This window comes from Escherichia sp. E4736, assembly GCF_005781225.1.
Classification (GTDB): domain Bacteria; phylum Pseudomonadota; class Gammaproteobacteria; order Enterobacterales; family Enterobacteriaceae; genus Escherichia.
The window spans coordinates 173015-403700 of sequence record NZ_VATT01000014.1; the positions used below are offsets into that span (position 1 = coordinate 173015).

The 230686-nt window shown below is 51.5% G+C and carries 198 protein-coding genes, 1 tRNA gene and 3 pseudogenes (2 of these 202 cut by a window edge); 82 read left to right on the forward strand and 120 right to left on the reverse strand.

Translation table 11 applies throughout. The annotated features are described in order from the left end of the window. From FEK46_RS10090 to FEK46_RS10125, 9 genes and pseudogenes are all read left to right on the forward strand, one after another. Positions 1 to 1816: the final stretch of a WGR and DUF4132 domain-containing protein gene (locus tag FEK46_RS10090; protein ID WP_135559398.1), read on the forward strand. The gene continues 1946 nt to the left of window position 1, outside the view; the window shows 1816 of its 3762 coding nt (coding positions 1947-3762); the start codon falls outside the window, past its left edge; its stop codon occupies positions 1814 to 1816. 9 nt (positions 1817 to 1825) lie between these two features. Then, entirely contained in the window at positions 1826 to 5458 is a 3633-nt protein-coding gene (yehI, locus tag FEK46_RS10095; protein WP_135559397.1) for a DUF4132 domain-containing protein YehI, read from the forward strand. A gap of 60 nt (positions 5459 to 5518) precedes the next feature. Then, positions 5519 to 5836, forward strand: coding sequence for a protein YehK (yehK, locus tag FEK46_RS10100; RefSeq protein WP_131161438.1), 318 nt, complete (start codon positions 5519 to 5521; stop codon positions 5834 to 5836). A gap of 168 nt (positions 5837 to 6004) precedes the next feature. Continuing rightward, positions 6005 to 6076: pseudogene (locus FEK46_RS23670) on the forward strand (hypothetical protein); the annotation flags it as partial. Positions 6077 to 6615: 539 nt separating this feature from the next. Beyond that, the gene (locus FEK46_RS10105) at positions 6616 to 7704 is read left to right on the forward strand and encodes a MoxR family ATPase (RefSeq protein WP_001313986.1); all 1089 of its coding nucleotides are present in this window, start codon (positions 6616 to 6618) and stop codon (positions 7702 to 7704) included. Positions 7705 to 7714: 10 nt separating this feature from the next. Further along, positions 7715 to 9994: a DUF5682 family protein gene (locus FEK46_RS10110; protein WP_135559396.1), complete on the forward strand. Its 2280-nt coding sequence runs from the start codon at positions 7715 to 7717 to the stop codon at positions 9992 to 9994. Then, positions 9987 to 11123, forward strand: coding sequence for a VWA domain-containing protein (locus FEK46_RS10115; RefSeq protein ID WP_135559395.1), 1137 nt, complete (start codon positions 9987 to 9989; stop codon positions 11121 to 11123). The genes FEK46_RS10110 and FEK46_RS10115 overlap by 8 nt, the downstream gene beginning before the upstream one ends. After that, positions 11120 to 13111, forward strand: a complete 1992-nt coding sequence (locus tag FEK46_RS10120) for an SWIM zinc finger family protein (protein WP_135559394.1) — start codon at positions 11120 to 11122, stop codon at positions 13109 to 13111. The genes FEK46_RS10115 and FEK46_RS10120 overlap by 4 nt, the downstream gene beginning before the upstream one ends. A 133-nt stretch (positions 13112 to 13244) precedes the next feature. Continuing rightward, positions 13245 to 13706, forward strand: a complete 462-nt coding sequence (locus FEK46_RS10125; protein WP_130207020.1) for a YehR family lipoprotein — start codon at positions 13245 to 13247, stop codon at positions 13704 to 13706. A 41-nt stretch (positions 13707 to 13747) separates the two neighbouring features. On the opposite strand, the gene FEK46_RS10130 is transcribed toward FEK46_RS10125, so the two are convergent. From FEK46_RS10130 to btsS, 3 genes are read right to left on the reverse strand one after another with little or no spacing between them, the layout of a single operon-like run. Continuing rightward, positions 13748 to 14218 carry a DUF1456 family protein gene (locus tag FEK46_RS10130; RefSeq protein ID WP_130257535.1) on the reverse strand — a complete coding sequence of 157 codons (471 nt, stop codon included), beginning with the start codon at positions 14216 to 14218 and terminating at the stop codon, positions 13748 to 13750. Between the two features lie 46 nt (positions 14219 to 14264). Continuing rightward, positions 14265 to 14984, reverse strand: coding sequence for a two-component system response regulator BtsR (gene btsR / locus FEK46_RS10135; protein ID WP_130207024.1), 720 nt, complete (start codon positions 14982 to 14984; stop codon positions 14265 to 14267). After that, positions 14981 to 16666, reverse strand: a complete 1686-nt coding sequence (btsS, locus tag FEK46_RS10140; protein ID WP_130207026.1) for a two-component regulatory system sensor histidine kinase BtsS — start codon at positions 16664 to 16666, stop codon at positions 14981 to 14983. Before btsS ends, btsR begins: the two co-directional genes overlap by 4 nt. A 221-nt stretch (positions 16667 to 16887) precedes the next feature. Here btsS and mlrA point away from each other — a divergent pair, with 221 nt between their 5' ends. After that, complete coding sequence (gene mlrA, locus FEK46_RS10145) at positions 16888 to 17619, forward strand: HTH-type transcriptional regulator MlrA (RefSeq protein ID WP_130207028.1); 732 nt, start codon at positions 16888 to 16890, stop codon at positions 17617 to 17619. 59 nt (positions 17620 to 17678) lie between these two features. Beyond that, the gene (locus FEK46_RS10150) at positions 17679 to 17786 is read left to right on the forward strand and encodes a protein YohO (RefSeq protein WP_001216963.1); all 108 of its coding nucleotides are present in this window, start codon (positions 17679 to 17681) and stop codon (positions 17784 to 17786) included. Here FEK46_RS10150 and yehW read toward each other — a convergent pair. From yehW to bglX, 5 genes are all read right to left on the reverse strand, one after another. Continuing rightward, positions 17767 to 18498: a glycine betaine ABC transporter permease YehW gene (gene yehW / locus FEK46_RS10155; protein ID WP_135559393.1), complete on the reverse strand. Its 732-nt coding sequence runs from the start codon at positions 18496 to 18498 to the stop codon at positions 17767 to 17769. The two genes, FEK46_RS10150 and yehW, sit on opposite strands and share 20 nt — an antisense overlap. Before the next feature lie 4 nt (positions 18499 to 18502). Beyond that, complete coding sequence (gene yehX, locus FEK46_RS10160; protein ID WP_135559392.1) at positions 18503 to 19429, reverse strand: glycine betaine ABC transporter ATP binding protein YehX; 927 nt, start codon at positions 19427 to 19429, stop codon at positions 18503 to 18505. Continuing rightward, positions 19422 to 20579 (reverse strand): glycine betaine ABC transporter permease YehY, encoded by a 1158-nt coding sequence (yehY, locus tag FEK46_RS10165; RefSeq protein ID WP_135559391.1) that lies wholly within the window; start codon positions 20577 to 20579, stop codon positions 19422 to 19424. Before yehY ends, yehX begins: the two co-directional genes overlap by 8 nt. 6 nt (positions 20580 to 20585) lie before the next feature. Continuing rightward, on the reverse strand, positions 20586 to 21503 hold the full coding sequence (gene osmF / locus FEK46_RS10170) for a glycine betaine ABC transporter substrate-binding protein OsmF (protein WP_130207036.1): 918 nt from the start codon (positions 21501 to 21503) through the stop codon (positions 20586 to 20588). Positions 21504 to 21761: 258 nt separating this feature from the next. Beyond that, positions 21762 to 24059: a beta-glucosidase BglX gene (gene bglX / locus FEK46_RS10175; RefSeq protein WP_135559390.1), complete on the reverse strand. Its 2298-nt coding sequence runs from the start codon at positions 24057 to 24059 to the stop codon at positions 21762 to 21764. A 195-nt stretch (positions 24060 to 24254) separates the two neighbouring features. Between bglX and dld the strand changes: the two genes are divergently transcribed. Next, the gene (gene dld, locus FEK46_RS10180; RefSeq protein ID WP_135559389.1) at positions 24255 to 25970 is read left to right on the forward strand and encodes a D-lactate dehydrogenase; all 1716 of its coding nucleotides are present in this window, start codon (positions 24255 to 24257) and stop codon (positions 25968 to 25970) included. A gap of 100 nt (positions 25971 to 26070) precedes the next feature. On the opposite strand, the gene pbpG is transcribed toward dld, so the two are convergent. Both pbpG and FEK46_RS10190 read right to left on the reverse strand, forming a co-directional pair. Next, on the reverse strand, positions 26071 to 27003 hold the full coding sequence (gene pbpG, locus FEK46_RS10185; protein ID WP_130207042.1) for a D-alanyl-D-alanine endopeptidase: 933 nt from the start codon (positions 27001 to 27003) through the stop codon (positions 26071 to 26073). A 173-nt stretch (positions 27004 to 27176) separates the two neighbouring features. Continuing rightward, the gene (locus FEK46_RS10190) at positions 27177 to 27764 is read right to left on the reverse strand and encodes a Yip1 family protein (RefSeq protein WP_001295454.1); all 588 of its coding nucleotides are present in this window, start codon (positions 27762 to 27764) and stop codon (positions 27177 to 27179) included. A gap of 168 nt (positions 27765 to 27932) precedes the next feature. Between FEK46_RS10190 and FEK46_RS10195 the strand changes: the two genes are divergently transcribed. Next, entirely contained in the window at positions 27933 to 28490 is a 558-nt protein-coding gene (locus tag FEK46_RS10195; protein WP_135559388.1) for a DedA family protein, read from the forward strand. Positions 28491 to 28541: 51 nt separating this feature from the next. Here the strand turns inward: FEK46_RS10195 and mdtQ are convergent, their stop codons facing one another. Beyond that, on the reverse strand, positions 28542 to 29981 hold the full coding sequence (gene mdtQ, locus FEK46_RS10200) for a multidrug resistance outer membrane protein MdtQ (RefSeq protein WP_135559387.1): 1440 nt from the start codon (positions 29979 to 29981) through the stop codon (positions 28542 to 28544). 222 nt (positions 29982 to 30203) lie between these two features. Here mdtQ and yohP point away from each other — a divergent pair, with 222 nt between their 5' ends. After that, entirely contained in the window at positions 30204 to 30287 is an 84-nt protein-coding gene (gene yohP / locus FEK46_RS23675) for a small membrane protein YohP (protein ID WP_000691708.1), read from the forward strand. Positions 30288 to 30660: 373 nt separating this feature from the next. On the opposite strand, the gene dusC is transcribed toward yohP, so the two are convergent. Further along, on the reverse strand, positions 30661 to 31608 hold the full coding sequence (gene dusC, locus FEK46_RS10210; protein WP_135492788.1) for a tRNA dihydrouridine(16) synthase DusC: 948 nt from the start codon (positions 31606 to 31608) through the stop codon (positions 30661 to 30663). A gap of 273 nt (positions 31609 to 31881) precedes the next feature. On the opposite strand from dusC, the gene FEK46_RS10215 reads away from it, so the two are divergent. From FEK46_RS10215 to preA, 7 genes are all read left to right on the forward strand, one after another. Next, complete coding sequence (locus tag FEK46_RS10215) at positions 31882 to 32280, forward strand: CidA/LrgA family protein (RefSeq protein WP_001295452.1); 399 nt, start codon at positions 31882 to 31884, stop codon at positions 32278 to 32280. Beyond that, complete coding sequence (locus FEK46_RS10220) at positions 32277 to 32972, forward strand: CidB/LrgB family autolysis modulator (RefSeq protein WP_130207051.1); 696 nt, start codon at positions 32277 to 32279, stop codon at positions 32970 to 32972. The genes FEK46_RS10215 and FEK46_RS10220 overlap by 4 nt, the downstream gene beginning before the upstream one ends. Before the next feature lie 129 nt (positions 32973 to 33101). Then, entirely contained in the window at positions 33102 to 33986 is an 885-nt protein-coding gene (gene cdd, locus FEK46_RS10225; protein ID WP_135521915.1) for a cytidine deaminase, read from the forward strand. A 185-nt stretch (positions 33987 to 34171) separates the two neighbouring features. After that, on the forward strand, positions 34172 to 34891 hold the full coding sequence (gene sanA, locus FEK46_RS10230) for an outer membrane permeability protein SanA (RefSeq protein WP_130207054.1): 720 nt from the start codon (positions 34172 to 34174) through the stop codon (positions 34889 to 34891). Between the two features lie 2 nt (positions 34892 to 34893). After that, entirely contained in the window at positions 34894 to 35133 is a 240-nt protein-coding gene (locus FEK46_RS10235) for a DUF2542 family protein (RefSeq protein ID WP_130207056.1), read from the forward strand. 193 nt (positions 35134 to 35326) lie between these two features. Further along, positions 35327 to 36565 (forward strand): NAD(P)-dependent oxidoreductase, encoded by a 1239-nt coding sequence (locus FEK46_RS10240; RefSeq protein WP_135492790.1) that lies wholly within the window; start codon positions 35327 to 35329, stop codon positions 36563 to 36565. Further along, positions 36559 to 37794 (forward strand): NAD-dependent dihydropyrimidine dehydrogenase subunit PreA, encoded by a 1236-nt coding sequence (gene preA, locus FEK46_RS10245; protein WP_135559386.1) that lies wholly within the window; start codon positions 36559 to 36561, stop codon positions 37792 to 37794. Before FEK46_RS10240 ends, preA begins: the two co-directional genes overlap by 7 nt. A 267-nt stretch (positions 37795 to 38061) precedes the next feature. On the opposite strand, the gene mglC is transcribed toward preA, so the two are convergent. From mglC to folE, 6 genes are all read right to left on the reverse strand, one after another. Further along, positions 38062 to 39072 (reverse strand): galactose/methyl galactoside ABC transporter permease MglC, encoded by a 1011-nt coding sequence (gene mglC, locus FEK46_RS10250; protein WP_001275110.1) that lies wholly within the window; start codon positions 39070 to 39072, stop codon positions 38062 to 38064. Positions 39073 to 39087: 15 nt separating this feature from the next. Beyond that, positions 39088 to 40608: a galactose/methyl galactoside ABC transporter ATP-binding protein MglA gene (mglA, locus tag FEK46_RS10255; RefSeq protein WP_135559385.1), complete on the reverse strand. Its 1521-nt coding sequence runs from the start codon at positions 40606 to 40608 to the stop codon at positions 39088 to 39090. 60 nt (positions 40609 to 40668) lie between these two features. Continuing rightward, complete coding sequence (gene mglB, locus FEK46_RS10260; protein WP_001036964.1) at positions 40669 to 41667, reverse strand: galactose/glucose ABC transporter substrate-binding protein MglB; 999 nt, start codon at positions 41665 to 41667, stop codon at positions 40669 to 40671. A 297-nt stretch (positions 41668 to 41964) separates the two neighbouring features. Further along, complete coding sequence (gene galS, locus FEK46_RS10265; protein ID WP_135559384.1) at positions 41965 to 42987, reverse strand: HTH-type transcriptional regulator GalS; 1023 nt, start codon at positions 42985 to 42987, stop codon at positions 41965 to 41967. A 141-nt stretch (positions 42988 to 43128) separates the two neighbouring features. After that, positions 43129 to 44286: a DUF418 domain-containing protein YeiB gene (gene yeiB / locus FEK46_RS10270; RefSeq protein ID WP_130207066.1), complete on the reverse strand. Its 1158-nt coding sequence runs from the start codon at positions 44284 to 44286 to the stop codon at positions 43129 to 43131. A gap of 16 nt (positions 44287 to 44302) precedes the next feature. Then, entirely contained in the window at positions 44303 to 44971 is a 669-nt protein-coding gene (folE, locus tag FEK46_RS10275; RefSeq protein WP_001139613.1) for a GTP cyclohydrolase I FolE, read from the reverse strand. A 257-nt stretch (positions 44972 to 45228) separates the two neighbouring features. On the opposite strand from folE, the gene yeiG reads away from it, so the two are divergent. Continuing rightward, positions 45229 to 46065 (forward strand): S-formylglutathione hydrolase, encoded by an 837-nt coding sequence (gene yeiG, locus FEK46_RS10280; RefSeq protein WP_135559383.1) that lies wholly within the window; start codon positions 45229 to 45231, stop codon positions 46063 to 46065. Positions 46066 to 46096: 31 nt separating this feature from the next. Here the strand turns inward: yeiG and cirA are convergent, their stop codons facing one another. The 3 genes from cirA to yieE all read right to left on the reverse strand — a co-directional run bounded on the left by cirA (position 46097) and on the right by yieE (position 50929). Next, positions 46097 to 48088: a catecholate siderophore receptor CirA gene (gene cirA / locus FEK46_RS10285; RefSeq protein ID WP_135559382.1), complete on the reverse strand. Its 1992-nt coding sequence runs from the start codon at positions 48086 to 48088 to the stop codon at positions 46097 to 46099. 285 nt (positions 48089 to 48373) lie between these two features. Then, complete coding sequence (gene lysP, locus FEK46_RS10290) at positions 48374 to 49843, reverse strand: lysine-specific permease (protein WP_130207072.1); 1470 nt, start codon at positions 49841 to 49843, stop codon at positions 48374 to 48376. 204 nt (positions 49844 to 50047) lie between these two features. Then, entirely contained in the window at positions 50048 to 50929 is an 882-nt protein-coding gene (yieE, locus tag FEK46_RS10295; protein WP_130207074.1) for a DNA-binding transcriptional regulator YeiE, read from the reverse strand. Positions 50930 to 51027: 98 nt separating this feature from the next. Between yieE and FEK46_RS10300 the strand changes: the two genes are divergently transcribed. From FEK46_RS10300 to FEK46_RS10310, 3 genes are all read left to right on the forward strand, one after another. Then, positions 51028 to 52077: a YeiH family protein gene (locus FEK46_RS10300; RefSeq protein ID WP_000182044.1), complete on the forward strand. Its 1050-nt coding sequence runs from the start codon at positions 51028 to 51030 to the stop codon at positions 52075 to 52077. Between the two features lie 73 nt (positions 52078 to 52150). After that, positions 52151 to 53008 (forward strand): deoxyribonuclease IV, encoded by an 858-nt coding sequence (nfo, locus tag FEK46_RS10305; protein WP_135559381.1) that lies wholly within the window; start codon positions 52151 to 52153, stop codon positions 53006 to 53008. Between the two features lie 2 nt (positions 53009 to 53010). Beyond that, positions 53011 to 54099 carry a sugar kinase gene (locus FEK46_RS10310; RefSeq protein WP_135559380.1) on the forward strand — a complete coding sequence of 363 codons (1089 nt, stop codon included), beginning with the start codon at positions 53011 to 53013 and terminating at the stop codon, positions 54097 to 54099. Between the two features lie 54 nt (positions 54100 to 54153). On the opposite strand, the gene FEK46_RS10315 is transcribed toward FEK46_RS10310, so the two are convergent. Then, positions 54154 to 55404 carry a NupC/NupG family nucleoside CNT transporter gene (locus tag FEK46_RS10315; protein WP_135559379.1) on the reverse strand — a complete coding sequence of 417 codons (1251 nt, stop codon included), beginning with the start codon at positions 55402 to 55404 and terminating at the stop codon, positions 54154 to 54156. A gap of 99 nt (positions 55405 to 55503) precedes the next feature. Continuing rightward, a complete protein-coding gene (gene rihB, locus FEK46_RS10320) occupies positions 55504 to 56445 on the reverse strand; it encodes a ribosylpyrimidine nucleosidase (protein WP_130207082.1) in 942 nt (313 codons plus the stop codon). Positions 56446 to 56574: 129 nt separating this feature from the next. On the opposite strand from rihB, the gene FEK46_RS10325 reads away from it, so the two are divergent. Further along, complete coding sequence (locus FEK46_RS10325; RefSeq protein WP_135559378.1) at positions 56575 to 57273, forward strand: transcriptional regulator YeiL; 699 nt, start codon at positions 56575 to 56577, stop codon at positions 57271 to 57273. Between the two features lie 58 nt (positions 57274 to 57331). Here FEK46_RS10325 and FEK46_RS10330 read toward each other — a convergent pair whose 3' ends face one another. From FEK46_RS10330 to fruB, 6 genes are all read right to left on the reverse strand, one after another. Beyond that, on the reverse strand, positions 57332 to 58582 hold the full coding sequence (locus FEK46_RS10330; RefSeq protein ID WP_130207086.1) for a NupC/NupG family nucleoside CNT transporter: 1251 nt from the start codon (positions 58580 to 58582) through the stop codon (positions 57332 to 57334). Between the two features lie 93 nt (positions 58583 to 58675). Next, on the reverse strand, positions 58676 to 59614 hold the full coding sequence (psuG, locus tag FEK46_RS10335) for a pseudouridine-5'-phosphate glycosidase (RefSeq protein ID WP_130217118.1): 939 nt from the start codon (positions 59612 to 59614) through the stop codon (positions 58676 to 58678). Continuing rightward, complete coding sequence (locus FEK46_RS10340) at positions 59602 to 60543, reverse strand: pseudouridine kinase (protein WP_130207090.1); 942 nt, start codon at positions 60541 to 60543, stop codon at positions 59602 to 59604. Before FEK46_RS10340 ends, psuG begins: the two co-directional genes overlap by 13 nt. A gap of 422 nt (positions 60544 to 60965) precedes the next feature. Beyond that, positions 60966 to 62657, reverse strand: coding sequence for a PTS fructose transporter subunit IIBC (gene fruA / locus FEK46_RS10345; RefSeq protein WP_130207092.1), 1692 nt, complete (start codon positions 62655 to 62657; stop codon positions 60966 to 60968). 16 nt (positions 62658 to 62673) lie between these two features. Further along, positions 62674 to 63612 carry a 1-phosphofructokinase gene (fruK, locus tag FEK46_RS10350; RefSeq protein WP_000091270.1) on the reverse strand — a complete coding sequence of 313 codons (939 nt, stop codon included), beginning with the start codon at positions 63610 to 63612 and terminating at the stop codon, positions 62674 to 62676. Further along, positions 63612 to 64742: a fused PTS fructose transporter subunit IIA/HPr protein gene (gene fruB, locus FEK46_RS10355; protein ID WP_130207094.1), complete on the reverse strand. Its 1131-nt coding sequence runs from the start codon at positions 64740 to 64742 to the stop codon at positions 63612 to 63614. The genes fruK and fruB overlap by 1 nt, the downstream gene beginning before the upstream one ends. A gap of 367 nt (positions 64743 to 65109) precedes the next feature. Between fruB and setB the strand changes: the two genes are divergently transcribed. Further along, positions 65110 to 66291, forward strand: coding sequence for a sugar efflux transporter SetB (setB, locus tag FEK46_RS10360; protein WP_130207096.1), 1182 nt, complete (start codon positions 65110 to 65112; stop codon positions 66289 to 66291). On the opposite strand, the gene FEK46_RS10365 is transcribed toward setB, so the two are convergent. Next, positions 66288 to 66542: a YkgJ family cysteine cluster protein gene (locus tag FEK46_RS10365; protein WP_064526801.1), complete on the reverse strand. Its 255-nt coding sequence runs from the start codon at positions 66540 to 66542 to the stop codon at positions 66288 to 66290. The genes setB and FEK46_RS10365 overlap by 4 nt on opposite strands. Before the next feature lie 154 nt (positions 66543 to 66696). On the opposite strand from FEK46_RS10365, the gene yeiP reads away from it, so the two are divergent. The 10 genes from yeiP (at position 66697) to yejF (ending at position 79139) form a co-directional block, all read left to right on the forward strand. Further along, complete coding sequence (yeiP, locus tag FEK46_RS10370) at positions 66697 to 67269, forward strand: elongation factor P-like protein YeiP (protein ID WP_001136827.1); 573 nt, start codon at positions 66697 to 66699, stop codon at positions 67267 to 67269. A gap of 221 nt (positions 67270 to 67490) precedes the next feature. Further along, positions 67491 to 68957, forward strand: coding sequence for a mannitol dehydrogenase family protein (locus FEK46_RS10375; protein WP_135559377.1), 1467 nt, complete (start codon positions 67491 to 67493; stop codon positions 68955 to 68957). Between the two features lie 118 nt (positions 68958 to 69075). Beyond that, positions 69076 to 70062, forward strand: a complete 987-nt coding sequence (gene yeiR / locus FEK46_RS10380) for a zinc-binding GTPase YeiR (RefSeq protein WP_130260504.1) — start codon at positions 69076 to 69078, stop codon at positions 70060 to 70062. A gap of 38 nt (positions 70063 to 70100) precedes the next feature. Further along, entirely contained in the window at positions 70101 to 70805 is a 705-nt protein-coding gene (lpxT, locus tag FEK46_RS10385; protein WP_130207102.1) for a Kdo(2)-lipid A phosphotransferase, read from the forward strand. Positions 70806 to 71226: 421 nt separating this feature from the next. Further along, positions 71227 to 71793 (forward strand): bifunctional murein DD-endopeptidase/murein LD-carboxypeptidase, encoded by a 567-nt coding sequence (mepS, locus tag FEK46_RS10390; RefSeq protein WP_000241011.1) that lies wholly within the window; start codon positions 71227 to 71229, stop codon positions 71791 to 71793. A gap of 182 nt (positions 71794 to 71975) precedes the next feature. Further along, positions 71976 to 73532 carry a cyclic di-GMP phosphodiesterase gene (locus FEK46_RS10395; protein WP_135559376.1) on the forward strand — a complete coding sequence of 519 codons (1557 nt, stop codon included), beginning with the start codon at positions 71976 to 71978 and terminating at the stop codon, positions 73530 to 73532. A gap of 81 nt (positions 73533 to 73613) precedes the next feature. Continuing rightward, complete coding sequence (locus tag FEK46_RS10400; RefSeq protein WP_130207106.1) at positions 73614 to 75428, forward strand: extracellular solute-binding protein; 1815 nt, start codon at positions 73614 to 73616, stop codon at positions 75426 to 75428. Further along, the gene (locus tag FEK46_RS10405; protein ID WP_135559375.1) at positions 75429 to 76523 is read left to right on the forward strand and encodes a microcin C ABC transporter permease YejB; all 1095 of its coding nucleotides are present in this window, start codon (positions 75429 to 75431) and stop codon (positions 76521 to 76523) included. Then, complete coding sequence (locus tag FEK46_RS10410; RefSeq protein WP_130217098.1) at positions 76523 to 77548, forward strand: ABC transporter permease; 1026 nt, start codon at positions 76523 to 76525, stop codon at positions 77546 to 77548. The genes FEK46_RS10405 and FEK46_RS10410 overlap by 1 nt, the downstream gene beginning before the upstream one ends. 1 nt (position 77549) lies before the next feature. Continuing rightward, positions 77550 to 79139, forward strand: a complete 1590-nt coding sequence (gene yejF, locus FEK46_RS10415; protein WP_135559374.1) for a microcin C ABC transporter ATP-binding protein YejF — start codon at positions 77550 to 77552, stop codon at positions 79137 to 79139. Between the two features lie 3 nt (positions 79140 to 79142). Here the strand turns inward: yejF and FEK46_RS10420 are convergent, their stop codons facing one another. The 3 genes from FEK46_RS10420 to rsuA form a co-directional block, all read right to left on the reverse strand. Further along, positions 79143 to 79487, reverse strand: coding sequence for a YejG family protein (locus FEK46_RS10420; protein WP_064526789.1), 345 nt, complete (start codon positions 79485 to 79487; stop codon positions 79143 to 79145). 332 nt (positions 79488 to 79819) lie between these two features. After that, positions 79820 to 81010: a multidrug efflux MFS transporter Bcr gene (bcr, locus tag FEK46_RS10430; RefSeq protein ID WP_000213385.1), complete on the reverse strand. Its 1191-nt coding sequence runs from the start codon at positions 81008 to 81010 to the stop codon at positions 79820 to 79822. A gap of 27 nt (positions 81011 to 81037) precedes the next feature. Next, positions 81038 to 81733, reverse strand: coding sequence for a 16S rRNA pseudouridine(516) synthase RsuA (gene rsuA, locus FEK46_RS10435; protein ID WP_130207114.1), 696 nt, complete (start codon positions 81731 to 81733; stop codon positions 81038 to 81040). Positions 81734 to 81882: 149 nt separating this feature from the next. Between rsuA and FEK46_RS10440 the strand changes: the two genes are divergently transcribed. Together FEK46_RS10440 and rplY are read left to right on the forward strand one after the other, a co-directional pair. Next, on the forward strand, positions 81883 to 83643 hold the full coding sequence (locus tag FEK46_RS10440; RefSeq protein WP_135559373.1) for a DEAD/DEAH box helicase: 1761 nt from the start codon (positions 81883 to 81885) through the stop codon (positions 83641 to 83643). A 124-nt stretch (positions 83644 to 83767) separates the two neighbouring features. Further along, positions 83768 to 84052 (forward strand): 50S ribosomal protein L25, encoded by a 285-nt coding sequence (gene rplY / locus FEK46_RS10445; RefSeq protein ID WP_000494183.1) that lies wholly within the window; start codon positions 83768 to 83770, stop codon positions 84050 to 84052. A 150-nt stretch (positions 84053 to 84202) separates the two neighbouring features. Here the strand turns inward: rplY and yejK are convergent, their stop codons facing one another. Next, positions 84203 to 85210 carry a nucleoid-associated protein YejK gene (yejK, locus tag FEK46_RS10450; protein WP_130207118.1) on the reverse strand — a complete coding sequence of 336 codons (1008 nt, stop codon included), beginning with the start codon at positions 85208 to 85210 and terminating at the stop codon, positions 84203 to 84205. A gap of 181 nt (positions 85211 to 85391) precedes the next feature. On the opposite strand from yejK, the gene FEK46_RS10455 reads away from it, so the two are divergent. The 4 genes from FEK46_RS10455 (at position 85392) to narP (ending at position 88381) form a co-directional block, all read left to right on the forward strand. Next, positions 85392 to 85619, forward strand: a complete 228-nt coding sequence (locus FEK46_RS10455; RefSeq protein ID WP_001135667.1) for a YejL family protein — start codon at positions 85392 to 85394, stop codon at positions 85617 to 85619. Between the two features lie 19 nt (positions 85620 to 85638). After that, positions 85639 to 87399 carry an LPS biosynthesis-modulating metalloenzyme YejM gene (yejM, locus tag FEK46_RS10460; protein ID WP_130260510.1) on the forward strand — a complete coding sequence of 587 codons (1761 nt, stop codon included), beginning with the start codon at positions 85639 to 85641 and terminating at the stop codon, positions 87397 to 87399. A 74-nt stretch (positions 87400 to 87473) separates the two neighbouring features. Beyond that, positions 87474 to 87550 (forward strand) — tRNA-Pro (locus tag FEK46_RS10465). A 183-nt stretch (positions 87551 to 87733) separates the two neighbouring features. Then, on the forward strand, positions 87734 to 88381 hold the full coding sequence (gene narP, locus FEK46_RS10470; RefSeq protein ID WP_064526779.1) for a nitrate/nitrite response regulator protein NarP: 648 nt from the start codon (positions 87734 to 87736) through the stop codon (positions 88379 to 88381). Positions 88382 to 88595: 214 nt separating this feature from the next. On the opposite strand, the gene ccmH is transcribed toward narP, so the two are convergent. The 15 genes from ccmH to napF are packed head-to-tail and all read right to left on the reverse strand — an operon-like array spanning position 88596 to position 100737. After that, on the reverse strand, positions 88596 to 89648 hold the full coding sequence (ccmH, locus tag FEK46_RS10480; protein WP_130260512.1) for a cytochrome c-type biogenesis thiol:disulfide oxidoreductase CcmH: 1053 nt from the start codon (positions 89646 to 89648) through the stop codon (positions 88596 to 88598). Then, positions 89645 to 90202, reverse strand: a complete 558-nt coding sequence (gene dsbE, locus FEK46_RS10485; RefSeq protein WP_135559372.1) for a thiol:disulfide interchange protein DsbE — start codon at positions 90200 to 90202, stop codon at positions 89645 to 89647. Before dsbE ends, ccmH begins: the two co-directional genes overlap by 4 nt. Continuing rightward, positions 90199 to 92142: a cytochrome c-type biogenesis heme lyase CcmF gene (gene ccmF / locus FEK46_RS10490; protein WP_135559371.1), complete on the reverse strand. Its 1944-nt coding sequence runs from the start codon at positions 92140 to 92142 to the stop codon at positions 90199 to 90201. The genes dsbE and ccmF overlap by 4 nt, the downstream gene beginning before the upstream one ends. Next, positions 92139 to 92618: a cytochrome c maturation protein CcmE gene (gene ccmE, locus FEK46_RS10495; protein ID WP_138194678.1), complete on the reverse strand. Its 480-nt coding sequence runs from the start codon at positions 92616 to 92618 to the stop codon at positions 92139 to 92141. The genes ccmF and ccmE overlap by 4 nt, the downstream gene beginning before the upstream one ends. Next, positions 92615 to 92824, reverse strand: a complete 210-nt coding sequence (gene ccmD / locus FEK46_RS10500; RefSeq protein WP_000186540.1) for a heme exporter protein CcmD — start codon at positions 92822 to 92824, stop codon at positions 92615 to 92617. The genes ccmE and ccmD overlap by 4 nt, the downstream gene beginning before the upstream one ends. Further along, complete coding sequence (ccmC, locus tag FEK46_RS10505; protein WP_044722900.1) at positions 92821 to 93558, reverse strand: heme exporter protein CcmC; 738 nt, start codon at positions 93556 to 93558, stop codon at positions 92821 to 92823. The genes ccmD and ccmC overlap by 4 nt, the downstream gene beginning before the upstream one ends. Before the next feature lie 41 nt (positions 93559 to 93599). Further along, complete coding sequence (ccmB, locus tag FEK46_RS10510; protein ID WP_000971724.1) at positions 93600 to 94262, reverse strand: heme exporter protein CcmB; 663 nt, start codon at positions 94260 to 94262, stop codon at positions 93600 to 93602. Further along, positions 94259 to 94882 carry a cytochrome c biogenesis heme-transporting ATPase CcmA gene (gene ccmA, locus FEK46_RS10515; protein ID WP_214251101.1) on the reverse strand — a complete coding sequence of 208 codons (624 nt, stop codon included), beginning with the start codon at positions 94880 to 94882 and terminating at the stop codon, positions 94259 to 94261. Before ccmA ends, ccmB begins: the two co-directional genes overlap by 4 nt. Positions 94883 to 94896: 14 nt before the next feature. Then, positions 94897 to 95499, reverse strand: a complete 603-nt coding sequence (gene napC, locus FEK46_RS10520) for a cytochrome c-type protein NapC (protein ID WP_130207128.1) — start codon at positions 95497 to 95499, stop codon at positions 94897 to 94899. Between the two features lie 9 nt (positions 95500 to 95508). Next, positions 95509 to 95958 carry a nitrate reductase cytochrome c-type subunit gene (gene napB / locus FEK46_RS10525; protein WP_000835174.1) on the reverse strand — a complete coding sequence of 150 codons (450 nt, stop codon included), beginning with the start codon at positions 95956 to 95958 and terminating at the stop codon, positions 95509 to 95511. Continuing rightward, on the reverse strand, positions 95955 to 96818 hold the full coding sequence (napH, locus tag FEK46_RS10530; protein WP_130260515.1) for a quinol dehydrogenase ferredoxin subunit NapH: 864 nt from the start codon (positions 96816 to 96818) through the stop codon (positions 95955 to 95957). Before napH ends, napB begins: the two co-directional genes overlap by 4 nt. Further along, complete coding sequence (napG, locus tag FEK46_RS10535) at positions 96805 to 97500, reverse strand: ferredoxin-type protein NapG (protein ID WP_130260516.1); 696 nt, start codon at positions 97498 to 97500, stop codon at positions 96805 to 96807. The genes napH and napG overlap by 14 nt, the downstream gene beginning before the upstream one ends. Positions 97501 to 97506: 6 nt before the next feature. Beyond that, positions 97507 to 99993 carry a periplasmic nitrate reductase subunit alpha gene (gene napA / locus FEK46_RS10540; protein ID WP_000778067.1) on the reverse strand — a complete coding sequence of 829 codons (2487 nt, stop codon included), beginning with the start codon at positions 99991 to 99993 and terminating at the stop codon, positions 97507 to 97509. Next, a complete protein-coding gene (gene napD, locus FEK46_RS10545; protein WP_000557378.1) occupies positions 99990 to 100253 on the reverse strand; it encodes a chaperone NapD in 264 nt (87 codons plus the stop codon). The genes napA and napD overlap by 4 nt, the downstream gene beginning before the upstream one ends. Next, the gene (gene napF, locus FEK46_RS10550; protein WP_000686723.1) at positions 100243 to 100737 is read right to left on the reverse strand and encodes a ferredoxin-type protein NapF; all 495 of its coding nucleotides are present in this window, start codon (positions 100735 to 100737) and stop codon (positions 100243 to 100245) included. The genes napD and napF overlap by 11 nt, the downstream gene beginning before the upstream one ends. 108 nt (positions 100738 to 100845) lie before the next feature. Here napF and FEK46_RS23920 point away from each other — a divergent pair, with 108 nt between their 5' ends. Together FEK46_RS23920 and eco are read left to right on the forward strand one after the other, a co-directional pair. Next, the gene (locus tag FEK46_RS23920) at positions 100846 to 101010 is read left to right on the forward strand and encodes a hypothetical protein (RefSeq protein ID WP_276606407.1); all 165 of its coding nucleotides are present in this window, start codon (positions 100846 to 100848) and stop codon (positions 101008 to 101010) included. A gap of 132 nt (positions 101011 to 101142) precedes the next feature. Continuing rightward, a complete protein-coding gene (gene eco, locus FEK46_RS10555) occupies positions 101143 to 101631 on the forward strand; it encodes a serine protease inhibitor ecotin (RefSeq protein WP_135559370.1) in 489 nt (162 codons plus the stop codon). Positions 101632 to 101886: 255 nt separating this feature from the next. Here eco and mqo read toward each other — a convergent pair whose 3' ends face one another. The 6 genes from mqo to ompC all read right to left on the reverse strand — a co-directional run bounded on the left by mqo (position 101887) and on the right by ompC (position 109527). Next, positions 101887 to 103533: a malate dehydrogenase (quinone) gene (mqo, locus tag FEK46_RS10560; protein WP_135559369.1), complete on the reverse strand. Its 1647-nt coding sequence runs from the start codon at positions 103531 to 103533 to the stop codon at positions 101887 to 101889. A gap of 217 nt (positions 103534 to 103750) precedes the next feature. Further along, positions 103751 to 105394: a microcin J25 efflux ABC transporter YojI gene (gene yojI / locus FEK46_RS10565; RefSeq protein ID WP_135559368.1), complete on the reverse strand. Its 1644-nt coding sequence runs from the start codon at positions 105392 to 105394 to the stop codon at positions 103751 to 103753. A gap of 75 nt (positions 105395 to 105469) precedes the next feature. Then, positions 105470 to 106120 (reverse strand): DNA oxidative demethylase AlkB, encoded by a 651-nt coding sequence (gene alkB / locus FEK46_RS10570; RefSeq protein WP_130207140.1) that lies wholly within the window; start codon positions 106118 to 106120, stop codon positions 105470 to 105472. Next, complete coding sequence (gene ada / locus FEK46_RS10575; protein ID WP_135559367.1) at positions 106120 to 107184, reverse strand: bifunctional DNA-binding transcriptional regulator/O6-methylguanine-DNA methyltransferase Ada; 1065 nt, start codon at positions 107182 to 107184, stop codon at positions 106120 to 106122. The genes alkB and ada overlap by 1 nt, the downstream gene beginning before the upstream one ends. Positions 107185 to 107257: 73 nt before the next feature. Beyond that, positions 107258 to 108313, reverse strand: coding sequence for an FAD:protein FMN transferase ApbE (apbE, locus tag FEK46_RS10580; protein ID WP_135559366.1), 1056 nt, complete (start codon positions 108311 to 108313; stop codon positions 107258 to 107260). Between the two features lie 110 nt (positions 108314 to 108423). Then, complete coding sequence (ompC, locus tag FEK46_RS10585; RefSeq protein ID WP_130207146.1) at positions 108424 to 109527, reverse strand: porin OmpC; 1104 nt, start codon at positions 109525 to 109527, stop codon at positions 108424 to 108426. Positions 109528 to 110263: 736 nt separating this feature from the next. On the opposite strand from ompC, the gene rcsD reads away from it, so the two are divergent. Continuing rightward, entirely contained in the window at positions 110264 to 112936 is a 2673-nt protein-coding gene (gene rcsD / locus FEK46_RS10590) for a phosphotransferase RcsD (RefSeq protein WP_130207147.1), read from the forward strand. 16 nt (positions 112937 to 112952) lie between these two features. Further along, complete coding sequence (gene rcsB / locus FEK46_RS10595; protein ID WP_042290573.1) at positions 112953 to 113603, forward strand: response regulator transcription factor RcsB; 651 nt, start codon at positions 112953 to 112955, stop codon at positions 113601 to 113603. Positions 113604 to 113889: 286 nt separating this feature from the next. Here the strand turns inward: rcsB and rcsC are convergent, their stop codons facing one another. Beyond that, on the reverse strand, positions 113890 to 116739 hold the full coding sequence (rcsC, locus tag FEK46_RS10600) for a two-component system sensor histidine kinase RcsC (RefSeq protein WP_130260524.1): 2850 nt from the start codon (positions 116737 to 116739) through the stop codon (positions 113890 to 113892). A 168-nt stretch (positions 116740 to 116907) separates the two neighbouring features. Here rcsC and atoS point away from each other — a divergent pair, with 168 nt between their 5' ends. From atoS to atoB, 6 genes are all read left to right on the forward strand, one after another. After that, positions 116908 to 118734 carry a two-component system sensor histidine kinase AtoS gene (gene atoS, locus FEK46_RS10605; protein WP_130207149.1) on the forward strand — a complete coding sequence of 609 codons (1827 nt, stop codon included), beginning with the start codon at positions 116908 to 116910 and terminating at the stop codon, positions 118732 to 118734. Beyond that, positions 118731 to 120116 (forward strand): acetoacetate metabolism transcriptional regulator AtoC, encoded by a 1386-nt coding sequence (gene atoC, locus FEK46_RS10610; protein ID WP_131162016.1) that lies wholly within the window; start codon positions 118731 to 118733, stop codon positions 120114 to 120116. Before atoS ends, atoC begins: the two co-directional genes overlap by 4 nt. 194 nt (positions 120117 to 120310) lie before the next feature. Continuing rightward, on the forward strand, positions 120311 to 120973 hold the full coding sequence (gene atoD / locus FEK46_RS10615; protein WP_135559365.1) for an acetate CoA-transferase subunit alpha: 663 nt from the start codon (positions 120311 to 120313) through the stop codon (positions 120971 to 120973). Then, a complete protein-coding gene (locus tag FEK46_RS10620; protein ID WP_130207151.1) occupies positions 120973 to 121623 on the forward strand; it encodes a 3-oxoacid CoA-transferase subunit B in 651 nt (216 codons plus the stop codon). The genes atoD and FEK46_RS10620 overlap by 1 nt, the downstream gene beginning before the upstream one ends. Further along, positions 121620 to 122942: a TIGR00366 family protein gene (locus tag FEK46_RS10625; protein WP_135559364.1), complete on the forward strand. Its 1323-nt coding sequence runs from the start codon at positions 121620 to 121622 to the stop codon at positions 122940 to 122942. The genes FEK46_RS10620 and FEK46_RS10625 overlap by 4 nt, the downstream gene beginning before the upstream one ends. Before the next feature lie 24 nt (positions 122943 to 122966). Further along, on the forward strand, positions 122967 to 124151 hold the full coding sequence (gene atoB, locus FEK46_RS10630) for an acetyl-CoA acetyltransferase (RefSeq protein ID WP_130207153.1): 1185 nt from the start codon (positions 122967 to 122969) through the stop codon (positions 124149 to 124151). A gap of 73 nt (positions 124152 to 124224) precedes the next feature. On the opposite strand, the gene FEK46_RS10635 is transcribed toward atoB, so the two are convergent. The 6 genes and pseudogenes from FEK46_RS10635 to gyrA all read right to left on the reverse strand — a co-directional run bounded on the left by FEK46_RS10635 (position 124225) and on the right by gyrA (position 136277). Continuing rightward, positions 124225 to 125001 (reverse strand): YfaP family protein, encoded by a 777-nt coding sequence (locus tag FEK46_RS10635; protein ID WP_001225847.1) that lies wholly within the window; start codon positions 124999 to 125001, stop codon positions 124225 to 124227. A gap of 4 nt (positions 125002 to 125005) precedes the next feature. Further along, positions 125006 to 126655 carry a YfaQ family protein gene (locus FEK46_RS10640; protein WP_135559363.1) on the reverse strand — a complete coding sequence of 550 codons (1650 nt, stop codon included), beginning with the start codon at positions 126653 to 126655 and terminating at the stop codon, positions 125006 to 125008. Next, positions 126656 to 131169, reverse strand: a pseudogene (locus FEK46_RS10645) (alpha-2-macroglobulin). It abuts the gene before it with no gap. Positions 131170 to 131192: 23 nt separating this feature from the next. Beyond that, a complete protein-coding gene (locus FEK46_RS10650) occupies positions 131193 to 131816 on the reverse strand; it encodes a DUF1175 domain-containing protein (RefSeq protein ID WP_130207155.1) in 624 nt (207 codons plus the stop codon). Further along, positions 131813 to 133501 (reverse strand): DUF2138 domain-containing protein, encoded by a 1689-nt coding sequence (locus FEK46_RS10655; RefSeq protein WP_135559362.1) that lies wholly within the window; start codon positions 133499 to 133501, stop codon positions 131813 to 131815. Before FEK46_RS10655 ends, FEK46_RS10650 begins: the two co-directional genes overlap by 4 nt. Positions 133502 to 133649: 148 nt before the next feature. Then, positions 133650 to 136277, reverse strand: coding sequence for a DNA topoisomerase (ATP-hydrolyzing) subunit A (gene gyrA / locus FEK46_RS10660; RefSeq protein WP_001281237.1), 2628 nt, complete (start codon positions 136275 to 136277; stop codon positions 133650 to 133652). 146 nt (positions 136278 to 136423) lie between these two features. Here gyrA and ubiG point away from each other — a divergent pair, with 146 nt between their 5' ends. After that, positions 136424 to 137146, forward strand: a complete 723-nt coding sequence (ubiG, locus tag FEK46_RS10665) for a bifunctional 2-polyprenyl-6-hydroxyphenol methylase/3-demethylubiquinol 3-O-methyltransferase UbiG (protein WP_130207157.1) — start codon at positions 136424 to 136426, stop codon at positions 137144 to 137146. A gap of 232 nt (positions 137147 to 137378) precedes the next feature. Here ubiG and yfaL read toward each other — a convergent pair whose 3' ends face one another. After that, on the reverse strand, positions 137379 to 141119 hold the full coding sequence (gene yfaL, locus FEK46_RS10670; RefSeq protein WP_135559361.1) for an AIDA-I family autotransporter adhesin YfaL/EhaC: 3741 nt from the start codon (positions 141117 to 141119) through the stop codon (positions 137379 to 137381). Between the two features lie 688 nt (positions 141120 to 141807). On the opposite strand from yfaL, the gene nrdA reads away from it, so the two are divergent. The 3 genes from nrdA to yfaE all read left to right on the forward strand — a co-directional run bounded on the left by nrdA (position 141808) and on the right by yfaE (position 145633). Continuing rightward, complete coding sequence (nrdA, locus tag FEK46_RS10675; protein ID WP_130207159.1) at positions 141808 to 144093, forward strand: class 1a ribonucleoside-diphosphate reductase subunit alpha; 2286 nt, start codon at positions 141808 to 141810, stop codon at positions 144091 to 144093. A gap of 155 nt (positions 144094 to 144248) precedes the next feature. Further along, the gene (nrdB, locus tag FEK46_RS10680) at positions 144249 to 145379 is read left to right on the forward strand and encodes a class Ia ribonucleoside-diphosphate reductase subunit beta (protein WP_135559360.1); all 1131 of its coding nucleotides are present in this window, start codon (positions 144249 to 144251) and stop codon (positions 145377 to 145379) included. Further along, complete coding sequence (yfaE, locus tag FEK46_RS10685; protein WP_130207161.1) at positions 145379 to 145633, forward strand: ferredoxin-like diferric-tyrosyl radical cofactor maintenance protein YfaE; 255 nt, start codon at positions 145379 to 145381, stop codon at positions 145631 to 145633. Before nrdB ends, yfaE begins: the two co-directional genes overlap by 1 nt. Before the next feature lie 53 nt (positions 145634 to 145686). Here the strand turns inward: yfaE and inaA are convergent, their stop codons facing one another. The 3 genes from inaA to glpT all read right to left on the reverse strand — a co-directional run bounded on the left by inaA (position 145687) and on the right by glpT (position 148931). After that, positions 145687 to 146337, reverse strand: a complete 651-nt coding sequence (inaA, locus tag FEK46_RS10690) for a lipopolysaccharide kinase InaA (RefSeq protein ID WP_135559359.1) — start codon at positions 146335 to 146337, stop codon at positions 145687 to 145689. Positions 146338 to 146488: 151 nt separating this feature from the next. After that, a complete protein-coding gene (gene glpQ / locus FEK46_RS10695) occupies positions 146489 to 147568 on the reverse strand; it encodes a glycerophosphodiester phosphodiesterase (protein ID WP_130207163.1) in 1080 nt (359 codons plus the stop codon). 4 nt (positions 147569 to 147572) lie between these two features. Continuing rightward, positions 147573 to 148931: a glycerol-3-phosphate transporter gene (gene glpT / locus FEK46_RS10700; RefSeq protein WP_064526704.1), complete on the reverse strand. Its 1359-nt coding sequence runs from the start codon at positions 148929 to 148931 to the stop codon at positions 147573 to 147575. A gap of 271 nt (positions 148932 to 149202) precedes the next feature. Here glpT and glpA point away from each other — a divergent pair, with 271 nt between their 5' ends. The 4 genes from glpA (at position 149203) to FEK46_RS10720 (ending at position 154363) form a co-directional block, all read left to right on the forward strand. Beyond that, entirely contained in the window at positions 149203 to 150831 is a 1629-nt protein-coding gene (gene glpA, locus FEK46_RS10705; protein WP_135410192.1) for an anaerobic glycerol-3-phosphate dehydrogenase subunit A, read from the forward strand. Then, positions 150821 to 152077: a glycerol-3-phosphate dehydrogenase subunit GlpB gene (glpB, locus tag FEK46_RS10710; RefSeq protein WP_135559358.1), complete on the forward strand. Its 1257-nt coding sequence runs from the start codon at positions 150821 to 150823 to the stop codon at positions 152075 to 152077. Before glpA ends, glpB begins: the two co-directional genes overlap by 11 nt. Further along, entirely contained in the window at positions 152077 to 153267 is a 1191-nt protein-coding gene (glpC, locus tag FEK46_RS10715) for an anaerobic glycerol-3-phosphate dehydrogenase subunit GlpC (protein ID WP_135559357.1), read from the forward strand. Before glpB ends, glpC begins: the two co-directional genes overlap by 1 nt. A 193-nt stretch (positions 153268 to 153460) precedes the next feature. Further along, complete coding sequence (locus FEK46_RS10720; RefSeq protein ID WP_135559356.1) at positions 153461 to 154363, forward strand: ISNCY family transposase; 903 nt, start codon at positions 153461 to 153463, stop codon at positions 154361 to 154363. 42 nt (positions 154364 to 154405) lie between these two features. Here the strand turns inward: FEK46_RS10720 and yfaU are convergent, their stop codons facing one another. From yfaU to FEK46_RS10750, 6 genes are all read right to left on the reverse strand, one after another. Continuing rightward, a complete protein-coding gene (yfaU, locus tag FEK46_RS10725; RefSeq protein WP_130207590.1) occupies positions 154406 to 155209 on the reverse strand; it encodes a 2-keto-3-deoxy-L-rhamnonate aldolase in 804 nt (267 codons plus the stop codon). Between the two features lie 16 nt (positions 155210 to 155225). Beyond that, the gene (locus FEK46_RS10730; protein ID WP_135559355.1) at positions 155226 to 156515 is read right to left on the reverse strand and encodes an MFS transporter; all 1290 of its coding nucleotides are present in this window, start codon (positions 156513 to 156515) and stop codon (positions 155226 to 155228) included. A 56-nt stretch (positions 156516 to 156571) separates the two neighbouring features. Then, positions 156572 to 157777 carry an L-rhamnonate dehydratase gene (rhmD, locus tag FEK46_RS10735; protein ID WP_135559354.1) on the reverse strand — a complete coding sequence of 402 codons (1206 nt, stop codon included), beginning with the start codon at positions 157775 to 157777 and terminating at the stop codon, positions 156572 to 156574. 14 nt (positions 157778 to 157791) lie between these two features. Further along, positions 157792 to 158574, reverse strand: a complete 783-nt coding sequence (locus FEK46_RS10740) for an IclR family transcriptional regulator (RefSeq protein ID WP_135559353.1) — start codon at positions 158572 to 158574, stop codon at positions 157792 to 157794. Between the two features lie 216 nt (positions 158575 to 158790). Beyond that, positions 158791 to 159993 (reverse strand): nicotinamide mononucleotide deamidase-related protein YfaY, encoded by a 1203-nt coding sequence (locus FEK46_RS10745; protein ID WP_135491655.1) that lies wholly within the window; start codon positions 159991 to 159993, stop codon positions 158791 to 158793. Between the two features lie 99 nt (positions 159994 to 160092). Next, positions 160093 to 160635 (reverse strand): YfaZ family outer membrane protein, encoded by a 543-nt coding sequence (locus FEK46_RS10750; RefSeq protein WP_130207171.1) that lies wholly within the window; start codon positions 160633 to 160635, stop codon positions 160093 to 160095. Between the two features lie 279 nt (positions 160636 to 160914). Between FEK46_RS10750 and nudI the strand changes: the two genes are divergently transcribed. Next, complete coding sequence (nudI, locus tag FEK46_RS10755; protein ID WP_130207172.1) at positions 160915 to 161340, forward strand: nucleoside triphosphatase NudI; 426 nt, start codon at positions 160915 to 160917, stop codon at positions 161338 to 161340. Between the two features lie 38 nt (positions 161341 to 161378). On the opposite strand, the gene ais is transcribed toward nudI, so the two are convergent. Continuing rightward, positions 161379 to 161981, reverse strand: a complete 603-nt coding sequence (gene ais / locus FEK46_RS10760) for a lipopolysaccharide core heptose(II)-phosphate phosphatase Ais (protein WP_130260545.1) — start codon at positions 161979 to 161981, stop codon at positions 161379 to 161381. 319 nt (positions 161982 to 162300) lie between these two features. Between ais and arnB the strand changes: the two genes are divergently transcribed. Genes arnB through arnF form a run of 7 tightly spaced genes read left to right on the forward strand, consistent with a single transcriptional unit; the run spans position 162301 to position 169651 of the window. Next, a complete protein-coding gene (arnB, locus tag FEK46_RS10765; protein ID WP_135559352.1) occupies positions 162301 to 163440 on the forward strand; it encodes a UDP-4-amino-4-deoxy-L-arabinose aminotransferase in 1140 nt (379 codons plus the stop codon). A gap of 3 nt (positions 163441 to 163443) precedes the next feature. Continuing rightward, positions 163444 to 164412 carry an undecaprenyl-phosphate 4-deoxy-4-formamido-L-arabinose transferase gene (gene arnC / locus FEK46_RS10770; RefSeq protein WP_130257477.1) on the forward strand — a complete coding sequence of 323 codons (969 nt, stop codon included), beginning with the start codon at positions 163444 to 163446 and terminating at the stop codon, positions 164410 to 164412. Beyond that, positions 164412 to 166394: a bifunctional UDP-4-amino-4-deoxy-L-arabinose formyltransferase/UDP-glucuronic acid oxidase ArnA gene (arnA, locus tag FEK46_RS10775; protein WP_135559351.1), complete on the forward strand. Its 1983-nt coding sequence runs from the start codon at positions 164412 to 164414 to the stop codon at positions 166392 to 166394. Before arnC ends, arnA begins: the two co-directional genes overlap by 1 nt. Next, on the forward strand, positions 166391 to 167284 hold the full coding sequence (gene arnD / locus FEK46_RS10780) for a 4-deoxy-4-formamido-L-arabinose-phosphoundecaprenol deformylase (protein WP_130207178.1): 894 nt from the start codon (positions 166391 to 166393) through the stop codon (positions 167282 to 167284). The genes arnA and arnD overlap by 4 nt, the downstream gene beginning before the upstream one ends. Beyond that, on the forward strand, positions 167281 to 168933 hold the full coding sequence (arnT, locus tag FEK46_RS10785; RefSeq protein ID WP_135559350.1) for a lipid IV(A) 4-amino-4-deoxy-L-arabinosyltransferase: 1653 nt from the start codon (positions 167281 to 167283) through the stop codon (positions 168931 to 168933). The genes arnD and arnT overlap by 4 nt, the downstream gene beginning before the upstream one ends. Further along, positions 168930 to 169265 carry a 4-amino-4-deoxy-L-arabinose-phosphoundecaprenol flippase subunit ArnE gene (arnE, locus tag FEK46_RS10790; RefSeq protein ID WP_130207182.1) on the forward strand — a complete coding sequence of 112 codons (336 nt, stop codon included), beginning with the start codon at positions 168930 to 168932 and terminating at the stop codon, positions 169263 to 169265. Before arnT ends, arnE begins: the two co-directional genes overlap by 4 nt. Further along, on the forward strand, positions 169265 to 169651 hold the full coding sequence (gene arnF, locus FEK46_RS10795; protein ID WP_130260549.1) for a 4-amino-4-deoxy-L-arabinose-phosphoundecaprenol flippase subunit ArnF: 387 nt from the start codon (positions 169265 to 169267) through the stop codon (positions 169649 to 169651). The genes arnE and arnF overlap by 1 nt, the downstream gene beginning before the upstream one ends. On the opposite strand, the gene pmrD is transcribed toward arnF, so the two are convergent. The 9 genes from pmrD to FEK46_RS10840 form a co-directional block, all read right to left on the reverse strand. Beyond that, the gene (gene pmrD, locus FEK46_RS10800; protein ID WP_130260550.1) at positions 169648 to 169911 is read right to left on the reverse strand and encodes a signal transduction protein PmrD; all 264 of its coding nucleotides are present in this window, start codon (positions 169909 to 169911) and stop codon (positions 169648 to 169650) included. The genes arnF and pmrD overlap by 4 nt on opposite strands. Before the next feature lie 109 nt (positions 169912 to 170020). Beyond that, entirely contained in the window at positions 170021 to 171376 is a 1356-nt protein-coding gene (gene menE, locus FEK46_RS10805; RefSeq protein ID WP_135559349.1) for an o-succinylbenzoate--CoA ligase, read from the reverse strand. Then, positions 171373 to 172335, reverse strand: coding sequence for an o-succinylbenzoate synthase (menC, locus tag FEK46_RS10810; RefSeq protein WP_130207190.1), 963 nt, complete (start codon positions 172333 to 172335; stop codon positions 171373 to 171375). Before menC ends, menE begins: the two co-directional genes overlap by 4 nt. Then, positions 172335 to 173192: a 1,4-dihydroxy-2-naphthoyl-CoA synthase gene (gene menB, locus FEK46_RS10815; RefSeq protein WP_000639996.1), complete on the reverse strand. Its 858-nt coding sequence runs from the start codon at positions 173190 to 173192 to the stop codon at positions 172335 to 172337. The genes menC and menB overlap by 1 nt, the downstream gene beginning before the upstream one ends. A gap of 14 nt (positions 173193 to 173206) precedes the next feature. Then, positions 173207 to 173965, reverse strand: coding sequence for a 2-succinyl-6-hydroxy-2,4-cyclohexadiene-1-carboxylate synthase (gene menH, locus FEK46_RS10820; protein ID WP_135559348.1), 759 nt, complete (start codon positions 173963 to 173965; stop codon positions 173207 to 173209). After that, on the reverse strand, positions 173962 to 175632 hold the full coding sequence (gene menD / locus FEK46_RS10825) for a 2-succinyl-5-enolpyruvyl-6-hydroxy-3-cyclohexene-1-carboxylic-acid synthase (protein ID WP_135491662.1): 1671 nt from the start codon (positions 175630 to 175632) through the stop codon (positions 173962 to 173964). Before menD ends, menH begins: the two co-directional genes overlap by 4 nt. An 88-nt stretch (positions 175633 to 175720) precedes the next feature. Continuing rightward, positions 175721 to 177016 carry an isochorismate synthase MenF gene (menF, locus tag FEK46_RS10830; protein ID WP_135494630.1) on the reverse strand — a complete coding sequence of 432 codons (1296 nt, stop codon included), beginning with the start codon at positions 177014 to 177016 and terminating at the stop codon, positions 175721 to 175723. Positions 177017 to 177094: 78 nt separating this feature from the next. Next, positions 177095 to 177400, reverse strand: coding sequence for a stress response protein ElaB (gene elaB / locus FEK46_RS10835; RefSeq protein WP_000070621.1), 306 nt, complete (start codon positions 177398 to 177400; stop codon positions 177095 to 177097). Between the two features lie 54 nt (positions 177401 to 177454). Then, positions 177455 to 177916, reverse strand: coding sequence for a GNAT family N-acetyltransferase (locus FEK46_RS10840; RefSeq protein WP_135494633.1), 462 nt, complete (start codon positions 177914 to 177916; stop codon positions 177455 to 177457). A gap of 64 nt (positions 177917 to 177980) precedes the next feature. Here FEK46_RS10840 and rbn point away from each other — a divergent pair, with 64 nt between their 5' ends. Continuing rightward, positions 177981 to 178898 carry a ribonuclease BN gene (gene rbn / locus FEK46_RS10845; RefSeq protein WP_131162034.1) on the forward strand — a complete coding sequence of 306 codons (918 nt, stop codon included), beginning with the start codon at positions 177981 to 177983 and terminating at the stop codon, positions 178896 to 178898. Positions 178899 to 179018: 120 nt separating this feature from the next. Here rbn and FEK46_RS10850 read toward each other — a convergent pair. After that, positions 179019 to 179800, reverse strand: a pseudogene (locus FEK46_RS10850) (von Willebrand factor type A domain-containing protein). Between the two features lie 137 nt (positions 179801 to 179937). Here FEK46_RS10850 and FEK46_RS10855 point away from each other — a divergent pair. Together FEK46_RS10855 and FEK46_RS10860 are read left to right on the forward strand one after the other, a co-directional pair. Next, entirely contained in the window at positions 179938 to 180909 is a 972-nt protein-coding gene (locus FEK46_RS10855) for a M28 family metallopeptidase (RefSeq protein ID WP_135559347.1), read from the forward strand. A 102-nt stretch (positions 180910 to 181011) separates the two neighbouring features. Then, positions 181012 to 181515 carry a YfbM family protein gene (locus FEK46_RS10860; protein WP_130207202.1) on the forward strand — a complete coding sequence of 168 codons (504 nt, stop codon included), beginning with the start codon at positions 181012 to 181014 and terminating at the stop codon, positions 181513 to 181515. 282 nt (positions 181516 to 181797) lie between these two features. On the opposite strand, the gene FEK46_RS10865 is transcribed toward FEK46_RS10860, so the two are convergent. Further along, positions 181798 to 182514 (reverse strand): hypothetical protein, encoded by a 717-nt coding sequence (locus FEK46_RS10865; protein WP_135559346.1) that lies wholly within the window; start codon positions 182512 to 182514, stop codon positions 181798 to 181800. Positions 182515 to 182722: 208 nt separating this feature from the next. On the opposite strand from FEK46_RS10865, the gene FEK46_RS10870 reads away from it, so the two are divergent. Both FEK46_RS10870 and FEK46_RS10875 read left to right on the forward strand, forming a co-directional pair. Next, positions 182723 to 183145 (forward strand): hypothetical protein, encoded by a 423-nt coding sequence (locus FEK46_RS10870; RefSeq protein ID WP_135559345.1) that lies wholly within the window; start codon positions 182723 to 182725, stop codon positions 183143 to 183145. After that, complete coding sequence (locus tag FEK46_RS10875) at positions 183090 to 184427, forward strand: hypothetical protein (protein WP_138194680.1); 1338 nt, start codon at positions 183090 to 183092, stop codon at positions 184425 to 184427. The genes FEK46_RS10870 and FEK46_RS10875 overlap by 56 nt, the downstream gene beginning before the upstream one ends. Positions 184428 to 184479: 52 nt before the next feature. Here the strand turns inward: FEK46_RS10875 and nuoN are convergent, their stop codons facing one another. The 14 genes from nuoN to lrhA form a co-directional block, all read right to left on the reverse strand. Beyond that, positions 184480 to 185937 carry an NADH-quinone oxidoreductase subunit NuoN gene (gene nuoN, locus FEK46_RS10880; protein WP_000156701.1) on the reverse strand — a complete coding sequence of 486 codons (1458 nt, stop codon included), beginning with the start codon at positions 185935 to 185937 and terminating at the stop codon, positions 184480 to 184482. 6 nt (positions 185938 to 185943) lie between these two features. After that, positions 185944 to 187473, reverse strand: a complete 1530-nt coding sequence (gene nuoM / locus FEK46_RS10885; protein ID WP_130257464.1) for an NADH-quinone oxidoreductase subunit M — start codon at positions 187471 to 187473, stop codon at positions 185944 to 185946. Between the two features lie 230 nt (positions 187474 to 187703). Further along, positions 187704 to 189545: an NADH-quinone oxidoreductase subunit L gene (nuoL, locus tag FEK46_RS10890; protein ID WP_135559344.1), complete on the reverse strand. Its 1842-nt coding sequence runs from the start codon at positions 189543 to 189545 to the stop codon at positions 187704 to 187706. Beyond that, the gene (nuoK, locus tag FEK46_RS10895) at positions 189542 to 189844 is read right to left on the reverse strand and encodes an NADH-quinone oxidoreductase subunit NuoK (protein ID WP_000612644.1); all 303 of its coding nucleotides are present in this window, start codon (positions 189842 to 189844) and stop codon (positions 189542 to 189544) included. Before nuoK ends, nuoL begins: the two co-directional genes overlap by 4 nt. After that, a complete protein-coding gene (gene nuoJ / locus FEK46_RS10900) occupies positions 189841 to 190395 on the reverse strand; it encodes an NADH-quinone oxidoreductase subunit J (RefSeq protein ID WP_001743992.1) in 555 nt (184 codons plus the stop codon). The genes nuoK and nuoJ overlap by 4 nt, the downstream gene beginning before the upstream one ends. Before the next feature lie 11 nt (positions 190396 to 190406). Further along, on the reverse strand, positions 190407 to 190949 hold the full coding sequence (gene nuoI, locus FEK46_RS10905) for an NADH-quinone oxidoreductase subunit NuoI (RefSeq protein ID WP_000172749.1): 543 nt from the start codon (positions 190947 to 190949) through the stop codon (positions 190407 to 190409). Between the two features lie 14 nt (positions 190950 to 190963). Then, the gene (gene nuoH / locus FEK46_RS10910; protein WP_000118507.1) at positions 190964 to 191941 is read right to left on the reverse strand and encodes an NADH-quinone oxidoreductase subunit NuoH; all 978 of its coding nucleotides are present in this window, start codon (positions 191939 to 191941) and stop codon (positions 190964 to 190966) included. Then, positions 191938 to 194664: an NADH-quinone oxidoreductase subunit NuoG gene (nuoG, locus tag FEK46_RS10915; RefSeq protein WP_130207217.1), complete on the reverse strand. Its 2727-nt coding sequence runs from the start codon at positions 194662 to 194664 to the stop codon at positions 191938 to 191940. Before nuoG ends, nuoH begins: the two co-directional genes overlap by 4 nt. A 52-nt stretch (positions 194665 to 194716) precedes the next feature. Next, positions 194717 to 196054, reverse strand: a complete 1338-nt coding sequence (gene nuoF / locus FEK46_RS10920) for an NADH-quinone oxidoreductase subunit NuoF (RefSeq protein WP_000789507.1) — start codon at positions 196052 to 196054, stop codon at positions 194717 to 194719. Next, on the reverse strand, positions 196051 to 196551 hold the full coding sequence (gene nuoE / locus FEK46_RS10925; protein ID WP_000545042.1) for an NADH-quinone oxidoreductase subunit NuoE: 501 nt from the start codon (positions 196549 to 196551) through the stop codon (positions 196051 to 196053). The genes nuoF and nuoE overlap by 4 nt, the downstream gene beginning before the upstream one ends. A gap of 2 nt (positions 196552 to 196553) precedes the next feature. Beyond that, a complete protein-coding gene (gene nuoC, locus FEK46_RS10930) occupies positions 196554 to 198356 on the reverse strand; it encodes an NADH-quinone oxidoreductase subunit C/D (protein ID WP_000247878.1) in 1803 nt (600 codons plus the stop codon). Between the two features lie 93 nt (positions 198357 to 198449). Beyond that, positions 198450 to 199112, reverse strand: coding sequence for an NADH-quinone oxidoreductase subunit NuoB (gene nuoB, locus FEK46_RS10935; RefSeq protein WP_000386733.1), 663 nt, complete (start codon positions 199110 to 199112; stop codon positions 198450 to 198452). A 15-nt stretch (positions 199113 to 199127) separates the two neighbouring features. Beyond that, positions 199128 to 199571, reverse strand: coding sequence for an NADH-quinone oxidoreductase subunit NuoA (gene nuoA / locus FEK46_RS10940; RefSeq protein WP_000062997.1), 444 nt, complete (start codon positions 199569 to 199571; stop codon positions 199128 to 199130). A 620-nt stretch (positions 199572 to 200191) separates the two neighbouring features. After that, entirely contained in the window at positions 200192 to 201130 is a 939-nt protein-coding gene (lrhA, locus tag FEK46_RS10945) for a transcriptional regulator LrhA (RefSeq protein ID WP_130207219.1), read from the reverse strand. A 924-nt stretch (positions 201131 to 202054) separates the two neighbouring features. On the opposite strand from lrhA, the gene alaA reads away from it, so the two are divergent. Both alaA and yfbR read left to right on the forward strand, forming a co-directional pair. After that, positions 202055 to 203272, forward strand: a complete 1218-nt coding sequence (gene alaA / locus FEK46_RS10950; RefSeq protein ID WP_064526608.1) for an alanine transaminase AlaA — start codon at positions 202055 to 202057, stop codon at positions 203270 to 203272. An 83-nt stretch (positions 203273 to 203355) separates the two neighbouring features. Continuing rightward, positions 203356 to 203955, forward strand: coding sequence for a 5'-deoxynucleotidase (yfbR, locus tag FEK46_RS10955; RefSeq protein ID WP_130221942.1), 600 nt, complete (start codon positions 203356 to 203358; stop codon positions 203953 to 203955). A gap of 60 nt (positions 203956 to 204015) precedes the next feature. Here yfbR and FEK46_RS10960 read toward each other — a convergent pair whose 3' ends face one another. The 4 genes from FEK46_RS10960 to yfbV form a co-directional block, all read right to left on the reverse strand. Next, complete coding sequence (locus FEK46_RS10960) at positions 204016 to 205848, reverse strand: SLC13 family permease (RefSeq protein WP_130207223.1); 1833 nt, start codon at positions 205846 to 205848, stop codon at positions 204016 to 204018. Positions 205849 to 205934: 86 nt separating this feature from the next. Continuing rightward, the gene (gene hxpA, locus FEK46_RS10965) at positions 205935 to 206585 is read right to left on the reverse strand and encodes a hexitol phosphatase HxpA (protein ID WP_130260563.1); all 651 of its coding nucleotides are present in this window, start codon (positions 206583 to 206585) and stop codon (positions 205935 to 205937) included. 10 nt (positions 206586 to 206595) lie between these two features. After that, complete coding sequence (locus tag FEK46_RS10970; RefSeq protein WP_064526599.1) at positions 206596 to 207090, reverse strand: YfbU family protein; 495 nt, start codon at positions 207088 to 207090, stop codon at positions 206596 to 206598. 83 nt (positions 207091 to 207173) lie between these two features. Further along, positions 207174 to 207629, reverse strand: a complete 456-nt coding sequence (yfbV, locus tag FEK46_RS10975) for a terminus macrodomain insulation protein YfbV (RefSeq protein ID WP_096959465.1) — start codon at positions 207627 to 207629, stop codon at positions 207174 to 207176. Positions 207630 to 207967: 338 nt separating this feature from the next. On the opposite strand from yfbV, the gene ackA reads away from it, so the two are divergent. The 3 genes from ackA (at position 207968) to yfcC (ending at position 213099) form a co-directional block, all read left to right on the forward strand. Then, positions 207968 to 209170 carry an acetate kinase gene (gene ackA / locus FEK46_RS10980; RefSeq protein ID WP_130207228.1) on the forward strand — a complete coding sequence of 401 codons (1203 nt, stop codon included), beginning with the start codon at positions 207968 to 207970 and terminating at the stop codon, positions 209168 to 209170. A gap of 73 nt (positions 209171 to 209243) precedes the next feature. Continuing rightward, positions 209244 to 211388: a phosphate acetyltransferase gene (gene pta, locus FEK46_RS10985; protein ID WP_131162044.1), complete on the forward strand. Its 2145-nt coding sequence runs from the start codon at positions 209244 to 209246 to the stop codon at positions 211386 to 211388. 190 nt (positions 211389 to 211578) lie between these two features. Further along, complete coding sequence (gene yfcC / locus FEK46_RS10990) at positions 211579 to 213099, forward strand: putative basic amino acid antiporter YfcC (protein ID WP_130207232.1); 1521 nt, start codon at positions 211579 to 211581, stop codon at positions 213097 to 213099. Between the two features lie 32 nt (positions 213100 to 213131). Here the strand turns inward: yfcC and yfcD are convergent, their stop codons facing one another. Genes yfcD through yfcF form a run of 3 tightly spaced genes read right to left on the reverse strand, consistent with a single transcriptional unit; the run spans position 213132 to position 214984 of the window. Continuing rightward, positions 213132 to 213674: an NUDIX hydrolase YfcD gene (gene yfcD, locus FEK46_RS10995; RefSeq protein ID WP_130260565.1), complete on the reverse strand. Its 543-nt coding sequence runs from the start codon at positions 213672 to 213674 to the stop codon at positions 213132 to 213134. 58 nt (positions 213675 to 213732) lie between these two features. After that, positions 213733 to 214284 carry a phosphodiesterase gene (gene yfcE, locus FEK46_RS11000; protein WP_064526570.1) on the reverse strand — a complete coding sequence of 184 codons (552 nt, stop codon included), beginning with the start codon at positions 214282 to 214284 and terminating at the stop codon, positions 213733 to 213735. A 55-nt stretch (positions 214285 to 214339) separates the two neighbouring features. Further along, positions 214340 to 214984: a glutathione transferase gene (yfcF, locus tag FEK46_RS11005; RefSeq protein WP_130207236.1), complete on the reverse strand. Its 645-nt coding sequence runs from the start codon at positions 214982 to 214984 to the stop codon at positions 214340 to 214342. Positions 214985 to 215118: 134 nt separating this feature from the next. On the opposite strand from yfcF, the gene yfcG reads away from it, so the two are divergent. From yfcG to FEK46_RS11020, 3 genes are read left to right on the forward strand one after another with little or no spacing between them, the layout of a single operon-like run. Further along, complete coding sequence (gene yfcG / locus FEK46_RS11010; RefSeq protein WP_130207238.1) at positions 215119 to 215766, forward strand: GSH-dependent disulfide bond oxidoreductase; 648 nt, start codon at positions 215119 to 215121, stop codon at positions 215764 to 215766. 56 nt (positions 215767 to 215822) lie between these two features. Further along, a complete protein-coding gene (gene folX, locus FEK46_RS11015) occupies positions 215823 to 216185 on the forward strand; it encodes a dihydroneopterin triphosphate 2'-epimerase (RefSeq protein WP_130207240.1) in 363 nt (120 codons plus the stop codon). Between the two features lie 20 nt (positions 216186 to 216205). Continuing rightward, positions 216206 to 217099 (forward strand): TIGR01777 family oxidoreductase, encoded by an 894-nt coding sequence (locus tag FEK46_RS11020; protein WP_130260567.1) that lies wholly within the window; start codon positions 216206 to 216208, stop codon positions 217097 to 217099. Between the two features lie 47 nt (positions 217100 to 217146). On the opposite strand, the gene FEK46_RS11025 is transcribed toward FEK46_RS11020, so the two are convergent. The 15 genes from FEK46_RS11025 to FEK46_RS11095 all read right to left on the reverse strand — a co-directional run. Next, positions 217147 to 218037 carry an Rpn family recombination-promoting nuclease/putative transposase gene (locus FEK46_RS11025; RefSeq protein ID WP_135407474.1) on the reverse strand — a complete coding sequence of 297 codons (891 nt, stop codon included), beginning with the start codon at positions 218035 to 218037 and terminating at the stop codon, positions 217147 to 217149. Positions 218038 to 218233: 196 nt separating this feature from the next. Next, on the reverse strand, positions 218234 to 219007 hold the full coding sequence (hisP, locus tag FEK46_RS11030) for a histidine ABC transporter ATP-binding protein HisP (RefSeq protein WP_130207246.1): 774 nt from the start codon (positions 219005 to 219007) through the stop codon (positions 218234 to 218236). A gap of 7 nt (positions 219008 to 219014) precedes the next feature. Beyond that, a complete protein-coding gene (locus FEK46_RS11035) occupies positions 219015 to 219731 on the reverse strand; it encodes an ABC transporter permease (protein WP_135559343.1) in 717 nt (238 codons plus the stop codon). Then, positions 219728 to 220414, reverse strand: a complete 687-nt coding sequence (gene hisQ / locus FEK46_RS11040) for a histidine ABC transporter permease HisQ (RefSeq protein ID WP_130207250.1) — start codon at positions 220412 to 220414, stop codon at positions 219728 to 219730. Before hisQ ends, FEK46_RS11035 begins: the two co-directional genes overlap by 4 nt. 90 nt (positions 220415 to 220504) lie before the next feature. Beyond that, positions 220505 to 221287, reverse strand: coding sequence for a histidine ABC transporter substrate-binding protein HisJ (hisJ, locus tag FEK46_RS11045; protein ID WP_000737621.1), 783 nt, complete (start codon positions 221285 to 221287; stop codon positions 220505 to 220507). A 220-nt stretch (positions 221288 to 221507) separates the two neighbouring features. After that, positions 221508 to 222290: a lysine/arginine/ornithine ABC transporter substrate-binding protein ArgT gene (gene argT / locus FEK46_RS11050; RefSeq protein ID WP_130207252.1), complete on the reverse strand. Its 783-nt coding sequence runs from the start codon at positions 222288 to 222290 to the stop codon at positions 221508 to 221510. A 264-nt stretch (positions 222291 to 222554) separates the two neighbouring features. Beyond that, positions 222555 to 223124 (reverse strand): flavin prenyltransferase UbiX, encoded by a 570-nt coding sequence (gene ubiX, locus FEK46_RS11055; protein WP_135559342.1) that lies wholly within the window; start codon positions 223122 to 223124, stop codon positions 222555 to 222557. Between the two features lie 94 nt (positions 223125 to 223218). Beyond that, positions 223219 to 224736, reverse strand: a complete 1518-nt coding sequence (purF, locus tag FEK46_RS11060) for an amidophosphoribosyltransferase (protein WP_130207254.1) — start codon at positions 224734 to 224736, stop codon at positions 223219 to 223221. A 36-nt stretch (positions 224737 to 224772) separates the two neighbouring features. Beyond that, positions 224773 to 225261 (reverse strand): colicin V production protein, encoded by a 489-nt coding sequence (cvpA, locus tag FEK46_RS11065; RefSeq protein ID WP_000262113.1) that lies wholly within the window; start codon positions 225259 to 225261, stop codon positions 224773 to 224775. A gap of 622 nt (positions 225262 to 225883) precedes the next feature. Further along, the gene (dedD, locus tag FEK46_RS11070) at positions 225884 to 226546 is read right to left on the reverse strand and encodes a cell division protein DedD (protein WP_135559341.1); all 663 of its coding nucleotides are present in this window, start codon (positions 226544 to 226546) and stop codon (positions 225884 to 225886) included. Next, positions 226536 to 227804, reverse strand: a complete 1269-nt coding sequence (gene folC, locus FEK46_RS11075) for a bifunctional tetrahydrofolate synthase/dihydrofolate synthase (protein ID WP_130207258.1) — start codon at positions 227802 to 227804, stop codon at positions 226536 to 226538. Before folC ends, dedD begins: the two co-directional genes overlap by 11 nt. Before the next feature lie 73 nt (positions 227805 to 227877). After that, positions 227878 to 228792, reverse strand: coding sequence for an acetyl-CoA carboxylase, carboxyltransferase subunit beta (gene accD / locus FEK46_RS11080; protein WP_064526523.1), 915 nt, complete (start codon positions 228790 to 228792; stop codon positions 227878 to 227880). Positions 228793 to 228947: 155 nt separating this feature from the next. Beyond that, entirely contained in the window at positions 228948 to 229595 is a 648-nt protein-coding gene (locus FEK46_RS11085; protein ID WP_130207260.1) for a DedA family protein, read from the reverse strand. A gap of 82 nt (positions 229596 to 229677) precedes the next feature. Further along, entirely contained in the window at positions 229678 to 230490 is an 813-nt protein-coding gene (truA, locus tag FEK46_RS11090) for a tRNA pseudouridine(38-40) synthase TruA (RefSeq protein WP_001283597.1), read from the reverse strand. Continuing rightward, positions 230490 to 230686: the 3' end of an aspartate-semialdehyde dehydrogenase gene (locus FEK46_RS11095; RefSeq protein ID WP_130207262.1), read on the reverse strand. 817 nt of this gene lie beyond the right edge of the window; only the last 197 of its 1014 coding nucleotides appear in the window; the start codon falls outside the window, past its right edge; it ends in the stop codon at positions 230490 to 230492. Before FEK46_RS11095 ends, truA begins: the two co-directional genes overlap by 1 nt.

The following is a 230686-nucleotide window of genomic DNA, read 5'->3' on the forward strand; positions in this document are numbered from 1 at the left end:
TCACTCCTTTTCACGCTATCCGCAAGAAGCGCTGCCTGTAGCACAATATTTTGCGGCTATCGAATTAGCGCCACTGATCGCCCGCGCCTTCAACAAACTCAAAACATTACGACAAGACGCCCGCACCTGGCTGTTGAAGTACCCGGAACATGCCATTACCGGCCTGCTGCCTTCGGCGCTCGGCAAATCCGGTGAAGCCCAGGATAACGCCCGCGCTGCCTTGCGTATGCTTACTGAAAACGGTCATCAGCCATTACTGCAAGAAATCGCCCGGCGTTATAACCAGCCGGAAGTAACCGATGCGGTGAACGCTCTGCTTGCGCTCGATCCCTTAGATAATCACCCGACAAAAATCCCCACTCTTCCGGCCTTTTATCAGCCATCGCTCTGGAACCGCCCGGTATTAATAGCAAATGCCCAATCACTGCCAGATAGCGCCCTCCTCCACCTCGGTGAAATGCTCCGCTTCCCTCAGGAAGAGGCGCTGTATCCGGGATTATTGCAGGTGAAAGACGCCTGCACCGCCGACTCACTGGCGGGATTTTCCTGGGGTATGTTTACCGCCTGGCAAGCCGCTGGCTCACCGTCAAAAGAGAGCTGGGCGTTCACTGCGTTAGGCGTTCTCGGCAACGATGATACCGCCCGCAAACTGACGCCATTAATCCGCGCCTGGCCTGGCGAATCCCAGCACAAACGCGCCACCGTTGGGTTGGATATTCTCGCTGCTATCGGCAGCGATATCGCCCTGATGCAGCTTAACGGCATCGCCCAGAAACTGAAATTCAAAGCATTACAGGAGCGGGCAAAAGAGAAAATTGCCGATATTGCCGAGAGCCGCGAGCTCACGGTCGCGGAGCTTGAAGATCGCTTAGCGCCCGATCTCGGTCTGGATGATAACGGTTCGCTGCTGCTGGATTTTGGCCCACGCCAGTTCACCGTCAGCTTTGATGAAACCTTAAAACCTTTTGTGCGTGATGTTTCCGGCAGCCGCCTGAAAGACTTACCTAAACCCAATAAAAGCGATGATGAAACACTGGCAGACGACGCTGTTAACCGCTACAAACTGCTGAAAAAAGACGCGCGTACCGTTGCTGCCCAGCAGGTGGCAAGGCTGGAATCCGCCATGTGCCTGCGCCGCCGCTGGTCGCCGGAAAACTTCCAGCTCTTTCTGGTTGAGCATCCGCTGGTCCGCCACTTAACCCGCCGTCTGATTTGGGGCGTTTATAGCGCCGACAACCAGCTACTGGCTTGCTTTCGCGTGGCTGAAGATAACAGCTACAGCACCGCTGACGATGACCTTTTCACTTTGCCGGAAGGCGATATCTCTATTGGTATTCCTCACATTCTGGAGATATCACCGACGGATGCCGCCGCCTTTGGGCAGCTTTTTGCCGACTATGAACTGTTACCGCCGTTCCGCCAGCTTGACCGTAACAGTTACGCGCTGACAGAAGCCGAGCGCGATGCCAGCGAACTGACCCGCTGGGCAGGCAGAAAATGCCCGAGTGGTCGGGTCATGGGGCTGGCGAACAAAGGCTGGATAAAGGGCGAGCCGCAGGATGCTGGCTGGATCGGCTGGATGATCAAACCCCTGGGGGGCTGGTCGTTAATCATGGAAATCGATGAAGGTTTTGCGGTAGGCATGTCACCAGCCGAACTCAGTGCGGAGCAACTCTTAAGCAAACTGTGGCTATGGGATGGAAAAGCAGAGAATTATGGCTGGGGAAGTCATTCAACTCAGGAAGCGCAGTTCTCCGTACTCGATGACATCACCGCCAGCGAGTTCATTAACGATATTGAAGCTCTGTTTGAATAAGGAAAGCACATGAGCAAGGAACTACCGTGGCTGGCGGATAACGCACAACTGGAACTGAAATATAAAAAAGGCAAAACACCACTCAGCCATCGTCGCTGGCCGGGAGAACCGGTGCCTGTTATCACTGAAAGCCTCATCCAGACACTGGGTGATGAACTTCTGCTACGTGGAGGCAGCAAAGAAAATATTAACTGGCAATATGAGCACTGTTCAGCTGAGTGGCACGCCCCCATCAGACAAGCGATCGCGCTGCTCGGCGAGCATAAGCCGTCAGTATCTCCCTTTACAATGGCGGCACTTATCTGTATCGCAAACAATGACAGTGAGCAGTTGCTGGATGAAATCGTCCAAAAAGAAGGGCTGGAATATGCGACGGATGTGGTGATAGCCCATCAGAGTATTGCGCAGGGCTACCGTACTGATCCATCAATAGTGCATTTAATGACGGTGACTGATGACCAGAGTTATGGCTATCGCTCAGAAACCTATAACGAATTCGATCTGCGACTGCGTAAACACCTTTCCCTGGCGGAAGAAAGCTGCTGGCAACGTTGCGCGGATAAACTCATTGCCGCACTGCCAGGAATACCCAAAGTTCGCCGTCCTTTTATTGCGCTGGTGTTGCCGGAAAAACCAGAAATTGCTAATGAACTCGTAAGTGTTGAAAGCCAGTGGACTCATTTTCATTCTAAGGAATGGTTAAAAGTCGTAGCGACTGACCCTAAAGCGGTGAGAAAACTCGAACGCTACTGGAGCCAGGATATATTTAGCGATCGCGAAGCCAGCTACATGTCGCATGAAAACCGCTTCGGCTACGCGGCCTGCGCCGCCCTTTTGCGCGAACAAGGATTGGCAGCCGTTCCGCGCCTCGCGATGTATGCGCATAAAGAAGATTGCGGCAGCTTGCTGGTGCAAATTAACCATCCGCAGGTCATCCGCACTTTGCTACTAGTTGCCGATAAAAATAAACCCAGCCTGCAACGTGTTGCTAAATTTAGTAAAAATTTCCCCCATGCAACACTCGCCGCACTGGCAGAACTGCTGGCGTTAAAAGAACCACCTGCGCGCCCTGGTTATCCAATCATCGAAGACAAAAAGCTGCCTGCCCAGCAAAAAGCACGCGATGAATACTGGCGTACGCTGTTACAAACGTTAATTACATCGCAGCCACAATTGGCAGAAGACGTCATGCTGTGGTTAAGTATTCAAGCCCGGACAGTACTGAATAGTTATTTATCGGCACCGCCCAAACCGGTTATTGATAGCACCGATAACAGCAATCTGCCTGAAATCCTCGTTTCACCACCGTGGCGTAGTAAGAAAAAAATGACAGCTCCACGTCTTGATTTGGCACCGCTCGAATTAACTCCGCAAGTTTACTGGCAACCAGGCGAACGAGAGAGGCTTGCGGCCACTGAGTCTGCCCGTTATTTCAGCACGGAATCTCTTGCGGAACGCATGGAACAAAAAAGTGGGCGAGTTGTATTACAGGAACTGGGTTTTGGGGATGATGTATGGCTGTTTCTGAATTATATACTCCCCGGAAAACTGGATGCTGCACGCAATTCACTCATTGTTCAGTGGCATTACTACCAGGGGCGGGTTGAAGAGATCCTGAATGGCTGGAACTCCCCGGAAGCACAATTAGCAGAACAGGCGCTTCGCAGGGGTCACGTAGAAGCGTTAATTAACATATGGGAAAATGACAACTACTCACGTTATCGTCCGGAAAAGAGTGTCTGGAACCTGTATTTATTGGCACAGCTGCCACGAGAGATGGCACTGACGTTCTGGCTGCGTATCAATGAGAAAAAATACCTGTTCGCTGGCGAAGACTATTTTCTCAGTATCCTCGGATTGGATGCGCTACCCGGTTTGTTATTGGCTTTTTCGCATCGTCCAAAAGAAACATTTCCGTTAATGTTAAATTTCGGCGCCACCGAACTGGCGCTGCCCGTTGCCCGCGTCTGGCACCGTTTTGCGGGCCAGCGTAATCTGGCACGCCAGTGGATTTTACAATGGCCAGAGCATACGGCTACTGCACTCATCCCTCTTGTCTTCACCAAATCCAGCGACAACAGTGAAGCCGCATTACTTGCCCTGCGTTTACTTTACGAACAAGGATATGGCGAATTGCTGCAAACCGTGGCAAACCGCTGGCAGCGTACAGATGTATGGCCTGCCCTGGAGCAATTACTTAGACAGAGTCCAATAGAGATTTACCCGGCACGCATTCCAAAAGCTCCTGATTTCTGGCATCCGGCAATGTGGTCCAGGCCGCGACTTATCACGAATAATCAGCCTGTTACCGATGACGTTCTGGAAATTATCGGCGAAATGCTGCGCTTTACCCAGGGTGGACGTTTTTATAGCGGGCTGGAACAACTGAAAACGTTCTGCCAACCGCAAACGCTGGCCACTTTTGCCTGGGATCTCTTTACCGCGTGGCAACAAGCTGGCGCCCCCGCAAAAGACAACTGGGCATTTCTGGCGTTAAGTCTCTTTGGCGACGAAAGCACGGCACGGGATCTAACGACACAGATCCTCGCCTGGCCACAAGAGGGCAAATCTGCCCGTGCTGTCAGTGGTCTGAATATACTCACCCTGATGAATAATGATATGGCGCTGATACAGCTGCATCATATATCGCAACGGGCGAAATCCCGCCCCTTACGTGATAACGCGGCGGAATTACTTCAGGTGGTCGCAGAAAATCGCGGGCTAAGCCAGGAAGAGTTAGCGGACAGATTAGTCCCAACACTGGGCCTCGATGATCCGCAGGCGTTGATTTTTGATTTTGGTCCACGGCAGTTTACCGTTCGCTTCGATGAAAACCTCAACCCAGTTATCTACGATCAACAAAACGTTCGCCAGAAAAGTGTTCCCCGGTTGCGCGCCGATGACGACCAACTAAAAGCATCCGATGCACTGGCCCGACTAAAAGGACTAAAAAAAGATGCCACTCAGGTGAGCAAAAACCTGCTCCCACGTCTTGAAACGGCACTACGTACCACCCGACGCTGGTCGCTGGCAGATTTTCATTCTCTCTTTGTTAATCATCCATTTACTCGCCTGGTTACCCAGCAACTGATATGGGGCGTTTATCTGGCAAATGAACCGCGACGTTTACTCAACGCCTTTCGTGTGGCTGCAGAGGGGGAATTCTGCAATGCACAAGATGAGCCAATTGACCTGCCTGCGAACGCCCTGATTGGCATTGCCCACCCGTTAGAAATGACAGCAGAAATGCGCAGTGAATTTGCACTGCTTTTTGCCGATTACGAAATTATGCCGCCTTTTCGCCAGTTGGCGCGGCGCACGGTACTGCTCACACCTGACGAGTCAACCAGTAACAGCCTGACTCGCTGGGAAGGTAAATCCGCTACCGTTGGGCAACTTATGGGAATGCGATACAAAGGCTGGGAGTCAGGCTATGAGGACGCATTTGTCTATGACCTGGGCGCGTACCGGCTGGTCCTTAAGTTTTCACCCGGTTTTAACCACTACAGTGCTGATAGCAAAGCGCTGATGAGCTTCCATTCTCTTCGGGTGTACCGTGACAATAAATCCGTCACTTTTGCCGAACTCGATACGTTTGATTTAAGTGAGGCGTTAAGCGCACCTGACGTCATTTTCCATTAAAACACAGCGGGCAGTGATGCAACTGCCCGTTATCTACACGACTTACCAGCGGGGAAAGCGATGATCGTGCAAAAAGAGCTGGTTGCTATTTACGATTATGAGGTCCCTGTACCTGAAGATCCGTTTTCCTTCAGACTTGAGATCCATAAATGCTCTGAATTATTTACAGGTTCCGTCTATCGACTGGAGCGATTCCGGCTACATCCAACATTTCATCAACGTGATCGAGAAGATGCTGACCCGCTAATAAATGATGCGTTGATTTATATAAGAGATGAGTGTATTGATGAGCGGAAATTACGAGGTGAATCACCTGAAACTGTAATAGCAATTTTTAATCGTGAACTACAGAATATATTCAAACAAGAAATAGAATAATATACTCTAAATAATTCGAGTTGCAGGAAGGCGATAAGCGAGTGAATCCCCAGGAGCTTACTAAAGTAAGTGACTGGGGTGAACGACAAATCCGCATGGAGTGGATTTGAACGCTACTTGTAGCGGCCCCGTAAGGGGTGAGGTCCATGGATGGGCCGAATAACCCGCAGTCGCAGCACATGCAACTTGAAGTATGACGAGTATAGCTTTATTAAAGGGGGAAACGGTATTCCCCCTTAAATGCGTTTCAATTTGCCCGTTACTTCAACAAATCAATCAACCGTAACAGAGCCACTAATAACTCCAGTACGGCAATGAGCACGGTTAACTTTTGTGTCAGCGTGTCCATCCGCTCTCCTTATTAAGGAGCGCAACACCAGTACCTTACCCTTACACTGCCTGTCGATACTGGTTTACGTATGTTGAGTCGCCATGTTGCACTCCGGATCAGGGCACCACCTGCGGCACCACCCGTCCGGTAGCCAGGACTTGAAATTGGTTCGATCCGGCGCAACTTCCCAACAGTCAGGATTATAAATCTCATTATCTTAATTGCAACACGGTCCAGAGGTGGTTATAATTCGTTCGTTGAGATGCCATGTTGCACTATCAGTAACTTAACATCAAAGTAGTAAATAAAAGAACCTGCCTCACCAGCAGGTTTTTTTATTTACTGTGATCTGCTTTCCAGATATTTTCCGCTCAAACAACTAATGCGCCAAACATTTATTGCGCGTAAAATATCGTTTATTTTATTAATACATTTCAGGGATGAATATATGTCACCGCAGAATAATCATCTGCAGCGTCCGCCTGCTGCTGTGTTATACGCCGTTGAACTGGCAAAATTAAAGCAAAATGATAACGCACCTTGCCCGCCCGGTTGGCAGTTAAGTTTGCCTGCAGCCCGTGCTTTTATCCTTGGCGACGAAGCGCAAAATATTAGCCGTAAAGTCGTGATTAGTCCCTCCGCTGTCGAACGTATGTTAGTCACTCTTGCCACCGGACGCGGTTTGATGTTGGTGGGGGAACCGGGTACCGCAAAATCTCTCCTGTCTGAATTACTGGCAACCGCTATTAGCGGCGATGCCGGGTTAACCATCCAGGGCGGCGCATCTACCACCGAAGATCAAATCAAGTACGGCTGGAACTACGCCCTGCTTATCAACCATGGTCCGTCAACGGAAGCGCTGGTCCCTGCCCCGCTTTACCAGGGAATGCGCGACGGCAAAATTGTCCGTTTTGAAGAGATAACGCGTACACCGCTGGAAGTACAAGACTGTCTGTTAGGTATGCTTTCTGACAGGGTAATGACGGTGCCGGAACTCACTGGTGAAGCCAGTCAGCTCTATGCGCGAGAAGGCTTTAATATTATTGCCACTGCCAATACCCGCGATCGCGGCGTCAATGAAATGAGTGCCGCGCTAAAGCGTCGCTTCGATTTTGAAACGGTTTTTCCGATTATGGATTTCGCCCAGGAGCTGGAGCTGGTCGCCAGTGCTTCGGCGCGTTTGCTGGCCCATAGCGGTATTCCGCATAAAGTGCCTGACGCGGTACTGGAGTTACTGGTACGCACTTTCCGCGACTTGCGTGCCAACGGCGAAAAGAAAACGTCAATGGATACACTAACAGCGATTATGTCCACCGCTGAAGCCGTGAACGTGGCCCACGCTGTGGGCGTCCGCGCCTGGTTTTTAGCGAATCGCGCGGGGGAGCCAGCCGACCTGGTGGACTGTATTGCCGGAACCATCGTCAAAGATAACGAAGAAGATCGCGCTCGTCTGCGCCGTTACTTCGAACAGCGTGTCGCCACACATAAAGAAGCTCACTGGCAGGCTTATTATCAAGCCCGCCACCGCCTGCCGTGAGGAAAGATGCATGAGCGAGCCGTTAATTGTCGGCATCCGGCATCATAGCCCGGCCTGCGCCCGGCTGGTGAATTCGCTAATAGAAAGCCAGCGGCCACGATACGTGTTGATTGAAGGCCCGGCTGATTTTAATGACCGGGTAGACGAACTGTTTTTAGCCCACCAGCTTCCGGTAGCTATTTACAGTTATTGCCAGTATCAGGACGGTGCGGCCCCCGGGCGTGGTGCCTGGACGCCATTTGCTGAATTTTCGCCGGAGTGGCAGGCGCTACAAGCCGCACGTCGTATTCAGGCACAAACTTACTTCATTGATTTGCCTTGCTGGGCGCAAGGTGAAGAAGAGGACGATTCGCCTGATACGCAAGAGGAAAGCCAGACCTTGCTGCTGCGTGCCACCCGCATGGATAACAGCGACACCCTGTGGGATCACTTGTTCGAAGATGAAAGCCAGCAAACTGCATTACCCTCTGCACTGGCGCGCTATTTTGCCCAACTGCGGGGCGACTTCCCCGGCGATGCCCTCAATCGTCAGCGCGAAGCCTTTATGGCCCGCTGGATTGCATGGGCGATGCAGCAAAACAATGGCGACGTGTTAGTCGTCTGCGGCGGCTGGCACGCTCCTGCACTGGCAAAAATGTGGCGAGAATGTCCGCAGGAAATTAACAAGCCAGAATTGCCCTCGCTGGCAGATGCCGTTACAGGTTGCTATCTCACGCCATACAGTGAAAAGCGCCTTGATGTGCTGGCTGGATACCTTTCCGGTATGCCTGCCCCGGTCTGGCAAAACTGGTGCTGGCAGTGGGGCTTGCGGCAGGCGGGAGAACAACTGCTAAAAACGGTTCTTACCCGTTTGCGCCAGCACCACTTGCCTGCTTCAACCGCTGATATGGCTGCCGCTCATCTGCATGCGATGGCTCTGGCACAGTTGCGTGGTCATACACTACCGTTACGCACTGACTGGCTGGATGCTATAGCAGGATCGCTGATTAAAGAAGCCTTGAACGCGCCGTTGCCGTGGAGCTATCGCGGAGTTATTCATCCCGATACCGATCCGATTCTGGTTACGTTGATAGACACATTAGCGGGTGACGGATTCGGTAAACTTGCCCCCTCCACGCCACAACCGCCTCTGCCAAAAGATGTCACCTGCGAACTGGAACGTACCGGAATCACTCTTCCGACTGAGCTTACCTTAAATCGCTTTACCTCCGATGGGCTGGCACAAAGTCAGGTGTTACATCGGCTGGCAATACTCGAGATTCCCGGCATTGTGCGCCAGCACGGAAGTACGCTGACGCTCGCAGGCAACGGTGAAGAACACTGGAAATTAACCCGCCCGCTTAGCCAACATGCGGCATTGATTGAGGCCGCCTGTTTTGGTGCCACACTCCAGGAAGCCGCACGCAATAAATTAGAAGCCGATATGCTGGACGCGGGTGGAATCGGCAGTATCACCACATGTCTTAGCCAGGCGGCGTTAGCGGGTCTGGCGTCCTTCAGTCAACAATTACTGGAGCAACTCACATTATTAATCGCCCAGGAAAATCAATTTGCCGAAATGGGCCAGGCGCTGGAAGTGCTATATGCCTTATGGCGGCTGGATGAAATTAGCGGTATGCAAGGCGCGCAGATATTACAAACGACGTTATGCGCGGCTATCGATCGCACGCTGTGGCTGTGTGAATCCAACGGCAGACCGGATGAAAAGGAGTTTCACGCTCACCTGCATAGCTGGCAAGCGTTGTGTCATATCCTGCGCGATCTACATAGCGGTGTGCAGCTCCCCGGCGTTTCTCTTTCTGCGGCGGTGACCTTACTGGAGCGCCGCAGTCAGGCGATTCATGCCCCGGCACTGGATCGCGGTGCGGCTCTTGGCGCACTGATGCGTCTGGAACATCCCAACGCCAGTGCCGAAGCGGCGCTGACGATGCTGACGCAGTTATCCCCGGCACAATCCGGCGAGGCGCTGCACGGTTTGCTGGCGCTGGCCCGCCATCAACTGGCCTGTCAGCCTGCATTTATCGCCGGTTTCAGCAGTCATTTAAATCAACTAAGTGACGCCGATTTTATCAACGCCCTGCCCGATTTACGCGCGGCGATGGCCTGGCTACCGCCACGAGAACGCGGGACGCTGGCGCATCAGGTGCTTGAGCATTATCAACTGGCGCAACTTCCCGTCTCGGCGCTGCAAATGCCGTTGCATTGCCCACCGCAGGCCATTGCACATCATCAACAACTCGAACAGCAGGCACTGGCATCGCTGCAACACTGGGGAGTTTTCCATGTCTGAACTGAATGATCTTCTGACCACCCGTGAGCTACAACGCTGGCGATTGATTCTTGGCGAAGCGGCAGAAACGACGCTTTGTGGACTGGATGACAACGCCCGACAAATAGACCACGCGCTGGAGTGGCTGTACGGGCGCGATCCTGAACGGATCCAGCGTGGTGAACGTTCCGGCGGATTAGGTGGCTCAAATCTCACCACGCCTGAGTGGATCAACAGTATTCACACGCTGTTTCCGCAACAGGTAATTGAGCGGCTGGAAAGCGATGCCGTGCTGCGCTACGGCATTGAAGATGTGGTGACGAATCTCGACGTGCTGGAACGTATGCAGCCTTCTGAAAGCCTGCTACGCGCCGTTTTGCACACCAAACATCTGATGAATCCTGAAGTGCTGGTTGCCGCCCGCCGGATAGTGCGCCAGGTAGTGGAAGAAATTATGGCGCGACTGGCAAAGGAAGTTCGCCAGGCTTTTTCTGGTGTCCGCGATCGCCGCCGTCGCTCATTTATTCCACTGGCGCGTAATTTCGATTTCAAAAGTACTCTGCGCGCCAACCTGCAACACTGGCACCCGCAACATGGCAAGTTGTATATCGAATCCCCCCGCTTTAACAGCCGTATTAAGCGCCACAGTGAACAATGGCAATTGGTCTTACTGGTTGATCAAAGCGGATCGATGGTCGATTCGGTGATCCACTCTGCGGTGATGGCGGCCTGTTTATGGCAGTTACCCGGCATTCGTACCCATCTGGTCGCTTTTGACACCAGCGTGGTTGATCTCACGGCAGACGTTGCCGATCCGGTAGAGTTATTAATGAAAGTACAATTAGGCGGTGGGACCAATATCGCCAGTGCCGTGGAGTATGGTCGGCAACTTATTGAACAACCAGCAAAAAGCATCATTATCCTCGTGAGCGATTTTTATGAAGGGGGTTCATCATCATTGCTGACGCATCAGGTGAAAAAGTGTGTCCAGAGCGGCATCAAAGTGCTGGGACTGGCAGCGCTCGATAGCACCGCAACACCTTGCTATGACCGCGATATGGCCCAGGCGCTGGTTAATGTCGGCGCACAAATAGCCGCGATGACGCCGGGCGAGCTGGCTACCTGGCTGGCGGAGAATCTTCAATCATGAATTCACTACGCCCGGAATTATTAGAACTGACACCACAGGCACTGACGGCGTTAAGCAATGCCGGTTTTGTTAAGCGCAGCCTTAAGGAACTGGAAAATGGCAATGTTCCAGAAATCAGTCATGAAAACGGCGCTTTAATCGCCACCTTCAGTGACGGTGTCCGTACCCAGCTGACGAACGGTCAGGCACTGAAAGAGGCTCAGTGCAGCTGCGGGGCCAGCGGCATGTGCCGCCATCGCGTGATGCTGGTGTTAAGTTATCAACGACTTTGCGCTACCGCCCAGCCCACGGAAAAAGAAGAAGAGTGGGATCCAGCAATCTGGCTGGGAGAGCTGGCAACCCTACCCGATGCCACCCGTAAACGCGCACAGGCGCTGGTCGCTAAAGGCATCACCATTGAGTTGTTCTGTTCGCCAGGAGAGATTCCCTCTGCTCGCTTACCAATGAGTGACGTCCGTTTTTATTCCCGCAGCAGTATTCGCTTCGCGCGCTGTGATTGCATTGAAGGAACACTTTGCGAACATGTCGTGCTGGCGGTACAGGCCTTTGTCCAGGCCAAAGCGCAGCAAACAGAATTTACCCATTTGATCTGGCAGATGCGAAGCGAGCAAGTTGCCGCGAATGATGACCCATTTGCCAGCAACGAGGGCAACGCGTGTCGTCAATATGTTCAGCAATTAAGCCAGGCATTATGGCTTGGCGGCATCAGCCAGCCGCTCATCCATTACGAGGCAGCATTCAACCGCGCATTGCAGGCGGCAGAGACCTGCAACTGGCGCTGGGTGAGTGAATCAATACGACAGCTACGGGCAAGCGTTGATGCCTTCCACGCCCGCGCCAGCCACTACCACGCCGGAGAATGCCTGCGTCAGCTGGCGGCGTTAACCAGTCGCTTGAACAGTGCACAAGAAATGGCGCGCCGCGACAGTGTTGGTGAAATTCCTCCCATGCCGTGGCGCACGGTGGTTGGCGCAGGCATTGCCGGAGAAGCAAAGCTTGATCATCTGCGGCTGGTGTCGCTAGGTATGCGTTGCTGGCAGGATATTGAGCAGTATGGTTTACGCATCTGGTTCACCGATCCCGACACCGGCAGTATTTTGCACCTTTCGCGCAGTTGGCCGAGAAGCGAACAGGAAAACTCACCGGCTGCCACACGTCGGCTGTTTAGTTTTCAGGCTGGCGCACTGGCAGGTGGGCAAATTGTTTCACAAGCCGCGCGTCGCAGTGCCGAAGGCGAGCTGCTGTTAGCTACTCGCAACCGCTTAAGCAGTGTTGTCCCACTGTCGCCTGATGCCTGGCAAATGCTGGGGGCGCCGTTGCGCCAGCCCGGCATTGAAGCTATGCGGGAATACTTACACCTGCGCCCGCCAGTCTGCGTCCGGCCGCTAAATCAGGTGGATAATTTATTTATTCTGCCGGTGGCGGAGTGTATTTCGCTGGGATGGGACAGCAGCCGCCAGACGCTGGATGCGCAGGTGATTAGCGGCGAAGGTGAAAATAATGTGCTGACGTTATCGCTGCCAGCCTCTGCCTGTGCCCCCTTTGCGGTTGAACGCATGGCGGCGCTTTTGCAGCAGACGGATGATCCCGTGAATCTGGTTTCTGGGTTTGTCCGTTTTGTCGACGGGCAGTTAACGCTGGAGCCGCGGGTAATGATGACGCTAACCCGCGCCTGGGCGCTGGACGCTGAAACTGCGCCTGTTGCAGCACTACCTTCTGCCAACGTTCTTCCTGCGCCATCCACAGCGCATCAGTTGCTGATGCGCTGCCAGACATTGCTCATTCAACTGCTACATAACGGTTGGCACTATCAGGAACAAAGCGCTATTGGTCAGGCCGAATTGCTGGCGAATGAACTTACCGCAGTGGGTTTTTATCGGCTGGCGCATGTGTTGGCACAATTGCGTAACCCGGAATGCGATTCAAGGGTAGAAGCATTGAATAACTGTGTTTTACTTTGCGAGCAGTTATTACTGATGCTTGAGTAACAAGGAGGGAAAGATGCTTTTTATTAAGAGTTCTACTCCATTTCCGGACTGCTCAAAACAAGGTATAAAGCATATTCTATAGCGCCCTGGTGAGAGTCACCAGTTTCCTGATTTTGATAAAATGGAGTTTTACATGAAGGCTTTCAACAAGCTGTTTTCCCTCGTTGTTGCATCTGTTCTGGTTTTCTCTCTCGCAGGCTGCGGTGACAAAGAAGAATCTAAGAAATTTAGCGCTAACCTGAACGGTACTGAAATTGCCATTACTTATGTCTACAAAGGCGACAAAGTGATTAAGCAATCTTCAGAAACCAAAATTCAGTTTGCAACCATTGGTGCAACCACCAAAGAAGATGCAGCTAAGAAACTTGAGCCATTAAGCGCCAAATACAAAAACATTCCGGGCGTTGAAGAAAAATTAACCTATACCGATACTTACGCGCAGGAAAATGTAAATATCGATATGGAAAAAGTTGATCTGAAAGCCCTGCAGGGCATTTCCGGTATCAAGATGGGTGATGAAGATACCAGCAAAGGTGTCAGCATGAAGCAGATTGAACTGGTCATGGCTGCTGCTGGTTTTAAAGAAGTGAAATAATCTGTCGGCGGCCATGTTCTTGCATGGCCGCCATGCCCGTCTTAGCTTTTCTTCACATGCTGGCGCGCTGCCAGTCCACGCAGAAAATAACGCAAGAATTGATCGCCGCATTCGCGGAAGTTTTTATGATCCGGGGCACGCATCATTGCAGTAATTTCCGGCATGGAAACGCGGAACTGCTGTTCGGTCAGGATCGCCAGAATGTCATCGGTTTTAAGCGAAAACGCGATGCGTAATTTTTTCAGCACGATGTTGTTATTAATGCGACGTTCCGGCTCCAGTGCCGGAGCAGACTCATCCTTGCCGCGTTTTTCGTAAATCAAACCATTCAGGAATGAAGACAAAACAATGTCCGGACAACGCTGAAAACCCTCTTCGTCTTCTTTACGTAGCCAGACGGCGATCTGTTCCGCGGTGGCTTCAACATTAGCCAGCGCCAGGATACGCACCAGGTCATTATTGTTGGCTTTCAAAATGTAGCGCACGCTGCGCAGAATATCGTTACTTAGCATGAGGCCTTCGGGTGTAAATGAGGCAAAAAGCCATTTTAGCAGTCTTTTACAGGCCAATCGCCTCTTTTAAACTTTTCAGATAACGGCGGCTGACAGGGACGGTTAATCCATTACGCAAAATCAACTCAGCCTGACCGTTATCTTCCAGGCGAATCTCCTGTAAATGCGCGAGGTTAACCAGATACTGTCGATGGCAGCGCAGTAGCGGTGTGCGGCTCTCCAGCGTGCGCAAAGTTAATTCTGTGAAGCCCTCTTTCCCTTCCTGGCTGATAACGTAAACACCGCTCATTCGACTACTAACAAACGCCACGTCTTTCATTTGCAGCAAATAAATACGACTATGACCGGTACAAGGGATAAATTTCAGCGCCTGCTGATTTTCCGGTAACAGCGAAACATCCTGCTTGCTGCGCTCCTGTCGCAAACGCACCAGTGTTTTCTCCAGCCGCGCTTCATCAATCGGCTTCAATAGATAATCAAAGGCATGTTCTTCAAAGGCTTTTATAGCGTATTCGTCAAACGCGGTGAGAAAAACAATATACGGGCGATGTTCCGGGTCAAGCATGCCCACCATTTCCAGACCGCTGATACGCGGCATCTGGATATCGAGAAACAGCACATCCGGGCGCAGTTTATGCACCGCGCCGATCCCTTCTACGGCGTTTGAACATTCGCCGACAATTTCAATATCACTCTGCTCCTGCAGAAACACACGCAGGTTTTCCCGAGCTAACGGTTCATCATCAACAATTAAGACTTTAATCATGCCTCATCCCTCCATGGCAGTCGTAACGTTATTCGGGTGTAACTATCAGGCTCACAGGCGACGCTTATCCCATAGTCATCGCCAAACCGTTCACGTAAACGCTTATCCACCAGATTCATCCCCAGCCCGCTGGCATTGGTTGCCGGTTGATACAAACCGGCATTGTCTTCGATCTCCAGCATTAAATGTTGCCCCTCACGTCGGGCGCTAATTGCCACTCTCCCCGTATCCAGGAGTTGTGATGTCCCATGTTTAATGGCGTTTTCCACTATCGGTTGTAGGGTAAACGCGGGCAATTGCTGCTGAGATAACGCCTCCGGAATAGAAATGTTGACCTGCAACCGAGACTGGAAGCGCGCCTTTTCAATTTGCAGATAAGCATTCACATGTTCAATTTCGTCGGCGAGAGTAACAAACTCCGAGGGCCGCTTTAAGTTTTTGCGGAAAAAAGTGGAAAGATACTGCACCAGCTGACTGGCCTGTTCGCTGTCACGGCGGATCACGGCTTTGATGGTGTTAAGCGCATTAAACAAAAAATGGGGATTGACCTGGGCGTGAAGCAGTTTGATCTCTGACTGGGTGAGCATCGCTTTTTGCCGCTCATACTGCCCGGCGAGGATCTGCGCCGAAAGCAGTTGTGCAATCCCCTCCCCCAGCGTGCGGTTGATCGAGCTGAACAGCCGATTTTTAGCTTCATACAATTTGATGGTACCCATCACCCGCTGATTTTCACCACGCAGAGGGATCACCAGCGTTGAGCCTAACTTGCACTGCGGATGCAAAGAGCAACGGTAGGGCACTTCGTTGCCATCGGCGTAAACCACTTCTCCGGTTTCAATGGCTTTTAAGGTATAAGCCGAAGAAATCGGTTTGCCGGGTAAATGATGGTCGTCGCCAATACCAGTAAAAGCCAACAGTTTCTCGCGATCGGTAATCGCTACCGCGCCAATATCCAGCTCCTGATACAGCACCTGGGCCACCTTCATGCTGTTCACTTCGTTAAAGCCCTGGCGCAAAATGCCTTCCGTCGAGGCCGCAACTTTCAGCGCGGTAGCGGAAAAAGCCGAGGTGTATTTTTCAAACATCGCGCGCTTATCGAGCAAAATGCGCATAAACAGCGCCGCGCCCACGGTGTTGGTTACCATCATCGGCGCAGCGATATTACTCACCAGACGCACCGCATCTTCATAAGGCCGGGCAATCGCCAGGATGATCAGCATTTGCACCATTTCCGCGACGAACGTGACGGCACCAGCGGTAATGGGGTTAAAGACTTTATCGGTACGCCCGCGGCGGATCAGGATGCTATGTACCAGCCCGCCGAGCAATCCTTCGACGATCGTCGAGATCATGCAACTCAGCGCAGTCATGCCCCCCATCGAATATCGATGTAGACCGCCGGTCAGACCAACCAGTCCGCCCACTACCGGACCACCGAGTAAGCCGCCCATTACCGCGCCTATGGCCCGGGTATTGGCAATAGAGTCGTCGATGTGTAACCCGAACCAGGTGCCCATGATGCAGAAGATGGAAAAGACGATATAGCAGAGAAATTTGTGCGGCAGACGAACTGTGACCTGCATTAACGGTATGAATAATGGCGTTTTACTCATCAACCACGCAATAACCAGAAAAACGCACATCTGCTGAAGCAGCAGCAACACCAGATTAAAATCGTACATACCCGCAAACCACACGTCCCTTTAAAACGCGTAACATACATTGCTCGCGTTCAACTTTCTTTGAACTGTTGCAGAAAAATGAAAAATCGTGAGTACGATCACTCAAAACAACCTGGCAAAAACAAAATCATCCTAATCGAGATCAAAAAACGGCCAAAACTACCTGGTTCATAAAAGAACGTCTACAGTTATGCTGGGACCTCGCAAGCAAGGGTGGGACGATGGCGCTTTACACGATTGGTGAAGTGGCGTTGCTTTGTGATATCAACCCTGTCACGTTACGCGCGTGGCAGAGGCGTTATGGGCTGTTAAAACCGCAGCGCACAGACGGCGGTCATCGCCTGTTCAACGATGCCGATATCGACCGGATCCGGGAGATCAAACGCTGGATCGACAACGGTGTGCAGGTCAGCAAAGTTAAAATGCTACTCAGTAATGAGAATGTTGATGTGCAGAACGGCTGGCGCGATCAGCAAGAAACTCTGCTTAGTTACCTGCAAAGTGGCAACCTGCAAAGTCTGCGAATGTGGATCAAAGAGCGTGGTCAGGATTATCCCGCCCAGACGCTCACCACACATCTGTTCATTCCTCTGCGCCGACGGCTTCAGTGCCAACAACCGACTCTCCAGGCACTGCTGGCGATTCTGGACGGCGTACTGATCAACTACATCGCCATTTGCCTGGCTTCGGCACGTAAAAAACAGGGCAAAGATGCGCTGGTGGTTGGCTGGAATATTCAGGATACCACTCGTCTGTGGCTGGAGGGCTGGATTGCCAGTCAACAAGGATGGCGCATTGATGTCCTCGCCCACTCGCTCAATCAACTACGCCCTGAACTGTTCGAAGGCCGTACATTGCTGGTGTGGTGCGGTGAAAATCGAACCTCCGCCCAACAGCAGCAACTCACCAGTTGGCAGGAACAAGGGCATGATATTTTCTCACTCGGCATTTAATGATTCGTTAACAAATGCGCTTTACTGTACAATCCTTTCGTTAACATAAGGAGTGCATTATGCGCATAGCTAAAATTGGGGTTATCGCCCTGTTCCTGTTTATGGCGTTAGGCGGTATCGGTGGCGTAATGCTCGCAGGTTATACCTTTATTTTGCGTGCTGGCTAAGCGCCTGCACCAGCCGTTCAAACAGGCGGTCTACGATGATCGCCGCCAGTGCCACCAGTAACGCCCCCTGAATCACATAAGCGGTATTAAATCCGCTAAGCCCGATGATGATGGGCGTACCCAGCGTACTGGCCCCAACCGTTGAGGCAATGGTCGCCGTGCCAATGTTGATAATTACTGAAGTCCGCACGCCCGCCAGAATCACCGGCGCTGCCAGCGGTAACTCGACTTTGCGCAGTCGCTGACTACGGCTCATTCCCATGCCTTTGGCAACTTCGGTCACGCTGGCATCAATCGATCCCAACCCGGCAAGTGTCGCCTGCAAGATGGGGAGCACGCCGTAAAGGATCAGCGCGATAATCGCCGGTTGCTGGCCAAACCCAATCACCGGAATGGCAATCGCCAGCACCGCGACGGGCGGAAAAGTCTGCCCAACGGCGGCAATAGTTTCCACCATCGGGCGAAATTCCGCGCCCCACGGGCGAGTGACAGCAATTCCGGCACCAGTGCCAATGATCACCGCAAATAAACTCGAAATTCCCACCAACCAGAAATGAGCCAGTGCCAGAGCTGCAAAACTTTCTTGTTGATAAACGGGTCGTGGCAGTTGTGGGAACAAGGCAGCAAACAGCGGCTGGCTGTAAGGCAGCCAGAAGATCAGTGCCACAAACAGAGCAATGAGCCAGAACAGCGGATCGCGCAATATCTTCATTCGATTACGCCTCCACCAGCAGATCCTGAAAATGCAGCGTGCCGCAAGGCTGGCCCTGCGTGTTGACCACCGGCAGCACTTCGCATCCCCGCGCAACAAACAGGGAGAGCGCATCGCGTAGCGTCATCTCTTCTGCCAGCGCCTCACCTTCAGCCCGTTCTTCGCGGCGCACGTAATCTGCCACACTACGTAACGAAAGCAGGCGCACACCCAGTTCACTACGCCCAAAAAACTGGCGGACAAAATCGTTTGCCGGACGAGTCAGCATCGCCAGCGGATTGCCCTGCTGCACCACTTCACCGTGATCCATTAACACCAGATGTTCTGCCAGCCGTAGTGCTTCATCAATATCATGAGTGACCAGCACAATGGTGCGCCCCAGCAAACGGTGAATGCGCGTCATCTCTTGTTGCAACGCGCCGCGCGTTACCGGGTCCAGCGCGCCAAAGGGTTCATCCATCAGTAAGACTTGCGGATCGGCAGCCAACGCGCGCGCCACTCCCACACGTTGCTGCTGACCGCCGGAAAGCTGATGCGGATAACGCTCACGCAAATTCGGTTCCAGCCCCAGTAACACCATTAGTTCGTCGATACGATCGTCAATCCGCGCCCGCGACCATTTTTGTAATTGCGGCACGGTGGCGATGTTTTGCGCCACGCTCCAGTGGGGAAACAGGCCAATAGATTGAATGGCATAGCCCATCCGGCGGCGCAACTCCAGCACTGGCAGCGAACGAATTTCTTCTCCGGCAAAGCGGATCACTCCGCTGTCATGCTCCACCAGGCGGTTAATCATTTTCAGGGTGGTGGATTTACCGGAGCCAGATGTACCGATCAGCACCGAAAAACTCCCTTCCTGAAAATTGAGATTGAGATCGTTAACGGCTTTTTGTGCGCCGAACAGTTTGCTTACATGGCTAAATTCAATCATTACGTTTCACCTTCAGCAGTGCGATAAGCAAATCGAACAGCGCGTCGATCAGCACCGCCAGTACAATTACCGGGCTCACCCCCAGCAACACTAAATCAATGGCACTGCTTAACAGCCCCTGGAAAACCAACGCCCCAAAGCCACCCGCACCAATTAACGCCGCAATCACCGCCATACCGACGGTCTGCACCATCACCACCCGCAGGCTGCGCAGAAATACTGGCAGCGCCAGCGGTAACTGGACATGCAGGAAACGCTGCGCCCCGCTCATACCCATCGCTGTGGCGCTCTCCAGCACATCACGCGGGATCTGGTTCAAGCCGACTATCACGCCGCGCACCAGAGGCAGCAAAGCATAGAGCACCAGCGCTATCAGTGCGGGCGTCATGCCTGTTCCTGCCACACCAAGCGTACCCAGCAACGGAAAGGCAGTAACCAGCGCGGCAAGCGGCGCAATCAACAGGCCAAAAAGCGCCACCGAAGGCACGGTCTGAATGACATTGAGCAGAGAAAAAATCGCCCCCTGCCGCGCAGTGGAAAAGTAGCACCAGACGCCCAGCGGCACGCCAATCACTAACGCAGGCAGCACCGCACCAAACAGCAGGGTCAGATGTTGCGCCAGCGCGTCATCGAACACATCCTGACGGTTGGCGTATTCTTTCATTAGCGAGAGATCGTTAAGTGTACCGGAGAACAGTAACCAGAGCGGAATGATGGCAATCTGCATATGCAACAACCAGCGCCACAGCGGATGCGTGGAAATTCGGCGGATGGCATCGCTACAGGCCAGCAATGCCAGCGCCGCAGCCAGCCAGAAACCACTGCCGAGGCTGGTTCGCGCCAGCGCACTGCCATTTTGCGCCAGTTGTGTCGCCGCCTTTCCAGCTCCCCACACCAGCAATACGAAGACGAATTGCGCCAGAATGAGTGCAAAAATGCTGCCTTTTCTACCGGGAATAAAACAGGCAGTCAGCCAGGCGCAACCAACGCCCACCAGCATCCAGATCGTTTGTGGCCACAGTTGCCAGAGATAACGTCCCTCACCAGAGACTAACCTGTTAGGTGCATAGCTGATAAACGGCAGCGCCGCTGCGATTGCCGTCAGCAACAGCAGCAGCGCCAGAACAGGATTAATACGTAGATAAGACACGGGAAATTACTTCGTCCACCCTTTTTGTTTCAGATAGTCGGCAGCCACTTTTTTGGCATCCAGTCCTTCAACGGCAATGCTGGCATTCAGTTTTTGTAACGTTTTTTCATCGAGGCTGGCGAAGACTGGCTGTAGCCACTGTGCCATTTGCGGATACTCTTTCAACACCGACTCACGCACCACTGGCGCAGGCGCGTAGATAGGTTGCACGCCTTGCGGATCGCTTAAGGTTTGCAGCCCCAGCGCCGCGACCGGGCCGTCAGTGCCGTAAGCCATTGCGGCATTAACGCCAGAGGTTTGCTGGGCAGCGGCTTTGATCGTCACCGCCGTGTCGCCACCGGCCAGTGACAGCAACTGATCCTGATCGAGTTTAAAGCCATAGGCTTTTTCAAAAGCGGGTAACGCATCGGCGCGTTCGATAAACTCTGCCGAGGCTGCCAGTTTGAAGGTGCCGCCCTCTTTCAGATAACGGCTCAGGTCGGCAAGCGAAGTGAGTTTGTTTTTCTCTGCCACATCCTGGCGCACGGCGATGGTCCAGGTGTTATTCGCAGGCGCGGGCGTCAGCCAGATTAACTTGTTTTGCTCCGCATCGAGCTTTTTGACTTTCTCGTAGCCCTGCCCGGCATTTTTCCACGCTGCATCGTTTTCATCTTTAAAGAAGAAAGCACCATTGCCGGTATATTCCGGATAGATATCCAGTTCGCCGGAAGTAATTGCCCCGCGCACCACGGGTGTCGTTCCCAACTGGACTTTATTCACCGTCGGTACGCCGTGGCTTTCGAGTACCTGCAAGATGATGTTGCCGAGTAGTGCGCCTTCAGTATCGATTTTCGAACCGACTTTAACGGGGGAAGCCGCCTGTAGCGGCAGGCTCACAGCTGCCAACATAACCAGTGAACCCGCCCAGAGCTTTGAGAGTGGCATGATGCTTTCCTCATTCTTTTACTGTTGTTTTCAGCGAATTAAGAGAAAAGCATAGTTGATAATGGCGGGGTTAGCCTGAGCGGAAGGATTCAGTTGCAGAATCAGATAAATACTTAAAGGGCATATCTTGCCCGGTGTATCTTGCCGGATGCGGCGCTACAAAGGGTGAAAATTAAACAAGTTGCAAACACACCCTGTAGGCCTGATAAGCGCAGCGCATCAGGCAAAGGGCGCAAATTTCGCGCCCTTACTAAAGCATTACAGCAACTCAAACTCGCCTTTCTTAACGCGTGCGGAATCAGTGCCGATAAAGACATTGAACTTACCAGGCTCGGCATCATACTTCATCTGCTGATTCCAGAACTTCAGCGCCTCAATATCGATTGGGAAGCTGACGGTCTGAGTTTCGCCCGGTTTCAGGGTGATTTTCTCAAAACCTTTCAGCTGCTTCACCGGACGACTCATGGAAGCCGTCACATCCTGCAGGTACATCTGAATCACCGTTGCCCCTTCGCGTTTTCCGGTGTTCGTCACCTGCACGCTGGCGGTCACTTTACCGTCACGCTTCATGGTCGGCGCAGAAAGTTTCACATCAGAGACGGTAAAAGTGGTGTAGCTCAGACCATAGCCGAACGGATAAAGCGCCCCGTTAGCTTCGTCAAAATAGCGCGAAGTGTATTTGTTCGGCTTGTCGGCATTATACGGACGACCGGTATTCAGATGGCTGTAGTAAACCGGGATCTGCCCGACAGAACGCGGGAAGGACATCGGCAGCTTACCGGACGGGTTGTAATCACCAAACAACACATCGGCAATCGCATTACCCCCTTCCGTACCCGCAAACCAGGTTTCCAGAATCGCGTCGGCCTGCTGATCTTCTTTCACCAACGCCAGCGGGCGACCGTTCATCAGCACCAGCACCAGCGGTTTTCCGGTGGCTTTCAGCGCCGCAATCAAATCGCGCTGGCTTTGCGGAATAGTGATATCGGTCCGGCTGGAGGCTTCGTGCGCCATCCCCTGGGCTTCACCGACCACAGCCACCACCACATCAGATTGTTTCGCCGTCTGCACCGCTTCATCAATCATCTCTTGGGCAGAACGAGGATCGACTTTGACTGCTTCTTCATACTGATTCAGGAAATCGATAATACCTTTGTCACTGGTGACGTTCGCCCCTTTGGCATACAGCACCTTGCCGTTTTCCCCGACGGCATTTTTAATCCCGGTCAGTACAGTCACGGATTGATCGGCAACACCAGCTGCGGACCAGCTGCCCATCACGTCACGTTTGCTGTCCGCCAGTGGACCAACCACCGCAATGGTTGCCGACTTTTTCAGCGGCAGAGTTTCAAGGCGGTTTTTCAGCAACACCAGGCTTTCGCGCGCTACTTCACGTGCTTCTTTGCGGTGCAGGCGGCTTTCGGCATTGGTATCAACCGGGTCAGACTCTTTCGGACCAAGATGGCTGTATGGGTCGTTAAATAACCCCATATCATATTTAACGTTCAGTACATGGCGGGCAGCGTCGTCCAGCTCTTCCATCGTCACTTTGCCGGACTTGATCAACCCAGGCAGATACTTCGAGTAATACTCGTCACTCATGCTCATGTTGATCCCGGACTTAAGCGCCACGCGCACCGCATCTTCCGGGTCTGCCGCCGTGCCATGTTTAATCAGCTCTTTGATTGCACCGTGATCGGAAACCGTGATGCCTTTAAAGCCCCACTGGTCGCGCAGAACATCTTTCAGCAGCCAGGAATCAGAAGTTGCAGGCGTGCCGTTGAGTGAGTTCAGCGCCACCATCACCGCGCCGCTGCCTGCGTCCAGCCCCGCTTTGTACGGCGGCATATAGTCATTAAACAGGCGCTGCGGGCTCATATCGACGGTGTTGTACTCTTTACCGCCTTCAACCGCACCGTAAGCAGCAAAGTGTTTGACGCTGGTCATCACCGAGTAGCGATCTGCCGGGCTTTTACCCTGCATCGCTTCAACCATGGTTTTACCCATAATTGAGGTGAGATAGGTATCTTCACCAAAACCTTCGGAAGCGCGACCCCAGCGAGGATCGCGCGAGACATCGACCATCGGCGCCCAGGTCATGTTCAGGCCATCGTCCGCCGCTTCATAAGCTGAAACGCGCCCGACGGTTTTCACTGCGTCGAGGTTAAAAGAGGACGCCAGACCGAGGCTAATCGGGAAAACTGTGCGCTGACCGTGCAGCACGTCGTAGGCAAAGAAGAGAGGAATTTTCAGGCGGCTCAGTTCCATCACTTGATCCTGCATGGCGCGGATATCCTGACGGGTTACGGTATTAAAAATCGCTCCAACCTGCCCGTCTTTGATCATCTCGCGGATCGCCTCTTTCGGGTTATCCGGACCAACGCTGATTAAACGCAGCTGACCAATTTTCTCATCGACCGTCATTTTCTTGAGCAGCTCGGTGACGAACGCATCCCGCGCTTCGGGCGTTAATGGATGGTTGCCGAATAAATCATCCGCCAGTGCTGGCTGTAGGGCCAGACTCACCGCGATACCTACTGAACATAGCCATTTCATGTGGATTATTCTTCCTCTGTTGCCCGACGTGGCAGCGAAAATGGTGCAAAAGCGGTAGTTTGCCATAACCCTGATAGAGAGAGAAAAAGAAAGCTCAGTTTATTGTCTGAATTTTCAAAATATTCACTCGCTGAATTGTCATACAAGGCGCTATTCTAGTTTGTGATGTTTTTTCGCCACCACAAGGAGTGGAAAATGTCTTCCATGACAACAACTGATAATAAAACCTTTTTGAATGAACTTGCCCGTCTGGTCGGTTCTTCATACCTGCTCACCGATCCCGCAAAAACGGCCCGCTATCGCAAGGGCTTCCGCTCCGGTCAGGGTGACGCGCTGGCCGTTGTTCTTCCAGGCTCGCTACTGGAATTGTGGCGAGTACTGAAAGCCTGCGTCACCGCCGACAAAATTATTCTGATGCAGGCCGCCAATACGGGTCTGACCGAAGGCTCGACACCAAATGGTAACGATTATGATCGCGATATCGTGATCATCAGCACCCTGCGCCTCGACAAGCTGCATGTTCTCGGTAAGGGCGAACAGGTGCTGGCGTATCCTGGCACTACGCTCTATTCGCTGGAAAAAGCCCTCAAACCATTAGGCCGTGAACCGCACTCGGTGATTGGTTCGTCGTGTATAGGCGCATCGGTCATCGGCGGTATCTGTAACAACTCCGGCGGCTCACTAGTGCAGCGTGGTCCGGCGTATACCGAAATGTCGTTGTTTGCACGCATTGATGAAAACGGCAAACTGACGCTGGTCAACCATCTGGGGATTGATCTGGGCGAAACGCCGGAGCAGATCCTCAGCAGGCTGGATGACGATCGCATCAAAGAGGATGATGTGCACCACGATGGTCGCCACGCCCACGATTATGACTATGTTCATCGCGTGCGTGATATCGAAGCCGACACACCTGCACGTTATAACGCCGATCCGGATCGCCTGTTTGAATCCTCCGGTTGCGCCGGAAAACTGGCCGTCTTCGCCGTGCGTCTCGACACCTTTGAAGCGGAAAAAAATCAGCAGGTGTTTTATATCGGCACCAACCAGCCGGACGTGCTGACCGAAATCCGCCGCCATATTCTGGCTAATTTCGAAAATCTGCCGGTTGCCGGGGAATACATGCACCGGGATATCTACGATATCGCGGAAAAATACGGCAAAGACACCTTCCTGATGATCGACAAACTAGGCACCGACAAGATGCCGTTATTCTTTAACATCAAGGGACGTACCGATGCGATGCTGGAGAAGGTGAAGTTCTTCCGCCCACACTTTACCGATCTCGCAATGCAGAAATTCAGTCATTTGTTCCCCAGTCATTTGCCACCGCGCATGAAAAGCTGGCGCGATAAATATGAACATCATCTGCTGTTAAAAATGGCGGGGGATGGCGTGGGCGAAGCAAAATCCTGGCTGGTAGATTTTTTCAAACAGGCCGAAGGCGATTTCTTTGTCTGTACGCCGGAAGAAGGCAGTAAAGCGTTTTTACACCGTTTCGCGGCGGCAGGCGCAGCGATACGTTATCAGGCCGTGCATTCCGATGAAGTCGAAGACATTCTGGCGCTGGATATTGCTCTGCGGCGTAATGACACCGAGTGGTATGAACATCTGCCGCCGGAAATCGACAGCCAGCTGGTGCATAAGCTCTATTACGGGCATTTTATGTGCTACGTCTTCCACCAGGATTACATCGTTAAGAAAGGCGTGGATGTGCATGCGCTGAAGGAACAGATGCTGGAATTGTTACGCCAGCGCGGCGCGCAATATCCTGCCGAGCATAACGTCGGTCATTTGTATAAAGCACCGGAGACGCTGCAAAAGTTTTATCGTGAAAACGATCCAACTAACAGTATGAATCCGGGGATCGGTAAAACCAGTAAGCGGAAAAACTGGCAAGAAGTGGAGTAAATACGGCTGGATGCCTGATGCGCAAGCATCGCATCAGGCACTGCACAATCGAATGCCGGATGCGGCGTGAACGCCTTCTCCGGCCTACGGGCAAGCAAACTTAATCGTTCTGTGCCGTCTGCCCTGCCGCCGCCATCTGGGCGGCTTTTTGTTTTTTATAACTCAACGCCGCAGCCGGAACGGGCATCACTTTGCCGGTTTCAATCCATGTTCGCAGGCGGCTGGCATCGGCAAAATGGGTATATTTGCCAAACGCATCCATCACCACCAGCGCCACTGGTTTATTATTGAAAACCGTGCGCATCACCAGGCAATGCCCTGCGGCATTGGTAAAGCCCGTTTTGGTTAGCTGGATATTCCAGTTATCGCGATACACCAGATGGTTAGTATTGCGGAATGGCAGCGTATACGACGGATTAGAGAAGGTCGCCATATCTTCACGGGTGGTACTTAACTGACCGATCAACGGATATTGTTTGGTAGCAATCAACAATTTGGTCAGATCACGGGCAGTCGAAACGTTATGCACTGATAGCCCGGTCGGTTCAACGAAGCGCGTGTTATTCATCCCGAGAGCTTTTGCTTTCGCATTCATTGCTTTAATAAATGCGTTATAACCGCCAGGATAATGATGTGCCAGGCTCGCCGCCGCGCGGTTTTCCGAAGACATCAACGCCAGCAGCAGCATATCTTTACGGCTGATTTCACTGTTCAGTCGTACGCGCGAATAGACCCCTTTCATCTCCGGCGTCTGGCTGATGTCTACTTTTAGTTTCTCATCCAGCGGCAGTCGTGCATCCAGCACAACCATCGCAGTCATTAATTTGGTGATTGAGGCAATCGGACGCACCAGATCCGGGTGGTTCGAATAGATCACTTTGTTGGTATTAAGATCAACAATCATCGCGCTACCGGAAGCAATTTCCGGCTGCGAAGCAGTGGTAGCGGCTGCCGTTTTCGCAGCGGCCTGCGGTGCAAAAGGCACAGCCAGCATCAGGGCCAGGCTAAATAAAGAAACTCGAAATTTCGGCATGATGAGCATTCAAATAGTGGTTCACGCGCACGGGTTGCGCACCGCCGGAGTAAGGATTTACTGAGGCTAGCGAAGCCATCATAACGAGCAAAAAGTGCGGTCGTCAAAGGAGAATCGTGAGGAAATGCTGCATTGCTGACATTTACGCCAGCAATGCAACGCAAAAGAACTTTCTAGAACAGACGATAACCGTACCCCCAAAGTATGACGGTAAGGGCGAGCAGGACTTCCAGTACCAGCACACCAATCGCCAGTGTCGAACTGGAGAAGCTAAGACCTTCCTCTTTGTTGATATTCAGGAAGCTTGGAATACCGAGATAAAGCAGATACCCCGTGTAAAACAGCGCCACCGTGCCAACCAGAGCACACAGCCAGACCAGCGGGTAAAGCGCTACCAGACCGCTTAGAAACAGCGGCGTCGCGACGTATCCCGCGAAGACCATACAGTGCGCAAGCGACGGGCGCTGTGGGTAATTGCGCGCCATCCACCAAATGACCCGCCCCATCACCGCGACCCCAGCCAGCATCACGCCATAAAACAAGACAGCCAACGCCAGTCCGGTAAACCAGGATAACTTCAGGATAGTGCCATCGCCAAAATTCCAGCCGATTTGCGTGGTGCCAATGAAGGCGCAAATCACCGGAATCGCCGCCATCAGCAAAACGTGGTGGGTGTAGTGGTGAGAAATCGTTTCGTTTTCACGATTAATTACCTGCATTTCACGATCGGGATGGGAAAACAGTCCCCAGACATGGCTCATACTGCCCCCTTGTTGTGAGTTCATGAACCTGACAGTTCAAGTATAAGTCAGCTTGTGATTATTTTTTGCGCGATCACTAAATTAGTGCACTGCCCTGCGGGGCTTTTTCTGCATGAATGATTTACTGGGTGTATGCTTACAGGCAACCAGAGGGAGACAGACTGACCTATGGATATTAATACGCTTATTTCACAATATGGTTATGCCGCGCTGGTACTTGGCAGTCTGGCTGAAGGTGAAACCGTCACCTTGCTCGGTGGTGTTGCCGCGCATCAGGGGCTGCTGAAATTCCCGTTGGTGGTACTTTCCGTAGCACTTGGCGGCATGATTGGCGACCAGGCGCTGTATCTGTGCGGGCGGCGGTTTGGCGGCAAGCTGTTACGACGTTTCTCAAAACATCAGGACAAAATTGAACGGGCGCAGAAGCTGATCCAACGTCATCCGTATCTGTTTGTTATTGGTACACGTTTTATGTATGGCTTTCGGGTGATTGGTCCGACGCTGATTGGCGCTAGTCAGCTACCGCCGAAAATATTTCTACCGCTGAATATTCTCGGCGCATTTGCCTGGGCGCTGATTTTTACCACCATTGGCTACGCAGGTGGCCAGGTGATTGCGCCGTGGTTGCACGAACTTGACCAACATTTGAAGCACTGGGTTTGGTTGATTCTGGTTGTGGCTCTGGTGGTTGGTGTTCGCTGGTGGCTGAAACGGCGCGGGAAATGAAACGCCGGTGAGGTCCAACGTTTCTCTGCTTAATACTTGATAAATGAGACATCAACCGCGTTTGTAGCCCCCGCCCAGCGCACTGGTGAGTTGAATGGAGGCATCCAGCCATTGCCCTTGCAAAAGCAGGCCGTTGGCTCGTTCGCGAAGCGCCGGAATTCTGGCTTCACTGACGCGGGAACCCGCGATGATGCCCGCGTTAAATCGCGCCTGTGCCAGCCCCACCACACGCATGCCATCGCGCTCAATTTGTGCCTGATGCTGGTTTTTCTCTGCCAGTATCTGCACCTGACTCGCCGCCCGCGCCACATCGTTCACCGCCTCGACCACTGCTTTGTTGTAGTTGGCAATCGACAAGTTGCTTTCGGCTTTCGCAATATCAAGATTGGCATTAAGTCTGCCGCTGTCGAATATTGGCAATGTCAGCCCCGCCGTGACGCCCATCTGTTGGGCGGAGCTACGAAAAAGATCGCTTAAATGCAAAGCATCCTGTTGCAGGAAGGCCATCAGATTGATGTCGGGATAAAATGCCGCTTTTGCTGCGTCGATGGTACTTAACGACGACTCGACATACCAATGCGCCGCCTGCAAATCTGCCCGCCGGGCCAGCAAGGAATATCCCAGTTCATCAGGAAGCTGGCTTGCCACTTTCGGCAACGTGACCGGATGCAGCTTCAATGCGCTTTTCTGATGGTTGGTGAGCGCACTTAATCGCGCCTCGATAATTTTCATTTTACCCGCGACATCGTTGAGCTGTTGCTGGGTTTTACTGGCATTAATATCGGTTTCCACACCTTCAACCGAAGAGGTAATTCCACGCTGATAGAGATGGCGATCGGTCGCAATAATGGTGTTCTGCTCTTTTTCGATTTGCAGCAAAACCGTGTTCAACGCCGCCTGAGTTTGCCAATCCCAGTACAAACGGGCCACGCTGCCAGCCAGCAATTGCCGGGTCTGCTCACGTTCCGCCACCCGAGCTTTTACTGAACCGAGGCGAGCAGTAACTTCCGCCCGATTCTTTCCCCAAATATCAAGATGCCAGCCCGCCGTTAAACCAAAAGTACCGTTGGTATACCACGGCCCCGTGGTACCGGCAGCAGGATCGTTCAGGGCAAACGGCCCCATTAACCCTTCAGCCGACATTTTTTGCCGTTGCATATCCGCAGAAAAATCTACCTGTGGGCCATCCTGGGTCGCTACTGCTTTCGCCTGCGCTTCAGCCAGTTGAATGCGCTGTTCAGCCACCTGCATATCCGGCGCGTTCTGTATTGCATTATTAATTAAGGAAGTGAGTTGATTATCGTGGTATTCCAGCCACCACTGGCTGTCTGGCCAACCGTTTTTCAATGCCGCAGGTAACGCAGTGTCCACTTGCGTGGCAGGCGTTTGCAGGTTTAACGCCTGACGAGTTTCGTGCACAGGCGCACACCCAGCCAACAAAATTAAAAGCGGAAAACAGAAGCTTGCTGCATTAAATGAATCACGATTCATGGGGAATAATCAGGTAAGAAACGGTGCGCGGAGATTACCGTGTGCGGCGAAATATTTTTTAGTTTCACGTGGCAATACATCAGCGGAAATAAAACGACATATCCAGAAAAATATACAATAAGTGAATGATATCCTCTGATTTATCTTAATCGTTTATGAATGACGGCAAAGAGTTTCATTTTTTCCTATACTTATTCAGCACTCACAAATAAAGGAACGCCAATGAAAATTATACTCTGGGCAGTATTGATTATTTTCCTGATTGGGCTACTGGTGGTGACTGGCGTATTTAAGATGATATTTTAAAATTAATTAATGTCATCAGATTCGAAAATAACGAGAATATTTCAGTCTCTCATCCTGTTGCGCTCCTGTCATGTGCATTGCTTCATATAATCACTGGCGCAAGGAGCGCGCAAGGGGCGGCCAATCGCCGCCGCCCCCTGCACCCCCGGGCTCTGGCGAACAAAATCGCCGCTGCGCGGTGCCCTCGGCTTATCCCTTACGGCTACCGGGTCGGGCGCGAGGTAACATCCCTGTAAGACGCGCCCTCAGCCCACATCCATGTGGGCTGCCCCGGCCTTCAGGGAACGCCTCGGCGATTTTGACGCCACCAAACAACCGTGCGGCCTATTGATAAAGAGCTAACACATTGTCAAAAAAACATCACTATAGTTTTTTAGAGTTTCTCGATATCAATTGCCTGAATAGCCCTTGCAATATCAGGGGAATTATTCAACACCCGCACATGCTGAAATAATCCCGTTGCTTCATCATATTCTTTACGTAAATAACTCAACCACTGCTTGATCCGCGCGACGTGATATAACCCGGTATCCCCCTGTTTCTCCAGACGGGTATACTTTTGCAGCAATGCAACGACCTCCGGCCATGGCATTCGCGGTTCGTTATATTTCACCACCCGACTCAGGTTGGGAATATTGAGCGCCCCGCGCCCAATCATCACCGCGTCGCAGCCGCTGATAGCCATACATTGCTGCGCACTCTGCCAGTCCCAGATTTCACCATTGGCAATTACCGGAATATTCAGCCGCTGGCGAATCTCGCCAATCGCCCGCCAGTCAATATGCTCCGCGCGGTACCCCTGCTCTTTTGTCCGCCCATGCACCACCAGCTCCGTAGCACCAGCCTGTTGAACAGCATCGGCAATTTCAAATTTTTTCTCGCCACTGTCCCAGCCCAAACGCACTTTCACGCTGACAGGCAAATGCGCCGGTACGGCTTCGCGCATCGCTTTCGCGCCCTGGTAGATGAGTTCGGGATCTTTCAGTAACGTTGCCCCACCACCGCTGCCGTTAACCGTTTTCGACGGGCAGCCGCAGTTAAGATCCACGCCCCAGGAACCTAATTCCACCGCACGGGCGGCGTTCTCTGCCAGCCATTGCGGGAACTGCCCCAGCAACTGTACGCGCACCAGCGTACCTGAAGGAGTACGGCTGGCGTTTTGTAGCTCAGGACAAATGCGATGAAAAACTTTTACCGGCAGCAGTTGATCCACCACGCGAACAAACTCAGTGATGCACAGATCGTAGTCGTTAACTTCGGTCAGCAATTCGCGCACCAGAGAGTCAAGTACCCCCTCCATTGGCGCCAGTAACACACGCATATCATCACCCGCAAAAAAATGAGGCGCTATGTTAGCGCCTCCGGTCAGCGGATTAAAGGTCTGCCGAGTGAGATTGCTGCAAAGCTGCAATCCCTCTCTATGCTTGATCTATGGCAAGCACGCTTTCTGTTGCAAAAAAGCAGATTTGCCTGAGTTCGCTGCTCACATCGTCATACCCAGGCGCGAAAAATAAGCGATGAATTCTTAATGTGATCGGTAGCACATTTTATGAATTAATTGTATGATGAATCCATCTCATCTGGGGTGTTGATTATGAGTAAGACACTGAACATTATCTGGCAATATTTACGCGCTTTCGTCCTGATTTATGCCTGCCTGTATGCAGGCATTTTCATTGCATCCCTGCTACCGGTAACCATTCCGGGCAGCATTATCGGGATGCTGATCCTGTTTGTCCTGCTGGCCTTGCAAATTCTTCCGGCGAAGTGGGTCAATCCGGGGTGTTACGTTTTAATTCGCTATATGGCGCTATTGTTTGTGCCGATTGGCGTAGGCGTAATGCAATATTTTGATTTACTACGCGCGCAGTTTGGCCCGGTAGTGGTTTCCTGTGCAGTCAGTACGCTGGTGGTTTTTCTGGTGGTGAGCTGGAGTTCTCAACTGGTGCACGGTGAACGTAAAGTCGTAGGTCAGAAAGGATCAGAAGAATGATGGCAAATATCTGGTGGTCATTACCGCTGACGTTGATTGTCTTTTTTGCCGCCCGCAAGCTGGCGGCGCGGTATAAGTTTCCCTTGCTTAACCCGTTGCTGGTGGCAATGGTGGTGATCATTCCTTTTTTAATGCTAACCGGCATCTCTTACGACAGCTACTTTAAAGGTAGCGAAGTGCTAAACGATCTGCTGCAACCGGCGGTCGTCGCACTGGCCTATCCTTTATATGAACAGTTGCATCAGATCCGCGCCCGCTGGAAATCAATCATCACCATCTGTTTTATCGGCAGCGTGGTAGCGATGGTGACAGGGACTTGCGTGGCATTGTTGATGGGGGCTTCACCGGAAATTGCTGCGTCAATATTACCGAAATCAGTCACTACGCCAATTGCGATGGCTGTCGGCGGCAGTATTGGCGGTATTCCGGCAATCAGCGCAGTTTGTGTCATTTTCGTCGGGATCCTCGGCGCGGTCTTTGGTCATACGTTACTTAATGCGATGCGTATTCGTACCAAAGCGGCGCGCGGTCTGGCGATGGGGACGGCTTCCCACGCCCTCGGTACGGCGCGCTGTGCTGAGCTGGATTATCAGGAAGGCGCATTTAGTTCGCTGGCGCTGGTGTTATGCGGGATTATTACTTCGCTGATCGCGCCGTTCCTTTTCCCAATTATTCTGGCAGTAATGGGCTAAAATTTGCGATGCGTCGCGCATTTTTGATGTACGTTTCACTTGTTGCATAATTAATGAGATTCAGATCACATATAAAGCCATAGCAGGTTCGTAAACTGTTATCCCATTACATGATTATGAGGCAACGCCATGCATCCACGTTTTCAAACTGCTTTTGCCCAACTTGCGGATAACTTGCAATCTGCGCTGGAACCTATTCTGGCAGACAAGTACTTCCCCGCTTTGTTGACCGGGGAGCAAGTCTCTTCGCTTAAGAGCGCAACCGGGCTGGACGAAGACGCGCTGGCTTTCGCACTGCTACCGCTGGCTGCGGCCTGTGCGCGTACGCCATTGTCGAATTTTAACGTTGGCGCTATTGCACGCGGCGTGAGTGGTACATGGTATTTCGGTGCCAATATGGAATTTATTGGTGCAACAATGCAGCAAACTGTTCATGCCGAACAAAGTGCTATCAGCCACGCCTGGTTAAGCGGTGAGAAAGCTCTCGCGGCCATCACCGTTAACTACACGCCTTGTGGTCACTGTCGTCAGTTTATGAATGAACTGAACAGCGGTCTGGATCTGCGTATTCATCTGCCGGGTCGCGAAGCGCACGCACTGCGTGACTATCTGCCGGATGCCTTTGGACCAAAAGATCTGGAGATAAAAACGCTGCTGATGGACGAGCAGGATCACGGCTTTGCGTTAACTGGTGATACGCTTTCTCAGGCAGCGATTGCCGCGGCAAACCGTTCGCACATGCCTTACAGTAAGTCACCAAGCGGTGTAGCGCTGGAATGCAAAGACGGTCGTATTTTCAGCGGCAGCTACGCTGAAAACGCCGCATTCAACCCGACTCTGCCGCCGTTGCAGGGTGCGTTAATTCTGTTGAATCTCAAGGGTTATGATTACCCGGATATCCAGCGCGCGGTTCTGGCAGAAAAAGCCGATGCGCCGTTGATTCAATGGGATGCAACCTCCGCAACGCTGAAAGCTCTCGGTTGTCACAGTATCGACCGCGTTCTTCTCGCTTAAGCCTGGTGCCGGATGCGGCGTGAACGCCTTGTCCGGCCTACAGGTCTGGCACGCTGATAAGCGTTGCCTCAGGCTTGTCAGCGCTCTCCTGATGTCGAAAATCCCGGCAAACAGTTTACCGTTTCTTGCGCAAAAGCAGCGGGTAAAGTAGCCTGATAAAAATTTCCCGAGATCGAGTCTTCTGCATGTTAAAGCGTCTGTTCTACAGCCTGTTAGTCATGATCGGCTTGCTGCTGTTGACTGTGCTCGGCCTCGATCGCTGGATGAGCTGGAAAACCGCGCCTTATATCTACGACGAGTTGCAGGATCTCCCCTACCGTCAGGTCGGCGTGGTGCTTGGCACAGCAAAGTATTATCGCACCGGAGTCATTAATCAGTATTACCGCTACCGTATTCAGGGAGCGATTAATGCCTATAACAGCGGTAAGGTGAACTATCTATTACTTAGCGGCGATAACGCGTTGCAAAGTTATAACGAGCCGATGACCATGCGCAAAGATTTAATAGCCGCTGGCGTCGACCCCTCTGATATTGTTCTCGATTACGCGGGCTTCCGAACGCTGGATTCCATCGTACGCACGCGCAAAGTGTTCGATACTAATGATTTCATTATTATCACCCAGCGTTTTCACTGTGAGCGGGCATTATTTATCGCTTTACATATGGGTATTCAGGCCCAGTGTTATGCCGTACCATCGCCAAAAGATATGTGGTCTGTCCGTATTCGCGAATTTGCCGCCCGTTTCGGCGCGCTGGCTGACCTTTATATTTTTAAACGTGAGCCGCGCTTTTTAGGTCCATTGGTCCCTATTCCGGCAATGCATCAAGTGCCGGAAGATGCGCAGGGCTATCCCGCCGTCACGCCCGAGCAGTTACTTGAATTACAAAAGAAACAAGGAAAGTAGTTATGGATGTACAGCAGTTTTTTGTCGTTGCCGTTTTTTTCCTAATCCCTGTATTTTGTTTTCGCGAAGCGTGGAAAGGCTGGCGTGCTGGCGCGATTGATAAACGGGTTAAAAATTCGCCGGAACCGGTGTATGTCTGGCGCGAAAAAAATCCGGGACTCTTCTTTGCTTATATGGTGGCGTATTGCGGTTTCGGAATTTTATCTATTGGCATGATTATTTATCTTATTTTCTATCGTTAATATTTCCCTCTCCAGATAATTATTGAGAATAATTATTACTTCACCTGATAAGCTGCGGATATCACATTCTTAACCGCGGCTATTTGTGAATCCTTTCACAGTTTAAATTTCCCCGCACGCTTAGCCTTAATATCAATACATTATTATTCACTAAACGCTCGCCTTAATTACCTATAGCATTAAGGAAGATCACATGCCGCAACAAAATTATCTGGATGAACTCACTCCGGCTTTTACGCCTTTACTGGCGATTAAAGAAGCCTCTCGCTGTTTATTATGTCACGACGCGCCCTGTAGTCAGGCTTGCCCGGCGCAAACCGATCCGGGAAAATTTATTCGCTCAATTTATTTTCGTAATTTTAAAGGTGCTGCCGAGACAATTCGCGAAAATAACGCGCTCGGTGCCGTTTGTGCCAGAGTGTGCCCGACGGAAAAATTATGCCAGCGCGGTTGTACACGAGCCGGTGTCGACGACCCAATTGATATTGGCCGCTTACAGCGTTTTGTTACTGATTTCGAACAGCAAACCGGAATGGAGATTTTTCAGCCCGGCAGTAAAACGCTCGGCAAAGTGGCGATCATTGGCGCAGGCCCTGCCGGGCTACAAGCGAGTGTGACACTGACCAACCGGGGATACGACGTCACGATTTATGAAAAAGAAGCACAGCCAGGTGGTTGGCTGCGTAATGGCATTCCACAATTTCGTTTGCCGCAATCGGTGCTGGATGCAGAAATCGCCCGTATCGAAAAAATGGGGGTGACCATTAAGTGCAATTGCGAGATTGGTAAAACACTCACGCTGGAACAATTGAAAGCGGAAAACCGAGCGGTACTGGTGACTGTCGGTTTATCGCGCGGTGCCACCCTGCCGCTGTTTGAGCATAGCGATGTTGAGATCGCCGTCGATTTCCTGCAACGCGCTCGCCAGGCACAAGGCGATATCAGCGTCCCGCAGAACGCATTAATTATTGGTGGCGGCGATGTCGCAATGGACGTTGCCAGCACGCTGAAAGTTCTCGGTTGCCAGGCAGTAACTTGCGTTGCGCGTGAAGAGTTAGATGAGTTTCCGGCAAGCAAGAAAGAGTTCACCAGCGCTCAAAAATTGGGGGTATCGATTATCGATGGCTTTACGCCAGTGGCTGTAGACGGCAATAAAGTGACGTTTAAACACGTTCGTTTACCGGGCGAACTGACAATGGCGGCGGACAAAATTATTCTCGCTGTAGGTCAACATGCCGAACTTGCCGCTTTTTCCGCACTGGAACCACAGCGCAACACCATCGAAACGCAAAATTACCAGACCCGTGACCCGCAACTGTTTGCCGCTGGCGATATTGTTGAGGGTGACAAAACCGTGGTTTATGCAGTCAAAACCGGGAAAGAAGCCGCCGAGGCGATTCATCATTATTTAGAGGGAGCTTGCTCATGTTAACGAAAGATCTTTCTATTACCTTTTGCGGCGTGAAGTTTCCCAACCCGTTTTGCCTCTCTTCTTCGCCGGTTGGCAATTGCTACGAGATGTGCGCCAAAGCCTACGACACCGGCTGGGGTAGCGTGGTGTTCAAAACGATCGGCTTTTTTATCGCTAATGAAGTCTCACCGCGTTTTGATCATCTGGTGAAAGAAGATACCGGTTTTATCGGCTTCAAAAATATGGAGCAGATTGCTGAACATCCGTTGGAAGAGAATCTGGCCGCCCTGCGTCGGCTGAAAGAAGATTACCCGGACAAAGTATTGATCGCCTCGATCATGGGGGAAAATGAGCAGCAGTGGGAAGAGCTGGCGCGTCTGGTGCAAGAAGCTGGCGCGGATATGATCGAGTGTAACTTCTCCTGTCCGCAGATGACCTCCCATGCGATGGGTAGCGATGTCGGGCAAAGCCCGGAGCTGGTAGAAAAATATTGTCGGGCAGTGAAACGTGGTTCCACGCTGCCAATGCTGGCGAAGATGACGCCGAATATCGGTGATATGTGCGAAGTGGCGCTGGCGGCAAAACGCGGCGGCGCAGATGGCATTGCAGCGATTAACACCGTCAAATCAATCACCAATATCGATCTTAATCAGAAAATCGGTATGCCGATCGTCAACGGTAAATCGAGTATTTCCGGTTATTCCGGTAAAGCAGTGAAACCGATCGCCCTGCGCTTTATTCAGCAAATGCGCACGCATCCAGAGCTGCGCGATTTCCCGATCAGTGGTATCGGCGGTATTGAAACCTGGGAAGATGCGGCGGAGTTTTTATTGCTCGGCGCGGCAACCTTGCAGGTGACCACCGGCATTATGCAGTACGGTTATCGCATTGTGGAGGATATGACGAGCGGGTTGTCGCATTACCTTGCCGATCAGGGATTTGATTCGTTGCAAGAGATGGTGGGGCTGGCGAATCATAATATTGTTCCGGCAGAAGATTTAGACCGCAGCTATATCGTCTATCCCCATATCAATCTCGATAAATGTGTTGGCTGTGGGCGCTGTTACATTTCCTGTTACGACGGCGGTCATCAGGCGATGGAATGGAACGAGAAAACGCGTACGCCGCATTGTAATACCGAAAAATGCGTTGGTTGTTTGCTTTGCGGTCATGTTTGCCCGGTGGGTTGTATCGATCTCGGGGAAGTGAAGTTTAAGAAGGGAGAGAAAGAACACCCGGTAACGTTGTAAAACCAGCGTTGCATCCGGCATTTGGCATCTGTCGCCGGATGCGGCGTGAACGCCTTATTCGGCATACAAAATCATATAAATCAGTATGTTGTACTCATTGTAGGCCGGATAAAACGCGCCAGCGTTGCATCCGGCATTTGGCTCCTGTCGCCGGATGCGGCGTGAACGCCTTATCCGGCCTACAAAACCATATAAATCAGTATGTTGTGCTCATTGTAGGCCGGATAAAACGCGCCAGCGTTGCATCCGGCAATACCCACATTCACATCACTTCTTACGTGCGTATTTCAGTGAATCCAGCGCCACGGCGAAGATAATAATCGCCCCTTTGATGATGTACTGCCAGTACGGGTTTACGCCGATGTACGTCAGGCCATAGTTAATGACCGTAAAGATAATGACCCCGGTCACTACACCAATGACCGTCCCCACACCGCCGCTGAACGATACGCCGCCCACCACGCACGCCGCGATAGCATCCAGCTCATACATGAAGCCGAGGTTGTTGGTGGCAGAGCCGATACGTCCGGCTTCTAACATCCCGCCGAAGGCATAGAACACGCCAGACAACGCGTAGATCATCAGCAGGTTCAGGCCAACGTTGACACCAGAAACTTTCGCCGCTTCCGGGTTACCGCCAATGGCAAAAATGTTCTTACCGAAACGGGTTTTGTTCCACAGCACCCAGACGAAGGCCACCGCAATCAGGGCGTAGAAGGTGATGTAAGAGAGACGGAAGCTCCCCAGCGCAATAAAGCCCTGGGCAAAAGTGGAGAAACCACTGTCAAAACCAGAAATAGGCGACGCACCAACAAAGTCGTAATAGAGCGAGTTAATGCCATAAACGATGATCATCGTACCGAGAGTGGTTATGAACGGCGTTACGTTGAGATAGGCGATAATCAGCCCGTTGATCAAACCGATAACCGCGCCAATAGCACAGACAATCAGAATAACCAGCGCAATCGGCATCGTAGCCATTTCCGGGAACACTTTGTTGGCGTTATCCATCGACTGCAATAACGTCGCCGCTACAACTGCCGCCAACCCCACCTGACGACCAGCGGAAAGGTCAGTCCCCTGGGTGACAATTAACCCTGCCACGCCGAGCGCAATAATAATACGCACCGATGACTGGGTGAGAATATTACTTAAGTTCAACAGACTTAAAAATGTTGGGTCCTGGAAAATAATAATCGCCAGCAAAACTAAAAGAACGACGTAAATACCGCCCTCTTTCAGGTAAGTAAGAAAACTTTTCTTATTTAACGCACTCATGGGAAGCCCCTAATCTTAAAGGTGCAAAGACGCAAGACGCAGAATTTCGTTTTGCGTTGTTGTTTTTGTATCGACAATTCCAGAAACGAGACCATTGCTCATGACCAGAATACGGTCTGTTATCCCTAACAACTCTGGCATTTCAGAGGAGATAATAATAATCCCCTTGCCTTTCTTCGCCAGTTCGGCAATTAACTGATAAATTTCAAACTTCGCTCCGACATCAATACCGCGCGTCGGTTCGTCGAGCATTAATATTTCTGGTTGCGTTAACAGCCAGCGACCAATAATCACCTTTTGCTGATTACCACCTGAGAGCGAACCAATTTGCGTACGATGCCCTGGCGTTTTTACCCGCATCGAATCAATCACCCACTGGGTATCGCTTTTCATCCGCGAGTTATCCAACAAGCCCACTTTATTTTTGTAGTTGCGAATATTGGAAATTAATGAGTTAAAGCCAATATCCAGATAGGCATAAATTCCCGTTGAACGGCGTTCTTCAGTTACTAGTGCAAATCCGTGGTTAATGGCTTCGTTGGCATTATGGTTATTGATCTTTTTGCCATGCAACGTAATGGTGCCAGCAGATTTCTCGCGAATGCCAAATAATGTCTCAACAATATCGGTACGTTTCGCCCCCACCAGCCCGGCAATACCGAGGATCTCCCCTTTATGCAGGTCAAACGAGACATCGCGAATCGATGGCTGGCGTAGTGACGTCAGGTTACGCACTTCGAGGATCACTTCGCCCGGCTTGTTTTCTTTATCCGGGAAACGCTGGTTAAGAGAACGACCAACCATCATGGCGATGATCTTGTCCATCGTCAGCCCTTCCAGCGGTTCGGTAGCGATCCACTGACCGTCGCGCAATACGGTGACTTCATCACATAACTGGAAAATCTCTTCCATTTTATGCGAGATATAGACAATACCGCAGCCGCGTTCTTTTAATTTACGAATAATAGTAAACAGATGATTGACCTCTTTTTCGGTTAACGAAGAAGTCGGTTCATCCATAATCACAATTTTCGCGTTATAGGAAAACGCTTTAGCAATTTCGATCATCTGCATTTGCGAAACAGATAATGTACCGACGCGCGCACGCGGATCGATATCAATATCCAGTTCATCAAAAATCGCTTTAGTTTCGCGGTACATTTTGTCCTGATCAACAAACATGCCTTTGGTGGGATATCGCCCCAGCCACATGTTGTCCATCACCGAACGTTGTAATACCAGGTTTAACTCCTGGTGTACCATCGAAATACCATTTTCCAGTGCTTCTTTGGCAGAATGAAAATCGATCTCTTTACCCTGAAATAAAATGGTGCCGGAATCTTTTTGATAGATACCGAACAAGCATTTTAATAATGTCGATTTTCCCGCGCCATTCTCACCCATTAATGCATGGATGGAATGTGGCCGAACTTTTAAATTGACATTATCAAGAGCCTTAACACCGGGAAAGGACTTGTTGATACCGCTCATTTCCAACAAGTATTCACCTGATGACGGAATCGTTGAGCTGACCATATAATTTTACCTTGTTGGTCATACAATAAGGGCGCAATAAACTATTGCGCCCGTTCAGTCTTATTTCTTGCTGAATTCAGCCAGGTTATCTTTGTCTACGCCAACATAAGGTACGCGAACCACTTTGTTGTCGATTTTCCAGTTGGTGCCGTCAGCGGCGCCCTTGCCATCGGCCAGGTTTTTCGCCAGATCAAAAGTCGCTTTCGCCTGGTTGTTGGCATCATTCAGTACGGTACCCGCCAGCGCACCGGATTTCACCAGCGCCAGAGCTTCTGGCAGCGCATCGACGCCAAACACCGGAATGCTGGACTTGTTGTGTGCTTTCAGCGCTTCAACCGCACCCATTGCCATCGCATCGTTGTTAGCAATAACCACTTCGATTTTGTTGGCGTTCGGGCCAGACAGCCAGGCGTCCATCTTATCTTTCGCCTGAGCAGTGTCCCACATAGCGGTATCTAACTGTAACTGTTCAGTTTTGATGCCTTTGTCGTTCAGTTCTTTAATCACGTAAGTGGTGCGTGCTTCTGCGTCCGGATGGCCCGGCTCGCCTTTCAGCAGTACGAACTGAATCTGACCGTCTTTGTTCAGATCCCACCCCTGATTCGCCGCCCAGTGTTTAGCAATCAGATCGCCCTGGATAATGCCGGACTCTTTGGAGTCAGTACCAACGTAGTAGGCTTTGTCGTAGCTATCCAGTGCCTTACGGGAAGGTTCTTTGTTGAAGAAAACCACCGGCACGTTTTGCCCGCGCGCTTTCTCAATCACCGTACCCGCAGCTGCCGGGTCAACCAGGTTGATTGCCAGCGCCTTCACCCCTTTCGCCAACAGCACGTCAATCTGATCGTTCTGCTTGGACTGGTCATTCTGTGAATCATTCATCAGCAACTGGACGTCTGGTGCTGCTTTCGCATCCTGTTCGATAGCCTTACGCACAACAGACATAAAGTTATCGTCATATTTATAAATCGTCACACCAATACGGGTATCAGCAGCGTGTGCAGCGGCGCCGAATAACATGCTGGCCATCACAGCAGACAGGGTTAACACCTTCTTATTCATGGTATCTCCGGTTTTTCTTATGCAGGGTAGTGCTTGAGATAAATGCTCGGCGGGCCAGTATGGTTAATGAAGTGTTACTGAACGCCGAAGCTCATTTTTAAAAATCCGTTCGTCCATGCCCGGTAACGCTCCATAAAACGGCTCTAATTGTTGTTATGACGCCATAACTTCGATAAAAGCGATCATTCGCTGTTACATACAAGTTACAACGTTAAAACGGTGCAATCATAGCTACCGCATTGTTAACATACTGTGAAATCACTCACAAATTGAAAGCGGTTACATCCTCTGATTTGCTCAGTTAGTGATCGCCGCCGCATTCTGGCGTATTGCAACAGAATGGCGACGCACTAACGTCGGCATAAAACAGTGGCTGGCACGCGGATCAATGTTGCCTACTGCCCCCTGCAAGGCCAGTTCCGTGGCTAATTTTGCCATCGAAGCAATGGGGTAACGCACGGTCGTTAATTGCGGGTCGGTGTAACGAGCAATGGGGATATCATCGAAACCGATGATTGAGAGATGTAACGGAATCGCAATGCCATTATCTTTTAATGCCGTCAGAGCGCCAGCGGCCATATTGTCGTTATAGGCAAATACAGCGGTAAGTTGTAGATTGCGCCCGAGTAGTTCAACCATCGCCGCCTCGCCGCCTGGCATATCCGGCGTCCCCGTGCCAATCCAGCTTTCCGGCGGAACAATATCCTGCTCTTTCAGCGCGCTTATCCAGCCCGCTTTACGCATTGCGTCATCTTCAATGCTGTGGCTGGAAGAGAGATAACCGATACGTTGATGACCGTTATTCAGCAACATGCGCGTCGCCATTCTGGCGCCGCTAATATTATCCAGACAAACACAGCGATGGGCATAGCCAGGCACAACCCGATTGATGAGCACCATGCCAGGAATGTTGTCCATAAATTGCGCCAGCTCGTCGTCACTTAACGCTTTTGAATGAACGATCAACGCGTTACAACGCTGGCGGATTAGCACTTCGATGGCGTGACGCTCTTTTTCCGCTTCATGATAGCTATTGCCAATCAACACATATTTCTGATGTTGCTGGGCAACGAGATCGACGGCTTTAACCAATGCGCCGAAAAATGCATCTGAAACATCCATGACCACCACACCGATGGTATCGCTCACCTGAGTTGCCAGCGCCTGTGCATTGGCATTTGGCCGATAATCCAACTCACTCACCGCTTTCATAACTGCTTCACGCGTGTCGGCACTTACCAGCGTGCTGTTATTGAGCACCCGGGAAACCGTTGCCACAGAGACGCCAGCCTGACGCGCTACATCACGAATGGTGATCATATTCACTACCTGTTATGAGATTGCAGTAGGTTACTGCTTGCTGGCGGCTATTTTGTCAGCACTGAATACAGGACTTCGTGAATCGAGTCACAGCAATGGAAACGGTTACAGCCGTTTTGTTAATGAATGTGATCCAGATCGTTATCTGGATGTTTTAGATAATGCAGGTCCGGCAGCGCGCAAGGTTAACTGACGCCAGAGCCATTCCACCGGCCCCTGACGGAAGTAACGCAGCCAGATAACAGAGAAAAGCAGGTTCGCCAGCCATACCGGAACGACAAACGCCAGCAACTCCAGGCGGTCAAACTGCATAAACAAACCGAGGTGATAAAACAGCGTGGTACAAATCAGCGTTTGCAGTAGATAATTGGTTAGCGCCATCCGTCCGACGCAGGCGATTGCCAGCACCAGCCTGAAGCGGCTTAATTGCGGCCAAAAGCCATAAAACAGCGACGCATAGCCAATTGCCTGAAACGGCGCGCTAAGTTCACGCGGCATTTGAAGTAAGAAGGCACACCAGCGATACGCCCAGTCCAGCCGCCATTGCAGTGCGATAGCAGGAAGGTTAATCAGCACACCAATTGCTACCAGCACAAAACCGGTACGACGATAGTGACGTAAGCTGAACTGCCCTTTCAGCCAGCCGCTGCGCATCAGCGCCGCGCCAATTAACATCATCCCCGCCAGTTGCCAGCCATACTGCGCGCCCAGTGCCAGTAAACTGTTGCCTACACCATCGGCACGGTTACTGATCGCTTCGACGCCGCCATGAAGTTTCCAGTATTTTTCATACAAAATGGCCGATGCATCTGGCGTCCAGGCGCGGCTGGTCTGGCTGTCAGAAATCAACCCCAGCAACAGCAAAACGCCAATCCCCACCAGATACAGCATCACGCCAGTATTAAATAAACTTTTTACCGATGGCGCATCGCGCACCAGTCGCCAACTGATTAAGCCCACCAACCCGTAAGCCAGCAGGATATCGCCGTCCCAGAACAATAAACCGTGAATAAAGCCCAGCAAGACTAACAGTGTTAACCGCGACTGAATCCAGCGTCTGCCGCGCGGCAGCAACATTTGTAGGCCCGCGCCAAACAGCAGCGCAAAAAGCGTGAGGAATTTTACCTGGCCGATGAGATCCAAAAACGCCCAGGTCCAGGCGTCGGACGGGGTAATAGTGCCATACCAGGCGGGATTGAGATAAGCCGCCTTTGGTAAACCAAAGGCGCTGATGTTTAATAGCAGGATCCCCAGAATGGCGACGCCGCGAACAAAATCGAGCGTGACGTTGCGCTCCATGGTTCCTGCCTTTTAATCAGTTGTGATGACGCACAGCGCGCAGAAACTCGTGCCGCGTATTCTGACTGGATTTGAACAAACCACCGAGGGAGGTCGTTGTCGTGGCGCTGGTTGCATCGCGGATGCCACGCGCTTTCACGCAGTAATGCACCGCGTCGATGGAGACAGCCACGTTATTGGTCCCCAGCAGCGTTTGCAGCGCAATGAGGATTTGCTGAGTCAGACGTTCCTGCACCTGCGGGCGCTGGGCAAAGAACTGCACGATGCGGTTAATTTTCGACAGGCCAATCACCGAATCTTTCGGGATATAGGCTACCGTCGCTTTGCCATCGATAGTGACAAAATGGTGCTCGCAGGTGCTGGTCAGGGTGATATCGCGCACGGTGACCATTTCATCGACCTTCATTTTGTTTTCAATGAGGGTGATTTTCGGGAAATTGGCGTAATCCAGACCGGAGAAAATTTCATCGACATACATTTTAGCGATGCGATGCGGCGTTTCCATCAAACTGTCATCAGCGAGGTCGAGATTCAATAGCTGCATGATTTCAGTCATATGACCGGCGATAAGGCTTTTGCGCGTTTCGTTATCCATTTCATGCACGGGCGGGCGCAGCGGTGTTTCCAGTCCTCGCGCAACTAACGCTTCATGAACCAGGGCCGCTTCTTTACTGAGTGATGGCATTTATGTTTTCTCCTGCAGGTGTGACGCCTCCGCCCTGCGTGGGGGCAAAGTTATTAAGCTGATTAGCAGCCCGATTATTGTGCGTGAGGTGGCGCACATAATCCAGTATTCACAGCGATAATTATTGTAATTGCCGCTGCCTTTCAGCGTTAGATGTTAAAACATCGTTATGCATATGCGGAAGTGAAAGTTACTCACAGCGCATTGAATAAACGGTATGATGACTAAAATGCAAACAACACAACAAGGAGCCACGCATGGAAATGCTCGAAGAGCACCGCTGTTTTGAAGGCTGGCAGCAACGCTGGCGGCACGACTCCAGTACCTTAAATTGCCCGATGACGTTCAGCATCTTTCTCCCACCGCCCCGCGACAACGCCCCTCCGCCTGTGCTGTACTGGCTTTCAGGTTTAACCTGCAATGACGAGAACTTCACCACCAAAGCAGGCGCTCAGCGCGTAGCGGCAGAACTGGGGATTGTGCTGGTGATGCCAGACACCAGCCCGCGCGGCGAACAGGTTGCCAACGATGATGGCTACGATTTAGGCCAGGGTGCGGGGTTTTATATCAACGCCACACAACCGCCGTGGGCGACGCATTACCGGATGTATGATTATCTGCGCGATGAATTACCGACGCTGATTCAATCGCAATTTAACGTCAGCGATCGCTGCGCTATTAGCGGCCATTCGATGGGTGGTCATGGCGCATTGATTATGGTGCTGAAAAATCCGGGCAAATACACCAGCGTTTCGGCCTTTGCGCCAATTGTGAATCCGTGCAGCGTCCCGTGGGGAATCAAAGCGTTTAGCCGCTATTTAGGTGAGGACAAAAATGCATGGCTGGAATGGGACAGTTGCGCGCTGATGTATGCCAGTAACGCGCAGGATGCGATCCCGACGCTTATCGATCAGGGCGATAACGATCAGTTTCTTGCCGACCAGCTGCAACCCGCAGTTCTGGCAGAAGCCGCGCGGCAGAAAGCGTGGCCGATGACGCTACGTATTCAACCTGGTTATGATCACAGTTATTACTTCATTGCTTCTTTTATAGAGGATCATCTGCGCTTCCATGCGCAGTATTTACTGAAGTGAAAGTTCGCCCGGTTCGCCGGGCATCTCCTCATCAGAAGCGATAATCCACTGCCATAAAGTAACGACGCCCGTCTTCGTTATAGCTGTAGTCATCACGACTCAGATCTTTGTCGCCCAGGTTCAGCACGCCTGCGCGCAGTTTGACGTCTTTGGTCACCTGCCAGGCCGCGCCGGTATTCCAGATGGTATAACCGCCCGGTGTTTTAGCGGTATCGCTGTCGGCACGTTTCTGACCGGTGTAGTGACCAGAAACATAGAACGACCAGTCTTCCAGCGCCAGCGGTTTCCAGTCCAGCGTACCGTTAGCGGTATGGAACGGCAGATCGGATAGCGGTTTGTTTTCACCGTTGCTGACATCGCGTCCATCGTTGTAGGTGTAGTTGAGTGACAGCTTCCATTCATCGTTGAACGGGATTTTCAACTCAGTTTCCACACCCTGGATACGTGCTTTATTGACGTTGTAGTAACTGAACACCGGTATACGTCGACCGTTTGCCCCCGTTTCAAAACCAACAAAGTTTTGGTAACCCGGCGCAGCATTGACGTCAGATGTACGGCTGATGCTAATACGATCTTTCACATCATTGCGGAAGACGGTCACACTGGATTCAACGCCTTCCAACCAACCTTCTTCGCCCATGTAGTAAAGCCCCAGCTCCCAACTTTCGCTGGTTTCTGGTTTCAGGTCCGGGCTACCAATAATCTTGCATGCGCCACGGCAGGAGTTGGTCGTCCAGTCGGGGCTAAGTTGCAACAGAGAAGGTGCTTTAAAAGCCGTCGCCCAGCCGCCTTTTACTGTTACGGTATCAGTGGCGTTATAGACCAGATAGGCACGCGGGCTCCAGTGTTCGCCGTAGGTTTCGTGATCGTCCATACGCACGCCGGTCGTCAGCGCCAGCGGCTCGAAGATCCGCCATTCATCTTCCACAAACAGCGCGTACTGACTGGCGGACGTTTTAGTGCTAGTGCCACCGGTCAGGTTCACCGCATCGCTAAGTTTGTCGTGGCGCCATTCACCACCCACCGTGACAAACTGATTGATAGCCGTCAGCGGCAGCGTGTATTTACCATCGACCGTGTTACTTTCGGAAGTAATCGGGCTACTGTTGCCAGGGTTTTTGTTCTCGACTTTCTCACCATAATATTTCAGTTCGCTGGTGCCGTAATCCCAGCGCCCATTATGGCTTACGGAGTAGTTCTGGCGTTCGAGGCGGTTTTTGTCCAGCGAGTCAGAATCGCGATCCTGGCGGTCGAAACCGTAACCAGCGGTAAAATCGTGATTTTGATTCGGCGTCCAGGCAAATTCGACATTGCCGTCGCGGCTGGAGAATCCTTCAATACGCGGCGTTTCTCCCGTGTCGGTAGTAGAGGAACTCTGCGGGTCATCCTTTTCACGTTTTGCCAGGCTGCCGTAAGCTTTCATTCCCAGCACGCCGTCAATCAGCGGTCCACTCGTGAAGAACTGGCCGTTGTAGGTGTCACCGCGATCGCGATGTTCCTGAATGGTGGTATCTACCGTTACCGTACCTGACCATTTCTGGCCGATTTTTTTAGTGATGATGTTCACCACGCCGCCGAGCGCATCGGAACCATACAGTGAAGACATCGGGCCACGTACCACTTCGATACGTTCGATGGAATCGACCGGGATCCAGTTCAGGTCAAAGTCATTATGGCGGAAGACGGCATTGCGCGAGTTAACACGTTTACCATCGACAAGAATCAGGGTGTAGCTGCTATCCAGACCACGAATACTGACGCCCTTACGGTTGTCCCCTTCGTTAGTCAGTTGTACGCCCGGCACTTCTTTGAGGATATCCTTCAGATTCTGTACCGGTTTTCGCTGCAGGTCTTCCTGGGTAATGACGCTGATACTGGCGGGCGCATCTTTGAGGTTTTGTTCAACGGAAGACGCCGTGACTACCATCGTTTCGCCATCATCATCAACCGCTAACACAGGCCATGCACATGAAACTGCGGACAAACACAGCCCGACCCGTACGAAAGGGTTCAACCTAAACATTCCATATCTCCATGAGGTAACTACGAAAATAAAATGGGTTATCGCTCACATCTTCTTCATGTCCCCTTGCGTACGGCAGCATCGCGGTAGACTTTTTTGTATGCAGGTGATCATCCCAAAAGCCTGAACAGCCTCTGATTTGTCAGCCTTTTTTGATTTCGGCGTAACGATAATGCAAACGATAACAATTATCAATCCAAATGTTAAATTTTATATCCGTATGAATACTAAGGAAAAGAAAAAGCCCTCTCGGTTGAGAGGGCTTTATTAAGGAAGGGGTAAAACTTATTTCTTATCGTTCTGCGGGAACTTCATTTCGCTGTAGCGTACGAAGTGGGTTCCTTTAATCAACTTATAGCCAAACCAGATCATAAGGAACAGCGGGATGCCAATATAGGTTGCCGCTACGCCACCCCAGTCGATAGTGTCTTTCAGGAACGCTTCGTAGTTCTGGCCCAGAGTGATAATCAGGCACAGCACAAAAGCGAAGATCGGTCCCAGCGGGAAGAAGCCTGAACGGTACGGCAGATCGTTAATATCATGCCCCTGCAGCACATAACCGCGACGGAAACGATAATGGCTGATCGCAATTCCCAGCCAGGCGATAAAGCCTGTCATACCGGAGGTGTTCAGCAGCCACAGGTATACCGTCTGGTTACCAAACATGGAGGTCAGGAAGCACAGACCTGCAATTACCGTGGTCGCATACAGTGCGTTACGCGGTACGCCGCCACGCGACAATTTAGCGAAAATGCGCGGTGCTTTACCGTCACACGCCAGGGTGTACAGCATACGAGTAGACGCATACATACCGGAGTTACCCGCTGACAGCACCGCCGTCAGAATAACCGCGTTCATCACCGCCGCCGCAGAGAGCAGACCCGCATGCTGGAACACCAGGGTGAACGGGCTGACGCTGATGTCTTTAACATCATTACGCAGCAGGCTCGGATCGGTGTATGGAATGATCAGGCTGATGATCAGGATTGCGAACACATAGAACAGCAGGATTCGCCAGAACACCTGACGTACCGCGCGTGGAATGTTTTTCGCCGGTTCTTCGGACTCGCCTGCAGCAATACCGATCAGCTCGGTTCCCTGGAAAGAGAAGCCGACAATCATTGCCACACCGATCATCGCCGCAAAACCACCAGCAAATGGTGCTTCGCCAATCGTCCAGTTGCTCCAGCCCGCAGGCTGTGCGCCTTTGAAGATGCCGATAATCATCATCACGCCGACGATGATAAAGACAATGACCGTGGTGACTTTGATCAGTGAGAACCAGTATTCCGCCTCGCCAAAGCCACGAACTGAAATGTAGTTCAGGAGGAAGATAACGCCGAGGAACAGCGCACTCCAGATCCAACCCGGGGTGTCCGGGAACCACCAGCTCATGACCAACTGAGCGGCCACCAGGTCAACGGCGATAGTTACCGCCCAGTTGTACCAGTAGTTCCAGCCCAGCGCGAAGCCAAAGCCTTCTTCAACATAGTTCTGACCGTAAGTGGCAAAGGAACCAGAAACCGGCATATATGCCGCCAGTTCACCAAGACTGGTCATCAGGAAGTAAACCATCAGGCCGATCAGAATATACGAGAGCAGCGCCCCACCTGGACCTGCCTGAGAGATCGTTGCGCCAGAGGCAACAAAAAGACCCGTACCGATGGAACCGCCAATGGCAATCATCGTCAGGTGACGCGCCTTTAATTCACGGCGTAAGCCCGGCGCTTCTGTGGTTTTAGTTTCGGAAACCATACGAAAATGCTATCCATCTTAAAAATGAGGCGCGATTGTAGCAGACGATTTGCAATCCTTCCGGTAGAAATACGCTTTTATAAGACACCTTCATGATCGTCCAGGGATTATAAGTAAAGCAACCAATCTCTTTTCTGGCGAATGTATACCGGTGGTGCTGCGTCACAAAATCGACACAGCCCCCGTAGGTTTCTGTACAACAGATTAACGCGGCAAAGTGGAGGAATCGCAGTACTCCAGAAAGCGCCGTAACGCGTTGGAAAGGTGTTTCTGCCGATGATGTATACGCCACAACGTACGCATCAGGCGCGGCAGAGGGACAGCAACTTCACTTAATGTGCCAGCCTGCAATTGATCTTCAATGACCCTTCGCGACAGGCAACTAATTCCCAACCCATGACGCACCGCATGTTTGATTGCCTCGGAGTTACCTAATTCCATCGCCATCTCAAACTTCGGTAAATGCGACAGTAACAGATAATCGACAATCTCCCGCGTGCCGGAACCGCGTTCACGCAGGATCCACGGCGCAGCGGCCAGCTGTTCTAAAGTGACCGGACCACGAGCCAGCGGCGAAGTCGGCGCGGCGAAAACTACCAGCTCGTCTTCCAGCCACGGTTCAGAAATGATTTCAGTGCTGTGGCACGGTCCTTCAATAAAGCCAATATCAACGCGGAAATCCAGCACCGCTTGCATCACGTCCTGGCTGTTCCCAACGCTCAGTTCAATCGGCAACTGCGGATAATCATGGCGATAACGGGCGATGACTGCAGGCAGAATGTAGTTACCGATGGTACTACTGGCATAGACACGAATCGCGCCGTTGTCTTCGCGAAACAGTTGTTCGATTTCAATCGCCTGTTCAAGCAGTGCCAACGCACGCGGATAGAGCAGCCGCCCGTGTTCATTAACAACCAGTCTTTTACCCACGCGATCAAACAGTTGCACGCCAAGCTGCCCTTCCAGGTCGGTCAAGGCTGCGCTCACTGCTGATTGCGACAACGCCAGCATCACCGACGCCTGGGTGGTTGATCCACTTTTCAATACTTCTGCAAAAACTTCCAACTGCCGGAGGGTGATGTGCATAGTCGCTTACCACTTATAAAGATTAATTATAAATATATAATCAATTTTATTTTTAAACCAGTTAGTCGTAACCTTATGCCCGGTTAAAGGAGAGGGTTATGACGAATATCACCTTACAGAAACAACATCGTACACTGTGGCATTTTATTCCGGGGTTAGCCCTGAGTGCAGTTATCACCGGGGTCGCCCTGTGGGGTGGTTCCATTCCCGCGATTGCGGGTGCCGGGTTTAGTGCCCTCACCCTCGCAATCTTGTTGGGGATGGTTTTAGGCAACACCATCTATCCGCACATCTGGAAAAGCTGTGACGGTGGCGTGCTGTTTGCCAAGCAATATTTATTACGTCTGGGTATCATTCTTTATGGCTTCCGTCTGACGTTCTCACAAATTGCCGATGTCGGTATCAGTGGGATCATCATTGACGTGCTGACGCTGTCCAGTACCTTCCTGCTGGCTTGCTTCCTGGGGCAGAAAGTGTTTGGTCTGGATAAGCACACCAGCTGGTTGATCGGTGCCGGTAGCAGTATCTGTGGTGCTGCAGCGGTACTGGCGACTGAGCCGGTAGTGAAAGCGGAAGCCAGTAAAGTAACCGTGGCTGTTGCAACCGTTGTTATCTTCGGGACCGTCGCGATTTTCCTCTACCCGGCGATATATCCACTGATGTCTCAATGGTTTAGCCCGGAAACTTTCGGTATCTACATTGGTTCTACTGTGCACGAAGTGGCGCAGGTGGTGGCGGCAGGTCATGCCATCAGCCCGGATGCAGAAAACGCAGCGGTTATTTCCAAAATGCTGCGCGTGATGATGCTGGCCCCGTTCCTCATTCTGCTGGCGGCGCGTGTTAAACAGCTGTCTGGGGCGAACAGCGGCGAGAAAAGCAAAATCACTATTCCGTGGTTTGCCATCTTGTTCATCGTAGTTGCCATCTTTAACTCGTTCCACCTGTTACCGCAGAGCGTGGTGAACATGCTGGTAACGCTGGATACCTTCCTGCTGGCAATGGCGATGGCGGCGCTGGGTCTGACCACTCACGTCAGCGCGCTGAAAAAAGCCGGGGCGAAACCTCTGCTGATGGCACTGGTACTGTTTGCCTGGCTGATTGTTGGTGGTGGTGCAATTAACTATGTGATTCAAAGCGTCATCGCATAAACCACTACATCTTGCTCCTGTTAACCCGCTATCATTACCGTTTTCCTCCAGCGGGTTTAACAGGAGTCCTCGCATGAAATACATTGGAGCGCACGTTAGTGCTGCTGGCGGTCTGGCAAATGCCGCAATTCGCGCCGCCGAAATCGACGCAACCGCGTTTGCCTTGTTCACCAAAAACCAACGTCAGTGGCGTGCCGCACCGCTCACGACGCAAACCATCGATGAATTCAAAGCCGCCTGTGAAAAATATCACTACACATCGGCGCAAATTCTTCCCCACGACAGTTATCTGATTAACCTCGGACATCCGGTCGCTGAAGCCCTGGAAAAATCGCGCGATGCCTTTATAGATGAAATGCAGCGTTGCGAACAACTGGGACTTTCTTTGCTCAACTTCCACCCTGGCAGCCATCTGATGCAGATTTCAGAAGAGGATTGCCTTGCGCGTATTGCCGAATCCATCAACATTGCACTGGATAAAACACAAGGTGTGACCGCGGTGATTGAAAATACCGCCGGTCAGGGCAGCAACCTTGGATTTAAATTCGAACATCTCGCGGCGATTATCGACGGTGTGGAAGAAAAATCCCGCGTCGGCGTCTGCATTGATACCTGCCATGCTTTCGCTGCCGGGTATGATTTGCGTACTCCAGCCGAATGCGAGAAAACGTTCGCTGATTTTGCTCGTATTGTTGGCTTTAAGTATCTGCGCGGGATGCACCTCAACGATGCGAAAAGTACCTTTGGCAGCCGCGTTGATCGCCATCATAGCCTTGGTGAAGGCAATATCGGCCATGATGCGTTCCGCTGGATCATGCAGGACGACCGCTTCGACGGGATTCCGCTGATCCTCGAAACCATCAACCCGGATATCTGGGCAGAAGAGATCGCCTGGCTGAAAGCGCAACAAACTGAAAAAGCGGTAGCCTGAAAATGAACAACCGGGAGAAGGAAATCCTTGCAATTTTACGGCGTAACCCGCTGATTCAGCAGAATGAAATTGCGGATATGCTGCAAATTAGCCGTTCGCGCGTAGCGGCGCATATTATGGATTTAATGCGCAAAGGGCGGATTAAAGGCAAAGGTTACATTCTCACCGAGCAGGAATATTGCGTGGTGGTGGGAACAATCAATATGGATATTCGCGGGATGGCGGATATCCGTTATCCGCAAGCGGCCTCTAATCCCGGTACAATTCATTGCTCGGCGGGCGGTGTTGGGCGCAACATCGCCCACAATCTGGCGCTGTTAGGCCGCGACGTCCATTTACTCTCGGTGATTGGCGATGACTTTTATGGCGAAATGCTCCTGGAAGAGACGCGCCGCGCCGGAGTGAATGTCTCCGGCTGTGTTCGTTTACACGGCCAAAGCACATCGACGTATCTGGCAATTGCCAATCGAGACGATGAAACCGTGCTGGCGATTAACGATACCCATCTGCTGGAACAGTTGACACCGCAACTACTGAACGGGTCGCGCGATTTACTTCATCATGCGGGCGTGGTGCTGGCAGATTGTAACCTGACTGCCGAGGCGCTGGAGTGGGTCTTCACCCTTGCCGATGAAATCCCGGTGTTTGTCGATACCGTTTCAGAATTTAAAGCGGGCAAAATCAAACACTGGCTGGCGCATATTCACACTCTGAAACCCACTTTGCCAGAGCTGGAAATTTTATGGGGCCAGCCGATAACCAGCGATGCTGATCGTAATGCCTCAGTGAATGCGTTGCATCAGCAAGGTGTTCAGCATCTGTTTGTTTATTTGCCCGATGAGTCAGTTTATTGCAGCGAAAAGGATGGTGAACAATTTTTGCTGACTCCGCCAGCACATACGACGGTAGACAGTTTTGGTGCTGACGATGGTTTTATGGCGGGCCTGGTGTATAGCTTTCTGGAAGGAAGCAGTTTCCGTGATAGCGCCCATTTTGCGATGGCCTGCGCGGCAATTTCGCGCGCCAGCGGCAGCTTAAACAACCCTACCCTGTCTGCCGATAACGCGCTTTCATTAGTGCCAATGGTGTAACAATGTTGCCGGATGCGACGCTTAATGCGTCTTATCCGGCTCATAAATCGCGCACTACGCTAAACCAATAAAGAACCCGGCAATGGTCGCACTCATCAGGTTGGAAAGCGTCGCCGCCGCCAGCGCCCGTAAACCAAGCTGGGCGATTTCCGGCGCACGGTGTGGCGCAACCGCAGAAAATGCCCCAACCACTACCCCGATAGAACCAAAGTTAGCGAAACCGCACAGCGCAAAAGAAATAATCGCCACGGTTTTAGCATCCAGAGAGCCACCCGTTTGCAGATATGGCGAGAAATTGAGATAAGCAACAAATTCATTGATCGCCAGCTTCTGCCCAATCAAACTCCCGGCAAGATTTGCATCACTCCAGTCAACACCCATCACCCACGCCAGCGGGGCCAGCAGATAACCTAAAATGGACTCCAGCGAGGCTTGCTCAAAACCAAACCAGCCGCCAACGCCGCCGATAATACCGTTAATTAACGCAATGATGGCAACAAATGCCATGACTACTGTCGCCACACCCGCAGCGATTTTCAGCCCGGTCATTGCCCCTGTAGCAGCGGCCTCAATAATGCTTTTTGGCGGTGTTTCGGTGAAAGAGAGGTTATTAAAGGAAACCTGCGAAGATTCCGTAGCCGGGCTTAACAGGCGGGCAAACAAGATCCCGCCGGGGATCGCCATTAACGATGCCGCCAGCAAATATTCCACAGGCACGCCCAGTGCAGCGTAACCAATCATCGTCGAACCGGCAATTGAGGCCATACCGCTGCAAATAGCTGTAAACAGCTCATTGCGATTCAGACGATCGATAAAGGGCTTCACGATCGCCGGAATTTCGTTTTGCCCAAGGAAAATGGTAGTAACCGCGACGAATGACTCAATCTTGCTGATATTTAATGCTTTCTGGAAGATACCGCCAAGAATGCGAATTAAGATCCCCATCACGCCGATGTAGTAGAGAATACTCACCAGTGCAGTGACGAAGATAATTGCCGGTAATACACTGAAACCAAAGATAAATCCTGCGCCATCAAATAAGGTATCCATTTTCGGTCCGACCAGAGAACCGAAGATAAATACGCTACCCGCGTCGCTGTACGCCATCACTTTATGGACGCCAAAAGCGACTTTTTCAGCGAGCCAACGCCCTGGCGGTAACCAAAGCATTATGCCGCCAATCACGATCTGTAACACTAACGCCGCGCCAACGGTACGCAGGCTGATCTTCTTCTTGTTTACTGACAGTAAAAACGCAATAGTCAGCAATACCACCATTCCCAGAACACTTCTCATGACATCCATAGTTATTATCTCTTCATGTCATTTTGGGCGACGGCTTTCTGCCCATCAGAAATAGCCGGGCCTGCATCTTGCGATACTGACCCGGCTTGTTATCAACACTTAATGGGTTTTGATGTAGCCGCGAACGCACTCTTCGACTAAGCCCCAGAACCAGTCGGTATCGATGGTAATGCCGACTTTGGTATTAGCGGGCTTACCAAGAACGCCCAACTCGTCGCAGACGGTACGCCCGTAGCAAGGGCCGCTATTAACGTCCACTTCGACGTACATATCCTGGGTTTTAATGCCATTCGGGTTAATCAGATAACCGATGCAGGTGGCGTCATGCACCGGGCCGCCAGCCAGACCGTAGTTTTCGAACTGCGTTTTGAGAGTGAAGTTCATGATGTCGCTGAACAGCTCCCCGGCAGGGCCGCCTGCCCTTTCCATCCGTGCAATCACGTCCGGGGTGCAAACGGTCTGGTTGGTGAGATCGAGGCCCATCATCACCAACGGAACGCCGGAGGTGAACACCACGCGTGCGGCTTCCGGGTCAGCAAAGATGTTGAACTCGGCAGACGGCGTGAAGTTACCTGTACCGTAAGCGCCGCCCATCAGTACAATTTCACGGATTTTGGGCAGGATTGCGGGTTGCATGCGCATTGCCACCGCGATGTTTGACAATGGACCAACCGGCACCAGAGTGATATCGCCATCGCTTGCCATCAGGGTATCGATGATGTATTTCACCGCATGAGTGTTTTCTGCCTGGCGGGTCAACGGCTCGAATACCGGGCCATCCAGTCCGGTTTCACCGTGAATATTATCGGCAACAATTTGTTGACGCATAATGGGCTGCGGCATCCCCGCATAAACCGGAACATTAATCTCCAGTTTCTGGCAAACATTCAGGCCATTAATTAATGTTTTATCAAGCGTCTGATTACCCGCCACAATAGTGATACCTAATAAATCAATCGCCGGATGTTTCGCAGCCATCATTATGGCAATAGCATCATCATGACCCGGATCACAATCCAGAATAATTTTTCTCTTTTCCATTGTTTATTTCCTCTATTTCCAGTTGCGTTATTTTTTCTACAGCAAAGAAAATTCGACCGGGTCGATGATTGAATCTTAACAACAGCGTACGTATGCTAAATATGAGAAATCTCATAGCGGATAAACATCGTGAAAGAAATCCACAATAATGATCTTAAGCAGCAATTGATGAGTGAATCCGCGTTTAAGGATTGCTTTTCAACGGATGTTTCTACCGACACGCGGTTATTTCACTTTTTAGCGCGTGACTACATTGTGCAGGAAGGGCAACAGCCGTCCTGGCTGTTTTACCTGACGCGAGGCCGTGCCAGGCTTTACGCCACGCTTGCTAATGGTCGCGTGTCGCTGATCGATTTCTTTGCCGCGCCCTGTTTTATTGGCGAGATTGAGTTAATCGACAAAGACCATGAATCGCGTGCGGTACAGGCTATTGAAGAGTGTTGGTGTATTGCGCTCCCCATGAAACATTACCGCCCGCTGTTATTAAACGACACGCTATTTTTACGAAAACTCTGCGTCACCTTAAGTCATAAAAATTATCGCAATATTGTTTCTTTAACTCAGAACCAATCATTTCCGTTAGTGAATCGCCTGGCAGCATTTATATTACTCTCGCAGGAAAGTGATCTTTATCACGAAAAGCACACGCAAGCCGCAGAGTATTTGGGCGTTTCTTATCGACATCTTTTATATGTTCTCGCGCAATTCATTCACGACGGTTTATTAATTAAAAACAAGAAAGGGTATCTAATTAAAAACAGAAAGCAGTTGTCAGGACTGGCGCTGGAGATGGACCCGGAGAATAAATTCTCCGGGATGATGCAGTAAAAATTATTTGCAATAGCGCGATTGCCGGATACGTCTTATCTGGACTACAAATCGAGCATTACGCCAGCCCAAGAAAGAACCCGGCAATAGTCGCACTCATCAGGTTGGAAAGCGTCGCTGCTGCCAGCGCCCGTAAACCAAGCTGGGCGATTTCCGGAGCACGTTTTGGCGAAATAGCCGAAAACGCCCCAACGACAACGCCGATAGAACCAAAGTTAGCAAAACCACACAGCGCAAAGGAGATAATTGCCACAGTTTTCACTTCCAGCGTGCCACCCGTTTGCAGATACGGTGAGAAACTCAGGTAAGCAACAAATTCGTTTATCGCCAGTTTCTGCCCAATCAGACTACCCGCAAGGTTAGCATCGCTCCAGTCTACCCCCATGATCCACGCCAGTGGCGCCAGCACATAGCCAAAAATACTTTCCAGAGAAGCATTGGCGAAACCAAACCAGCCGCCAATTCCGCCGATAATGCCGTTGATCAGCGCAATAATTGCGACAAACGCCATTACCACCGTCGCCACACCAGCGGCGATTTTCAGCCCGGTCATCGCACCGCTCGCCGCCGCTTCGATAAAGCTTTTTGGCGGCGTTTCGCTGAATGACAGGTTTTCAAATGTCACCTGCGAAGGCTCGGTTGCAGGGCTAAGAATACGCGCAAACAAAATACCGCCGGGGATAGCCATCAGCGATGCCGCTAACAGGTAGTCAATCGGCACGCCCATTCCGGCATAACCAATCATCATCGAACCTGCAATAGACGCCATCCCGCTACAAATTGCGGTAAACAGCTCGTTGCGATTCATGCGATCGATAAACGGTTTTACGATCGCCGGGATCTCGTTTTGCCCGAGGAAAATAGTGGTAACCGCAACAAAAGATTCGATTTTGCTGATGTTGAGGGCTTTCTGGAAAATACTGCCAAGAATACGAATCAGTAGTCCCATTACGCCAATGTAGTACAGTAGGCTGATAAGCGCAGTGACGAAGATAATCGCCGGGAGTACGCGAAAGGCGAAGATAAAGCCCGCGCCATCAAAGAGAACATCCATTTTCGGCCCAACCAGCGAACCAAAAATGAAGGCGCTACCGGCATCACTGTAAGACATCACTTTATGAACGCCTAATGCCGCCTGTTCTACTGCCCATTTTCCCGGCGGAAAATAGAGCATGATGCCACCAATGGCGATTTGCAGCAGCAGCGCGGCCCCAACCGTGCGCAAACTGATGCCCTTTTTATTCACCGACAACACAAACGCAATTGCCAGCAATACCACCATACCCACCAAACTTCTCATTATATCCATAATGATTTTCCCTTTATGCCAGTAAACCCGGCGCCAGCGCCAGGTTTCGGTATGTATGATCAGTACGGGCGACGGCTTTCTGCCCGTCGGAAATTAACCCGCGAGACGCTGGTATTCTTTGGCAATTTCACTCGCCAGAATGGCGTTGTTGAACACCAGCTGGATGTTGGATTTCAGGCTGTCACCGCCGGTCAGTTCAGCAACACGCGCCAGCAAGAACGGCGTACTTTCTTTACCAATAACACCCTGCGCTTCAGCTTCAGCTACCGCCTGATCGATCGCCGCATTGATAGTGTGTTCCGGCATAGCAAACTGTTCCGGGATCGGGTTCGCTACCACGAGGCCACCGTTCAGCCCGCTTTGCCATTTCACCGCCATCGCGCGGGCAATTTCTGTGGCACTGTCGAGACGAATGCTGACGTCAAACGGGCTGGTCCGGCAGAAAAACGCAGGCAGCGCTTTGGTCTGATAGCCAATTAGCGGTACACCGAAAGTTTCTAAATATTCGGTAGTTAAGCCTAAATCGAGAATAGATTTCGCCCCGGCACAAACTACGGTGACATTGGTGTGCGCCAGTTCTTGCAAATCGGCAGAAATATCGAAGGTATGTTCCGCCCCGCGATGTACGCCACCAATTCCCCCGGTGGCAAATACTTTAATTCCGGCAAGCGCCGCAATAATCATCGTTGAAGCAACGGTGGTTGCGCCATTTTTTCCGGCGGCAACAACAAAAGGTAAATCGCGACGGCTAACTTTGGTTACGTTATGTCCTTCACGACCCAGCAATTCAATTTCTTCTTTGCTTAAGCCCACTTTCATGACGCCACCAATAATGGCGATAGTGGCAGGTACAGCGCCCTGTTTACGAATAGTTTCTTCTACTTCAATTGCCGTCTGGGCATTTTGTGGAAACGGCATACCGTGAGAGATAATGGTCGATTCCAGCGCAACTACTGGTTTTTTGCTTTTTAAAGCATCCTGAACTTCCGGGGAAATTTGTAATAATTCAGGGGAAATGTTTAATTCAGACATTCTGCGTTCTCCACTAACGATATAACGTTGGCAATCGATAAATTGGGGTTATTGGTGTATTCACAGGAGAGCGCCATTGACGAACATCCCTGTGCAAAACGAACAGATTCGGCAAACGGCATTCCGTCGACCCAACACGAAGCAAGACCTGCCATCATGGCATCGCCCGCTCCGGTAACATTAATGACATTGGTTTTAATCGGTGCAGACCAGCCGTTTTCACTGCCTATTTCACTGTAGTAAACGCCGTCGCCGCCCATACTCAGTACCAGGCGGTTCAGGCCATGTTGATGGAACCAGGCGGCAACTTTTGCGACATCTTCACGCCCTGACAACGCAATCCCGCTCAGGGTTTCTGCTTCAAGGCGGTTTGGCTTCAGGGTGTGGATCTGACTTAGACGGTCGCGCACTTTGACACATTTCCATGCCGAAACTGGATCGACAAATACAGGTACGTCGGCGGCATTATCCAGAATCCAGACCAACGCCTCTTCACTGATATTACAGTCAGCGACAATGACCTTTGCTCCCTGGATAAATTCACGGTGCTGTGCGAGATATTCCGCAGAAATACAGTTACTAATATTCATGTCATTTATAGCAACCAACATTTCACCGGTATTATCGAGCAATGATAAATAGCTCGACGTATTTTCCCCTGGCACAATCAGGCATTTCTCGACATAAACACCGGATTGATTGGTTTGCGTCAGGAGCGATTGACCATAAAAATCACTACCTACAGCGCTAAGTAGCCAGACTTTGTTCCCCAGCAATGCCAGATTTTGCGCGATATTGCGCCCTACTCCACCAGGTGTAAATTTTATTTTCCCTGGATTTGAATCCGCATAATTCAATGATTCATGTGAATATCCGGCGACATCAATATTCGCCGAACCTATAATTACGACATATTCCTTTTCGCGCATAGCACGTCCCCTGGTAAAAAATTACCAACTCTGTCAATCCACAAGAATATAGGTACTGCAAATAACGTTTAAACATGTGTTCGTATTTAAACATGTGCTCATAGTATGCATGTTTTACTTAAAGTAAATTGCCGCCAGATGAGCAAAATGGGCAGATTTGAACAGGCTCACAAAACGCTATTAAATGCATGGATTAAAAAAACGGAGAATTTGTGACGGGATGCACAGAACGGAAGCAATAAAAAAGGGCAGAAATTAATCTGCCCTTGAGAAAATAAGGTTAATGTTTGATGAAGATTTCAGGTTTCAACTTAAAGATAAAATAGATAAATTCATAGAGTTACCCTCAAGAACGGGTCAATCACCTTGCGATCTTCACATGATACAGGGCAGGAAATTTCTGCCCTGTAACACACCTTTTATTACGCTGCTTTCGCTACCGCGTCCACTTCCGGACGTTTCAGGAAGGCATAAGCCAAACCCGCCACCAGCGTACCGGCAATAATTGCCACCAGGTAACCCAGTACCGGCGTAATTGCGCCCGGGATCAGCAGAACAAACAGACCACCGTGCGGTGCCATCAGTTTCGCACCAATCGCCATAGAGATTGCACCAGTCAACGCTCCACCAACGATACAGCACGGCAGCACACGCATCGGATCACGGGCAGCAAACGGAATTGCACCTTCGGAAATAAAGCACAGTCCCAGAACCAGAGCTGCTTTGCCGCCTTCCTGCTGCGCTTTGTCGAATTTGCGACGCGCCACCATCGTTGCCAGCCCCATTGCCAGCGGTGGCACCATACCTGCCGCCATAATCGCTGCCATTGGGCCATAGGTTTGGGTACTCAGCAGACCCACACCGAACGCGTATGCCGCTTTGTTAACCGGGCCGCCCATGTCAGTACACATCATGCCGCCAAGGATCGCGCCCAGCAGAACAGCATTCGCAGTCCCCATCGTTTGCAGCCAGTGAGTCAGAGCTTCGAGGATGCCAGCAACCGGTTTACCGATCAGGTAGATCATCGCCAGACCAACCACCAGACTGGAAATCAGCGGAATGATCAGGATCGGTTTCAGCGCCTCCATACTCTGCGGCAGTTTCAATTGCGTACTGATTAACTTCGCAATGTAACCAGCCAGGAAGCCCGCAATAATACCGCCAATGAAACCAGAACCGGTGCTGACCGCCAGCATACCGCCAATCAGGCCAGGCGTGAGGCCCGGACGGTCGGCAATAGAGAAGGCAATATAACCTGCCAGTACCGGCACCATCAGCGCAAAGGCTGAACCGCCACCAATCTGCATCAGCGCCGCTGCCAACGTACCCGGCTCTTTAAACGCTTCGATACCAAAAGCAAAAGAAAGCGCGATACACAGACCACCTGCAACGACCATCGGCAGCATGTAAGAGACGCCCGTCAGCAAGTGACGATACGCGCCTGTACTCTCTTTCTTGCCTTCAGTCGCCGCCGTTTGAGCTTTGCCTGCTGGTTCGTAAGGCGTCGCTTCAGCAACGGCTTTATCCAGTTCCTGCGCGGTTTTCTTCAGCGCCAGACCGGTAGAGGTGCGATACATCGGTTTACCAGCAAATTTCGCCAGATCGACTTCAATATCTGCCGCCACAATCACCAGATCCGCCGCAGCCACTTCTTCAGGGGTGATGGCATTACCCGCGCCAACAGAGCCACGAGTTTCAACTTTCACCCACCAGCCACGTTTTTTCGCTTCGGTTTCAATGGCTTCTGCCGCCATAAAAGTGTGCGCCACCCCGGTCGGGCAAGCAGTCACCGCAACTACGCGTTTCGGACCACTGGCAGCAACCGGTGCTGTCGCAGCGACCGGCGCAGTGTAAGGTTTCGCATGGCCTTTGGCTTCACTCAGGAACAGCTCAGGGTGCGCAACTGCCCGGGAAATATCGCCCAGCCAGACATTTTTACCGTTCAGCGCGCTGTCGTTCGGGATGGAATCACCGAGAACAATCGCCATTTCAGCGTCGTTCGGATTGTCGATGATTTCCAGTTTTGCTTTTCGCGCCGCCGCGCCCAGCAGGGTCTTCGCCATATAGGCGCGTGCCTGACCGAGATTAGCGTCAATAATCAGCAGCGTTTTCATTATGCCTCTCCTGCTGTCAGTTAAAAGGTTGTAAGTCGACGCGCGCCATCATTGCGGCCAACTGCGGACGATCGGTAATACCCACATTGCTTTGACTTACCGCCAGGGCAGCAACAGCTGTCGCCAGACGCAGAGTGTGTTCACTGGATTCACGCATCAGCAAGCCATAAATCAGGCCACCAACCATAGAATCCCCTGCGCCAACGGTGCTTACGACATCGACTGACGGTGGTTTGGCGATCCATTCGCCGGAAGCATTAACCCAAAGCGCGCCTTCGGCACCCAGTGAAATAACGACATGCGCGATACCTTGTTCACGCAGCGCATGCGCAGCTTCAATCACATCTTTCATTTCAGGCAGTTTACGGCCAGCCCAGATTTCCAGCTCGCGGCGGTTAGGTTTCACCAGCCACGGTGCCGCTTTCAAACCTGCCACTAACGCTTCACGACTACTATCAAAGATAATGCAAGGACACTGACTACGCAGGCGAGTCATCCAGTCGGTGAAGGCTTCCGGGCTGACGCCTGATGGTAAACTGCCGCTGACACAGACCATATCGAACTGACCAAGCCAACTCAGAGAATCCGTCACAAAGCGTTCCCAGTCGGCTGGAGTGACTTCAAAACCCGAGAAGTTGAGGTCGGTCACTTCGCCGTCTTTTTCCGTCAACTTGACATTAATACGGGTGCGCCCCTGTACAACCTGGAAACGGTTGGCAATGCCCAGCTCGCTGAACAATTGCTGAAACCCATCCTGGTTATCTTTACCGAGGAAGCCGCCAACAGTGACATCAATACCCAGATCTTTCAGAACTTTGGCAACGTTGATACCTTTACCCGCCGCATGCAGACCGGTGGTTTTTACCAGGTTCACTTCGCCGCGTTCAATTTCCGGGCAGAAACCAACAAGGTCATAAGCCGGATTAAGGGTGATCGTAGCAACACGTCTGCTCATTACGCGCCCTCCCCAAGACCTGCGGCGATGGCGTCGCCAATGGCGTTCAGCGCCTGTTCAGCATCTGGTCCCTGGGCGGTAAAGCGTAGGCGATGACCTTTCTTAACGCCAAGTGCTACAACTTTCATCAGACTACGTCCGTTTGCCGGTTTGCCGGTGCCATCAAGGTTTGTCACGGTAATATCACTGTTAAATTGTTTAATGGTATTGACCAACATGGTGCCTGGACGGGCATGCAGGCCGTGTTCATTGCGCACCACAAACTCCGCGCTTAACACGTCGTCGGTCGGCGCATCATCGCTGGTCAGCAGTGCCAGCAGCGTTGCCGCATCTGCTTTCAGCAAGCGGTCAGCTTTATTGTCGAGCAGCAAATCGGCGAGACGCTTAAGAACCGCGACGGGCTGATCGTCATTCATCGCCACACTCACCAGCATGGCAGCCGTTTCGCCGTCCACATCAAAAGCATTTGCCGCACGGCTTACCGCAATCGCGCTACGCAGATTACCTTCGGCGCTATCGCTCAGCCAGATGCCTTGCCCGAGATTTAATGGCTGCTCGTTGATGGCTTTGGTGACGAAGGTAGCGTCAACTGCGCCCGCTTCTTTCAGACGAGCGGCGTTTAACGCTTGCAGGGTCAGCAAATCACTGGCAACGATATCCAGTGTCAGCATTTCGTTATCAAGCTTCAGCTGCTCACTCTGCTTTTCGCCCATCAGCAATGCGCGAAGTTCTTCTGCTGTTGTTGCTGACTTCAGTTGTTCAGCAACGGAATCATCGCTCAGTACATGGGTTAGTTGGCGCAGCAAGCCCAGATGTTCATCGGAGCTGGCGGCAATACCGATAGCCACGTACGCGACTTGACCTTCACCCCATGTCACACCTTCCGGGAACTGAAATACCTGAACACCGGTTTTCAGTACCTGATCGCGGGTGTCGGTAGTACCGTGTGGAATAGCAATCCCGTTGCCGAGAAAGGTTGAGGTTTGCTGTTCGCGCGCCAGCATGCCATTGACGTAGCCTTCCGCTACATTACCGGCTTGCACCAGCGCCGCGGCGACCTTGCGAATAGCCTCTTCTTTGTCTCCGGCCTTCTCGCCCGGATGGATGTCCTGTACGGATAACTGGAACATAGTTCTCCTCTCTTGCTGAATTGAAACGATTCAGCCTCTATGAGAAAAAAAGCGCCAACCTGGCTTAGGATTAAAGACAAGATCGCGCTGAAACGTTTCAATCAAGAATAATACTTCTTCTTCAGCACGCAAGGGAAGCCGCTAAATTATGTCCAAAAGTTTGATGTGCTGCACATTTTTTTGCCAAAAATCTGAAATGCTGACAGTGAAATTAACCATCAGCATTAGCATTTCGGCGGCGTCAGCTGAGGATCAGCAAGAGTGAAATGCCATTTTGATTATTCGTAGCGAGTTTGATTTCACTGACTGTTTATTTTCTGACAGGCAGCGTAAACTCCGCGTCTTCATCTTTCACTGATCGACCAGCATGCATAACTCCCCCGCAGTTTCCAGCGCGAAATCGTTTGACCTGACGTCAGCGGCGTTTTTAATTGTTGCCTTTCTCACCGGTATTGCAGGCGCCCTGCAAACCCCGACGCTAAGTATTTTCCTCACTGATGAAGTGCACGCGCGCCCGGCGATGGTGGGATTCTTCTTTACCGGCAGCGCCGTTATCGGAATTCTGGTCAGTCAGTTTCTCGCCGGACGCTCTGATAAACGCGGCGATCGTAAATCGCTGATTGTCTTTTGCTGCCTGTTAGGCATGCTGGCCTGTACCCTTTTTGCCTGGAATCGCAACTACTTTGTTTTGTTATTCGTCGGCGTTTTTTTAAGCAGCTTTGGTTCTACCGCCAACCCGCAAATGTTTGCTCTTGCTCGTGAACATGCCGACAAAACCGGGCGTGAAGCGGTGATGTTCAGCTCTTTTTTACGCGCCCAGGTATCGTTAGCGTGGGTCATTGGCCCGCCGCTGGCGTATGCCTTAGCGATGGGATTCAGCTTTACGGTAATGTATCTCAGCGCGGCCGTGGCGTTTATTGTCTGCGGTGTGATGGTGTGGTTGTTTTTACCGTCGATGCAAAAAGAGGTGCCGCAAGCAACTGGCACGGTTGAAGCGCCTCGCCGTAATCGTCGCGATACACTGCTGTTGTTTGTGATTTGTACATTGATGTGGGGCTCGAACAGTCTGTATATCATCAACATGCCACTGTTTATTATCAACGAACTGCATCTTCCTGAGAAACTGGCGGGCGTGATGATGGGGACCGCAGCCGGGCTGGAAATTCCGACCATGTTGATTGCCGGATATTTTGCCAAACGTCTGGGTAAGCGCTTCTTAATGCGCGTTGCCGCCGTAGGTGGCATCTGTTTTTACGCAGGTATGCTGATGGCACATTCACCTGCCATTCTGTTGGGCTTACAGCTGCTGAATGCTATTTTTATCGGCATTCTGGGCGGTATCGGGATGCTCTATTTCCAGGACCTGATGCCCGGTCAGGCAGGTTCAGCCACCACGCTCTATACCAATACGTCGCGCGTGGGCTGGATCATCGCTGGTTCAGTGGCGGGCATCGTCGCCGAGATCTGGAATTATCACGCGGTGTTCTGGTTTGCGATGGTGATGGTTATCGCCACCCTGTTTTGCTTGCTGCGGATTAAAGATGTTTAAGGCGCGGTCAACATTTCCAGATCGATAAGCCAGGTCATGGCCTGCTGACGCGTGTTACCGCACATTTCAGCACTGGCCTGCAAGCCTGCGCAAACTTTCGGCCGCAGTGGAGATGTGAAAATTTTACAGCGTTGCTGTTCATCAAGCTGAATGCAGGGCGTATTGGCGGGCTTGCCATCTGGCATACCGGGAATAGGACTGGAGATTGAGGGGGCGGTGCAACACGCCCCGCAACCCGGACGGCATTCCATACGTTGTTCTCTTAAGGTTAACCACCGGATTGAGGAGCGCGCACATTACCACCTTTTTGGCACCAGCAAAAGTGCGAATACCACTTGCCTGAAAGGCCCGTCGCGAGTAGTTTGTCGCGATATTTTTGACATTTTCGACAACAGGAATTTTTCGATGCCAAGAGCGAACGAAATTAAAAAAGGTATGGTACTGAATTACAACGGCAAACTGCTGCTGGTTAAGGACATTGATATTCAGTCGCCTACCGCCCGCGGTGCCGCTACGCTGTACAAAATGCGTTTTTCAGACGTCCGTACCGGACTGAAAGTGGAAGAACGCTTTAAAGGCGATGATATCGTTGATACCGTGACGCTGACCCGCCGCTACGTTGACTTCTCCTACGTCGATGGCAACGAATATGTCTTTATGGATAAAGAAGACTATACCCCGTATACCTTCACCAAAGATCAGATTGAAGAAGAACTGCTGTTTATGCCGGAAGGCGGCATGCCAGACATGCAGGTTCTTACCTGGGACGGTCAACTGCTGGCGCTTGAACTGCCGCAGACCGTTGATCTGGAAATCGTTGAAACCGCTCCTGGCATCAAAGGCGCTTCTGCCAGTGCCCGTAACAAACCGGCGACCTTAAGCACCGGCCTGGTGATTCAGGTACCAGAATACTTAAGCCCGGGCGAAAAAATTCGTATCCATATCGAAGAACGCCGTTATATGGGGCGTGCAGACTAACTTCAGCCACATTCAGAAAAGGGACAGCTCAGACTGTCCCTTTTTAATTTATTATACCAATCCTTCATTTTGCGCCTCCTGAACACCTTTCGCCTGCAATATTCACTTGTAAATTGATCGTCCTCACACTTCATCGCATTAACAATCCAGACCAATTTCAATTGCTGTCATATAACTTTACACTAGCATTGTTAATCAATCGTTACTAAGACGTGACTTCTATGAACACAATTGCCTCCACTACGTTCCCGCCTCACATTCACACTCCACGTTACGATCGCCAGCAATTGAAATCCCGTATCGTTCATTTTGGCTTTGGAGCCTTTCACCGCGCACATCAGGCGTTACTGACCGACCGTGTGCTGAATGCCCAGAGCAGCGATTGGGGGATCTGTGAAATCAGTTTGTTCAGCGGCGATCGGCTAATGAGCCAACTTCGCGAACAGGATCATTTATATACCGTGTTGGAGAAAGGCGCAGACGGCAATCAGGCGATTATTGTCGGGGCCGTTCATGAATGCCTGAATGCAAAACTGGATTCCTTAGCGGCGATTATTGAGAAGTTTTGCGAACCGCAGGTGGCAATTGTGTCCCTGACCATTACCGAAAAAGGTTATTGTATCGACCCGGCCACCGGTGCGCTTGATACCAATAATTCGCGGATTATTCATGACTTACAAAGCCCGGAAGAACCTCACTCCGCGCCAGGCATTCTTGTCGAAGCGCTGAAACGCCGTCGTGAACGTGGCCTTGCGCCGTTTACCGTACTTTCCTGCGATAATATTCCCGACAATGGTCATGTGGTGAAAAATGCGGTGCTGGGGATGGCTGAAAAACGCTCTCCAGAACTTGCCGAGTGGATAAAAGAACACGTCAGCTTTCCGGGAACCATGGTCGACCGCATTGTCCCGGCAGCAACGGAAGAATCACTGGCAGAAATTAGCCAATATCTGGGCGTGAATGATCCCTGTGCAATTAGCTGCGAGCCGTTTATCCAATGGGTGGTAGAAGATAACTTCGTCGCAGGGCGCCCAGCCTGGGAAATCGCAGGTGTACAAATGGTGGATGATGTCCTGCCGTGGGAAGAGATGAAACTGCGCATGCTTAATGGCAGCCACTCTTTTCTCGCTTATCTGGGCTACCTGGCTGGATTCGCCCATATTAGTGATTGCATGCAGGACCGCGCATTTCGCCATGCCGCCAGAACATTAATGCTGGATGAGCAAGCGCCAACGCTACGGATTAAAGATGTCGATTTAACATACTATGCGGATACGTTAATTGAACGTTTTGCCAATCCAGCGCTGAAACATAAGACCTGGCAAATCGCGATGGATGGCAGTCAAAAATTACCGCAACGCATGTTGGCAGGGATTCGCATCCATCTGGCTCGCGAAACAAACTGGCCGTTACTGGCATTAGGCGTCGCAGGTTGGATGCGCTATGTGAGCGGCGTAGATGATGCCGGAAAAGCTATCGATGTCCGCGATCCGCTTTACGATAAAATTCACAACCTCGTTGCGGGCAGTAGCAGTGAACAACGCGTCACCGCCCTGCTTTCTTTGCGTGAAGTATTCGGTGATGACCTACCAGATAACCCGCATTTTGTGCAGGCCATCGAACAAGCCTGGCAACAAATCGCGCAGTTCGGCGCGCATCAGGCGCTATTAAACACCCTCAAAATTTAACGATTTCTGCGGTTAAAGCGGATGGAGCATCGCTTCGTCCGCCCTCTCTCTTCTCTTTTCCGCCTTTTTTAGCCAGGATTAACGCACAGTTAACTCATCTGATTATTGCGGAGCCGTTGTGACCAGGACCAACCTCATCACCGGTTTTCTCGGCAGCGGGAAAACAACCTCTATTCTTCATCTGCTAGCCCACAAAGATCCCAACGAAAAATGGGCGGTTCTGGTTAATGAATTTGGGGAAGTCGGAATTGATGGTGCTTTGCTCGCCGATAGCGGCGCATTGCTGAAAGAGATCCCCGGCGGCTGCATGTGCTGCGTTAATGGTTTACCCATGCAGGTAGGGTTGAATACCTTATTGCGCCAGGGAAAACCAGACCGCTTGCTGATAGAGCCGACCGGACTGGGTCATCCGAAACAGATCCTCGATCTGTTAACCGCGCCGGTCTATGAACCGTGGATCGATCTGCGCGCCACGTTGTGCATTCTCGATCCGCGCCTCCTGCTGGACGAAAAAAGCGTCGGTAATGAAAACTTCCGTGATCAACTGGCTGCCGCAGACATCATTGTCGCCAATAAATCCGACCGTGCTACGCCAGAAAGCGAGCAAGCGTTACAACGCTGGTGGCAACAAAACGGTGGCGAACGGCAATTAATTCACAGCGATCATGGGCAAATTGAGGGGCATCTTCTCGATTTACCTCGTCGAAATTTAACTGAGTTGCCCGCCAGCGCTGCCCATTCGCATCAACATAACGAGAAAAAAGGATTAGCGGCATTAAGCCTGCCAGAGCATCAACGCTGGCGTCGCAGTCTGAATAGCGGACAAGGACACCAGGCCTGCGGTTGGATATTCGACGCTGATACCGTGTTCGACACCATTGGCATTCTGGAATGGGCGCGACTTGCGCCGGTCGGACGCGTAAAAGGCGTGATGCGGATACCAGAAGGTCTTGTGCGCATCAACCGTCAGGGCGATGACCTGCACATTGAAACGCAAAACGTTGCACCACCAGATAGCCGCATTGAGCTGATTTCCAGCAGCGAAACTGACTGGAACGCCTTACAGAGCGCGCTGTTGAAGCTTCGTTTAGCGACCAACGCGTAAGGTTGCCTGCGTTTTTCAGTAAGATAATTAGAGAAAATATGATCAAAAATTTGCCGCAAATAGTGCTGTTAAATATTGTCGGCCTCGCGCTGTTTCTTTCCTGGTACATTCCCGTCAATCATGGATTCTGGTTGCCGATTGACGCGGATATTTTTTATTTTTTTAATCAGAAACTGGTCGAAAGCAAGACTCTTTTATGGCTGGTTGCGTTGACTAATAATCGCGCCTTCGACGGTTGTTCACTGCTGGCAATGGGAATACTGATGCTGAGTTTCTGGCTGAAAGAAAACGCACCCGGCAGACGGCGTATTGTGATTATTGGTCTGGTCATGCTGTTAACCGCAGTGGTATTAAACCAGTTGGGCCAGGCATTTATTCCGGTAAAACGGGCCAGTCCGACATTGACCTTTACAGATATTAACCGCGTCAGCGAACTGCTATCAGTTCCAACGAAAGATGCCTCACGAGATAGTTTTCCCGGCGATCATGGCATGATGCTGCTTATTTTTTCCGCTTTTATGTGGCGATATTTCGGAAAAGTCGCAGGAGTAATCGCCCTTATTATATTTGTGGTTTTTGCATTTCCCAGAGTGATGATTGGCGCACATTGGTTTACCGATATCATTGTCGGTTCCATGACGGTGATATTGATTGGGTTGCCCTGGTGGCTAATGACACCTTTAAGTGATCAATTAATCGCCTTTTTTGACAAATCACTGCCTGGAAAAAATAAACATTCATAAAACAAATAACTCACAGTAATTAACATCATCAGGTTTATTTTCATAGTAGGGATAATCCTGATGATGTGCGACTTTGCTCTCGTTCATTAAGTGAAATGATCATTCTCTAAGCAAATGAATGGATTGCGCGTCTTTTAGACAACAGTGCTTTAATTGACCAATCCCGTTTATTAACTTTCTGTATCACTTTTTCTTATAAAAAATCATGTAAAACCGCTCGCCAAGACCGCGTCAATCGGGTAATCTCGAACACGTTTTGCCTCGGCGGTAGATTATCCTCACAGCATATAATTTTGTGCGTTAGTCCACAGATTTGGCCTTAAGGAATTGTTTCAACGTGCCCAGGTAATTAGTCTCGTGTCGCTTGGCATTTTTTTATAACGATATTTGTCGTTAAGGACTTCAAGGGAAAACAAACAACATGGTCAAATCTCAACCGATTCTGAGATATATCTTGCGCGGGATTCCCGCGATTGCAGTAGCGGTTCTGCTTTCTGCATGTAGTGCAAATAACACCGCAAAGAATATGCATCCTGAGACACGTGCAGTGGGTAGTGAAACATCATCACTGCAAGCTTCTCAGGATGAATTTGAAAATCTGGTTCGTAATGTCGACGTAAAATCGCGAATTATGGATCAGTATGCTGACTGGAAAGGCGTACGTTATCGTCTGGGTGGCAGCACTAAAAAAGGTATCGATTGTTCTGGTTTCGTACAGCGTACATTCCGCGAACAATTTGGCTTAGAACTTCCTCGTTCAACTTATGAACAGCAGGAAATGGGCAAGTCAGTTTCCCGCAGTAATTTGCGTACAGGTGACTTAGTTCTGTTCCGTGCTGGTTCAACTGGACGCCATGTCGGTATTTATATCGGCAACAATCAGTTCGTTCATGCTTCCACCAGCAGTGGTGTTATTATTTCCAGCATGAATGAGCCGTACTGGAAAAAGCGTTACAACGAAGCACGTCGGGTTCTTAGCCGCAGCTAATAAACCGTTTGGATGCAATCCCTTGGCTATCCTGACGAGTTAACTGAAGGCACTGCTTAAGCAGTGCTTTTTTGTTTTCATTCATCATAGAAAATGATGTTTCCGTGCCTTGAACCAGGCTATAGTCCCGTCATTCTCTTCCACTTCAGCGTTGTCGTAATCTCGGGAATATTAACGGAACCATGTTCATACGCGCTCCCTCTTCCGGACGTAAGATCCTGCTTACCTGCATTATTGCGGGCGTGATGATTGCAATACTGGTCAGCTGTCTTCAGTTTTTGGTTGCCTGGCATAAACACGAAGTCAAATACGACACACTGATTACCGACGTACAAAAGTATCTCGATACCTACTTCGCCGACCTGAAATTAACCACTGACCGCCTACAGCCGCTCACCTTAGATACCTGTCAGCAGGCTAACCCTGAACTAACTGCCCGCGCGGCGTTTAGCATGAATGTTCGCACATTTGTGCTGGTGAAGGATAAAAAGAGCTTTTGTTCATCAGCGACGGGAGAAATGGATATACCGCTCAATGAGTTGATCCCGGCGCTCGATATTAACAAAGACGTCGATATGGCGATGTTGCCAGGCACGCCAATGGTGCCCAACAAACCCGCTATCGTCATCTGGTATCGCAACCCTTTATTGAAAAATAGCGGCGTTTTTGCAGCATTAAACCTGCACCTGACGCCATATCTTCTCTATAGCTCTCGTCAGCAAGATTTCGACGGGATCGCACTCATTATTGGCGATACCGTGCTTTCGACATTTTCGTCGCATTTGATGAACGTCCGTGAGTTATCCGGCAAACCCGTACGCGAAACCAAAATAACAGGCATTCCGCTGACTGTGCGTCTTTATGCTGATGACTGGACATGGAACGATGTGTGGTATGCGTTTTTACTGGGCGGTATGAGTGGAACGGTCGTTGGCCTGCTCTGCTATTACCTGATGAGTGTGCGCATGCGCCCTGGCAGAGAAATTATGGCTGCTATCAAACGTGAGCAATTTTACCTGGTGTATCAACCGGTGGTTGATACACCAACGCTGCGGGTCACGGGCCTGGAAGTGCTGCTACGCTGGCGTCATCCTGTTGCAGGTGAAATCCCGCCGGATGCCTTCATTCAATATGCCGAATCGCAAAAGATGATCGTGCCGCTGACCCAGCATCTGTTTGAGCTTATAGCCCGTGATGCGGTTGAATTACAAAACGTACTGCCGGTGGGCATAAAGTTTGGCATTAATATCGCACCGGAACATCTGCACAGCGAGAGCTTTAAAGCGGATATACATCGGCTGCTCGCCTCCCTACCCGCGCACCATTTCCAGATTGTACTGGAGATAACCGAGCGCGATATGCTGAAAGAGCATGAGGCCACAAAACTGTTCGCCTGGCTGCACTCTGTCGGCGTGGAAATTGCTATTGATGACTTCGGCACCGGACACAGTGCGCTTATCTATCTGGAACGCTTCACGCTCGAGTATCTGAAAATTGACCGTGGGTTTATCAATGCTATAGGTACGGAAACGGTCACATCTCCGGTGCTTGACGCGGTGCTCACGCTGGCGAAACGTCTCAATATGCTGACGGTTGCTGAAGGTGTCGAAACACCGGAACAGGCGCGCTGGCTACGTGAGCGCGGTGTTAATTTCCTGCAAGGCTATTGGATTAGCCGTCCCTTACCGATAGATGATTTTGTCCGCTGGCTGGAGAAACCGCATACGCCGCAGTGGTAAGGTGTGCTTGTGTCCCTTATTATTCATAGTTGAAGCATGCCGGATTGCGGCTAATGATGAGTAAAAGGAAATCCGTTGCAGATGATTGTGCGCATACTGCTGCTGTTTATCACCCTGTTCACCTTCGGTGCGCAGGCGCAAGCTATCAAGGAAAGCTATGCCTTTGCGGTGCTGGGAGAACCCCGGTATGCTTTTAATTTCAACCATTTTGATTATGTGAATCCCGCTGCGCCGAAGGGCGGGCAAATAACGTTATCCTCCATTGGTACCTTCGATAATTTTAACCGCTATGCACTACGCGGAAACCCCGGCGCACGCACCGAGCAACTGTACGACACGCTATTTACCACTTCCGATGACGAACCCGGCAGTTATTACCCGCTGATTGCCGAAAGCGCACGCTATGCTGACGATTATTCCTGGGTAGAAGTCGCTATCAATCCGCGCGCCCGTTTTCATGATGGTTCGCCGATTACCGCGCGCGACGTTGAGTTTACTTTTCAAAAATTTATGACCGAGGGCGTGCCGCAGTTTCGCCTGGTATACAAAGGCACAACGGTCAAAGCCATAGCGCCATTAACCGTGCGTATTGAATTAGCCAAACCAGGCAAAGAAGATATGCTGAGTCTGTTTTCGCTGCCGGTATTTCCAGAAAAGTACTGGAAGGATCATAAACTTAGCGACCCGCTCTCTACGCCTCCGCTTGCCAGTGGTCCGTACCGCATTACATCCTGGAAAATGGGCCAGAATATTGTTTATTCTCGCGTTAAAGATTACTGGGCGGCCGATTTACCGGTAAATCGTGGTCGCTGGAATTTCGATACCATTCGCTATGATTATTACCTCGATGATAATGTCGCTTTTGAAGCGTTTAAAGCCGGTGCCTTTGATTTGCGTATGGAAAACGACGCCAAAAACTGGGCTACGCGCTATACCGGTAAGAATTTCGATAAAAAATACATTATCAAAGATGAGCAAAAGAACGAATCAGCCCAGGATACGCGCTGGCTGGCGTTTAATATTCAACGACCGGTATTCAGCGATCGCCGGGTCCGGGAAGCCATCACCCTCGCCTTTGACTTTGAATGGATGAATAAGGCGTTGTTTTACAATGCCTGGAGTCGCACGAACAGTTATTTTCAGAATACCGAATACGCGGCCAGAAATTACCCCGACGCCGCTGAGCTGGTGCTTCTGGCGCCAATGAAAAAAGATCTACCGCCAGAAGTGTTCACGCAAATCTACCAGCCACCAGTGTCCAAAGGCGATGGCTACGACCGTGACAACCTGTTAAAAGCCGACAAACTTCTCAACGATGCAGGCTGGGTGCTGAAAGGTCAGCAACGCGTTAATGCCACCACAGGCCAGCCACTCAGCTTTGAATTATTGCTTCCTGCAAGCAGCAATAGTCAGTGGGTATTGCCGTTCCAACATAGCCTGCAACGGCTGGGTATCAACATGGACATTCGCAAGGTGGATAACTCGCAAATCACCAACCGAATGCGCAGCCGCGACTATGACATGATGCCGCGCGTGTGGCGGGCGATGCCATGGCCCAGTTCCGATTTACAGATTTCCTGGTCATCGGAATATATCAACTCCACTTATAATGCCCCCGGCGTGCAAAGCCCGGTTATCGACTCGCTAATTAATCAAATTATTGCCGCCCAGGGAAATAAAGAAAAATTGCTGCCTCTGGGGCGCGCCCTGGATCGCGTATTAACGTGGAATTATTACATGTTGCCGATGTGGTACATGGCGGAAGACCGTCTCGCCTGGTGGGATAAATTCTCCCAGCCAGCCGTGCGCCCCATCTATAGCCTCGGTATCGATACCTGGTGGTATGACGTCAATAAAGCGGCCAAACTGCCGTCCGCCAGCAAACAGGGAGAGTAGATGGGCGCTTACCTGATTCGCCGTCTGTTGCTGGTGATCCCAACATTATGGGCGATTATCACCATCAACTTTTTCATCGTGCAAATTGCGCCTGGCGGCCCCGTCGACCAGGCCATCGCCGCCATTGAGTTTGGTAATGCCGGAGTATTACCCGGCGCAGGCGGCGAAGGCGTTCGTGCCAGCCATGCGCAAACGGGCGTCGGCAATATCAGCGACAGTAATTACCGTGGCGGACGCGGGTTAGATCCCGAAGTGATCGCTGAGATCACGCATCGCTACGGTTTCGATAAGCCGATCCACGAACGTTACTTCAAAATGCTTTGGGACTACATTCGCTTTGATTTTGGCGACAGCCTGTTTCGCAGCACCTCGGTGCTGGCGCTGATTAAAGACAGTCTGCCTGTTTCCATCACCCTCGGATTGTGGAGCACGCTGATTATCTATCTGGTGTCGATTCCGCTGGGTATTCGCAAAGCCGTTTATAACGGCAGCCGCTTTGATGTCTGGAGCAGCGCATTTATCATCATCGGCTACGCCATTCCAGCCTTTTTGTTCGCCATCCTGCTGATTGTCTTCTTCGCGGGCGGCAGCTATTTCGACCTGTTCCCTCTACGCGGCCTGGTTTCCGCTAACTTTGATTCGCTGCCGTGGTATCAGAAAATCACGGATTATCTGTGGCATATCACGCTGCCGGTGCTGGCTACGGTGATTGGCGGCTTTGCGGCGCTGACCATGCTGACAAAAAACTCATTCCTTGATGAAGTGCGTAAGCAATACGTGGTGACCGCGCGTGCGAAAGGGGTAAGCGAAAAAAATATTCTCTGGAAACATGTGTTCCGCAACGCCATGCTGCTGGTGATTGCCGGTTTTCCGGCGACGTTTATCAGCATGTTTTTCACCGGCTCTCTGTTAATTGAAGTGATGTTTTCGCTCAATGGCCTCGGTTTACTGGGCTACGAAGCGACCGTCTCGCGCGATTATCCGGTGATGTTTGGCACCCTGTACATTTTCACCCTGATTGGCCTGCTGCTGAATATTGTCAGTGATATCAGCTATACGCTGGTCGATCCTCGTATTGATTTTGAGGGACGCTAATGTCGCGACTCAGCCCCGTCAATCAGGCCCGTTGGGCGCGTTTTCGTCATAATCGCCGCGGCTACTGGTCGTTATGGATTTTCCTCATCTTGTTTGGTTTGAGTTTGTGTTCTGAACTGATCGCCAACGATAAGCCATTGCTGGTACGTTATGACGGCAGCTGGTATTTCCCGTTGCTGAAAAACTACAGTGAGAGTGATTTTGGCGGCCCGCTGGCAAGTCAGGCTGATTATCAGGACCCGTGGCTGAAACAACGGCTGGAAGATAAAGGCTGGGTACTATGGGCGCCGATTCGCTTTGGCGCTACCAGTATCAACTTTTCCACTGACAAGCCCTTCCCCTCCCCACCTTCCCGGCAAAACTGGCTGGGAACGGATGCCAACGGTGGCGATGTGCTGGCGCGCATTCTGTATGGCACGCGGATCTCGGTTCTGTTTGGTCTGATGTTGACACTCTGCTCCAGTGTAATGGGCGTGCTGGCGGGGGCGCTGCAAGGCTATTACGGCGGTAAAGTCGATCTCTGGGGGCAACGCTTTATTGAAGTATGGTCGGGGATGCCGACGCTGTTTTTGATTATTTTACTTTCCAGCGTCGTACAGCCTAATTTCTGGTGGCTGCTGGCAATTACTGTCTTATTTGGCTGGATGAGTCTGGTCGGCGTGGTGCGGGCTGAGTTTTTACGTACCCGTAATTTCGACTACATCCGCGCAGCGCAGGCGCTTGGCGTCAGCGATCGCAGTATCATCCTGCGTCATATGTTGCCGAATGCCATGGTCGCTACTCTCACCTTTTTACCGTTTATTTTATGTAGTTCGATAACCACCCTGACCTCGCTCGATTTCCTCGGCTTCGGTCTGCCGCTCGGTTCACCATCACTCGGCGAACTGCTGCTACAAGGGAAAAATAACCTTCAGGCTCCGTGGCTTGGGATCACTGCCTTCTTGTCGGTGGCGATATTGTTGTCTTTGCTGATCTTTATTGGTGAAGCAGTCCGCGACGCATTTGATCCTAATAAGGCGGTGTAACATGACGCAAACTCTGTTAGCGATTGAAAATTTGTCGGTGGGTTTTCGCCATCAGCAAACTGTTCGTACCGTAGTGAATGATGTTTCACTACACATTGAGGCTGGCGAAACGCTGGCGCTGGTGGGTGAGTCAGGTTCTGGCAAAAGCGTTACCGCGCTGTCAATTTTACGTCTGCTCCCTTCCCCACCGGTTGAATATCTCTCTGGCGATATCCGTTTTCATGGCGAATCGCTGCTTCATGCCAGCGAGCAAACATTGCGTGGCGTACGCGGTAATAAGATTGCCATGATTTTCCAGGAACCGATGGTGTCGTTAAACCCATTGCATACCCTTGAAAAACAGCTTTATGAAGTGCTTTCACTCCACCGCGGAATGCGTCGGGAAGCGGCTCGTGGCGAAATTCTTAACTGCCTTGATCGCGTCGGTATCCGCCAAGTGGCAAAGCGGCTGACAGATTACCCGCATCAGCTCTCCGGCGGTGAACGCCAGCGGGTGATGATTGCGATGGCGCTGTTAACGCGACCAGAATTATTAATTGCCGATGAACCAACCACCGCACTGGACGTCTCTGTCCAGGCGCAGATTTTGCAGCTGTTGCGCGAACTGCAAGGCGAGCTGAATATGGGGATGCTGTTTATTACTCATAGCCTCAGTATTGTCAGAAAACTGGCCCACCGCGTGGCGGTAATGCAAAATGGTCGCTGTGTGGAGCAAAATAACGCCGTTACGCTCTTTGCCTCCCCTGAACATCCTTACACGCAAAAACTACTCAACAGTGAACCGTCAGGCGACCCGGTGCCGTTGCCAGAACCGGCCTCAACGTTGCTTGATGTTGAACAGCTTCAGGTCGCCTTCCCCATTCGCAAAGGGCTACTGAAACGTGTCGTCGATCATAACGTGGTCGTCAAAAACATCAGTTTTACGCTGCGGGCGGGTGAAACGCTGGGCTTAGTAGGCGAGTCTGGTTCCGGTAAAAGCACAACGGGGCTGGCGCTACTGCGGTTGATTAACTCTCAGGGCAACATCGTTTTTGACGGTCAGCCATTACAAAATTTAACTCGTCGCCAGCTATTGCCCATTCGCCATCGCATTCAGGTGGTATTTCAGGATCCAAACTCCTCGCTCAACCCACGACTCAACGTGTTGCAGATTATTGAGGAAGGGTTACGGGTTCACCAGCCGACGCTCTCTGCCGTGCAACGCGAAGAACAAGTGATAGCCGTGATGCATGAAGTGGGGTTAGATCCTGAAACGCGCCACCGTTATCCGGCGGAATTCTCGGGTGGTCAGCGGCAACGTATTGCGATTGCCAGGGCATTGATTCTTAAGCCTTCGCTGATCATTCTTGATGAACCGACATCATCGCTCGACAAAACGGTACAAGCGCAAATATTGACGCTATTGAAATCATTGCAACAAAAGCATCAACTGGCCTATTTGTTTATCAGCCATGATTTGCACGTTGTCCGCGCGTTGTGTCATCAGGTTATCGTGCTGCGACAGGGAGAAGTGGTGGAACAAGGACCGTGCGCGCGCGTGTTTGCCGCACCGCAGCAGGAGTATACGCGTCAGCTACTGGCGTTGAGCTGACGCTTAAAATGGATTGTAGTTTGAGAAAGGTTCGGCAATGGCCACACCAAAATTTTTCAGTCGACACGTCGCCGCAAACTCGTCCTGACGATTCACAAACAGACATGGCTCACCTTCGCACTCGAGAACAGAGCACGGAACTTCAATATCGCTTAATGCCTGGCTGAGTTTGTACATCACCGACCATGCGTTATCGCCATCAGGGCTAAGTAATTTAAGCGCCACCAGGCTGTTGTCGCCGCACTGTCCATTTTGCGGAATCGGTTCAACTTTCGAACCTGCGAAACCTGCAGACCAACGATAGTTCTGCGGCAGTCGATGGACGATTGAGAGTTGTAATGAAGTCACTTATTTTCCCCGGAAGCACATTTACTTCACAATTTATTTACATTAATTTTAACACACCATCAACAATCTGACCTTCAACAGATCGTAAAGATTGATGCCTCGCCTGCGTGGCCGCTATTGTTCTGATTTAAATGATATCTGCGGGCGTGGTCACGTTTGCGGGGCTATATGTACCCGTTTCTGCGATCTAACTCAACCTTTTTAACTACAATGATGTGACTTTTTACATAAATTGAGTTTACATAAAATAAACATATATCGGGGGAATGATAGATTTGCGGTTGACATGCATCAACAAAGGAAGCCTTTTAGCTTCCCCGTTGTGCAATAGATCACCGTTTTTTCGGTCGACTGGCGTAAAGACAGAAGAGAATGGAACTGGTCGCACAGAAAGCAATGGACCAGATCATTGGCCATGCAGAGTTAAACGTCGCCAGCGAAAGCAGTGCGCCAACAATGGCGCCAATACCAAAACGGAAGGTTCCTGCCAGCGACGACGCAGTTCCCGCCATATGGGGGAACTCATCCAGAATGACCGCCATCGCGTTAGAAGACACCATCGATACGCAGCCCACAAACGCCGCAACGCCAACCACCAGCGACCAGAATCCCAGCCCCAGTAGCGCGCTGATAACCATCCACGCCGCCATAATAAATTGTATCCACAACCCCGAGCGGAACATATTTAACGCACCAATACGGCGAACGAAGCGGCTGTTAAAGATGGTCATCACGAACAGGAAAACAATGTTTAGCGCAAAGTAATAACCAAAGTTTTCCGGCGCAACGTGGTTGATTTCAATGTAAACAAACGGTCCGGCGCTTAAGAACGAGAACATCCCGGCAAAGCTGAAACCACTGGCCAGCATATAACTCAGGACACGCTTATGGCGGAACAGCGCAGCAAAGTTACCGATAGTGGTACGAATGTGGAACGGTTGGCGACGCTCCGGCGGTAACGTTTCTTTGATCAGGAAGAAGATCATTGCCGAAGCCAGAATTGCCGCCACAGCGAGGATCCAGAAGATGTAATGCCAGCTCAACCACACCAGCACCCAACCACCAACAATCGGTGCCATCAACGGTGCAATGGTGGTCACCAGCATGACAAACGACATCATCCGCGAGAACTCTTCTTTCGGGTAGATATCGCGCATCAAAGCGTTGATAACCACGCTGGCCGCAGCCGCCGCCAGACCGTGGAAGAAACGCATCACAATCAGCTGATCGATGGTTTGCGCCAGCGCGCACGCCACCGCCGCCGCGGCAAACACCAGCGTACCACCGAGGACAACCGGCTTGCGCCCGAAGCTATCCGCCATCGGCCCGTAGATTAACTGCCCCAACGCAAAACCCAGAATATAAGTACTCAGGGTCATCTGCGTGCTGCCCGCTGGCACACCAAACTGCGCTGAAATCACTGGCAGCGCGGGCAGATACATATCAATCGACAGCGGCATTAACATGGCCAAAAGGCCAAGGATAAAGACAATAGCAAACGACGAATGCTGTCGAGTGGTCACAACGAGCTCCTGAATAAAATGAAAGTGTTAACCGACGCTGGCAATTTCTTCTGCAGTTAATGGACGATATTCACCTGGGGCTAAATCTTCATCCAGAGTAATACCGCCAATGCGTTCACGATGCAGCTCAACCACGTGGTTACCCACGGCGGCGAACATGCGTTTAACCTGATGATAACGCCCTTCACTGATGGTCAGACGGACCTGCGTAGGGGTAATCACTTCCAGCACCGCTGGCTTAGTGAGATCTTTTTCGTTATGCAGCTGTACGCCTTTAGCAAATTGCTCTGCCGTATCGTCAGCTACGGGTGATTCAAGCGTCACCAGATAGGTCTTCTCGCAATGATGACGCGGAGAAGTAATGCGATGCGACCACTGACCGTCGTCAGTCATCAGCACCAGACCGGTGGTGTCAATATCCAACCGCCCCGCCGCGTGCAGTTTCCACGCCACAGGTTCATCCAGAAAATAGAGCACCGTTGGGTGATCCGGGTCATCAGTTGAGCAAACATAGCCCTGGGGCTTGTTGAGCATGAAATAACGCGGGCCGTGTTGCTGCGCCAGCGGATTGCCGTCATAAGCTACATCGTGCTCAGGGAGCAGTTTGAACGCTGCATTGCGGACGATTTCGCCATCGACGGTGACACGATTGCCGCGGATTTCACGCCCGGCAATAGCACGGCTAACACCGAGTTGCTGTGCGATAAATTTATCAAGTCGCATGTGTGTGATTTTGCCTGTAAAAAACGGAGGTCGGGCATAGACCCGAAAATCAGAACTGTTGTCTGCCCAGTATAGCGGTCTAATAACTTCCCTCAAGGGAAAAAGATCCGTGGCATACTATTAGCAGATTAATCTACCTACGCTAAACCATGATTTTTACACTTCGTCCATACCAGCAAGAAGCCGTGGATGCCACGCTCAACCATTTTCGTCGTCATAAAACCCCTGCCGTTATCGTGCTGCCTACCGGAGCAGGTAAAAGCCTGGTGATTGCCGAACTGGCACGGCTGGCGCGTGGTCGAGTTCTGGTGCTGGCACACGTCAAAGAACTGGTGGCGCAGAACCATGCTAAATACCAGGCGTTGGGGCTGGAAGCCGATATTTTTGCCGCCGGGCTAAAACGCAAGGAGAGCCACGGTAAAGTGGTATTTGGCAGCGTGCAATCGGTCGCCCGTAATCTTGATGCCTTTCAGGGTGAATTTTCGCTGTTGATTGTCGATGAATGCCACCGTATTGGTGACGACGAAGAGAGCCAGTATCAGCAAATCCTCACTCACCTGACAAAAGTGAATCCCCACTTACGCCTGCTGGGGCTGACTGCCACGCCCTTTCGGCTGGGCAAAGGCTGGATTTACCAGTTTCATTATCACGGCATGGTACGCGGCGATGAGAAAGCCCTTTTCCGTGACTGCATTTATGAGCTACCGCTGCGTTATATGATTAAACACGGCTATCTGACGCCACCAGAACGGCTGGATATGCCGGTAGTGCAATACGATTTCAGCCGCTTGCAGGCACAGAGTAACGGGCTGTTCAGCGAAGCTGATCTCAACCGAGAGCTGAAAAAACAGCAACGCATTACACCGCACATCATCAGCCAGATTATGGAGTTCGCCGAAAAGCGTAAAGGGGTGATGATTTTCGCCGCGACGGTTGAACACGCAAAAGAGATTGTCGGTTTGCTACCCGCAGAAGATGCTGCACTGATTACTGGCGACACGCCCGGCGCTGAGCGCGATGTATTAATTGAAGATTTTAAAGCCCAACGTTTTCGCTATCTGGTCAATGTTGCGGTGCTGACCACCGGATTTGACGCCCCACACGTCGATCTTATCGCCATTCTGCGCCCTACCGAATCAGTGAGTCTTTACCAACAAATTGTCGGGCGCGGTCTGCGTCTGGCGCAGGGTAAAACAGATTGCTTAATTCTCGATTATGCGGGCAATCCTCATGACCTCTACGCACCGGAAGTTGGTACACCGAAAGGCAAAAGTGACAACGTCCCGGTGCAGGTTTTCTGCCCTGCCTGTGGCTTTGCCAACACCTTTTGGGGCAAAACTACCGCCGATGGGACATTGATTGAACACTTTGGTCGCCGCTGTCAGGGATGGTTTGAAGATGGCGACGGCCATCGCGAACAGTGTGACTTCCGTTTCCGTTTTAAAAATTGTCCGCAATGTAACGCGGAAAACGATATTGCCGCCCGCCGTTGCCGCGAATGTGACACCATTCTGGTTGACCCGGATGATATGTTAAAAGCGGCGCTACGACTGAAAGACGCGCTGGTATTACGCTGTAGCGGCATGTCTTTGCAGCATGGGCACGACGAGAAAGGCGAATGGTTGAAAATCACCTATTACGATGAAGACGGCGCTGATGTGAGTGAGCGTTTCCGTCTGCAAACGCCCGCCCAGCGTACTGCCTTCGAGCAGCTTTTTATCCGCCCACATACGCGTACACCGGGCATCCCTTTGCGCTGGATCACCGCTGCCGATATCCTCGCCCAACAAGCCTTATTGCGCCATCCGGATTTTGTCGTCGCACGAATGAAAGGCCAGTACTGGCAGGTGCGTGAAAAAATATTCGATTACGAAGGTCGTTTTCGGCGGGCGCACGAATTACGCGGTTAATGGTAGTTTTGATTGATGTATAAGGCGATTGAGTATAGAATCTCGCCCGCTTTTGCATACGCAAAGCAGATCACTTACCTGTTGCTGGGTCGCCTGTAGCAGGAATCATTTAAGAGAGAAAGAAATGTTTACTATCAACGCAGAAGTACGTAAAGAGCAGGGTAAGGGTGCGAGCCGCCGCCTGCGTGCCGCTAACAAGTTCCCGGCAATCATCTACGGTGGCAAAGAAGCGCCGCTGGCTATCGAGCTGGATCACGACAAAGTCATGAACATGCAAGCTAAAGCTGAATTCTACAGCGAAGTTCTGACCATCGTTGTTGACGGTAAAGAAATCAAAGTTAAAGCTCAGGACGTACAGCGTCATCCGTACAAACCGAAGCTGCAGCACATCGACTTCGTTCGCGCTTAATCGCTGAATAAGTTGTAAAAAACCCCGCTCCGGCGGGGTTTTTTGTATCTGCAGATTAGCTTCTTTGCAATGCCTGATTACGGCATTGCTATTTTGGGTAGGCCAGATAAGGCGTTCACGCCGCATCTGACATTCATAACACAACCCCGATTAATTGCCGCCAGAGGTCCGACGCTGCAATTGATCACGCAGGTTTGGCGGCGTACCTTTAATGGTCAGCGTATCGGTCGCTGGATCCCAGAAGATGCGTTCACCTAACAGCATCGCATCAAAGTTAATGGTCAAGCCACCGCCGCTACCGGCAAACTTCGTCAACTGACGCAGCGTGCTGCGGTCTGCCGGGAAGCTCTCTTCCAGTTCATACCCTTTTTCAGCAGCAAACTCCGTGAAGCTCACTTCGCTGACGCCCGCCAACTCTTTTGACAGCGACTCCAGTTCAATCTCCTCGCCCGCCTGCAATTGCTCATTACAATAGCTATAAACTTGCTGGCGAACGTTCTGCCGTTCTGCTTTATCCAGTTGCGCTTCTGCGGTGAAGTCGTCGACCGCTTGCAACAGACCGCGGTTTTGCGCTTTCGCGTTCAACCCTTCGCTGGCACCGAGGAAATCCATAAAGAAATCGGCGACTTTGCGTCCGACTCGCCCTTTCAGGAAAGTCAGATAGCGGGTCGATTCCGGATTGGTTTCCCACTCAGTTAAATCAATACGCGCCACAATATCCGCATGATTGATATCAAGATAATGGGTCGGGTTGATGTCGAGATTTTCGTTGACGCGCATACTGCTTAGATTGCTCAGCACGCAAATCAGCAAATACTCAACTGCCAGATAACGATAGTGGCAAAACAGGACGAAACCGCCATCAGCAAATGGATATTTTGCCAATTCGTCACGCAGGCGACCGGTTGCCGCGCGGCTAAATGCCAGAAAGTCCTCTTCGCCCTGACGTTGCAAGCGCAGCGTCTGCGCCAGTTCACTCTCTTCGCTGAACAATCCGTAGGCTTTGTTCTTGGCGCTATAGACCCGATGCAACTCTGCCACCATCTCAACGACGGTTTCCGTCGGTTCCAGCAATGAATCGCGCAACACCAGCTCAAGGTTCTGCTCATCACGCTTGATAAGCTGGTGCAGAGCAATCTGGTTGATATCCAGACTCATGATAAACTCTCCTTTAAGACCGGGCGGTATTCAACCACCACCGGTAAAGCGACGCAATAAAAGTTGGCGGCCATTTTACAGAAGACTGCGTAAGGAGAATGATTGAAAGCATAAAAAAGCAGAAAAAAAACCGTTGCTACGGTAATATATTGCCCTTTCATCAACTAACTGATTTCGATTTATGCCACAAATTTCCCGCTACAGTGATGAACAGGTTGAACAATTGCTCGCAGAGCTGCTCAACGTACTAGAAAAACATAAGGCTCCGACCGACCTTTCCCTGATGGTGTTAGGCAACATGGTCACTAACCTTATCAATACCAGCATTGCCCCGGCTCAACGCCAGGCAATTGCCAACTCTTTTGCCCGCGCTTTGCAGTCCTCGATCAACGAAGACAAAGCGCACTAAGGGAAACAGATAACAGGTTATGGTAACTCATCGTCAGCGCTACCGTGAAAAAGTCTCCCAGATGGTCAGCTGGGGGCACTGGTTTGCACTGTTCAACATTCTGCTCTCACTTGTCATTGGCAGTCGTTACCTGTTTATCGCCGACTGGCCGACAACGCTTGCGGGTCGTATTTATTCCTATGTAAGCATTATCGGCCACTTCAGCTTTCTGGTGTTCGCCACCTACTTGCTGATCCTCTTCCCGCTGACCTTTATCGTCGGCTCACAGAGGCTAATGAGGTTTTTGTCCGTCATTCTGGCCACTGTGGGAATGACGCTGTTACTGATCGACAGCGAAGTCTTTACCCGTTTCCATCTCCATCTTAATCCCATCGTCTGGCAGCTGGTTATCAACCCAGACGAGAATGAGATGGCGCGCGACTGGCAGCTAATGTTTATCAGCGTGCCAGTTATTTTATTGATTGAACTGGTGTTTGCGACGTGGAGCTGGCAAAAGCTGCGCAGTCTGACGCGTCGTCGACGCTTCGCCCGCCCGCTGGCTGCATTCTTATTTATCGCCTTTATCGCCTCACACATGGTGTATATCTGGGCCGATGCTAACTTCTATCGCCCTATCACCATGCAGCGCGCTAACCTGCCGCTTTCGTACCCGATGACGGCGCGACGTTTTCTTGAGAAGCATGGTCTGCTTGATGCGCAGGAGTATCAACGCCGTCTAATCGAGCAAGGCAATCCAGACGCTGTTTCCGTACAGTATCCGTTAAGCGAATTGCGCTACCGCGATATGGGCACCGGGCAGAATGTGCTGCTGATTACTGTCGATGGCCTGAACTACTCACGCTACGAGAAGCAAATGCCTGCACTGGCGGGTTTTGCCGAGCAAAATATTTCGTTCACGCGCCATATGAGTTCAGGCAACGCCACCGACAACGGTATCTTTGGCTTGTTCTATGGCATCTCGCCAAGCTATATGGACGGTATTCTGTCGACCCGTACGCCTGCGGCGTTAATTACCGCGCTCAACCAGCAAGGCTATCAGTTGGGCTTATTCTCGTCAGATGGCTTTACCAGTCCACTGTATCGCCAGGCATTGTTGTCAGACTTCTCGATGCCGAGCGTACATACACAATCCGATGAGCAGACCGCCACGCAGTGGATCAACTGGCTTGGCCGTTACGCGCAAGAAGATAACCGCTGGTTCTCGTGGGTATCTTTCAATGGCACCAATATTGACGACAGCAATCAGCAAGCATTTGCCCGGAAATATAGCCGCGCAGCTGGTAATGTCGATGACCAGATCAATCGCGTCCTGAATGCGTTACGTGAATCCGGGAAACTGGACAACACGGTGGTGATTATCACTGCTGGTCGCGGCATTCCGCTGAGCGAAGATGAAGAAACCTTTGACTGGTCACGTGGCCATCTTCAGGTGCCATTAGTCATTCACTGGCCAGGCACACCGGCACAGCGTATTAATGCCCTGACCGATCATACTGATCTTATGACCACGCTAATGCAACGCCTGCTACACGTCAGCACGCCTGCCAGCGAATACTCACAAGGTCAGGACTTGTTCAACCCTGAGCGCCGTCATTACTGGGTAACAGCCGCGGATAACGATACGCTGGCAATTACCACACCGAAAATGACGCTAGTACTGAACAATAACGGTAAATACCGCACTTACAACTTACGTGGTGAAAGAGTGAGAGACGAAAAACCACAGTTGAGTTTGTTATTGCAGGTGCTGACAGACGAGAAGCGTTTTATCGCTAACTGATTAATTATAAATCAGTTAGCAAAATATCTTACTTGCAATCGGTGTGGAAAACGGTAGTATAAGCAGCCACGAGTCGGCACGTAGCGCAGCCTGGTAGCGCACCGTCATGGGGTGTCGGGGGTCGGAGGTTCAAATCCTCTCGTGCCGACCAAAAATCCCAAGAAAACCAACCACAAAGGTTGGTTTTTTTATATCTACGTCAATCCCCCTCTACCCACACTTACAGTTTTCACTACATGCCCATACATAAAATGGGGTAACATTCACGCGCCTGGTAGCGTTACCAACGCTACGCTCAAACATAATGATTCTAATAAAACCTCAGGAGACTACTATGCCTGAAGCAACGCCTTTTCAGGTGCTGATTGTGGATGATCATCCACTTATGCGACGCGGTGTTCGTCAGTTACTGGAGCTTGACCCTGGCTTTGAAGTGGTCGCCGAAGCAGGCGACGGCGCTAGTGCTATCGATCTGGCGAATAGACTGGATATCGACGTGATCTTGCTGGATCTCAATATGAAAGGTATGAGTGGCCTGGATACCCTCAATGCCTTGCGCAGGGATGGCGTTACCGCGCAAATTATTATCCTGACTGTTTCAGATGCCTCCAGCGATATCTTTGCATTGATAGACGCAGGCGCTGACGGTTATCTGTTGAAAGATAGCGATCCGGAAGTGTTGCTGGAAGCGATTCGCGCCGGAGCAAAAGGTAGCAAAGTCTTTAGTGAACGCGTCAGTCAGTACTTACGCGAGCGTGAAATGTTTGGCGCTGAAGAAGACCCCTTCAGCGTGCTAACGGAGCGTGAATTAGATGTTCTGCACGAACTGGCACAAGGACTGTCCAATAAGCAGATCGCTTCGGTACTGAATATTTCTGAGCAGACGGTAAAAGTCCATATCCGCAATCTGCTGCGTAAACTCAACGTCCGCTCACGCGTGGCGGCCACCATTCTGTTCCTGCAACAACGCGGGGCGCAATAAAAAAAATAGCCCGATAGATTTACCATCGGGCTGATATTGATGACAAACGCAACACTGCCTGATGCGCTACGCTTATCAGGCCTACACGGATCGAGCAATGTATTGAATTCGCACGATTTTGTAGACTGGATAAGGCGTTTACGCCGCATCCGGAATAAACAAAGCGCACTTTGTCATCAGTCTGGCCCCGATGGCATCACCATCGGGCTTCTTCTTATTTACTTTCGTGTGGTGATAAATGCTGCATCGCCTGCGCGATACTGCGTTCAATCACCGCACGGCGAGTATCGTTAGCAGGCAGCATTTTTAACATCATCTCCCACGCGGCAACGGCTTCGCCAAATCGCTGCTGCTCAAAGGCATTAAATGCATACATACTTAACACACGAATATTGCTGTGGTCCGTTCTCACCAACTGGCGTAACAGTTCGCCGCCGAGGCGGTTGTCGTTGGGATCAGATGAACGTGTCAACGCTTCCGCGTAACCCAGTGCGGCATCGCTGTTTTTCGGATCGAGGCGATACGCAGTAGCGTATGCATCGGTCGCGATACTGGCGTTACCCAGCGCCATCCCAACGCGGCCCAACATAATCCAGCCTTCTATATCTCCCGGATTTTTTTGCAGTTGAGTACGCATTCCAAGTGCAAGGCGCGACATCTCTTCTTCATTGAGCGGATCGGCTTTAGGATCCAGCGCCCTGTCCAGCAATGCCGGAGCCTGCGCAGTGGCCTGCTGCCAGATTTTTACCTGCTGATAATTGCCAGTCTGGTAGTAGCCGACACCTGCCACAATCAATGCCACAACAATCCCCGGCAGGTAAACAGCAAATCCGGCACGCTTACCTTCCGGCACGCTTTGTTCAGGAAACTCCTCCACCGCCAGCCGTACACGCCGCCGCGAGCGGGCATAAATAACCCAACCGCCTATACCAATAGCCACCACTGGCAGCACCCACAGCAGCACGGTCAGCGGCGTTAACGGCGGATCGTAAGTAACGAAGTTGCCGTAACGCGCCACCATATAATCGACAATCTCCTGCTTGCTTTTACCTTCCTGCATCAGTTCGTACACTTTCTGGCGCAGGTCGGTGGCAATCATCGAGTTAGAATCGGCAATGCTGTTGTTCTGGCATTTCGGGCAGCGCAGTTCTTCAGTGAGCTGACGGAACTGTTGTTCCTGTGCTTCATCTTTAAACTGCAACACGTCGATGGTCGCCAGCGCTGAGCCGGAAATCATCAGCATCAGCACGCCCAATAAAAACCTCATTGTGCGGCCTCCTTACTGTATTTCTCCCACAGCGGCTTGATCTCTTCTTCCCAGACGCGAGGGTTGAGATCGCCCGCATGGCGGTAGCGAATAATGCCATTACCATCGATGAGGAACGTTTCTGGCGCGCCATAAACACCGAGATCCAGACCTAACATGCCGTCGCCATCAAACAGGCTTAGCGCGTAAGGATTGCCCAACTCTTTCAGCCAGTTGATTGCCTTCTGGCGATCGTCTTTATAGTTCATGCCGACCACGCGGATGCCCTGCGCAGAAAGCTGATTCAGGTATTGATGTTCCGCACGACAGGTCGGACACCAGGTCGCCCAAACGTTAAGCAGCACTGGTTTACCCTGAGTCAGCACATCCGCCTGATAAAACTGGCCCGGATTGTCCAGTGATTCGAGGCGAAATTTCGGCACAGGCTTGCCAATGAGCGCCGATTCCAGATTGGTCGGATCATCCCCTTCGGCATTACGCGCCAGCTGCCACAGCAGCGCCGCGGCAATCGCCAGGAAGATAATCAAAGGAAGTAACAATACTTTGCGCTTCATACAGCCTCCGGCGCAGTTTTTTGCGGACTTACGCGCTTACGATAGCGAGGATCAAACAGGCACAGCAGCCCGCCCAACGCCATCATCAGCCCGCCCGCCCAAATCCAGCGAACAAACGGTTTGTAGTAAAGGCGCACAGCCCACGCGCCGTTTTCCAGCTCTTCACCGAGCGCCGCGTACAGGTCACGCGTGATGCCGCCGTCAATCGCCGCTTCAGTCATCATTGAACCGGCGGTGTTGTAATAACGTTTTTCCGCATACAGCACCGTTTCCGGCTTGCCATCTCGCGTTACGCCGATAGTCGCCACACCGCCGCGCCAGTTCGGGCCAGTAACCTCTTTGACATCACGGAAGGTGAAGCGATATTCATGAATATCAACGCTATCGCCAGGCTTCATGCGCACATCACGCTCAACGCTGTAGTTCTGGCTAAAAGCAATGCCAACAATTGTCACTGCCAGCCCCAGGTGAGCCGCCACCATCCCCCAATAACTGAAGGTGGTTTTCGTGCCGCGTGAAATACGCAGCGCAGCTTCGGCAATTGCCAGCACCGCAATCCAGCAGGCCATTGCCAGGCCGAGCACCGTCATCGCCACAACTTTGCTTTCGAACAGCCACGGCAACAGCAGCGACAGCACCAGCTTAGAGAAGAAGGCGATAATCAATAAATTGCGGATTTTACGCGGGCGATCGCGCCCCCAACGCACCAGCGGACCAATGCCCAGCACCAGTGCAAATGGCACCATCAGCCAAGTAAACATGCTGTTGAAGAATGGTTCGCCAATCGAAATGCTGCCCAGTCCCAATTGCTTGTGAACCAGCGGTAGCAGCGTCCCCAGCAATACCACCAGCATCGCGGCGACCAGCAAAACGTTGTTCGCTAACAGCAAAGATTCCCGCGACCACAGCGCATTGTTCACCCGTGAGCGAACTTTGTGTCCACGCGCGGCAAACAGCAGCAGTGAACCGCCAATCACCAGCACCATAAAGGCAAGGATAAACATGCCGCGCGCCGGATCAGACGCAAACGCGTGTACCGATACCAGCACGCCGGAGCGCACCAGGAAAGTCCCCAGCAGACACAGCGAGAAAGCACTGATTGCCAGCAGTAATGTCCACGCTTTGAAACTGGCGCGTTGTTCAGTGACCGCCAGCGAGTGCATCAGCGCAGTACCCACCAGCCATGGCATAAACGAGGCATTTTCTACCGGATCCCAGAACCACCAACCGCCCCAGCCGAGTTCGTAATAAGCCCATGCGGAACCGAGCACAATGCCGAGCGTCAGGAAGATCCACGCTGCCAGCGTCCACGGACGAGTAAAACGCGCATAAGTGCTGTCCAGACGCCCACTCAGCAAAGAAGCAATAGCAAAAGCAAATGCCACCGAGAAACCAACGTACCCCATATAAAGCAGAGGCGGATGGAAGATCAGCCCCGGATCCTGCAACAACGGGTTAAGATCGCGCCCTTCAATCGGGAAGTTCGGCAATGTGCGAGAGAACGGGTTAGAGGTAAAGAGAATGAACAGCAAAAAGCCGACGCTGACCATACCCATTACCGCCAGTACACGGGCCACAATATCCAGCGGAATACGCTGACTAAAAATCGCCACCGCAAAGGTCCAGCCGCTCATCAGCAGCACCCACAGCAGTAGCGAGCCTTCATGCGCGCCCCAGGTAGCCGCCACGCGATACCACACCGGAAGCTGGGTATTGGAGTTACTGGCGACATAGGTGACGGTGAAGTCGTTTACCACGAAGGCGTTAACCAGCACCAGAAACGCGCCAGCCACGCACATAAACAGCAGCCAGGCAAACAGCCGGGAGGAGGCCATCATCCGTGCATCACCACGCGCCACACCCCATAGCGGATAAACAGACAGCAAAAGTGCAATCCCTAACGCCAGGCACAGCAGTCCGTTACCAATTTCTGGCATCATGATGCGGGATCCTTATAAGCACTTGCCGGGCGACGGTGGTTAGCCTCCATCGCTTTCTCAACTTCTGGCGGCGTGTAGTTTTCGTCGTGTTTCGCCAGCACTTCTTTCGCGAAGATATGATTGCCTTTTTCCAGCTCGCCCTGAACCACAACGCCCTGCCCTTCACGGAACAGATCCGGCAAAATGCCTTCGTAAGAGACATCTACTGAACCTTCAGCGTCGTAAATGGTGAAAGTTACTTTTAGCGAATTGGGATCGCGCTGCACACTCCCCGGCATCACCATCCCGCCAACGCGCAGACGCTGACCGACTTCCGGCATCTGCTGAGTTTCACGCTTGCCGTAGAGAATCTCCCCCGGCGTATAAAAGAGATCGATATTAGAGCGCAGCGCATACAGCACCAGACCGATGGTCAGCGCCAAACCTGCCAACACGGCGCAGGCAATCCACAAACGATTTTTACGGCGAATATTCATGCAGCCTCCTGCTGTTGCGCAGCACGTAAACGCGCCTCACGCGCCCGCTGTTGCGCCACGCCACGCAGAATTGCGCGATGCTGCATCACCGAGTGCACGACCAAAACCACCAGCGGAATCACGGTCATCACCACCGCCAGCCAGACAAAAAAGGCGTAACCGCCCATTGCGAAAAATTCATTCCAGGAAGCAAATGCAGGGGTCATTTACGGCCTCTTTTCAATATCAGTTCACTCACCCACGGACGGCGTTTTTCCATCAGCAAAATCAAATTGCGCATCCGCATTAGCGTCAGCGTGGCAGACAGCAGCAGGAAGCCAAAAATCGACCAGCGCAGCGGCGAACGCATCGCCGGATCGATACTTTGCTGCATCCGCGTTGATCCCTGATGCAGGGTGTTCCACCACTCCACGGAATAATGAATAATCGGCAGGTTCACCACGCCAATTAGCACCAGAATACCTGCCGCACGGCCCGCCAGACGGCGGTCGTCGAAGGCGTGCCACAGGGCAATCACACCCACATACAAAAACAGCAGCACCAGTTCAGAAGTCAGACGTGCATCCCACACCCACCAGGTGCCCCACATCGGTTTTCCCCATGCGGAGCCAGTAACCAGGGCAATAAAAGTAAATACCGCGCCAATAGGCGCCATCGCCGCGACCGCCAGGTTAGCCATTTTCATCTGCCAGACAAGACCGATGAACGCCGCTACCGCCATCGAGGCATAAATACCCATCGACCAGATTGCCGCAGGCACATGTAGATAAATAATGCGATAGCTATTTCCTTGCTGATAATCCGCCGGAGCAAAGCCGAATCCCCAGATCCAGCCGACGGTGAGCACGACCACACTGGCGATTGCCAGCCACGGTATAAACCAGCCACAGATTTGATATAACCGTGGAGGGATCGCCAGTTGATGTAGTATTTTCCACATAATTTCGATACCAGACTCGAACAAAAATCAGTAATCCAGCGTTATTGAATGCTGATTCGTAACGCTGCCGCCGTCGCAAAAGGACTTAATGTCGCGGTGCCAGCCAGCAACGCGCCTAAAATTGCCAGATACCCGTCCACGGGCAAATGCATCGAAGCCGCGTCCATCGCAGCGGTGGCAAAGATGAGTAAGGGGATGGTGAGTGGTAACACGAGAATGCTGAGTAGCACTCCACCGCGCTTAAGTCCGACCGTCAGCGCCACGCCTGGCGCACCAAGAAAGCCAAGCGTGGGGGTTCCCAACAACAGCGTTAGCGCCATCACTTGCCAACCGTACACGTCCATTCCCAGTAGCAATGCCACCAGTGGTGAGAGAATGAGCAGAGGCAAACCTGTCACCATCCAGTGCGCCATCACCTTCGCCAGCACAACGGCGGGCAAGGGTAATGGCAACAACATCAGTTGTTCAAGACTGCCGTCCTGCAAATCGTCACGAAACAGTCGCTCCAGCGCCAGCAAAGAGGAAAGCAGCGCCGCCACCCAGATAATGCCCGGTGCAATCCTCGCCAACAATTGCGGCTCCGGACCGATACTAAGTGGAAAAAGGGTAATAACAATCAGGAAGAACCACAGCGGGTTAGCGATTTCGGCGCTATGGCGAAACGCCACGCGCAGCTCAAGACGGAAAATGCGCCAGAACATCATGCGCCCCTTGTATGCGTCAGAGAAATGCGGCGGATTTTACTTTCAGCAACATTGAGCGGCTGGTGGGTGGTCAGAATCACAATTCCCCCCTGCTCCGTATGCTGCGCCATGCGCTGGGTCAGACGATCGACGCCGTTGACGTCAATCGCGGTAAAAGGTTCGTCGAGGATCCACAACGTAGCGCGGGTCAGCCATAATCGCGCCAGCGCGACGCGGCGTTGTTGCCCGGCAGAGAGCTGGTTTACGGGAATATCTTCGAATCCGGCAAGCCCGGCCTGCGCCAGGGCGTCCAGACATTGTGCGGTATCACCGTCACGGTGATAGAAATGCAGATTTTCTAACGCCGTCAGCCGGGTTTTAATCCCCGGCTGATGGCCTATCCATAACAGGTTTTGATGGTAGCTGTCGCGTATCTGATGCAAGGGCTGCCCTTGCCAGAGAACGTCTCCCGCATCAGGGCGAGACAATCCGGTCAGCAGACGAAGAAGCGTTGTCTTCCCCGCGCCGTTGCTGCCGGTGATTTGTACCCACTCTCCTGCGTTCAGCGTAAATGACAAACCACTAAACAAGGTTCGTTCATCCCGCTCGCAGAGCAATTCTCTGGCTTCAAGCATCCCCACGCAATGACATCCTGTTAAAAACCTGGTTCAACTTCGCGCATATCGGGTAGCTTGTGCGCTATCCCTTTATGGCAGTCAATACAGGTTTGCCCATCTTTCACCGCTTGATCGTGCATCTTCGCGGCAACACCTTTCTGGGCGGTTAAATCCATAAACTCGAAGTTGTGACAGTTACGGCACTCCTGCGAGTTGTTGTCCTTCATTCGCCGCCACTCATTCTGTGCCATCGTCAGGCGATGAGCTTCGAATTTCTGCGGCGTGTCAATAACGCCCAGAATTTTACCATACAGCTCTTTACTTGCTTTGAGCTTGCGTATCATTTTCGGCACAAACTCGTGCGGAACGTGACAATCCGGACAGGTCGCACGTACGCCGCTACGGTTGTTGTAATGCACGGAATCCATGTATTCCTGATACACCGTGTTGCGCATTTCGTGGCAGCTAATGCAAAACTCTTCAGTGTTAGCTTTTTCCATACCCGTGTTAAAGCCGCCCCAGAAGACGATGCCGCCAACAAAGCCGATCAACAGCAGCGTCCCCAGCGCCAGACGGCTGGGGGTACGCCACCATTTCCACAGGCGCTTAATCAGACCAGGCTTACGGTCAGAATTTCCCATAATAACCTCTTATTTCCCGTAACCTTTTGATGGGGTAAAGGTATTCCCCACGATTGGCGCGGTATCGGCCTGCGGTACGTGACATTGCAGACAGAAATAACGACGTGGAGCCACTTCCGCGCCCACTTTGCCGTCGCTGTCCATAAAGTGAGTAGGACTGATGCGCGGTGCGCCAGTGGTGCGATAGCTTTCGACACCGTGGCACTGCAGGCAGCGGTTGGTATTGGTCGTTACCTGATAACCTTCAACGCTATGCGGGATCATTGGCGGCTGATTCACATAGTTCAGCGGCATCCGATCCTGCTCTTTTGGCATCCGAATGGCCCCTTCCTGCGTCCCGGATACTTCCGGCGACTGGCTAAAATCGACGCCATTTGCCGCCCAAACCGCGCCGCTCACCACCAGGGCCAGCATCGCCGTCCATTGACACAGCGCTTTCTTCAGGTCATGGCTTTTCATGATTTCGCTCCCGAACTCCATCGTGTAGTTATTGTAAATACATCCTCAGAACAGACATCCACGCAGCGACCGCATGTCATGCAATCGCGGCTGGTGACCTGCACCGGGCTTTGTTCATCCAGCACCGGGGCACGTAGCACATGCGGTTCCGGGCAAACATGAAAACAATCCATACAGCGGTTACATTTCTGTCGATCGGTGGCCGCAACGGTGACAACACCTTTGCTACCCAACACGCCATACAGCGCGCCGACCGGACAAATATGGCCGCACCAGCCGTGTTCAACGACCAGTAGATCAAATAAAAACAGCGCGAGAATAAGCAGTGCGCCGCTGCCGAATCCCATTACCAGGCTACGCCCCATCAGAGAAACGGGGTTGATCCATTCCCAGATGAGCGTGCCAGTTAAGGCTGAGCCCACCAGAATGACCACCAACAGCACGTAGCGAATGTGGCGAGGGATCGTCGCAGACTGATTGAGGTCAAAGCGCCTGCGCAACCAGTTCGCTAAATCGGTAATCGGGTTCAGCGGGCAGACCCAGCTGCAAAATAATCGCTTTCCTGCCAGGGCGTAGAGCACGGTGATAATCACCGCACCGATCAGCGCCACCGTGGCAGGCAGATGGCCGCTGGCAAGGCTTTGCAGCGTCATCAGCGGATCGGTCAGCGGAACGGTGTCGAATAACAGGCTACTGCTGTAGTTGCCATGCAAGATCCACACACCAAACCACGGGCCGCTCAAAAACATCCCCAGCACGAAGAACTGACAAAGGCGACGCAACACCAGCCAACGGTGACTGCGCCACCAGCCTTTTTTCTCCAGCGCTTCGCGCCCGGCGTCACGTTTACGATTTGCCATTTTTCCCCTCCAGCCAGCCGAAGCGGTAATGGTGACCTAACTCCCCTTTCGCCAGTGACAGCGGTAACACCTTGATTGCCGGTTGTTCCAGCACACACACCTTTTCGCACTTACCGCAGCCGGTACAGGCGTCGCTGTGAACCGTCGGCAGAAAACGGGCGTGCTTACCGGTACGCGTGTTGCGCTCCAGCTCCAGGGTGATTGCCTCATCAATTTTCGGGCATTCGCGATAACAAACATCACAGCGCAGCCCCTGAAAGTTGAGACAATTTTCCTGGTCCACCAGCACCGCCAGCCCCATCCGCGCGTCGTCGATCGATTCGATCTCACGATCCAGCGCACCGCTTGGGCACACTTTGGCGCACGGAATGTCCTCACACATTTCGCAAGGAATATCCCGCGCGACAAAATACGGCGTACCTGCCGACAGACCAGAGGCCAACGTCGCCAGTTTTAATGTGTCGTAAGGGCAAGCCTGAACACACTGACCGCAACGCACACAGGCACTGGCAAAGGCGTTCTCGTTTATGGCTCCGGGCGGGCGCAACCGCACGCCAGATGCGCGTGCGGTTTGCTGTTGTAACCCCAGCGCCACACCCACGGCTGCCAGCCCGCCTGCTGTGCGAACAACATCGCGCAGAAAGCGGCGGCGACCATTTTGAGGTTTCGCTGACCGGGACATAATGGCTTACACCTTCTCCAGTTTGACCGCGCACTTCTTGAAGTCCGTCTCTTTCGAGAGCGGATCGGTCGCGTCCAGCGTCAGTTTGTTAACCAGCTGTGCGGCGTCGAAGAACGGCATGTACACCAGGCCCTGCGGCGGACGGTTACGACCGCGCGTTTCGACAATCGAGATCACTTCGCCACGGCGAGAAACCACTTTCACTTTGTCGCCACGACGCAGATCGCGCGCTTTCGCATCCAGCGGGTGAATAAACAGGACCGCTTCCGGGAAGGCACGGTGCAGTTCCGGTACACGGCGAGTCATACTGCCGGTATGCCAGTGCTCCAGAACGCGTCCGGTAGAGAGCCACAGGTCGTACTCTTCATCCGGTGCTTCCGCCGCCGGTTCGAACGGCAGCGCGAAGATCACCGCTTTGCCATCCGGTTTACCGTAGAACTTATAGCCTTCGCCCGCTTTCACGTACGGGTCGTTACCTTCGCTGTAACGCCACTGCGTTTCTTTACCGTTCACTACCGGCCAGCGCAGACCGCGTGCTTTGTGGTAGTCATCGAACGGTGCCAGATCGTGACCGTGACCGCGACCAAACCATGCGTACTCTTCGAACAGCCCTTTTTGCAGATAGAAGCCCAGCTCGCGGGATTCATCGTTCAGCTGATCTTCCGCCAGTTCGGATACCGGGAATTTGCTCACTTCCGGAGTGGCATACAGAACTTCGTACAGCGTTTTGCCACGCAGTTCCGGTTTCTTCGCCAGCAGCTCTTCCGGCCATACTTCTTCAGTTTTGAAGCGGCGGGAGAACTGGACTAACTGCCAGAGATCCGATTTCGCTTCGCCTGGCGCCTGCACCTGCTGACGCCAGAATTGAGTACGGCGTTCGGCGTTACCGTAAGCACCCTCTTTCTCTACCCACATTGCTGTCGGCAGGATCAAGTCCGCTGCCAGCGCACTGACTGTCGGATACGGATCGGAGACGATGATAAAGTTGCGCGGATCGCGCCAGCCCGGCATACGCTCTTCATTAATATTCGGCCCGGCCTGCATGTTGTTGGTACACATGGTCCAGTAAACATTCAGCTTGCCGTCTTTCAGCGCACGGTCCTGTGCTACCGCGTGCAGACCGATTTTCGCCGGAATGGTGCCGCTCGGGATATTCCACTTCTTCTCGCAGATATCACGGTGTTTCTCGTTAGTCACCACCATGTCCGCAGGCAGACGGTGAGCAAAGGTGCCCACTTCACGCGCAGTACCACATGCGGAAGGCTGCCCGGTCAGGGAGAACGGACCGCAACCCGGCTGGGAAATTTTGCCGGTCAGCAGGTGCAGGTTGTAGACCAGGTTGTTGGCCCACACACCGCGGGTATGCTGGTTGAAGCCCATCGTCCAGTAGGAGATGACTTTCTTGTTCGGATCGGCATACAACTGCGCCAGCTGTTCCAGCTGATCTTTTGGTACGCCAGTCATTTCGGCGGTTTTTTCCAGCGTATACTCGGCAACGAAGGCTTTGTAATCTTCAAAGCTCATCGGTTCGGAGGCGTCAGAACCCGGATTCTTCGCTGCTTTTTCCAGCGGATGGGTCGGACGTAAACCGTAGCCGATGTCCGTCGCCCCTTTGCGCAGGTTAACGTGCTTGCTGAAGAAGTCCTGATTTATCGCATTGTTTTGAATGATATAGTTGGCGATGTAGTTCAGGATCACCAGGTCAGATTGCGGCGTAAAGATGATGCCGTTATCCGCCAGCTCGAAGCTACGATGCTGGTAGGTAGAAAGCACCGCCACGGTGACGTTCTGGTTAGAGAGACGACGGTTAGTGATGCGCGACCAGAGGATCGGGTGCATCTCCGCCATGTTTGCGCCCCACAGCACAAACGCGTCAGCCTGCTCGATGTCGTCATAGCAGCCCATCGGCTCATCCATACCAAAGGTACGCATAAAGCCAACTACTGCCGACGCCATACAGTGACGCGCGTTCGGGTCGATGTTGTTCGAGCGGAAGCCCGCTTTGAACAGCTTGGACGCGGCATAACCTTCCCAGATAGTCCACTGACCAGAACCGAACATACCGATCGATTCCGGCCCTTTTTCTTTCAGGGCGGTTTTGAATTTCTCTTCCATCACATCAAAGGCTTGATCCCAGGTGATTGGGGTGAACTCGCCTTCTTTGTCATATTTACCGTTTTTCATACGCAGAAGCGGCTGCGTCAAACGGTCTTTACCGTACATGATTTTGGGCAGGAAATAGCCCTTAATGCAGTTCAGGCCACGGTTAACCGGTGCGTCCGGGTCGCCCTGACAGGCCACCACACGCCCCTGCTGCGTTCCGACCAGAACGCCGCAACCAGTACCGCAGAAACGGCACGGCGCTTTATCCCATTTGATGGCTTCCTGCTGACCAACAACGGCGCGGGCAACGCCCGGCACGCTGAGACCGGCAGCCGCCGCAGCGGCCGCAACGGCGTTAGCTTTCATAAAGCTACGACGACTGAGTTTCATGGTGTTTCCTCACCTTGCTCTTCCTGCTGGTGATAAACCAGCGACACCGCCAGCACGCCCTCTACGTTGCGTACTGACTCAATGGTTTGGATCAGCGTTTCGCTGTCTTCTGCTTCCACCACCACAATCAACTGACCGCTCGGCGCGTCGCTGACAGCAACTTCACAGCCGGGAAAGGCGTTCAGTTGGGTGCTGATGTCTGAAATTCGTTCGCTTTTGGCCTGCACGACCAGGCTGCAAACTTGCCAGTTAGTGTGCATGGAGATACTCCGCAGTTATGGCTGATACCGGACAACTGGCTGCACATGCTCCACATCCGTTGCAAAGTTGGCTATTAAGTTGCGGCTGGTAGATCCCGGAGAGCGTCGGGCGAAAGATAATTGCCATTGGCTCACAGCTATCCTGACAGCGGCGACATTCAACTGACTGATACGCCAGGCACGCGTCCCCAATGGTGAACTGCAAATCCCAGGCCCTGGTGTGGCGCGGAGAAAATAGCGATTCGGGGCAAGCCTGCGCGCAGGCGTAACAGAAGCTGCACTCGTTATTTTTGAAATTAACGCTCGGATAGCCACCCGCGCCGCGTTGCAGAATGTTGTTTTCACAAGCATTAATACAGGCATCGCAGCGGGTGCAATGGGTCAGAAAATGAGATTCATCACCGGACCAGGGCGGACGGATACCGTTACTGGCTTTGCGCCAGCGACCAGTGAGTATGCCCCGACGGGATGCATCAATCTTCACATTGACCTTCCATCATTAACGCGCTCTGAAAATTGAGAGCGACCAAAGAAACCGCGTAATTAATAAGCCATTTTTATAGGCGCTAAGATATTAAAGGATGTGTCAAAGATGCATACCCCGATCGGGGTAAAACATGTAGCAGGATCAAAAGAGTGGCGGGAAGGCTGGCAAAAATGGGCTTTTATTCACATTTCAATCGGTTATAAACAATTTTACATAGCGATAAATTCACCAAAGATATTCTTCCAGGCTTCGCTATCCATCAGCATATAACTCCAAAAGAGAAGGTAAAGTTGTCTGAATATTCTATGCATTATTCATAAAGCAAATTAATAAATCTGATGAATATGTTAACCTTCAGCGACATCATCGGTGAAAACCTATAAATGAAGAAGGAAAGCAAAAATGAAGACTATTCTACCTGCAGTATTGTTTGCCGCTTTCGCCACAACTTCAGCCTGGGCGGCAGAAAGCGTTCAGCCACTGGAAAAAATCGCCCCTTATCCGCAAGCTGAAAAAGGGATGAAGCGTCAGGTGATTCAGTTAACCCCGCAAGAAGATGAATCTACCCTGAAAGTAGAACTGTTAATCGGTCAGACGCTGGAAGTTGACTGCAATCTGCATCGTCTCGGCGGGAAACTGGAAAGCAAAACGCTGGAAGGCTGGGGCTATGATTATTATGTCTTTGATAAAGTTAGCTCCCCGGTTTCCACGATGATGGCCTGCCCGGATGGCAAGAAAGAGAAGAAATTTGTCACCGCGTATCTGGGCGATACCGGAATGCTGCGTTACAACAGCAAGCTGCCGATCGTGGTGTATACGCCAGACAATGTAGATGTGAAGTACCGCATCTGGAAGGCGGAAGAGAAGATTGACAACGCAGTACTTCGCTAAACACAGCGTACCGCCCGTCGGTCGGATAAGGCGGTTACACCGCATCCGACATCTAACGTCCGAGCCGGTTGCCTGATGCGACGCTGACGCGTCTTATCAGGCCTACGCCACGGTGAAGTGCTGCACCTCGTAGGTCGGATAAGGCGGTTACGCCGCATCCGACATCCAACGCCCGAGCCGGTTGCCTGATGCGACGCTGGCGCGTCTTATCAGCATACGCCACATCCGGCATACCATGCCGAATGTGGCACATCATTACAACGCAATATCCGCGACTACTTTTTGAACGGGTTGCGGTTTCAACTGCGGTTTCGGCGTACTGTCTGCCGCCTGCGGCTTGTCGTATTTCAGCCCCAGCACTTCGCTGGTGTACTGCAACTCACGCTCTGTTGCTGCCACATCACCGTTCAGCTTACGTCCATAAGACGGAACGATCGCTTTCAGCGTGGCCTGCCATTGCGGGCTGGAAACACGATCACCAAACACTTTTTCCAGCAGATTCAACATAATCGGTGCGGCGGTTGACGCCCCCGGCGATGCCCCCAGCAGCGCAGCAATGGTTCCTTGCTGGTCACTGACCACTTCTGTTCCCAGACGCAGTACGCCGCCTTTGTCGGCATCACGCTTGATAATCTGTACGCGCTGCCCCGCTTGCCACAAACGCCAGTCCTCTTTTTTCGCCTGTGGATAGTACTCTTTCAGCGCTGCAAAACGATCCTCTTCACTCAACATCACCTGACTAATCAGGTATTTCACCAGATCGAAATTATCCAGCCCGACGTGCATCATCGGCATCACATTAGAGGTGGTGGTGGAACTCATCAGATCCCACAACGAACCGTTTTTGAGGAATTTGGTTGAGAAGGTGGCAAATGGTCCAAACAGCACTACGCGTTTACCGTCCAGAACACGGGTATCGATATGCGGAACCGACATCGGCGGTGCACCGACAGATGCTTTACCGTAAACCTTCGCCAGATGGTGATTAACCACGTCAGGGTTTTCCGAGACGAGGAACTGACCGCCCACCGGGAAACCAGCGTACTCTTTCGCTTCCGGGATACCGGATTCTTGCAAAAGCTTCAGCGCCGCACCGCCCGCACCGATAAAGACAAATTTCGCGCGAATGTTCTGTACTGTGCCATTTTTCAGATCGGCAATGGTGACGGTCCAGGTGTTGTCGTCATTACGTTTGAGGCCGCGGACTTCGCTACTGAGTTGCAGCGAGAAGTTAGATTTTTTCTGCAAGGAAGCAATTAACTGGCGAGTGATTTCACCATAGTTCACATCGGTGCCGATTTCTGTACGTGTCGCAGCCACTTTCTGCTGCGGATCGCGTCCTTCCATCACGAGTGGCGCCCACTCTTTGATTTGCGCGTGATCTTCGGAGTAACGCATACCGCGGAACAACGAACTTTGTTGCAAGGCCGCGTAACGGGCGCGCAGGAAGTTGACGTTATCTTCGCCCCAGACAAAGCTCATGTGCGGAACGGTATTGATAAATGAACGCGGAGTACGCAGCACGCCGCGCTCGACCTGGTGCGCCCAGAACTGGCGGGAAATCTGAAATGCTTCGTTAATGGCGACTGCTTTTTCGATACTGATGCTGCCATCGGCGTTTTGCGGGGTGTAGTTCAGTTCCATCAGTGCAGAATGCCCGGTTCCGGCGTTGTTCCAGCCGTTCGAACTCTCCTGCGCGACACCCTCCAGGCGCTCCACCATGGTCATCGACCATTCAGGCTCCAGCTCGCGTAAATAGGTCCCCAACGTGGCGCTCATAATGCCGCCGCCAATCAACAGTACATCAGTTTCCTGCTCCTCGGACGCTTTCGCTTTTGCCGCCATCGAAACGGCATTAAGCCCCACGGCCATCGAGAAGAGCATGGCAGTCACTTTTTTCATCTTGTTAATGCCTTACTTTTAGTCGCTTTATTGCAGGTGAGATTTGCGCGGCATCAACGGTAACACTTAAGTAACAATATTTAAATAATGTTTATAAATTATCTCCTAATTTTATAAACATTATAATTTCGTTGATTAATTATAGGGTTATTAGATACGGGGGGATTTTTAGAATATTGACCTGGCGGCAGCGGTCCGCCAGGTCAGCGTCGTAATATTATGCCGTCCGGGCAACGGCATCACGCGAAGCAGCGTCACGCTCTTCGCCGGTCAGCTCGCTAAGTTGCCCGTTGCGCATTTCCAGCAGGCGGTCGGCGTGGATAAAGTAATGATCATCATGACTGATGGCGAAAATAGTTTTACCCATCTCCTGCATCAGCGGCAGCAGCACCTGATAAAACTCACGACGGAAGTGTGGATCCTGATCCGCCGCCCATTCATCCAGCAGAATAATATCGCGTTCTTCTGCCAAAGCCAGCAACAGCGCCACGCGTTTTTTCTGTCCTTTCGATAACTTCAGGTTAACAATACGCCCGTTACTTAACTCAAGCTTATGACCCATTTTCAGCTGCACCAGCCACTTCTCAACCAGTTGCGGGTTAGCAGGTTTGCCCTCCGGCCCCAGCAGTTGATCAAATAACCAGACATCGGTAAACACCGCCGAAAACAGTTTGCGATAATCTTCCGGTTGTTCGCCGCTGACAGGTTTGCCATCCAGCAAGATTTCGCCGCTTTGTGGCTGATACAACCCAGTCAGCAACATCGCCAGCGTCGATTTTCCACTACCGTTGCCACCAATCAGAAACAGCAGCTCGCCACGTTTGATGGTGAGGTTAATCGGCCCAACGGAAAACGCGTTATCCTGATAAGCAAACGTAACATTACGCAGCTCAAGCGTTTGCCAGTTGGGAAACGCCTGCGGGCGCGGAAACTCCGCTTTGAAAGGTGCGAGCGCGAATTTGTTCAGCTTGTTAAACGCCACCTGCGCCGTCAGCAGCGTCGGCAATGCGCCAACCGCCGAAAGCAGTGGCGTACGCAGGAATAACAGCGTCAACGAATAGGTCGCGGCAACGTTGGTATCAGCCCAACCCAGGCTATTTGCCATCCAGAATACCAAGCCGATAGCACCCAGCATCATAATGTTCGACCAGTTCACGGCACTTAGATGGAAGGTGTCTGCGCGGATAATATGATGGCGATACTCTTGCGCATCAGGAATGTAGAGATTGTTAAACACATACTCGGCGCGCTCACGGTTCAGAGTCAGCTCTTTGCGCCCTTCGAGTACAGTTTGAAAATCCGAGTACAGTTTGTCTTCGGTTTCACGCAGAGTCGCCATATGCTTGTACACCCGCGCCACCAGTACAAAACCGCCCCAGATGGTGACTGCCATCCAGATAGCCGTTACCAGCAACATTTTGCCCGACAACATCCAGAGATACGCCGCTGAACCGATAGTGAGAATGATCCCCTGCACCAGTTCCGGCAGACGCACAAAAGCAATGGTAATATTGCGTACATCGCTGGTTAACCCCGCCAGCAACGAGGCGCTACCGAGTTGTTCGATACGCTCGACGTGAGTATCCAGAATCCGCTTGATAAATTCGCTACGCAGTCGGTAAACGAAATGATGCCCCAGCGTAGTAAGTGCCAGTTGCGATCCCAGTGTTACCGCCATTAACAGCAGCAATAAACCCAGAAACTCCGGCAACACCAGCAGACTGGTATCCGCCGTTTCGATAAGGCGCTGATTGATAAAAGCAATTAAGCCAATGCCTAATGCCGCACTGGCGAGGCTTAGCGCCATCACACTGATAAATGGCCAGCGATACTGCCGCCAGACAAGTACAAGAAGTTCCATGCAGAAAACCCGGACAATGAATTACAGCCCGCAGTTTAAACATCTCCGCGTGCACAGCAATAATAATTCTTATTTTTATTCTTTTTTACCTGCCTGACGGAATGTCAGGTTGTAGCGGCAGTCGGCGGTGAGTGGATGAAACCCCGCTTTGAGCGGTTGAATGCCGTGATAAAACAGCCGTGATTCACCGCCCCACACCACCACATCGCCATGTTCCAGCAACAAACGTTTGAGCGGATCATTTCGTTTCAGGCCGCCAAATTGAAAAATCGCGGGTAAGCCCAGAGAAACAGAAACAATCGGTGCGCGCAGATCCGGTTCGTCTTTATCCTGATGTAGCGACAGTTTCGCGCCCGGGGCGTAGCGGTTGATAAGGCAAGCGTCAGGCTGGAAATCTGGATAGCCCGCTGCCGTGGCCGCGCGCCGACATAAATCATAAAAACTTTGCGGCATGGCGGGCCACGGTTGATTTGTTTGCGGATCAATGGGCGAATAGAGATAACCTTGCCGATTGGTCGTCCAGCCCAGATGCCCGCAGTTGGTCATCGCCACCGACATGGTATATCCGCCAGGAGTGACCATCTGGCGAAACGGCGACTGGCTGGCAATGCCACTGATATCGTGCATCAGTTGTTCCGCAACGTTAAAAGCAAAACGGCGCAAAATCACCGCGCCGGAAGCCAGCGATTCGTGCCACGGTTCAGCATCGGCAAACAGATCCAACATTACCTCTCCTCATTTTCAGCTTCGCGGCGCAGCAGTTGCGCTTTACGCGACACGCCCCAGCGGTAACCAGAAAGTGTGCCATCACCACGTACTACCCGATGACAAGGGATAATAATAGCTAATCTATTGGCGGCGCAGGCGCTGGCTACGGCGCGAACGGCTTTCGGTTTGCCAATCGCGTTCGCCAGTTGCTGGTAACTCACCGTTTCACCACAAGGTATAGTGCGTAGCTCCTGCCAGACTTGTTGCTGAAAAGCGGTGCCGCGAATATCCAGCGGTAACGTCAGCGGCGTATCGCGGTTATTGAGGCTGGCAATAACCTCACGTATATGTTGCTGAAATATCGGATCCGCCGGCGCGTTGTCAGCGGCAGGAAACATCTGACGGAGTTCGCTAATCAACGTCCCGTCATCGTCGCCCAGCAGAATCGCGCAAATCCCCCGCTCGCTTTCTGCCACCAGGCAGCGCCCCAGTTCACAATCGGCCAGCGCATAACGCACAGCCAGGTTTTCGCCACCGTGACGAAACTGTTTAGCCGTCATACCCAACGTTTCGTCGGCTTTGCGGTAGTAACTGCTGCCGTCGGGGAATCCTGCGTTCAGAATCGCCTGGGTGACACTCTCCCCTTTCGCCAGCGATTCGCGCAAGCGACGAGCGCGCCAGGCCTGTTGCCAGGCTTTTGGCGTCATTCCGGTGGTGGCTTTAAATAAACGATGCAGATGGAATGGACTCATCGCCACCTGGTCGGCCAAGGCTTCCAGCGTTACAGGCGTTTCCTGTTCCAGTAGTCGACACGCGTGGGTGATTTTATCCAACCGGTGTTGCTGGGCATTGGCTTTATCAGGTTGGCAGCGTTTGCAGGGGCGAAATCCGGCGACGAGTGCCTCGCTGGCATTTGCGTAGAAGGAGACGTTTTCCCGCAAGGCATGTCTCGCGCGGCAAGACGGACGGCAAAAGATACCCGTGGTGCGCACGGCGAAAACGAATTCGCCGTCGGCATTCGGGTCGCGGGCTAAGACCGATTGCCAGCGTTGATCGTCAGTTAAGCGTGTGGCGTTTTTCATAATCAGCTCCCTGGTTAAGGATAGCCTTTAGTCTGCCCGGTCACCATCACGCAAAAACCAACAATCTTGCGCTTTAATTTTTTTCGCTCACCAGGAAACTTTTAAACTGCGGCGACATCCAGGTTTTAAAACTATCGCCTTCTTTGGTGATCATATAAACCGCCAGCCCTTCCCGGCGAACGACTTCTTTGGCTTTCTCTGACCCGAGCACCATCAAACCTGTATCCCAGGCGTCAGCTTCCAGTGCCGTCGGAGCAATCACCGTCACGGACACCAGATTATGTTCGATAGGTCGTCCGGTTTGCGGATCGATAACATGGGAAAGGCGTTTGCCGTCCAGTTCGTAATAGTTGCGATAGCTGCCGGAGGTACTGATACCGTGACCGTTGATATCCACTACCGCCTGAACTGCGTTTTCTTTATCGGTTGGTTTTTGAATCGCCACTCGCCACGGCTGGCCTTCGCCGTTCATACCGCGGCTGTTCAGCGCTCCCCCCACCGACACCAGGTAGCGGGAAATACCTTCCTGCTCCATCAAGCGTGCCAAATGATCGGCGGCATAGCCTTCGCCGACGGTCGAAAGATCGACATATAAATCCGGAAGATCTTTTTGCAGGTACTGCTGATGATACTGATTGATGACCGTCAGGTGCTGTAAGCCGGTTTTGGCTTTCATTGCATCAATTTGTTCCTGGCTCGGAATTTGTACCGGTTGTTGTTCCGGACCAAAGCCCCACAGATTCACCAGTGGCCCGACAGTAATATCCATCGCGCCATCGGTCTTGGCGCCAATACGTAGCGAGGTGGTGATAATATCAGCCATCGCTTCACTTACCGGCCACGGTGTCAGGCTTTGCGAGTCGTTAAAGCGCATCAGCGCGGAGTCTTTTTTATAGGTCGAAAGCAGCTGATCGTCAGCGTCCAGCTGGGTCTGAATCTTCTCTTTGAGCTCGGCACTACGTTTGGCGTCAATGCCCGGGATGCTGGCACGCCAGAAGGTTCCCATGGTTTTGCCTTCAAGAACAGTCAGTTCAGTAGCGTGGGAGTTGGCGGGTTGTGGTTTTTGATCGCAACCGACAAAGAAGAGCGTGGCAGCCAGCAATGCCACGCGGGTAAAGTTTATTTCCATATGTGATTATCCTCATGCGAACGGTCGCAAGAGTACACCAAAAAAACGCGTTTGTACGCTGAAAACAATGAAAAAAGGGCCCGAAGGCCCTTTGTCGATAGAAATCGAAATTAGAACTGGTAAACCAGACCCAGAGCTACGATGTCATCAGTGTTGATGCCAGCAGCGCGGGTGAACTGGTTGTCGTCCAGCAGGTTGATTTTGTAGTCAACGTAGGTGGACATGTTTTTGTTGAAGTAGTAGGTAGCACCAACATCAACATATTTCAGGATATCTTCGTCGTCGTAGTTACGACCAGCAACGACACCCAGGTTTTTACCTTTAGACTGCAGGTATGCTACAGACGGACGCAGACCGAAGTCGAACTGGTACTGAGCAACAGCTTCGAAGTTCTGTGCTTTGTTCGCCCAACCCAGGGAACCTACGCGAGTTGCGTTGTAGGTCTGGGTGTACTGAGCAGCCAGGTAGATGTTGTTAGCGTCGTATTTCAGACCACCAGTGTAGGTTTCAGCACGGTCGCCGTTACCGATGTAAGCAATGCTGTTCTGATCATCAGTACGTTTGGAGCTGGAAACTGCAGCACCGATACCGAAGCCTTCGTAATCATAAGTGATAGAACCGCCGACACCGTCGCCGTTCTGACGCAGAGCGCCACGACCGTTGTTGGTCATGCCTTCGCCGCTTACGCTACCGTTTTTGCCCTGGTACTGAACTGCAAAGTTCAGGCCGTCAACCAGACCGAAGAAGTCGGTGTTACGGTAGGTCGCGAAGCCGTTACCACGCTGCTGCATGAAGTTGTCAGAACCGTAAGTATCGCCACCGAATTCTGGCAGTACGTCGGTCCAGGAAGTTACGTCGTAAACAACGCCGTAGTTACGACCGTAGTCGAAAGAACCGATGTCCTGGAATTTCAGACCAGCAAATGCCACACGGGTCCAGGAGTTGTTTTCGCTTTCCGGAGCGTTGCCCTGGATCTGATATTCCCACTGGCCGTAACCGGTCAGCTGGTCAGTAACCTGAGTTTCACCTTTGAAGCCAAGACGCATGTAGGTCTGGTCGCCATCTACAGACTTGTCGTCAGAGAAATAGTGCAGGCCGTCTACTTTACCGTACAGATCTAATTTGTTGCCGTCTTTGTTGTAAACTTCAGCAGCATTTGCTGCGCCTGCTACCAGCAGAGCTGGGACCAGGAGGGACAGTACTTTAACTTTCATGTTATTAACCCTCTGTTATATGCCTTTATTTGCTTTTTTATGCCACTGCATACTGATTAACCCTCATTAATCAGTCGGCAGGTCCATTCTCCCCAAAAATGCAGAATAATCCAACACGAATATGATACTAAAACTTTTAAGATGTTTCAAATATCCACATAGGTATTTCAAAATGTAAATGTGATGGAACTTTTTCAAATTCTAATGGTTGAGCAAATAACGCACTAAACATCAAGTAAGATTATTTCGACCTTTAAAACAATAACTTAATCTTAAGTCTTTGACCGCACTGAATGTTAAAACAAATTCTTCACTCGCAACTAAAATATCTCTCGCTATCATCATTAACTTTATTTATTACCGTCATTCATTTCTGAATGTCTGTTTACCCCTATTTCGGCCGGATGCATCGCATCCGGTTTTTTTTACCCTTCTTTACACATCTTTTATTTTCCTGTGCTACCGTAGCAAAATTATAACAATCGTTAACTATTTCGTAAAAAACGACAACAATTACCGACAAAATCTATCTGCGCTATTTTCCTGATAATTTTCTTCATGCCTGTGGGTTATTTGTACATTAACAACGCATTTGTACATTTATTTACCGCAGCGCAAAATGTGAAATATCGTCGGCTAATGCCTTAACATCAATCAGGTAAGAGTCTGGAATTTCACACTGTACCCTTTATACTGCCCTATCACTTTGCGAAGTTTTAACAGGTCATAAACACGAATGCGTCAGAAAGAGACAACGGCCACGACCCGCTTTTCACTCCTACCGGGGAGCATTACCCGCTTCTTTTTACTGCTGATCATCGTGTTACTGGTGACGATGGGTGTAATGGTACAAAGCGCCGTTAACGCCTGGCTGAAAGATAAAAGCTACCAGATCGTTGATATTACCCATGCCATACAAAAGCGCGTCGATACATGGCGTTATGTGACCTGGCAAATCTACGACAACATTGCCGCGACGGCCTCTACCTCCTCCAGCGAAGGGTTGCAGGAGACGCGCCTGAAACAGGATGTCTATTATCTGGAAAAACCGCGCCGCAAAACGGAAGCCCTGATCTTTGGTTCTCACGACAACTCAACGCTTGAAATGACCCAAAGAATGTCCACTTATCTGGACACATTATGGGGCGCAGAGAATGTACCCTGGTCGATGTACTATCTGAACGGCCAGGATAACAGCCTGGTTTTGATCTCCACCCTACCGCTCAAAGATCTCACCTCGGGATTTAAAGAGTCGACCGTCAGTGACATTGTTGATTCTCGTCGCGCAGAGATGTTGCAACAGGCCAACGCCCTGGATGAACGCGAAAGTTTTTCTAACCTGCGCCGCCTGGCCTGGCAGAACGGACATTATTTTACCCTGCGCACCACCTTTAACCAGCCGGGGCATCTGGCGACGGTAGTCGCTTTTGATCTGCCTATTAATGATTTGATCCCGCCGGGGATGCCGCTGGACAGTTTCCGTCTGGAGCCAGACGCGACAGCTGCGGGAACCAATAATAATGAGAAAGAAGCGACGGATAGCGTCAGTATCCACTTTAATAGTTCGAAGATTGAAATCTCTTCGGCGCTAAACTCCACGGATATGCGTCTGGTCTGGCAGGTTCCTTATGGCACATTGCTGCTGGATACGTTGCAAAACATTCTCCTGCCGCTGCTGCTGAACATCGGTTTGCTGGCGCTGGCGCTGTTTGGCTATACCACCTTCCGCCATTTCTCTGGCCGCACCACCGAAAGCGTACCCAGCACGGCAGTGAACAATGAACTGCGCGTTTTGCGGGCCATCAATGAAGAGATCGTGTCACTGCTGCCGCTCGGCCTGCTGGTTCACGATCAGGAATCGAATCGCACAGTAATAAGTAACAAAATTGCCGATCACCTGCTGCCGCATTTGAATCTGCAAAACATCACCACTATGGCAGAACAGCATCAGGGCATCATTCAGGCGACGATCAATAACGAACTGTATGAGATCCGTATGTTCCGCAGCCAGGTCGCGCCGCGTACACAAATCTTCATTATTCGCGATCAAGATCGCGAAGTACTGGTGAACAAGAAACTCAAGCAGGCGCAGCGTCTGTACGAGAAAAATCAGCAAGGCCGGATGGCCTTTATGAAAAATATTGGCGATGCACTAAAAGAACCAGCACGCTCCCTGGCGGAAAGCGCAGCCAAACTCAACACACCGGAAAGCAAACAACTGGCGAATCAGGCTGATGTGCTGGTGCGCCTGGTCGATGAAATCCAGTTAGCAAATATGCTTGCCGACGATAGCTGGAAAAGCGAGAGCGAGCTTTTCTCCGTGCAGGATTTAATTGATGAAGTCGTGCCTTCCGTGTTGCCAGCCATCAAGCGTAAAGGTTTGCAGCTATTGATTAACAATCATCTAAAAGTACACGATATGCGCTGCGGCGATCGCGATGCCCTACGCCGTATTTTGCTGTTACTGATGCAATATGCTGTCACCTCAACGCAAATGGGGAAAATTACCCTTGAGGTTGACCAGGACGAATCTTCCGAAGAACGTCTGACTTTCCGCATTCTGGACACCGGAGATGGCATAAGTATTCATGAAATGGATAATTTGCACTTCCCGTTCATCAACCAGACCCAAAGCGATCGCTACGGCAAGGCGGATCCGTTAGCATTCTGGTTGAGCGATCAACTGGCGCGCAAGCTAGGCGGTCATTTAAACATCAAAACGCGCGACGAGCTTGGTACACGTTATTCCGTGCATATCAAAATGCCCACTGCGGAACCGGAAGTAGAAGAGGAAGAAGAGCGTTTACTGGATGATGTTAGCGTGATGATGGACATAACTTCCGCAGAAATTCGGAATATTGTCACTCGCCAGTTAGAAAATTGGGGGGCAACCTGCATCACACCGGATGAAAGATTAATTAGTCAAGATTATGATATCTTTTTAACGGATAATCCGTCTAATCTTACTGCCTCTGGCTTGCTTTTAAGCGATGATGAGTCTGGCGTACGGGAAATTGGACCTGGTCAATTGTGCGTCAACTTCAATATGAGCAACGCTATGCAGGAAGCGGTCTTACAATTGATCGAAGTGCAACTGGCGCAGGAAGAGGTGACAGAATCGCCTCTGGGCGGAGATGAAAATGCACAACTCCATGCCAGCGGCTATTATGCGCTCTTTGTAGACACAGTACCGGATGATGTTAAGAGGCTATATACTGAGGCAGCAACCAGTGACTTTGCTGCGTTAGCCCAAACGGCTCATCGTCTGAAAGGCGTGTTTGCCATGCTTAATCTGGTACCCGGCAAGCAGTTATGTGAAACGCTGGAACATCTTATTCGCGAGAAGGATGTCCCAGGAATAGAAAAATACATCAGCGACATTGACAGCTATGTCAAGAGCTTGCTGTAGCAAGGTAGCCTATTACATGAACAATATGAACGTAATTATTGCTGATGACCATCCGATAGTCTTGTTCGGTATTCGCAAATCACTTGAGCAAATCGAGTGGGTGAATGTTGTCGGCGAATTTGAGGACTCTACAGCACTGATCAATAACCTGCCGAAGCTGGATGCGCATGTTTTGATTACCGATCTCTCCATGCCTGGCGATAAATACGGCGATGGCATTACCTTAATCAAGTACATCAAGCGCCACTTCCCAAGTCTGTCGATTATTGTTCTGACCATGAACAACAACCCGGCTATTCTTAGCGCGGTGCTGGACCTGGATATTGAAGGGATCGTTCTGAAACAAGGCGCGCCGACCGACCTGCCGAAAGCGCTCGCCGCGCTACAGAAAGGTAAGAAATTTACTCCGGAAAGCGTTTCTCGGCTGTTAGAGAAAATCAGTGCTGGCGGTTACGGTGACAAGCGCCTCTCACCAAAAGAGAGTGAAGTTCTGCGCCTGTTTGCCGAAGGCTTCCTGGTTACCGAGATTGCTAAAAAGCTGAACCGAAGCATTAAAACCATCAGTAGCCAGAAAAAATCCGCAATGATGAAGCTGGGAGTCGAGAACGATATCGCTCTGTTGAATTATCTCTCTTCTGTGACGTTAAGTCCGGCGGATAAAGAGTAATTTCCCGCATTCCCGATAAACTCCGATTACCGGATGCAGCGTAAACACCTTATCCGGCCTACAAATTCCATTATTTCAATGGATTACGATAATGTAGGCCAGATAAGACGCGTCAGCTTCGCATCTGGCATTTGCACCGATTGCCGGATGCGGCGTAAACGCCTTATCCGGCCTACAAATTCCATTATTTCAATGGATTTCGATAATGTAGGCCAGATAAGACGCGTCAGCGTCGCATCTGGCATTTGCTCCGATTGCCGGATGCGGCGTAAACGCCTTATCCGGCTTACGATTCTCGCGCTTTCCTGACCCTCTCGGCATACATCGTCAGCGTCTGTTTTATAACATCCAACGTCACTGGCTTAGACAGACAGCTATCCATACCGGACTCCAGACACCGCTGTTTCTCTTCAGCCAACGCATTGGCCGTTACCCCTATTACCGGCAACGTCAGTCCCAGCTGGCGGATACGTTGCGTTAACCGATAGCCATCCATATTCGGCATGTTGACATCACTTAACACGATATCAATGTGATTCTTACTAAGAACATTAAGCGCATCAACACCATCATTCGCCGTCTTACACTGATAGCCCAACGATCCAAGCTGATCGGCCAACAGACGACGGTTAATTGGATGATCGTCCACGACCAGAATCATCATATCGTCGTTATTGCTGACCACTTTGTCGGTCGACGGCAGAGAGTTAGCAGGATCGTCGCTCTCCATTTCTATCAGATAGATGCGCGCCAGCAATGTCGGTAGCTCGTGCGGAGCTGCCACACTGTGTACCCATTCACCAGGCGCTTTCTCAAGAGGGATACCGATATGGCGACGACAGAAAGTCACAACCGCCCTGCCCTGCCATTTTTTACTCATCACATCATCGGTGATCAACACATCTTCGGAAGTCGGCTCCTGCCCTTCGTATGTAGCAACGACTATGCCGCTACGCTGCAAACTGGTTTCAAGGAACTGACAGAGCGACGCATTGCGTACCGCCAGCCAGCAACGTTTACCCGTTAATCCTTCGACACCTTTTTTCTGCGGATACTGCGCGCCATACAGTGGAATACGCACCGCAAACTGGCTGCCCATTCCCGGTTCAGAATCCACCGAGATGTCACCGTCCATCATGCTGATCAGTTTTTCACAAATCGCCAGCCCCAGACCAGTACCCTGGAAGTTACGCTGTACGCCCGTCCCTACCTGGAAGAACGGATCAAATAACCGCACCACTTCTTTAGCTGGAATGCCCACCCCGGTATCGCGTACGCGAATAGAAAGATAATCACCATCAACGCGAACATGCAGAACAATGCAGCCGGTATCGGTAAATTTAATAGCATTACTCAACAGGTTGGAGATCACCTGCTGTAAGCGCATTGGGTCGCCATTGAGCGCCATCGGTACATCTGGCTCAATAAAACAGTACAAACCAAGTTGCTTGCGTACCACCAGCGGCAAATAGTTGGCGGTGATGTGGTTCATGACTTCGCGCGGTGAAAACTCGCGAGGTTCGATTTTCAACTGTTCCGATTCAATCTTCGAGAAATCGAGAATGTCGCTAATAATTTTCAATAACAGGCTGGAAGAGTTATTCATTGCCGTCACCAGACGGTCGACACCTTTTGGTAACTCTTTGGTTTGTAATAGATCCAGGTTGCCAATAATGCCATACAGCGGCGTTCGCAGTTCGTGGCTGACGGTAGCAAGGAACATCGATTTTGACTGGCTCGCCTGTTCTGCTGCCTGCGCCATTTCTTGCAGCGACTCTTCCATCTTCACACGTGAAGACACATCTACCAGTACGCAAATTGCCACGTTTTCATTACGATAGCGCGAATGAACAAAGCTGATTTGCAGGTTGGTATTGTTACTGGTAAGGACATCGACAAAATTGACCTGCTGGCCACAAATAATTTGCGTCAGCCGTTGACGATCCTCATGCGTAAGCATGTTGAGATAGGTATGCGCCAGTTCGTTACTCAAAATATTAACGCCATCGACAGTTCGCAAAATGCAGATCCCCACAGGCGCTGAGGCGACTATCTTGCGGTTAAACTGCTCATGCTCTTCCAGTCGCTGGGCGTCACTTTCCGCCGGAATAAAAATACGTCGCTCATACATCCGTGCGAGGGTAAACAATGCAGCACCCGCAATCACGTTCAGCAAAATCGCGTTAAGTATCAACATGCGAATACGTTCCAGCACCTGATCAACAGGCACGGAATAGACAATACTTAGCGAAGACGGCGGTAGATTTTTTTTCAGCACCAGCTCACGGAAACCTGGCGTATAGCCAAACCAGGATCGCTCCTGCATCCAACGCGGTTCGGCTTTAATCTTACTTTCCGGTCCGGTCAGCGAAATCAGGGTATGGCCATTTTCATCAAGAATGGTGACGCCCATCGGCAACGTCCCCGGCAGGAAGAAGTTCTCCATCCGAATTGTCTGTTCTACGCCTAAAAGCGCTTGCAAACGGTTTGCCAGATAAACCGGCGTCAGCGCGTAGAAATATCCCACCCCAGGACGCGGCCCTTCACTGATCCAGAAAAGATTACTGCCACTGTCATCCTGTGGCGCGTTACGATATTTGTTAATGCGTTCATGCAGGGCTTTCAGAGCGGTGTCACGTTCGACGGGCATATCACGCAGGCCAAAGTTAGCCATACAGAGGTTATCGCTGCCGATTAAAAACACGCGGTTGAGATCGTAAGCCGCAGAGAAATTATCGCGCCAGTAGCGCATAAACCACGCCAGTGACTCCAGGGAGCCTCGCCAGGTATTGCTCATTGCGGAACAATCGGAATCAGCAAACAGCGGTTCGAAAACCGGCACATCTGCTTGCGTTTCACGCCCACGCGGAGAAAGCACGCCGTTTTCCACGGATAAGCGATTTTCAGCAATGTACTTCAGCTCTTTCATGACATCAGAGGTGCGCTGAATAAACCGCTGGGCCTGATCGGAGCTCAGATTAAATTCCTGACGAATCTCAGATTCTCGTTGATGTAAAGCGTTGACGATGTAAAACACTGATGAAAAAGCAATCAACAGCCAGATCAATAACGCCAGCGCTCTGAACATGTAGCGCGAGACTTTCAGGGTTGTGCGAAAAGAAGCAAGGTATTTCAAAGGGGCGAAGCTCCGCCTCAGGTGACCGATGGAGTGTGGTTAAGGTAGCGGTAAAAGCGTGTTACCGCAATGTTCTGTCTTCTCTGGAATATGATACACCGCCGAGAAATCATTACCTTAACCCCTGATAATCGTCGTTTGCCTGAAAAACCAACCCGGATACCCAGCATGCACTCTCTGAAGTGGTTGTACCCACGTCGTCTGCGCAACCAGCTCATTATGATGGCAATCCTGATGGTCATCATTCCGACGCTATCTATTGGTTATATCGTAGAAACTGAGGGTCGGTCAGCGGTCTTATCTGAAAAAGAGAAAAAATTAGCGGCAGTTGTGCAGTTGCTGAACGCCGCACTGGAAGAACGCTTTGCGCTTTACCAACATCTGCCTCGTGAGGCACGCATCCAGGCACTGAATCATGAGTTGGCTCCCATCACTGAACGTATTACCCGAGCATTTCCCGGTGTCGGGGCTGGCTATTACCACAAAGGGCTGGATGCAATTATCACTTATGCCCCGTCGGCACTCTATCAAAGCAATGTAGGTATTAGCATCACCCCGGATCATCCCGGCAATATCGTTATGCAAACCAACACGCCACAACTCTTTTCCGGCAGGCAAGTCCGCGGCGATATTATGAATTCCATGATCCCAATAGAACGCCAGGGCATCGTGCTTGGTTATATATGGGCGAATGAATTAACGGAGGATATTCGTCGTCAGGCATGGAAAATGGACGTGCGGATAATCATTGTCCTTTCTGCCGGGCTGCTGATTAGTCTGCTGTTGATTGTGCTTTTTTCCCGTCGTTTAAGCGCCAACATCGATATCATCACCGCGGGTCTGTCGACGCTGGCGCAGAATAATCCTACGCAATTGCCACCGCTACCTGGCGAACTAGGGCAAATCAGCCGTTGTGTGAATAACCTTGCCGATGCGCTTCGTGAATCGAAAACACTCAATGACCTGATTATTGAAAATGCCGCCGATGCCGTGATTGCCATTGACCGACAAGGCGATGTGATCACCATGAATCCCGCAGCGGAAGCCATTACCGGATACAAACGTCACGAGCTGGTAGGCCAGCCTTACGCCACGCTATTTGCCAACACCCATTTTTATAGCCCTGTCCTCGATACGCTGGCGCACGGCATTGAACATATGGCACTGGAAATCAGCTATCCCGGACGCGACCGAACCATTGAAATCAGCGCCACCACCAGCCGAATCCATGACGGACATGGCCAAATGATTGGCGCTTTAGTGATTTTTTCCGATCTGACGGCACGTAAAGAGGGCCAGCGGCGACTGGCGCAGACGGAAAGACTCGCCACCCTGGGGGAACTGATGGCGGGCGTAGCCCATGAAGTGCGCAATCCTCTCACCGCCATCCGGGGTTACGTGCAAATCATTCGCCAACAGACTCCCCAGTCAGAGCACAAGGAATATCTCTCAATTGTGCTGAATGAGATTGATTCCATTAATAAAGTTATTCAGCAGCTTTTGGATTTTTCCCGTCCGCGTAAAAGCCAGTGGCAACAAGTGTATCTCAATGCCTTGATCGAAGAGACGCTGATTCTTGCCCAAACCTCCGGCGTACAGGCACGGATCGACTTTATTACAGAGCTTGATCCTTCACTCACTGCGATCGTGGCAGATCGAGAACTACTCAAGCAGGTAATCCTGAATATGTTGATCAATGCCGTGCAAGCTATCACCGCGCGCGGGGAAATCCGCATTCGCACGTGGATGTATACGGCTAACCAGCAGGCGATCACGATTGAAGACAACGGCTGCGGCATCGACCTGTCACTACAGAGAAAAATCTTTGATCCCTTCTTTACCACCAAAGCGTCCGGTACGGGACTTGGCCTCGCCCTAAGCCAACGAATTATTAATGCGCATCAGGGCGATATACGCGTCGCCAGCCTCCCCGGCTGTGGTGCCACATTTACCCTTATCTTACCGATTGATCCGCAGGAAAATTTGCCCTTATGAATGCTGTTTACCGAGTCCTGATTGTCGACGACGAAGAGAATGTGCGTCGTATGTTGTCCACCGCATTTTCTTTGCAGGGTTATGACACTCACTGCGCCAGTAATGGACAAGAAGCCTTGCCTCTGTTCACCCGTGTGCAGCCGGACGTAGTGCTGATGGATATCCGGATGCCGGAAATGGATGGCATCAGCGCGTTAAAAGCGATGCGTGGTCACAACCCTCGTACGCCCGTTGTCCTGATGACCGCGTATGCGGAGGTCGAAACGGCGGTGGAAGCCTTACGCAGCGGTGCGTTTGATTACGTAATCAAACCGTTTGATCTGGATGAACTGAACCTGGTCGTGCAGCGCGCATTACAGCTGCAGTCAATGAAGAAAGAGATTCGCCAGCTACATCAAGCGCTAAGCGCCAGTTGGCAGTGGGGCCACATATTAACCAACAGCCTGGCCATGAAGGAAATCTGCAAGGATACGGCAAAAATCGCCCTCTCCCAGGCCAGCGTATTAGTCAGCGGCGAAAGTGGTACGGGTAAAGAGCTGATCGCCCGGGCGATCCATTACAACTCCCGACGCGCCAATGGGCCATTTATTAAAATTAATTGTGCCGCGCTACCAGAATCCCTGCTTGAAAGCGAACTTTTTGGTCATGAAAAGGGCGCATTTACTGGTGCACAAGCGCTACGTCAGGGGCTTTTTGAGCGTGCCGACAGCGGAACGTTATTCCTGGATGAAATAGGTGAAATGCCATTGGTATTGCAGGCCAAATTATTGCGTATTTTACAGGAAAGGGAATTTGAACGGATTGGTGGTCATCAAACCATCAAAGTCGATATTCGCATTATTGCCGCTACCAATCGTGACCTGGACGCAATGGTAAAAGAAGGGACTTTCCGTGAAGATCTCTTTTATCGCCTTAACGTAATTCATTTAATATTGCCGCCGCTTCGCGAGAGACGTGAAGACATTTCCCTGTTAGCCAACCATTTTCTGCAAAAATTCAGTAGCGAAAACCAGCGCGATATTATCGAAATAGACCCCAGCGCGATGTCGTTGCTCGCCAGCTGGTCGTGGCCAGGCAATATCCGAGAGCTTTCCAACGTCATTGAACGCGCCGTGGTAATGAACTCAGGACCGGTGATTTTTGCAGAAGATCTACCACCACAATTTCGCCAGTCTGTAAGCCTGAATAGCGATGCGAAGAGCACACCAGTTGGCGAACGCAATCTCAAAGAAGAGATTAAGCGTGAAGAGAAACGGATCATTATTGAAGTGCTGGAGCAACAGGAGGGAAACCGTACCCGCACCGCACTGATGCTCGGTATCAGTCGCCGCGCGTTAATGTACAAACTGCAAGAATACGGTATTGATCCAGCTGGTACGTAAGACAAAAACTGCTATGCAGAAATTTGCACAGTGCGCAAATTTCTGCATAGCAGTGTATTACCTCCTTCCCTCCTTATTTTTTTAATTCCCTTTTTTTCAATACATTAGAAATCGACATCGAATAACTTCATTCTGGCACTCCCCTTGCTATGCCTTCTGTGTACCCACAACGGTGTATTCAAGAGGGATAAAAAATGAAAACAAAATTGATGAGCATAGAGGACGCCGCCAGCTTCTTTCGTGATGGCATGACCATTATGGTTGGTGGTTTTATGGGAATTGGCACGCCTCCCCGCCTCGTTGAGGCATTACTGGAGTCCGGTGTCAGGGATCTGACATTAATCGCCAATGACACGGCATTTATTGATACTGGTACTGGCCCGCTGATCGTCAACGGTCGGGTCAGCAAAGTCATCGCTTCACATATCGGCACCAACCCGGAAACCGGACGGCGTATGATTTCTGGCGAAATGGAGGTCGTTCTCGTACCGCAAGGTACGTTGATTGAGCAAATTCGCTGTGGCGGTGCCGGACTTGGTGGTTTTCTCACCCCAACCGGTGTCGGCACCGTCGTCGAAGAAGGCAAACAAACGCTCAACCTCGATGGCAAAACCTGGTTGCTTGAACGTCCATTGCGGGCAGACTTGGCGTTGATCCGCGCCCACCGTTGCGACGCACTCGGAAACCTCACCTACCAACTCAGCGCCCGCAACTTTAACCCCCTGATTGCTCTCGCAGCAGACATCACGCTGGTGGAACCCGACGAACTGGTCGACACCGGCGAATTGCAACCTGACCACATTCTCACCCCCGGTGCCGTTATCGACCACATCATCATTCCGCAGGAGAGCAAATAATGGACGCAAAACAACGTATTGCGCGCCGCGTGGCGCAGGAACTTTGTGATGGTGACATCGTTAACTTAGGGATCGGTTTACCCACAATGGTCGCCAACTATTTGCCGGAGGGTATTCATATTACTCTGCAATCGGAAAACGGCTTCCTCGGTTTAGGCCCGGTCACAACAGCGCATCCAGATCTGGTTAACGCAGGCGGACAACCGTGTGGCGTTTTACCCGGCGCAGCGATGTTCGACAGCGCGATGTCATTTGCGCTGATTCGTGGTGGTCATATTGATGCCTGTGTACTCGGTGGCTTACAGGTCGATGAACAAGGCAATCTCGCCAACTGGGTCGTGCCAGGAAAAATGGTGCCTGGTATGGGTGGTGCGATGGATCTGGTGACCGGATCGCGCAAAGTGATCATTGCCATGGAACATTGCGCCAAAGATGGTTCAGCAAAAATTTTACGTCAATGCACCATGCCGCTAACCGCCCTTCACGCAGTTCATATACTGGTGACAGAACTGGCGGTGTTCCGCTTTATCGATGGCAAGATGTGGCTCACTGAAATTGCCGAAGGTTGTGATTTAGAAACTGTGCGTGCCAAAACTGAAGCGCAGTTCGCCGTCGCTGATGATCTTTTGCTCCCACAGGGGGCGCTATGATCGGTCGCATCTCGCGTTTTATGACGCGCTTTGTCAGTCACTGGCTTCCCGATCCCCTGATCTTCGCCATGCTACTGACATTAATCACCTTTGCAGTAGCACTCTGGCTAACGCCACAAACTCCAGTCAGCATGGTGAAGCTCTGGGGCGACGGCTTCTGGAATCTGCTGGCATTCGGGATGCAGATGGCGCTCATCATCGTGACCGGACATGCACTCGCCAGTTCTGGTCCGGTGAAAAGTTTGTTACGTACTGCGGCGTCAGCAGCCAAAACGCCTACCCAAGGGGTCATGCTGGTCACCTTTTTTGGTTCCGTCGCCTGCGTAATCAACTGGGGATTCGGTCTGGTGGTTGGCGCAATGTTTGCTCGCGAAGTTGCACGTCGGGTACCAGGCTCCGACTATCCGTTGTTGATCGCTTGCGCCTACATCGGCTTTCTCACCTGGGGCGGTGGTTTTTCCGGCTCAATGCCGCTACTGGCAGCGACGCCTGGAAATCCCGTTGAGCACGTCGCCGGGTTAATTCCGGTCAGCGATACCCTGTTTACTGGCTACAACATCTTTATCACCCTGGCCCTGATTGTGGTGATGCCGTTTATCACCCGCATGATGACGCCTAAGCCTTCCGACGTGGTGAGTATCGATCCGAAGCTGTTGTTGGAAGAAGCGGATTTCCAGAAGAAGCTCCCTGCAGACGCCCCACCTTCAGAGAAACTGGAAGAAAGTCGCATCCTGGCGTTGATTATTGGTGCTCTGGGCATTGCTTATCTGGTGCTGTACTTCTCCGAGAAGGGATTCAACATCACCATCAACACCGTCAACCTGATGTTTATGATTGCCGGTCTGTTGTTGCATAAAACGCCGATGGCCTATATGCGGGCGGTAAGTGCGGCTGCGCGCAGTACCGCCGGGATTCTGGTGCAATTCCCCTTCTATGCTGGTATCCAGTTAATGATGGAACACTCCGGCCTCGGTGGCCTGATCACCGAATTTTTCATCAATGTCGCCAACAAAGATACCTTCCCGCTGATGACCTTTTTTAGCTCTGCGCTAATTAACTTCGCCGTGCCTTCTGGCGGTGGACACTGGGTTATTCAGGGGCCATTCGTCCTTCCTGCCGCGCAGGCGTTAGGGGCCGATCTGGGTAAATCAGTCATGGCGATTGCTTACGGTGAACAGTGGATGAACATGGCACAACCGTTCTGGGCGCTACCTGCACTGGCAATAGCCGGGCTCGGTGTCCGAGACATCATGGGCTATTGCATCACCGCCCTGCTCTTTTCCGGCGTCATTTTCGTCATTGGTTTAACGCTGTTCTGACGGCAACTCATAAAAGGAAGAAAAATGAAAAATTGTGTCATCGTCAGTGCGGTACGTACTGCCATCGGTAGCTTTAACGGTTCTCTCGCCTCCACCAGTGCCATCGATTTGGGGGCAACGGTGATTCAAGCCGCCATTAAACGCGCGAGAATCGATTCACAACATATCGATGAAGTGATTATGGGGAACGTGTTGCAAGCCGGGCTGGGGCAAAACCCGGCGCGTCAGGCGCTGCTAAAAAGTGGACTAGCTGAAACGGTGTGCGGATTCACGGTCAACAAAGTGTGTGGTTCAGGTCTGAAAAGCGTGGCGCTTGCCGCACAAGCGATTCAGGCAGGTCAGGCGCAGAGCATCGTGGCGGGTGGAATGGAGAACATGAGTTTAGCGCCCTACTTGCTCGATGCAAAAGCACGCTCTGGTTATCGACTGGGAGACGGACAGATTTATGACGTAATCCTGCGCGATGGCCTGATGTGCGCCACCCACGGTTATCACATGGGGATTACCGCCGAGAACGTTGCCAAAGAGTATGGAATTACCCGTGAAATGCAGGATGAATTGGCGCTACATTCACAGCGTAAAGCGGCAGCCGCCATTGAGTCCGGTGCTTTTACAGCCGAAATCGTCCCGGTAAATGTTGTCACTCGGAAGAAAACCCTCGTCTTCAGTCAAGACGAATTCCCGAAAGCGGATTCTACGACAGAAGCGTTAGGCGCATTACGCCCGGCCTTCGATAAAGCAGGAACAGTCACCGCCGGGAACGCATCTGGTATTAACGACGGTGCTGCCGCTCTGGTGATTATGGAAGAATCTGCAGCACTGGCGGCTGGCCTTAAACCACTGGCACGCATTAAAAGTTATGCCAGCGGCGGCGTGGCCCCCGCGTTGATGGGAATGGGCCCCGTTCCCGCCACGCAAAAAGCGTTACAACTGGCGGAGCTACAACTGGCGGATATTGATCTCATTGAGGCTAATGAAGCGTTTGCTGCACAGTTTCTTGCTGTAGGGAAAACACTGGGCTTTGATCCTGAGAAAGTGAATGTCAACGGTGGTGCCATCGCGCTCGGGCATCCTATCGGTGCCAGTGGTGCTCGTATTCTGGTCACACTATTACATGCAATGCAGGCACGCGATAAAACGCTGGGGCTGGCAACACTGTGCATTGGTGGCGGCCAGGGAATTGCAATGGTGATTGAACGGTTGAATTAACGAACAAAAACGCCCGATAGCGAAAGTTATCGGGCGTTTTCTTGAACATCGGCAGCGAAGGTAACCCCATTAATCACCAGTCAAAACTTTTCACCAGCGTCAGCTCGCCAGCATTACGCATCGGTACAATAAATGTTTCCTGTTTCTCATTGACCGATCCTTCATCGGTGATCAGTGTCAGTTGGGCGGTAGTTAATTCCGTTTCACTGCGCCCGCCGTAGTAGTTGATATACACCTGATAACGGCCGTGAACTGGCGCTGGCATGGCGAAAATCTCGGGTCCGTACCCCGTCGTGACATCCATATCCAGTGCACCACTGTTTTTCAGCACGGTATTACCGTACCAGGCATGCTCTCCATCGGGCGTAACAACGTGAAGGTCGAGGTCGGTATTGTCCGTATCCCACGAGAGAACCAGCCGTAAACGCGCGCGAATCGCTCCAGCCCCCGGCGTAGAGTAAAACTGCATTTTTTGTCGGCTTTGCCCATCGGGGCTGATGACCTGCACGCTGTTACTGCCTTCCGTGAAAATATAAGGGCGTGCAAATGAACCATCGGATTCAATTCTCTGCGGCATACTGGCACCGTTGACCACCAGTCGCCCCTGCTGGACTTTGCCCGCCGCAGCATAATTTTTTATTTTGCCGCGGATTTGCGCAGAGATATTTTGATCATCAGCCATGTTGACGGATGACGCCGGGTAATTGATCGATTGTGAAAAACTGGCATCTTCGCCCTCTGCCGGATGCCAGCCAGAGAGCGGAGCATCAATCTCGACTTCCTGCACACCTTCACTGTGAGCGACAGGCGAAAGCGCCACCAGTAACAACGGAAGAAAAATCTTTCGCATAGCATTAGTCCATTAATAATTGTCGGGTCAGCGTTTCGATATAGTTCTCATCAAGCCCGGTGGGATAACCATCAAAGGCCAGGTGCAGATACTCATGGGTTAAATCCAGCCGATCCTGAAGCGTAAAGAAGTTACGAATAAACAGCCGTTTCTGCTGCCGATCGGTATAGGGGAAACCTGAGACTAAACGACAGACCGCAAACACGTCTGGTTCGTTGTACCCCGTCTCGCCTTGTATTATACGCCGCCACTGCGGCATTTTTTTCGCCAGCCAGGCTTTCGCTTTGGGTAATAACTGGCAGGTTGAGCGTGGCGCTCCCCAGCGGCTAAGGCTGTTGTCGGGATAAGCAAACGCCAGTATCTGGTCGTAACGCTCTCCCTGCCCTGCCTGGGCCGTGGCTTTACGCCAGGATAGCGTCCCTTCGGTAGCGCGACTGCCATGATAATGAACCGGATCGCCCGCATAGATGAGATCCTGCGTCCAGGCGGTCATCGTTCGCGCCCCCGTGGTAGCTGGCGAAGCAGAAACACGCTGCGTGGCGCTGCTGTCGGGAATGGTCAGGCAATCGCCTTCCCGATTGGCGTTTTGCTGTAAAAAAGTGCGAATCGCCACGGTCATGGCTTTCGCTGCCTCAGGGGGCGTACTTTTCGCCTCGCGATCCAGAACTCTGGCAACGTACTCTTCACGATCGAGATGCGACTGTAATTTCAGTTTGCCCTTCTCCGTCAGTAACGTCGTCTCACCACGGCTAACAAACGTAATGTGGTTACCATTGGCGAACGTCACACGATAGCGCCCATTGAGCACACCAGGTTTTACTGCCGTCGTGCTCTTTTCCTCAGTGACTTTCTTCAACGGATAGCGAGCAAACAGATCCACCAGTACACATTGCCCGCTGGCAACTTGCGTCGGCACAGGCAAAACCTGATTAAGTACCGTCGCATAACGGGTCAGTACTGTCTTGCTTGTGCCACCACCTGCAACCCACAACGGCGTGCCATCAGTTAACCATCCGGCAAAACCACCCTGGCGGATTTCCTGTTTATCATCGGCAAACCAGCTCCAGGTTTTCACCCGCACACGACTACCGAGCATAGACGCAACACCGATTTTCGCCTCGTCCAGCACAACATCCAGTAAGACTTCCTGAGCTTTGTTTTGCGCGGGTAACGTCGCTAATGAATCAAGCAGCGATGTAACGGTTACCGACGTTTCTGGTTTCAGCGTAGAAAGAGATGCTAACCACGCCGGAGCCTGACGCGGTTGCCAGTATTGCCCCCATACATCCGCGCTAATGTGCAACCGCTGCGGTGCAAAATAGAGTCCGCAGGAGCGTACCAGCGCGGTATCGCGCGTTATGCTCTCCCCCGCCTGGCAACAATAAACTTCTTCCGGGGAGTTGCCGCGACACTGGTATGGCTGCTCCGGTTGATGGGTATCCTCCAGCCAGGCGTAAACATACAGTTTCCACAAACTCCCTAACGGCGTGGTGAGCGTGTCAGGTAACGTCGAGACATTTGTCACGCCTGACGACGATAACTGATACAGTTGGTCATGCTGCGCGCCCCGCAGCGCCAGTTGTAACGGCGTCTCCTGTGCAAACGTCGGCAGGGTAACCAGCGTTAATAGCCAAACGACTCTGCGCCAGTTCACTTATTTCACCTGCATTCCGGTCCATTCGCTACCTGCCGCAACGCTTTGCTGCGCAGGTGCATAGGAACGCACATAGCGAGCAGGCGGCAGAACGAATTGCCCTTTTTGTGAGAAGCGCAGCAGATGGCGGAAAGTGACCGTTCCCGTCAGTTCTTTCACCGGCACCATATAGGCCAGTTCGCCCATTTCATTACGCGCTTTTTCCAGCGATTGCCCCTGCTGTTTCGCGGCGTTGGGTTTATTGACCGAAATGCCCCACGTTGTCCGTTCAACATCGGCTCCCGGCGGCAGTGGGACTTCCACCTGACCGTAGCGCAGAACTGCATCCTGCTCGCTGGTAAGCGTGATTTCATCGAGATACAGCGCATCGCTGTTAATCTCATTGCTGGTCACCGGCTGCAACGTAAAACTCATTTCTTCATCACCGGGGATAAGCCGATACAACTGGCGTTCAACGGTCACCGGAATATTACTTTGTTGAGCCGTTTTTGCCGGTTCACGCCAGCGGACCTGCACGTTTTGCGGCGGTAATTCGTCACCAAAAGAGAGAATTTCCGGCACGCCCTGACCAACCCAACGCCAGTATTCGCCCCCTCCGGTTAACTTATGTTTGGCCCATGCGCCCGCAGGCACAGGTAATACAACCGGGGGCATCGTCGCCATATATTTCGCCAGCCAGTTCATGGCCAGCGCGCGCTCAATAGTGGATTGCTCAGCGGTCAAACCACTTAAAATAGCGGCCGCCTGGGTGGTGTCGCCACCGCTATTGAGCAGCACAACCGTGTGCGCCAGCGGCTGATTGCTGTTTGCCGCTATATCCCACGCATATTGCTGAACCTGTGGCATCACAGTGGACTTCAACTGCGTTTTTTTCAGCAACGTCATGGTTAAGACGTTTGCCACCGCATCTGCCAGCGGAGATTCCGGTGTATCAAGGATCAAAATGTCATTGATATCGCTGGTGTCTTCCTCAGAGAAATCTTCTGTTTTAGTTCCGCGCCGGGCGATAGCTTCATCCAACCCTTTCAACAACGTTTTGCACGGCAGATTCATCTCCTGCGCCCACGCCAGCACCAGCGCCCGATGCAATAACGGCATGTTATCCGCCTGCTCCGCGTAGCTGTCGAGCATATGTTGCCAGTATTCCGGTTGTTGCGTCACGCCAAGGGCCTGGCTCGCTTGCCAGTCGGCGTACCATGCCCATGCCGTGAGGAATGCATCGCCATTGCCATCTTCACCCCACCAGGTAAAGCGCGCTCCTGGCCCCGCCAGTTGCATCAGCCGCAGACGGTTATCCTGAATCATCTGACGAATGTCGTTAGCGGCGGCACTTTGATGATCGGCAAGCGAACGCCAGGCAAGACTGAGCGGGATCAGACGGCTACCGGTGTTGATCACGCCACCCCAGGGTTCCTCTATTAACGCATCAAGATTGTTGCGGAAAATCTCCTGCGGCGTTTCGCTACTTTGCAACCGGATATTGCTCGCCTGCTCGGGCAACATCAGCGCATTATCGCCACCGCCGAGCATGACGTTTTTCTGCTGTTCAACGGGCCAGCTGTTATCAACAAAAGACAGTTTTGTGCTAATGCTGTCCTGCACTTGCCCATTTTGTTGCAGTTCTGCGCTTAACAAGCCAGATTGCTGAATGTTCTGCGCCAGCGAAATATAGTTCGCCCCCTTATGCAGTGTCAGCGTCTGGTGCATCTCGTCGCCCGCAAATTTACTCACCAGCTCTACCGGTTCGTTATCCTGCTGACTGAAGATAAACAGCCCTGCCGCTGGTTTGTCGCCAAGGCGATAGACCGTTGGCATGCTCCACTTCATGTAGAGATTTTTTTCCGAGCGCAGATAAGCACGTCCTGCCCGACCAGTCCGTCGCCGTTCATCCCTCGAGCGGTAATGCGCCAGCGCGTTAACGAATCCGGCATCAGGAATGTAAAGTACGCTTTGCCTTGTTTATCCGTGGTTAGCGACGGTATCCATGCCGCGGTATCCACCTCTTCACGCCGTGGACGTTCAAGCATTTTTACTCGCCGCTCGCTGCGGTTAGTCGCGCCAGGCGCAACCGGCTCGCTGGAGAGCGCCTGGTCGTAGCTGATAAATGACAGACTGGAACTGGTGCGTACATTGTTACGTCCCAGCGGATAGAAAAATTTGCCGATACTCGGCGCGATTTCCGGTTGCAGCGCGTAGATCATTTCATCGACCACGCCAACCGTTAGCTGTGCAGAAACAGGTTTACCTTTCAGCGACGAGGTTAATTCGACATTGACCAGTTCACCTGGCTGGTAATGGGTTTTGTCCGTTTTCACCCGGATATCCAGCTGAGGAACGGCAACTTTGATCCCAGCGTTCTGAAAACTGTACTGACCGTTACGGGTATACAGCACCGAAAAAGTGATGTTGGGCGCAAAGGTATTGCTCACCGGAACGCGGGCTTCATACTGGGTATCGTTTAAGCGTTGTAGCGCCAGCCAGTTTGCCGGATGCGATAGCAGCGACTGCTGTTCCACGCGATCGCGTTCCAGCGTCAATAACGCTTCATCAATTGGCTCCGGGAAGGTAATCAGCATCTTCGCGGTTTCGCCTGGCTGGTACAGCGTTTTATCCGCCACGATATCTACCGTACCAGTATGCGCCGTGCTGCCCTTACCGCTGACGGCATGGCTTAACCCGGCGAGAATTAAGCCGTCTTTATCGCGTAATGTCAGATTGTAGTTGCCAGGTTTTTCGAAATTAACGGTGAAGGATTTACCGCCAGACGGTAGATCTCCGCTGTGGCTTGTTCGGTCTTCCAGACGTAACCACTCATACTTGACAGGAACCTGCTTTGAAGATTCCAGCGCGGTATAACGGAAAACAACCGACTCGCCGCTATTACTGTATTGTGCGGCGGTGCTTAGAGAGTAATGCGCCAGACCGCGTTCAATGAGGATCTCTTTGGTTGTGGTAACACGATATGCCGCGCCGTCGCTGGCGGAGACGGTCAGTAAATAGCGGCTCGGTTTATCTGCTGCGGGAAGATTTAACGCCACATGACCGCTGGCGTCTGAAACTGTTTCACTGCCTTCAAGAGACACAGGGAAGCGCCCGGCATAACGCAAATCGTTACCGACCATCGAAAGTTGTTGGGCGCGCAAACTTAACTGCACGCGGGCATTTTTTACCGGCTCGCCATCCGGGTAGAGCAGTTGCAGTTTGCCGCTGACCGCTTCGCCAGTTTTGAAATCTTTTTTGTCGAGAGCTAAACCAATTTCGAAATGTGGTTTGATGTAGTTTGCCACGCGAAAACTGCTGCTATAGACCTGCTTGCGGTAAGCCAGGCGTAACTCATAACCTCCGGCAACGGCATTTTCTGGCAGGCGGAAACTCCCCTGCCCGCCATTACGCGCATCAAGCGTGACATCGACGGTTTGCAACAGGCTGCCGTTGGCGTCCAGCACTGAAAGCTTCGCCGGTGCGCTGACGATAGGGGATGAATGCAACGGATCGTGAAACTCGCGGCCCATCACTTTAACATCGACACGATCGCCTGCGCGATACAGCGGGCGATCGGTAAAGATAAACAAGCGGGTATTGTAGATTTCGCTTTCGTAGAAGAAGTTCTCGGAGACAAAAACGCCGCCTTCAGCATCTTTACCCAGAATATATGAACGTTCAGGCGATATATGTTGTAACTGCAAGGTGCCGCTGTCATTGGTGACGCCTCGGGTCATCACGCCAAGACCGTCAGTCCACAGGATTTCTGATCCAGGCTTCGCTTCCCCCTGCTTTTTGCCAGCGGTCCACACCAGAAGCTCGTTACCCGACACTTTACTCAACGCCACGGTATTGGAGACAAACACCACCGTTGTTGCCCGATAACCACCCACCATCGCTTCGACGAGATACAGCCCCGGCTCTTGTTTGCCGAGAGGAATATAGATGTTGCCCGGCTGCGGCGAGATGAAGTTACTGGATGCGCCTTCCAGTTTTACCCCTTGCTGCGGCTCAACCGGTTTTGCCTGCCATAGTGGATAACGGAACTGTTCCACCAGTGGATATTTCTTCAGCGGTGAAAACTGGCTGTTTTGTACATAACGGGAAGGTTTGATGATGGCATTGCCGAGCTGCAATTCCGGTAATGCCTGGGTCACATTCTGCCGTGACTGATAAGAGAAAGAACGCTGCATGACACGGCGAGATTTGCCGTACCAGTTATCCCACAGCCAGGTTAGCGTATTGTTCAGACCGTCGCCCAGATACTGCGGTTGTACTACAATGCGGTGCAGGTTTTTCTGCTGACGCAGAAATGCCATCGGATCAGGAATACGATACAGACGAACATCCACGCCGCCGTACTCTTCCATCTGATAACGTTGATAATCGGGCCCCGGCGCTTCCAGCCGCACTTTCGCCTCTTCGCTGCTGCTAAAACTGCTATCAGCGAGCAAAAAGAACGTTCCCCCGGCTGGTGGCGCATAGTTGCTGGAAGGAAGCGAATCGTCAGCATTAACAAGCCCCGCCCCCACAAGAGACAGGCACAGGCAGGCCGCTATTGCGCCAGAAAATTTAAACGATAAATGCCAATGAAATTGGGATTGGAATCGTTGGGTATCCATCGGGTGTCCTTCCATGTCATAAGTTGTTGCAGACTGACTGCGCGCATTCCGTTGTCAGTTTTCGTGGCGCTTCCGGTGTGGTAGATGACGTAACGCCCCATCCAGACCATTAAGTGCTGGGCATCGCCCTGATCGAAAAAAATCATATCGCCAGGCAGTGCCTGGTTTATATCCTGGCCAATAAACTGGCTGTTGTACTGAATCAAATTAATCGCGGTCACGTAGGGGCCGGTTTTCCCGTTCCCCTGGTTCCAGTTTTGTGCCAGTTGTCGTTGCTCAGGTGTTAGCGTCATTTCTGGCGGTAGATACTGGTTTGACAGACCGTTACTTTTAAGCCATTTGCTATCGTGAACTTTCAGCGACTCGTTCGCTGCAAAGCGCACCAGGCCTGCGCAATCCTGTTGATACCAACGTGGACTTGGCCCCTGGCGTAGCTGTTCCTGCGCAATGCGCACAAACCAGGCACGAAATAGTCCCGATTGTTCGACATTCAGCATTTCGCTATGAGCAACAAAACAACACAGCCAGCAAATCAGTGCCAGCAGTCCACGCCTCATAATGGCTGCCAGTTGATTGGCAACCATTGCCAGGCGGCGCCCGGTTTCATCTGGTCCAGCTTCATGACATAACGAGGCTGTTGCGATAAAGCGTCCAGTTTCGGCATTAATAAAGTTTGTGCGGCGTTATAAAAAACCGGTTCGAGATTCTTCGGCAGACTGGTCAGCGTTTCGTTACGCAGCAGTTTCGCCATTCCTTGTGGATTGATATATACCGGAACGACGCCATCAGTGGGTATCACATCCACCATTGCCGGGCGGGTTTTAGTCAGTGTTTGCAGCGCATTATTAACCAGCGTGTCATCGAGGGAGAAAAGCAGCGTTTTGTTTTGCATCGCCAGCGACACGCGGAAAAAATAATCCGACATTAATTGATCTGGTTGCGCCGCCTGCGCTTTCGGATACTGACCGTATCGGGAACTCACTTCGCGACGCCAGATTTGCGCTTCGCCCTGCTGAGTTTGAGTTACCGGTAATACGCCTTCTGGCGCTTTGCTTTCACGAGCACCAATATTTTGGGTAAACAGTTTCCCTGGCAATGGCGCCTGTTCGTCAGTGCCATCAAACTGACCAACAAACAGCGGGGTTTGCAGTTTTGAATCCTCATACCAGCACAGCCCGGCGGCACCATCTAATGCCCCATTCAACTTGTCGTTTTCCTGAGCGATTTGTGAGAGCATCTCTTCAGCAATACCGTGCGAGTAAGGCACCGCCACGCAGAAGCTGGCTCCGGCAGGCATACTGCTCCATACCGGCGTAAAATCGAAACTGGCATCCACGCTAGCGGATTCATCATTTAACGCCAGAAAGCTATGCCAGCCGTCGTTGCTCATTTCGAAGCGTACGCCAGCAAAAGAAGGCATTAATCGCTGGTAGCCAAAACCCAGCAAATTTGCACTGACCACGATGCGCTGGCGTACTGGCGTTTTTTCGGCAGCACGCTCTTCCAGGCCAAAGCTGGCTTGCCAGCGTTTTTTACCGCTCAACAAATCACTTGCGATCGCCGTGGCTTCGGTATCCTGCTGGTCATCTTTAAACAGCATATCCGTGCTGGAAAACACCAGCATCTTGTCCTGATATGTCGCGAACATCAGGGCGTTATTGCCGTTATAGCGCAACTGATAAACAGGGATGGTTTCACTATTTAGCTTAATACTACTGATTTCCGTCTTGCTTAACTGGCTGTCGCTGGTAGCAGCAAACAGCAATGGCTCCAGCAACTTGCTCAAGCCACTACGCTGGATAAGCACCATATAATGTGAAAGATGGCCTTGTTTATCGTGCCACAGTGCCGCCTGCGCGGGCTGGTCTAAGAGCGACGAAAAGAGCTTATCTTTCAGCGTGAGATCGTGTTCATAGACAATGCGGCGAATACTGCCTTCAATGCCCAGACGATCGGCATGATTCTGATAATAGAAAACGAAATCTTCACTCAGGACATCGTGGAGAAAAGGAATAGTAAGGAGATCTTTGGGAAGCTGGCTTAGAGAGTCGCTATCGAGAAAGAGGTCAGGCTCATTGAGATCGATTTGCAAATTATTGTGCACTACCAGCGGCGACAACGTTTTTTCTGGACCGCTGCCAGTGTATTGCAATGCCCAGACGCCCGCGGAAAGGAGCGCAACAACACCGACACCTACAAGGCCATAAAACTGCCAGCCTTTCGCCTTTTTTTCACCGCTCATTGCCACATTCCTTGTGTATAACCGTCATTTTTGACGAACGAACCCGCCCTTTAGCGCGCCCTAATACGACAAAAGCCCAGACTTTGCAGCCTGGACTTTTCATTTCGAAGAAGGGATGTTTACTCCCTTCGGTCATGAAGCGATGAAATTATTCTTCTTCCGGTTCGTCGTCAACGTCCACTTCCGGAGCGATTTCATCGTCCCCTTCCGCGGCACTGCCGTCGATGGTATCCAGATCTTCTTCGTCAACCGGTTCAGCAACACGCTGCAGACCCACTACGTTTTCATCTTCCGCAGTACGGATGAGGATCACGCCTTGGGTGTTACGGCCAACGATGCTGATTTCCGAAACGCGAGTACGTACCAGCGTACCGGCATCGGTGATCATCATGATCTGGTCGCAATCATCTACCTGCACCGCGCCAACCACTAAACCGTTACGTTCGGTAACCTTGATGGAGATAACCCCTTTCGTCGCACGCGACTTGGTTGGGTATTCCGCCACTGCGGTACGTTTACCATAACCGTTCTGCGTTGCGGTGAGGATTGCGCCATCGCCACGCGGCACGATCAGAGAGACGACTTTATCGCCTTCGCCTAAGCGAATACCGCGAACACCGGTGGTGTTGCAGCCCATCGCACGGACAGAAGACTCTTTAAAGCGCACCACTTTACCTTCGGCGGAGAACAGCATTACTTCATCTTCGCCACTGGTCAGGTCAACGCCGATCAGCTCATCGCCTTCAACCAGTTTGATCGCCACTTTACCGGCGGTACGCAGACGGTTGAACTCGGTGAGGACGGTTTTCTTCACAGTACCGTTAGCGGTCGCCATGAAGACTTTCACGCCTTCTTCAAACTCGGTCACCGGCAGGATCGCGGTGATACGTTCATCCTGCTCCAGCGGCAGCAGGTTGACGATCGGACGACCGCGCGCGCCACGAGAGGCTTCCGGCAACTGATAAACTTTCATCGAATAGACACGACCACGGCTGGAGAAGCACAGGATATGATCGTGAGTGTTCGCCACCAGCAGTCGGTCGATAAAGTCTTCTTCTTTAATACGTGCGGCAGATTTACCTTTCCCGCCACGACGCTGCGCTTCGTATTCAGAAAGCGGCTGATACTTCACGTAGCCCTGGTGAGAGAGCGTGACGACGACATCTTCCTGGGTGATCAGATCTTCCAGGTTGATGTCTGCGCTGTTGGCGGTGATTTCAGTACGACGTTTGTCACCGAACTGTTCACGAACCAGCTCCAGCTCTTCGCGGATCACTTCCATCAGACGATCGGCGCTGCCAAGAATACGCAGCAGTTCCGCGATCTGATCCAGCAGTTCTTTGTATTCGTCGAGCAGTTTTTCGTGCTCAAGGCCAGTCAGTTTCTGCAAACGCAGATCCAGAATCGCCTGGGCTTGCTGTTCGGTCAGATAGTACAGACCATCGCGCACGCCGAACTCTGGCTCCAGCCATTCCGGACGCGCAGCATCGTCGCCAGCACGTTCCAGCATCGCGGCAACGTTGCCCAGCTGCCACGGATTAGCAACCAGCGCGGTTTTCGCTTCTGCAGGCGTCGGCGCATGACGGATCAGTTCGATGATCGGGTCGATGTTCGCCAGCGCCACGGCTAATGCTTCAAGAATATGAGCACGATCGCGAGCTTTACGCAGTTCGAAAATAGTACGACGGGTCACCACTTCACGGCGGTGACGAACAAACGCCGCGATAATGTCTTTCAGGTTCATGATCTTCGGCTGACCATGGTGCAATGCCACCATGTTGATACCGAAAGAAACCTGCAACTGGGTCTGGGAGTAGAGGTTGTTGAGCACCACTTCACCGACCGCATCGCGTTTCACTTCAATCACGATGCGCATGCCGTCTTTGTCAGACTCGTCACGCAGCGCGCTGATGCCTTCCACGCGTTTTTCTTTTACCAGTTCCGCAATCTTCTCGATCAGGCGCGCTTTGTTCACCTGATACGGAATTTCGTGGACGATAATGGTTTCACGCCCGGTTTTGGCGTCGACTTCCACTTCTGCACGGGCGCGGATGTACACCTTGCCACGACCGGTACGGTAAGCTTCTTCAATACCGCGACGACCGTTAATGATTGCCGCCGTCGGGAAGTCCGGACCCGGGATGTGTTCCATCAGCCCTTCAATGCTGATGTCTTCATCATCGATATACGCCAGACAACCATTGATGACTTCCGTCAGGTTGTGCGGCGGGATGTTGGTTGCCATACCTACGGCGATACCGGAGGAACCGTTCACCAGCAGGTTAGGAATTTTGGTCGGCATGACGTCAGGAATTTTTTCCGTGCCGTCATAGTTATCAACGAAATCGACCGTCTCTTTTTCGAGATCGGCCATCAGTTCATGGGCAATTTTCGCCAGACGGATTTCCGTATAACGCATTGCCGCCGCAGAGTCGCCGTCGATAGAACCGAAGTTACCCTGACCGTCTACCAGCATATAACGCAGCGAGAATGGCTGCGCCATGCGGACGATCGTGTCATAGACCGCCGAGTCACCATGGGGATGGTATTTACCGATTACGTCACCAACGACACGGGCAGATTTTTTATAGGCTTTGTTCCAGTCATTGCCTAGTACGTTCATGGCGTAAAGTACGCGACGGTGTACCGGCTTCAGGCCATCTCGGACATCTGGCAGCGCACGGCCAACAATGACCGACATCGCATAATCCAGATAGGAGCTCTTCAGCTCTTCCTCAATGTTGACCGGTGTAATTTCTCTCGCAAGGTCGCTCATCTAACCGCTATCCCTCTACTGTATCCCGGATTCAAAGGTCGCAAATTATAACACAGCCGCGCAGATTGAGGTAAACCAATACGCTTTATTCACATCCAATGCCTGATATACTCGATTGTCTTGCCAATTACGGAGTAGAAGTGCCAATGAATGCCGAAAAATCGCCGGTAAACCATAACGTAGACCACGAAGAGATCGCTAAATTTGAAGCCGTCGCCTCCCGCTGGTGGGATCTGGAAGGCGAGTTCAAACCACTGCACCGCATTAACCCGCTGCGTCTGGGCTATATTGCCGAGCGTGCTGGCGGTTTATTTGGCAAAAAGGTGCTCGATGTCGGTTGTGGCGGCGGCATTCTGGCCGAGAGTATGGCGCGCGAAGGCGCGACGGTGACCGGTCTGGATATGGGCTTTGAGCCATTGCAGGTGGCAAAGCTGCACGCGCTGGAAAGCGGTATTCAGGTAGAGTACGTACAGGAAACCGTGGAAGAACACGCGGCAAAACATGCCGGGCAGTATGATGTGGTGACCTGCATGGAGATGCTGGAACACGTTCCCGATCCGCAGTCAGTGGTCAGAGCCTGTGCACAACTGGTAAAACCGGGTGGCGATGTCTTTTTCTCCACGCTTAATCGTAATGGCAAGTCGTGGCTAATGGCGGTGGTCGGCGCTGAATATATTTTGCGCATGGTGCCTAAAGGCACGCACGACGTGAAGAAGTTTATTAAACCGGCAGAATTGCTGGGCTGGGTGGATCAAACCAGTCTAAAAGAGCGCCATATGATCGGGCTGCATTATAACCCGATCACTAATACTTTTAAGCTCGGCCCCGGCGTTGATGTGAACTATATGCTGCACACGCAGAATAAGTAAGGTTGTAGTTGGATTCATCCGGCAACCGTGCCAATGCCTGATGCGACGCTTGGCGCGTCTTATCAGGCCTACAAATGCTCCCCGCCGACCGGATAAGGCGTTTACGCCGCATCCGGCAACCGCGCCAATGCCTGATGCGACGCTTGCCGCGTCTTATCAGGCCTACAAATACTCCCGTAGGCCGGATAAGGCGTTTACGCCGCATCCGGCAACGATGCCGGGCGGACAGCGATTACCATTTCACCGTCATCGACAAAAACCCGGCCGTCTGGGCAAAATCATCGCTTCCTTTCTGCCACGCCACGCTGCCACGCAGCGAAACTCGCTGACTGATATTGCCCGTTACTCCCACTTTTATTTCACCACGCTGCTTCGCCGCATCGTCGCTGATTTGGCTACCATCTTCTTCAATTTCCGTCGAATGGGGATCGTGATAATAATTCAGATCTAATGTTGGTGTGACATGAACAGCGGTACGCCATTCGCTGTGTAATCCCAGCCGCGTCTGAATATCATCGCCCTGCGATTGTGACACCCGCGCATGGTTAGCGGCGGTAAAATCATCCTGCTGCACGCCCTGATAAATCACCTGCGCCTGCGGTTCAATTAACACACCACGCCCCGGTAACCACTGATAGCCGGCTTCCAGCGAAGCAACGATCCCCGACGAATGGTAATGATCCGCACCATCACCTTGTTCAGAAACATCATTGCTAAACCAGGCATATTGCAGCCAGCTATCCAGCCATGCCCCTTGTTTTTGGCTACCGTGCTGAAACCAGCTTGAGGTCAGCCCAACAGCATAACCGTGGTTCTGGTTATCGGCGCGAGTTCCGGTCATGTTTGAGCGACTGTTCCCCTGATTATCACTGTAGCCACCTACGGCCCCTAGCATCCACTGGCCATCATCGCCCCAGTCTCCGCTTAAGAGGTTGCCGCTAAGCTGTACCGTAGAAATGTCTTCATGCTGGGCCAACTGCCCTGCTGCTGTGTAATGATAATCTCCGCCAATAACGCGTAAATTCAGCGTCTGACCATCGCCACCAGCGTGATCGTGTCGCTCCATCATAAACGCCTGATTTGCCGCCCGAAGGTTATTAAAATATCCCCCAACTTTGGCATTCAGCACAGGCTGATAAGCGGGTGTTGGGTCGGGCTCCGGCGTGGGATCGGGAGTCGGATCCGGATCGGGCGGTGGCGTCGGAGTGACTTTTTGCGAGCGCAGATACCAGTCATTATCATCTTCCACCAACGTATAGTCGTAAGCGCCCATATTGACGTAGCCGCTGCCCGCCAGACTAAACTGCGCATTGTTTTGAAATTGCGTGGGATCGGCTGTGAAATCAATCACTTTAATGCCTGTAGATGTCGGCTCACCAATCCCGGTAATGGGGTTAACCACCACGGTCGTGTTGCCAGCAGTATTACCGTTCAACACCAGTTGGTCGCTTGCTGAGTCATCGCCGTTTAATTCGCTATCGAGCAGTAGCGTACCGCCGCCGGTATAATCACCGTTTACCGTCAGCGTATCGCCAGCGACGCCATTTTGCAGGCTAACCGCACCGGACGTATTGGTCAGATCACCATTAACCGTCACGTCTGAAAGATAAGTCAGACTGTCGGTTTCTAGGTTGGTATTAAGCTCACCTGTCAACATCACACCATCGGTGGCATTCACCAACGTACCGTCGCCGTTAAACAGCGAGGCATCCAGTGCGGCGGAAGTATCCTGCCCGGTCAGGCGCAAAACCGTACCATCGCTGATGTCGATAGTGCCGCTGGAAGTAGCATCAATAGACTGAATATCCTGATCCGCACCAGTCTCGAACGTCGCCCCATCACCGACCCACAGCGATGATGCATAAGGAAAGATATCCACAGCATCGCCTTTCAACGTGCCTTCTTCCACTCGCACCGCCGACTGCGCCGTGCCACTGGCAGTCAGTTCCAACGTTCCTGCACCGGTTTTCGTCAGTGTGGTTCCCACGTCCTGCTGCCGCCCGCTGCTGTCAGCCATCAGTGCGCCCCACTGCGTGTCTACACCCGCATCCACCATCACTTCACCATCGGCGCGCATTTCGATATCACGTCCGTGGCCTGCCGCATCTGAACGCGTGTCAACGTTGGAGTTAATCTCCATCGTGCTATCTTGTTGATTATCAGTAAAGATAACCTGGCGGTTATAGTGGGTATCACCAAGCTGAGAGTTGTCGCTCACCACCAGCGTACCGGAAGCGATTTGTGTTGTGCCGAGGTATTGATTGTCATTTGCCAGGCTGACCTGCCCGTCACCTGCATCCACCACCACATAAACACCATTATTCCCGTCATCGCCAATATGCAGATCGTCGCCACCGTAAAGATCGACAACATCCTGCTGACCAATCACCGTACCGTCGCTGCCACTGATTTCCAGACCATCGTTCTCTGACGTACCGCTCTGCCAGGTAGTAAAATCGGAGAGATCCAATACGCCGCCATTTAACACGATGGACTGCGGATCGTCTTGCATCTCCGCAAGATCCGTGGCGTTACCCGAAAGCGAGAGGATTGCGCCATCTTCCACCACAATATCGCCGGTCAGCGCCATCGACTGCGCACCCGCCAGTACATAACTCCCGTTTTCAGCAATAGTCAGTTGCCCTTCCCCCTGAATAGTTCCGGCAAAACCGCCCTGGTTGACGGTAACATTGCCGCCAGCGTCAATATTTAAAGTGCCATTCTGAAAACCCGTTAACGAATGTACAAATGTTTGCTGAGTCGAACCGACGTTAAGCTCTGCCTGATTATCTGTTTGTCCGATACGACCAACGCTCAAGCCATAGCAATTTTGTGGATTACTTTGGCACTGACTGTCACCCACATTCATCAGCGAATTATTCCGCCCTAGCGTGACTTCACCGTTTTTAATTCTCATCTCGCCGGTAAAATCATTGTTATCAGCGTTAAGCACCAGTTCGCCCGCTCCAGCTTTGGTAATAACGCCCGTCCCCGCAATGGAGTCGATAGCCCCATCATTTTTTGTACTGCCAATGATCAAGGTTTTATCAGCCGCAACATCAAAACGGATTTCACTTGACCCTGTATACAGAAAGCCTCCAGCTGCTGCCGAAGCGTCTTCACCATAAGCGGATGCGCTGTTATTCACATCTACTAATACGCCCCCGTTCTGGCTGTAGCTGTCATCAACAGCGATATCAATAAGATAAGGAGAAGTCGTGCTACTGGTATAAATTGCGCCACCATAACCTTCAGCAGTGTTATTTATGAACGAAGTATTGTTAATAATGGTAAATCCTGATGGGTGTGTTTTATCGCTATTATTATCAGTAATATCGATGGCTCCACCATCACCATCACTGTAACTTGTTGATGTATATGCCTGATTATTATCAAAAACAGTGTTATTTAAGTAGACATTATTATTAATCGAATAAATTGCGCCACCTTTACCATCATTAGCAACATTATCCGTAAATACAGCATTGGTAATGCTAAGATCAATATCACCAGCGTCATTTGTTCCCGCAGAGTAGATCGCCCCTCCATACCCTCCAGCGATGTTATTGTCAAAAATAACCTGAGTAAGGTTCAGCGTTGAGTTTTCTTTTGCAAAGATAGCTCCGCCATTATTATATTCACCGCTCACGGCATTATTTTCAAACAGAGTCATCCCCGTTCCGCCTTGTGCTGATAATGTGAAATCAGCACCTTGTTGTAAAAATACCGCGCCTCCACTGGCATCATTTGCCATAGAGGAAAAAACAAGCCATTGCCCGTCAGCAACATTCCAGGTCTGTGTACTACCTGAAAGACTTTGATAGCTGGCCCGACAACTGGCAGTCACGTTAACACCCTGACATGAAGCCAGAACCTGCGACGTTGCATTTGCACGCGTAAACACGCAAGCAACGACGGCTGGAATAATTAGTAGATATCCTTTCCTGATAAAAACAATCCGTTTTTTATTCATAATCTGACAGCCTGTGAGAAATAACACGCCATCATTAAAAGACATATTGTGATTGTAGATAATGATTAATTGTAAATAAGAAACATTTAAAACATATATACTAAAATAATATCTTCTAAAAGAAATAAATTATTCCTTTTGATACTGACCAAATTATGAAATAACAATAATTAAAACACATTAAACTGATTAATTCGTTTCTTGTTTACCTGGAATAATCAACATAACAAACTTTTATTTCACATCTGTTGATTAAAAAATACCTGTTCCGTGAACCGCAGCCATTTACATTCGCTCACATCATAAACATAACATTAAGTGCCGACGTTATATGAATTTGTGATGGCATCAATTTTCACCACGCCTGACAAAAGCGCAACAAATAACCTGGATCAATAATTATCTTAAATTGAGCGTTCAAGAAATCACCGAACGGTTATTTTTAACAAATTTTTCTCTTCCCATTGACTTTCCCGGACACCTTGTCTGACCTAAGGTACGCGGAAGTCGCTTTTTCCTTCCTGAGTTATCCACAAAGTTATGCACTTGCAAGAGGGCCGTTTTCACACTATCTTGCAGTGAATCCCAAACATACCCCCTATATATAGTGTTCGTTGCAGCTTTCCTTACTACAGGTAGTTGCCGTGAAACTATTGCGGAAAGAATTCCAAAAACAGGTACGACATACATGAATCAGAATCTGCTGGTGACAAAGCGCGACGGTAGCACAGAGCGCATCAATCTCGACAAAATCCATCGCGTTCTGGACTGGGCGGCAGAAGGACTGCATAACGTTTCGATTTCCCAGGTCGAGCTGCGCTCCCATATTCAGTTTTATGACGGAATCAAGACCTCCGACATCCACGAAACTATTATCAAGGCTGCCGCTGACCTGATCTCCCGTGATGCACCGGACTATCAGTATCTCGCCGCGCGCCTGGCAATTTTCCACCTGCGTAAAAAAGCCTACGGCCAGTTTGAGCCGCCTGCGCTGTACGACCACGTGGTGAAAATGGTCGAAATGGGCAAATACGATAATCATCTGCTGGAAGACTACACGGAAGAAGAGTTCAAGCAGATGGACACGTTTATCGTTCACGACCGTGATATGACCTTCTCTTATGCTGCCGTTAAGCAACTGGAAGGCAAATATCTGGTACAGAACCGCGTGACCGGCGAAATCTACGAGAGCGCACAGTTCCTCTATATTCTGGTTGCTGCGTGCCTGTTCTCGAACTACCCGCGCGAAACGCGTCTGCAATACGTGAAGCGTTTTTACGACGCGGTTTCCACATTTAAAATTTCGCTGCCGACGCCAATCATGTCCGGCGTGCGTACCCCAACTCGCCAGTTCAGCTCCTGCGTGCTGATCGAGTGCGGCGACAGCCTGGATTCCATTAACGCGACCTCCAGCGCGATTGTGAAATACGTTTCCCAGCGTGCGGGGATCGGCATCAACGCCGGGCGTATTCGTGCACTGGGTAGCCCGATTCGTGGCGGTGAAGCGTTCCATACCGGATGCATTCCGTTCTACAAACATTTCCAGACAGCGGTGAAATCCTGCTCCCAGGGCGGCGTGCGCGGCGGTGCGGCAACGCTGTTCTACCCAATCTGGCATCTGGAAGTGGAAAGCCTGCTGGTGTTGAAAAACAACCGTGGGGTTGAAGGCAACCGCGTGCGTCATATGGACTACGGGGTACAAATCAACAAACTGATGTATACCCGTCTGCTGAAAGGTGAAGATATCACCCTGTTCAGCCCGTCCGACGTACCGGGGCTGTATGACGCATTCTTCGCCGATCAGGAAGAGTTTGAGCGCTTGTACACCAAATATGAGAAAGACGACAGCATCCGCAAGCAGCGTGTGAAAGCCGTTGAGCTGTTCTCACTGATGATGCAGGAACGTGCGTCTACTGGTCGTATCTATATTCAGAACGTTGACCACTGCAATACCCATAGCCCGTTTGATCCGGCCATCGCGCCAGTGCGCCAGTCTAACCTGTGCCTGGAAATCGCTCTGCCGACCAAACCGCTGAATGACGTTAACGACGAAAACGGTGAAATCGCGCTGTGTACGCTTTCTGCTTTCAACCTGGGTGCAATTAACAGCCTGGATGAACTGGAAGAGCTGGCCGTTCTGGCGGTACGCGCACTCGACGCGCTGCTGGATTATCAGGATTACCCGATCCCGGCAGCCAAACGTGGAGCGATGGGTCGTCGTACACTGGGTATTGGTGTGATCAACTTCGCTTACTATCTGGCGAAGCACGGTAAACGCTACTCCGACGGCAGCGCCAACAACCTGACGCATAAAACCTTCGAAGCCATTCAGTATTACCTGCTGAAAGCGTCTAATGAGCTGGCGAAAGAGCAAGGCGCGTGCCCGTGGTTTAACGAAACCACCTATGCGAAGGGGATCCTGCCGATCGATACCTATAAGAAAGATCTGGATGCCATCGCTAATGAGCCGTTGCATTACGACTGGGAAGCATTGCGTGAGTCGATCAAAACTTACGGCCTGCGTAACTCTACACTGTCAGCGCTGATGCCTTCCGAGACCTCTTCGCAGATCTCTAATGCTACTAACGGCATTGAACCGCCGCGCGGTTATGTCAGCATTAAAGCGTCGAAAGACGGTATTCTGCGCCAGGTCGTTCCAGACTACGAACACCTGCACGATGCCTATGAACTGCTGTGGGAAATGCCGGGTAACGATGGTTATCTGCAACTGGTTGGTATCATGCAGAAATTTATCGATCAGTCGATCTCTGCGAATACTAACTACGATCCGTCACGCTTCCCGTCAGGAAAAGTGCCGATGCAGCAGTTGCTGAAAGACCTGCTCACCGCCTACAAATTCGGGGTCAAAACGCTGTATTATCAGAACACCCGTGACGGCGCAGAAGATGCGCAGGACGATCTGGTGCCGTCAATCCAGGACGATGGCTGCGAAAGCGGCGCATGTAAGATCTGATATTGAGATGCCGGATACGGCGTAAAATGTCTTATCCGGCCTACGTCTCGAATTTTGTAGGCCTGATAAAACGCGCCAGCGTCGCATCAGGCTCTGGATGCCGGATGCGGCGTAAAATGCCTTATCCGGCATTAAACTCCCAACAGGACATATTCATGGCATATACCACATTTTCACAGACGAAGAATGATCAGCTCAAAGAACCGATGTTCTTTGGTCAGCCGGTCAACGTGGCCCGCTACGATCAGCAAAAATATGAAATCTTCGAAAAGCTGATCGAAAAGCAGCTCTCTTTCTTCTGGCGTCCGGAAGAAGTTGACGTCTCTCGCGACCGTATCGATTATCAGGCACTGCCTGAACACGAAAAGCACATTTTTATCAGCAACCTGAAGTACCAGACACTGCTGGATTCCATTCAGGGTCGTAGTCCGAACGTGGCTCTGCTGCCGCTGATCTCGATCCCGGAACTGGAAACCTGGGTAGAAACGTGGGCATTTTCAGAAACGATTCACTCTCGTTCTTATACCCATATCATTCGTAATATCGTTAACGATCCGTCTGTTGTATTCGACGATATCGTCACCAACGAACAGATCCAGAAACGCGCGGAAGGCATTTCCCGCTATTACGATGAACTGATCGAGATGACCAGTTACTGGCATTTGCTGGGCGAAGGCACCCACACCGTCAACGGTAAAACCGTGACCGTTAGCCTGCGCGAGCTGAAGAAAAAACTTTATCTCTGCCTGATGAGCGTTAACGCGCTGGAAGCCATTCGTTTCTACGTCAGCTTTGCTTGTTCCTTTGCCTTTGCAGAACGCGAACTGATGGAAGGTAACGCCAAGATTATTCGCCTGATTGCCCGTGACGAAGCCCTGCACCTGACTGGCACTCAACATATGCTGAATCTACTGCGCAGCGGCGCGGATGATCCGGAAATGGCGGAAATAGCCGAAGAGTGTAAGCAAGAGTGCTATGAGCTGTTTGTTCAGGCGGCACAGCAGGAGAAAGACTGGGCGGATTATCTGTTCCGTGACGGTTCGATGATCGGTCTGAATAAAGACATTCTCTGCCAGTACGTGGAGTTCATCACCAACATCCGCATGCAAGCTGTCGGTTTGGATCTGCCGTTCCAGACACGTTCCAACCCGATCCCGTGGATCAATACCTGGCTGGTGTCGGATAACGTGCAAGTTGCCCCACAGGAAGTTGAGGTGAGTTCTTATCTGGTCGGTCAAATTGACTCGGAAGTGGACACCGACGATTTGAGTAACTTCCAGCTCTGATGACCCGCGTTACCTTGCGCATCACTGGCACACAACTGCTGTGCCAGGATGAACACCCTTCCCTTCTGGCGGCGCTGGAATCCCATAATGTGGCGGTTGAGTACCAGTGTCGCGAAGGCTACTGCGGCTCCTGTCGCACTCGCCTGGTTGCAGGTCAGGTTGACTGGATTGCCGAACCGTTAGCCTTTATTCAGCCAGGGGAGATTTTGCCCTGTTGTTGCCGGGCAAAAGGCGATATTGAAATAGAGTTGTGATCGGGTACTAGTGCCAGATGCGACGCTTATGTGTCTTATCTGGCCTACAACGATTACATGGCGTAGTAATACGCTTTCACCTGCTCCCAGTCGTCGGGAGGAATGGGAGATAAATACTTCTCCAGTTGGGCGAAATCATGCTGAGCTGCTTTTTGACGACGCAATCGGCGGCGACTTTTTTCCAGATCAAGAAACCCCGCTTCCGCCACACCCTCCGTTTTCACATAAATATGGCGAACGTAGCAACAGCCATGCTGACGCTTGACGCTATGCATTTTTTTAAACGCTTGTGCCACCGCGTGTAGCATTGCTTCACGCACATCGTCTGGGTAAGGGGTAATAGCATGTTGTGTATACCAGTCTGCAATACTGATGAAACCGGTCATATCCTCGGTAACCAGTAGCGCCCGCCATTCCCCTTCTCGTTTGATTGCTTCACCAAATACGATTTTCGGCACGATAACGCCCGCGCGCTCCAAATCGTTTATCACCTCAATCTCCCGCACAATCGTCGGGTGTCCAAAGGGATAGCGCAGCGAATGAAAGAGATGCTGAGTCATACGCTTCACATAAAGCTTTTTACCATCGCGCTCTACACACTGCACACCACTCATACCATTGCGTCGATAATTGGGTTCTTCGACCCAGTCTCCTTTGGTCGCCCACCAACGTTCAAATTGTTCGTCTTCCGTTCCTGACACCATTACTTACCATCCGGCACTATGTGCACGTTAATTATCAGGATGGAAATATAAAGTGTTGCCTTAAGAAATCCTTAAGATTTTTGTGTACAAAAATGGACTTGTTACAGAAGCAAAGCGGCATTCCGGGCAGACCGGAATGCCGAAGGTGAGATTATTTCTGTTGTTGCAGGAAGGTAACCGCTTTATCCGGGAAGTCAGTGAACAAACCGTTCACTCCAGCTTTGTTATACAAAATGTCATAAAGCTGATTCACATTCGTTGTGTAGGCCGGTAGCTTGTCGGCCCGCACGGTATAAGGATGCACCACCAGCTTATTCTGCTGTGCATCTTTTACCATTCCGGTAAGCTTGATATTACCCGGCTGCGATGTCTCATCAATCACCATATGGTAATCCGGGCCAATACCATCAGCGTATTCCGCCACCTGTTTCATGGCACCCGGCTTGAACATCCAGTCATAGCTGTAATTAACCCAGCTTCCGTCCGGTTGTTTCTGCTGAGTTTCGTTCCAGTCGGTATAGGCAATCAGCTGTACCAGGTTGAGGTCCATACCCATTTTAGGTTCCAGCTCATTCTTAATACGCTTCAGTTCATCAGCATCAAAGCATTGCAGATAAACCTTATCATCCTTACCGGTGTAGCCATATTTCTTCAGCACTTCCAGGGTTTTTGCCGCAATATCCTTCCCTTCCTGATGATGGAACCACGGCGCTTTAATCTCTGGATAGATACCAATATTTTTCCCGGTCGAATGGTTTAGCCCCTGAACAAATTCAATTTCCTCTTCGAAAGTGTGCACCCGGAAGTCAGATTTACCCATCGGGAAACGCCCGGGAAAAGTCTGCACTTTTTTACCGTTTTCAATATCGAAGCCTTCAGTGAATTTTAAAGACTTAATTTCATCCAGTGTAAAATCTATCGCGTAGTAACGGCCATCTTTACGCGCCCGATCCGGGAAACGATCGGCAACATCGGTTACCCGGTCAAGATAGTGGTCATGCAGAACGACCAGATGGTCGTCCTTCGTCATCACCAAATCCTGTTCCAGATAATCGGCCCCCTGCGCATACGCCATCGCCTTTGCAGGCAGCGTATGCTCCGGCAAATAACCACTGGCGCCGCGATGGGCAATCACTATTTTCTCACTGTTATCCGCCGCCATTGCACTGCTTCCCATGATCATTCCACTCATCATGATAGCCATGCTAAGTTTTTTCAGCGTCAATTTCATGCCATTAGCCTCCGTTGCGTTTTTGCTGTAATTCCTGATGGCGACGTTTTTCGCCAATCATCACGACAATTAACAAGATAACCGCCAGGATGCTGCCGCCAATCATCACCATGAAGCCGCCATCCCAGCCAAAGTAGTCAACGGTGTAGCCGACAATCGCGCTTGCCGCTACGGAGCCACCAAGATAACCAAACAGTCCGGTAAAGCCCGCCGCCGTACCTGCCGCTTTCTTCGGCGCCAGTTCCAGCGCGTGCAGACCAATCAGCATGACTGGGCCGTAGATCAGGAAGCCGATAACAATCATACAAATCATATCGACAGTTGGGTTGCCTGCCGGGTTCATCCAGTAAACGATGGTGGCGATAGTCACCAGAGTCATAAAGAAGACGCCGGTTGCCCCACGGTTACCGCGGAAGACTTTGTCCGACATCCAGCCGCACAGCAGAGTGCCTGGAATGCCCGCATACTCATAGAAGAAGTAGGCCCAGGAGGATTTATCCAGCGCGAAGTGTTTCACCTCTTTCAGGTAAGTCGGTGACCAGTCGAGGATACCGTAGCGCAGCAGATAGACGAACACGTTGGCGATGGCGATGTACCACAGCAGTTTATTCGGCAGCACGTACTGCATGAAGATCTGTTTCGCGGTCAGTTCCTGTTCCGCTTTTTCGTTATAGTCGTCCGGGTAATCATTTTTGTACTCTTCGATCGGCGGCAGGCCACAAGATTGTGGGGTATCGCGCATCATCGCAAAGGCGAACAGAGCCACCAGAATGGCACAGAAAGCCGGCATATAAAGCGCCGCGTGCCAGTCATTGAACCAGGCCATCCCCAGCAGGAACAGCAGCGGCGGAATACCACCACCGACGTTATGCGCACAGTTCCACACCGACACAATGCCGCCACGTTCTTTCTGCGACCACCAGTGCACCATAGTACGACCGCACGGCGGCCATCCCATCCCCTGGAACCAACCGCAGAGGAACAGCAGCACAAACATCACAGCAATGCTCGATGTCGCCCACGGTACAAAGCCCATAAAAAGCATAACTGCCGCAGCAAGAATCAGACCTGCCGGCAGGAAAACGCGCGGATTCGAGCGGTCCGACACTGACCCCATGATGAATTTCGAAAATCCGTAGGCAATTGAGATCCCTGAAAGGGCAAAACCTAAATCACCACGTGAGAACCCCTGCTCCACCAGGTAGGGCATCGCGAGAGCAAAGTTCTTACGAACCAAATAGTAAGCGGCATAACCAAAGAATATCCCCAGGAAAATTTGCCAGCGTAATCGACGGTAAGTCGGGTCGATCTCCGCAGCAGGTAAGCGCGCCTTGTGTGGCGCTGGTTTAAAAATACTCAACATTTATAGCCTCCGTGGCCGTGGTCTTATTTATGATTAACAGCCTGATTCAATGGAAGAACCTGCCGTTTCTTGAGTTGCCGCGATGTTAATTAATCATTCATTCCATGAATGTGAATTACCGCACACATTATTAAATAAGATTTGCAAAATGTTCAAAATGACGCATGAAATCACGTTTCACTTTCGAATTATGAGCGATTATGCGCGAAATCAAACAATCCATGTTTTTTCTGTGGCTAAATGAGACAAAACGAACTTTTGAGGGATAACAATGAAAACTCGCGATTCGCAAACAAGTGACGTGATTATCATTGGCGGCGGCGCAACGGGAGCCGGGATTGCCCGCGACTGTGCCCTGCGCGGGCTGAAAGTGATTTTGGTTGAACGCCACGACATCGCAACGGGAGCCACCGGGCGTAACCACGGTCTGCTGCACAGCGGCGCACGCTATGCGGTTACCGATGCGGAATCGGCCCGCGAATGTATTAGTGAAAACCAGATTTTAAAACGCATTGCGCGTCACTGTGTCGAACCAACCAACGGCCTGTTTATCACCCTGCCGGAAGATGATCTCTCCTTCCAGGCGACTTTTATTCGTGCTTGCGAAGAGGCTGGAATCAGTGCTGAAGCCATTGATCCGCAGCAAGCACGCATTATCGAACCTTCCGTTAACCCGGCACTGATTGGCGCGGTAAAAGTTCCGGATGGCACCGTTGACCCATTCCGGTTGACCGCAGCGAACATGCTCGATGCAAAAGAACATGGTGCAGTTATCCTTACCGCTCATGAAGTTACGGGACTAATTCGTGAAGGCGCGACGGTGTGCGGTGTTCGTGTACGTAATCATCTCACCGGCGAAACTCAGGCACTTCATGCGCCTGTCGTAGTTAATGCCGCCGGGATCTGGGGGCAACACATTGCCGAATATGCCGATCTGCGCATTCGCATGTTCCCGGCGAAAGGATCGCTGCTGATCATGGACCACCGCATTAATCAGCATGTGATCAACCGCTGCCGTAAACCTTCCGACGCCGATATTCTGGTGCCTGGCGATACCATTTCGCTGATTGGCACCACCTCTTTACGCATTAATTACGATGAGATAGACGACAACCGAGTGACGGCAGAAGAAGTGGATATTCTGCTGCGTGAAGGGGAAAAACTGGCCCCCGTTATGGCGAAAACGCGCATTTTGCGGGCCTACTCTGGCGTGCGCCCGTTGGTTGCCAGCGATGACGACCCGAGCGGCCGTAACGTCAGTCGTGGCATCGTGCTGCTCGACCATGCCGAACGCGATGGTCTGGACGGATTTATCACCATCACCGGCGGCAAACTGATGACCTATCGTCTGATGGCGGAATGGGCAACGGATGCCGTCTGCCGCAAGCTGGGCAACACGCGCCCCTGTACGACCGCCGATCTGGCACTTCCTGGTTCACAGGAACCTGCTGAAGTCACCTTACGTAAAGTCATTTCCCTTCCTGCCCCACTACGCGGCTCTGCGGTTTACCGTCATGGCGATCGCACACCCGCCTGGTTAAGTGAAGGCCGTTTGCATCGCAGTCTGGTGTGTGAGTGTGAAGCCGTTACCGCTGGCGAAGTACAGTACGCGGTAGAAAATCTAAACGTGAATAGCCTGTTAGATTTACGCCGTCGCACCCGTGTGGGGATGGGCACCTGCCAGGGCGAGCTCTGCGCCTGCCGCGCCGCTGGGCTGCTGCAACGCTTTAACGTCACCACCTCCGCGCAATCTATCGAACAACTTTCCACCTTCCTTAACGAACGCTGGAAAGGTGTGCAGCCCATTGCATGGGGAGACGCATTGCGCGAAAGCGAATTTACCCGCTGGGTTTATCAGGGACTGTGTGGTCTGGAGAAGGAGCAGAAAGATGCGATTTGATACTGTCATTATGGGCGGCGGTCTTGCCGGATTACTCTGCGGCCTGCGATTGCAAAAACACGGTCTGCGCTGTGCCATTGTCACCCGTGGACAGAGCGCTCTGCATTTCTCATCCGGATCGCTGGACTTACTGAGCCACCTGCCAGACGGTCAGCCGGTGGCAGACATTCATGCAGGGCTGGAGTCTTTGTGCCATCAGGCACCTACCCACCCTTACAGTCTTCTCGGCCCACAACGCGTACTGGATCTCGCTTGTCAGGCGCAGACATTAATTGCGGAAAGCGGCGCGCAATTGCAGGGCAGCGTGGAACTGGCCCATCAGCGCGTTACCCCGCTCGGCACTTTGCGTTCGACCTGGTTAAGTTCGCCAGAAGTTCCCGTCTGGCCGCTACCCGCGAAGAAGATATGTGTGGTGGGAATTAGCGGGCTGATGGATTTCCAGGCGCATCTTGCGGCGGCTTCGTTGCGCGAACTGGATCTTTCGGTTGAAACTGCTGAAATTGAACTGCCGGAACTGGATGTGCTACGCAATAACGCCACCGAGTTTCGAGCTGTGAATATCGCCCGTTTCCTTGATAACGAAGAAAACTGGCCGCTGTTAATTGATGCACTAATCCCTGTCGCCAATACCTGTGAAATGATCCTGATGCCCGCCTGCTTCGGCCTGGCCGATGACAAACTGTGGCGCTGGCTGAATGAAAAACTACCTTGCTCACTGATGCTTTTGCCAACGCTGCCGCCTTCCGTGCTGGGTATTCGTCTGCAAAACCAGTTACAGCGCCAGTTTGTACGCCAGGGCGGCGTGTGGATGCCGGGCGATGAAGTGAAAAAAGTCACCTGTAAAAACGGCGTGGTGAGTGAAATCTGGACCCGCAATCACGCCGACATCCCGCTGCGTCCACGTTTCGCGGTTCTCGCCAGCGGCAGTTTCTTTAGCGGCGGGCTGGTGGCAGAACGCGACGGCATTCGTGAGCCGATTCTCGGCCTTGATGTACTGCAAACCCCTACGCGGGGTGAGTGGTATAGAAGTGACTTTTTTGCTGCGCAACCGTGGCAACAGTTCGGCGTAACCACTGACGAGGCGCTACGCCCGTCACAGGCTGGTCAAACAGTAGAGAACTTGTTTGCCATCGGTTCGGTGCTGGGCGGATTTGATCCCATCGCCCAGGGATGCGGCGGCGGTGTCTGTGCCGTCAGTGCTTTACATGCCGCTCAACAGATTGCCCAACGCGCAGGAGGCCAATAATGAACGATACCAGCTTCGAAAATTGCATTAAGTGCACCGTCTGCACCACCGCCTGCCCGGTGAGCCGGGTGAATCCCGGCTATCCAGGGCCAAAACAAGCCGGGCCGGATGGCGAGCGTCTGCGTTTGAAAGATGGCGCACTGTATGACGAGGCGCTGAAATATTGCATCAACTGCAAACGTTGCGAAGTCGCCTGCCCGTCCGATGTGAAGATTGGCGATATCATCCAGCGCGCACGAGCGAAATATGACACCACGCGTCCCTCGCTGCGTAACTTCGTTTTAAGTCATACCGATCTGATGGGCAGCGTTTCCACACCGTTCGCGCCAATCGTCAACACCGCTACCTCGCTGAAACCAGTACGGCAGCTACTTGATGCTGCGTTAAAAATCGATCATCGCCGCACGCTACCGAAATACTCCTTCGGCACGTTCCGTCGCTGGTATCGCAGCGTAGCGGCCCAGCAAGCGCAGTATAAAGACCAGGTCGCCTTTTTCCACGGCTGCTTCGTCAACTACAACCATCCGCAACTGGGTAAAGATTTAATTAAAGTGCTCAACGCGATGGGAACGGGAGTGCAATTACTCAGCAAAGAAAAATGCTGCGGTGTGCCGCTAATCGCCAACGGCTTTACTGATAAAGCGCGTAAACAGGCGATCACAAATGTAGAGTCGATCCGCGAAGCGGTGGGGGTAAAAGGCATTCCGGTGATTGCCACCTCCTCAACCTGTGCATTTGCCCTGCGCGACGAATACCCGGAAGTGCTGAATGTCGACAACAAAGGCTTGCGCGATCATATCGAACTGGCGACCCGCTGGCTGTGGCGCAAGCTGGACGAAGGCAAAACGTTACCGCTGAAACCGCTGCCGCTGAAAGTGGTTTATCACACTCCGTGCCATATGGAAAAAATGGGCTGGACGCTCTACACCCTGGAACTGTTGCGTAAGATCCCAGGGCTTGAGCTGACAGTGCTGGATTCCCAGTGCTGCGGCATTGCCGGAACATACGGCTTCAAAAAAGAGAACTACCCCACTTCACAAGCCATTGGTGCGCCACTGTTCCGCCAGATAGAAGAGAGCGGCGCGGATCTGGTCGTTACCGACTGCGAAACCTGCAAATGGCAGATTGAGATGTCCACAAGCCTTCGCTGCGAGCATCCGATCACACTGCTGGCAAAAGCGCTGACTTAAGCGACCTTCTGATGCCCGATGAGTTCATGGCTTATCGGGCATTTTTGCGTGCACGGTTCCGGACCCAATGTATGCGTTGCATCGCAGTAAAAATACTTCTGAAAACGTCTCGCAAAGGCTAAAACTGCCAGATGCCATCGGCCTGCGATCCCCGTAATGTCCCGTCATCATAAAAATCAGGTGACGGACAACCATGACTGAATCAACAACATCCTCCCCGCATGATGCGGTGTTTAAAACGTTTATGTTCTCGCCCGAAACCGCGCGGGATTTTCTGGAAATACATCTGCCGGAACCGCTGAGAAAACTTTGCAACCTGCAAACCTTACGCCTGGAACCCACCAGTTTTATTGAAAAAAGTTTACGCGCTTACTACTCGGATGTTTTGTGGTCGGTAGAAACCACCGACGGCGAAGGTTATATCTACTGCGTGATTGAGCATCAGAGTACTGCGGAAAAAAACATGGCCTTTCGACTGATGCGTTATGCCACTGCCGTCATGCAGCGCCATCTGGACAAAGGCTATGACAGAGTCCCTCTGGTAGTGCCAATGCTGTTTTATCACGGCGAAACCTCACCCTACCCATATTCACTTAACTGGCTGGATGAATTTGACGACCCGCAGCTTGCCCGGCAGTTGTACACCGAAGCTTTTCCGTTGGTGGATATCACCATCGTACCTGACGATGAGATCATGCAACATCGGCGTATAGCTCTGCTGGAACTGATTCAAAAGCATATTCGCGAGCGCGATTTAATCGGTCTGGTCGACAGGATCACCACGCTTTTGGTTAGGGGCTTCACTAATGACAGCCAGGTGCAAACGCTGTTTAATTATCTGCTGCAATGCGGCGATACCTCCCGTTTCACCCGCTTTATTGAGGAGATTGCCGAACGTTCACCACTACAAAAGGAGAGATTAATGACTATTGCTGAACGGCTGCGGCAGGAAGGACACCAAATTGGCTGGCAGGAGGGCATGCATGAACAAGCCATTAAAATTGCTTTGCGCATGCTGGAACAGGGCATCGATCGTGACCTGGTACTCGCAACTACCCAGCTAAACGAAGCCGATCTGACAGCGAAAAACCACTAACTAACATACCGGCCCACAGGTAATCCCTATGGGCCTTTGATATTAATAACTTCCTGTTATGCGTGGCCCATTTTTGCCTGATTTAAATATCGCCAGTCGTTGATCCAGGGCATCGCTATAGAGCATCGTGTCAACGCCAACAGCGACAAAGTTCGCTCCCCACGCCAAACATTGCTGCGCCATATCAGGAGCCACAGCCAGAAAACCAGCCGCTTTACCCGCAGCGCGGATCCGACGAATGCTTGCTTCAATAATACACTGAACTTCCGGGTGGCCGGCGTTATCCGGATACCCCAATGACGCTGAGAGATCCGCAGGCCCAATAAATACGCCATCAATCCCTTCGACTTCGAGGATTTCGTCCAGGTTATCCAGTGCCGTTTTACTTTCCACCTGCACCAACAGACAAAGCGAGTCGTTGACTTGCGCCATGTAATTCTCAATGCGTCCCCAGCGAGCAGCACGAGCTACACTGGCCCCGACACCACGCTCACCGTAGGGTGGATATCGGGTAGCAGACACCACCTGACGTGCCTGTTCGGCAGTATCGACCATCGGGATCAGTAGGGTTTGAGCGCCAATATCCAGTACTTGTTTAATCAGCGACTTACTCCCCTCCACCGGGCGGATCACGGGTTGGCTGGCATAGGGCGCTATCGCCTGTAACTGGTGATAAAGATCCTGAATGGTATTTGGCGCGTGCTCTCCGTCAATCAGCAACCAGTCATAACCGGAAGTAGCGGCGATTTCTGCCATATAGGCAGTCGTTGAGCTTAACCACAGACCAATTTGCACTTCACCTTTGCGTAAGCGTTCTTTGAAGGGATTGGTTAATAATGCGTTCATCATGTTCCTTAACCTATTAGTGATGTGCCACGTTAGTCTGCACAGCAGAGCGACTTACACGTAGAGTGAAAATAATCAGCGAGCCGACGACCGCCACCGCAGCCAGCGTCAGCAATCCTGCCGCATCGCTGGCAAACAAGGTTTCTGCTTTTACGCGCAGGATCGGGGCGATAAATCCGCCCACTGCGCCAAACAGGTTGACAAAACCAATCCCCGCCGCCAGCGCCGTACCAGAAAGCAGTTGTGTCGGCATAGTCCAGAACACCGGCTGCACGGCAATAAACCCTATTGCTGCAACACACAGCGCAACGATTGCCAGTACTGGCGAAAGTAGCCCGGAAAGGCCAATACCAATGCCCGCGGCCAGCAATGTCAGCGCCGCGACATTGCGTCGTTCGCCGGTTTTATCGGAATAGCGCGGAATAAGCCAGGTCCCAAACAATGCCGCAACCCACGGAATAGCGGTGACCACAGAGGCCGTAAAGCCCACTTTTGTCCCCAGCAATGCCGCAACCTGCGTCGGCAGGAAGAAAATTAATCCATAAACCGCGACCTGAATGGTCAGGTAGATAATTGCCAGTTGCCAGACTCGTCCATTACGCAACGCATCGCTCAGTCGAGAAGTCACTTTCTGTTGTTCTTCACTTGCCAGTTGATTGATAAGCAACGTTTTTTCTTCTTTACTCAGAAAACGTGCCTGATCTGGTGTGTCATCAAGCCAAAAGAAAGTGAATACCCCTGCACCGACTGCCAGCAATCCTTCAATCACAAACATCCAGAACCAGCCAGGATGCCCCATAAATCCATGCATCTCCAGCAGCGCGCCGGAAAGCGGTGATCCCAGCGTTAATGCCAGCGGTGCGCCCATATAGAACAGCCCCATAATGCTGGCGCGATTACGCTGCGGAAACCATTGCGAGGTGAGATAAATCATACCGGGGAAGAATCCGGCTTCCGCTGCGCCAAGCAGAGTGCGAACGATCAGAAATTTCGCTTCAGTATCGGCCCATGCCATTGCCGCCGAAAGAAATCCCCATAGCAGTGTCGTCGTACCAATCCAAGTTCTGGCCCCCAGTTTGCGCATCAACAGATTCGCCGGTACACCAAGAAACGCGTAAACCACAAAGAAAATCCCCGCCCCCAGCGCATAAGCTTCATTACTCAGCCCGGTATCAATCTGGTAGGTCTGTTTAGCAAAGCCAATGTTCGAACGGTCGAGAAACGCCAGCACATACAGCGCCAACATAAACGGAATTAAACGCGCGCGGTTTTTCTTCACCACGGCGTCAAACAAAGCGGTGCTCATAAAAAGCTCCTTAGAATATGTGGGCGTTACCGTTGTCACAGCAACGCCCGGAGTGATTAGTGGCTGTAGGGGCGTTTCAGATTGCAGTCACGATTGAGTTCGACGCCGAAACCAGGTTTATCAAGTACTGATTTGTGAATACGACCATTCACCGGAACCGGCTCATTAAGCAGAATGGGGTCAAACTGCGGACGCATCGTTGAACAATCCGGACTGGTCATCAGGAATTCGCTAAATGGGGTATTAGTGAAAGTGATTACCGCATGGTGGGAGTAAACAGACGAACCGTGCGGCACCACCAGCTGTCCGCGTGATTTGGCAATTGCGGCAATTTCCACCAGCGTGGTTAAGCCACCACACCAGCCCACATCCGGCTGCATGATGTCGATACCGGTTTCTGAAAGCGTACGAAAAGATTGCAGTGTGCCGTGGTGCTCACCACTGGTGACCATCATTCCCGCTGGCGCGTTGCGTTTTAGTTCGCGATAACATTCATACTGTTGTGGCGGCAGGCACTCTTCGATCCATTTCAGGTTATAGGGAGCACAAGCGTGGGCTAGTTTGGTGGCATAGTTCACGTCCTGGCTCATCCAGCAGTCGAGCATTAACCAGAAATCTTCACCACATTTCTTACGCATATCCGCAACCATAGCGACATCTTTGCGGATCCCCGCATCGCCATCATGTGGCCCCCAGTGCGTCGGCATTTTGCCACCGATAAATCCCATCTCTTTTGCCAGATCCGGACGTGCGCCAGTGGCGTAGAACTGGATTTCATCACGGACTGCGCCACCTAACAGTTTGTAAACCGGAAGCCCAACCACTTTGCCGAACAGGTCCCACAGTGCCAGATCAACACAGGAAATCGTGTTCATCACCAGGCCACCAGAACCGGAGTAATACAGAGTGGCATTGAGCATTTGATCGTGAATCAGTTTGATATCACTGACACATTTGCCCTCGATAAAACGGTTAAGGTGTTTTTCGACAATAAAACACCCCATTTCACCGGCAGTTGAAACGGCGAAACCGATCTGGCCGTTTTCTGCTTCAACTTCGACAATCAACGTGCCAAGAACGTTAATGCCAAATGACTGGCGCGACTGTTCATAATCGCGGTATTTACTCATCGGGGTAGCAATATGATCGTCTATCCAGTGATTCGCCCCCTGGTCGTGATAATCACCTCCGCCAGCGCCTTTTTCTGCTGTCGCACCGCCAGTAAACCAGGCGGGAACCTGTTTGATTTTTGGTAGGGTCATGATGTTCTCCATTGTTATGAGGCCTGTAAGTCAAAGGGACTTTTCCATCCCAACAGACGTGAAATATCCCTGGCGCAGGCAATGGCTTTGCCCGCCAGATAATCACGGTATTCTTCGTTGATTTGTAAGCGAGTACCGACCACCGAGATCGCGGCGGTAAGTTCGTTATTGGCGTTAAACACCGGAGCGGCGACGCAACGAACATCGGCGTAATCTTCGCCGTTGTCATAGCTCCAGCCCTGACGGCGAATACGCGCCAGTTCCTCGTGGAGCAGTTGTGGATGAGTCATTGTGGTAGGTGTCGCCTTTTCCCAGACCAGTCCTTCGATAATGCTTTGCTGGACAGCGGCTGGTTGCCAGGCAAGAAGGCATTTCCCGATGCCGGAACGATAAAGCGAAAGGCTTTTCCCTTCATGGGAACACACACTGATGGTGGCTGAAGACTCCACTTTCAGAATGTAATAAGCACTACCGTTATCGATGATCCCAAGGTGGCATAACAGCCCAGTGGTATCCATCAGTTGCGTCAGGCGTGGTCGCGCCAGCTCCCTGAGATCCATCTTGCTTAACGCATGAGCGGAAAGCTCCACCAGCTTGGTCCACAAACAAAAATTTTCCTGGTGATCAAGGCTAAGAAAACGCTGGCGTTTAAGTTCGTTAAGCAGCAGATAGGCCGTGCTTTTCGGGATCCCCAATGTGTCAATGATCGTTGCAGCACTACAAGGTCCAATGCGGGCAATCAGATTAAGAATATCAATAGCCCGTGTCAGGGCGGGTACTTTGCTTGATTCCAACATACTGGACTCCAGTCTTAGATACTGGAATCAGTCTCGTCGCTCAGGGTGAGTAAAATTGTGAAGCGCATCAAATCCCGTTTCTCGTCCAGCGGACTGGAGAAATTACGCACAAATTTGTGAATCAGCGCACGGATTTTTTCTTATTGAGTACAACAGGTTGGACAAATTTGCAGGAGGGGAATGTGCCGGTGCAGTAAACCGGCACAGAATGACTGATCAGACGGATAAGGTCATGGACTCAACAACCTCAATCCAGCCGTGCTCGCTGGCGATGTCCTGACTGTTCAGCCAACGGCGCAGCATATTCAACGCCATCATTGCACACACTTCCTGACGAATAGCCAGACTGTAGCGCGTAGTGCTGAAATGTACGCGCAGAGCATAAGTGCCGTCCGGCGTGGCTAGCGCAAAGTTGAGATATTCGTTCTCGAACCCCGAAACAGCCAGTGCCAGCCCGGCAAAATGGTTGGCCCGCCGTTCTGTAATCCAGTGCGCGGTTTGTGCCAGAGTCTCTTCCTGTGAAGGAACCACTTCACACGCCAGCAATGGCGCACCTGCGCGAGAAAGTTGCAAAGCCAATAAACCACCGGTGAATTGCTCGCTCAACGTCAGGCTGAACTGGCGGTTTTGCAATTCGCGACTGATCTGCGCGGGCAGTCCTTCGGTGCCTTCGTAAATCACGCTCTGTCCGGCAACACGTTTAACGTCCAGCCACAGTTTTTCCATCGCCTGTTGCTCGCTTGCCGGTCCGGTCAGCTTCAGTTCAATTATCGGCATCGAGGAGCGATAGCCCATTGTTACGCCCGGCGGCAGTTGTAGAGTGTCCAGGCTTTGTGCCAGATCGCTTTCCGAACGACCAAAGGTAGTCAAACGCAGACAAACCGGCGGCTGCGGTAAAGAAAAACGCTCGCGCAGGCGCGGCAGGATTTCGTGCTCGACCATCACCTTAAATTCTGACGGTACGCCGGGGGTAAAGAACATCAGGCAACGATTAAGCTGCACGGCAAAACCACAGGCGGTGCCTACGGGGTTATTGATGAACTCGGCACTCGCTGGCAATTCTGCCTGTTTACGGTTGCTCGGCGCCATCACGCGACCACGTTCGCGGAAATAACGTTCCATCTCTTTAAGCCAGGCTTCATGTAGCACCAGACCTTCACCTTTTGCTGTCGCAGCAGCGAGCGCGCTTAAATCATCGCTGGTTGGCCCCAGTCCGCCGTTGACGATCAGCACATCGGCGTGCTGACTGCGCTCACGAAGAATGGTGACTAAATCTTCAAGGTTATCGCCTACCGTATTACGGCGAGATAGCGGCAAGCCCTGATGAAAGAAAAAGTCGGCCAGCCAGGCTGCATTCGTGTCAACGATTTGCCCGTGTAACACCTCATCCCCGGTGGATAGCATTTCCACTTTTAACATGGTTATCTCCTGCTTTTGTTATCGAATCACTATAACGCAAAGGGAGATAAGGCGTAGTAAGAAACTGAATGGCGCGACAGAACGCCGCGCCGGAAGGTATCAGAAGCTGGCGTTAACCCCGACATAAGGGCCGTCGGCCACGGCATTATCGCGATTGCCGTCTTTCCCCGACAGGTTCAGATAACGGTAGCCTGCCTCAATACTGACTGGACGCATAATGGTATAACGCGCGCCAGCATTCGCTTCTTCATAACTTTGAATACCGCTGGAGAGCGAATCCGGAGAGTAATAATACTCGCCAAACAGACGGAAGCTGTCGCCAATTTGCCACTGCAAACCACCACCGACTGCTGCCGCGTAACCTTCATCGCCGTAATTCGGGTTGGTATAAACACCTTTCCCACCTACAGTTGCCATTAACGGCCCCAGAGGAAGATTCAGGCCCAACCCCACGCCCGCGACATCACCGTCGTCGTCGTTATGTGTCCAGTTACCGCTTAACGCCAGTCCCGTAGACTCGGTCCCGAAACCGACGCCAATATTGGTGTATTCCTTACCTGCCTGGCCGCTGATGCTTATCGCATTTGCCGATGCAGAAACCAACAGCATTCCAGCCAGAACTGGTAGCGCAAATTTTTTCATTTTTACCTTTTTCCGCAAGAAGATAATCAACATTCCCCAAAGCTGCGGGATTGTACTGCCTGACGCAGAGGATTCAATGCGTGAAAAAAGCGATCTGCTAACTTATTGTAACTAAATACGTCTTTAATAATTTAACGTCGAAAAAATAAACATGATTTACGTTATAAACCAAAATAATAATCAGCGCAGTTATCATCGCAAAAGAGACTAATGTCACTTTCGCATATTTCTGAGTTGCCGTATTCTCTTGGTTTATTTTCGATTATAAGGAACATCCCTGTGCGACAACGGACTATTGTTTGCCCTTTGATTCAAAATGATGGTGCTTATCTGCTATGCAAAATGGCTGACGATCGCGGCGTTTTCCCGGGTCAATGGGCGCTTTCGGGTGGTGGCGTGGAACCTGGCGAACGTATTGAAGAAGCATTACGCCGTGAAATCAGAGAAGAGTTAGGCGAGCAACTGATTCTTACCGACATCACTCCGTGGACTTTCAGCGATGACATTCGCACTAAGACATATGCAGATGGTCGTAAGGAAGAGATTTATATGATTTACCTGATCTTTGACTGTGTTTCTGCCAACCGTGAAGTGAAAATAAACGAAGAGTTTCAGGAATACGCGTGGGTAAAACCTGAAGATCTGGCGCAATACGATTTGAATGTTGCGACCAAGAAAACATTACGTTTGAAGGGTCTTCTGTGATAGTGATGACAGCCATTACTGGCTGTCAGATTCAAAGATCAGTGATTGACAAATTCCCCATCCAGTAAAACTTTACCGTTTTCCACATGCATCACCAGTCCATCCAGATAATCTGGTTTAAATGTCACGTTACGTTTATCTTTCGCGATATACGTCAGACAGTGATTGTGGGTGAAGATAACAATATTTTTATCAGGCGCTTTACTTTGTAAGTCTTTAATTGCGCTATAAATCTCATTACTACATTGTAGCAGTCGTTTATCTACCGTCAGTTTTTTGCCCGCAGAAAACCAGGTTGCCGACTGAATAGTCCGAACGGTATTACTGGAATAAAGATCGAAATCAGGGATATCTGCGCTGAAGGCTTTGCCCAGTTCACGCGCATCCTGAGAGCCATTTACCGTAATACCTGTTTTGTCTGACAAGCATTGATTGGAGGAACGATCGCAGCGTTCTCCATGGCGAAACAGAACCACCACCGGATGCTGCTGCGCCAGCCTGGCCAACGTTTTATTGTCGATTCGTGGTAACCCATTGCTACTCCAGGCTGCATGACTACCCAACCCGGCAATTACAGCAAGCACCAGTAAAATGAAGATATATTTTTTAGACTTCATCGAAGTCCGACAAAAAGCTAACACTTAAGCTCCACCTATAGACACGCGTAGCCAGCTAAATGACCGTGAAAAAAAAATAACATTTTCACCGGAAAATAGGGGCTGGGGATAGTATTAAAACATTACGATGCACGCAAAATGCCTTAAATCTTGTCAAATGAAAAGCCTGAAAAAGATAAAAAAACGAAAAAAACTAATATTTAAGTACTATATTAGTTCCTTAAGGTTAAATTAATATTCTACCCTTAGAATTTTACGCCAAATGGCAAAATACATATAACGCTCCCTATAACAAATATTAGTGAATAGATGGGAAAAGTATTCAATGGCCGAAGGAATAATAATGTCAGATTTTTTGCCCTTTTCACGTCCGGCAATGGGTGTGGAAGAACTCGCTGCGGTTAAAGATGTTCTCGAATCTGGATGGATCACCACAGGTCCGAAGAATCAGGCGCTTGAACAAGCCTTTTGCCAGTTGACGGGAAACCAACATGCCATCGCGGTCAGTTCAGCCACAGCCGGAATGCATATTACGCTGATGGCGCTGGAGATAGGTGCTGGCGATGAAGTGATCACGCCTTCTCTGACCTGGGTATCAACTCTTAATATGATTTCTTTGTTGGGCGCTACGCCGGTAATGGTAGATGTCGATCGCGATATGCTGATGGTCACGCCTGAAGCGATCGAAGCAGCCATTACGCCGCGTACCAAAGCCATCATTCCAGTGCATTATGCCGGTGCGCCAGCAGATATTGACGCTATTCGCGCCATTGGCGAACGTTACGGTATCGCGGTTATTGAAGATGCCGCCCATGCCGTCGGTACGTATTACAAAGGCCGACATATTGGTGCGAAAGGTACTGCTATTTTTTCGTTTCACGCCATCAAAAATATTACCTGTGCAGAAGGCGGCCTGATTGTTACTGATGATGAAAACCTCGCCCGCCAGCTACGGATGCTGAAATTTCATGGTCTGGGCGTCGATGCATATGACAGACAAACCTGGGGCCGCGCGCCACAGGCAGAAGTATTAACGCCGGGCTACAAGTACAATCTGACCGATATTAACGCCGCGATTGCCCTGACACAGTTAGCCAAATTAGAGCAACTCAACACCCGTCGTCGGGAAATTGCCCTGCAATATCAGCAAGCACTGGCAGCTCTCCCGTTCCAGCCTTTAAGCCTTCCCGCATGGCCGCATGTTCACGCCTGGCATCTGTTTATTATTCGTGTCGATGAACAACGTTGTGGTATCAGCCGCGATGCGTTGATGGAAGCGTTAAAAGAAAAAGGCATTGGCACCGGGTTACATTTCCGCGCCGCTCACACGCAAAAATATTATCGCGAGCGTTTTCCCACGCTGTCGTTACCGAATACCGAATGGAACAGCGAACGCATCTGTTCGTTGCCGCTTTTTCCAGATATGACCACCGCCGATGCCGACCGCGTCATCGCGGCCCTTCAGCAACTCGCAGGACAATAAGCCATGTTTGAAATCCACCCTGTTAAGAAAGTCTCGGTGGTTATTCCCGTCTATAACGAGCAGGAAAGCTTACCGGAATTAATCAGGCGCACCACCGCAGCCTGTGAATCGCTGGGGAAAGAGTATGAGATCCTGCTGATTGATGACGGCAGTAGCGATAATTCTGCACAAATGCTCGTCGATGCCTCACAAGCAGAGGGCAGCCACATCGTGTCTATTTTGCTTAATCGTAATTACGGACAGCATTCGGCGATCATGGCAGGTTTCAGCCACGTTACCGGCGACTTAATTATTACCCTCGATGCCGATCTCCAGAATCCGCCAGAGGAGATCCCCCGTCTGGTAGAAAAAGCCGATGAAGGTTACGACGTAGTGGGTACTGTGCGCCAGAATCGCCAAGATACCTGGTTTCGTAAAACGGCATCGAAGATGATTAACCGGCTTATTCAGCGCACTACCGGCAAAGCGATGGGCGACTATGGCTGTATGTTACGCGCCTATCGCCGTCATATTATCGATGCCATGTTGCACTGCCATGAACGCAGCACCTTTATCCCGATTCTGGCGAATATCTTCGCTCGCCGCGCCATTGAAATTCCGGTGCATCATGCCGAGCGTGAGTATGGCGAATCTAAATACAGCTTTATGCGCCTGATTAATTTGATGTACGACCTGGTGACCTGCCTCACGACCACACCGCTACGTATGCTGAGTCTTCTCGGCAGCGTGATTGCGATTGGGGGTTTCAGCATTGCGGTACTGCTGGTGATTTTACGCCTGACCTTCGGACCACAATGGGCCGCGGAAGGCGTCTTTATGCTATTTGCCGTGCTGTTTACTTTTATTGGCGCTCAGTTTATCGGCATGGGATTGCTCGGTGAATATATTGGCAGGATCTACACCGATGTCCGCGCCCGCCCCCGCTATTTTGTTCAGCAAGTTATCCGTCCATCCAGCAAGGAAAATGAATAATGAAAACCGTCGTTTTTGCCTACCACGATATGGGATGCCTCGGTATTGAAGCCCTGCTGGCTGCCGGTTACGAAATTAGCGCCATTTTTACCCATACTGATAATCCTGGCGAAAAAGCTTTTTATGGTTCAGTCGCTCGCCTGGCGGCGGAAAGAGGCATTCCGGTTTACGCGCCGGATAACATTAATCATCCGCTGTGGGTGGAACGCATTGCCCAACTATCACCAGAGGTGATTTTCTCTTTTTATTATCGCCATCTCATTAGCGATGAGATTTTGCAGCTCGCTCCCGCAGGTGCATTTAATCTGCATGGTTCGCTGTTACCAAAATATCGTGGTCGCGCGCCGCTGAACTGGGTGCTGGTGAACGGTGAAACGGAAACGGGCGTTACATTGCACCGAATGGTTAAACGTGCCGATGCCGGGGCCATTGTTGCCCAACTGCGCGTTGCCATTGCGCCAGATGATATCGCCATTACGCTGCATCATAAATTGTGCCATGCCGCGCGTCAGTTGCTGGAACAGACGTTACCCGCCATTAAACACGGTAAGATTCTGGAAATAGCCCAACGCGAGAACGAAGCCACCTGTTTTGGTCGCAGAACACCAGAAGACAGCTTCCTCGAGTGGCACAAACCGGCAGCCGTATTGCATAACATGGTCCGCGCCGTCGCCGATCCGTGGCCGGGTTCCTTCAGCTATGTTGGTAATCAAAAATTTACCGTCTGGTCGTCACGCGTACATCCTCATACATCCGCAGCGCAGCCGGGAAGCGTGATTTCTGTTGCGCCGTTGCTGATTGCCTGTGGCGATGGCGCGCTGGAAATCGTCACCGGACAAGCGGGCGACGGCATTACTATGCAGGGCTCACAATTAGCGCAGACACTGGGCCTGGTGCAAGGTTCACGCTTGAATAGCCAGCCTGCCTGTGCCGCCCGACGCCGTACCCGGGTACTCATCCTCGGGGTGAATGGCTTTATCGGTAACCATTTGACAGAACGCCTGCTGCGCGAAGATCACTATGAAGTTTACGGTCTGGATATTGGCAGCGACGCGATAAGCCGTTTTCTGAATCATCCGCATTTTCATTTTGTTGAAGGCGATATCAGCATTCATTCCGAATGGATTGAGTATCACGTCAAAAAATGTGATGTCGTGTTGCCGCTGGTGGCGATAGCCACGCCGATTGAATATACCCGCAACCCGCTACGCGTATTTGAACTCGATTTTGAAGAGAATCTGCGCATTATCCGTTACTGCGTGAAGTACCGTAAGCGAATCATCTTCCCGTCGACTTCAGAAGTTTATGGGATGTGTAGCGATAAATACTTCGATGAAGACCATTCTAATTTAATCGTCGGCCCGGTGAATAAACCACGCTGGATTTATTCAGTATCAAAACAATTACTTGATCGGGTGATCTGGGCGTATGGCGAAAAAGAGGGGTTGCAGTTCACCCTCTTCCGCCCGTTTAACTGGATGGGGCCACGACTGGATAACCTTAATGCGGCGCGAATTGGTAGCTCACGCGCTATTACGCAACTCATTCTCAATCTGGTGGAAGGTTCACCGATTAAGCTGATTGATGGCGGAAAACAAAAACGCTGCTTTACTGATATTCGCGATGGAATCGAAGCGTTATACCGCATTATCGAAAATGCGGGAAATCGCTGCGACGGCGAAATTATCAACATTGGCAATCCTGATAACGAAGCGAGTATTGAAGAGCTCGGCGAGATGCTGCTGGCGAGCTTCGAAAAACATCCGCTGCGCCATCACTTCCCACCGTTTGCGGGCTTTCGCGTGGTAGAAAGTAGCAGCTACTACGGCAAAGGATATCAGGACGTAGAGCATCGTAAACCGAGCATCCGCAATGCCCGCCGTTGCCTCGGCTGGGAACCGAAAATTGATATGCAGGAAACCATCGATGAGACGCTGGATTTCTTCCTGCGCACTGTCGATCTTACGGATAAGTCATCATGACCAAAGTAGGTTTACGTATTGATGTCGATACTTTTCGTGGCACCCGCGAAGGGGTGCCACGTCTGCTGGAAACCTTAAGTAAGCATAATATTCAGGCCAGCATTTTTTTCAGCGTCGGCCCGGACAATATGGGCCGCCATCTCTGGCGACTGGTGAAGCCACAGTTTTTGTGGAAGATGCTGCGCTCAAACGCGGCATCGCTTTATGGCTGGGATATTTTACTGGCAGGTACGGCATGGCCAGGAAAAGAGATTGGTCATGCCAATGCCGATATCATTCGTGAAGCGGCTAAATACCACGAAGTCGGCCTGCACGCCTGGGATCACCACGCCTGGCAAGCCCATAGCGGCAACTGGGATCGGCAAACAATGGTAGACGATATTGCCCGCGGCCTTCGTACCCTGGAAGAGATTATCGGCCAACCGATAACCTGCTCCGCTGCCGCTGGCTGGCGTGCCGACCAACAGGTGATCGAAGCAAAAGAAGCGTTCCATTTGCGCTACAACAGCGATTGTCGTGGGGCGATGCCGTTTCGTCCCTTGCTCGAATCAGGAAAACCTGGCACTGCACAAATTCCAGTGACATTACCTACCTGGGATGAAGTGATTGGCCGGGATGTGAAAGCGCAAGATTTTAACGGCTGGCTACTCAACCGCATCCTGCGAGATAAAGGGACGCCGGTTTATACCATCCATGCTGAAGTTGAAGGTTGTGCTTATCATCCTGATTTTGTTGATCTCCTGAAGCGTGCCGCCCGTGAAGGCATTACGTTTTGTCCATTAGGCGAGCTGCTGCCGGAGACGTTGCCGCTCGGACATGTTGTGCGTGGAAGAATCGCTGGACGTGAAGGCTGGCTGGGTTGCCAACAAGTTGCGGGAACTCGTCCATGAAATCCATTCGCTATTACGCCGCATTCTTTGCGTTTATTACCGTCTATTATCTCTTGCCGATTAATTATCGCCTGCTCTGGCAACCTGATGAAACACGATATGCGGAAATCAGTCGGGAAATGCTGGCTTCCGGCGACTGGATTGTGCCCCATCTGTTAGGGCTACGTTATTTCGAAAAACCGATTGCCGGATACTGGATTAACAGCATTGGGCAATGGCTATTTGGCGCGAATAACTTTGGTGTTCGGGCAGGCGTTATCTTTGCGACCCTGTTAACCGCCGCGCTGGTGACCTGGTTTACTCTGCGCTTATGGCGCGATAAACGTCTGGCACTACTCGCCGCTGTGATTTATCTCTCGCTGCTTATTGTCTACGCCATCGGCACTTACGCCGTGCTCGATCCGTTTATTGCATTCTGGCTGGTGGCGGGAATGTGTAGCTTCTGGTTGGCAATGGATGCGCAAACGTGGAAAGGCAAAAGCGCGGGATTTTTACTGCTGGGAGTCACCTGCGGTATGGGGGTAATGACCAAAGGTTTTCTCGCCCTCGCCGTGCCGGTATTAAGCGTGCTGCCGTGGGTGGCGACGCAAAAACGCTGGAAAGATTTCTTTATTTACGGCTGGCTGGCAATCATCAGTTGTGTACTGACGGTTCTCCCCTGGGGGTTAGCAATAGCGCAACGGGAGCCTGACTTCTGGCACTATTTTTTCTGGATTGAGCATATTCAACGCTTTGCGATGGATGATGCCCAACATAAAGCCCCGTTCTGGTACTACTTGCCTATCATCATTGCCGGTAGCCTGCCATGGCTGGGATTACTCCCCGGTGCGCTGCGTTCTGGCTGGAAAAACCGCAACCATTCCGCAACCGTCTATCTCTTGAGCTGGACGGTGATGCCACTGCTGTTTTTCTCCGTCGCTAAAGGCAAGCTGCCGACCTATATTCTTTCCTGCTTTGCGCCTCTGGCAATACTGGTGGCGTATTACGCGTTGCAGGCAGCAAAAAATAATCCTCTGGCGTTGCGGATTAATGGCTGGATCAATATCGCATTTGGCGTCACTGGCATTATTGCCACGTTTATCGTTTCGCCCTGGGGCCCCATGGGCACACCCGTCTGGCAGGCTTTCGAAATCTATAAGGTCTTTTGCGCATGGTCGATTTTTTCGCTGTGGGCATTTTTCGGCTGGTATACGTTAACGAACGTGGAAAAAAACTGGCCCTTTGCGGCGCTTTGTCCGTTGGGGCTGGCGTTGCTCGTGGGTATTGCGATCCCCGACAGGGTCATGGAAGGCAAACATCCGCAGTTTTTTGTTGAGATGACGCAAGAGTCACTCCAGCCGAGCCGCTATATTCTTACGGATAGCGTCGGTGTTGCCGCAGGTCTGGCATGGAGTCTGCAACGCGATGACATCATCATGTATCGCCAGACGGGGGAGTTGAAATATGGCCTCAATTATCCGGATGCGAAAGGCAGATTTGTCAGCGGTGATGATTTCGCCAGCTGGCTTACTCAACATCGCCAGGAGGGGATTATTACTCTCGTGCTTTCGGTAGACCGCGATGAGGATATCAACAGCCTTGCCATTCCACCTGCAGATGCTATCGATCATCAGGGGCGTCTGGTGCTCATTCAGTATCGGCCCAAATGATCTGGCTGATTTTAGTCTTTGCCAGCCTGCTTAGCGTAGCCGGGCAGCTCTGCCAGAAACAGGCAACTCGCTTTGTGGCAATAAGTAAACGGCGCAAACATATTGCACTGTGGCTGGCGCTGGCATTGATGTGTCTGGGGCTGGCAATGGTGCTCTGGCTGCTGGTATTACAGAACGTGCCGGTAGGCATTGCCTATCCAATGTTGAGCCTGAATTTTGTCTGGGTGACGCTGGCAGCAGTAAAACTGTGGCACGAACCAGTGTCTTTTCGTCACTGGTGTGGGGTGGCCTTCATTATTGGCGGCATTGTGATTCTCGGGAGTACGGTGTAATGGGCCTGATGTGGGGATTATTCAGCGTCATTATTGCTTCTGCTGCGCAATTAAGCCTCGGTTTTGCGGCGAATCATCTGCCGCCGATGACGCAATTATGGAATTTTATCGCGGCGCTTTTTACTTTTGATTTCGGTGCCCGGATGCTGGTCGTCGGCCTGGTTGGCTATCTGATCTCCGTTTTTTGCTGGTATAAGGCGTTGCATCGGCTGGCACTCAGCAAAGCCTATGCCTTACTGAGTATGAGTTATGTACTGGTATGGATTGCATCAATGGTACTTCCCGGCTGGGAAGGGACCTTCTCGTTGAAGGCTATGCTGGGCGTAGCCTGTATTATGGGTGGATTAACGCTGATTTTTCTACCAGCAGCAAAACAACGCTGCTAACTTTTGCAGCCAGACTGACATTGTCGCCCCCATTCTTCAACACTATAACTGCTCGCCGAAATGACTTTCACCGTGCGCTGTTTTTCCCGGTTGATGCAATAAAGCGCATCCTGTAGCGGAGAAAGCAGGTCACCTGATTTAACGCTAAAGTCAGTTTGCACTTCGGCAATCATTTTTATCGTGCCGCCAGTATCACAAAGCTTTAGTACATGTCTGTTGTCTTGTTTATCGCTGCATGATTTTTTAACCAGCCATTCCATTGCACTATCCTGTCTGATAAGAATTGTCACATTAATTTACAGATTAACAGATAAACTCATTATCAATGGCAATGGAATAGCGGAAATGAGAGATGAAACTAATGATTTCTTAATACTGGCGTTGCACCCACTCTTTTAATGCCTGACGTGAAATCTTAATGCCGCCGTTTTTCAGCTCCGGCGGAAGCGTCAGCCAACGCACCGGTTGTTGAAAACGGGCCAACTTGTCTTTCACCCATTCGCTAAGATCAACGGTTTCGTGGTCATACTCCACCACCGCTACCGGTCGATGACCAAACTCCTTGTCAGTAACGGGGACGATAAACACCTGCAAAACCGCAGGATGCGCGGCAATCACACGTTCGACTTCTTCTGGCTGAATGCCTTCGCCACCACTGAAGAACAGATTGTCTAAACGTCCGACAATGGTCAGCTTGCCATTATGCATCTCACCGCGATCGCGCGTGGCGTACCAGCCTTCATCATTAACCAGCGGCACCAGTTGCCCGTTACGCCAGTAACCTTCTGCCATACTGGCAGCCCGCAGCCACACTTCATCATTAACGATTTTCACTTCCCGCCCCGGCAGCGGCGAACCGACGTCAGCCAGGCCGTCCGCTTCTTTCGCGCAAACCGTGGAAGCGAACTCCGTCAGACCATAGCCGCAAAAGCAACGAATGCCCTGCTCGCGCGCCTGCTCCGTCAACTCAACCGGAATTGCCGCGCCGCCAAGTAACACCGCTTTCAGGGAAACTGAACTGCGGTTAACCAGCAAACGCCAGAGCTGTGTTGGCACCAGTGAAGCGTGAGTACAGCCTGCCAGCATTTGCTCCAATGGCTGTTTATCACGTACCGTCATCCGCGCACCAGCGTATAACCAGCGCCACATAATTCCCTGACCAGAGACGTGAAACAACGGCAAAGAGAGCAACCAGTCATCGTGATCGCCAAACGGAATCAGCGATAACACCCCTTCGGCACTGGCAAGATGGGCCTGATAAGTATGAACTGCGGCTTTCGGCAAGCCAGTGGAGCCAGAGGTTAACGTCATTGAGCACAGGCGCGTCGGCTGCCACGCAGCGGCATGTGCGCCTTCAACCAGCTGAATGTGCAGCGACGTTAACGCCGGAAACGTGTTTTCCCCTTCCGGCACCAGCGCAAATTGCAGAGTGAGATTTGGCAGCAATTCCTCAAGCAACGGTTGCGGCAGTTGTGGATTCACGGGCAGCACCCGCGCCCCGCATTGCAGTAACGCCAGCCAGGCCAGCAGCGTTTGCGGCGTATTCCACGCCCGCAACATTACGCCGCTGCCCTCAACCACACCCTGCGCCGCAAAGCCGGAGGCTAATTCATCGACGCGAGCACAAAGCTTGCGCCAGTTGAGTTGCTCGTCATTAAGACGTAAGGCGATGGCTTCTCCCCGCACCTGCCGCCAGTGACGCCACGGCCAGTCAGAGAAGATCATAACAGCCGCTCCAGTGCATCAACTTCCACTAATGGCAGCGGGCTACCCGGCCAGCGACGAACCTGCTGCGCCTGCATCAGATCCAGCGTATCCAGCCCCGGAATGGTGTCTGGCGTTAACCAGGCAGCAATCCGCGCCAGTTGCGTTAAGCCTAAGCTCGACTCGATGGAAGAACTGATCACCGCCGTCAGCCCCAGCGCGTGCGCCGCCTGCACCTGCTCGCGGACTTTCTCCAGGCTGCCCGTGAGCGTGGGTTTGATCACCACCGCACGCACGCCCTCTTCCGCCACAAAGGCAAAATCCGGCTCGCGCAGGCTTTCATCCCAGGCAATGGCAATGCCGGTTTCACGGGCAAACGCACGCGAATCATCGCGGGTTTTGCACGGCTCTTCGAGAAACGCGATGCGGTGGCGATAGTCCGGGTTAACGTATTTGGCAAACTGCTGGCCTTTCAGCGGCGTCCAGGCGCGGTTCGCGTCAAGACGCAAATGCAGATCCGGAATTGCCTCCAGCAAAAGATTGACCACCATGCCGTCGCGCACGGCTTCGTACAATCCCACTTTGACCTTCGCCACTTTCTCGCCAGGCATATCGGCAAGTTTGAGGATCAGATCGTCCGGATCGCCATTACACAGCGGCGCAGCACGGTAATTGGCCGCCTGCGGGAGCGTATCTGCTAGTTCAGCCAGCGCGCAGCTTACGCCAAAGGCGACGGAAGGCATCTGTGGTAGCTCGCAATCGCCTGCCAGCCAGTTATGTACCCAGGCAAGCAGCACACTTTGCGCCTCTTCCCAGGTTTCCTGACTGAAGCCCGGCAGTGGGGAGATCTCCCCCCACCCTTCGCGCTCGCCCTCACGCAGGCAAACGTATAGCCCGTCGCGGGTTTTTAACCGCCTGTCGCGCAGAACCACCCCCGCGTCCATGGGGATCTGCCAGCGGTATACCTGCGCGCTACGCATTACGGATTCCGTTTAAATTTGCTGAAGTCAGGCTGACGTTTCTGGTTAAAGGCGTTGCGACCTTCCTGACCTTCTTCCGTCATGTAGAACAGCATGGTGGCGTTACCCGCCAGTTCCTGCAGACCCGCCTGACCGTCACAGTCGGCGTTCAGTGCAGCTTTCAGGCAACGCAGCGCCATCGGGCTGTTTTGCAGCATTTCGCGGCACCAGCGGACGGTCTCTTTTTCCAGATCGGCCAGCGGCACCACGGTGTTCACAAGGCCCATATCCAGCGCCTGTTTTGCATCGTACTGACGGCACAGGAACCAGATTTCACGCGCTTTTTTCTGCCCGACGATGCGAGCCATATAGGAAGCTCCCCAGCCGCCGTCGAAGGAACCGACTTTCGGGCCAGTCTGACCGAAGATGGCATTATCTGCCGCGATAGTCAGGTCGCACATCATGTGCAGAACATGACCGCCGCCGATGGAGTAGCCAGCCACCATCGCGACAACCGGTTTCGGACAGGTACGGATCTGACGCTGGAAGTCCAGCACGTTGAGGTGATGTACGCCGGAATCATCTTTATAACCGCCGTAGTCGCCACGTACTTTCTGGTCACCACCGGAGCAGAACGCTTTATCGCCCGCGCCAGTCAAAATGATCACGCCGATGTTGTCGTCATAACGGGCATCCGCCAGCGCCTGGATCATCTCTTTTACCGTCAGAGGACGGAAGGCATTGCGCACCTGCGGACGATTAATGGTGATTTTTGCGATACCGTCGGTGGATTTTTCATAACGAATGTCCTCGAAACCTTCGGAGCAATCGTGCCATTCAACCGGTGCGTAAAGCATTGCTTCATCAGGATAAATCATATTGTGTCCTTTAGTCAGAAACGCAAGATCTGCGCCAGACTTGCGATTACGCCAGCGGGATTTTCCCGATGCGCGTTATGTCCGGCGCGAGGAATGACATGGCAGTCGGCAGCCAGTTCCGCTGCCAGAGCGCGGAATTTGCTGTCACGTTCACCACATAAATAATAAAACGCAAATGTGCGGGCGCTAAGGTTAGCACGTAAATCAGGCTGGACGGCGAGAGAAGTGGCCTCCAGCATCGCGGCAAGGGTTGCGCCGTTATTGTTGCTGCGCAGCGCCACCAGCTCCCGGCGTTGATCGTCATTGAGCGAGGCAAAAACAGGCTGTTGATACCAGTCGGCAAATACCGCCGTTAACGGTTCTGAACAAAAACGCTGCGCCCAGCGATGATCGGAAAGCTGACGTTCCGTGCGTTGTTCAGCACTTTGCAGCCCAGGATGCCCACCTTCGACAATCACGCCACAAAGCCCCGCCATCCCCTGACAAGCCGCCATCATCGCCACCCGTCCACCGAGCGAGTACCCCACCAGCCAGAAGTTAAGGATGTTGTAACTAACCAAAGTTTTACGCAGTAAGTCGGTGACATCATCAAATCCATCGACGCTAATTGCCGCCGAACCACCGTGACCTGGCAGATCAACATACAACCGCGAGTAGTCTGCAAACGCCTCGCCGACTTCCTGCCATTCGAGGCAATCGCCGGAGAAACCATGCAAAAACACCAGCCAGGGTAAACCTGGCTTGCCGTGTTTTGCCTGTGCGTGCAGGATCATAAATGGCTTACCTGCGCCAGCAGTTGCTGGAGGGTTTGCGCGCCGTCGGTGTCGTTAACCACCATCTCAATCACCGTGGTGGTCGGAGTGCGCCAGGCGTCGGCAAGTGCCGTTTCTAGTTCCTGCCAGTTTTGCGGACGATGATATTTCAGCTCAAACATCGCGGCAGCGTGCTCAAAATGGACGTTTTGCGGCATCAGATAGAAACGCTCGCGCTCGCTTTTCGGCGTCGGCAACAGCGAGAAAATTTGTCCGCCGTTGTTGTTCACCACAATTAATACCAGCGGCGCGGAAACCTGACGCAATAGCGCCAGCGCGTTGAGATCGTAAAGAGCAGAGAGATCGCCCACAATCGCCAGCGTCGGTTTACCACTAGCCCTCTGAACGCCTGCGGCGGTAGAAATCAGCCCATCTATTCCGCTGGCCCCACGGTTGCTATATACCGGGTAACCTGCCGGAAGTTGCGAAAGCGCATCAATCAGACGTACCACCAGGCTATTACCGACAAACAGTTGCCCCTGTTCAGGCAAATAGTCGCTGATGCGATGCGCCAGTTGCGCTTCGCCAAACGCATCACGACGGGCAACAACTGCCTGCATTGCCTGTTCAGCCAGACGCGGGATCTCCACGCACCAGGGCTGGCGTTTTTCAGCCGGATGCAGCTCCAGCCAGTCGGCAATATTGGCGACCAGGCGACGTCCACGGTGGTGTGCCGGGTCAAGCTGCCCTTCGATGTTATCAACAATCCAGTACTCTTCTGGCTCACAGCTTGCCTGCCATTGCAGTAACCGTTTGCCGGTCAGGCTGCTCCCCAGTTGCACGACAATCTGCGCCTGTTGCAGTTCGCTGGTCGCTTTGGCATTGCCTAACCAGAGATCGGCACACGGCAGCGGCTGCCCGGTTTGCGACAGCACGTCGCCAATCAGCGGCCAGCCAAGTGTTTGCGCCCACAGGGCAACTTTTTTGCCCTCTTCCGCACTCATGCGCCCGGCAACCACCACGCCGCGCTTTTGCCGCCAGAAGAACCAGTCGCGCTGTTTTTCGCTCTCAAGACGAGGCGCTTCACGCAGCCACGGTTTGTCGCCCTGCCACCAGTCGCCAAGACGTTGTTGCCAGCTAAGTCCGGTATCGTCCATCTCGCCATAAAGCGGTTCGGCAAACGGGCAGTTGATATGGACTCCACCCGCATGCAGCGTGCCTAAAGCGTGGTCGATAGTAGAAACCAGCCAACGGGCGGGAATATCCTGCGTCGGGCGCGGTAGTGAAATGCTATGCGTAGGATGAGAGGCGAACATGCCCGGCTGACGAATTGCCTGATTTGCGCCGCAGTCAATCAATTCCGGAGGACGATCGGCGGTTAACAGGATCAGTTTTTCTCCGGTTAACCCAGCTTCAATCAGTGCCGGATAGAGATTCGCTACCGCCGTGCCGGAAGTCACTATCACCGCCACCGGCTGCTTGCTGACTTTCGCCAGCCCCAGCGCCAAATGCCCCAGCCCACGCTCATCAAAATGAGTGTGATGAATGAAAGCGGAATTTTCCGCCGCCGCCAGAGTTAATGGCGTAGAACGAGAGCCAGGGGCGATGCAGACGTGTCTGACGCCATGACGTGTTAATGCTTCCAGAATGACCGCCGCCCAGCGTCGGTTAAATGCGCTTACTGACATGAGTTTGTCCGGTATCAATATTGCGGCTAAGTATAAGGAGCTACAAAAAGAGATTATTGATATGAATCGGTAATGATGCGACTCATTACTATTCCAATTGTAATAAAGTGCGCAGTCCTGCCGCTTTGTTGTCGATTTCCTGCCACTCCAGTTCGGGGTCTGAGCCTCGGACAATACCCGCTCCGGCATACAATCGCACGACATTGCCACTGATTTTCGCCGAGCGCAGGGAAACGCAGAATTCGCTTTGTTGTAATGAGAGATAGCCCGCAGAACCCGCATACCATTCACGGGTAAACGGTTCGTGCCGGGCGATGAACTGCCGTGCCAAATCGCGCGGTAAACCTGCCACCGCTGCCGTTGGCTGCAACTGATGCAGACAAACCACATCATCTGCCGTATTAAGCGAGGTCCAGATACAGCGACGCAGATGCTGCACTTTACGCAGACGAAGCACCTGCGGCGGTAAAACATCCAGCGCCTGGGTGTCGCTCTGTAATCGCTGGCAGATATCTTCCACCACCAGCATATTCTCGCGCTGGTTTTTATCATCCGCCATCAGCCACTCGCCCAGTTGCTGCGCCTGTTTATCATCAGGATGATTCGCCACCGTTCCCGCCAGTGCTTCAGTACGCAACGCTTTGTCACGCCGCCGCCAAAGCCGCTCAGGAGATGAACCCAGGAACGCGCTTTCGCCATCAAAGGCCATGTAGAAATGGTAGCAGTTCAGGTTCAACCGACGGCTGGCAGCCATCATTGCCGCCGCGTTAACTGAATCGGAGAAATGCAGATCGGTCGCCCGCGCCAACACCACTTTATCCAGTTCACCTTCAGCAATGGTGTCGGTCGCCAGTTTAATTAACCCCGTCCAGGCTGGTTTGTCCGGCCAGTGATTTTCTTGGGTGATGGTTAAATGCAGAGCTGGCAACGGTTTAATGTTTGCCAGAGCAGCAATGTATTCCTTTGCCTGATGTGCGTCTTGCTGAAGGGAGTTTTCGCTGAAAAGGGTCAGTCGAAGGGTCGCTTTGCCTGCACAGCGTCGCCATTCCAACCGCGGGAGGAGTAAATTGCCCTGGGAAGGGTCAAACGCATTCAGCCCCCAGATACGTAAGTCGGTGTGATCCGGGTATTGTCGGAGAAAACGCTGCGCCTGCGCCAGCGACGAAAAGCTGGCTATTGTACCCAGCACGGCAGCCTCTTCATCACCATTGCGTTGTTGCCAGTAAAATTGCGGATACATTTGCTGGCTGGCCAGCCAGCTTAAGGCATCAAAGGCGTCATTTAATGGGAAAGGAACATCAAAAACCCGAATGCCGGGCGTCGCTGGAAACTCTTGCGACAGATGGCGCAATAGATTTTCCAGCGCCGTAGTGAGTGATTGCACGCGGACCTCTCCCTGTTAAAAGCCTCACATTATACGGGGTACTGCAAAAAAAATGCAGTACCCCAGTGTAGGGAGGTTTTAACGGCGTGCCAGCAACAGTCCTAATACCAAACCAACCGCAGCGCCAACGCCAATCCCCTGCCACGGTTTTTCATGAACGTAGTCGTCGGCGCGATAAACCGCTTGCTTCGCCCGATAGTAATAGCTGTCCGAAGCCTGACTGACTCTTTTTTTCACATCATCCAGCGCCTTCTCTGCTCGCGCCTTCAGCTCAACATATTTCTGATCGGCGGGATCGCCAGAGGAGCGCAGCACTTCTTCCAGTGTTTCACTCAGCAACGTCAGGTCGTCATCGATGCGTGTATCACCAAATTGATTAGACATTCTCGTTCTCCATTTGCTTAAAACCTGCCACTAACTATAGACAACGGTTATCAATTACGCCTGAATGACTTCGCGCGCCATCCCAATGTGGGGAATACCATCTTCCTCGTAGATATCCGTTACGGGGATAAAGCCAAAACTGCGGTAAAAGTTTTGTAAGTGCGCCTGCGCTCCCAGATAAATCGCCTTGTCCGGCCAGTGGCGCGTACATGATTCCAGCGCCTTACTCATCAGTTGCTGCCCCACTTTTTCGCCCCGCAACGCTTCGCTGACAATCACGCGACCAATCACCACCGGTTCGAGATCATCATCACTTTTCAGAATCCTCGCATACGCTACCAGTTTCCCGTTTTGCCAGCCGAGAACATGACGATTTTCACCTACCAGATCGTCACCATCGACATCCTGATAAGGACAGTTTTGTTCGACAACGAATACCGCACAACGCAGTTGTAATAAGGCATAAAGCTGAGAAACCGATAATTCAGAGTGATGAAGATCCTGCCAGTCGATCATGATGCGCTCCTTTTGGTTGTATGCCTTATACTAGCCGGATTATTTTTAGAAATGTGATGGTCTTATGGAATTAATTTTCTTAGGTACTTCGGCGGGAGTTCCGACCCGGGCGCGTAATGTCACGGCGATATTGCTCAATCTGCAACATCCGACCCAGGCCGGACTTTGGTTATTTGACTGTGGCGAAGGCACTCAACACCAAATGCTGCACACGGTGTTTAATCCCGGCAAACTGGACAGGATTTTTATTAGCCATCTTCATGGCGATCATCTTTTCGGTCTGCCCGGTTTGCTGTGCAGTCGTTCCATGTCAGGTATTGTGCAACCCTTAACCATTTATGGTCCGAAAGGTATCCGTGAATTTGTTGAGACAGCGTTACGTATTAGTGGCTCGTGGACCGATTATCCACTGGAGATTATTGAAATTAGCGCAGGCGAAATTCTTGATGATGGCTTGCGTAAAGTGACAGCTTATCCGATGGAACATCCGCTGGAATGTTACGGCTATCGGGTAGAAGAACATGATAAGCCTGGTGCGCTGAATGCTCAGGCATTAAAGGCCTCGGGCGTACCGCCTGGCCCATTGTTTCAGGATTTGAAAGCCGGAAAAACTGTCACACTGGAAGACGGTCGGCAGATTAACGGCGCTGATTACTTAGCCGCGCCTACACCAGGAAAAGCGATCGCCATTTTCGGCGATACTGGTCCTTGCGATGCCGCGCTGGCGCTGGCCAAAGGTGTCGACGTAATGGTTCACGAAGCGACTCTGGATTTGGCGATGGAGGCCAAAGCCAACAGTCGCGGCCACAGCTCCACACGCCAGGCGGCGGCACTGGCCCGTGAAGCTGGTGTCGGTAAGCTAATCATTACCCATGTTAGTTCACGCTATGATGATAAAGGCTGTCAGCACTTGTTACACGAGTGCCGGACGATTTTCCCGGCAACTGAACTGGCGAGCGATTTCGCGGTGTTTAGCATTTAAGTCGAAAGCGGTGGTTAGTTGGCAGATTAATTTAATGATACCAACGCACTTATTTGCCATTTTTTCATCTGTTTGCCGGATACGTTTGATGTCGGTATCAGGCAAACAGATTTATCATTTTTAGTTTTGTGAATTATCCAGACCTTCCGCCAGCCCAATCAGACGAATAAATTCCGCTCTGTAGCCTTGTTGATCCGGTCCTTTTGCTTGCCGCGCCCACTGTTCGATCTGCTGCCAGGATGTATTATTCAGGTATTCAGAACCGCGCAATTTTTGCCCATACGCAGAGACTGCTGCGCGAAAACGCATATCTTCTGAAGGTGCGTTTATTGTGGGTGCCAACGGGAATTCAACTAACTGACTTTCTTTTCCCTGCGGGTATTTCCAACGAATCTTTAACCAGGCCAGTTCTTTCGCTTTATCTGATTCCACTGATTTGTTATCCGGGGCATAGCGTAACTTATCAATTGATGCTTTTTGCCCATTCAGCGTTAGCTGCCGGTGTCGACGTCAAGGCTAAACGTCGCCAACGGGTTTTGCGCTACCTGCTTAACCGGATTATCATCGAACTGCTGATAGCGAGCGGTTCCTGGATTTGCGATACGTGTAGCTTTTGCTTTAGCCGCTCTTTCAAATGTTGGCGCTTCCTGTAATCGCCCCTGCAAAGCCTGTTTGTCTGAGGATTGTTGCGCTTCATGCTGGGCTAAGGTTTTTGCTTTAGCGGCTTTAGCGGCGGCTCTTTGCTCCGCCACTTTTGTTGCCGCTTGTTGCGCGGCAAGTACTTGCTGGTCTGTGGGTGTAGTAGATTGTTGTTGCTGACTTTCCTTATCATCAGATTCCGGCCCACATCCTGACAAAATCAAACTACTAATAAGCAACATGATTATATTTTTATTTCGCATATAAAATCCTTTTAAATAAACTCAACCACCAGACATAAAATAGACTCTTTGTATAATCCGGCTAATCTTAATAAAATACGATCTCGAAACCTATAACAAATAATGATTCAACAACGAAACCTATCAACAATTTATATATGAAAAAAATAACCTTTTCCTTTTTTATATTATTCCTGTTTTCACTTCCTCTGATTGTTTTTTACCAACCCTGGGTCAATGCATTACCGCAAACGCCCCAGCACGCAAGTCCCGAGCAATTAGAAAAAACAGTTCGTTATCTTACACAAACTGTGCATCCACGTAGTGCCGACAATATTGATAATCTGAATAGGTCCGCAGAGTATATAAAAGAGGTCTTTGTCAGTAGCGGCGCCAGAGTTACCAAGCAGGATGTCCCTATTACTGGTGGCCCCTACAAAAACATTGTTGCTGATTATGGTCCTACCGATGGACCGCAGATTATTATTGGTGCGCACTATGACTCTGCCAGCAGTTACGAAAACGATCAATTAACCTATACGCCGGGTGCGGATGATAACGCCAGCGGCGTGGCAGGATTACTCGAACTGGCTCGTTTGTTACAGCAGCAAGCGCCGAAAATAGGTGTGCAACTGGTCGCCTATGTGTCGGAAGAACCGCCCTTCTTTCGTAGCAATGAAATGGGGAGCGCGGTACACGCCGCTTCGCTTGAGCGTCCTGTGAAATTAATGATAGCACTGGAGATGATAGGTTATTACGACTCCGCACCAGGGAGTCAGGATTACCCTTACTCTGTCATGTCCTGGCTTTATCCCGACCATGGTGATTTTATTGCTGTCGTCGGCAGAGTGCAGGATATCAGCGCTGTGCGTCAGGTAAAATCTGCGTTGTTATCAGCAAAAGAGTTGCCTGTTTATTCTATTAATGCACCTGGTTTTATTCCCGGTATCGATTTCTCCGACCACCTTAATTATTGGCAACACGATATTCCCGCCGTAATGATTACTGACACCGCTTTTTATCGTAATAAACAATATCACTTACCTGGCGATACCGCAGACAAACTCAATTATCAGAAAATGACTCAGGTGGTGGATGGCGTTATAACCTTGTTGCAAAACAGTAAATAATAAAAATTTCTCGAGGAAGATCCAGAAAAAGCAACATGCGCATTTTATTTTCCCTCGTCTGTTTTAAGATGCGAAAAATTAAATTCAACGGAGGAAAAACAAATGGGAATGATTGGCTATTTTGCAGAAATTGACTCAGAAAGAATTAACCGACTGCTTGAGTCTACTGAAAAACCCTTAATGGACAATATTCATGACACGCTTTCAGGTTTACGGCGACTGGATATTGATAAACGCTGGGATTTTTTACATTTTGGCCTAACGGGTACCTCTGCTTTTGATCCAGCGAAGAATGATCCGCTGAGTCGTGCCGTGCTTGGTGAACACAGCCTCGAAGATGGCATAGATGGTTTCCTGGGATTGACCTGGAATCAGGAGTTAGCCGCGACAATCGACCGCCTGGAAGCTCTGGATCGAAGTGAGCTGCGTAAACAGTTTTCCATTCAGCGACTCAATGAAATGGAGATTTATCCGGGAGTGACCTTTTCAGAAGAGTTAGAGGGGCAACTCTTTGCTTCGATCATGCTTGATATGGAAAAGCTGATTAGCGCGTATCGACGTATGCTGCGACAAGGGAATCATGCGCTGACGGTTATTGTTGGGTGATATAGCTTGATGCCTGGGGGAGAAAGACCTATCAGTTTAGATTTATGCAAAGATCATCTTAAATAAATCTTTAACCAAGACCCGGTTTTGATCCCCTTGTATAAACACTGCTATATGCTTGCTTTATCGCATTCTTAAGTTAAACCCGTTTATTCAGTATATAACAGCGATACCACTAGTGCTGGCAACGATCTGGCCTGTTAGATGAAAACAGTGTTTAACCATTCGTTACCTGAAAATAATCAGGCGAGCAAAAAGCCTGTTCAATTTTGCGATGATTTTTTATAGATCGTGTTGGTTATGGCGACAAGGAAAAGCATCAATGTTATCTTTCACAAATTGCAGTAATACAGAATCAACATCTTTTGCAAGTTGGTCACATTGCATTATCAGCATTTTGAATATTTCATCATTTGTAATTTCATTAAAAGTATTAACTTTCTCTTTTAATTCCCCATATCTGATTCTTGCAGTAACCATTTTTTTGGCAAGTTCTGACAATCCCAACGCTTGCAATTGTTGGTGAATATGATCACTTTCAAAAAAGATCCCACAATCCATTCCTTCCCAACCAACATATTCATGCCATTCATAAACCAGCATAAAAGTTTGTAAAACTGGCTGTAATAATTGGATATCTGCAAAACTAAACCAAAACTTACGCTTGAGATACCACTCATATTCAATCGCCAATGCTATTTTGTTTAAGGCATCTCCGGCATCCTTATTTTTACGCAAAATCAATTCCGTCAGTGTATAGCGTTGTTCATCAATACGCCGAAGAGTTTCTGCAATATCATAGTTTGTAGCCAACAAAACATTCTCTGCTTCCTGATGTGTGACGTCTACTTTTGCAGTCAATATATTGATTTGATCAATATGAAAGAATTTAATGGCCTCATCAACATTACCGCCAGTCCTCTCTAGCAAACGTCTGGCAGACTGGATACCGACAGGTACGTGCTCCCGAAGTTTGCGAATTTCACTTAACCATTCCATGTCAAACCCCTTTAAATATTTATGATGCTATATATAACAACGTCTGGATCACGACCCAGCCTGACTGAATATTTCACCTTTTCCTGCTTAACATCCATGTTATGATGCGCCTGAAACTAATAAGACGTGTGGCATTGTCACTATTTATCCGCTAATGAATTCAAACAATGCCATTCATTTGATGAATACATTATTTCAGGGAATAATTATGACACCTTTAGAACGCATTACCCAACTTGTTAATATCAATGGTGATGTTAACGAGCCTGCTACCCCCCGTCCATTGTTATCTCTTGAGGATTTTTTTATCGGAAATAATATCCTCGGTTCAATATGTTGCAATGTGACTCCAGAACAATCTCCGCAAGCTATCTACCACCATTTGCTGAAAATTCGTGAGCGTAACGATGTCAGTGATGTTTTGGTAGAAATTACGATGTTCAATGACCCTAACTGGCCCTTTAGCGAAAGAATTTCAGTTATCACTTCTGCTTCACCCGAAGAAGTTCAGAATTGGTTTGCAGAAGAAATTGCCCCTGATGAGTGCCGGGAAGGATGGGAAGAAGATACAGATCATGGATGGGTTGAAGTCCCTGCGGGTATGCATTCGGTTAATTGTTGGTGGGATTAAAACAGATTACTCATTACGAAAAATTTTTAAAATACTTCATGGAGGATGTATATTGTCATTTTCAACGGGTGCTGTAATTATCATTTTTGCGTGTTATGCATTAGCCTTTATCATACCAATACTCTTTATCGTTCCGTTTCTTCTTCGATGGGATAAAGAGAAAAGGGATAACACCGGTTTCATTTCTTTAATCTATCTGGAATTGCCAATCGGCACTACCGCATTAGCCTATTTATTTTATTTCAATAAGTATTTCGATTCTTTCTTTGAATATATTTTCAACCTCATACCCTATACATTAATTTTATGGTATGTGTGTTTTCTAAGGAAAAGCATATATTGCAGCCCACGCAAAATTTTATTTACAGGCTGGCGCGCCTTTGCCATTATATTTGTTTTACATACATTCTATTTATTCCCCATGAAAAACGAATCAGATTATGACACTGCTGTGAATACGGCACTAAGACAAGGGGATGGTACTGCATTGGATAAACTTTGGAAAACATGCCCGGAGGGTATCAATTCACTTTTGTTCAATATGAAATTTAACTATAACAGAACATATAACTTTGACTACCCAATCACTTCATTCGAGAAAGTTATCCAGTGTAGTGAATTTAAAGATGACTTTACCAGCGATTATGCTGTCAACTATTCTTTTGCTAACGTAACAAGCATTAATTTCTTAAAATTTCTATATAGCAAAATAGATGATAATAAAAAGAAAGAGATTCAGAATGATAAAGGTATTATAGACACTAGATTAATTGATTTAAAGCGATGTTTAAGAGACGAAAAGTGCAGTGCACAAAAAATCCAAATGCTCGATTTTCTACTAAAGCTCGTTCCAAAATGGCAAAAGCATTTATTTATCAAACCGGTAGACTTGCATAATTCTATTTTAAACTCAAATAAGCTTAGTGCTTCTTATTTTTCAAAATTTGTTCAACCTGAAAATGAAAATGACATTATCGCTATGCATGTTGTTTTAGGTGATAACCAGTCCGTAATATCAAAAATAAAGAACAAAGAATACCTACCTTCCGTGATTGGTCAAGAATATGGTGATTTTGGTGAAAATATAACATTAGTAAAGTTTATTATAATGAATGGTACAGAAGACATGATCGACTTCATCATTAACGATTTAAACGTTGATGTGGCGTGTTATGCAAGTGCGTCAACCATAAACTATAATACTATTGTCTCTTCAGACTATAATTATAAATACAATAAACGTTTCCAAAATAAAACCTGCACAAACCCAATCAAATCATAACACCATAAAAAAACCGCCGAAATCGGCGGTTTTTTAACATCAACACTCAACCTTACATCAGCGGCATTGCCAAACGCACAATACTAATCAGCGGTTGCGGCCATACACCCAGCACCAGTACCAACAGTGCAGAGATCAGCACCACGATACCGCCCGCGCTGTACTGCCAGTTTGACGGTGCATCGCGACCCGGTTGTTCCGGTGCGTGCAGGTATAAACTCACCGCCACGCGCAGGTAGTAGTAAAGGCCGATTGCCGAACCGACAACCACGGCCCCCACCAGCCACCACAAGTGCGCCTGGACACCGACTGCCAGCACGTAGAACTTACCGATAAAGCCCAGCGTCATCGGAATACCGGCCAGAGACAGCATCATCACCGTCATCACCGCCGCGAGGATCGGACGATGCCAGAACAGACCGCGGTAAGAGAACAGGGAATCAGCATCCGGGCCACGATACGGGCTGGACATCAGGCTGACCACACCGAACGCGCCGAGGCTGCTGAACAGATAACCGGCCAGGTAAACCCCTACCGCTTCCATCGACATCTCGCCAGTTTGCAGTGCAATCAGCGCCACCAGCAGATAGCCGAGGTGAGAGATAGATGAGTAACCGAGCAGACGTTTGATATTGGTCTGGCTCAGCGCCATCAGGTTACCGAAGATGATGGAGGCAAAGGCGATAATCGCCAGCACCACGCGAATCGCTTCGCTGTCACCCACTGGTGCGTAAAGGAACAGACGCATCACCACACCGAAGATAGCGATTTTGCTCGCCGTCGCCAGGAAAGTGGAAACCGGCGCAGGCGCGCCCTGGTATACGTCTGGCGTCCACAGGTGGAACGGCACCAGAGAGAGTTTGAAGCCGAGGCCAACAATCATCAGGCCGAAACCTGCCAGCAACAGCGGCTCGTTGAGCATACCGTCGCCGAGGTTTTTACCCAGTGCAACGAACGACAGATCCCCAGACTGCGCATACACCAGCGCCATACCAAACAGCAGGAAAGAAGACGCTGCGGCAGAAAGAATGGTGTATTTGATACTGGCTTCCAGCGAACGTTTCTGGCGGAAAGCGTAACCGACCAGGCCAAACAGCGGCAAAGAGATCAGTTCGATACCGAGGAACAGAGACGCCAGATGGTTGGCATTCGCCAGCAGGATCCCGCCCAGCGCAGCAATTAACACCAACAGGTAGAACTCGTCCTTGTTGTCGTTATAGCCTTCAAGCCACGGGTAGGCGAAAGTACAGGTGGCGAGGCTCGCCAACAATACCAGCCCGGTGTAAAGCATGGCGAAACCATCAACGCGCATCAGCGGCGTAACGTCCATAGCGCCCGCCTGGCCGACAAACCAGAGCGAAACCAGCGCCGCGTTAAGCCCAATAACCGAGAGCGTAGCGTTGAGGAAATGATTGCGTCGCCACGCAATGGAGAGCATCACAACCACCACCGTCAAGCCGACGATCAGCAACGGTAGCAGTGCGATCAGGTTTTGTGGAGTTATTGTCATGGCGATTTACGGCCTTGTAGTAGTAACGGAATTAACAAACCACTGCTGGATATTGCCAATCGCGGAGTGCGAGGTATCCAGAATCGGCTGCGGATAGAAGCCCAGCAGTACCAGCAGCACCACCAGCAACAGGATCATAAACAGCTCGCGCAGCGACATCCCTGGCAGTTCTTTGCTGGCAATCTCGCTTTTCGCTTTACCGAAGTAAGCGCGATGTAACATTGCCAGCGAATAAACAGATGCAAAGACCAGCCCAAAGGTAGAGATAACGGTAATCACCGGGACAACCTGGAAGCTGCCGAACAGAATCATAAATTCGCCGACGAAGTTACCGGTGCCTGGCATCCCAAGCGTTGCCACCGCAAAGAACAGCGACAGTGCTGGCAGCCATTTCATCTTGCTCCACAGACCGCCCATCATGCGCATGTCGCGGGTATGGATACGTTCATAGAGCTGACCGCAGAGAATAAACAGACCCGCCGCTGACAAGCCGTGCGCAATCATCTGAATTACCGCGCCCTGGTAGGCCAACTGGCTGCCGGTGTAGATGGCAATCAGCACGAAGCCCATGTGGGAAACCGAGGTGTAGGCGATCAGACGTTTGATATCGGTCTGGGCGAAGGCCATCCATGCACCGTAGAAGATGCCGATAACACCCAGCCACATAGCGATTGGTGCAAACTCTGCCGACGCGTTCGGGAACAGCGGCAGGGAGAACCGCAGCAGACCGTAAGCGGCGGTTTTCAGCAAGATCCCTGCGAGGTCCACGGAACCCGCAGTTGGTGCCTGGGAGTGCGCATCCGGCAGCCAGCCATGCAGCGGAACCACCGGCATTTTCACCGCGAAGGCGATGAAGAAGCCCAGCATCAGCAGGTATTCCACGCCGTTAGACATCGGCGTATTCAGCAGCTCTTCATAGTTGAAGGTCCAGACGCCGGTCGCGTTGTAGTGAACAAAGACCAGCGCCAGGATGGCGATCAACATCACCAGACCACTCGCCTGGGTATAAATGAAGAACTTGGTTGCCGCCGTGATACGCGTTTTACCGTCAGAAGCTTTATGCCCCCACAGTGCGATCAGGAAGTACATCGGCACCAACATCATTTCCCAGAAGAAGAAGAACAGGAACATGTCGATGGCAAGGAACACGCCGATAACGCCGCCCAGGATCCACATCAGGTTGAGGTGGAAGAAGCCCTGATATTTTTCGATCTCGTTCCACGAACAGAGTACCGCCAGCACGCCGAGCAGACCGGTCAGCACGACCATCAGCAGCGACAGACCGTCAATGGCAAGATGGATAGAGATACCAAAACGCGGGATCCACGGCATGTCGAATTCAGACTGCCACTGCGGAATTCCGGCGGATTGCGTCAGTGAATAACCGCCCTGCAACCACAGTTGCAGCGACAGCGCCAGCGTCAATCCCATGGTGATCAGCGCTACCCAGCGCGGCACCTTGACGCCAAAGCGTTCGGTCTGCCAGCACAGAAAGCCGCCGATAAAGGGGATTAGTATTAACCAGGGTAATAACATAGCTAAGTATGTCCCTTATATTTACTCCTGCTCAGGCTATCTCACTCGCCAGCCCGAATCCCGGCAGTGCTCGCAATCCTCACGTACTTAAGTACGCTCCGGTTGCTGTGCGCTGGCGGTATCCGGTCTGACTTCGCCGATGACGCCTGTACTTCAGGAACAGTTACCTAAAATTTATTCTTAGTTCACAGACCCGGCGCAGCGCCGGGTATATTCACTCAGCCAACAACTCAACGCAGTACCATCAACAGTGCCAGCACCACGACCGCACCGATGCTCATGGATGCCACATACCAGCGCAGGTAGCCGTTCTCGCTTAACAGCAGACCTTTACCTGCAAAGCGGGAAAGAACCGCCGGGATGTTCATCATTGAGTTCAGCGGATCGCGTTTCAGCAACCAGGCAATCCCCAGGAACGGCTTGACGAATACTTTGTCATACAGCCAGTCGAAGCCCCAGGCGTTGTACCACCAGGTGCCCAGCAGGCGGCCCGGCGCACTGTTGGCGATGGAGGTCACCAGAGTACGTTTACCCAGCCACAGCCAGGCTGCCAGCAGAATGCCGACCACCGCGACCACGCCAGAGGTAATTTCCAGGGTCAACATGCTGCCGTGCGCCAGCTCCGTCGTTTGCGGAAGCACGCCCTGCAGCGGCGGTACAATCAGTGCGCCAACGAAGGTGGAAAGGATCAGCAGCACAATCAGCGGCAGGCTGTGAGTTACCCCTTTCACGGCGTGAGCGTGAATTTGTTCTTTTCCGTGGAAGACGATGAAAATCATACGGAAGGTGTAGAGCGAGGTCATAAACGCACCGACCAGACCTGCCACCATCAGATTGATATGACCATTCGCCATCGCACCCGCGAGGATCTCATCCTTACTGAAGAAGCCCGCAGTGACCAGCGGCAGTGCCGACAGTGCTGCGCCGCCCACCAGGAAGCAGAGATAAACCAGCGGAATAGATTTACGTAGACCGCCCATCTTGAAGATGTTCTGTTCGTGATGGCAGGCCAGAATGACGGAACCGGATGCCAGGAACAGCAGCGCTTTAAAGAACGCGTGGGTCATCAAGTGGAAAATCGCCGCATCCCATGCCTGCACGCCAAGCGCGAGGAACATGTAGCCAATCTGGCTCATGGTAGAGTAAGCGAGAACACGTTTGATGTCGGTCTGTACCAGCGCGGCAAAACCGGCCAGCAGCAGCGTAACCGCCCCAACAATACCCACCAGATGCAGAACTTCCGGCGTCATCAGGAACAGGCCGTGGGTACGGGCGATCAGGTAGACACCTGCGGTTACCATCGTTGCGGCGTGGATCAGCGCGGAGACAGGCGTCGGGCCCGCCATCGCGTCAGCAAGCCATGTCTGCAACGGCAACTGAGCAGATTTACCAACCGCACCGCCCAGCAGCATCAGCGTCGCCCACATCAGCATGTTATTGCCGTCAGCAAAGTGCGCAGGCGCCAGTTCCACCATTTCGCGGAAGTTCAGCGTACCCAGCTCGTTGTAGAGAATGAACAGCGCGAAAGCGAGGAACACGTCACCCACACGGGTCACGACGAACGCTTTCATTGCCGCTGCGCCATTCTTTGGATCGGTGTAATAGAAACCGATCAGCAGATAGGAGCACAGGCCCACGCCTTCCCAGCCGAGGTACATCAGCAGCAGGTTATCGGCGAGAACCAGAACGACCATGCTGGCAATGAACAGGTTGGTGTAAGCGAAGAAGCGAGAGTAGCCCTCTTCACCACGCATATACCAGGAGGCGTACATGTGAATAAGGAAACCCACACCAGTGACCACCGAGAGCATGGTCAGCGACAGGCCGTCCAGCACCAGATTGAAACCGATGTTAAAGTCGCCTACCGACATCCACGTCCACAGCGGCTGGCTGTATGCCTGCTCACTGTTAGCGAAGAAGTCAACGCCGATAAAGGCAGTTACCAGCGCCGCCAGGCCCACAGAGCCAACGCCGACGATCGCCGAGACGTTTTCAGACCAGCGCCCACGGGAGAATGCCAGCAGGACGAAGCCAATCAATGGCAAAATAATGGTTAAGGCAAGCATGTTCATCCGCGCATCTCACTTACTGAATCGATGTTCAGGTTCTGGCGACGACGGTGAAGTTGCAGCAGCAGCGCAAGGCCGATACTCGCTTCTGCCGCCGCGAGGCTGATGGCGAGAATGTACATCACCTGACCGTCGGTCTGGCCCCAGTAGCTTCCGGCAACCACAAAGGCCAGCGCGGAGGCGTTAATCATGATTTCCAGACCAATCAGCATAAACAGCAGATTGCGACGGATAACCAGACCGGTTAAGCCAAGAACGAATAAGATTGCCGCGAGGATCAGTCCATGTTGTAAGGGGATCATGCGTGCTCCTCCGTTTTTCTTTTCGCGCTGTCGTCTTTACGATTGCTCAGCACTTCACCCGCACGCTCTTCACGACCGACGTGGAAGGCCACAACCAGACCCGCGAGCAGCAGCATAGAAGCCAGTTCTACCGCCAGTACATAAGGCCCGAACAGCGTAATACCCACTGCTTTAGCACTGATTGGCGTACCGTCGATACCCTGATCGTTAACACCGAGGATGGCGTAAACAATCACCACCAGCATGATGGCCGACAAAATTGCCGGACCAATCCACACCTGCGGTTTCAGCCACTGGCGTTCTTGTTCGATTTCCGAACCGCCCTGGTTGAGCATCATCACCACGAACACGAACAGCACCATAATGGCACCCGCGTAGACGATAATTTCCAACGCACCGGCGAAGTAAGCGCCCAGCGAGAAGAACACCCCGGAAATCGCCAGCAGCGAAATAATCAGGTACAGCAGTGCGTGTACCGGATTGGTATGGGTGATCACTCGCAAGGTCGCAAGTATGGCTATCAGGCCACAGATATAAAAAGCGAACTCCATTGCCCCTCTCCTTACGGTAACAGGCTCTTGACGTCGATAGGCTTGGCTTCGTTCTCTGCTTCGCCCTTATCTTTGCCGTCGATTGCCATACCTGCCATCCGGTAGAAGTTATATTCCGGGTATTTGCCCGGACCGGAGATCAGCAGATCCTCTTTCTCGTAAACCAGATCCTGGCGCTTGTATTCCCCCATTTCGAAATCCGGGGTTAACTGAATCGCCGTGGTCGGACAGGCTTCTTCGCACAAACCACAGAAAATGCAGCGTGAGAAGTTGATGCGGAAAAATTCCGGATACCAGCGACCGTCTTTGGTTTCTGCTTTTTGCAGCGAGATACAGCCGACCGGGCAGGCTACCGCGCAGAGGTTACAGGCTACGCAACGCTCTTCGCCGTCCGGGTCGCGGGTCAGAACGATACGACCACGATAACGGGGCGGCAGATAGACCGGCTCTTCCGGGTACATTCGCGTTTCGCGTTTGGCGAACGCGTGCAGGCCGATCATCCAGATACTACGAACCTGGGTGCCGAAACCTACTAACAATTCTTTTAAGGTCATGGTCTTATTGCCCCTTATTGCGCCTGCCAGAGAATGACAGCCGCCGTTACCAGCAAGTTGATCAGCGTCAGCGGCAGGCAGATTTTCCAGCCGAAGGACATTACCTGGTCATAACGCGGACGCGGTAACGACGCACGAATCAAAATGAACATCATCATAAAGAACGCGGTTTTCAGCGCGAACCAGATGAATGGCGGTAACAACGGGCCTTGCCAGCCACCGAAGAACAGCGTCACCATCAGTGCAGAGATGGTCACAATCCCGATGTATTCACCCACGAAAAACAGACCGAACTTCATGCCGGAATATTCAATGTGGTAACCATCCGCCAGTTCCTGCTCGGCTTCCGGCTGGTCAAACGGGTGACGGTGACACACCGCCACGCCCGCGATGGCAAAGGTAATAAAACCAAAGAATTGCGGGATGACGTTCCACACATGCGCCTGGCTGTTGACGATGTCGGTCATGTTGAATGAACCGGCCTGCGCCACCACGCCCATCAGGGAAAGCCCGAGGAACACTTCGTAGCTCAGGGTCTGCGCAGAAGCACGCATCGCACCCAGCAGCGAGTATTTGTTGTTACTTGACCAGCCCGCAAACAGCACCGCGTAAACCGCCAGACCGGCCATCATCAGGAAGAACAAAATCCCGATGTTCAGGTCGGCAACCACCCAACCTGGGCTGACTGGCACAATCGCAAAGGCCAGCAGCAGCGAGGTAAAAGCAATCATCGGTGCCAGGGTAAAGATGACGCGATCCGAGAATTTCGGGATCCAGTCTTCTTTAAAGAACATTTTGATCATGTCCGCAACCAGCTGGAGCGAACCGCCCCAGCCAACACGGTTAGGTCCGTAACGGTTCTGGAACAGACCCAGCAGGCGACGTTCGCCAAAGCTCATGAATGCCCCACAGGTGACAACCACCAGCAGGATCACCACCGCTTTGAGGATGGTCAGCAGGATCTCAATCAGTTCCGGTGATATCCAACTCATTGTTGTGCCTCCTTGAGATCCTCAAGATGCGCGCCCGCCAGCACCGGAGCAATGCCGGACATACCCATCGGCAAGCCAACCTGCCCTGCCGTCAGCCCTTCGGCGATTTCAACCGGCAGCGTGACCGTGTTGCCATCGTAACTAAAGGAGACGCGTGTACCTGCGTTCACACCTAACTTCGCGGCATCCGCTGGGTTGAGTTTGATGTACGGCTGCGGCATACGGCTCTGGAAGACCGGAGCACGCTGTGACAATTCATCGCTGCCAAACAGGTGGTAGTACGGCGCGATACGCCATTTCCCGTCCTGCGGCTGGAAGCGTGCCGGTACGCTGGTGAAGTAATCCAGACCGTTTTCGCTGGTTTCAAACAGACGCACGCCCGGATCGCCAAAGCGCAGTTTGCCGCCCACTTCGTCCTGGAATTTGTTCCACGCCTGCGGGGAGTTCCAGCCTGGCGCCCAGGCAAACGGCACTTGCGAACGGTGCGCGGTCGGCTGGTTGTTACCTTCCATCGAGAAGGTGAACATGGTGTCAATGTCCTGCGGCTGACGCGGCTCATGAACGCTGATGTTGGCGCGCATGGCAGTACGACCGCTGTAACGGTGCGGCTCACGGGCCAGTTTCTGCCCACGAATACGGAATGTCGCATCCGGCGCAGCATCTTTGATACCCGCCAGTTCCGGGATTTTCGCCACAACGGCGTCAATCACGTGGTCGAGCTGCGTCCAGTCCACTTCTCGGCTCAGCAGGGTGCTGTGCAACGAGTGCAACCAGCGCCAGCTTTCCAGCATGACAGTTTTGCTGTCGTAATAGGACGGGTCGTAAACCTGGAAGAAACGTTGGGCGCGGCCTTCATTATTAATTACCGTACCGTCGCTTTCAGCAAAGCTGGCGGCAGAAAGCACCAGATGGGCGTTTTCCATGATCGCTGTGCGTTGATGGTCAACCACCATCACCAGCGGCGCTTTAGCCAGCGCAGCATTCACGCGGGTAGCGGAAGCGTGACGATGCAGATCGTTTTCCAGCACCACCACCGCGTCGGCGCGTCCGGTTTCCAGTTCGGTTAACGCTTCTTCCAGCGAACCACCGCCCATAATGCCCAGCCCCATGCTGTTGACGGAACGGGCAATCATGGTGATACCGACGTCAGCACCGCGACCTTTCAGGGCTTTCGCCACGTTAGCCGCAGCCTGAATCACTTCAGCGCTACCGGCGTTCGTCCCGGAGATAATCAACGGTTTCTTCGCACCAGCCAGTGCCTGCACGATGACGTCGATTTTGCTTTGCAGCTCAGGTTCGATACCGTCAACCGCTGGCGCAGAGTTATCCAGCGCATGGGCGATGGCAAAACCTAAACGCGCCTGATCTTCAACCGGTGCGCGGTAAGTCCACGCCGCGATATCATCCAGGCGGGTGTCATCAACGTTGGTAACAAACAGCGGATGCTTCGCACGTTGACCGATGTTGAGGATTGCCGCAATCTGCCAGTCAGCCACTTTCTGGGCTGCCGCCATTTCGCGCGCTTTACCTTTCACCGCCTGACGCACTGCCAGCGCGACGCGCGCGCCGGTCTGGGTAACGTCTTCGCCCAGCACCAGTACCGCATCATAAGATTCGATTTCGCGCAGTGCCGGAGTATAAATGCCGCCTTCACGCAGCACTTTTAGTGCCAGTTGCAGACGTTCCTGCTCACCGTGAGCGATACCGGTATAGAAGTTTTCTTCGCCCACCAGCTCACGCAGCGCAAAGTTGCTTTCCACGCTGGCGCGCGGAGAACCGATGCCGATCACTTTCTTCGACTGACGCAGAATATCTGCCGCGCCCTGCATTGCCTGTTCGGCGTTGAGGGTAATGAAATCATCGCCACGACGCTGTACTGGCTGACGCGGACGATCTTTCAGGTTGACGTAGCCGTAACCGAAACGACCACGGTCGCAGAGGAAGTAGTGGTTTACCGTACCGTTGTAACGGTTTTCGATACGACGCAGTTCGCCATAACGCTCGCCGGGGCTGATGTTACAGCCGATGGAACATTGCTGGCAGATGCTCGGCGCAAACTGCATATCCCATTTACGGTTGTAACGCTCGGAGTGCGTTTTGTCGGTAAATACGCCGGTCGGGCAAATTTCGACCAGGTTACCGGAAAATTCGCTTTCCAGCGTGCCGTCTTCCGGGCGACCGAAGTAGACGTTGTCATGCGCGCCATAAACGCCCAGATCTGTACCGTCAGCGTAATCTTTGTAGTAACGCACGCAGCGGTAGCAGGCGATGCAGCGGTTCATTTCGTGAGAGATGAACGGCCCCAGGTCCTGATTGCGGTGGGTACGTTTGGTGAAACGGTAGCGACGGAAGGTATGCCCGGTCATCACGGTCATATCCTGAAGATGGCAGTTACCGCCTTCTTCACATACCGGACAGTCGTGCGGATGGTTAGTCATCAACCACTCGACCACACTTTCACGGAACTGTTTCGCTTCTTCGTCGTCAATGGAAATAAAGGTGCCATCGGAAGCCGGTGTCATACAGGACATCACCAGGCGACCACGCGTGTCTTCCGCGTTTTGGTATTGCTTCACCGCACACTGGCGGCAAGCACCGACGCTTCCCAGCGCCGGATGCCAGCAAAAGTAAGGAATATCAAGGCCCAGAGACAGACAAGCTTCCAGCAGGTTGTCCGCTCCGTTGACCTCGTATTCTTTGCCGTCTACATGAATTGTAGCCATTAGCATGCTTCCAGTTTTCTCGGTCAGGGACCGAGCGTTAATCGAAATTCGGTTACCAGCGCTCTTTCAGCAGGTTCGGCTGAATCCCATTAATCAAATGGGTATTGCTGAACGGCTGTTTGATTCCCGCCTCAAATTCTTCGCGGAAATATTTGATGGCGCTCTGTAACGGCTCCACTGCACCAGGTGCGTGGGCACAGAAAGTTTTACCCGGGCCTAAGAATCGACACAGTTGCTCAAGTGTTTCGATATCGCCCGGCTGACCTTCGCCACGCTCCAGCGCACGCAGAATTTTCACGCTCCACGGCAGACCGTCGCGGCACGGAGTACACCAGCCGCAGGACTCACGGGCGAAAAACTCTTCCAGGTTACGCACCAGCGACACCATGTTGATCTCATGGTCAACCGCCATCGCCAGCGCCGTACCCAGACGGCTTCCCGCTTTACCGATACTTTCGAATTCCATCGGCAGGTCAAGGTGCGCTTCGGTCAGGAAGTCGGTACCCGCGCCGCCTGGCTGCCAGGCTTTGAATTTCAGACCGTCACGCATACCACCGGCGTAATCTTCGAGGATCTCGCGCGCGGTGGTGCCGAACGGCAGTTCCCACAGGCCCGGATTTTTCACCCGACCGGAGAAGCCCATCAGCTTGGTGCCAGCATCTTTACTTTTCGAGATGTTCTGATACCACTCCACGCCGTTAGCGAGGATCGCCGGAACGTTACACAGAGTTTCGACGTTGTTGACGCAGGTTGGTTTACCCCATGCACCGGAGGTTGCCGGGAATGGCGGTTTTGAGCGAGGGTTAGCGCGACGCCCTTCCAGGGAGTTGATTAACGCCGTTTCTTCACCGCAGATATAGCGCCCTGCCCCGGTATGGACGAACAGTTCAAAATCAAAACCTGTTCCCATAATATTTTTACCGAGCAGACCCGCTTCGGTCGCTTCGGCAATGGCACGGCGCAGATTCACGGCTGCTTCAATATATTCGCCACGCAGGAAGATGTAGCCACGGTAGGCTTTCAGCGCAAACGCGGAAATAAGCATGCCTTCCACCAGCAGGTGCGGCAGTTGCTCCATCAGCAGACGGTCTTTATAAGTGCCAGGCTCCATTTCATCGGCGTTACATAGCAGGTAACGGATGTTCATGGATTCGTCTTTCGGCATCAGGCTCCACTTCAGGCCAGTTGAAAAGCCTGCACCGCCGCGCCCTTTCAGACCAGAGTCTTTAACCTGATTAACGATCTCGTCCGGAGACAGCCCGGTCAGCGCCTTACGCGCGCCTTCGTAACCGTTTTTGCTGCGGTATTCGTCCAGCCATACTGGCTGTTTGTCATCACGCAGACGCCAGGTTAGCGGATGCGTTTCGGGAGTACGGATAATGTTTTTCATTTATACCGCTCCAGCAGTTCAGGGATCGCTTCCGGGGTCAGATGCGCGTGAGTGTCCTCATCGATCATCATGTTTGGCCCTTTATCACAGTTCCCCAGGCAGCAAGTTGGCAGCAGCGTAAAGCGGCCATCAAATGTCGTTTGCCCTGGTTTGATGTTCAGCTTTTTCTCCAGCGCCGCCTGAATGCCCTGGTAACCGTTGATGTGACAAACCACGCTGTCGCAATAACGGATCACATGGCGGCCTACCGGCTGACGGAAGATCTGGCTGTAGAACGTTGCCACACCTTCGACGTCGCTCGCCGGAATACCCAGCACATCGGCGATCGCGTGGATCGCGCCATCCGGCACCCAGCCACGCTGCTTCTGAACGATTTTCAGCGCTTCAATGGACGCCGCACGCGGGTCTTCGTAGTGGTGCATCTCGTGCTCAATCGCTTCACGCTCTGCCGCACTCAGCTCAAAAGCCTCAGTTTGTGGTTGTTGATTCTCGTGCATAATTAGCGGTCCACATCTGACATAACAAAATCGATACTGCCCAGATAAACAATCAGGTCAGACACCAGGCTGCCGCGGATCGCCGCCGGAATTTGCTGCAAATGCGCATAACTCGGCGTACGGATACGGGTGCGATAACTCATGGTGCTACCGTCGCTGGTCAGGTAGTAACTATTGATCCCTTTAGTCGCCTCAATCATCTGGAAGGATTCATTGGCAGGCATCACCGGACCCCACGACACTTGCAGGAAGTGGGTGATCAGGGTTTCGATATGTTGCAGCGTGCGCTCTTTCGGCGGCGGCGTGGTCAGCGGGTGATCCGCTTTGAACGGGCCTTCCGGCATGTTGTTGAGGCACTGCTCAAGAATGCGCAGACTCTGGCGCAGCTCTTCCACTTTAAGCATTACGCGGGTGTAGCAGTCAGAAACACCACCACCCACCGGGATTTCAAAGTCGAAGTTTTCATAGCCAGAATAAGGACGCGCCTTACGCACGTCGAAGTCGATCCCGGTGGCACGCAGGCCAGCACCGGTGGTGCCCCACTCCAGCGCCTCTTTCGCGCCATAGGCGGCAACGCCCTGGGAACGACCTTTCAGAATGGTGTTTTGCAGCGCCGCTTTCTCGTAAGACGCCAGACGTTTCGGCATCCAGTCGAGGAACTCACGCAGCAGACGATCCCAGCCACGCGGCAGGTCGTGCGCTACGCCGCCAATACGGAACCACGCCGGGTGCATACGGAAACCAGTGATTGCTTCCACCAGATCGTAAATTTTCTGCCGATCGGTAAAGGCAAAGAACACTGGCGTCATTGCGCCGACGTCCTGAATAAAGGTGGAGATATAGAGCAGGTGACTGTTGATGCGGAACAGTTCGGAGAGCATTACGCGAATGACGTTAACGCGATCCGGCACGGTGATCCCGGCCAGTTTCTCTACCGCCAGCACGTAAGGCATTTCGTTAACGCAGCCGCCGAGATATTCGATACGGTCGGTATACGGAATGTAGCTGTGCCAGGACTGGCGTTCGCCCATTTTCTCAGCGCCACGGTGGTGGTAGCCGATGTCGGGTACGCAGTCGACAATCTCTTCGCCATCGAGTTGCAAAACGATACGGAAAGCCCCGTGCGCCGACGGGTGGTTCGGACCGAGGTTGAGGAACATGAAGTCCTCGTTTTCGGTGCCGCGCTTCATCCCCCACTCTTCCGGTTTGAAGGTCAGGGCTTCCATCTCCAGATCCTGTTTGGCTTTGGTCAGCTCAAACGGCGAGAATTCGGTAGCGCGCGCCGGGTAATCTTTACGCAGCGGGTGACCTTTCCAGGTTTGCGGCATCATGATGCGGCGCAGGTTCGGGTGACCGTCGAAAGTAATGCCAAACAGATCCCAGGTTTCACGCTCATACCAGTTAGCGTTCGGGAACAGTTTGGTAAAGGTCGGTACGTGCAGGTCGTTTTCTGCCAGCGCCACCTTCAGCATGATGTCGCGGTTACGATCGATAGAAATCAGATGGTAGAAAACGGAAAAATCCGCGGCAGGTAACCCTTCGCGGTGTGTGCGCAGACGTTCGTCCATGCCGTGTAAGTCAAACAGCATGACGTAAGGTTTCGGCAGTTTCTTTAAGAAATCGCCAACTTCCAGTAATTGTTCACGCTTGATCCACACAACGGGAACCCCGGTGCGAGTCGCCTGAACAGTAAAGGCATCCGGCCCAAAACGGTTGCGCAGTTCGCCAATCACCGGATCATCAAGATGATCGCGGGTCTGCCAGGCGGGTTCTTGCGCGGTTAAGTCGGTCATATTGTTCACCATTGCAAATGGTCCGTGGTGACTGTCGGCGCAGTAAGCTTCGCGAAATAGATTTAGGAATAAGCGAAGAAAAATCCCTTTGCCGACAGGCGCAAATTAAATCTCGTCAGGTGTACGCAGGTTGGTTACGGCAATGCGTTCACCGCGCTTACGTTCGCGCTCTGATTGCATATTGGCGCGATAAACGCCTTGATCGCCAACCACCCAGGAGAGCGGACGACGTTCTTTACCGATAGATTCCTGCAACAGCATCAGTGCCTGCATGTACGCTTCAGGACGCGGCGGGCAGCCCGGGATATACACATCAACCGGGATGAATTTATCGACGCCCTGCACAACGGAATAAATATCGTACATACCGCCGGAGTTGGCACAGGCACCCATTGAGATAACCCATTTTGGTTCCAGCATCTGGTCATAAAGACGCTGAATAACCGGTGCCATTTTTGTAAAGCAGGTTCCTGCCACCACCATCAGGTCAGCCTGACGCGGCGAAGCACGCAATACTTCTGCGCCAAAACGCGCCACGTCATGCACCGCGGTAAACGAAGTCACCATCTCAACGTAACAGCAGGAAAGACCGAAGTTATACGGCCAAATTGAGTTTTTACGACCCCAGTTAACCATGTCATTGAGCTTGCCCATAAACACGTTTTTGTTAACTTCTTGCTCCAGAGGGTCGGTTACGATCTCCTGCTTTTGCAGGGGGTAACGGTCGTTCTCACCGTTGGGATCTATGCGGGTGAGCGTATAATCCATCTTAATGCCTCGCGGTTAGCGTTGACGATTAGCGATACTGTTCGTTTCCGGGTTCATACGCTCGCGGCGTGAACGCGCGGGCGTCCAGTCCAGCGCGCCAATACGCACCAGATAAACCAGACCTGCCAGTAACACAAAAATAAAAATTGCAGCTTCCACAAAGCCTACCCAGCCGCTTTCGCGAATAGAGGTTGACCATGCGAACAGATACAGCGCTTCAACGTCGAAGATAACGAAGAACATGGCCACCAGATAAAACTTGGCGGACAGGCGTAAGCGGGCGGAGCCGACCGAGTCGATACCGGATTCAAACGGCACGTTTTTCGACCTCGCGCGTGCGCGACCGCCTAAAAACCAACCGCCTACCAGCATCAGGCAACACAGGCCAATGGCAACGATAAGAAAGATAGCGAATGCCCAGTGATGAGCGATGACTTCAGTGGATGTTGACATACTCATTGCTTACTCATCAAAAGTAGCGCCAGATTCACTGCTCTTCACGGCAGATGGACGCCACATCGATTCATGGGGAGGAATAAAAAAAACCTTACAACTACTGTAATAACAATTTTATACAGTGAATTGATGTGGTCTTTTACCCCTTTCTATAACCTTTTGTCAACTTTAACAAAGGTTTCTTCACATTAATTTACATAATACCAACAACCATTGCATTTAATGCTCTTCATCCCAGATCATTGACGACTCCAGGAAAATTAGATGTTGTTGAATCGTGTCCGTTGTGAAGCAACGGAAAAAATACGGGCCTATTTTGACAGGAATTTGTGTCGATTCCTCCCCCTAAAAGAGAGTATTTTCTTGATCTGTGACACGCTTTTGTTAATCCATAACAAAAACACAGCAACAAGTTCACGTATTTTTTAACATTATTGTAGCAGGAGATTTTTATCAGGCGTTTTTTTGTTCGCGCGTATAGAGAATGGAGGGCGATTGAAAAATGAACACATTTGTTCAAAATCAGGAAAAGTCGTCATCATTTATTGTAAAAAAAAGCCACTGACGTTCAAAAAAACATCAGTGGCTTGTTTTTACAAATGTGGTTACCTGGTACCAGGCAATTATTCGTAATCGCCTTCAATTAACAGAGAATCATCCCCTTCATGGGCTCCTGTCGCGCTGAACTGCCATGGATTCTGATAACTCTCCATAGCCTGATATATCACCTGGGCCAGTTCATTACCGCTGGACGGATCATAGCAGAGCAAATATTCGGTATCTGGCAGTGGTGGTAAACCGTCCACAGCACTCAAGACGCGCAGGTCCGGACTCATCATTTCAACCGGCCTGGCCGTTACACCCAATCCCGCTTTCACGGCAGCACGGACCGCCGGCAACGTGGAGGCGACATAAGCCAGACGCCATGGAATATCTGCTTTATTGAGTGTTGCCAGAACCATATCGCGGAACGGACTAGGATCATCCAGCAACACCAGAGGGATCGGCTCGCCTTTTTGCAATACGTATTCCGCAGCGCAATACCAGTGCGTTGGAGAAGTTCTCAGGTTCAACGCCTTAAAGGTATCAGGACGATTTGTGGTAACCATTAAATCCACTTCCTGGGACTTCAGCATATCTGCCATGTAAGCATTACGCTTAACGCGGACATCCAGCGCAAGTTTCGGATAAACCGAACTCACGCGATTAAGCAGGAAAGGTAAGATCGTATCAGCAGATTCATCTGAAGCGCCGATTGTTAACACGCCCTGAAGATTACTGAACATCAATGATGAGCAAGCTTCATCATTAAAACGCAGGATCTTCCTGGCATAGCCAAGAAGCTGAATGCCATGTTCAGTTAACAGTTTGTTACGACCATGCCGAGCGAACAGTTCTTTCCCAACGAGTTGTTCAAGACGTTGCATTTGCTGACTAACAGCGGACTGAGTACGACACACGGCGGCAGCTGCGGCAGCAAAAGTGTTCAGATCGGCAACAGCAACAAATGTTCTCAGCAGATCGAGGTCGAGGTTAATTATCGGACGATTTGCACTTATCATATATTATCACTTACTGGCGGCTCATACTGAGCTGGTTAATGCTGTGCACACACAAACAAGCAATTCCATTTGTAATGTGCCTCCCTGGCAGTTTCATCCGGAAGTCTGGATGAAAGTTAAAATGCATATGAGTTGCACTAATAAGAACGACTCACATTGTTCCGTTATAATGCCTGAAGTAGTTCACAGAATATATCTTCAGGAATCGCATATCTATTAAGTTACTCACTCTTTTCTATTTATGACATGCGAGTGTTTGTGTAAATGTAAATGTTGATCCTTGTTCCACTACTAGCAAAGCGGCGCCAACCCAGCGTGAACACGCATAAGCGGCGATGATTTGTCTGCATCAAAAGTGGGGGTTCCGTCATTTAAGCGAGCATTTTACCCTAAAACCCATTTATTTATAAGGGCCATTGCGAATTATCTGATGCAAAGTTATGTTATGTTAGGCAAAGTAATCTTCTATTATTAATAAGCACAACAAAACCTTTTTGAATATTAAATAATAATTAATTAGCACACCCTGCATTCATTAATTACGCTTAACAATAGTTTCGCACGTCATCACCTATACGACACTTCGGCAATCACTACTCTGTTAATGTTTCACTTATAATGAAAATATCATGAATATGTTATGTTCGTGATTTCTTAAATCAAAGGAAATTCGCACATTTATCTACCAGACAAAAAACTATGCATTAGATTAATACTTAGAATAAATCACTACAAAACACAAATCATTAAGCATATGCATCTCAATATTTAACGATTATTAAGTTATTAACAGCACATTCCCTTCTTTTACTCTCGCAAAATCTTGTTCTGCAGAACTTCAAAACACCGCCTCGGGGGAGTACATTGTTCTAAGCTGACTTCCACGGCAGGGAGTGGCGATAACAGCAAAAAAGGTCAAGATTCATGTCACCCATTGAAAAATCCAGCAAGTTAGAGAATGTCTGTTATGACATCCGTGGTCCGGTGCTGAAAGAAGCAAAACGCCTGGAAGAAGAAGGTAACAAGGTATTGAAACTGAACATCGGCAACCCAGCCCCGTTCGGTTTTGACGCTCCTGATGAGATCCTGGTTGACGTGATACGCAACCTCCCGACCGCTCAGGGCTATTGTGATTCAAAAGGCCTCTACTCTGCGCGTAAAGCCATCATGCAGCACTATCAGGCGCGAGGCATGCGTGATGTTACCGTGGAAGATATTTACATCGGCAATGGTGTATCGGAGCTTATCGTTCAGGCAATGCAGGCCTTGCTGAACAGCGGGGATGAAATGTTGGTTCCTGCACCTGATTACCCACTATGGACCGCGGCGGTTTCGCTCTCCAGCGGTAAAGCGGTGCACTACCTTTGTGACGAGTCCTCTGACTGGTTTCCGGACCTTGATGATATTCGCGCTAAAATTACGCCTCGTACGCGCGGTATCGTTATTATCAACCCGAACAACCCTACCGGCGCGGTTTATTCCAAAGAGCTTTTAATGGAAATTGTGGAGATTGCGCGTCAGCATAATCTCATTATCTTCGCCGATGAAATTTACGACAAAATTCTCTACGACGACGCCGAGCATCACTCGATCGCGGCGATGGCGCCTGACCTGCTGACCATTACCTTTAACGGTCTGTCGAAAACGTATCGCGTGGCAGGCTTCCGTCAGGGCTGGATGGTGCTGAACGGGCCGAAAAAACACGCCAAAGGCTACATCGAAGGTCTGGAGATGCTGGCCTCAATGCGACTTTGCGCCAACGTTCCCGCACAACACGCGATTCAGACCGCATTGGGTGGCTATCAGAGTATCAGTGAATTTATCTTACCAGGCGGGCGTCTTTACGAGCAGCGTAATCGCGCATGGGAATTGATTAACGACATTCCAGGCGTTTCCTGCGTGAAGCCACGCGGCGCGCTGTACATGTTCCCAAAAATCGACGCCAAACGTTTTAATATTCACGACGACCAGAAAATGGTGCTGGACTTCCTGTTACAGGAAAAAGTTCTGCTGGTTCAGGGAACGGCTTTTAACTGGCCGTGGCCGGATCACTTCCGCATAGTTACGCTGCCGCGCGTTGATGATATCGAACTGTCATTAAGTAAATTCGCTCGTTTCCTTTCTGGCTATCATCAGCTGTAATCTTAAATTCACTGCCGGAGATTGCATCCGGCAGTGTTATCCCCCCACAATGATCTCATGAAGTCATCACACGCAAGGTCGTTATGAAGCAGAGCCATTTTTTTGCCCATCTCTCCCGTCTGAAACTCATTAACCGCTGGCCGTTAATGCGCAATGTACGGACAGAAAATGTGTCTGAGCACAGTTTGCAGGTGGCGATGGTCGCCCATGCGCTGGCTGCCATTAAAAACCGTAAGTTTGGCGGAAATGTCAACGCTGAACGCATCGCTCTGCTGGCGATGTACCACGATGCCTCTGAAGTGCTCACCGGCGATCTCCCTACCCCAGTGAAATATTTCAACTCGCAAATCGCTCAGGAATACAAAGCCATTGAAAAAATCGCCCAACAAAAGCTGGTCGATATGGTTCCGGAGGAGTTGCGGGATATTTTCGCGCCATTAATCGATGAAAATGCGTATAGCGATGAAGAAAAGTCGCTGGTGAAACAGGCTGATGCACTTTGTGCCTATCTGAAATGTCTGGAAGAGCTCGCAGCCGGAAATAATGAATTTTTGCTGGCAAAAACGCGGCTGGAAGCGACGCTTGAAGCGCGCCGCAGCCAGGAGATGGACTACTTCATTGAAGTCTTTGTTCCCAGCTTCCATCTTTCACTCGATGAGATTAGCCAGGATTCGCCACTGTAAGCAGACAGATACCAGCCGACGCAGCCTGATAAGACGCGCCAGCGTCGCATCGGGCTCTCGTTAAAACGGAAACAGCATCGGAATCATCACCACGCAAACCGCCATCACAATAACGGTGAACGGTACTCCCAGCTTCACAAAATCACTAAAGCTGTAATTTCCCGGCCCTAAAACCAACGTGTTAACCGGTGAGGAGACTGGCGTCATAAAGGCGGCGGATGCTGCCATCGCCACCACCATGGCAAATGGATACGGCGAGACGCCCATTGTTTTCGCCGCGGCCAGCGCAATCGGCGCCATCAACACAGCCGTTGCCGTATTCGAAATAAACAAACCAATCACCGCCGACAAGACAAACAAACAGCCAAGCATCATATGTGGTCCGTAACCGCCGCCGATGTCCATTAACCCTTTCACCGCCAGCGCGACACCGCCTGTTTTCTGTAGCGCTACCGCGAACGGCATCATCCCAACGATCAAAATAATGCTCGGCCAGTGAATGGATTTATAGGCGCTTTCAGCATCTATACAGCGGAATTTCCCCATCAGCAGGCAGGCAATGATAGCCGCGATGGGATTAGGGATTTCATCAGTCAGCATTAACGCCACCATCAACACCAGACAGAAAATGGCATGGGGTGCCTGACTGTGCGCAGGCGATGCTTCACTCACTTCTTCCGGTAAGTTCAGCGCCACGAAGTCGCGGCCCTGTTTTGCCAACATACCGATAAGCTTCCAGTTACCGACGACCAGAATGATATCGCCCAGCAGCAGGGGCTCATCCGCCAGCGAACCTTCTAGCGCCACGCCGTTGCGTTTCAGGCCCACCACATTCAGCCCGTAGCGCGTACGAAAGCCAATTTCGCGCACCGATTTACCAATCAACTCAGACTCAGGAATTAATGAAATCTCCGCCATGCCAACATCAAGGGCTTGATCGGAAAAATACTCGCCGCGCAGCACCATCGGTTCCAGCAATTGTTCACTACAAAATTGTCGGAGATCGACATCAGCCGCAGACATATCAATAAGCAAAACGTCACGCGCTCGGAATTCAGAAACCCCGTTCACGTTCACAATAACGCGACGAAAACGCCGCCAGCGTTCAACACCGATGACGTTAGCGCCATAACGTTCACGTAATTTGAGATCGTCCAGTCGCTGGCCAATCATCGGCGAACCGGGACGAATGGCCAGGCGACGCGCGCGCCCGGTAAGTCGGTATTCACGGATAAGATCGCGGAAGGTACGACGCGTCCAGCCTTCGCGCGGCGGGGTCTGGGCATCCCCTTTCAGCATGAAACGCATCACTAACATATACAAGATGCCCAGCACCAGTACGACCAGGCCGATGGGGGTTACGCTAAAGAAACTAAAACCATGATAGCCTTCACGCAGCAATTCACTGTTAATCACCAGGTTAGGTGGCGTTGCCACCAGCGTCATCATGCCGCTGATCAGCCCGGCAAAACTCAACGGCATCATCAGGCGCGACGGCGACGTTTGCATGCGCATAGCGACGCTTAACACCACAGGGATAAAGATAGCGACGACGCCCGTAGAACTCATAAACGCGCCAAGGCCCGCAACGGTCAGCATCAACAAAACCAACATTTTGATTTCACTGTTGCCTGCCACTTTAACCAGCCATGTCCCCATTACAGTGGCGACACCCGTGCGGACTAAACCATCGCCAATAATAAACAAGGCGGCGATCAGTACCACGTTAGGATCGGAAAAACCGGAAAACACTTCAGGGACGGTCAGCGTACCGCTTAATGCAAACGCAACAATGACAAACAAAGCGACCGCATCCATACGCACTCTGCCAGTCGCAAACAAGACGATAGCAACCGCCAGTAATGAAAGAACCCAGATCAATTCACCGTTCACAACGTATCCTTGTTAATTGAGGGGGATGGCCTGATTCTGCCACAAAAAAGCCCCGTCGGGACGGGGCTAAATCATGATCTGGCGTTTCACGCAATAATAACGTCACCATTTGGCTGTTTGATCACAGTAATTTGTTCCAGACTATGGAGGACCAAATCTACCTCATTCAGACGCGGCGTCTCAGCCGGTGCATTGACTGCGATAACCTTGCAACCCGCCGCCAGGCCAGAAAGCACACCAGCGGGCGCATCCTCTACCACCACGCATTCCTGCGGCGCAAGGCCCAACAGTTGTGCACCTAACAGATATGCATCAGGCTCTGGTTTTCCACGTTTAACCCGCTCTGCGGTAACAAACACTTCCGGCGCGGGAAGTCCGGCGACTTTGTGACGTGCTCGCGCAACAGGCATGGAACCAGAAGTGACAATGGCCCACGGAATCCCCGCTTTATTCAAATGATTGAGTAAAGCTATCGCCCCTGGGAGTGCGGTAATACCTTCGGTTTCCGTGGCCTCGATTTGTTCCAGACGGGTAAACTCGGCGGCAATTTCCGTCTCCGATTTGCCCATCATGAAATGGCGCAGAGACGTAATCGCCTGTTTACCATGAATAAACGCCAGCACATCTTCCGGTGCTAGCCCATGACGTCTGGCCCAGTTGCTCCACGCCCGCTCTACCGCGGGCAGAGAATCCACCAGCGTTCCATCCAGATCAAACAGAAAACCTTTACACCGCACGCGGGCCTCCTCAGGCGTTGATGATTTGGTTAATTTCGTTAGCGCTCAGGTGATACTGACGCGGGCAGGCATGCCAGACATTCAACATGCGCAGATATTTCTCCCACATCGGCGTCTGGGCATTAAAGCCGTGAGTTCCGGCATCAAAATGGGTGTAACGCCCTTCAACGTTAACCATAAAGCGGACATAACCGAGATAACGTGCTTCGGTAGCAGCGTCAAAGCCGAGGAAGGTGACACGACGTTCATCGATGGATTGCTGGTCCTGTAAATTAGACCAGGAAACATGCAGCGCGTGATACATCTCCATAATGTCGATGATAGTGCGGCAGGTTTCTTCTTTCAGCTCGCCAAACTCGCGATCCAGTTCACGCATTTGTAAACCATAACCACGCTCAATGATTGTTTGCAGGCGACGGTAACGTTCAGCATTTGCCGGATCGAGCATAGTCATCATTTTGTACTGGTTAGACAAAATAAGACGTTGCGCGTTGGTCATTTCCATTGTTGACTCCTGTATCACTCTACTACGGTGAAAAAAAAGAAGGCCGATGTCTGCCTTCTTTTATATGCGTAATCAGGGGTCAATTACAAATCATCAAGGAAAGTTTTATCCAGTTGTTTGAAGGCGCGCTTAAGCGTGTCAGCTAATGCCTGGTAATCTGGCTTGCCTTCAACAGGTGCCAGCACCTGTCCAGACTCCTGCAATTTACCGCGAACTTCATAAAACCAGTTGAGGATTGCAGGTGGTAATGGCGTTACAGAACGCTTGCCCAGCCACCACAGTCCCTGCATGGGTAAGCTTAGGGCGAACAACGCAGTGGCGACTGCCGGACCAAGCTGACTGCCCAGCGCAATCTGCCAGCAGAGAGTAAACACGGCGATCGGCGGCATAAAGCGGATCGCATAGCGCGTCATCTTAATGACACGATTCTCAACAAAGACCGGGGCAAGGCGTTTTTCCAGCGGCCACGTCTTTGAGTAATGCTGTCCCCGGCGAAACAAGCTAAAAAAATTAACAGAACGATTATCCGGCGTTGACATGCTTCACCTCAACTTCACATATAAAGATTCAAAAATTTGTGCAAATTCACAACTCAGCGGGACAACGTTCAAAACATTTTGTCTTCCATACCCACAATCAGGTATCCTTTAGCAGCCTGAAATGGCCGAGTAGTACATATTCATTGAGTCGTCAAATTCATAAACATTATGCCATTGGCTGAAAATTACGCAAAATGGCATAGACTCAAGATATTTCTTCCATCATGCAAAAAAAATTTGCAGTGCATGATGTTAATCATAAATGTCGGTGTCATCATGCGCTACGCTCTATGGCTCCCTGACGTTTTTTTAGCCACGTATCAATTATAGGTACTTCCATGTCGAGTAAGTTAGTACTGGTTCTGAACTGCGGTAGTTCTTCACTGAAATTTGCAATCATCGATGCAGCGAATGGTGAAGAGTACCTTTCTGGTTTAGCCGAATGTTTCCACCTGCCCGAAGCACGTATCAAATGGAAAATGGACGGCAATAAACAAGAAGCGGCTTTAGGTGCAGGCGCCGCTCACAGCGAAGCGCTCAACTTTATCGTTAATACTATTCTGGCACAAAAACCAGAACTGTCTGCGCAGCTGACCGCTATCGGTCACCGTATCGTACACGGCGGTGAGAAGTATACCAGCTCCGTAGTGATCGACGAGTCTGTTATTCAGGGTATCAAAGATGCAGCTTCTTTTGCACCGCTGCACAACCCGGCTCACCTGATCGGTATCGAAGAAGCACTGAAATCTTTCCCGCAGTTGAAAGATAAAAACGTTGCTGTATTTGACACGGCGTTCCACCAGACTATGCCGGAAGAGTCTTACCTCTACGCCCTGCCGTACAACCTGTACAAAGAGCACGGCATCCGTCGTTATGGCGCGCACGGCACCAGCCACTTCTATGTAACTCAGGAAGCGGCAAAAATGCTGAACAAACCGGTAGAAGAACTGAACATCATCACCTGTCACCTGGGCAACGGTGGTTCCGTTTCTGCTATCCGTAACGGCAAATGCGTTGATACCTCTATGGGTCTGACTCCGCTGGAAGGCCTGGTAATGGGTACTCGTTCTGGTGACATCGATCCGGCGATCATTTTCCACCTGCACGACACCCTCGGCATGAGCGTTGATGCCATCAACAAACTGCTGACCAAAGAGTCTGGCCTGCTGGGTCTGACCGAAGTGACCAGCGACTGCCGCTATGTTGAAGATAACTACGCGACGAAAGAAGACGCGAAGCGCGCAATGGACGTTTACTGCCACCGCCTGGCGAAATACATCGGTGCATACACCGCGCTGATGGATGGTCGTCTGGACGCTGTTGTATTCACCGGTGGTATCGGTGAAAACGCAGCGATGGTTCGTGAACTGTCTCTGGGCAAACTGGGCGTGCTGGGCTTTGAAGTTGATCGCGAACGCAACCTGGCTGCACGTTTCGGCAAATCTGGTTTCATCAACAAAGAAGGTACCCGTCCTGCGGTGGTTATCCCAACCAACGAAGAACTGGTTATCGCGCAAGACGCGAGCCGCCTGACTGCCTGATTTCACACCGCCAGCCCAGCTGGCGGTGCTGTTTTGTAACCCGCCAACCGGCGGTAACGAAAGAGGATAAACCGTGTCCCGTATTATTATGCTGATCCCTACCGGAACCAGCGTCGGTCTGACCAGCGTCAGCCTCGGCGTGATCCGTGCAATGGAACGCAAAGGCGTTCGTCTGAGCGTTTTCAAACCTATTGCTCAGCCGCGTACCGGTGGCGATGCGCCCGATCAGACAACGACTATCGTGCGTGCGAGCTCTTCCACCACGACAGCCGCCGAACCGCTGAAAATGAGCTACGTTGAAGGTCTGCTTTCCAGCAATAAAAAAGATGTGCTGATGGAAGAGATCGTCGCGAACTACCACGCTAACACCAAAGACGCTGAAGTGGTTCTGGTTGAAGGTCTGGTACCGACACGTAAACACCAGTTTGCCCAGTCTCTGAACTACGAAATCGCCAAAACGCTGAACGCGGAAATCGTCTTCGTTATGTCTCAGGGTACTGACACCCCGGAACAGCTGAAAGAGCGTATCGAACTGACTCGTAACAGCTTCGGTGGTGCCAAAAACACCAACATCACTGGCGTTATCGTTAACAAACTGAACGCACCGGTTGATGAACAGGGCCGTACTCGCCCGGATCTGTCCGAGATTTTCGACGACTCTTCCAAAGCTAAAATCAACAATGTTGATCCAGCGAAGCTGCAAGAATCCAGCCCGCTGCCGGTTCTCGGCGCTGTGCCGTGGAGCTTTGATCTGATCGCGACTCGTGCTATCGATATGGCACGCCACCTGAATGCCACCATCATCAACGAAGGCGACATCAACACTCGCCGCGTGAAATCTGTAACTTTCTGTGCACGCAGCATTCCGCACATGCTGGAGCACTTCCGTGCAGGTTCTCTGCTGGTAACTTCCGCAGACCGTCCTGACGTACTGGTTGCCGCTTGCCTTGCTGCAATGAACGGCGTAGAAATCGGCGCCCTGCTGCTGACTGGCGGCTATGAAATGGACGCGCGCATTTCTAAACTGTGCGAACGCGCTTTCGCTACCGGCCTGCCGGTATTCATGGTGAACACCAATACTTGGCAGACTTCTCTGAGCCTGCAGAGCTTCAACCTGGAAGTTCCGGTTGACGATCACGAGCGCATTGAGAAAGTTCAGGAATACGTTGCTAACTACATCAACGCTGACTGGATTGACACTCTGACTGCCACTTCCGAGCGCAGCCGTCGTCTGTCTCCGCCTGCGTTCCGTTATCAGCTGACCGAACTGGCGCGCAAAGCGGGCAAACGTATCGTTCTGCCGGAAGGCGACGAACCGCGTACCGTTAAAGCAGCCGCCATCTGTGCTGAACGTGGTATCGCAACTTGCGTACTGTTGGGTAACCCGGCAGAGATCAACCGAGTTGCAGCGTCTCAAGGCGTAGAACTGGGCGCAGGCATTGAAATCGTTGATCCGGAAGTGGTTCGCGAAAAATATGTTGCTCGTCTGGTCGAACTGCGTAAGAACAAAGGCATGACCGAAACCGTTGCCCGCGAACAGCTGGAAGACAACGTGGTTCTCGGTACCCTGATGCTGGAACAGGATGAAGTTGATGGTCTGGTTTCCGGTGCTGTTCACACTACCGCAAACACCATCCGTCCGCCGCTGCAGCTGATCAAAACTGCACCGGGTAGCTCTCTGGTATCTTCCGTGTTCTTCATGCTGCTGCCGGAACAGGTTTACGTTTACGGTGACTGTGCGATCAACCCGGATCCGACCGCAGAACAGCTGGCTGAAATCGCCATCCAGTCCGCGGATTCCGCCGCAGCCTTCGGTATCGAACCGCGTGTGGCTATGCTCTCCTACTCCACCGGTACTTCTGGTGCAGGTAGCGACGTAGAGAAAGTTCGCGAAGCAACTCGTCTGGCGCAGGAAAAACGTCCTGACCTGATGATCGACGGCCCGCTGCAGTACGACGCTGCGGTAATGGCTGACGTTGCGAAATCTAAAGCGCCGAACTCTCCGGTTGCAGGTCGCGCTACCGTGTTCATCTTCCCGGATCTGAACACCGGTAACACCACCTACAAAGCGGTACAGCGTTCTGCCGACCTGATCTCCATCGGGCCGATGCTGCAGGGTATGCGCAAGCCGGTTAACGACCTGTCCCGTGGCGCACTGGTTGACGATATCGTCTACACCATCGCGCTGACTGCGATTCAGTCTGCACAGCAGCAGTAATCTCGTCATAATCCGCAGCCTTACTGCTGCGGATATCAGAACCGGAAATAGCCACTATTTCCGGTTTTTTATTCTCTTAATTTGCATTACTCCTTTCTGATTATCTTGCTTAACTGCGCTGCATCAATGAATTGCGTCATCTCACTTTGCATACTTACCACTTTGTCTTGTGCAAGGGAAAATTTGCGCTATGTCAGCAATCACTGAATCCAAACCAACCAGAAGATGGGCAATGCCCGATACTCTGGTGATTATCTTTTTTGTTGCTATTTTAACCAGTCTCGCCACCTGGGTTGTTCCGGTGGGAATGTTTGACAGTCAGGAAGTGCAATATCAGGTTGATGGTCAGACAAAAACACGCAAGGTTGTAGACCCTCACTCATTTCGCATTCTGACCAACGAGGCGGGCGAACCAGAGTATCACCGCGTACAACTGTTCTCGACGGGCGATGAACGTCCCGGCCTGATGAACTTCCCGTTTGAAGGGCTAACCTCTGGTTCGAAATATGGGACCGCCGTTGGCATCATCATGTTTATGCTGGTGATTGGCGGCGCGTTTGGCATCGTGATGCGTACAGGAACTATTGATAACGGCATCCTGGCGCTTATCCGCCACACACGAGGGAATGAAATTCTTTTCATTCCGGCGTTATTTATTCTCTTTTCACTCGGCGGTGCGGTATTTGGCATGGGGGAAGAGGCAGTCGCCTTTGCCATCATCATCGCGCCACTCATGGTACGGCTAGGTTATGACAGTATCACCACCGTCCTGGTAACCTATATCGCTACGCAAATCGGTTTTGCCAGCTCGTGGATGAACCCGTTCTGCGTGGTCGTCGCCCAGGGGATCGCTGGTGTTCCGGTGCTTTCTGGCTCCGGTTTGCGCATCGTGGTATGGGTAATCTCTACTCTGATTGGCCTGGTCTTCACCATGGTGTACGCCTCACGGGTGAAAAAGAATCCTCTGTTGTCACGCGTTCATGAGTCCGATCGTTTCTTCCGCGAAAAACAGGCGGATGTCGAACAGCGCCCATTTACCTTTGGTGACTGGCTGGTATTAATTGTTTTAACCGCCGTCATGATCTGGGTGATTTGGGGCGTTATCGTCAATGCCTGGTTTATTCCTGAAATTGCCAGCCAGTTCTTCGCTATGGGTCTGGTAATTGGCATCATCGGCGTTGTCTTCCGTCTGAATGGTATGACGGTAAACACCATGGCTTCATCATTTACCGAAGGCGCGCGAATGATGATAGCCCCCGCCCTGCTGGTTGGTTTCGCCAAAGGGATTTTGCTGCTGGTAGGTAACGGCGAAGCCGGTGATGCCAGCGTACTGAATACCATCCTCAACAGCATTGCCAATGCCATTAGCGGCCTTGATAACGCGGTCGCGGCGTGGTTTATGCTGCTCTTCCAGGCGGTATTTAATTTCTTCGTGACATCCGGTTCTGGCCAGGCCGCGTTAACCATGCCGTTACTGGCACCGCTTGGCGATCTGGTCGGCGTTAACCGTCAGGTTACCGTGCTGGCCTTCCAGTTTGGCGATGGCTTCAGTCATATCATTTACCCGACCTCGGCTTCATTAATGGCCACGCTCGGTGTTTGCCGGGTGGACTTCCGTAACTGGATAAAAGTGGGGGCAACACTGCTTGGGCTGCTGTTTATTATGTCCAGCGTGGTGGTGATAGGCGCCCAGTTGATGGGCTACCATTAAAAACGTTAAGAGCCGCAACTGCGGCTCTTTTTTCATTCTGCCGTTTCAGCCTCTACGGCTTCATTGTTGGCATTGCGCTTCATCCACAACGCCAAAGCTTTTAGCGAGTCTGGTGTGAACTCATCGCAACGCGCGGTGATTTCTTCTGGCGTCAGCCAGCAGACCTCGCTGACTTCATCTTCCTGAAGGGCGAAAGGGCCGTGAGAAACACAGCTGAACAACGCGCCCCAGACTCGGCAATTTTTATCTTCGAAATAGAACTGCCCGTGCTCGGCAAAGGGGACACCGGCAATGCCCAACTCTTCTTCCGCTTCGCGACGTGCGGATTCCAGCAGTTGTTCATCAGCCTGGACCACACCACCAGCAGTAGCATCTAACATGCCGGGTAAAAAGTCTTTTGTCTCGGTACGACGCTGGACCAGAATTTTGCCCATACCATCATGCACGACGATGTAAGTTGCACGATGACGCAGACACTGTGCCCGCATTTGTTCCCGGCTGGCTTGTGCAATGACTTCGTTATCTTCATTGACAATATCCACCCATTCAGTACTTGCCAAACGACGCTGTTCCATTATCAGGAAACCTTCTTTTTCTGGCGCTCTTACGGCGCATTTTGAGTTGTTGGGTAAATTACGGATTAATCGCGACCTGCGCAATGATACTTTGATCATTGAGTGCGATTACGCTTAGTACGTCATCTTCGAGCATGCCGTAGCTCGCCAGATTGCCGCCTTTCGGAATGCTAACCGAACCGGGGTTGAAGTGGAAAATCTCCCCCCGCTGCTCCGCCACCGGCAGATGGGTATGACCATACACCAGCACGTCGTTCTGGTTTAACGCCGGCAGATTATCCGGGCCAAACAGATGCCCATGTGTCAGAAACAGGCGCTGTTTTTCCAGCAACACCTGTTGCCATGGCGCGGTCATTGGGAAATGCAGCAGCATTTGGTCCACTTCACTGTCGCAGTTGCCACGTACAGCGATGACTTTATGCGCCACTTCATTCAAGCGTTCCGCCACCTTTGCCGGCGCATAGCCCTCCGGTAAAGCATTGCGTGGGCCGTGATTCAGCACGTCGCCAAGAATCACCAGCCACTGCGCGCCGCTTTGGGCAAACAACTCCAGTACACGTTCCGTCGCCGGTAACGACCCATGAATGTCCGATGCAAACATCAGTTTCATCACTCACTCCTCGTCGAAAAAACGTAAGCTATGATACTGGATTCTGTCGCTGCTATCAGCCAGATTGCTTTGCTGAAAGTGCAATAAAACGCTGAACTGAAGCACGCTGCCACTGGAATGCCGCATAATCCACCATACGCTCCGGCACCTCATCGCCGTGCAGCACCAGACGATTAATCATTAGCGCTAAATCAGTGTCGGCAATGCACCACTCGCCAAACAAATTAGGCTGGTTATGCGTCAGTAAATGTTCTGCCATTGCGAACAATTTCTGCGCGCTGGCTTTTCCCTCCGCCGTTAGCGGTGCTTTTTTTGCGCCAGCAAAAACGACATCCGTCGAACGCTCTTCACGCAGAGGCATCAGGTCGCTCCGCAGCCATGCCTGAATCTGCCGTGCACGCGCCCGGTTTTGCAGATCCAATGGATAAATGCGTTCCCAGGTCGGCGGCGCAAAACGGTCTTCCAGATATTCCGCTATGGCAGAGGATTCACTCAACTCAAAATCATCAATCTGTAACAAAGGCACGCGGCGTGTCTGCCCGTAACCTTGCCACGTCGGCTGTAAATGTTCACCGCTGTCAAGGTCGATAGTCTTTATATGAAAAGGTAGTCCTTTCTCCTGCAACGCCACCCAGGCAGATAACACGTAGGGGGAGAAAAAATGGGCATCTGACCAAAGCGTGATAGCGGGTTTACTCATTATATCCTCGGCGATAAAGGGACTTGCTCTCAAACTATAGAGCCTTTTTGCCACGGTTACTTGATGAAAACTCACGCAAGCCTCCCGGGTTTCTATACTTGAGATGTTCAGATTATTAGACAACCGGAGCTGCAATGATCGATCTCTATTATGCCCCTACCCCAAATGGCCACAAAATTACGCTGTTTCTCGAAGAGGCTGGCCTGGATTATCGTTTAATTAAGGTTGACTTGGGGAAAGGCTGTCAGTTTCGCCCGGAGTTTTTGCGCATTTCGCCGAACAATAAAATTCCGGCAATTGTTGATCATTCACCGACTGATGGCGGCGAACCGTTAAGCCTCTTTGAGTCAGGTGCAATATTGTTGTATCTGGCAGAGAAAACGGGACTATTTTTAAGTCACGACCCGCGTGAGCGCGCCACCACCTTACAATGGTTATTCTGGCAGGTTGGCGGCCTGGGGCCAATGCTCGGACAGAATCATCATTTTAATCATGCTGCGCCACAGACTATTCCTTACGCTATTGAACGTTATCAGGTTGAAACCCAGCGTCTGTATCAGGTACTCAATAAGCGCCTGGAAAACGCCCCCTGGCTTGGCGGCGAAGATTACAGCATTGCGGATATTGCCTGTTGGCCGTGGGTAAATGCATATGCTCGTCAGCGGATTGACCTTGCTATGTACCCGGCAGCGAAGAACTGGCATGAGCGGATCCGTTCGCGCCCAGCCACCGGACAATCACTATTAAAGGCCCAATTGAATGATGAGATCTCAGATAGTTAACTGAGAAAGGTTCTCGTGTATTATTCCAGTCTAAGTAAAACAACAGGGAACCTGCAATGTCACAACCTGCCGCTATTATTCGTATAAAGAACCTTCGTTTACGTACATTTATCGGAATTAAGGACGAAGAGATTAACAACCGTCAGGATATCGTTATCAATGTCACGATCCACTACCCCGCCGATAAAGCGCGTACCAGTGAAGATATTAATGACGCGCTGAACTATCGCACCGTCACCAAAAACATCATTCAACACGTAGAGAATAACCGTTTCTCTTTGCTGGAAAAATTAACTCAGGATGTGCTCGATATCGCACGAGAACATCACTGGGTAACCTATGCTGAAGTGGAGATCGATAAACTGCACGCGCTGCGCTACGCCGATTCGGTATCAATGACCTTGAGCTGGCAGCGTTAACCGCCATATCGGGAGGCTGCATGAATATAGTGATCACCGGAGGGACTGGATTAATTGGTCGCCATTTAATCCCGCGTTTGCTGGAGTTGGGCCATCAGGTCACTGTGGTGACGCGTAACACGCAGAAAGCCAGTTCAATCCTCGGCCCTCAAGTGACACTATGGCAAGGGCTTGCCGATCAAAGCAACCTCAACGGCGTTGATGCGGTAATCAACCTGGCTGGCGAACCGATTGCCGACAAACGCTGGACTCGCGAGCAAAAAGACCGACTGTGCCAAAGTCGCTGGAATATTACGCAAAAACTGGTGGATTTAATTAACGCCAGCGACACGCCACCGTCGGTCCTTATTTCTGGTTCGGCGGCGGGATATTACGGTGATTTAGGTGAAGTAGTGGTTACCGAAGAAGAGCCTCCGCATAACGAATTTACCCATAAACTCTGCGCCCGCTGGGAAGAAATTGCCTGTCGGGCGCAAAGCGACAAAACGCGTGTGTGCCTGCTGCGTACCGGTGTGGTGCTGGCACCAGATGGCGGAATTCTCGGCAAAATGCTGCCGCCGTTTCGCCTCGGTTTAGGTGGCCCCATTGGCTCTGGTCGGCAGTATCTGGCCTGGATTCATATCGATGATATGGTCAACGGGATTCTCTGGCTGCTGGATAACGATCTGCGCGGACCGTTTAATATGGTTGCCCCCTATCCGGTACGCAACGAACAATTTGCCCACGCGCTCGGTCATGCACTGCATCGCCCGGCAATTATGCGCGTCCCCGCCACCGCTATTCGGCTGTTAATGGGCGAATCTTCAGTTCTGGTATTAGGCGGGCAACGTGCGCTGCCAAAAAGGCTGGAAGAAGCGGGATTCGCTTTTCGCTGGTACGATTTAGACGAGGCGCTGGCAGACGTTATTCACTGATGTGTTTTACCGCGAACATCCGCCAGTTAGTTCCTGGTAATTCAGAATTAGTGGCTTTTCGCCAAAAGCTCGTCTGGCGAAAGTCGGGTCAGTGTCAAAACTAACTCTCGGTCTAAACCTCTCTCCAGCATCTCCTGAGCAATACGCAGGGCTTCTTCGTGTTTGCCCTGCATTGCGCCTTCTTCACGTAATCTGTCAGCAATGGTCATCAGTTTCTCCTTTTCTTGTGGTGCGCGTTCTGTTATCTCACCAATAAACGCATGGAAACGCTGGGCATCCCCCGTTTGTAATACATAATTAAACAGGGCTTTTAGCTGTCTGTCATTAGTGTTCCCTGTAACTAGCAGCGAAACAATTTGATCGACTAATCCTAACAGATCGCGCTGGCGAATATGTTTCTGCATTAACTCCAGTAACGCCATTTTGCGGTGTTGCATAATCTCGTCATCCGGCACTACGGTAATATCCACCAGCGGAAAAGCCGATGAATAAATTTGGCGGGCAATAGCAGGCTCCGCAAATTCATCAAGCCAACAGAGAGAATAAGGATAAGGACTTCTGCAACCATGATAAAACAGCATCGGGATCACCAAAGGTAGTTCTTTATAGCCTGCATCAAGATGGTTTTGCATTGCCGCAATAGAATAGCGCATCATGCGAAAAGCCATTAATTCTTCCGCCTTACTTTGGTGTTCAATGACGACATAAATATATCCCATCCCCTCCTCAGTTTTCACTGACCACAAGATGTCGGAGTAATATTGTCGCAGGTTTTCATCAATAAAACTGTTGGGTTCCAGTTTTAACGTCGATAAATCACAAAGTTTACGTAGCGGCGCGGGAAGGTGAATATCAATAAAGTCCCGCGCGGTGTCCGGATGACGTAAAAAGGATTTAAATACCGCATCATGCGGTGTGGAAGTTGTCGATATGGTCATGGCGTTCCGTCACCTCTCAAATTTAAGATGACGAGACAATAACCACCCTTTATAAGCAAGGCAGCAGGCAGTTTTTATATCTGGACAGCGAATTCAGAACTATTTTAAGTGGACTGCAATATATACATTTCAACGGAAGCTAACTCGCAAATTAGCCTTGAAAATACTCCGGCAGCATTAGCCACCGGAGAGGCAATTATTTCAGCGATCCCTTAAGGAACTGTTGCAAACGAGGACTTTGCGGGTTGCCAAATAATTGTTCTGGCGCACCCTCTTCTTCGATTTTCCCCTGATGGAGGAAAATAACATGTGTGGAGACATGGCGAGCAAATTCCATTTCGTGGGTTACCACCACCATCGTTTTGCCCTCTTCCGCCAGCTGCTGCATAATGCGCAGCACTTCGCCCACCAGCTCTGGATCAAGGGCCGATGTAGGTTCATCAAACAACAGAACTTCCGGTTCCATTGCCAGCGCCCTTGCGATGGAAACACGCTGTTGCTGACCACCGGACAGATGCACCGGATATTTCCCCTGCGCACGTTCGTCTATGCCGACTTTCGCCAGATATTTCACCGCCCGCTCGCGCGCTTCATGCTTGCTCAGGCCCAGCACCTGAATGGGCGCTTCCATGACGTTTTCCAGCACCGTCATGTGGCTCCAGAGATTGAAGTGCTGGAACACCATCGTCAGGCGCGTGCGCAGTAAACGCAGCTGATTTTTATCGGCGACTTTGAGTTGGCCGTCTTTATCCCGCACCAGATTGATAGTCTGGCCGTTAACCACGATCGTGCCTTCACTCGGTTTTTCGAGGAAGTTAATGCAACGCAGAAAGGTACTTTTCCCCGATCCCGACGATCCGATGATGCTGATCACATCCCCGGCGTTCGCTTGCAGTGACACCCCTTTCAGCACTTCATGTTCGCCGTAGCGTTTGTGCAAATCGATAACGTTTAATTTATTCTCGGACATCGTATTCTCAGTGCGTTGAAGAAGGTTTCACATGCTGCAACCAGCGTTTTTCCGCTCTGCGAAAGAGGCTGATCAGGACATAAGAGATGATTAAATAGAGTACCGCAGCAATGCCAAAGGCGGTAAAAGGTTGATACGTCGCGGCGTTGATATCACGGGCAATTTTCAGCAGATCCGGCACCGTGGCAGTAAACGCCAGCGCAGTAGAGTGCAACATCAGGATCACTTCGTTGCTGTAGGCCGGTAAAGCAATACGCAGCGCCGACGGTAAAATAATGCAGCGATACATTTTAAAGGTCGAGAAACCATAGGCCCTGGCAGCTTCAATTTCCCCGTGCGGCACCGAGCGGATCGCTCCGGCAAAAATCTCGGTGGTGTAAGCACAAGAGTTAAGCGTCAGCGCCAGCACGGTACAGTTCAGGCCACTGCGGAAAAAGGCGTTAAGGAACTCGGTCCCTTTAACAATCTCCAGCGTGTACATGCCGGAATAGAACACCAGCAACTGCACATACAGCGGCGTACCGCGAAAAATATAGGTAAATAACCAGATTGGAAACTGGATGTATTTATTACTTGAGACGCGACCAATCGCCAGAAACAGCGCCAGAATTCCGCCTATCACTACTGACAAAATCAGCAACCAAAGGGTAATCGCCACGCCGGTAAAGCGATAACCGTCGGTCCACAACAGCGGTTTCCAGTATTCATGTAAGATTTCGATCACAGGTCAGCCCTCTTCACACCCACGGAGTAGCGGCGCTCAAGGAACAGCAGCACACCATTGGAAACGGTGGTGAAAACCAGATAAATCACGCCACAGACGATGGCGAAATAGAACGGTTCCCATGTACTTTTGCCTGCCAATTGGGTGGCTTTCACCACATCTTCCAAGCCGAGTAACGAAACCAGAGCGGTAGATTTGAGGATCACCTGCCAGTTGTTGCCAATGCCCGGCAGAGCGTAACGCATCATCGCCGGAAACATAATCCGCCGAAATACTTGCCCGCGAGTAAAACCGAACGCCGTAGCCGCCTCTATTTGTCCTTTCGGCACCGCCATAAACGCGCCACGGAACGTTTCGGTGAAGTAAGCACCGTAAATAAAACCCAGGGTGATAATACCGGCAACCATCGGGTCGATATCAATCTGTCCGACGCCCATCGCTTCCGTCACCGCGTTTAGCGCAATCTGCAAACCGTAAAATATCAGCAGCATCAACACCAAGTCCGGCACGCCGCGAATCAGCGTGGTGTACCCTTCGAAAATCAGCCCCGAAAGCCGATTTTGCGAGAGCTTACCGCCAGCGCCAATTAAACCGATGATTACAGCGAGCACTACAGAGCTGATAGCCAGCTCCAGCGTGACGAGCGCCCCCTGTAAAATAACACCTGAAAACCCATACAACATGCAGCCTGTCCTGTCGTGTGTGGTGAATTTCCTGCCTCTTGTCTCCCTCCGGTTACCCAAAGGGAGCGGGCTTTCTTTCACCGATGGTGATTAACCACCATAAACATCAAAATCGAAGTACTTTTTCGCTAATTTCTCGTAAGTACCGTCAGCGCGCATTTCGGCAAAGGCTTTGTTCAGTGCCTCGCGCAGTTCGTTATCTTCTTTACGCAGGCCCATGCCGGTGCCTACGCCAAACAGTTTTTCATCTTTAACGGACGGGCCACCGAATTTGTAATCTTTACCGACTGGCTGTTTGAGGAAACCTTCGCTGGCGGCAACTTCGTCCTGGAACGCGGCATCAATACGCCCGGCGGTCAGGTCAGAATAAATGTTGTCCTGCCCCTGATAAGAGACGATTTCAATGCCTTTTGGCGCCCAGTGCTCGTTACCAAATGTCTCCTGGGTCGTGCCCTGCAATACGCCCACCCGCTTGCCTTTCAGCGATTCTACTGTCGGCTGAATGTCGGAATTTTTCGCCACAACCAGGCGAGAATCGGCGGCGTACAATTTGTCGGTGAAGGCTATTTCCTGCTGACGTTTTTCGGTGATGGAAAGCGATGACATGATGGCGTCAATCTTCTTCGCTTTTAATGACGGAATTAACGCATCCAGCGGGTTTTCGACAAATGTACATTGCGTATTGATGCGTTTGCACAGTTCCTTCGCCAGGTCGATATCAAAGCCAACCAATTCACCTTGTGAATTTTTTGATTCAAACGGTGCATAAGTCGGGTCAGTACCGATGCGAATATTTTGCGGAATAGCAGCAAAAGCAGCAGTCGCGCTGGAGAAGGCCAGAACCAAGGAGAGCGATAGCACCAGTTTTTTCATAATGTCCTCAACTGACAGTCTTTTAATAGGGAATATTTACAGGTTTGTTACACTTATCGTGCCATAAAATTGACCAACAAGGCAAAATATCCTGGCCCGTTAATCGTATTATTTTTCATTAAAATTGCTTAAGTATGCATTTCAATGCACCACGATAGTGCAACAAACCTATAATGCACCATGATAATGACGCTATCAGGTGCAGCTTCCCTGCGACGTATCAGTCACCGTAGACATTAAAATCGAAGTACTTTTTCGCCATCTTGTCGTAAGTACCATCCTGGCGCAGTTCGCCAAGCGCCTTATTAAACGCAGCCGTCAGTTCAGCATCATCTTTACGTAGCCCGACACCGGTGCCGTCACCGAAGTATTTTTTGTCTTTCACTGAAGGGCCAGCAAAGGCGAACTCTTTACCGGCAGGTTGCTTAAGGAATCCTTCACTGGCGGCGACTTCATCTTGTAACGCAGCATCCAGACGCCCCGCAGCAAGATCGGAATAGACTAAATCCTGGTTGGCATAAGCCACAACATCAATACCTTTACTGCGCCAGGTATCGTTAGCGTAGGCTTCCTGAGTGGAGCCTTGCAGCACTCCGACATGTTTACCTTTCAGTGAATCCAGCGTTGGCTGAATAGGTGAACCTTTAGCGGCAATCAGACGGGAATCCGCGGCGTACAACTTGTCAGAGAAAGCAATCTCCTGCTGACGTTTATCGGTAATGGAGAGCGACGAAATAATAGCGTCGATTTTTTTCGCTTTCAGTGAGGGGATCAGCGCATCAAAGTCACTGGCAACCCAGGTACATTTCACCTGCATCCGTTTGCACATCTCGTTACCGAGATCGATATCAAAGCCAACAAAGTCACCTTTGGCATCTTTCGATGAGAACGGTGCATAGGTGGTATCCGTTCCGATACGTACCGTCTCCGGCAGCGCCGCGTAGCTGGAAGCTGCTGCGGAGATACCGACTAACAAAGACAGAGCGAGAATCGACTTCTTCATACATAACCCTCAAGTGAAATGGCTTTTTTATATTGTGTATTGTGTTGTGTGTTTGCAGGCTCGTTCATGCAGGTCTTATGCCATCTTGCCGACAGCAGCAACATTCAACGTAAAATATGTTAATAAGACGTTGCATTATTGTCCTGAAATTGAAGATAGCAGGTATGGCGGTTGAATCGCAGCGTTTCGATTCAATGGAAGGAACAAAATGTCGAGGATTTGATCGCGGTTGCAAAATTGCCCTGAAACAGGGCAACAGCAGAGTTATGCGCCCTGCCAGCGGGCAAAGAGATCTTCGGGAAGGGTTATCGTAAACTGGTCAAGAACACGGTTAACCGTCTGATTTATCACATCATCAAGGGATTGCGGGCGATGATAAAACGCCGGAACGGGAGGCATAATCACCGCACCGATTTCAGCCGCCTGAGTCATTAAACGCAGGTGGCCTAAGTGCAATGGTGTTTCACGCACGCAGAGCACCAACGGGCGACGCTCTTTCAGCACCACATCTGCCGCGCGGGTCAACAGGCCATCGGTATAGCTATGGACAATGCCGGAAAGGGTTTTGATTGAACAGGGTAAAATCACCATGCCCAGCGTCTGGAAAGAACCAGAAGAGATGCTGGCAGCAATATCGCGCGCATCATGAGTTACATCGGCTAACGCCTGCACTTCGCGCAGGGAAAAATCCGTTTCGAGGGATAAGGTCTGGCGCGCCGCCTGGCTCATAACCAGATGCGTTTCGATGTCTGTGACATCGCGCAGAACCTGTAATAAGCGCACGCCATAAATCGCGCCGCTGGCACCACTGATGCCTACAATGAGTCGTTTCATAGAGAGTTGCCCTGTCAGACTTGCAGGCAGACTTTGCAGGATTTCGGCGGGAGTTGCAAGTCAGGGTACCAGACTGGCACCCTGAGTGAAGGCATCATCCTTCGTTATGCATTTCCAGGTTTTCCACTTCGTTCTGACGTTGCAATGCTTTGGCGTCGTCATTACGTAAAGTATCGAGAAAATCGAGATAGCCCTGATCAACATCTTTAGTAACGTAAACGCCGTTGAACACCGAGCATTCAAACTGCTGGATATCCGGGTTTTCAGCGCGGACGGCTTCGATCAGATCATTGAGATCCTGGAAAATCAAACCGTCGGCACCGATGATCTGGCGAATTTCATCCACTTCACGGCCGTGAGCGATCAGTTCCGTGGCACTCGGCATATCAATACCATAAACGTTCGGGAAGCGAATTTCCGGTGCCGCAGAGGCGAGGTACACTTTCTTCGCTCCGGCTTCGCGTGCCATCTCGATAATTTGTTCAGAGGTGGTGCCGCGCACGATGGAGTCATCAACCAGCAGGACGTTTTTATCGCGGAACTCAGCGCGGTTGGCGTTCAATTTACGGCGCACAGATTTACGACGCAGTTGCTGACCCGGCATGATGAAGGTACGACCAACATAGCGATTTTTAACAAAGCCCTGGCGGTACGGTTTGCCCAGAATTCGGGCGATTTCCAGCGCGATATCGCAGGAAGTTTCCGGAATCGGGATCACCACGTCGATATCCAGATCTTCCCATTCGCGGGCAATTTTCTCGCCCAGTTTCGTGCCCATATTCACACGCGCGCTGTAAACGGAAATTTTGTCAATGAACGAGTCAGGACGGGCAAAGTAAACATACTCAAACAGGCACGGATTGCTGACTGGATTGTCGGCACACTGACGGGTAAACAACTGCCCTTCTTCAGTGATGTAAATCGCTTCACCTGGGGCGACGTCACGCAGGAACTCAAAGCCCAGCGTATCGAGCGCAACGCTTTCGGAAGCGACCATATATTCTGTGCGATTCTCGTCGATATCACGTTTCCCCAACACCAGCGGACGAATCCCATTAGGATCGCGGAAGGCGACCATACCGTGGCCGATAATCATCGCCACGCAGGCATACGCGCCGCGAATTTGGCGGTTAGTCGCGGCAATGGCGGAGAAAATGTTGTCGGCTTCCAGCGGATAGTGGCGGAAGTTATCCAGCTCGCTGGCGAAGATATTAAGCAGAATTTCCGAGTCGGAAGTGGTGTTGATGTGGCGGCGTTTTTCTTCAAACAGTTTTTTACGCAACTCGTGAGCGTTGGTCAGATTGCCGTTGTGGGCAAGCGTAATACCATACGGAGAGTTAACGTAAAACGGCTGCGCTTCAGAGGCACTGGAGCTGCCAGCCGTAGGGTAACGCACATGACCAATGCCCATATTGCCCTGCAAACGCTGCATATGGCGAGCTTCAAATACATCGCTCACCAGCCCGTTCGCTTTACGCAAACGGAAGCAGTTATTGGCATCTATGGTGATGATGCCGGCGGCATCCTGACCGCGATGCTGAAGCACCGTTAAGGCATCATAAATCGACTGGTTAACCGGCATAACACCGGCGATACCGACAATACCGCACATACGTCTTTTTCCTCGTTAAGCCACATCTCAGAGCACTTACGCTCTGGGCAAGAAACTTGACGAGCTTTGCAGATAATCAAAAAACCATCTGATGATAAAACTGAACTGCGGGATCAGCTGTGATTTGCTCCAGTCTTCGCTTTTCGACACCCCGGTAAAGGAGTCGAGAAAGAAGAGAATGGCAGCAACAATCAACACACCGCGCAACGCACCGAAACAGACGCCCAGCACCCGATCGGTGCCTGACAACCCCGTTTTCTCCACCAGCTGGCCTATCACGAAGTTCACGATAGCACCAACGATCAGGGTAGCGATAAACAGTACCGCGATGGCAATCCCATTTCGAACCAGTTCGTCTTCAAAGCCCGTAAACCAGACTGACAGGTAAGTGTAGTAATGACTGGCAACAAAGAAAGCACAACCCCATGTCACCAGCGATAACGCTTCACGAACAAAGCCACGGATCAGGCTAACCAGAGAGGAAAAAGCAATCACCGCGATTATGGCGTAATCAATCCAGACCATATGTGTCCCACGATTTTACGCCCTGTCATCCTGTTCGGGGCGCATTCTAACAGAAAAAGAAAACGTTTGCGTAGGGATTTCCTTCCCGCGCATCAATAAAAATGGCGCTGAAAAAATATTCAACGCCATCGACTTTTTATGCCTTTGCGGCATCGGGCAATCATTGTCGGATGCGGCGTGAACGCCTTATCCGACCTACAGTTCTGCTCCAGCACAGGCCTGATAAGACGCGCCAGCGTCACATCAGGCAACGGCTGTCGGATGCGGCGTAAACGCCTTACCCGACCTACGGTTCTGCCCCTGCGTAGGCCTGATAAGACGCGCCAGCGTCACATCAGGCAACGGCTGTCGGATGCGGCATGAACGCCTTATCCGACCTACAGTTCTGCTCCAGCACAGGCCTGATAAGACGCGCCAGCGTCACATCAGGCAACGGCTGTCGGATGCGGCGTAAACGCCTTATCCGACCTACGGTTCTGCCCCTGCGTAGGCCTGATAAGACGCGCCAGCGTCACATCAGGCAACGGCTGTCGGATGCGGCGTAAACGCCTTATCCGACCTACGGGTCTATCCCTGCGTAGGCCTGATAAGACGCGCCAGCGTCGCATCAGGTAAAACCGTATTAATTCGGCGTGTAGCCCATCACCACGCCGCTCAAACCAGAGATCTGCTTCAGTTCGCCAAGCGATCCTTTCAGCTTATCTTTTGAGGCATCTGGCCCCACGAGAATACGGGTGATTTTACCCTGCACTGGCGTTGACGGCGAAGTATAAACCCGATATCCCGCGCCACGCAGCTTACCGACAATCTCATTCACTTTATCGGCATTTTTCAGCGCGCCCAGTTGCACAACATAGGCTTTACCCGTCGGCGCTACCTTTTCTTCAACAACCGGCTTCGGTTCTGGCTTCGGCGGGGGCGGCACTTCAACCTTCGGCTTAGGCGGATCCACCGGTTTCGGTTTCGGTGGAGCGACCGGTGTAGGCTCCGGTTCAAACACGGTATTATTGGCCGCAATGGTTGTTGGGTCGAGCGAAGGCGCTGCGGCATCACCTGCCCGCACCTCTTCTGCAGCGCCTTCTGGCGGCTGTGTCGGCAACGCCTGAGTGGCGGCTGGCATCATATCTGGTTCGTCACGATCGCCCGCTTTCGGCACCAGCGGGATCGCTGCAAACTCATCCTGATAATGTTTTTTCTGCCCATCAAGCAATCCTGGAAGCACAATAACTCCCAGAGCTACCAGCACAATAGTGCCAACTAACCGATTCTGAAACTTACTCGCCACCGCTTCTCCTCGCGTCAATCACTTCCATGACATGTGCGACCGTATGGAACGAACCACACACCAGCACGGTATCTTCCGGTTTAGCGTCCGCCATTGCGGCTTCCCATGCCTGCGCAACGCTATCGAATGGTTTGCCGTTCCCCAGATGCTCAAGCAGTTGTGCTGCCGTGGCACCGCGCGGCCCTTCCAGTGGCGCACAATACCAGTCATCAACCACGCTTTTCAACCAGGCCAGTGTTCCGGCAATATCTTTATCATGTAGCATACCGATAACCGCCAACACGCGCCCGTTTTTCGGTAACGCTTTCATGCGTCCGGTAAGATATTCCGCCGCATGAGGATTATGGGCGACATCAAAAATAACGCGTGGCGTCTCGCTCACAATCTGGAAACGTCCAGGCAAAATTGCGCTGGCGATACCGTCGCGAATTGCCTTTTCACTGACTTCCAGGCCGCTGGCACGCAGTGCCGCCAGCGCCGTTGCGGCATTCGGTTGCGGGACAAGTGGCAACGGTAATCCCGCCAGCGTGCCGTGAGCATCGGTAAATGACCAGTCATGGTCAGTGACGGAATAATTCCACTCAACGCCACAACGTTGCAACAGTGCGCCTTTCTCCTGTGCTACATCGGCAATGGTGTAAGGCATTTCCGGTTCACCGACGATTGCCGGTTTTTCGCTGCGGAAGATCCCCGCTTTCTCACGACCAATGCTTTCACGATCTGGCCCCAGCCAGTCGGTATGATCCAGCGCGATACTGGTCACCACGGCAACATCAGCATCGACAATGTTAGTAGCATCCAGACGACCGCCCAGACCTACTTCCAGAATCACCACATCGAGTTGCGCCTCTTTGAACAACCACAATGCCGACAGCGTACCGTATTCAAAATAAGTCAGAGAAATATCGCCGCGCTCGGCCTCAATCTCGGCAAAAGAAGCCGTATGGGCCGACTCCGCCAGTTCTTTGCCCTGTATACGAACGCGCTCGGTATAACGCACCAGATGCGGCGAACTGTAGACCCCCACCCTGTACCCTGCCGCCATCAGAATCGACTCCAGCGTACGGCAGGTCGTGCCTTTGCCATTAGTTCCCGCAACGGTAAACACAAACGGTGCAGGTTTAAGGACGCCAAGACGCGCCGCAACCTGGCTGACGCGATCAAGGCCGAGATCGATAGTTTTACTGTGCAGGTTTTCCAGATAAGAAAGCCACGAAGCCAGAGGCGACGCGGCTTGAGGAGTGCGTTTGATAATCATGGTATCCGCTGATTCGTTACGGGGAGAATAAATAGCAAAAGGGCAGAGCCAGTGGCCCTGCCCTTATCAGTTATCAGGCCTCTGGTTCCTGATCCGGCACCGGTGGCACCACTTCGCCTTCACGCGGCGCATCAGGATTAGGCGCTGGCAGATTCATCAGCTTCGCCAGAATGCTCGCCAGTTTCAGACGCATTTCCGGTCGACGGACGATCATATCGATGGCGCCTTTCTCGATCAGGAATTCACTGCGCTGGAATCCTGGCGGCAGTTTTTCGCGAACGGTCTGTTCGATAACGCGCGGACCGGCAAAGCCGATTAACGCTTTCGGTTCAGCAATATTGAGATCGCCCAGCATCGCGAAGCTTGCAGAAACACCGCCCATAGTCGGGTCGGTCAGTACAGAAATGTACGGTAACCCGCGCTCCTGCATTTTCGCCAGTGCTGCAGAGGTTTTCGCCATCTGCATCAGCGACATTAACGCTTCCTGCATACGTGCGCCACCAGAAGCGGAGAAGCAGATCAGCGGGCAGTTATCTTCCAGCGCTTGCTCAACGGCACGCACGAAACGAGCGCCAACCACTGAACCCATTGAACCGCCCATAAAGGCGAATTCGAATGCCGCAGCGACAACCGGCATACCGTACAGAGTGCCTTTCATCACCACCAGCGCGTCTTTTTCGCCGGTTTCTTTCTGCGCAGAGGCCAGACGGTCTTTATACTTTTTGGAGTCACGGAACTTCAGCACATCTTTCGGCTCAAGCTCGCTACCCAGCTCCACAAGGCTGCCTTCATCTAACAAGCTATGCAGGCGGTTACGCGCCGACATACGCATGTGATGGTCACACTTCGGACAGACCTCAAGATTACGTTCCAGTTCAGCGCGGTATAAAACCTGACCGCAGCTATCACACTTAGTCCACACACCTTCAGGAATGCTCGCCTTGCGGGTGGGAGTAATGTTGCTTTTAATTCGTTCAATCCAGCTCATTAGGGACCTTTCTGTCTGAACCTGGTTCGATGCCAGTTTTATCTTTGGGGACGCATAATGCCATTTTTGCCCCCAACAGACCATGAATGTTGCACATTAAAACATAACAGCCCGAAACTTTGGATAAAAAAGTGGTCGAACCGCGGAGTTACTTTTTATTTTGCAGCGCGTTTGTGACGAATAAATTCGAAAACCCCAGGCAATATTGAAACAAAAATAATGCCAACAATCATCAGTTTAAGGTTACTCTGAATGAAGGGGAGCGTGCCGAAGAAATAACCTGCGTAGGTAAAAATCAGTACCCACAACAGTGCACCAATCACGTTAAAAGCGGCGAAATGACGATACGACATGTGACCCATTCCCGCAACGAACGGCGCGAACGTTCTGACGATCGGTACAAAACGGGCGAGAATAATTGTTTTGCCGCCATGTCTCTCGTAAAACTGATGAGTCTTATCAAGATAACTACGACGAAAAATTTTCGAATCCGGATTACTGAACAGTTTGTCACCAAATAACCGCCCAATGGTGTAGTTGACCGCATCACCCACAATTGCAGCAATCAACATCAGTACCACCATCATATGGACGTTGAGATCATTAGTCTCCAGAGATGCCAACGCGCCAGCGACAAACAGCAACGAATCACCAGGCAGGAATGGCGTTACCACAAGCCCGGTTTCACAGAACAGAATCAAAAACAGAATGGCATAAACCCAGACGCCGTACTCTGCGACCAGTTCCGCCAGATGCACATCAATATGCAAAATAAAATCGATGAGGAAATAAATCAGGTCCATAATTGCCTATGCCTTGTACTCTTCATTTCTCAGGCTGTAACTGCATTGGCTACAGCCTGAAATTTTTAGAGCATTATTCTCATTAGTCCGCCAGAAACAGCGGGCCCATTGGCGGTTTTGGAAGATCAAATCGGTCAGGGTAATCTACCGCAACCAGATACAGCCCTTCCGCTTTCGCCGTTGCTGCCGCCAGCGTTCTGTCCTTTGCCGCTAACAGCTCTGCTATCCAACTCTCTGGCTGGTTGTGGGCGCCTACTTCCATCAGGCTACCGACAATATTCCTCACCATATGATGTACAAAGGCATTCGCTTTGATATCTACCACCACATAAGGACCATGTCGCGTGACGTTAATATGCATAACGTTGCGCCACGGCGTTCGGGACTGGCACTGCACCGCGCGAAATGAGGTGAAATCATTCTCGCCCAACAAGCATTGCGCAGCCCGATGCATCCGTTCGGCATCCAGCGGTTCGTAGAAGTGGGTCACACCTTTACTCAGCACTGCCGGGCGCAGCCGATGATTGTAGATGATGTAGCGATAACGGCGAGCCGTGGCGCTAAATCGGGCATGAAAATCATCAGGTACAGCTTTAACCCAACGCACGGCGATGTCACCAGGTAAATTCGCATTTACGCCTAATGTCCACGCGGCGTCTTTGCGCTGCGCGGTGGTTTCGAAATGCACTACCTGCCCGGTGCCGTGTACGCCTGCGTCAGTACGCCCGGCGCAGAAGACGGTGATGGGCTCGTTCGCCACCTGGGAGAGCGCCTTTTCCAGCTTCTCCTGCACACTGCGGACTTCGTTCTGCCGTTGCCAGCCGTAATACCTACTGCCGTCGTACTCAATGCCCAGCGCAATTTTATAAACTGGCGGTTGTTGCTGGTCGGACATTAGTACAGATACTCCTGCACCAGTTTCTCGGCGATTTTCACTGCCATCAGTGCGCCGCCAAAACGGACGTTATCGGCCACCGACCAGAACTGGATTTGCTCTGGAATACCGTAATCATTGCGCACGCAGCCCACAGAAAGATGCGGCGTACCGGAAGCGTCACCCACCTGAGTAGGAAACTCGTTCTCTTCAGAGA

Excerpts from the sequence above, each read along its gene's own strand:
- yehI (WP_135559397.1), top strand. The coding sequence starts at position 1,826 with ATGAGCAAGGAACTACCGTGGCTGGCGGATAACGCACAACTGGAACTG.
- yehK (WP_131161438.1), top strand. The coding sequence starts at position 5,519 with ATGATCGTGCAAAAAGAGCTGGTTGCTATTTACGATTATGAGGTCCCT.
- FEK46_RS10105 (WP_001313986.1), top strand. The coding sequence starts at position 6,616 with ATGTCACCGCAGAATAATCATCTGCAGCGTCCGCCTGCTGCTGTGTTA.
- FEK46_RS10110 (WP_135559396.1), top strand. The coding sequence starts at position 7,715 with ATGAGCGAGCCGTTAATTGTCGGCATCCGGCATCATAGCCCGGCCTGC.
- FEK46_RS10115 (WP_135559395.1), top strand. The coding sequence starts at position 9,987 with ATGTCTGAACTGAATGATCTTCTGACCACCCGTGAGCTACAACGCTGG.
- FEK46_RS10120 (WP_135559394.1), top strand. The coding sequence starts at position 11,120 with ATGAATTCACTACGCCCGGAATTATTAGAACTGACACCACAGGCACTG.
- FEK46_RS10125 (WP_130207020.1), top strand. The coding sequence starts at position 13,245 with ATGAAGGCTTTCAACAAGCTGTTTTCCCTCGTTGTTGCATCTGTTCTG.
- FEK46_RS10130 (WP_130257535.1), bottom strand. The coding sequence starts at position 14,218 with ATGCTAAGTAACGATATTCTGCGCAGCGTGCGCTACATTTTGAAAGCC.
- btsR (WP_130207024.1), bottom strand. The coding sequence starts at position 14,984 with ATGATTAAAGTCTTAATTGTTGATGATGAACCGTTAGCTCGGGAAAAC.
- btsS (WP_130207026.1), bottom strand. The coding sequence starts at position 16,666 with ATGTACGATTTTAATCTGGTGTTGCTGCTGCTTCAGCAGATGTGCGTT.
- mlrA (WP_130207028.1), top strand. The coding sequence starts at position 16,888 with ATGGCGCTTTACACGATTGGTGAAGTGGCGTTGCTTTGTGATATCAAC.
- FEK46_RS10150 (WP_001216963.1), top strand. The coding sequence starts at position 17,679 with ATGCGCATAGCTAAAATTGGGGTTATCGCCCTGTTCCTGTTTATGGCG.
- yehW (WP_135559393.1), bottom strand. The coding sequence starts at position 18,498 with ATGAAGATATTGCGCGATCCGCTGTTCTGGCTCATTGCTCTGTTTGTG.
- yehX (WP_135559392.1), bottom strand. The coding sequence starts at position 19,429 with ATGATTGAATTTAGCCATGTAAGCAAACTGTTCGGCGCACAAAAAGCC.
- osmF (WP_130207036.1), bottom strand. The coding sequence starts at position 21,503 with ATGCCACTCTCAAAGCTCTGGGCGGGTTCACTGGTTATGTTGGCAGCT.
- bglX (WP_135559390.1), bottom strand. The coding sequence starts at position 24,059 with ATGAAATGGCTATGTTCAGTAGGTATCGCGGTGAGTCTGGCCCTACAG.
- dld (WP_135559389.1), top strand. The coding sequence starts at position 24,255 with ATGTCTTCCATGACAACAACTGATAATAAAACCTTTTTGAATGAACTT.
- pbpG (WP_130207042.1), bottom strand. The coding sequence starts at position 27,003 with ATGCCGAAATTTCGAGTTTCTTTATTTAGCCTGGCCCTGATGCTGGCT.
- FEK46_RS10190 (WP_001295454.1), bottom strand. The coding sequence starts at position 27,764 with ATGAGCCATGTCTGGGGACTGTTTTCCCATCCCGATCGTGAAATGCAG.
- FEK46_RS10195 (WP_135559388.1), top strand. The coding sequence starts at position 27,933 with ATGGATATTAATACGCTTATTTCACAATATGGTTATGCCGCGCTGGTA.
- mdtQ (WP_135559387.1), bottom strand. The coding sequence starts at position 29,981 with ATGAATCGTGATTCATTTAATGCAGCAAGCTTCTGTTTTCCGCTTTTA.
- yohP (WP_000691708.1), top strand. The coding sequence starts at position 30,204 with ATGAAAATTATACTCTGGGCAGTATTGATTATTTTCCTGATTGGGCTA.
- dusC (WP_135492788.1), bottom strand. The coding sequence starts at position 31,608 with ATGCGTGTGTTACTGGCGCCAATGGAGGGGGTACTTGACTCTCTGGTG.
- FEK46_RS10215 (WP_001295452.1), top strand. The coding sequence starts at position 31,882 with ATGAGTAAGACACTGAACATTATCTGGCAATATTTACGCGCTTTCGTC.
- FEK46_RS10220 (WP_130207051.1), top strand. The coding sequence starts at position 32,277 with ATGATGGCAAATATCTGGTGGTCATTACCGCTGACGTTGATTGTCTTT.
- cdd (WP_135521915.1), top strand. The coding sequence starts at position 33,102 with ATGCATCCACGTTTTCAAACTGCTTTTGCCCAACTTGCGGATAACTTG.
- sanA (WP_130207054.1), top strand. The coding sequence starts at position 34,172 with ATGTTAAAGCGTCTGTTCTACAGCCTGTTAGTCATGATCGGCTTGCTG.
- FEK46_RS10235 (WP_130207056.1), top strand. The coding sequence starts at position 34,894 with ATGGATGTACAGCAGTTTTTTGTCGTTGCCGTTTTTTTCCTAATCCCT.
- FEK46_RS10240 (WP_135492790.1), top strand. The coding sequence starts at position 35,327 with ATGCCGCAACAAAATTATCTGGATGAACTCACTCCGGCTTTTACGCCT.
- preA (WP_135559386.1), top strand. The coding sequence starts at position 36,559 with ATGTTAACGAAAGATCTTTCTATTACCTTTTGCGGCGTGAAGTTTCCC.
- mglC (WP_001275110.1), bottom strand. The coding sequence starts at position 39,072 with ATGAGTGCGTTAAATAAGAAAAGTTTTCTTACTTACCTGAAAGAGGGC.
- mglA (WP_135559385.1), bottom strand. The coding sequence starts at position 40,608 with ATGGTCAGCTCAACGATTCCGTCATCAGGTGAATACTTGTTGGAAATG.
- mglB (WP_001036964.1), bottom strand. The coding sequence starts at position 41,667 with ATGAATAAGAAGGTGTTAACCCTGTCTGCTGTGATGGCCAGCATGTTA.
- galS (WP_135559384.1), bottom strand. The coding sequence starts at position 42,987 with ATGATCACCATTCGTGATGTAGCGCGTCAGGCTGGCGTCTCTGTGGCA.
- yeiB (WP_130207066.1), bottom strand. The coding sequence starts at position 44,286 with ATGGAGCGCAACGTCACGCTCGATTTTGTTCGCGGCGTCGCCATTCTG.
- folE (WP_001139613.1), bottom strand. The coding sequence starts at position 44,971 with ATGCCATCACTCAGTAAAGAAGCGGCCCTGGTTCATGAAGCGTTAGTT.
- yeiG (WP_135559383.1), top strand. The coding sequence starts at position 45,229 with ATGGAAATGCTCGAAGAGCACCGCTGTTTTGAAGGCTGGCAGCAACGC.
- cirA (WP_135559382.1), bottom strand. The coding sequence starts at position 48,088 with ATGTTTAGGTTGAACCCTTTCGTACGGGTCGGGCTGTGTTTGTCCGCA.
- lysP (WP_130207072.1), bottom strand. The coding sequence starts at position 49,843 with ATGGTTTCCGAAACTAAAACCACAGAAGCGCCGGGCTTACGCCGTGAA.
- yieE (WP_130207074.1), bottom strand. The coding sequence starts at position 50,929 with ATGCACATCACCCTCCGGCAGTTGGAAGTTTTTGCAGAAGTATTGAAA.
- FEK46_RS10300 (WP_000182044.1), top strand. The coding sequence starts at position 51,028 with ATGACGAATATCACCTTACAGAAACAACATCGTACACTGTGGCATTTT.
- nfo (WP_135559381.1), top strand. The coding sequence starts at position 52,151 with ATGAAATACATTGGAGCGCACGTTAGTGCTGCTGGCGGTCTGGCAAAT.
- FEK46_RS10310 (WP_135559380.1), top strand. The coding sequence starts at position 53,011 with ATGAACAACCGGGAGAAGGAAATCCTTGCAATTTTACGGCGTAACCCG.
- FEK46_RS10315 (WP_135559379.1), bottom strand. The coding sequence starts at position 55,404 with ATGGATGTCATGAGAAGTGTTCTGGGAATGGTGGTATTGCTGACTATT.
- rihB (WP_130207082.1), bottom strand. The coding sequence starts at position 56,445 with ATGGAAAAGAGAAAAATTATTCTGGATTGTGATCCGGGTCATGATGAT.
- FEK46_RS10330 (WP_130207086.1), bottom strand. The coding sequence starts at position 58,582 with ATGGATATAATGAGAAGTTTGGTGGGTATGGTGGTATTGCTGGCAATT.
- psuG (WP_130217118.1), bottom strand. The coding sequence starts at position 59,614 with ATGTCTGAATTAAACATTTCCCCTGAATTATTACAAATTTCCCCGGAA.
- FEK46_RS10340 (WP_130207090.1), bottom strand. The coding sequence starts at position 60,543 with ATGCGCGAAAAGGAATATGTCGTAATTATAGGTTCGGCGAATATTGAT.
- fruA (WP_130207092.1), bottom strand. The coding sequence starts at position 62,657 with ATGAAAACGCTGCTGATTATTGACGCTAATCTCGGTCAGGCACGCGCC.
- fruK (WP_000091270.1), bottom strand. The coding sequence starts at position 63,612 with ATGAGCAGACGTGTTGCTACGATCACCCTTAATCCGGCTTATGACCTT.
- fruB (WP_130207094.1), bottom strand. The coding sequence starts at position 64,742 with ATGTTCCAGTTATCCGTACAGGACATCCATCCGGGCGAGAAGGCCGGA.
- setB (WP_130207096.1), top strand. The coding sequence starts at position 65,110 with ATGCATAACTCCCCCGCAGTTTCCAGCGCGAAATCGTTTGACCTGACG.
- FEK46_RS10365 (WP_064526801.1), bottom strand. The coding sequence starts at position 66,542 with ATGGAATGCCGTCCGGGTTGCGGGGCGTGTTGCACCGCCCCCTCAATC.
- yeiP (WP_001136827.1), top strand. The coding sequence starts at position 66,697 with ATGCCAAGAGCGAACGAAATTAAAAAAGGTATGGTACTGAATTACAAC.
- FEK46_RS10375 (WP_135559377.1), top strand. The coding sequence starts at position 67,491 with ATGAACACAATTGCCTCCACTACGTTCCCGCCTCACATTCACACTCCA.
- lpxT (WP_130207102.1), top strand. The coding sequence starts at position 70,101 with ATGATCAAAAATTTGCCGCAAATAGTGCTGTTAAATATTGTCGGCCTC.
- mepS (WP_000241011.1), top strand. The coding sequence starts at position 71,227 with ATGGTCAAATCTCAACCGATTCTGAGATATATCTTGCGCGGGATTCCC.
- FEK46_RS10395 (WP_135559376.1), top strand. The coding sequence starts at position 71,976 with ATGTTCATACGCGCTCCCTCTTCCGGACGTAAGATCCTGCTTACCTGC.
- FEK46_RS10400 (WP_130207106.1), top strand. The coding sequence starts at position 73,614 with ATGATTGTGCGCATACTGCTGCTGTTTATCACCCTGTTCACCTTCGGT.
- FEK46_RS10405 (WP_135559375.1), top strand. The coding sequence starts at position 75,429 with ATGGGCGCTTACCTGATTCGCCGTCTGTTGCTGGTGATCCCAACATTA.
- FEK46_RS10410 (WP_130217098.1), top strand. The coding sequence starts at position 76,523 with ATGTCGCGACTCAGCCCCGTCAATCAGGCCCGTTGGGCGCGTTTTCGT.
- yejF (WP_135559374.1), top strand. The coding sequence starts at position 77,550 with ATGACGCAAACTCTGTTAGCGATTGAAAATTTGTCGGTGGGTTTTCGC.
- rsuA (WP_130207114.1), bottom strand. The coding sequence starts at position 81,733 with ATGCGACTTGATAAATTTATCGCACAGCAACTCGGTGTTAGCCGTGCT.
- FEK46_RS10440 (WP_135559373.1), top strand. The coding sequence starts at position 81,883 with ATGATTTTTACACTTCGTCCATACCAGCAAGAAGCCGTGGATGCCACG.
- rplY (WP_000494183.1), top strand. The coding sequence starts at position 83,768 with ATGTTTACTATCAACGCAGAAGTACGTAAAGAGCAGGGTAAGGGTGCG.
- yejK (WP_130207118.1), bottom strand. The coding sequence starts at position 85,210 with ATGAGTCTGGATATCAACCAGATTGCTCTGCACCAGCTTATCAAGCGT.
- FEK46_RS10455 (WP_001135667.1), top strand. The coding sequence starts at position 85,392 with ATGCCACAAATTTCCCGCTACAGTGATGAACAGGTTGAACAATTGCTC.
- yejM (WP_130260510.1), top strand. The coding sequence starts at position 85,639 with ATGGTAACTCATCGTCAGCGCTACCGTGAAAAAGTCTCCCAGATGGTC.
- narP (WP_064526779.1), top strand. The coding sequence starts at position 87,734 with ATGCCTGAAGCAACGCCTTTTCAGGTGCTGATTGTGGATGATCATCCA.
- ccmH (WP_130260512.1), bottom strand. The coding sequence starts at position 89,648 with ATGAGGTTTTTATTGGGCGTGCTGATGCTGATGATTTCCGGCTCAGCG.
- dsbE (WP_135559372.1), bottom strand. The coding sequence starts at position 90,202 with ATGAAGCGCAAAGTATTGTTACTTCCTTTGATTATCTTCCTGGCGATT.
- ccmF (WP_135559371.1), bottom strand. The coding sequence starts at position 92,142 with ATGATGCCAGAAATTGGTAACGGACTGCTGTGCCTGGCGTTAGGGATT.
- ccmE (WP_138194678.1), bottom strand. The coding sequence starts at position 92,618 with ATGAATATTCGCCGTAAAAATCGTTTGTGGATTGCCTGCGCCGTGTTG.
- ccmD (WP_000186540.1), bottom strand. The coding sequence starts at position 92,824 with ATGACCCCTGCATTTGCTTCCTGGAATGAATTTTTCGCAATGGGCGGT.
- ccmC (WP_044722900.1), bottom strand. The coding sequence starts at position 93,558 with ATGTGGAAAATACTACATCAACTGGCGATCCCTCCACGGTTATATCAA.
- ccmB (WP_000971724.1), bottom strand. The coding sequence starts at position 94,262 with ATGATGTTCTGGCGCATTTTCCGTCTTGAGCTGCGCGTGGCGTTTCGC.
- napC (WP_130207128.1), bottom strand. The coding sequence starts at position 95,499 with ATGGGAAATTCTGACCGTAAGCCTGGTCTGATTAAGCGCCTGTGGAAA.
- napB (WP_000835174.1), bottom strand. The coding sequence starts at position 95,958 with ATGAAAAGCCATGACCTGAAGAAAGCGCTGTGTCAATGGACGGCGATG.
- napH (WP_130260515.1), bottom strand. The coding sequence starts at position 96,818 with ATGGCAAATCGTAAACGTGACGCCGGGCGCGAAGCGCTGGAGAAAAAA.
- napG (WP_130260516.1), bottom strand. The coding sequence starts at position 97,500 with ATGTCCCGGTCAGCGAAACCTCAAAATGGTCGCCGCCGCTTTCTGCGC.
- napA (WP_000778067.1), bottom strand. The coding sequence starts at position 99,993 with ATGAAACTCAGTCGTCGTAGCTTTATGAAAGCTAACGCCGTTGCGGCC.
- napD (WP_000557378.1), bottom strand. The coding sequence starts at position 100,253 with ATGCACACTAACTGGCAAGTTTGCAGCCTGGTCGTGCAGGCCAAAAGC.
- FEK46_RS23920 (WP_276606407.1), top strand. The coding sequence starts at position 100,846 with ATGCATACCCCGATCGGGGTAAAACATGTAGCAGGATCAAAAGAGTGG.
- eco (WP_135559370.1), top strand. The coding sequence starts at position 101,143 with ATGAAGACTATTCTACCTGCAGTATTGTTTGCCGCTTTCGCCACAACT.
- mqo (WP_135559369.1), bottom strand. The coding sequence starts at position 103,533 with ATGAAAAAAGTGACTGCCATGCTCTTCTCGATGGCCGTGGGGCTTAAT.
- yojI (WP_135559368.1), bottom strand. The coding sequence starts at position 105,394 with ATGGAACTTCTTGTACTTGTCTGGCGGCAGTATCGCTGGCCATTTATC.
- alkB (WP_130207140.1), bottom strand. The coding sequence starts at position 106,120 with ATGTTGGATCTGTTTGCCGATGCTGAACCGTGGCACGAATCGCTGGCT.
- ada (WP_135559367.1), bottom strand. The coding sequence starts at position 107,184 with ATGAAAAACGCCACACGCTTAACTGACGATCAACGCTGGCAATCGGTC.
- apbE (WP_135559366.1), bottom strand. The coding sequence starts at position 108,313 with ATGGAAATAAACTTTACCCGCGTGGCATTGCTGGCTGCCACGCTCTTC.
- ompC (WP_130207146.1), bottom strand. The coding sequence starts at position 109,527 with ATGAAAGTTAAAGTACTGTCCCTCCTGGTCCCAGCTCTGCTGGTAGCA.
- rcsD (WP_130207147.1), top strand. The coding sequence starts at position 110,264 with ATGCGTCAGAAAGAGACAACGGCCACGACCCGCTTTTCACTCCTACCG.
- rcsB (WP_042290573.1), top strand. The coding sequence starts at position 112,953 with ATGAACAATATGAACGTAATTATTGCTGATGACCATCCGATAGTCTTG.
- atoS (WP_130207149.1), top strand. The coding sequence starts at position 116,908 with ATGCACTCTCTGAAGTGGTTGTACCCACGTCGTCTGCGCAACCAGCTC.
- atoC (WP_131162016.1), top strand. The coding sequence starts at position 118,731 with ATGAATGCTGTTTACCGAGTCCTGATTGTCGACGACGAAGAGAATGTG.
- atoD (WP_135559365.1), top strand. The coding sequence starts at position 120,311 with ATGAAAACAAAATTGATGAGCATAGAGGACGCCGCCAGCTTCTTTCGT.
- FEK46_RS10620 (WP_130207151.1), top strand. The coding sequence starts at position 120,973 with ATGGACGCAAAACAACGTATTGCGCGCCGCGTGGCGCAGGAACTTTGT.
- FEK46_RS10625 (WP_135559364.1), top strand. The coding sequence starts at position 121,620 with ATGATCGGTCGCATCTCGCGTTTTATGACGCGCTTTGTCAGTCACTGG.
- atoB (WP_130207153.1), top strand. The coding sequence starts at position 122,967 with ATGAAAAATTGTGTCATCGTCAGTGCGGTACGTACTGCCATCGGTAGC.
- FEK46_RS10635 (WP_001225847.1), bottom strand. The coding sequence starts at position 125,001 with ATGCGAAAGATTTTTCTTCCGTTGTTACTGGTGGCGCTTTCGCCTGTC.
- FEK46_RS10650 (WP_130207155.1), bottom strand. The coding sequence starts at position 131,816 with ATGAGGCGTGGACTGCTGGCACTGATTTGCTGGCTGTGTTGTTTTGTT.
- FEK46_RS10655 (WP_135559362.1), bottom strand. The coding sequence starts at position 133,501 with ATGAGCGGTGAAAAAAAGGCGAAAGGCTGGCAGTTTTATGGCCTTGTA.
- gyrA (WP_001281237.1), bottom strand. The coding sequence starts at position 136,277 with ATGAGCGACCTTGCGAGAGAAATTACACCGGTCAACATTGAGGAAGAG.
- ubiG (WP_130207157.1), top strand. The coding sequence starts at position 136,424 with ATGAATGCCGAAAAATCGCCGGTAAACCATAACGTAGACCACGAAGAG.
- yfaL (WP_135559361.1), bottom strand. The coding sequence starts at position 141,119 with ATGAATAAAAAACGGATTGTTTTTATCAGGAAAGGATATCTACTAATT.
- nrdA (WP_130207159.1), top strand. The coding sequence starts at position 141,808 with ATGAATCAGAATCTGCTGGTGACAAAGCGCGACGGTAGCACAGAGCGC.
- nrdB (WP_135559360.1), top strand. The coding sequence starts at position 144,249 with ATGGCATATACCACATTTTCACAGACGAAGAATGATCAGCTCAAAGAA.
- yfaE (WP_130207161.1), top strand. The coding sequence starts at position 145,379 with ATGACCCGCGTTACCTTGCGCATCACTGGCACACAACTGCTGTGCCAG.
- inaA (WP_135559359.1), bottom strand. The coding sequence starts at position 146,337 with ATGGTGTCAGGAACGGAAGACGAACAATTTGAACGTTGGTGGGCGACC.
- glpQ (WP_130207163.1), bottom strand. The coding sequence starts at position 147,568 with ATGAAATTGACGCTGAAAAAACTTAGCATGGCTATCATGATGAGTGGA.
- glpT (WP_064526704.1), bottom strand. The coding sequence starts at position 148,931 with ATGTTGAGTATTTTTAAACCAGCGCCACACAAGGCGCGCTTACCTGCT.
- glpA (WP_135410192.1), top strand. The coding sequence starts at position 149,203 with ATGAAAACTCGCGATTCGCAAACAAGTGACGTGATTATCATTGGCGGC.
- glpB (WP_135559358.1), top strand. The coding sequence starts at position 150,821 with ATGCGATTTGATACTGTCATTATGGGCGGCGGTCTTGCCGGATTACTC.
- glpC (WP_135559357.1), top strand. The coding sequence starts at position 152,077 with ATGAACGATACCAGCTTCGAAAATTGCATTAAGTGCACCGTCTGCACC.
- FEK46_RS10720 (WP_135559356.1), top strand. The coding sequence starts at position 153,461 with ATGACTGAATCAACAACATCCTCCCCGCATGATGCGGTGTTTAAAACG.
- yfaU (WP_130207590.1), bottom strand. The coding sequence starts at position 155,209 with ATGAACGCATTATTAACCAATCCCTTCAAAGAACGCTTACGCAAAGGT.
- FEK46_RS10730 (WP_135559355.1), bottom strand. The coding sequence starts at position 156,515 with ATGAGCACCGCTTTGTTTGACGCCGTGGTGAAGAAAAACCGCGCGCGT.
- rhmD (WP_135559354.1), bottom strand. The coding sequence starts at position 157,777 with ATGACCCTACCAAAAATCAAACAGGTTCCCGCCTGGTTTACTGGCGGT.
- FEK46_RS10740 (WP_135559353.1), bottom strand. The coding sequence starts at position 158,574 with ATGTTGGAATCAAGCAAAGTACCCGCCCTGACACGGGCTATTGATATT.
- FEK46_RS10745 (WP_135491655.1), bottom strand. The coding sequence starts at position 159,993 with ATGTTAAAAGTGGAAATGCTATCCACCGGGGATGAGGTGTTACACGGG.
- FEK46_RS10750 (WP_130207171.1), bottom strand. The coding sequence starts at position 160,635 with ATGAAAAAATTTGCGCTACCAGTTCTGGCTGGAATGCTGTTGGTTTCT.
- arnB (WP_135559352.1), top strand. The coding sequence starts at position 162,301 with ATGTCAGATTTTTTGCCCTTTTCACGTCCGGCAATGGGTGTGGAAGAA.
- arnC (WP_130257477.1), top strand. The coding sequence starts at position 163,444 with ATGTTTGAAATCCACCCTGTTAAGAAAGTCTCGGTGGTTATTCCCGTC.
- arnA (WP_135559351.1), top strand. The coding sequence starts at position 164,412 with ATGAAAACCGTCGTTTTTGCCTACCACGATATGGGATGCCTCGGTATT.
- arnD (WP_130207178.1), top strand. The coding sequence starts at position 166,391 with ATGACCAAAGTAGGTTTACGTATTGATGTCGATACTTTTCGTGGCACC.
- arnT (WP_135559350.1), top strand. The coding sequence starts at position 167,281 with ATGAAATCCATTCGCTATTACGCCGCATTCTTTGCGTTTATTACCGTC.
- arnE (WP_130207182.1), top strand. The coding sequence starts at position 168,930 with ATGATCTGGCTGATTTTAGTCTTTGCCAGCCTGCTTAGCGTAGCCGGG.
- arnF (WP_130260549.1), top strand. The coding sequence starts at position 169,265 with ATGGGCCTGATGTGGGGATTATTCAGCGTCATTATTGCTTCTGCTGCG.
- pmrD (WP_130260550.1), bottom strand. The coding sequence starts at position 169,911 with ATGGAATGGCTGGTTAAAAAATCATGCAGCGATAAACAAGACAACAGA.
- menE (WP_135559349.1), bottom strand. The coding sequence starts at position 171,376 with ATGATCTTCTCTGACTGGCCGTGGCGTCACTGGCGGCAGGTGCGGGGA.
- menC (WP_130207190.1), bottom strand. The coding sequence starts at position 172,335 with ATGCGTAGCGCGCAGGTATACCGCTGGCAGATCCCCATGGACGCGGGG.
- menB (WP_000639996.1), bottom strand. The coding sequence starts at position 173,192 with ATGATTTATCCTGATGAAGCAATGCTTTACGCACCGGTTGAATGGCAC.
- menH (WP_135559348.1), bottom strand. The coding sequence starts at position 173,965 with ATGATCCTGCACGCACAGGCAAAACACGGCAAGCCAGGTTTACCCTGG.
- menD (WP_135491662.1), bottom strand. The coding sequence starts at position 175,632 with ATGTCAGTAAGCGCATTTAACCGACGCTGGGCGGCGGTCATTCTGGAA.
- elaB (WP_000070621.1), bottom strand. The coding sequence starts at position 177,400 with ATGTCTAATCAATTTGGTGATACACGCATCGATGACGACCTGACGTTG.
- FEK46_RS10840 (WP_135494633.1), bottom strand. The coding sequence starts at position 177,916 with ATGATCGACTGGCAGGATCTTCATCACTCTGAATTATCGGTTTCTCAG.
- rbn (WP_131162034.1), top strand. The coding sequence starts at position 177,981 with ATGGAATTAATTTTCTTAGGTACTTCGGCGGGAGTTCCGACCCGGGCG.
- FEK46_RS10855 (WP_135559347.1), top strand. The coding sequence starts at position 179,938 with ATGAAAAAAATAACCTTTTCCTTTTTTATATTATTCCTGTTTTCACTT.
- FEK46_RS10860 (WP_130207202.1), top strand. The coding sequence starts at position 181,012 with ATGGGAATGATTGGCTATTTTGCAGAAATTGACTCAGAAAGAATTAAC.
- FEK46_RS10865 (WP_135559346.1), bottom strand. The coding sequence starts at position 182,514 with ATGGAATGGTTAAGTGAAATTCGCAAACTTCGGGAGCACGTACCTGTC.
- FEK46_RS10870 (WP_135559345.1), top strand. The coding sequence starts at position 182,723 with ATGACACCTTTAGAACGCATTACCCAACTTGTTAATATCAATGGTGAT.
- FEK46_RS10875 (WP_138194680.1), top strand. The coding sequence starts at position 183,090 with ATGGATGGGTTGAAGTCCCTGCGGGTATGCATTCGGTTAATTGTTGGT.
- nuoN (WP_000156701.1), bottom strand. The coding sequence starts at position 185,937 with ATGACAATAACTCCACAAAACCTGATCGCACTGCTACCGTTGCTGATC.
- nuoM (WP_130257464.1), bottom strand. The coding sequence starts at position 187,473 with ATGTTATTACCCTGGTTAATACTAATCCCCTTTATCGGCGGCTTTCTG.
- nuoL (WP_135559344.1), bottom strand. The coding sequence starts at position 189,545 with ATGAACATGCTTGCCTTAACCATTATTTTGCCATTGATTGGCTTCGTC.
- nuoK (WP_000612644.1), bottom strand. The coding sequence starts at position 189,844 with ATGATCCCCTTACAACATGGACTGATCCTCGCGGCAATCTTATTCGTT.
- nuoJ (WP_001743992.1), bottom strand. The coding sequence starts at position 190,395 with ATGGAGTTCGCTTTTTATATCTGTGGCCTGATAGCCATACTTGCGACC.
- nuoI (WP_000172749.1), bottom strand. The coding sequence starts at position 190,949 with ATGACCTTAAAAGAATTGTTAGTAGGTTTCGGCACCCAGGTTCGTAGT.
- nuoH (WP_000118507.1), bottom strand. The coding sequence starts at position 191,941 with ATGAGTTGGATATCACCGGAACTGATTGAGATCCTGCTGACCATCCTC.
- nuoG (WP_130207217.1), bottom strand. The coding sequence starts at position 194,664 with ATGGCTACAATTCATGTAGACGGCAAAGAATACGAGGTCAACGGAGCG.
- nuoF (WP_000789507.1), bottom strand. The coding sequence starts at position 196,054 with ATGAAAAACATTATCCGTACTCCCGAAACGCATCCGCTAACCTGGCGT.
- nuoE (WP_000545042.1), bottom strand. The coding sequence starts at position 196,551 with ATGCACGAGAATCAACAACCACAAACTGAGGCTTTTGAGCTGAGTGCG.
- nuoC (WP_000247878.1), bottom strand. The coding sequence starts at position 198,356 with ATGGTGAACAATATGACCGACTTAACCGCGCAAGAACCCGCCTGGCAG.
- nuoB (WP_000386733.1), bottom strand. The coding sequence starts at position 199,112 with ATGGATTATACGCTCACCCGCATAGATCCCAACGGTGAGAACGACCGT.
- nuoA (WP_000062997.1), bottom strand. The coding sequence starts at position 199,571 with ATGAGTATGTCAACATCCACTGAAGTCATCGCTCATCACTGGGCATTC.
- lrhA (WP_130207219.1), bottom strand. The coding sequence starts at position 201,130 with ATGATAAGTGCAAATCGTCCGATAATTAACCTCGACCTCGATCTGCTG.
- alaA (WP_064526608.1), top strand. The coding sequence starts at position 202,055 with ATGTCACCCATTGAAAAATCCAGCAAGTTAGAGAATGTCTGTTATGAC.
- yfbR (WP_130221942.1), top strand. The coding sequence starts at position 203,356 with ATGAAGCAGAGCCATTTTTTTGCCCATCTCTCCCGTCTGAAACTCATT.
- FEK46_RS10970 (WP_064526599.1), bottom strand. The coding sequence starts at position 207,090 with ATGGAAATGACCAACGCGCAACGTCTTATTTTGTCTAACCAGTACAAA.
- yfbV (WP_096959465.1), bottom strand. The coding sequence starts at position 207,629 with ATGTCAACGCCGGATAATCGTTCTGTTAATTTTTTTAGCTTGTTTCGC.
- ackA (WP_130207228.1), top strand. The coding sequence starts at position 207,968 with ATGTCGAGTAAGTTAGTACTGGTTCTGAACTGCGGTAGTTCTTCACTG.
- yfcC (WP_130207232.1), top strand. The coding sequence starts at position 211,579 with ATGTCAGCAATCACTGAATCCAAACCAACCAGAAGATGGGCAATGCCC.
- yfcD (WP_130260565.1), bottom strand. The coding sequence starts at position 213,674 with ATGGAACAGCGTCGTTTGGCAAGTACTGAATGGGTGGATATTGTCAAT.
- yfcE (WP_064526570.1), bottom strand. The coding sequence starts at position 214,284 with ATGAAACTGATGTTTGCATCGGACATTCATGGGTCGTTACCGGCGACG.
- yfcF (WP_130207236.1), bottom strand. The coding sequence starts at position 214,984 with ATGAGTAAACCCGCTATCACGCTTTGGTCAGATGCCCATTTTTTCTCC.
- yfcG (WP_130207238.1), top strand. The coding sequence starts at position 215,119 with ATGATCGATCTCTATTATGCCCCTACCCCAAATGGCCACAAAATTACG.
- folX (WP_130207240.1), top strand. The coding sequence starts at position 215,823 with ATGTCACAACCTGCCGCTATTATTCGTATAAAGAACCTTCGTTTACGT.
- FEK46_RS11020 (WP_130260567.1), top strand. The coding sequence starts at position 216,206 with ATGAATATAGTGATCACCGGAGGGACTGGATTAATTGGTCGCCATTTA.
- FEK46_RS11025 (WP_135407474.1), bottom strand. The coding sequence starts at position 218,037 with ATGACCATATCGACAACTTCCACACCGCATGATGCGGTATTTAAATCC.
- hisP (WP_130207246.1), bottom strand. The coding sequence starts at position 219,007 with ATGTCCGAGAATAAATTAAACGTTATCGATTTGCACAAACGCTACGGC.
- hisQ (WP_130207250.1), bottom strand. The coding sequence starts at position 220,414 with ATGTTGTATGGGTTTTCAGGTGTTATTTTACAGGGGGCGCTCGTCACG.
- hisJ (WP_000737621.1), bottom strand. The coding sequence starts at position 221,287 with ATGAAAAAACTGGTGCTATCGCTCTCCTTGGTTCTGGCCTTCTCCAGC.
- argT (WP_130207252.1), bottom strand. The coding sequence starts at position 222,290 with ATGAAGAAGTCGATTCTCGCTCTGTCTTTGTTAGTCGGTATCTCCGCA.
- ubiX (WP_135559342.1), bottom strand. The coding sequence starts at position 223,124 with ATGAAACGACTCATTGTAGGCATCAGTGGTGCCAGCGGCGCGATTTAT.
- purF (WP_130207254.1), bottom strand. The coding sequence starts at position 224,736 with ATGTGCGGTATTGTCGGTATCGCCGGTGTTATGCCGGTTAACCAGTCG.
- cvpA (WP_000262113.1), bottom strand. The coding sequence starts at position 225,261 with ATGGTCTGGATTGATTACGCCATAATCGCGGTGATTGCTTTTTCCTCT.
- folC (WP_130207258.1), bottom strand. The coding sequence starts at position 227,804 with ATGATTATCAAACGCACTCCTCAAGCCGCGTCGCCTCTGGCTTCGTGG.
- accD (WP_064526523.1), bottom strand. The coding sequence starts at position 228,792 with ATGAGCTGGATTGAACGAATTAAAAGCAACATTACTCCCACCCGCAAG.
- FEK46_RS11085 (WP_130207260.1), bottom strand. The coding sequence starts at position 229,595 with ATGGACCTGATTTATTTCCTCATCGATTTTATTTTGCATATTGATGTG.
- truA (WP_001283597.1), bottom strand. The coding sequence starts at position 230,490 with ATGTCCGACCAGCAACAACCGCCAGTTTATAAAATTGCGCTGGGCATT.